We start from the raw sequence: 209,603 nt of genomic DNA, 5'->3' as shown, positions 1-209,603 counted from the left end.
CCGGCTCCCGCCTCGCCGCCCACGGCCAGCAGTTCGCGACGAGCGGCGCCAGCGCCATCGCCTACGCCGCCACCCGCAGCCTCGCCACCGGCACCAGCTTCGGCGACAACATCATCGCCTCGCTCCCGTCCGTCATCGGCCAAACCATCGGCGCAGGCCTCATCGACCTGGTGACCGGCGGCTTCGCCGGCACGAGCAGGACCGGCAAAGCAACCGACCATAAAGACAGCGCTCCGACAAATAGTAAAGCTGGCGAGTTGGTCAGCCGTGACCAACTCCTCGCCGACATCCAGGCCGACATGGCGGGCATCCCGCGCGTTCCGTATCTCGGGGCTGGCGTCAACGGTTCCAATGGGGGGGCGGCCGTCGGGGTTCCACCTTTTGTCGATATCGTGACGAGCAGCGCGACCAACGCATCCCTGGCGCAGGAAGCACGCTTCATCGGCTTCGATCCCTATGAAGGTAAGAGTCCCACAGCCACCATAAAATATAGCAACGGCGAATATGTGATAACCGGCAACCGAATGAATTTCCTGGAAAAGCTCTGGTACGACGTTACGCATCCGAAAACCCAGATACTGCAGCCGCTCGGCAGTTGGTTGAACGGGTCAGGCCAGCCTTCCCACTATGGCAGCGTCAGCGGGTGGGGCGCAGGTAGAGCCGGGGCGGAGCTGGCGAACGCCAATCTGGGCATGGAACTTCTTCATAATTACAGCGCGTGGAGCCAAACCGAAATCAGCCCGCCGGTCTGGCGGCCATACATCGCTTCGGGCGGCATTCCGATGTCCTCGATCGTTGGACATGGACAACCCGGCGCGGGCTACACCGCTCCGTACACCAAAGGCGAACTTCTGGACGCCGCACTCATGGCAACCGGAGGCGCAGCGGAAATCATAGCCGCACGGCGGGCGGGCGTGTTTACCGCAGAAGTAGCGGTTCCTACGGCGTCTCGAGAATTAGTTCCTCTTGCCACAAAATCGCTTGGAGAGTGGGGGGAAACTCGGCTAGCTAATTATTTGGGAGGCTTAGGAGTTAAGCCGGGCGGTGCCTTCAAAACTCCTCTAGGTCCTCGCTACGCCGACCGGGTTCTTGCCGGAATCTCTTATGAATCCAAGGCAGGCCTGAACGTCAAACTGACATCTGCTATCAATAGGCAAATTGCTAAAGACACTTATCTGATCAAAACAGGTCAAATTCGCGGTGCTGAGTGGCATTTCTGGCGAGGTGTACAACCTGAGGTTCTTCAAGCGCTTCAGGATGCCGGTATAAAATCCGTGGTTCATTGAAGGGAGTGAATGTGAACGGTCACTTTTCAACCGGTAATGAGATCTATCGGCTAAGCGAAGATGAAGCACAAAACGTCTTGCAGGCATTTTTGGAAATGGGGCGGAATGAATTTCCGAATATGCGCATAGACGCTGTCAATTTGAATTTCTCTCAGAAATCAGTTTCTCTCGCATTGCGTCATATAGCTCAAGCGGAGTTACAATCTGGCGATGATAAATTCTTCAACTTGTGGAGCATGAGGTTGGGCTATTATTTTGGCGAAGCCCTTTGTCGTGCTTCTAATAGACTCTCTTGGGGTATCGGCGAATTAAACTCAGCGTTTGAGAATCACCCTGTAATAAGGGGTTTTGGCAGTGGCGAAGAAGCCGCCGTAATCACCATTTGTATGAATGTGATCTTAGCGGTTGCAATCGATGGCGCTCCCGCATCACGCATCGATGAGGCGGTGGATCATTGGTTCGAGATGGCAAAAAATTAAGCCTTCCCTCCGCTTCAAATTTTGCTGTCCTACATGTCAATGTTCTGCTATTGTTCCGATTCGCCAGCGCTCCGCCGCCGGCTCGCTCTTTGACGCCGTCCGCCCCCTCGCCCTGCGCCGCAAGGCGCACGCCGCCTTCCATTAGGTCCGGCCCCGCGCGAACAATCGCCTTTGAGCCTCAAATTCCTCAAACCTCGCTTCGCGATATGCGCGAACTTCGTACACTGAACATGCTGAACTTTGCGTACCCGATATGCGCGAGCTTCGTGAAGTTTGGCCCGCCTGATCCGCGAGGAGCGGGCGTCGTTCCTCGACCATGACGGCGTCGCGGTCACGCCTGCGATCGACTACGCCTATGACGGGCTCGGCAACCTCACCCGCACCCGCCAGGCGGGCGCGGGCGACGCGGGCGGGCGCGTCACCCGCAACCTCTACGATGCGGGCGGGCGGCTCGAGAAGGCGATCGACGCCGCGGGCGGGACCTTCGACTACGCCTATGACGCCGCCGGCAACCAGCTGGCGAGGACCTGGACCCGCCTCGCCTCGGACGGGACCGCCCGCCACGAAGGCCTGCTCTCAAGCTACGACAGGCTCGGCCGCCTCACCGCCCAGGCCACCGCCGGCCGCACCACCCCGAGCGCCCAATGGGACAAGGGCGTCGTCCAGGCCACACGCTACAACGCGTACGGCGAGATCGCGGCCCAGGCCACCCACGACGCCGCCGACGCCCCCGCCTGGCAGCAGCAGCTCCACTACGATCACGCCGGCCGCCTCATCGCCACCAACGCAGGCGACGGCGTCTGGCGATACTTCCTTCACGACGCCGCCGGCCGCCAGACGCTGACCCTCACCTTCCAGGGCGTGGGCGCGTCGCCGCTGACGCTCGAGAACTATGCCGCCACCATCACCGCCGCCGGCGGCACCAGCGCCGCGGACGCGGTCACCACCGTCACGGTCCACGACAAGCGCGGCCAGGCCATCCAGACCCGCGCCCCCGACCGCGAGCTCTCGGCCACCACAAGCGCCACCCTCACCACCACCCGCCAATACAACGCCTTCGGCGAGGTGATCTGGGAACGCGACGCGCGCGCCAATGCCGACGATCCCGACGCATCGGACGCCTGGCGCCGCACCGAATACGCCTATAACGCCATGGGCCGCCTCACCAGCATCACCCGGCCCCAGGTCAAGGTCACCGCCGAAGATGGCCTCGCCAGCGATCACCGCCCCGTCGAGCAGCTGCGCTACGACGCCGCCGGACGCCTCGTCGCCACCATCGACGCAAACGGCAACACCACCACCCGCACACTCCTCGCAGGCACCGGACACAGCCCCGGATCAGAAGCGCTCGTGACAAAGGAGTTCCATGCAGACGGCGGCGTCTTCCAGACCCTCCACGACATCCACGGCGACGCCCGCATCCTCAGGAACGAGCTCCACACCGGCGCCAACGCCATCGAGAGCGACGAGCTGCGCCAATACGACGCCAATGGCCGCCTCACCCAAACCACCCGCCGCGGCGGCCTCCTCACCGAATACTACGCCTACGACATCCTCGGCCAGCGCACCCGCCACTGGAACGACTTCTACAACACCAACGTGCTCAACCCGTCGGTGCTCGACCGCACCGATTACGACCGCGAGGGCCGGATCATCTCGCAGATCACGGCGGCCGGCTCGACCGATGCGATCACCACCCTCTACAGCTATGAATGGCAAGGCGGCATCGCCACCACCGGCATGGGCAGCTTCGGCGGCTGGGTGAAGGAGACGGTCAACAGCTCGAACAAGACCGCGACCGAGACCACCGATCTGTTCGGCCACGTCACCGCCAGGACCGATTACGGCGACCACGACTATACCTACGCCTACGACGCCGGCGGCCGGATGATCGCGCAGGAGACGAGCGCCGGCGCCGACGTCGCCTATGGCTGGTACAATAGCGGCCAGCTCGCCCAGGTCGTCACCGGCACCGACAACGGCTATTCAGGCTCCACCGCCACCGCATCCTACGAATATGACGAGGGCGGCAACCGCACCCGCGAAAAGCACGCGGTGACGGGACATTACTACGATTATTACAACGGCACCGCCACCAGCTACACCATCTCGCACCAGGACGCCGAGGCGGAATGGGACGCGCTCGGGCGGATGACGTCCTATGCCGACACCGGAGTCAGCGGCTCCGCGCCGGTCACCGTCGCCTATGAATATGATCTCGTCGGCAATATCCGGCATGTCCTCGCCGATTATCGCAAGATCGATTATCAGGGCAACGTCACCTCCACGGTCGAGACGCAGGACTATTGGTATCGCTACGACGCGATGAACCGCGTGGTGACCAATATGGGCGAGCTGTCCGGCGCTCGCGGCGCGACGGGCACGGTCATCCAGCGCGGCGACAAGGGCGAGGAGATCACCTACGACGCCGCCGGCCGGCGCAAGACCGTCAACAAGATGACCAACTCGCTGCTCTGGCAGGGGTGGATGGGTACGCCCGTATATCCCAATCAAGGCCCAATGGTTTACAGCGATACGCCCTACGTCTATTCAGGATACCATTGGTCACAAGTCGAGAGATATTATTATGGTGAAAAAACCGATACCTACAATTACACAATAGATGGCCATATATCCGGAACAACGACGATTTCTCAAAGTGCAATCGTCAATCCTTATATGATTTACGCGGGTCCGATGGGATCGTCATGGGTAAGTTATTCCTATTCTCGAGATGAACTGGGCCGCGTCCTGAGTTATGTGGAATACAAGCCAGAGGGTGGAGTCGCGTATGGGACATCCTCGACGTACAATAAGCGCGACGAGTTGGCGACCCAGACAGTCTCGATAATCGGTGAATGGTCATCCCAAACCTCGACCACCACCTACGACTACCGCGCCGAGACCAGCTCGGGCGTGTACACCGGCGTCTATATGGGCGGGGTGGTGACGCACAGCCGGACGACCAACAGCGTCAACGGCAATGCGCAGCCGACCAGCGACACCGAGAATGTCTATCAGTGGTGGGACGGCGCGCGGCTCCAGCAGGTGGTCTACGATCCCAACATCGCGCAATCGGGCGCGAACAACACGTCGAGCTATTATTACGACGACGCCGGGCATCTCGCCTCGGTGTATATCCAGGACGGTCAGCCGCGCACGGTGAGCTTCGTCACCAATGCCGAAGGGCTGGTGCTCCGCCGGCAGGAGCGCGGCCAGTATAGCACCCCGGTCGACCTGCATTACTACTTCGATGGCGTGCGCATCGGCGATGTCGGCAACGACTGGGGCATTCGCGCCGACTTCGACCAGAATGCGGACGATCCCGGCGGGCGCGAGCATGACGCAGCGCCCGGACGCTACACCGTCCAGGCGGGCGATACGCTGGCGAGCGTCGCGGCGAGCCTGTGGGGCGACGCCAACCTCTGGTGGCGGCTCGCCGAGGCGAATGGCCTGTCGGGGGCCGAGACGCTCGCGCCGGGGCAGAGCCTCACCGTCCCGCAAGGGGTGACGCGCACCGGCAACCACGCCTCCACCTTCCGCCCCTATGATCCCGGTAAGGCCCAGGGCGACCTCGCCCCGATCAAGGCCAAGCCGCAGGCCGCCGCCGGCAAGGACGACGGCTGCGGCGGCATCGGCGCGATCCTGCTGATCGCGGTTGCCGTGGCGGTAACCGTCTGGATAGCGCCGCAGATCACGCCGGTGCTGACAAAGGCGCTGGGCTCGGCGACGGCCGGCGCGATCGCCGGCGGCGCGGCCGCGGGTGCGGCGGGCTCGATCGCCAGTCAGGGGCTCGGCCTCGCCACCGGGCTGCAACAAGGCGGGTTCAACTGGAAGGGCGTCGCGCTCGCCGCGATCGGCGGCGCGGTCGGCGGCGGGCTTCAAGGTGTCGACGCGTTCGGAACCGCAAGCGGGCTGGCCAAGTTCGGCAGCGATGTCGTCCGCGGCGCGCTCGGCAACGCGGTCAGCCAGGGGATCGCTGTCGCGACCAGGCTGCAATCGAAATTCGACTTCGCCGCCGTCGCCGCCGCCGGCATCGGCGCAGGGGTCGGCGGTGGGGTCGCGCGCGGGCTGGGCAGCGAGAAAGGCCTGCTCGGGATCAAAGCAAGCGCGGGCAAGTTCGGCAACAACGCCGCCTCGACCATGGCCGACGCCATCACCAACGCCGCCACCCGCAGTCTGGTGGAAGGCACCAGCTTCGGCGACAATGTGCTCGCCGCCCTCCCCTCCGCCATCGGCAACACCCTCGGGCGGACACTGGGGAACGCCATCAGCGACGCCTTCGCCGGCAACAGCAGGACGGGCAAGGCGGCAGGTGCCAACGGTGAATCCGGCTTCGTAAATTCGCGGGCGATAGACGCGGCTGCAGGCCGGGCGTTCTCGCAGTTCGATCGCGGTCTTTACGGCGATGACCTGTCGTTGAACCTTCTCGGGCTCGATCCCTACGCACTTCAGGCGATCGACAACGCGCGCATCAACTATTTCCTCGAGGCGGCGGGTGGCAACGTCTGGGAGGCGCGCAACGCGATCATGGGGTCCTACGGCCCCAGCTATGAGGATGTGACCACCAGCGGCGCATCTCCTGCCACAGGGACGATGACTGGCACGGTAGAGAACGGGGAGTGGGTCGGACGAACCGAAAGGTTCAGCGTCAGCGATGGCAGCCGACACTGGAACGAGGGAATGACGAGCTTCGGCCGGTTTGAGAAGACGGGCGAGGGTCAGGTGCGCTGGATCGAAGATGTCGACACGATGGCGCGGGTCAATGCTGACCTCACAAAGGTCGACATGTTCTTCGGCGGCATCATGGCCGTGGGCGCCGCTCCGTTTACGGCGCCCCTGCTCGCAGAAGGCGGCATTGCGGCGGCATTGGGTGGACTCGCGCTTGCGGCGCATGGCAACCACATTCTGGGCGCGAGCGCGCCGTTCACGGGCGCGACGAAGCTGCCGCTGGATTATCTCGCTGGCGACGGCGCGAGTGCTGTGCTCGACATCGCCGCATTGGGCGGCAATCTGGCGCATGGCAGCATCCGGGGAATTCAGAGCTGGCGCGCGGCACGCGCCTCAAAAGCATCTGGTCTTGGCGACCTAACTGTAGCTGAAGTAGCAATTATTCAAGATGTAGTGAATCAGGCAGGCAGACCGTTAGAAATTGTTGGCTCGGCCGCCCGAGGTTCTAGAATGATTGGAAGCGATATTGATTACGTTGTCCCGCCAGGAAGCCTTAAATATTATGAGGGTCTGGAGAATCGGCTACCTGGACTCGATCTGAATCACGGCATTATCCCAGGGCATGGCAATCCAAATCTTGGACCAGTTATACGCTTTGAGCCGAAAGGAAAATTATGACCGCTTTACGCACTTTTTGGATAGATTTTGAAAAGCTTGATAAGCCGACTCCACTAAATCTTGGTTGTGGTGTATCGGCATTCAGTCGAGAAGAGGCGATTGGCTTGATACAGAGATACATTTTTGGGAATAGAACAATGCCTGTTATTTTGAATATTATTGACGATGTTAAGTTAAGTGATTTAGATAAGAAACATGTTGCTCCCAATATCGGCTCCACCAGCGTACGAGGAATATGGTTTCCACAGGGCTATACAGATGATATTGATTGAATTTAGATAATAATCCGGGAACGAAACTCAAGGTAATTCCGGGGATACAACACCTAATTGCTCCGCTTCGCGTCGAAGCCCGGTGTGCCGCCTCGTCGCCTGCGCCCGCGTCAGAGACTGAACACACTGAACTTCGCGTAACAATCTAGCAACTTTGCGTAACGGAACTGCGCAACACCCGCGACTTATGCGACGCACGCCCACCGGCACCCTCGCCGCGCCGCCGCTACGCCGCCACCCGCAGTCTGGTGGAAGGCACCAGCTTCGGCGACAATGTGCTCGCCGCCCTCCCCTCCGCCATCGGCAACACCCTCGGGCGGACACTGGGGAACGCCATCAGCGACGCCTTCGCCGGCAATAGCAGGACGGGGAAGGTGGGCGGGATCAATCTCGATCCGGGCGGACCGCTGGTCTCGGGCGACGTCACGCCAAGCGCTGCCGAACTGCTCGGCGCGCTCCCGCCGCTGCCCTATCTCGGCGAGGAGGCATTGCCGGGCGACATCATCGTCACCGCCAGCCGCCGGAACATCCCGAGCGACGCCGAATATGCCGCCCGCCAAGCGGAGCAGGATGCGCTCTATATGGGGCCCGAACGCCCGCATGAGGTTCGCGAATATTACTCGATGAACGAACTGGACGCCGACTATGCCGCGTTCAAGGGCCAGCAGCAAAGCTGGGGCGCGATGGCGCGCGACGAGATGATCGAGGCGGGCTTCGCCGCCAAGCGCAGCGAGCTTCTCGGCAAACAATTGATGGCCGACGCGGCTGAACTCGAACTGGTGCCGCAGGTCAATCCGCTGCTCGACACCGGCCTCTCCACGCTTGCCGTCATCCGCGGCGACGCCACCACCGGCGACTATATCAATGTCGGCGCGAGCCTCGTTCCCGGGGTCGCGAAACTCGTCACCAAAGCCGCCGAAGCCGCGCCTGTCGTCACGCGAGTTGCGGAGAGCCGCTTCGCCAGCCTTACTCCTGCCGAGCGCAGAGTCATTCTTGAGGGCAAGCTTGAAGCCAATGCCATGCGACGGCTGGAGGAAATGCAGCAAGCTACGTCGGGAGCGCACTTCGTCGAGCGTCACGGCTCACAGCTTAGCTTGGCATCGCAATATGATCGAGCGGCACTTGGCATTAACCCAACAACAGGGGCCGTCGAAAGAATTCCTAGCGCGGCTACACGATTCTTCAGCGCGCGGGATCAGCTAAACACCATCACTCGCGCGGAGCAGATTTTTGCTAACACCGGATCGACAAGGCTCGCTCAGCGCCCCTATGAGTTCGGGCGAGTGATCGGTGAGGGATATAATCGGTCGCTTACCTATGGGACGCAAATGTCAGCACAAGCTTATTTGAATGCCCAGGGCCGAGCGATCACCGCCTTCCCAAGATATGGATATTAATCATGAGCTTCCAACCACGAGACATGATCGTCTGGCTTAGCCTGATCGATGTGAACGGTCTTAGCGCAAGTGATGCCAATCGCTTGGCGGCGTTCGATATTGAGAATGACGGCGACCTTAGGAGCATGATTGATAACTGGCTGAAGCCCCAATACGATCAGCGCGACTCTCAAAATCGCGCGGAGATGCGTGAAATATTGGAACAGTCCAAGCAGTGGACAGAAAAGCAGCTTCGTCCTGTATTTTCTGAAATTGGTCTCCCATCCGGGCAGGAGATTAAGGACATAGATCTATTCCTCGACACCCTGAGGCAACGTATTTTAATATAATTTGTTGCCGCAGAAAGCGCTGCTCCTCGGATCATCGAAAGAGTCGATAGGTGCTGCGGTTGGCAGCGATGGCGCACGACCGCCGCAGCTAGCTGCAATTTTTCTGCTGTCCTACATGTCAATGTTCTGCTATTGTTCCGACTCGCCCGCGCTCGCCGCCGGCCCGCTCTTTGACGTCGTCCGCCCTCGCCTTGCGCCGTAAGGCGCACGCCGCCTTCCATCCGGTCCGGCCCCGCGCGCGAAAATCGCCTTTGAGCCTCAAATTCCTCAAACCTCACTCCGCGATATGCGCGAACTTCGTACACTGAACATGCTGAACTTCCGTTTCCGATATGCGCGAGCTTCGTGAAGTTTGGCCCACCTCGTCCGCGAGGAGCGGGCGTCGTTCCTCGGCCATGACGGCGTCGCGGTCACGCCTGCGATCGACTACGCCTATGACGGGCTCGGCAACCTCACCCGCACCCGCCAGGCGGGCGCGGGCGACGCGGGCGAGCGCGTCACCCGCAACCTCTACGATGCGGGCGGGCGGCTCGAGAAGACGATCGACGCCGCGGGCGGGACCTTCGACTACGCCTATGACGCCGCCGGCAACCAGCTGGCGAGGACCTGGACCCGCCTCGCCTCGGACGGGACCGCCCGCCACGAAGGCCTGCTCTCAAGCTACGACAGGCTCGGCCGCCTCACCGCCCAGGCCACCGCCGGCCGCGCCACCCCGAGCGCCCAATGGGACAAGGGCGTCGTCCAGGCCACACGCTACAACGCGTATGGCGAGATCGCGGCCCAGGCCACCCACGACGCCGCCGACGCCCCCGCCTGGCAGCAGCAGCTCCACTACGATCACGCCGGCCGCCTCATCGCCACCAACGCAGGCGACGGCGTCTGGCGATACTTCCTTCACGACGCCGCTGAGAAACGGCACCGAAAGCGCGGGAATCGTCGGGGTAGCCGCGCTCTCTCGTGAAGGGAATGGCTCGAGGAGCCATACTGTCGGGCCAAAGCCTCAGGATTTATCCTGCAATATCAATATAGCGTCTGCACTGGCGGAGACGGAGGGATTCGAACTCAGGCGACAAGCCTTTGCAATTTCATCGCTGATTTCGCCAGTCCTTCCGAAGTGCCACGCTAGGTACCACGCGCGAAATTGGGGCGCTTTTCCCTTTGAACCAACTGCCTATGCGGCCAGATCGCCGGTTTGCAAATGCTAGCAGGAATGGGCTCCACGATCAACGGGACCTGTGTAGGCGTGGGCCGAAGGCGCCTAGACTTTTCGGCGCTTCCCTTCGAAGCCATCCTTCACTTCTGCGATCCATGCAACGATCTCGATCTCGCTCCAGCGGGAGGCGAACGGCGAAATCTTGTACGGTCGCGGAAACCGGCCCTCTTTGATCATCTCGTAGATCATGGACTTACCCAGTCCGACGCGCCGGCAGACCTCATCCAGTTTGATAAGGCGTTCCGGTCGCTCCGAGGACTCAGCCATCGTTCTTTCCGGTTTTGGTCAGCGAGTCCCGAGCCTTGGCAAAACCGCGATCGCTGGCGAGGAAAGACGCCAGCATATGCGGTATGAGCTCGGCAACCGGCTCTGACTGACCATAGGCGTCGTTATAGATGGCGGCGTAATCGGTCAGCGCGCGATGCAGGTCCGGCGGCACGGTGATTGCCAGTTTGACTGGTGTCCGATCGGGCAGCTTTGGGAGTTTCAAGTCCACCACGTTTACCTCCCCGCGGCCTGCCACGGACGCAACAGGATGTCCTTGTGCACCACGATCCGAAGCGGCCAGCCCGGGCGGACCCGTATGGTCGGTTGAATGTTGAGGTTGCGCGCAACAAGCTGGTCGCCCGCCCGAGATCCACTTTGCTGCGCGGATTCTCGGATCGCGCGAACAAGGTCGCTCTCGCTACTGCCAAGGCTCAGCTCGGTACCGACGCCGAGAAGCGTCGACAGCGCCACGCCCTTCAACAGCTGCCAGGTGTGGACATCGACCTTGTCAGCCAGTCCGGCGTAACCGGCTGTGTCGGTCCCAGGCAGGTTGTCGATCCGCACAGAAGAGCCATCGGGCAACAGGATCCGCTGCCAGACCACCAACGCGCGCTTCTGTCCGAACGCTACCACGCTGTCGTAGCTGCCGATCAGCCGCGCCCCCTGCGGGATCAGCAGTGTCCGGCCTGTGACGCTATCGTAGGCGTTCTCGGTCACTTGGGCTGTCACAAGCCCGGGCAGATCGGAGTTGAGGCCAGTGATCAGGCTGGCGGCAATCACGCTGCCCGCGCTGAGCGTCCAGGGCGAGGCCGCCGGCGCGAGCGCGTGGGGATTGATGTCACCAGCGCCCTCCCTGCCGGCCAAGAAGTCGGCCTTGCGCTGTTGCCTGTTCGGATCGCGCTCGGGGTCGAGCGCCAGGCGAGGCGACGCAGCCGCGTCCGTGGCCGATGATGGTGAAGCGGGCGAAGTCTCTGCTGACGAAGAAGCGGAAGGCCGGTTCGCGCCCGACACTTGCATCATCACGCTGGATTCCCGAGCGGCCTTCCGCTCGGCGGCGATGCGCTGGCGCTCGGCTTCGGCAGCCTGCGTGGCTTGATCCACGCTGACGGGCGGAGCGGCGATACCCAACGAGCGCTGGTGCTCGAGGATCGGTCGTCCAAGATCACCGGGTAATGGCGCGCCGAGCTGGGGCACCTCACCATAGCTTTTCGGTGCATTGGCAAGCGCGTCGGCTGGCGCCTTTGCGCTGCCGTCACCGCGATCATCGCTTCCGGCGACTACCCGGAACGTCGCTGGCTTGAGCGCGACCCAGGCTCCGCCAACTATTGCCGTCGAGCTGAGCGCCGCTATGGCAATGACCGCACCGCGGCGGAACCGCACGACCCGCCCAGGCGTGCCGCGGAGTACCAGCGTTTCAGGATCGGCCTTGGCCGTTGCTGGCATTGCGGAAGTCTCTTCGGTCACGACGCCCTCCGTCCATGCTTGCGGCGATCGTTGCCGCCGCGGCTGATCCTGACGATGGCCTGTTTCTTCGCGCCGAGCCGCAACTCGGCGGCGTCGAACAGCCGGTCGACCACGTAGAAGCGGCCCGACACCCGATAATTGACGAGCTGCGCTTCGCCGTCGGCGCCCAGCACGAACAGCGGCGGTGCCTCGCCGACCGCGATGCTCGCCGGAAACTCGATAAAGGTCTGCCGGCCATCATCGAACGCACGCAGCGGTCGCCACGATGGATTGTCGCCGCTGATCCCATAGCCGAAATTTAGCTGCTCGATCGCCAGGCCGGTCGCAATCGGCAACGCGGCCCGCTCCTGCTCGGCGGTACGACGGATCGCGATCAGCTCATCCTGCGGATAGGTCCAGGACAGCGCCGCCATCGCCGTCGCCGACGTGCTCTCGAGCTGCACATGGTAGGCGCGGCGATTGGTAGTGATGATGAGGTTCGTGCTCAGCCCTGCCGCGAACGGCTTGACGAGAATATGGACTCGCTTCGCGTCACCCGAACCACTCGTGGTATCGCCGACGGTCCAGCGCACGGTGTCACCGGCCGCAACGGATACGACGGCCTCACCGGCCTGTAAGGCGATATCGGTTACCCGTTCGGGCGCGGCATAGAGTCGGTAGAGCACGCCGTCGCTGAACGGATAGATCTGGACGGCATTCACGAACCCCCGGGCCTGAGGCTCTTGGGTGGCATCGCGGTTCGCCGTGCGCACACGCGCCACTGCCGGCGATGGCGCCTTGGGCCGGCGGTGCACGTGCCTGTGAACCGGAGTCAGGACCGCGGCCGCCACAGGTGCCGAAGTCGGCGTAGCGGACGGCGCCGGTGTGGCTGCAACCGGCAGTGGCATCGGGGTTGCCTTCACCGACGTGCCGGTTTGGGCAAAGGAGGGCGTGGCGGCGACCAATATGGTCGCTGCAAGCAGGGCAGCTTTCATAGACGGTTCTCCAGTGGCGGCTGCGCGGGCGCAGCGAGATTGGTATCGAGCGGGGAGCCGAGCGGAATATTCGAAGGTGGCGGTGCGGCAAGCGTCGGTCGTGCCTGCGGCGCCGGGGTGGTCGCGGGCGTGTCCAGCTCGCGGCTCCAGTCGATCGCATCGACATAGAGGCCGAGGGGGTTCTTCCTCAGCGTATCTGCACTCTTCGGCGGCTTGACCGATACCGTCAGGATCGCGGTCCAGCGCGAGGTACCAGCCATGCTGCCTCGCTCGAAAGCGTTCTCGAGCCACTTGACCTGAAAGCTGGTATCCGACGCGCGAACGACGCTGGTGACCTGCACCGAGACGGTCTTGTCCCCGACGTCCGCGAACGGGTTGGCCGAACGCGCATATTCACCGAGGAAGATGGCGGCGCGCGGGGACGCGAAGTCGTATGCCGACAGCCAGTTCTCGCGCATCAGCACCGGGTCGAGCGACTTCGAGCGGATGTTGGTGATGAACCGGCCAAGATGCCACGCGACCTGGGGGTCAGTCGGCCGATAGTCGGTGGCGGCCGGCGTCACCGCGCGGGCTTCGCCAAGGCTATCCACTTCGACCACGTAGGGAATGACCCGGCTCTGCATCGATTGCCAGATAAGCCCGCCTGAGAGGCCGGTGGCCAGGAACAGTCCGCCAAACGCCATCAGCCGCCAGTTGCGGGCCTGGATCCGGGCGGAGCCAATCCGCTCGTCCCAGAGTTGGCCGGCACGCTGGTATGGCGTCTCGGGTTCGGGGGTTCGTCCATAGCGCTGGACGGCACGTTTGAATCGCATGAGAGGCTACTCCTTTTCCTTGATGTCGGGGGTTGCGGAAGCGCCGCCTCGGTCGCCCTGCTGGAGCGTGTGCACCGCGATTTGACGATGGTGGCGGGCGGTCTGCTGGGCGCGCATTGCCCGCGCCCAGCCGGGCGTGCCGTCGCCGGTGCCATCGCTACCGCCACCGCCACCGCCACCGCCGGATGACGATCCGGAAGAGCGATTGAGCGCGGACCAGGCTGCATTGCGGCCGCGTTCGGCGGCGGCGCCCAGGCCGAGCGTGCTTTCCATCTTCTGCGCAGCGGCGCCCTTGGCGGCGGATGCCATGCCGCCCATTGCGGAGCCGCCAGTTTCGCGGCCGAGTTGCGCGGCCGTCGAGGCAGCCGAACCCATCGATGTGCCGGCGCGGATCGCGCCGAGCGCGCCTCCGCCGATCGCGCCTGCCGCGCCCGCGGCCGCACCTCCGGCGAGCATGGTAACGCCGGCTGCGCCAACTGCCGTGCCGAGCGCGGCACCCGCGCCGAGCTGGGGTGCGCCGGCAACCAGGCCCGAGGCGATGCCGGGGCCGAAGATGCCGAGGCCGAACAGCGAAAGCGCACCGAGCGCCAGGCTCATCGCCGCGCCGAGATCGGGCTCCTGGCCCTGCATCGACGACACGAACTCGGAGAAGAAATTCGACCCGATCCCGACGACGACGGCCAGCACCATCACCTTGATGCCCGAGCTGACCACGTTGCCGAGCACGCGTTCGGCGAGGAAGCTGGTGCGGTTCCAGAGCGCGAACGGCACGAGGATGAAACCGGCCAGCGAGGTCAGCTTGAACTCGATGATCGTCACGAACATCTGCACGGCGAGAATGAAGAAGGCGAGGATGACGATCGCCCAGGAGAACAGCAGCACCATGATGGTGATGAAGTTCTCGAAGAAACTGATGAACCCCATCATGCTCGACGCCTGATCGAGCAGCGGCCATGCGGCGGAGAAGCCGGTCGATGCCACCCGTCCGGGGCGGAGCAGGTCGTCGGCGCTGAGCGTCCCGCCGCCCGCGGTGAGCCCGGCCTGCGCGAACGACTTGAAGATGATGTCGGCGAGCGTCGAGAAGCTGTTCAGGATGAAAGCGAACACGCCGACATAGAGGATTTTCTTGATCAGGCGGCCGAGGACATTGTCCTCGCCACCCATCGCCCAGAACAGGCCGGCCAGCGTGACGTCGATCCCGATCAACGTCGTGGTGAGGAAACCGACATCGCCGCCGAGCAGGCCGAAGCCGCTGTCGATGTAGCGGATGAACGCCTGCATGAAGCGATCGATGACACCCAGGTCCTGCACAGCTCAGCTACTTTCGTCTTGAGGAAGGTGTCGCGGGGTCCGGCGGCCATGAGGGGGAAAGCCCTTCGGACCCCGCGACGAGACGGCGCGTTCGGGGAGCTGGGAGCGCGCCGCCTCAGCTCGTCGATGCGCCTATTGGCGGGTGTATGCCTGACCCGTGCCGAGGAACTTCTTGGTCCTCGCCCGCCCTTCGGCCTCGGCCTGCGCACGGCGCGCCGCCTCGGTCGCCTCGGCACGGTATTGCGCCGCCATCAGGTTCTGGATCTGGAACTGCTGCTTGGCGGTCAGTGCGAGCAGCTGGTTGGTCGCTTGGCCGACCTGCAGGCTGCCCTCGGCGCCCTGACTGCGCGCAACGATGTCACGCAGCACGCCGGCATCGCTCTGGACATTGGTGACAATCTGCGACTGCACGCCCATCGCCTGCCGGAACCCGGACATCGCCGCGTCCAACCGCGCCTTGGCGGCGACCACCTGGCTATTGCCGGTCAGCGCATTGCTGAAGTCCTTGGGAAACAGTTGGGCGAACTGCTGGTCCAGCCCGTCGATCCGAAAATCGATCCCCTGCGCCTGACCCATCAGCCGGTCGATCGCTTGCAGGTTTTGGTTGAGCTGCTGAAGCTGCGGGAAGTCGATTCGGCTGAGATTCTTCGCCTGGTTGATCAGCATCGCCGCTTCGTTCTGGAGCGACTGGATCTGGTTGTTGATCTGGGTGAGCGTCCGCGCCGCGGTCAGCAAATTCTGGCTGTAGTTGGTCGGGTCGAACACGCTGATCTGCGCGTGCGCCGGGGCGCTCGCGGTGATCAACCCGCACGTCAGCGAACCGGCGGTGCCGATGCCGAGCGCGGTCGCGATCAGGAATTTGCGGTTGAGAATACGCATTACACTTCTCCTTCTTGGGGGGCTGGGGAATTCGGGAAATCGGCGAGCAGGCCGGCGGCCCAGTCGAGGCCGGCGTCGCTCAGGAAGCGGCGGGCGAAATCGCCCTGCCCGTGCTCGGCGAGGAGCGCGTCGATGCGCGTCTGGGTGGCGGGATCGGAGGCGCCGCACAGCGCCAGCGCGACCGGACCAAGCCCCAGCTCGAACAGGCGGTTTCCGCGGGCGGACTGGAGATAATATTGCCGCTTGGGCGTGGCGCGGCTGACCAGCTCGATCTGGCGGTCGTTGAGGCCGAACCGCTCATAGGCGGCGCGGGACTGGGGCTCGATCGCGCGATCGTTGGGCAGCAGGATGCGCTGCGGGCAGCTCTCGATGATCGCGGGTGCGATCGAGCTGCCGGCGATATCGGCGAGGCTCTGGGTCGCGAAGACGACCGCGACGTTCTTCTTGCGGAGCGTCTTCAGCCATTCGCGGATGCGCGCGGCGAACAGCGGATGGTCGAGGAAGATCCAGGCTTCGTCGAGCACCAGCAGCGTCGGACGACCGTCGAACCGCTCCTCGAGCCGGTGGAACAGATAGGTGAGCACCGGCGCGACCACGCCGGCCTGACCCATCAGCGCCTCGGTCTCGAAGCACTGCACGTCGGCGATGGCGAGGTCATCTTCGGCGGCATCGAGCAGCCGGCCGAACGGGCCTTCCAAGGTGTAAGGCGCCAGCGCCGAGCGCAGCGCGGTCGATTGCAGCAGCAGCGCCAAGCCGGTCAGCGTCCGCTCCTCGACCGGCGCGGTGGCGAGGCTGTTCAGCGCCGACCAGAGCGCTTCCTTGATCTCGGGGGTGACCGCGACATGCTCATGCGCCAGCAGCGCCGCGATCCACTCGGCCGCCCAAGCGCGCTCATCGCCGCGGTCGATATGGCGCAGCGGCTGGAACGCGATTGGCCGGGCTTCGCCCTCATGCTCGCCGCCGAGCCCAAGCGCATGGTGCGCGCCGCCCATCGCCAGCACCGCGGCACGCGCGGAGAAGCCCTTGTCGAAGACATAGACCTGCGCACTAGGGTAGCGGCGGAACTGGAGCGCCAGCAGCGCGAGCAGCACCGATTTGCCCGCGCCGGTCGGGCCGACGATCAGCATATGACCGACATCGCCGATATGGGTGCTGAGCCGGAACGGCGTCGAGCCGCTCGTCTCCGCGTAGAGCAAAGGCGGTCCGTCGAGATGCGCGTTGCGGACCGGTCCCGCCCAGACCGACGACAGCGGCATCAGATGCGCAAGGTTCAGCGTGTGGACGATCGGCTGGCGGACGTTGGCGTAAACATGACCGGGCAGCGAGCCGAGCCAGGCTTCGACCGCATTGATGCTCTCGAGGATCGTGGTGAAGCCGAGGCCGTTGACGATGCGCTCGACCGCACGAACCTTCTCATCGGCGCGGGCGCGATCGGCATCCGCGATCGTGATCATGGTGGTCAGATAGCCGAAAGCGACATGGTCGCCACCGAGCGCTTGGAGCGCAAGATCGGCATCGACCATCTTGTTGTCGGCGTCGCTGTCGAGCAGCTGGACCGGCTGGTTATAGATGACCTCGCGCAGCATCGCGGTGACCGACTTGCGCTTGTTGAACCATTGCCGGCGAAGCTTGGTCAGCGCCTTGGTCGCATCGGTCTTGTCGAGCGCGATGAAGCGCGTGACCCAGCGATAGCCGAAGTCCTGGTGGTTGAGCGCGTCGAGGATCCCGGGCCGGCTGAGGTTGGGGAACCCCAGGATCGTCAGCGTGCGCAGATGCTGGTCGCCGAGCCTCGGCTCGAGCCCGCCGGTCAGCGGCGTATCGGCCAGCACCGCATCGAGATACATCGGCGTCTCGAGCACGGCGACGGCGTGCCGCGCGGTCGAGATCGTGCCGTGCAGGAAGGTCAGCGTCTCGGCATCGTCGAGCGCCCGCACGTCCGGCATGAACCCGGAGAAGAGATCGAGCGCGCGGTCGGTTTCCGCAACGAAGGCTTCGAGCGCCTGCCTCCAGTCGCGGCCCTGCCTGTCGTCGCTGCGCTCGACCAGCGCCCGCCCGGCGGTATCGGCCTGATCGGCCGGCGGCATGAAGGTGAGCGTGAGATGATAACGGCTCTCGAAATGCGCACCCGCCCCTTCGAACCCGGCACGGCGCTCCTCATCGACCAGCCAAGAGGCCGGGTCGGGAAAGCCGCTCGCCGGATAGCCGAGCGCCTCACGGCGTTCCGCTTCGAAGTGGAGCGCCCAGCCGGTGCCGAAGCGCTTCAACACATTATTGGCGCGCGCACAGGCCGAGATCAGCTCGGCTTCGGTGGCGGATTCGAGATCGGGACCTCGGAACCGCGCAGTGCGCTGGAAGCTCCCGTCCTTGTTGAGCACGACGCCCGGTGCGACCAGCGCCGCCCAGGGCAGGTGATCCGCCAAGCGGTCGGCACGGTTGCGGTATTCGCGCAGGCTCAGCATGCAAGATGTCCCTTCTGACGGAGGTGCCGGGCCAGGACGGACGCGAAGTCCGGATCGCGCTTGGCGGCGAACACCGCGAGCGTGTGTCCGAGCGCCCAGACCACCAGCCCCGCGATCCATTGCTGGAGGCCAAGCCCGAGCGCGGCGGCGACCGTGCCGTTGACGATCGCGATTGTCCTTGGGGCGCCGCCGAGCAGGATCGGCTCGGCGAGCGAACGGTGCAGCGGGGCTTCGAACCCCTCGATATGTTGACCCCCGCCGATCACGCGATCAGCGCCCCGCCGCCGAACGAGAAGAACGACAGGAAGAAGCTCGACGCGGCGAACGCGATCGAAAGCCCGAAGATGATCTGAATGAGCTTGCGGAATCCGCCGGCGGTTTCGCCGAACGCCAGGGTCAGGCCGGTGACGATGATGATGATCACCGCAACGATCTTGGCAACGGGTCCCTGGACCGATTCCAGCATCTTCTGGAGCGGCTCCTCCCAGGGCATGCCCGAGCCAGCGGCATGGGCGCTGCTCGCGACCGCAAGCGCGAGGCCGAGCGCGGCTCCGACCAGAAGCGCGGAATGGTGGTGGGACAGACGGGCAAGACGCATGGTCATTCTCCTTGGGGTTGGCTGGAAGGATCGGGGGTGAGGTCGAGGACCGCGTAGTTGCCGTCGGGATCGAAGCCGGCGACGCGCGCGATCGTCTCCACGCGGCGAGCAACGCCTCGGCCGGAGATGAAGACGATCATGTCGATAGCCTCAGCAATCAGGCGCTGCGGCACGGTGACGACCGTCTCCTGCACAAGCTGCTCGAGCCGGTAGAGCGCCGACACGGCGCTGTTCGCGTGGACCGTGGCGATGCCGCCGGGATGGCCGGTGTTCCACGCCTTGAGCATGTCCAGCGCTTCGGCGCCGCGGACCTCGCCGACGATGATCCGGTCGGGGCGCAGGCGCAGTGTCGATCGGACCAAATCGGCCATGCCGACAATGCCGGGCCGGGTGCGCAGCGCCACCACATCGGACGCGGCACATTGCAGCTCGCGTGTATCCTCGATGATGAGGACGCGTTCGTCGAGGTGCGCCATTTCGGCGAGCAGCGCGTTGGCGAGCGTGGTCTTGCCGGACGAGGTGCCACCGGCGACGAGGATATTCTTGCGATCAACGACCGCCAGGCTGAGTAGCCGCGCGGTTTCGGCCGGCATCAGGCCGTCGCTCACATAGTCGAGCAACGTGTAGATCTTCGCCGCGGGCTTGCGGATCGAGAAGCACGGGGCGAGCGATACAGGCGGCAGGATACCTTCGAACCGCTCGCCGGCACCCTCGCCATGCGGAGGCAGCTCGGCCGACACGATCGGCGAGGCGGCATGGACTTCGGTTCGCGCATGGCTGGCGACCAGCCGGATGATCCGCTCGACCTGCGCGGGATCGTAGCGCGTTCCGGTATCGGTGCGGCCTTCGCCGAGCCGGTCGAGCCGCAGCGCGCCGTCGGGATTGACCATGATCTCGATGACCGCCGGATCGGACAGTGCGGCGGCAATAGTCGGTCCCATCGCGGTGCGCAGCATCGCGCGGCGGCGATCGGCTGAGAGCGTCTCGCTCATTGCAGCGCCTCCCCCTCTTCGAGTTCACCGATGGAGCGTTTGCCCGAGCCGATCTGGCGGCCGACCTGGGTTACGAACGCCTCGAACCGTTCGCGCCCTACCGCGCGCGCGGCGCTATCTGCTTCCGGCAGTGGCGCGGTGACCATCAACTGGTAGCGGACAAACAGCGACAGGCTTTCGAGCAGCACTTCTATGTCGCGCCGGGCATGGCCGATCTCGCGCGAGATGCGGTCGAGCCGGCCTTTCAGAAGATCGTCGATCTCCTTGGTGCCGCGCCGCGCGAGGTAAGCGGCCAGCGCATCGCTGACGATCTGTGACTTGTTCGCGCCCGGCTTCCTGGCCAGGTCGTCGAGGGCATCGCTGAGCGCGCGATCGATATAGAGGTTCTGCCGGAACTTCATGGGATCACAGACCCGGCAGCAGGTCGCGCCCGCTGCCCTCGTTGAGGCCGTAGCCGCGCGCGACCGCGCTTAAACCGCGGGCGCGATCCATAGTCTTCAGATCGGTGGCGGGATCGCTTTCTTCCTGTTCGGCGGCGAGCAGGTCGAGCTGCTTGGGCTCTTCGCGCTTCGGTGTGGCCTCTTCGCTGAGGCCCGGATGGCGCTGCTGCTGGAGGCCGCCGTCCTCGGCCTCGACCTCGGCCGCATCTTCGGCGCGCGAGAGACGCGCATCCGGTCTGCGGGCGAAGCTGCCCCAATCGTTCGAACGCGCCTTCGGCCGGTCTGCATAAATGCCGTCGACCAGCGCCGGTGGCGGCGCGATGCGAGCGGTGAAGTTGCGGTCCTCATAGTAGCGCAGCTTCTGCGCGCGGATCGGCGCCAGCCCTGAGACTAGCACCAGCTCATCAGCCGGCGGCAGCTGCATCACCTCGCCCGGCGTCAGCAGGGGCCGAGCGGTCTCCTGCCGGCTGACCATGACGTGAGCGAGCCACGGCGCGAGACGGTGGCCGGCATAGTTACGCATCGAGCGCTGTTCAGTGGCTGTGCCGAGCGCATCGGAGATGCGGCGTGCCGTGCGTTCGTCGTTCGTGGCGAATGCGACGCGGACGTGGCAATTATCGAGGATCGAATTGTGCTCGCCATACGCCTTCTCGATCTGGTTGAGCGATTGGGCGATCAGGAATGCGCGCACGCCGTAGCCGGCCATGAATGCGAGGCTGGTCTCGAAGAAATCCAGGCGGCCAAGCGCCGGAAACTCGTCGAGCATCATCAGCAGCTGGTGCTTGCGGCCCTTGCCGGGCTCACCTTCCAGCTTCTCGGTCAGCCGACGGCCGATCTGGTTGAGCACCAAACGCACGAGCGGCTTGGTGCGGCTGATGTCCGACGGCGGAATGACTAGATAGAGCGAGACCGGCTGCTGCGATTCGACGAGATCGGCGATGCGCCAGTCGCAGCGCGACGTGACCTCGGCGACGGTGGGATCGCGATAGAGGCCGAGGAACGACATTGCCGTGCTCAGCACGCCCGAGCGTTCGTTCTCCGACTTGTTGAGCACCTCGCGGGCGGCCGACGCGACGACGGGGTGAACCTGCGGCTGTTCGGGCGTTCCGAGATGATTGGTGGTCATCATCCGCTTGAGCGTCGCGACGAAGGGCCGCTGCGGGTCGGACAGGAAGGTGGCAACGCGTGCCAGCGTCTTCTCCTCCTCGGCATAGAGGATGTGGAGGATCGCACCGACCAGCAGCGAATGGCTGGTTTTCTCCCAATGGTTGCGCCGTTCAAGCGCGCCCTCGGGATCGACCAGGATATCGGCGATGTTCTGGACGTCGCGGACCTCATTCTCGCCGCGCCGCACTTCCAGCAGCGGATTGTAACGGGCCGATCGCGCGTCGGTCGGATTGAAGAGGAGCGCGTGGCTGAAGCGCGAGCGCCAGCCGGCGGTCAACTGCCAGTTCTCCCCTTTGATGTCGTGGATGACGGCCGAGCCGGTCCAGCTCAGCAGCGTCGGAACGACCAAGCCAACACCCTTGCCGCTACGGGTCGGCGCGAACGCCATGACATGCTCGGGGCCGTCATGCCGGAGATAACGGCCATGATAGCGGCCGAGGAAAGCACCGGCGTCGCCGATCAGCCCGGCGCGCTCGACCTCGCGCAGCTCCGCCCATCGTGCCGAACCATAGGTAGTGACATGGCGCTGTTGCCTCGCGCGCCACAACGAACCGAAGATCGCTGCGGCGCAGCCGACGAAGCCGCTGGCGCCGGCAAGCGTCCCCGCCTTGTCGAAGACGTGCGGCGCATAGGCGTCGTAGTGATACCACCACGAAAAGATCGCCCAGGGCCGATAGACCGGTCGATCGAACAGATTGAACCAGGGGAAGCCGAGCTGCGGCTGATATGCCAGCATCGCGGCCGCCCACTGCGTCGCTGCCCATACGCCCGCGATTACGATCGCGAAGACGATCAGAATCTGGCCGATTAGCAGCTTGGTCGGGGTCATCTGGGCGCTCCGCCCGGAGGGCGACACGCCGCTCCGGTTCTTGCCCGCAAGGATCGACAGAACCGGTTGTCGTGAAAATTACGGTCTCGACGCGGGAAGGCGCACGTCGACGCGCCTCGCTACGGCATCTCGGCGTGGGGGAAATCGGATTGACTCATTGTTCCACGTTTGTTCTCATAGCTACATGATGCGAATCGACGAAGAAGCCCTATCGCTCCATCTGGAAGTGGCGCTTGCCGGCACGGCGCCGGAACTGCTCAGCGATCTGACTGAAGCAGATTGCTGGCGCAGGAGGATTGCCGTTGCGGACGTCGCCCGACACCTTGCCGAGCGTCTGCGCTGTTTTGATATTCGGTGCGAGGAGATGGGTTCACCTCACCAAGGCCACCCGTCGCTCTTTCCTCACGATCTTGGGCCGATCGGCTGATGCGACTGGCCTGCTCGGCTCTGAACTAACCGCCGGCAAGCCCCATTTCCGAAAGAAAGCGCGACGGCGACTTAGACCAGCCACGATAGTTGGAGGCATAGGTCAGCGTAAGGCGCTCGCGAGTACGCGTAATGGCAACGAAGCAGTTGCGCCTTTCCTCTTCCATCTCGGCTGAAGCATCTCCCTGTTTGACGCTTTGCCAAGAGGGCATGACCGATTCAGCCAGCCCAACGACATAGACAGAGTCGAATTCTAAGCCCTTCGACGCATGAATCGTCATCAAGGTCACAGCCTCTGGATCGTGAGGCGGTTCCTTGGATCGAAGGGCTAGTCCTTGAATGACCTCATCCAGTTCGGGCTCGCTGCCCTTCTCTGACCGTATCTCCTTTAAGCAGACGTCCCAGGCAGCCTTGTCGTCCGCCGCGTCGCTGATAACACTCTCGTCACCGCCAGCCTTACTCACCAAAATCGGAATTGCCGCGCGGACCATGCTTCGCCACTGGCTACGCGATTGTGCGAGTTGAAGCCCGTAGCCTCCTAAGGTGGCAAGATACTCATTGCCGCTGGCAGTGGCAGTGTTGGCCCAATGCTCAAAATAGGAAGCACCTGCGGCATCGGCCTCAGCAGCCAGGATTTCGGCATCCAATTCGTCGCTGGCAACGCGGTTGGCAGCATCCACCATTAAGCGGAACACACGAACGTCATTCGGTCGGAGTGCTTGATCGAGGCAGGCCTGAAGCCAGTTGAATTCCGGGGAAATGAAGCGGTCGCGCCGTTGAGCTACGACGGCTTTGATTCCCTTCGCTTGGAGCGCCTGTTCGATGGGCAACAATATCGCGCGCGTTCGACCTAGAACCGCGGTTTGCCCCCATGAATCCCGGCCATTGCTGCCGATGCTTTCTGCAATCCATTGCTGTTCCTCGCCGTCCGTCGCGAGCACATGAACGGCGATGGCATCTTCGCTATCGGGCTTTGCCGCGACGATCGGCTGCTTTTCCGGTGTCCGGAATGTATTGTTAGCGACCAGCTTATTCGCTGCGGCCACGATCGCAGGCGGACAGCGGTGATTTTCAACGAGCTGCATCAGCTCGGGTTGAAAATCGGCACGGAATCGTTCGATCTGCCGATAGCTGGCGCCCGCCCATTGGTAGATGATCTGATCGTCATCCGCGACGGCGAAGACGTTCCGGAAAGAATCCCCCGCAGCAAGCCGGATCAGCCGGTACTGTGCTGGAGTGGTATCCTGGAACTCGTCCACGAGCCAATACGGATAAGTTTGCCGCACGCGTTCGGCGACGCCCGGAACATCGCGCAAGAGACGGCACGCCCCCAAAATGAGCCCATTGAAGTCCATGCTGTTATTTGCGCGCAGCGTGTTCTCATAAATCCGGTAGACGCGCGCGGCTGCCTCACCGGACTTCGCATCGCGAAATCGCTCGGCCGCCTTTTCGGGCACGATCAATCTAGACTTGAGCTGGTCTATCGTTTTGAGCCAGCGAACATCCTCCGCACTAACGGGCTCGCCGTTGGCCGCGGCGACGCCCAACGCATCGACAAGCAGGGCCTCGCGATCCGCGTCCTGATCGAAGATCGCGAAGTCCGGCGACATCTCCAGATGCGACCCGTGCTGCCGGAGCAATTGGGTGCAGAACGCGTGGAACGTACCGATAAGGGTTCGCTCGGTAAGTCCGGGCACCAATAGATCAACGCGCTCGCGCATCTCCATCGCTGCTTTGGTCGTGAACGTGAGTGCGAGGATGCGAAATTTCCGCTGGCGCGTCTCGTCGAGAATTCGGGCAATACGCGCAGTCAGCACGCGCGTTTTCCCCGATCCAGGTCCCGCGAGGACGAGCGCGGCTCCCTCGGTCGAGAGCACCGCCTCACGTTGGATGTCGCTCAAGCTGGCGAGAATGTTGTCCAGCTCGGTCGTCACTGCGCAGCACCCTTCAGCTCTTCGATGATCGCCACGAACTCAGCGGGCATCTGGCTTGCCAATGCTGCGTCGGTCTCCACCTGCAGTGCAAGCCGGCTGATACAGGCAACCTTGTTGTTCTTGAACTGGGCCACGAACTGATCATAGGAGCATGTCAGCGCCTGCTGCGAGGTCGCTTCGGCCAGCAGCGCGCGGAGTCGATGCTCATGCCCTTTCGCGAGCAGGCAGTCTTCCAAGTCGCTTGGCGACGGTAATGTTAAGAACCGTCCTTCGAGATCCTGATCCGTGAAGCCACGCTTAAGGAGCTGTCCGCGGAACTTGGTGGATTCAGGATCGCCATCCGTGATCATCAGCCAGGGAATACCGAACGACGTCGCGAGCGCCGGGTATATGTCCGCATCACCATTATTCTGGAAGTCGATCACGGCAACGCCGTGACGGTCGAGCGGGTAGCCGAGCGCCTTTCCGATCGCATGGAGGAGGACATACTCCGACTGCCCCTCGACGAGCAGCCAACGGCGGGCAAAGAATATTTCGCCGCGTATCCGGCGGCCAAGAAACGATAGCTCATGCTCCTCCTGGCGGGTGACGAGCCCACGCGAGCGATATCGCAAATCCCCAATAGCGGCCTCAATCGCGGCCTGGTCGGCTGCGGCCTTGTAGCAGCCCTTGAGTTTATCGCCGAGTTCCATGTCGAACCAGCTGGTAGCCGACACGCAGTTGGATGTCGGATCGCAGACGAGCATTTTGCCCTGATGCTCCGCCAGCGCGGCGACGCCTGCGTTCCAGACGAGCGTCGAGGGGACCGAGCGAGGCATATGGGAAACCTCGGTTTGGCCATTGCGCAGACGCACCAAGCGTAGATTGTGCAGCGGCACGTTCTGAACAAAATAGGGTGAGTGGGTCGTGACGAGTTTTTGCCCCGGTAGCTCGGTGACCCGCTCCCAGAGTGTCCGTGCCGCCTGAGGATGCAGATGCGCCTCCGGCTCCTCAAGGATGAAGATTGGCTCGGTCCCGGGCAACTCCTCCTCGGCGAGTTGCTGGAACACAGCCGCTTGGAATAGAAATATTACGGAGAGGCTCTGAAGTCCTTGCCCGTGATGATCGAGCGGCAACCAGGGACGGGCATCTTCATTCTTGAGCACGATGCCCGCGCGGGAAATCAGATCCCAAATATTCATCGGCAACATGCGAAGCCGCGCGTCTCCAACGCCTTCCCCGATCGCTATCTTCGTCGCCTGACCGATTGTCGCTGCGATCTCTGCGAGTTTAGGGTCCGCGCCCAGCAACTGGCTGTCGAGTTCATCGAGCGTGGCCGTGACGGCGCCTTCGATTTCGCTCGGAATGCGAATGGACTTGAGCAGCTTCGCCCACATTGACGAACGCGAGCCAAATTCATCCGCCGCATCGCGTAGCGCAGCCAAATAGAATAGCGGTGCGTAGGCAAAGAAATTGGAAAGGTTGGTCGCACGCTGGGATTTTTGCGTGAGCGCCTGGCCAGCAGCGTCGAGAAATTGCCAGGAGGGCTCGAACGCGTCGGTCTCGGCGTTCCATTCGCATGTGACACGCAGGCAAATGAGATTTCGGCCCTGCGGCGTTATCACCGTGAGATCATCAAGGTCCGCGACCATGTCCGGATCCCACGGCGCGTCCGCATGATCTTCGAGCCGCAGTAGTACGCGGACAGGATCGGCGGCCTTGGGATCATGGCTCTGGCCCGGACAGTGGACATCGAATTCAGTGAAACCCGTCCCCCTCCTTCCCCACCGTCGTGAAAGAGCGATGCGAACAGCCTCCATGATCGCGGTTTTCCCGCTATTATTTGCACCGATAAAGACAGTAGTTCGCTCAAGATCTAGGTTCAGCTCGCGAATGCAGCGGAAGTTCTCGATCTTCACCTGATTTATCAGCACACCTTTGCCCCTGCGGTATCGGCTTCCCCGGCGAAGACGATAGCCGAACGGCCGCGACTTGACGAACCGGTTTCGAAACCAATCCCAAGGGGTTCGCAGGCAGGCGGCGACTAGGAAATCGAAGGTCCCGCGCGCCCGCGACCGAAGCTCCAACTGACCCCGTCGCCGCGCATGATGCCGGACACGCTTTTCCCAACATGCCGATCAAGGATCGGCCGCCAAGGAACCAGCGTGAATTCTCGCGACTTTTCGACCAGCGCCAACCGCCCGCTAATAGTATCGACCGGCCCGCGATAGATGCCGGTGACGTTCGCGCCGGGCTCGGTCTCGGCAAACGGCATCCCCATTTCGCCCGACAATTGGACACCGATACGCAACAGCTCGCGACGCTGAAGCGCTGCGATCATGCCTACCTGATATGTCGTGATGCCATTGGCCTCTTCCGCCAACCCTTGCGCCACCAACCATTGGCGCCGGCGCGTCTGGGCCTCGCGTGCATCATGCCCGAACCCGGCATCGCGCAGCGCCGCCGGACCGTCCGCGACCAACTCGCGGTCGAGCCATGTCGCGCCCTCGACGCCGATCAGCCTTTCCAGCGGCTGCGAAGAAAGCGTCTCAACCGCTACTGGTCGGTCCTTCGCCCGCGCCGCTTCATAGGCCGCGGCCCGATCGAGATGATCCGGCGCAATGATCCATGTGCCGTCCGCCTCGCGCGTCGCACCGCGCGTCAGTCGCCGCATTGCCTCCAGGCGGCGAGCATGGGTTTCGGCGAATGCTTCGGTCGCGGATGGGTCATGGCGAAGATGCGCATCGATCGTGTAGCGCCCGCCATTGGCAGCAGCGACGCCGGCAACCGTGCGATCGGCCTCGCGCACGGCGGTTGCCACAGGCTCGATCCGGACGATCGCGCCGGTGGCATGCGGCTCGACATTCTCGCCCTTGCCGATGTCGACATAATGAGTGCGGCCATCGGTCGCCTCGACCAACAGATAGTGGCGGTCACTGGCCTCATCCGAAAGGCCGCGTTCGAGCACGCGACCGACCAGCGGCCGGGCATCGGGCGCGGCCGGTTCATAAATCGCTTGGTCGGCAAGCGCCGGCGTCGTCCCGCGCGCCGCAAATGCGCGCTGCATGGTGCGGATGACGTCGCCGCGCTCGCCCATGCGCTTCAGGGTGTCGGCGAGATCGGCGGGCAGTCGCCAGGTCGATGCGCCCATCTGTTCGGCGAGCCCCAGCCGTTCCAGCTTGCGCAGTCGTCCCATTCGGATGGTCTGCTCGAACGCGCTGCCGGCCGCCGAGCTGACGAGCTCGCCGGCATCGGCGTCGCGCAGCATCGCACGATCGATGCTGGTCAACCGCTCGTGCTCGACCTCACCGTAAAGCCGGGCTTGAATGGCGTCGTTGGTGCGCGGCCCGAGATCGAGATCGACCAGCTCGGCGGCACGCTCGCGCATCCCGTGCGTGATGTACTCATGGGCGACGATCAGATCCTTGCCGCGGTCGTCCTTGCCGCGGACGATGATGTGGGTATGCGGATGGCCGGTATTGAAGTGATCGACCGCCACCCAGTCGAGCTTCGTCCCGAGATCCTCTTCCATGCGCGTCATCAGCCGCCGGGTCAGGCCTTTGAGGTCATCATATTCGGCGCCGTCCTCGGGCGAGACGATGAAGCGAAACTGGTGGCGGTCGCCTTCGGCCTTTTCCAGGAACGCCTTGCCGTCGACTCTGTCCGCCTCGGCGCCGTAGAGCTGGCCGCGCGCGCCGTCGCGGGTCGTGCCGTCGCGCTCGACATAGCGGATATGCGCGCGCGCCGCGCCGAACCCCTTTCCTACGAGCTTGATCGTGCTCGCCTTGATGATGACGCGGCGCGCCCGGAATGCGGCATAACGGTTGCGGCTGCCGAGCACCCGGCCCACACCCGAACCGCGCCCAATCCGGCTGCCGTCGAAACGGCTGCGCCGACCCGCCACGCCCGCACCGCCGTGCGCGAGATTGGCTGCGGCTAAAACGCGGGATAGATACTTCCGCGCCTTCTTGTTGCCTTTGGCGCGCATGCGCCCCAGACGGGGCTCGAAATCGTCGTCGCTGCTCATGCTGGACCTGCGGAAATTGCGCGTTGAGCGGGCAGCATGACTCCGCCGAATGGCCATGAAAACCGGTGCCAAAAAAGGCGAGGACTTCCGCCGCTTTGACCGGCCTTGGCACCACGCTCAGCCGCTTGGTGCCAAAAATTCGGGAGCCCCTCAGAAAAAACGATGTGCAGACAATAGCTTATGGTGATGGACCGCAAGGCCAGCACCATTGCTTAATCTTGCCTTACCCCGAATCCCCCTGAAAACCGCCAATTCCTACCCATTTCCGCGACCAACCTATGCGAGCCGAGGCAAAAGAAGAGCGACGCTCTCCGCGAGCGCCGCTCCTCCGAACTGTACGATCATCACGCCTGCGCGAATGCCGTGCGTGCCTCCTGCTGGCGCCTGAATATGCGCTTCTCCATCATGCCATGCGCATTGCCATCGCCATCGACGATCATCACCGCTACGAACCATTTGCCGTCCAGCCGCCCGAAAATCTTCACGCGATCCAGCTCAAAATCCTCGTCATCCGCGCTCTCATACGTCCCGATCCAACACTCCTGAACGCGCGCATCCCAGTGAAATTCCACTTCCTCCGCTTCGAGAAACCGATGCGCCAAAGCCTCCCCGGCACCGCGTCCAAACTCGATTTCGAGACCCGAAATCAGCGCCGCCATCACCCGATCCGACGCCACGCCGATGCTCTGCATCATGCTCATAAGAACCTCCTCCACTCACGTCCTCATCATCAAGGACAGCCGTCCGACGACGGCCGGCGGAGCGGCTGTCAGGGCTGCGGAGGCGAAGCCGGAGCACCGCGAAGCGGCGGCGGAGGAACCGATTTTGTTGCGCTGAAAACGAACAAACACGCGCGCGAAGTGCGCTCACTATCGCGGCAAAATTGGAGGGGCCGCCGGCCTTGCACAGGCGTTCCGGCGGCCGTCATGCTGAGACTTGCCGAGACGAGCCCTCCACCCCCGCGATGGTAGCCAGACGCCTATTCCGGTAGGTGGTCACTTCTCAAGGTCACGAAAACATCCGGTGCCTTGGGACCGGCAGCCGGCGCTGTGGGTGTGGTGCGCAGGGCGAAAAAGAGCGCGTTGTACGGCGGCGCAATCGCGACGGCACGGCTTCCCGCTAGACCGCCGCCTACCGTGACAAGATAGGATCGCGTCTCGCCGGGCAGTCGTCTGCCGGTCGCGAGATGGTTGGCGTAGCGCGCGGGTCCGGCATTATAGGCGGCGAACATGCCCGAATAGCCGAACCGTTCGTACATCAGCCGCAGATAATAGGTGCCCGCCAGAATATTGTCGCGCGGGTCATGCGGATCGGCGCCAAGGCGAAGCACCGCGCGCATCTCCGCCCAGGTTCCGGGCATGAGCTGCATCAGCCCCATTGCGCCTGCGTGACTGGTGATCGGGCGCCCGTTCAGCCTCGTCTGCCCGCCGCTCTCGGCACGCATGACGCGCTCGATCCACGCCGCCGGGACTCCGAACCGCGCGGATGCCTCCTCGATATATGTGCGCCAGCGCCCGACCTGATCGGCGTGCGCCGGGGTCGCCGCCAGCAGCGCCAGCGCGACGGCGAGCGATCTCAACGTGCCCATAGCAAGGTCGCCTTCCCGATGATGTCACGGTACTCTGTCGGCCCGAAATAGCGCCCGTCGAACGATGCCGGACTGTCGGTCATCAGCAGGAACAGAGCGCCCTCGCGTAGCGTGACGCAGCCGCTCCATCCCGGCATGGGGCGACCGACCCCGTCGGCAGCAAGGCGCTTGGCGACCCGGCGACCATTGACGAATATCCGAGTCCCAAGCGCGCAGATAGTGTCGCCGGATTGGGCCGCGACGCGCTTCACCAGCGGGACGTTGGCGGGCAGATAATGGCGCCGGGCCGCGAGTTGGCGCGATGGCTCCGGCAGGCGGGCGATGACCATATCGCCGGTCGCCAGCGCGTCGGCAGAGCGCACGGCATAGAGTCCGATCGGGGCGCTGGCGCTGGCGTTCCATACCAGCAGTGGCCGAGGGGGAACCGCGATCGTCGCGGCGAGCGCGACGGCCAGCGCGCCGAGCGCGGCGGCATTCCGGCGCAGGCGGTGATGTTCACTCATGGCCGCCGGCCTCGCCGACATCCTGCGACCAACCGTCGAGATCGTCGATATGATAACGGATGTGGCGGCAATGGCGGCGAAAGCGCGGGCCGGTGCCGGCGCTGCGATGCTCCTGCAGCGTACGGGTGGACAACCCGAGATAATGCGCCGCCTGTTCCGGACTGAGGAACGGCGAGCCCTGCGCCGCGCGCGCCGCGCGTGCATTCTCGTTGTCATCTGCTGTGTTCATCGAACCCTCGCCGCTGCTGGGCGCGGCCTGGCGCCGCGCCTCGCGGCGAGACATGGCGTGGTGCGGATGCTGCGCAGAGGCACGAAAACGGGACGTCCCGAAATCGTGCCTGCCGAGGGGCGGCCCCGCGCCGTGGCGCGGGGCCGGGACCGGTCAGCGCGACCAGATCAGCTTGTGCTCGCCATTGTCGCCCTGCACGAGCGTCGCGTAGATCGGCGCCGGGAAGGACGGATCGTCGAGCTTCATCGACATATATTCGGCGCCGGTTTCGCGCGCGGCCTTGAGCCAGCCAGCGCCGAACTCGACCGCGCCCGCCTGCACCCGATAGTCGGGCGCCTTGCCATTGTCCTTGGGCGAGGGCCGCAGCGTCGCCTTGACGTTGAGCGTGAGGGTCCGGATGGTCCCAGTGTAAATCCCGCTTTCGCCGTCGCGGGTGAACGAACCGATCTGTGCCATGAAGCCAACTCCTGATTGCTCGAAGCCGCCCGATGCGGCCTCGATGGCGGTCGATCAGGCGGCGGGAACGCCGGACTGCACCTGTGGCCGAAGCGAAGCGGCGGACGGCGAAGCCGGGCTTTCTTGCCTCGCGAGGAAGGCGCGAAGCGCCGGGGAAGAAAGTTTGGCGCAGCCGTTGCAGGGCCGGCGGGACTGCCGTCAGACCCGCCAAATCGAAGGAGGCCGTGGCGCGGCTGATGAACGGTCGTAGGAGAAAAGAGTGCAGGATCGGGGGCGATTCCGCGCGAGGGAATCGGGACTACCGGGGCGGAATCCGCCGCTTCAAGCGTCCTGCCTTGCAGCGGATGCAGGGCCAGGTCAGCGACAAGGAGACAGATTCGGGATGGCGGACAAGATCAAGGGGTTGATCACGGTAATCGCGCCCGAACCGATCTGCGACGCGTGCATCGTCGAGCGGCTCGGCCTTTCGGCGCTGCACCAGGCCAGTCACCGCACGCGCGAACTGGCGAGATCGCGCGGCTTTGAACGCTGTCAGGATGCCTGCGGGACGTGCGGCAAGAGCGGCTCCGCGATCCGGCACAGGCTGGCGTGAGCGCAGCCCACCGCCTTCGAGCAGCTAGGCGGCGGTGACGCCGAATCCCCCAAAAATCTAGTCCGCCCATCGCCGCGCCGGAGCGGATTTCCTTGCCTCGCCCGTCTAAGAAAAGGGGGCTCCGGGGAGGGCCGCCTCGAAACGGGGGGCAAGGATGGGCGCGGGCGACGACGCCGAACAGGAAGATCGTCGCGGGCACCTTGCTGCGTGCGACCTGATGCGCGCTAAACAGGTTTCCACCGAGCTTCACCGCCTTGAGGAAGGTCGCTTCCTGCAACGCCGGCGACAGCTTCGCGTCGCTGTCGACGATCCCCTTGAGCTCCCTGCGCTGGCTTTCCGAGAATTCCGCATCCCATGCCGCGAACATGCGCTTCATCTTATGCGCCTCCGGGAGCAGGGCAGCGAGGGTGTCTTGCGCGTTGTCGCGGTGCGCGCGGAAATGCGCCTCCAGCTCGGGCGTCAGGGCTGCGTTGACGACGGTTTCGCAATAGGGCGCAAAGTCGCGGGTCTGCTTCCGGTCGATGAGACGCAGGAGGAGGCCGCGCGGCTGGCCGCTCATGTGGAGCAGATCGCGCGTATCCTTGAGGACGACGATCTGATCGGGATAGGCGCAGGCGATCTGCTGGACGCGCCTAGTGGTGTCAGGGCTCCTGGCCTTGAACCATTCCTCGAAGACCGTGCCGGGGAGCGCGGCAAGGTTGGAGCGCGAAGCGGCGAGATAATCGCGCATCCCGTCCCGGTCGGCGAAGTTGTTGTCGATCAGCACCAGCATGAAGCCGCTTTGCGGTGCAGTCCGTGGCGGCGTCAATCGTAAGCCAGAAACACAAAAAACCCGCGCCGCGAGGCAGCTTGCTGCCGAGCGGCGCGGCCGGATTTCGAGGGTCCAAAAGGAACGGGCGGGGTTTCCCCCGCCCGTGAGGCAATCACGCGGCCAGCTTCTCCGCCTCCTCGGGGAGCAATGCCGAGGCCGGAGCGGTCGGGTCCGGCTCGGTGGCGCGCGCCGCCGCGACCAAGGCGGCAGCCTTGACCGTGCCGACGCCGCCGCGTGCCGTATAGCCGGCAGGCGGGAACGCCATCCACTTGGGCACCCAATTCTCGACCTTGGCGCGGCCATTCGCACCCGCCAGATGGTCGGCCACGATCTCCTTCAAGGTCTTGGACTTCTCGCCCGCATTGGCGCTGGCGACGGCTTCGCCCGCGACCTCGGCGACGATCCGGCCAAGGACTTCCTTGTCGCGGATCAGCTCGAAGAACGCCGCGTCGGCTTGCCACCACTGCGCCATGTCGACGCCGATATGGCTCCCCACCGCCTCGACGGCGGCGCCGCCAGCGGCCAGCGCCTCGCCGATGACGATGGCGATCACGTCCATCACCGCGCGGTCGGGCAAGTCGAGCAGGCGCAGGAACACACCCGCCAGCCTGTAACCGTCGCAATTGCCGCCGGTCACGGTCGCCTCTTCCGCCGAGAAACCGAGAAGGCCAAGCACCGCGCGGCGTCTCTCGTCGAACTCGGCTTCGCCACGACAGGTTTCGACTGACTCGCGGACCCCATCGTTGCGGGTGGACTGCGGCTCGGGAGTAACCCGGAACAGATGCGAACCGACGATGGCGTGGGCGACCAGCAAGCGCAGCGCGACCTTGGGATGGCCGGTGAGCGCGGCGCGGACGGCGGCGTGCCGGTGCAGGTCGATATAGGTCTGCATCGTGGCCGTAACCTCGGGCCGCGCGGGTTTCTGCCCGGTATCCGGGGCCTCGCCCTTCTCGATACGGCGCGCTTCCTTGCGGGTCACATAGCCCTCGTGGATCGTCACCTCTCCGAACACCTCCTTGACGTTGTACTTGCCATAGGGCTGCGCGACTTGATTGCCGGCGAGCCAGCCGCCGCTGGTAGAGATCGAATCGGCGACGGCGCTCGCGCTGATCTCGCGCCAGTCGAAACCAGCCGCGAGTTGGACGTCCCCGGCCCAGGTCGCGAAGGGCGACCCGCGCACTGCGAGTTCTGCGGCCGATTGCTCGGTCTTGCGGTGCGTAAAGGGTTCGCCAAAGATGTAGTCGAGCGCGGCTTGCGAAGCTGACCCCTCGCCGAAGATGTTGAGCGGCACGCAACCGTTGGCCGGGTTAGTAAGTGTCGAGCGGCAAGCGATCTGTCCGTTGGCCGGATTGACGACCGCGTCGGCAGCGAGACGCGCATTGGCGACATTGACCATCTGCGTGGTGTTCTGGTCGATGAGCGCGCGGCCCCAATCGAAATAGCCCGAAAGCACCCAATCGCCCCCGAGCTTGGCGTCGAACCCGGCCGCGCCGCGATAATAGTCCTGGGTGGTGTGCCCGACACTCTGTCCCCAATCGAGCCCAACGCGGCCGACGCTGATCGTAGCAAGGCCCAGCGTGGCCATCTGACCTCGGACACTGTTCGGCAGGAAGGCGTTGTCAGCACGAATGGCAAAGGCGCTGCCGCCGGAGAATTGCGGGTAGATGAAGGGCAGATCGGATTCGTTACGCGTATAGGTTCCTTCGACGAACAAGCGAATATTGTCGGTAACGTCATAGTCGATATGGCCAAAGCCGGAGATCGTCTTGAGCGGCGCGACGACATTGCCGCGCGGCAGCCACTCGCCATCGCCTCCGACCATGGTCGAGGCGGTGCGAAGAGTGCCATATCGATAGGGCGCGGTCGCGCCCCCGGGGAGGAACTGAGTTCCTTGAAGCGGGCCTGAGGTGATGACGCCGCCACGCGCGAAGTCGGTGCCGGTCACGCCGCAGCGAAAGAGGAAGTTAGGGCCGCCCGCCGAATTCGTGGCGCTGTAGGTCGGGTTCTGGATCGCCTGACAATGCTTCTGGAGCCATGCCCGATCGCTCGTATTGCCGACACCACTTGAGTTGAAATACTCTAGGCTACCCATAACGTGGAGTCGATCATCGAGAAACTTGCCGCCAGCGGCGAGCCCTATCTTTTGTGTGCCGTTGTCGCCACGCTGCGAGACGCCGGCATTGGCACTGGCCTTGAGACCGACAAAATCGCGATCGAGAATATAGTTGACGACGCCAGCGACCGCGTCGCTGCCATAGGCGGCCGATGCGCCGCCCGTGACGATGTCCACCCGCTTGACGAGCAGGTTGGGTAACATGTTTACGTCAACCTGCCCGCCGGCAATCGCCGGAGTGACGCGCCGGCCATCAAACAGAACCAAGGTTCGCGGCGTGCCCGGATCGCTCAAGCCGCGTAGATTGACAAAGGCGTTCACGGGGCTCTGGGGCGAAACGAAGGAGGAGGGGCGCAGCGATCCGCGGAATTGGGGCGCTTGCGAAAGCGCATCTGCGATGGTTGTCGGCGTATTGCGCAGCAATTCGTCGGTCGACAGCACCGTTACCGGATTGGCCGACTGATTGCCGTTGGTCACCACGCGCGAGCCGGTAACGATAATGTCTTCGGCCTGCGCTTGTTCGTCCTGCCCGACACTGGCGTCCTGCGGGTATTCCACGGCCGATTGCGCAGACGCGGCTGTCGCCGCGCACACCATCCCTATCGCTGTCGAAGCCCCAAGCGCGCGGCATAAGCGGTTGCCCATCATTCTCTCCCACTTTGTTATTTGACCTATCGCTATTGCAGCGCCGGACCATTGTCAACAAAGGTCCGATGTGTTTACATAATAGTACGGACTATATGAGCGGTGAACGGCTCGCATGGGAGGATTCATGAAGACACTGCCGCTTACGGGCTTGCGCATCGTTAGCTTCGAACAATTTGGGGCGGCCCCTTACGCCACCATGTTCTTGGCCGATCTCGGCGCGGAGGTGCTCAAGGTTGAGTCCGGGGAAGGAGATTTTGCGCGTCGCACGCGCCCGCTGACACTGGGCGAAGGCGACAGCCTCTATTTCCAGTGCTTCAACTTCAACAAGAAGAGCATTGTGGTCGACCTCAAGGATCCTGGGGACCGCGCCTTCTTCGAAGCCTTGGTGGTTGAAAGCCACGCCGTCGTGAACAACCTGCGCGGCAGCCTGCCGGCAAAGCTCGGCCTCGATTATGCGAGCCTCAACGCGATCAATCCGGCGATCGTGTGCGGGCATATCTCGGCCTATGGCCGGGATAATAGCCGAGCGGACTGGCCGGGCTACGATTTCCTGATGCAGGCCGAAACGGGGCTGATGGCACTGACCGGTGAGCCGGGCAATCCACCGACGCGTATCGGCGTTTCGATGATCGATTATATGAGCGGTATGATGCTGTCGGTCGGCCTCCTCGCCGCAATCCGAGCAGCTGAGCAAAGCGGGCAGGGCGCGAACGTCGATGTGTCGTTGTTCGATGCGGCGATCCACCAGCTCGCCTACCAAGGCACATGGTATTTGAACGATCGCACTGTGACGGCGCGCGCACCGCGTTCGGCCCACCCGTCGACCACGCCCGTCCAGCTCTTCAGGACCGCCGACGGATGGGTCTATGTCGCCTGCATGAACGAGAAGTTCTGGCACCTGCTGACCGATCTAATCGAACGTACGGATCTCGGTCAGGACCCCCACTTTGCGGCATTGGAAGGCCGTCTTGCGAACCGCGATGCGCTGACCGAGATGCTCGATCGAAGCTTCAGTGCGCAGACCACCGCCCATTGGATGAAGCTGCTGGCGGGCAAGCTTCCGATTGCTCCGGTCTACGACCTCGAAGAGGCACTGGAGAACCCGTTCCTTCTCGATGAATCGGGCATGGTGCGCCAGATACCGCACCCGCTGCGTCCCGACATGCGAGCCTTCGCCAACCCGATCCGGGTGAATGGCGAGCGCCTGCCGCAGCGCCCCGGCCCGGCGCTTGGCGCCGACACGGCTGCCGTCAAAGCGGCGACGAAAGCGAAAGCGGCCGACGATCCTGCGCGGGTCCGCTGCTGAGCGCGGCCCTCAGATCTCGAGGCGAAACAGCGTGTTGTATACGAAATCCTCGCTGCGGTGGGTTGTCACCGAAATCTGGAAAATTCGATCTTGCTCATCGAAGTAGCGCCGCACGATCCGGAGCGCCGGCGCCGCTTCGCGATCATGGAGCATTCCGGCCTCTTCACGGCTGAGCGTCACCGCGCTGATGTCCTGCGACACAGCGCTGGCGCGAATATTGTAGGTCTCGGCCAGCCATTGATAGACCGGCCTTCCGCCAAAATCCGCCTTGTCGGGCAACGCGATGCGATGCGCGTCGACATAGACCTGGACGGCCCCAACCGGCCGATTGTCCGCAACGCCGATTCGAACACCTTTGAGGAGATACCACTGCCGCAGCTCCTCGCAGCCGAGCAATCGTGCGAGGGCGCGATCGGCCTGCGTTCGGATTGGCTTCTCGAACGCAACCGTGGTTTCGCGTACATAGTGAAGGAGATCGCTCGCCGAGCTCGTTACATGACGGTAGACCGTGACCGGCGCATGCGAGAGCACGCGCGTTCCCGCCCGCCGCTTACGTTGGATATAGCCTTGTCCTTCGAGGACGCGCAGCGCTTCGCGGATGGTGTAGCGGCTGACCTTGTAAGCGTCACAGAGATCATCCTCCGTCGGTAGCTGAGCGCCGACTTCGAACTCCCCTGCTTCGAGCCGCCCCCGCAGCTTGTCCGCTAGGATCATGTATTTGGCACCGTTTGGCGCTGGATCGGCTTCGCCCATGGCTCTCAGCAATTATCTGTTCCTTCTGCTGTCTGCCACAGAGCGCGTCCGGACGTAACCCTCAGTCGATATCGTACCTTTAGAGGAGTCCTTAGTTATAGTCCGGACTATTGACACCACGGCCGTGGTGCCTCTACTCCGTGGAGAAAGGTCCCGGCGCGGGCCGTCCGGGGCCAGTCGGAGTCCTGTCGGCATGCTCCGGGCCGCCCTCGGCCACGGGATTAGTTATGCGCGCCTTTCGCAGTCTCCTATTCGTGCCTGGCGACCGGCCCGATCGCTTCGCAAAGGCGCTTCAATCGAGCGCCGAGGTCGTGTGCGCGGACTTGGAAGATGCCGTTGCACAGAATGCCAAGGCGGAGGCGCGTCGCAGCGTCCTAGAACTGCTAGAGGAGGGCGACACGGAGCGCCTCGCGATACGCATCAACGGCGTTGTCACGCTTGCAGGACTTGCCGATATCGCGTCGCTTGCGGATGCTTCACGGCTCCCGCGGGCGATCATGTTGCCGAAAGTTGAGCACGCTCGCGACCTTGAGATAGTGGCGCAGCTGCTAGACCGGCGTGTCGACGGGCATTGCGCACCAGCACTGATAGCGCTGGTCGAAACGCCCCGCGGTATTGCCGATGCCGCAAATATTGCACGGTCGCCGCACTGTTCGGCCTTGATGTTTGGCGGGGCCGATCTTGCTGCCGCTTTGGGGGTGGAAATGCATTGGGAACCGCTATTCGCTGCGCGTTCCGCGATTACCCTTGCTGCGGCAGCGGCCGGCGTTCCGGCCATCGACGTACCGCACGTGAACTTAAACGATGCCGATGGCTTGGCCACCGAAGCCGCTCGCGCCCGTTCGCTCGGCTTCTGCGCAAAGGCTGCGATTCATCCCAGCCAGCTCGACGCCATTCACGCTGCCTTCCGCCCCAGCGAGTCATCGGTCAGCGAGGCACGCGCGGCCATCGCGGCCTTCGATGCAGCCGGCGGCAGCGCCATTCAGTTTGGCGGGCGCCTACTCGAGGCCCCCATCATAGCACGCTTCCGGCGCATGCTGGATCTCGCAGGAGCATGAAATGAAGAATGGTGTGATCGAGGTTGCCGAGGGGCGCTATCGCGAGAGTTTCGGCCGTTATTATGAGGAGTTCGCTGTCGGCGATACCTATGAGCATCGGCCAGGACGCACGATCACCGATGCCGATAACACCTGGTTCACCTTGCTCACGATGAACACGCATCCAGCCCATTTCGATGCCGAATATGCCAGAAAGACCGAGTTCGGACGTCCAATAGTGGCAAGTCCGCTGACGGTCGCGATTTTGGTGGGGATGAGCGTGAGTGACGTCAGCCAGAAAGCGGTCGCCAACCTTGGTTGGAAGGACATCACACTGCCGGCGCCGGTTTTTCCCGGTGATACCCTCTACGGCGAATCCGAGGTGACCGAGAAGCGGGAATCCAGGTCGCGACGGGAGCAGGGAATCGTCACGGTGCGGTCGGCCGCGCGCAATCAGCACGGCGTCCTCGTCTGCGAATTTCTAAGGACGATGCTGATCTGGAAGCGTGGGTTCGGACCTGCCGATGACTGATTCCCGCTCATTGGGGAAGGCATCGCGACCGGTCTTCGGTGGCTGCGCGCTCGTGCGGCGCATTACCGCCACCGCGGCGCTGATTGGCTTGTCAATCGGATCATCCGTAGCCGGGCAGCAAGCCACGCCTGCTCCGCCTCCGCCGTCGGTCGTACTAGCGCCCTTTTTCGAAGAGGTGGCACTCAGCGATCTCTTTCCCGACGGGAAGCTTTGGGCGGATGCCGAGCCAAGACGGGCGTCCGCTGAGATTCTACGCGACTATTCGGGCAATCGGCCAGCAAACGATGCTGCGCTCCGCGCCTTTGTCGCAGCCAATTTTAAGCTGGCACCGCCGGTTACGCAGCAGGCTCAGCCTACTTTTGGCTTGCCGCTTCGCGCGCACATAAGAGAGCTCTGGCCGCTGTTGACGCGGAGCACGCCCACGACACCAAGCTGGTCCTCGCTTCTGCCATTGCCCAACCCTTATGTGGTGCCGGGCGGGCGGTTCACCGAAATCTATTATTGGGACAGTTACTTCACCATGCTGGGTTTCGGGCCCGAGCAGGCGAAGCTCCAGCGCGGCATGGTCGACAACTTCGCACACCTGATCACGACCTATGGTCACGTCCCCAACGGCAACCGCAGCTATTATCTCAGTCGGTCGCAGCCGCCCTTCTTCTTCAAGATGGTCGAACTTACCAATCCAGAGCATCCCGCCAAAGCGTTCGCCGCCTACCTGCGCGCCCTCAAGGCCGAATACCGCTATTGGATGAATGGGGCGGATAGGCTCAAGCCCGGCCAAGCAGCGGCACGTGTCGTGCGCATGGCTAACGGCGCGCTGCTCAACCGCTACTGGGATGATCGCGACGCGCCGCGCGACGAGGCATACAGGGTCGATGTCACGGCCGCGACGGCCAGCGGCCGTACTGCGTCCCTCGTCTACCGCAACCTGCGCGCGGGAGCGGAGAGCGGTTGGGACTATAGCTCTCGCTGGTTCGCCGACGGTAAGAGCCTCGGCTCGGTGCGTACCAGCGATATCGTGCCACCCGATCTCAACAGCCTGATGTTCGGGCTCGAAGGCGCGATCGCCGACGGCTGCGCCGAACTTCATGACCAAGCCTGCGTCACCATCTTCCGCGGCAAGGCCAGAGCACGTGCGAGTGCGATGCGTCGCCATCTGTGGAACGGGACGACCGGTCTCTATGACGACTATCTGTGGACCGGGCAGCGGCTCCTCGGCAACGTCTCGGCCGCCAGCCTCTATCCGCTGTTCTTTCGCGTCGCGAGCCAGGCGGAAGCTGACAGCACCGCACGCGTTGTCGAGCGCGAGCTCCTCAAGCCCGGTGGGCTTGTCACCACCAACATCACCACCGGCCAGCAATGGGATGCGCCCAATGGCTGGGCACCGCTCCAGTGGATCGCGGTGGGCGGCCTGAGGAATTACGGTGAGACGCAGCTCGCCGAAACGATCGCCCGGCGCTGGCTGACCACCGTCGCCAAGGTCTATGCCGACACCGGCAAGCTTCTCGAGAAGTATGATGTGGTGACGCTGAGGCCCGGTGGCGGCGGTGAATATCCGCTCCAGGATGGCTTCGGCTGGACCAACGGCACAACCATCGGCCTCATGAAGCTGTATCCCGGTGTGCCCGGATCAATCTCAAAGCCCGCGATCACGGCGTCTGGCGACAGCGCTGCCAGGAGTACGCCATGGCCCTAATTTCCCAGCCCGGCGCGGCACCTGCCGCGGCCACAACCGGCTCGGTCGCCGACCTTCGCGGGTTCGTGTTCGCGCTGTTCTTCATCTTCGGCGGCATCACCAGCCTGAACGACGTGCTGATCCCGAAGCTCAAGCATCTCTTCGCCTTGAGCTACGCGGAGGTGATGCTGGTCCAGTCGGCGTTCTTCCTCGCCTATCTGCTGATTTCGCTGCCCGCTGCGATGCTGGTCCAGAAGCTCGGCTATATGCGCACCGCCGTCGCAGGCCTGCTCACTATGACCGCCGGCTGCCTGCTGTTCCTTCCCGCCTCCTCCTCCGGCCTGTTTGTCACCTTCCTCGCTGCGCTGTTTGTGCTCGCCTCCGGCATCACCATCGTCCAAGTCGTCGCAAACCCGCTGATCTCGATGCTCGGCGAACCCCGCACCGCGCACAGTCGCCTGACGTTCGCCCAGGCCTTCAATTCCTTGGGCACCACCATCTTCCCCTATGTCGGCGCGATTCTGATCCTCGGCAGCCTTGCCACCGTCGATGAGAACAGGCTTTCCGGCGAAGCACTCACCGCCTTCCGAGCGGCCGAGACCCGCGTCATCGACCGCACCTATCTCGGCCTCGCAGCTGCCCTCGTCTTGGTCGCTGCGATGGTCTGGCTACGCCGCGACCGGCTGCGCGAAGAGCGGCGATCGGTGACCAACCCCTTGCGCTCGCTCGACCTGCTCAAGCGCCCGCGCTTTGCGTTCGGAGCGGCTGGAATCTTCGTGTATGTCGGGGCTGAGGTCGCGATCGGCAGTCTGCTCGCCAACTATCTGATGCAGCCCGACACGCTGGCGCTTGAGCCCCAGGCCGCGGGGGAGCGCGTCGCCTTTTACTGGGGCGGCGCCATGATTGGTCGGTTTATCGGCACTTGGCTACTGCGCCGCTTCCCGCCCGCCAATGTGCTTGGAAACGTGGCCTTGGGCGCCATTGCGCTGCTCGCCCTCTCCGGTTTCACCACCGGCACGCTCTCAGGCACCACTCTTGTCCTGGTGGGACTCACCAACGCGATCATGTTCCCGACCATTTTCAGTCTCGCATCGGAGGGTCTTGGTCCCCGCGCTGCAGAGGGCTCAGGAATCATTTGCATGGCAATTGTCGGCGGAGCCATCGTGCCACCGCTCACCGGGTTTGTCGCAGATGCAACAACGCTTCGGGCAGCACTTGTCGTGCCCGCCCTCTGTTACGCGGCTATCGCCGCGTTCGCGCTATACTGCCGAATACATCCGGAACAGGATGCCGCCGCGCACCCCGTTGATGTCACGATGCCCGCCACCGCTCCCGTGAGCTAGGGCCTGTGAATGGATGCGGATGTCCACGCTTGGGAGCCAGGCAGCCGCTTTCATCTGCGATGGCAAGACGATTGGCTTCGCTGTCAGCGAGAGCACTAAGCACGAGAAGCATGTGCTGACCGAGAAGGACAGGCCGAGGAGGATGCTGACGCGGCAAGTGGGAGCGCCTGTGGAATCGGAACAGATGGACGACCTGGACTTCGACTTCTCCCGGCCGCGCTTTCCGGAATGGGATTATCCTCCCACGGGCCAGCTCTCGAGCTCGATCAGTCTTACCTCTGGGACGGTACTCCACGGCGGTCGTTCCGCGACGCCAAGATCCAGCGGCTGGAAGCCATGGCAGGCGACATCACCGTGGGCGTGGCGGTGCTCGCGGCGGTGATGAAAGAGTACCGGCTTCGCCGAGAGGAAGAAGGGCGCCGACGTGAAGAGGAGTGACACGGTACCTAATTTACGGGCGCATAGAGATCCTGCTTCAGCAAAAACGCGAAGTTGACCACGGCATCTTCCGCTGTGAGCCAGTTGGCGCCATGAGCCATCAATAGCATTGGTTCGAGCTGGGCTAGCAGGGGCGAACCGCGCAATCCCTCGCGCACCAGCTTTGGCTCAAGGCGTCCGAGTGTCGCCATGCCCCAGGCGAAGTCGGAGCCGCTTTGCTCGATCGCCTTCACCAGCACCTCAAGTACCTTTCGCCCGCCGATGACGCGCAGCGCTTCAGATGCCGCCGGTGCAAGGCTTGGCTCCCCATTTGAGAGAGCACGGACCAGCCGCTGGACGATAGGACGGGGCGTGTCGTGACCGAACGCCGCGATTGCGTGAAAAGCGACATTCTCGTCCGCGTCGTTCAGATAGGGTAGAAGGTCGTGGTACGCTTTCACGCCAGCCTTACCCAAGCCCCAGATGGCGGCTTGCCGACGTTCGTCGCCTTCGAAATCCGGATCGGCCGCAAGTTGGGCAAGTTGCTCGCGCGCGAAGTCTCCACCGATCTCGGTGAGAATGAGGATGGCTTCCATGCTCAGATCGGCAGCATCATCGCTCCACAGGAAGTCGGCAATACGGCCTTGTCCCGCAGCCAAGCCAAGTGCTGTTGCCGTGCCGGCGACCTCCAAGGCAACCCGGGCCTCGCGCTCGCTTTTCAAGGCCCTCTCCAAGAGCGGTAACGCGGCTTGCTCACGTTCCGGACGGAAGCGCACCGCCTTTGCCGCGGCATAGCGATCGACCGCCCGAGCGCTTCGCAGGCCTTTCACCGGATCGTACCGGCGCGCGAGATGCGGCGAGAGGTCGGCCATCCGGTCCGGCACCCCGGCAAGAAATGTCATGCCAGCCTCGAACCGATCACCGGCTGCGACATAGACGTTCCGACCTGCCACGTTGAACGACTGTTTACGGGCGGGCTCCTCCATCTGGACGAGCAGCTTGTCCCGCGTGACGGACAACACCGTTCCTGACCTCTTTGGTACGGTCGAGGGCCAAGTCCGATCGCGCTCGGCGCCCTCGGATGCCGATTTGGCTGGTCCTAATATAGATTTCCGGGCCGACCGCCTGAGTGAGCCGATGTCGAAATACGCCGCGTGATCGGCGGGGAATGGTCCACCCGGGCCGTTCCGGCACGCGATGAACGCGACAACGTCCTCGTCCTCGGCGCCTGCGTCCCAGACACGGTCGGGGTTGGCCGGCGCATCGCTCATCTTAATCGTCAACGCGCTCTTGGCCCTGACCTCCACCTTCAGGCCGGTCTTCACACATATCAGGTCGGGCAGCCGCAGCCGCTTGACCTTCGTCGCCCAGATCTTGTTCGACGTGCAGTAGCGCTCGAGCTCGATGGGCTCGAAACCCAGTCCCTCGAGTTCCGCAATCACCTGCCGCGTCCCACGGGCGCCCATCGTAAGATATCGCAGGAAGCTGGAATCGACCTTGAATCCCATCAGGCGCCCCCCTCATCCTCGAGAAGAACGGTGGCGGGAACACCCAACGCTTGGGCGATCTTGAAGATATTCTCGAGCGAGACGTTGCGCTCTCGGCGCTCCACTGAGCTGATGTAGGTGCGATGGAGCTGGGCACGCGACGCAAGCTCTTCCTGCGAGATGCCGCTGGCTTGTCGTAGCCGTCGGATATTCCGGGCGAGTATGGTCTTAGGGTCAGTTTGGCCCACTATCTTGCCCCGTCCGAACTTGCGGCGAAGCTAGGAACGTGTAAACGATAGGTCTACAGACTCTGAGTTTCACATCTGGAACTGCGATGCCCCTGGATATCGATGGCCTCCCCTCGACCGTGACCGCGCCACGCACCGATCCGGTCTATAATTGCCACGCCTATCTGACCAAGGTTCCGATCGCCGCAATCGTGCCGTTCATCGACACCTTCTCCAAGCCCGGTGAACTGATCGCCGACTTTTTTGCGGGCTCGGGCATGACGGGCCTTGCGGCACGCTCCCGGGGTCGTCGCGCGGCGCTCAGCGACATTTCCGTCCTCGGCCAGCATATCTGCTCGGGGTATCTGGCGGAGGTTGCGGCCGGCCAGCTCCGCATTGTCGCGGCACAGGTCGCAGCCGAAGCGCGCTTGGCCATCGGCAACCTTTATCAGACTCGGCGTGAGGCCGATGGCGCGGATATCGAAATGGTCCGCGCGGTCTGGTCGTTCACCTATTACTGCCCCGCATGCGCCGAGCAGATGGTCTATTTCGAGCATGTCTCACCGGACGGCGCTCCACCCAAACAATGCCCTTCGTGCGAAGCGCCGTTCGAGCGGCGGCGCTGGAAACGCGGCGAGGATGTGCCAGTCGAAGTCGTTGTCGATGGCGTCTCGGGCAAACAGGTCGCCCAGACCATCAGCCCTTTGGACGAAACCCGCATCGCCCTCGCGCTCGCAGACCCGCGCATGACGCTGGTGCCGTCACAGTCGATCGACTCGACCCGTGAAATGTATAGCCGATCGGGGCTTGGGAAGGCCGGCTTGACCCGCACTGCCGATTTCTTCTCAGCCCGTAACGCCATCGCCTTGCTCGAACTGTGGCGGGCCATCGAGAGGGTCAACGACGCCGATATCCAGAAGAAGTTGCGTTTCGCCTTCACCGCGATCCTGCCGAGGGCGTCGCGGCGCTATCAGTGGAGCGCCAAGCGTCCACTCAACGCCCAGAACCAGACCTACTACATTGCACCTGTCTATTATGAATGGAACATCTTCGAGCTATTCGGGCGCAAGGTTGAAGCCGCGATCCGCGCGGACCTAGAGCTGGCCAGTCAGCAAGGCGATGCCGCGCCCGAGGCGGTGACCTATGGCCTGGCGTCTGCCGATCGGCTCGCACACCTAAAGGATGCGTCGGTCGACTATGTCTTCACCGACCCGCCGTTCGGCAGCAATATCTTCTACAGCGATATGAGCCTGTTCCATGAGGCATGGCTCGGCACGACGACCGCCAATGCGTCGGAGGCGGTGGTCCACACGACGGGCACGCGCAAGGCCGGCTCGTCCGAACGCTACGAGACGTTGCTGCGCGGCGCTTTCTCGGAGGCCTTCCGCGTCCTCCGGCCCGGCCGCTTCATGTCGGTCGTGTTCGGCAACAGCAATGGCCGGATCTGGGGACTGGTGCAGCGGGCGCTGCGCGACGCCGGTTTCGTCGGCGCCCCCATCCATGTCGCGATCCTCGACAAGGGCCAGCGCTCCGTGAAAGGTCTCAGTTCAGGATCGGAGGGCGTGGTGACAGTCGATCTCATCATCACGGTGCAGAAACCTGATGCGGCGGGCGCGGAGATCATGGAGAAGCCGGAGCCAGCCGACGCAGCGGAGCTGATCAGGGAGGCAATCGCCGGGATGAGAATCGGGTCGATGCCCAGTCCCAGTCATCTCTATGCAGACATCCTGCGGCGCGCGATCGAACGCCACCTCCTTCTTGATGAGCTGCATCTGAGCGACGTTCTGATCGCGCTTCGACAGGCGGGTTATGGCGTCGATCGCAAGACGGGACTTCTTCAGGCGCAGGCAATGGATCGCGTGGCGGCCTGAAGCCGCCGCACTGTGATCGGCTCGGGAGCAATTGATTAGTCGCGCGGCCGGCTACTCGGCGGCCTCGAACATTTCCGTCTGCGGGAGATACTCTCGCAAATCCACGGTCTCACCGGCGGCCACCCGATCATGGGCGTCCCGCATCCGATCGGCGGCCGTCGTCTTGGGCAGGAAGCGGAAGACACTCGCCGCGAGATAGTCGAGCCGTTCCTCGAAGGCGAGCCAGTGACGGCCCTCGACTTCGGCGACGGCGCCGGTCGTGTTCGAACCCGCGAAGATATCCAGCACCGTATCACCGGGATCGGTGAGGAAGCGGATGAAGAATTCCGGCAGTTTGGCCGGGAAGCGTGCCGGATGACGGTCCGCACCGACCAGCTTGCATCCCGCAACATAGCCGCCATTCGACTCGGTGTTGGGGATCTGCAGCAGGTTCGACGGGATCGCGCCGCCATTGTCCTTGCCGAAGCCAGCGCCGATATCATGACCCGAAGGGCGTACCTTCGGAGTGTAGAATTTCTCCGGGTCCTCAATCAGCTTCATCATCCGATCCGAGTAAGGGACGAGCACCTTACGCACGTCGGCCTTCGGCCACTCAGTTTTCGAGAACCACCAGAGGTTGTTTACCGAATCCTTCGTGCGGATTTTGCGCTTATTGACCCACTCGATCGGGCTCGGCAGCTTCGCCGGATTGTACCAGTAGAAATCCTCGGCGAGGAAGAAGCCGACCTCGTCGCAGAAACGGAGCGGCAGCCGCAGATGATAGAGGCTGCGCGCGGGCACGCCCTTCTGGTAGGCGCCGCCGACGTCCATCACGAAGCTGCCGGTCGGCTTGAGCTTCACGTAGACCAGCGAGGCGAAGTCCATCAGCCAGTCGAGATACTCGGCCTGGTCGCGGTTGCCATAGGCTTTCTGCCTCTGGAGCGCGAACGGCGGCGAAGTCATCACCAGGTCCAGGCTCTCGTCGGGCAGGCACTTCAGCAGCTCGCGGGAGTCGCCGCAAAAGGCCGAACCGCTCTTGGTGGCGTAGGCTGGCTCCAGCCCGGATAACGCGTCAATCTTCAACGACAAACTCCCGATCACACCTATAGTGTGTAGACTCATAGTGGTCGCCGTTCAACGCTGATCTGCGTGATAAGTGACGATCCCGATAGTGCACGAGTTGTCCTCGCCCGCAACCTGCGAAAGCTGCGCGCCGAGCGATCGCTGAGCCAGGAGGCGCTGGCCGACCTGGCGGGCATGCATCGCAATTATCTCGGCGGGGTAGAGCGCTGCGAGCGTAACGTCGGAATCGACAACCTCGAGAAATTATCCAGGGCGCTTGGCGTCGGCATCGCCGAACTGGTCTCCTGATGGCGCGACACTCGGACTGGGAAAAGCTGGAGCGGCTAATGCCCGCCGTCCGAGAATTCCAGGCTCTGGCGAGCGAACACGGCATCGACGACATCTTCCAGGACAATGGCGGCAAGATTCTGCAAATGCTGCTGGCCCTCAATCTCCAGGGCATTCCTGGTCGCGAGGGGAACGACGCGGTCGATGTCGAAGGTCGCGAATATGAGCTCAAAAGCGTCAATATCTGGCTGACCGCCGGCTTCTCCACCAACCATCACATCAACGTGCCCATTATCAATAAGTACCGGCAGGTTTGCTGGGTATTCGCGATCTACGAAGGGATCGAGATGCGACGGGCCTATTTCATGCCGGCCGAGAAGCTCGAAGTATACTTTTCGGCCTGGGAGCAGAAGTGGCTGGGGAGCCAAAAGGACATCAACAATCCCAAGGTGCCGCTCCAATTCGTGATCGACAACGGCGAGCTCCTCTATGCGGACGAACGGGAACTCGATCTCGCGCGGGCTTCGGCGATTAGGGCGGCTCGCACGAAAGCATCGGCGGATCGCAAAAAAGCCAAGGCGTCGGCACAGGAGGAACTGGCGCTTGGCGCCGGCGAGGCGGCCGAGGATAATCCGGTTGCCATAGTCCGACGTAGAAGGCGACGCTCTTAAGCGCGTCCCGTCGTTTTTCGGTCCCGGAAGAAGCGGCGGGCTGTTTCCGATCGAATAGTGGCCGGTAGTGGCTAAGCAGCCTTTGATCTCTCGGGAAACCTGAAATCGGCCGGCACAGCCCGGGGCAGCCGTCGCCGGGAATGGTCGCCGATTGGCTTCGACGGCCGCTCAACAAGGACGACAGGCGCGGGTAGCCCCTTCGAAACCATGTCGGCCCAAACCTGCGCCAGTTCTCGACGCCGTGGCATGTAGGCGGCGCGATTATAGGCTCCTTCGACCTTCTCCTTGGGAACATGAGCAAGCATGAGATCAATGATCTTGCGATCATGCTCCTTGCCCTCTCGTTCAGCCCACTCGTTCATGATCGTCGAAAATGTCGCTCGAAACCCGTGCGGTACGTGATGACCATGGTAACCTGCACGATTGAGTAGATAGCCAATGGCGTTCTCGCTCATAGGCCGGTGGGCATGCCTGTTGCTCGGAAACAAGAGCTCACAACCGCCAGTCAGCGGCCACAGTGCGCGAAGCACGGTGACAGCCTGACTTGTGAGCGGGACGAGGTGATCGCCACCTAGCTCTTCTTTCCGATCGAGGTTGCCCTTCATCCGAGCGGCAGGAATGCACCAAAGAGCCCTCGGTCCATTCAGTTCTCCGAACTCGTCCCATCGGGCACCGCGCAGCTCGTTGGGGCGGACCGCGGTGAGCGCAAGAAATCGGAGCGCGAGGCGGGTGACAGGCCGAGCATAGTCCTCCTCCGCATCCTTGATCATCTGCCGGAGCCGCGCGAGATCCGTGATCGCCGGCTGCCTTCCCCGTCGAAGCGGCTTAAGCACCGCGCCCAGCTTCTCGGCCGGATCGGTCTGCGCCATACCTTGGGCGATCGCGTACACAAAGACTGCCGAAATCCGCTGGCGCACGCGCTTGGCAGTTTCGATCGACCCGCGGTCTTCGATCGCCCTGAGAACTTCGAGAATCTTCGGCGGCGTCAGCTCGGAAATGGGCAGCGCTCCGATGCCGGGAAATGCGTCACGCTCCAGACTACGCAGCACGTCGTCGGCATGTACGGCCGCCCACTGCGCCTTGTACGTCTTATGCCATTCGCGCGCGACGCGTTCGAACGTGTTGCGACCCGCCTCGATGTTGGCTTCAATCCTGAGTTTCTTAACCACCGTTGGGTCCTTGCCTTGGTCGAGCAGGGCTCGGGCTTCGTCCCGCTTGGCGCGCGCGTCGAGGAGGCTGACCATCGGATAAATGCCGAGCGCCATCGTCTTCTGCTTGCCGTCATAGGCGAAGCCCCATCGCCAGAGCTTTCCGCCGCTCGGGGAAACCAGCAGATAAAGTCGATGACTGTCTGTGAGCTTGTAGGGTTTGGCTTGCGGCTTAGCGGACCGCACTTTTGCGTCGTTCAGCAAGGTCTGTCTCCGATACCACGTTTTTCCATGCCGGTACCACGCGCCGAGACCACGCCAAGGACGGAGGCGTGCGGACGGCTGTGGTCGATCTGACCCGCTAAGCGTCAGTTTTCAGGGGAAACGTCAATCTCGGTGGACTTCTACGGACCCCTGCGGAAGGGGTCCTGGCGGAGACGGAGGGATTCGAACCCTCGATACGGTTGCCCGTATGACGCTTTAGCAAAGCGTTGGTTTCAGCCACTCACCCACGTCTCCGGATGGCCAGCAGGCCGCGGGCTATAGCGGGGGGCGGGCCGGACGGTCAACGGCCAGTTTGGCGCATTCGGCCGCGCAGCGGGACTCGCTCTGGCGCGAATCGGATTCGGCTCGTCGCGCGCCCTGCCCCCGTTCATTGCCGGTGCAGGCGCGATCTGCGTTAATCACCCCAATTGGGTCGCATCCCCGGGGGGTTATTCAGCGATGTTACGTCACCTACGCCTGTCCATCGCCGCCGCCGCGCTGCTGCTGATGGGCGCAACGCCGCTCGCCGCGCAGATCCGCGAGATCGATCCCAACGAGGCGATCGACGCCGATCTGGCGCCCGGTTACGATCCGCAGGCGGAAACGCAGAACCAGAACCCGCCCAGCTACACCTATGACGATCCCGCCGTGCCCGCCGATCCCGTGGTGCCGCAGGATCAGCAGGCGCAGCAACAGCAAGAACAGCAGCCATATGAGCAGCAGCAGGAGCAGGCGGTCACGGTGCCGCCCGCGCCCGGCAGCACGCTGCCCCAGCCGTCGATCGACGGCCAATACACCGCCACCGCCGACGCCAATACCTACAAGCGTGACGATCTGATCAACGCCGCCGAAGGCGTGTTCGGCAAGGGCGCCGAGGGGCTGGCCGGCATCATCGAGGATATCCTGAGCGATCAGGGCGAGCCCAACGCCTATATCGCCGGGCAGGAGGCGTCGGGCGCGTTCGTCGTCGGCCTGCGCTACGGCTCGGGCACGATGTTCCACAAGATCGAGGGCCAGCGCCCGGTCTATTGGACGGGACCGTCGGTCGGCTTCGACGTGGGCGGCGACGCCAACAAGACCTTCGTGCTGGTCTACAACCTCTACGACAGCCAGGAACTCTACAAGCGGTTCCCGGCGGCGGAAGGCCGCGTCTATTTCGTCGGCGGGTTCGCCGCGTCGTACATGCGCAGCGGCGACACCGTGCTGATCCCGATCCGCATGGGCGTCGGCTGGCGGCTGGGCGCCAACGTCGGCTACATGAAGTTCTCCGAAAAGCAGAAGTGGCTGCCGTTCTAGGGTCCAAACCCAATTAGGACAGGGTCGTGACGGAGCGGATTTTGGCGCACGGCTAGGAGCAAGGAGGGAGCGATGCTGAAGCATCGTGACCGACGCGCGGCCGGGCCCCCGCAAAGTAATACTTTGCGGGGAGCCCCGACGCCGCTGTGCGCCAAAAGCCGCCCGCCGCCGAGGCGGTCGCCCGGAGAGGCCCGCTGGATGTGCAGGTGGAACGATGCCCCGCATCGTTCCAGCCGTGTCCGGGGGACACGGCGGCCTGCACATCCGTCGCTTGCTTGCGCGTAGCACCAGCTACGCGTCTGCGCCGCGCTCCTTGCCAGATGGTCGGGTGAAGCTGCCCCCGGCAGCTTCAGCCATGTCCGGGGGACATGGCGGCCCGGCCATCCTCTCCGGGCGATCACGATCCCTGTCCTAATTGGGTTTGGACCCTAGGGCGCAGCGCCGCGCGGCCACGACCGCGCGATCAGCGCAAGCCCGGCCAGCGGGCAAAGCCCGTCCGCCGGCGCGAGCTTTGCTCGCGGCGGCTGCGGCCTGAGAATAGCTGAACCAGGCGCTCTCACCGGGCGCACAAAGCCCGGGGCCGGGCGAAACATTGCCCGGCCCCTCGCCTTCTAAAGCTCGATCGAGGCCGACAGCTTCACCGTCCGCGGCGCCCCCTGCAGCACGCTCGGCGAGAAGCTGTCATAAGCCGATTGCCAATAGCTTTCGTTCGTGACGTTATCGACCGTCAGCCTCAATGTCAGCGGGCGTTCCGCCACCGCGACGACATAGCGCGCGCCCAGATCGAAGCGCGTCCAGCCGGGAATCTCCAGCGTGTTCGCCGCATCCACCCACTGCGCGCCGGTGTCGACCACCCGTCCGGTCAACGTCGCGCCGGGGACGAACGGCAGGTCCCATTCGACATGGGCGTTGATCGTATAGTCGGGCACCCCGACCGCGCTGTTGCCCTCGTTCGCGGCGCCGCCGGTGTTGGTCAGCTTCGCCTCGGTGATCGACGCGCCGCCGATGAAGCGCAGCCCGCGCGCCAGCTCGCCGTCCAGCGCCAGCTCGATCCCGCGATTGCGCTGCTCGCCCTCGACCACGAAGACGCGCGGCCCGTCGGGATCGGACGCGTCGACCGGCCGGGTGAAGCTGCTCGGCTGCCTGGTCTGATAGAGCGCCAGGCTGGCGTTGAACCGCCCCAGCGCCAGCTTTCCGCCCACCTCATACTGCGCCGATACGAACGGCGCGAACACCTCGCCCGAATTGACCAGCAGCGGATCGATCGGCGCGGTCGGCCCCTGCGCCAGGCCCTCGATGCGGTTGGCGTAGAGCGACAGGCCTTCCGCCGGCTTGACCACCAGCCCAACGACGGGGCTCGCCGCATTCTCGCGATACTCGGTGTCGAGCGATCCGTCGCTGTAGAGATAGCTCTTCACATTGATCGCCTGCAGCCGCAGGCCGCCGGTCAAAAGCACATGATCGCCGAGGATGCCGATCGTGTCCGAGGCGAACGCGCTGCCTAGCCGCACGCGGCCGACCGCGAACGGATCGTCGAGATCGCCGCCGACGAAACCGGTCGGCGGCAGCGGCATCGCCGGCGTATCATATAGATTGGTCGCAAACCCGTCGAAGCCGCCGAGGAAGTCGTAGGCGTTGCGGTTGACCTGGCGGATCAGCGACCCGCCGAAATTGATCTCGTGGCTGATGCCGCCGCCCGCCAGCTTTACCCGCAAGCCTGCCTGCGCGGCCTCGTTGTTGTCGGTGCGCGGCACGAACAGCGCGCTGCCTGTCGCGGCACCCGTCGTCGCATTGACCACTTCCACGCCGCTATAGATGCCGTCCTCTGACCCGTCGCGCGCGCCGAACGCGGCATAGACCATCGCGTTGTCGGACAGGTCGTATTCGCCGCGCACCACGCCGAACAGGTCGGTCAGCTCGGTGAAGGTCCAGGGCTGGGCGTAGTTGGTGCCCGCGGGCGGGGGCGCCGGCACCTCTGTCAGCCCCGCGCCGATCGTCACCTTGGGCCGCAGCCGGTCGACCTCGACGCGCTGATAGGCGACGTCCAGCGAGAGGCGCGCGCGGCTTCCGCGCCAGTCGAGCCCCGCGCCGATCACTGCGGTGCGGCGGAATTCGTCGTCCACCGATACGTCGCCGGCGCGGTAGGCGCCGTTCACCCGGATGCCGAAAGCGCCGCCGCCGAAGCGCCGCGCGACGTCGAACGCTCCGCCGAAATGCCCGCTTTCGGTGAAGTTGGCGGTGACCCGCGTCAGCGGCCGTTCGGCGCGCTTGAGCATCAGGTTGACGTTGCCGCCGATGCCCGATCCGCCGGGGGCGGCGCCGTTCAGGAACGCGCTCGCGCCGTTCAGCACCTGCACGCTGTCGTACAGCTCGGGCGCGATCAGCTGGCGCGGGGTGATTCCGTAGAGGCCGTCGATCGCGATATCGTCGCCGAACAGCGGAAAACCGCGGATGATGAACAGCTCGGCCGCATTGCCGAAGCCGTAGCTCAGCCGCACCGAAGGGTCGTTCTCCAGCACCTGCCCCAGCGTCTGCGGCTGCTGGTTGAGGATCAGCGCCTCCGAATAGCTCTTGATCGCGAAGGGCACGTCCTCCGCCGGCTTGTCGCCCAGCACGCCGACGCTGCCGCCGCGCTCCACCTGTGTGCGGTTCTCGCGCTGCGCCGTGACGATGATGTCCTCGCCACTTTCGGCATCCTGCGCGAAGGCAGGGGCGGCGAGCGCGATGGCGGCGGCGCCGGCAAGCAGACGCGTGGCGAAGCTGGTCAAGATTTCCCCCGGAATTGTCGATGATGATAAGCCCAGCCCGCCGCGCCGACGGGCACGCCAAGCGTCAGCCAGGACAGGATGTCGCGCACTCCCTCACCGGTTAATGCGCTGACCAGTCCGATGACGCTGAGCACGGCGATCACGATCGGCATCGCGAACACCCGCCACAAGGATTGGCGGTGCTTGCGGGGCGGCATCCTGCTCATTCGGCCGGCACCAGCCCGCTGGTCTCCAGCTCTCGCACCCGCGCGTCGAGCGGCGCGCGGCGCTTGCCCAGCCACAGATAAAGGCCGGACGCGAGCACGATGATGGTGAAGATGTCGAGCAGCGCCCACAGGATCTTGAGCGGCAGTCCGCCATAATCGCCGAAGTGCAGCGGCCGGCTGAGGAACAGCGCCTGGACGTACCAGGGCATCGCGCGGATGTCGGTCAGCCGGCCGGTCGACGCATCGATCAGCGCCGGCCTGAGCAGTCCCTTGGTCAGCGGCGTGTCGCCTTGCATGAACACCGCATAATGGTGCGCGCTGCTGAACGCGCCGCCGGGAAAGGCGATGAACTGCACCCAATTGCCCGGCGCGGCGGCGCGCGCGGTGGCGAGCGCGCCGTCGATCGATGCGAGCTTCCCGGGCGCGGGCGCCGCCTGCCCGGCATAGCGCCCGGTCATCTCGGCCAGTTCGCTCGCGCGCCAGCTGCCGACGATCGGGTCCTCCAGCGCGTTGATCACGCCGGTCAGTCCGACGACGCTGGCCCAGGCCAGGGTGACGATGCCCAGCAGGTTGTGATAGTCGATCCACTTGATCCGGCGGCTGCGATTGGCGCGCACCGTGCCGAAATCCAGCCGCCGCATGAACGGCGCATAGAGCACCACGCCCGATACGATCGCGGCGAAGAACAGAGCCCCCATCGCACCCAGGAAGAACATGCCGGGCAACCCCAGGAACATGTCGGTGTGGAGTTGCAGCAGGAAGTGCATCACCCCGTCCTCGGTGATTACCCCCACCAGATCGCCGGTGCGCATGTCGTAGGAGCGTAGCGTCATCTGGGCGCCCGGCGCGTCGGGCGCGGGCCCCGTTGTGATGTTCACCACCGGCCGGTCCTCGTCGAAGCTCATGAACAGCCCGACATGCCCTGGCCGGTCGGCCAGCGCGCCGGCGAGGATGGCGTCGAGCGACGGCGCGACATTGCCATCGGCCACCGGCGGCAGGCCGTCGCTCGTCTCGGTCAGCGCATCGATCTCGTCATGGAAGATCAGCGGCAGCCCGGTGACGCACAGCATCAGCAGGAATGCCGTGCACACCAGGCTGGTCCATTTATGGACCAGATACCAGCGCCGCGTCACCACCCGGGTCATACGCGCAACAAGGCATTATTGCTAATCACTCGCAATTGCCGTAGCGACCGACGCCGCGCGGGGCAAGTGTCGTCGCGCGAAATATGATGATGGGTTGCATCCTCTCGCTCGATCGTGCGTCACACGATCATGGCCGCCGACGATCATCCTCAAGCACATCCATCGTCACCGTTCGCCTTCGCCATCTTCCGCGACGTCTGGCTCGCCAACCTCGCCTCGCGCTTCGGCGGGCTGATCCAGTCGGTCGGGGCGTCGTGGCTGATGATCTCGCTTGCCGCCTCGCCCGTCCTCGTCAGCCTGGTCCAGACCGCGACGACGCTGCCGATCATGCTGCTCGCGCTGGTCGCGGGGGCGCTCGCGGACACGTTCGACCGGCGCAGATTGATGATCGTCGCGCAGGTCTTCATGCTCGCCGTTTCGATCGTCCTCGCCGCCTGCGCCTATGCCGGGGTGATGACGCCCTGGCTGCTGCTCGCGCTGACCTTCCTGATCGGCTGCGGCGCCGCGCTCAACGGTCCGGCGTGGCAGGCGTCGGTGGGGGAGATGGTGCCCCGCCCCGTCCTGCCCGCCGCGGTCGCGCTCAACTCGATGGGCTTCAACGTCGCGCGCAGCACCGGTCCGGCGGTGGGGGGCGTCATCGTCGCGACCGCCGGCGCGGCCGCGGCGTTCGCGGTCAACGCGTTGAGCTATCTCGGCCTGATCTTCGTGCTGGCGCGCTGGCGACCGGCCGTCGCCCGCCCCTCCCTGCCGCGCGAACCGCTCGGCGCCGCGATGATGGCCGGCCTGCGCTATGTCGCGATGTCGCCGAACATCCTGTCGGTGATGATCCGCGCCGCGGTATTCGGCGTCGGCGCCGGCGCGGTGCCCGCGCTGATGCCGTTGATGGCGCGCGATCTCGTCGCCGGGGGCGCGCTCACCTACGGGTTGCTGCTGGGCGCATTCGGCGTCGGCGCGGTCGGCGGCGCATTCTTCGCGACGCCGCTCCGCCGGCGCATGTCGAGCGAGGCGATCGTTCGCGCGGCGCTGATCGCGTTCGCCGTGGCGAGCGTGATCGCCGCGGAAAGCCGCTGGCTGCCGCTGACCATGCTCGCGCTGCTGATAGGCGGCGGCGGTTGGGTGATGGCGCTCTCCACCTTCAACGTCACCGTCCAGCTTTCCGCCCCGCGCTGGGTCGTCGCCCGCGCGCTGGCGCTCTACCAGATGGCGGCGTTCGGCGGCATGGCGGTCGGCAGTTGGTTCTGGGGCATGGTTACGGAAAGATGGGGCGTGCCGACGGCGTTGCTGCTGTCGGCCGGCGTGCTGGCGCTGTGCGCGGCGATCGGCCTGCGCCATGCGCTTCCCAAGGCCGAGGCGCTCAACCTCGATCCGCTGGACCGCTGGCGGGAACCCAGGCTGCCGGTAGCGCTCGAACCGCGCAGCGGCCCGATCGTGGTCACCGTCGCCTTTCGTATCGACGAGGCCGACATACCGGCCTTCCAGGCCGCGATGGTCGAGCGCCGCCGCATCCGGCTGCGCGACGGCGCGCGGGGTTGGACCTTGCTGCGCGATCTGGAGGATAGATCGATCTGGATCGAGCGCTATCACAGCCCGACCTGGACCGAATATGTCCGCCATAACCAGCGCCGCACCCACACCGACGCCGACATCGGCGCCACGCTGCGCGCGCTCCACCGCGGCGAAGGCCCACCCGTCGTCCACCGCATGATCGAGCGCGAGCCGGGCCATGTCGCCCATGACGACATGATCATGGCGGAGCCGCTGACCGATCCGGCGCGGCAATCCTAGAACGGGCTACGCGGCCATCCGCCACCTCAGCGTCTCGCCGGCGTGAAACGGCACGATCGCCGTCCCCGCCGCCGGGATCGCCTCCGGCACCTTCGTGTCGCCGCGTTCCAGCGTGATCGTGCCTTCGTTGAGCGGCAGGCCGTAGAAACGCGGGCCGTTCTCGCTGGCGAACGCCTCGAACTTGTCGAGCGCGCCTTCCTCCTCGAACACGGAAACATAGCTCTCCAGCGCGAAGGCGGCGTTGTAGATGCCGGCGCAGCCGCAGGCGGTCTCCTTGCGCTCGACGGCGTGGGGGGCGCTGTCGGTGCCGAGGAAGAATTTGGCCGAGCCCGAGGTCGCCGCCTTGCGCACCGCCAGCCGGTGCGCCTCGCGCTTGGCGACCGGCAGGCAATAAGCGTGCGGGCGGATGCCGCCTTCGAACAGCGCGTTCCTGTTGATGATCATGTGCTGCGGCGTCACCGTCGCGCCGACCAGCGGGCCCGACCCCTCGACGAACGCCGTCGCCTCCGCGGTGGTGATGTGCTCGAACACGATCTTCAGCGCGGGAAAGTCGCGCGTCAGCCCCATCAGCACGCGGTCGATGAACACCGCTTCGCGGTCGAAGATGTCGATGTCTGGATCGGTCACCTCACCATGGACGAGCAGCGGCATACCGATCCGCTGCATCGCTTCCAGCGCCGGATGGAGCGTGCGGATGTCGGTCACGCCATGCGCCGAATTGGTCGTCGCATTCGCCGGATAGAGCTTGCACGCCGCCCACACGCCCTCGGCAAAGCCGCGCGCGATCTCCGCCGCGTCGGCGTTATCGGTCAGGTAGCAGGTCATCAGGGGGGTGAAGTCGGCGCCTTCGGGCAGGGCCGCCATGATCCTCCCGCGATAGGCCTCCGCTGCTTCAACGCTCACCACCGGCGGCGCGAGATTGGGCATCACGATCGCACGGGCGAACTGGCGCGCGGTCGCCGGCGCCACCGCGCGCAGCATCTCGCCGTCGCGCAGATGGACATGCCAGTCGTCGGGGCGGCGGATGGTCAGGCGGTCGGTCATGCCCGCGTTCCTAAGCTTCCCGGTATCGGTTGCAAGGGGCGGGGGAGTCCCTAACTGGGGATCATGGCCACCACCCTCACCGACCGCGCTCTCGTCCGGATCTTCGGCGAGGACGTGCGTGGTTTCCTCCAGGGGCTGGTCACGCAGGACCTCACCTCCGTTACGGAAGGCCAGCCGCAATGGTCCGCGCTGCTCAGTCCACAGGGCAAGGCGCTGTTCGATTTCATCCTCTGGACAGATGGCGACGACATCCTGATCGATTGCGAGGCGGATCGCGCCGAGGCGCTTGCCCGCCGTCTCGCCCTTTATCGTTTGCGCCGCGCCATCACCATCGCGCCGGACGAAACGCTCGCCGTCCACTGGTCGCGCGAAGCCGCCGATCGCCCGCGCGACCCGCGCCTCCCGGCGCTCGGCGCGCGCTGGCTCGCTCCGCCGACAGAGCCGGCCACCGGCTGGCACGCGCACCGTCTCTCGCTCGGCGTCACCGAAGGCGTGGCCGAGCTCGGCGACGGCGAGACGCTCTGGCTCGAATGCAACGCGCGCGAGCTGAACGGCGTCAGCTTCGCGAAGGGCTGCTTCATCGGCCAGGAAAACACGGCGCGGATGCACCACCGGTCGAAGGTCAACCGCCGCCTGGTCGTCGCCCCGCTCGCCGAGCCAGGCGACCGCACCCGCGCGACCTATCCCGATCTCGGCCTGATGATCGAGCACCGCCGCGTCGAGGCGCTCGGGGACGCGCTGACACCGGCATGGCTGAAGGCGGCGATCGCCACCTGACCAAGCCTCAGCGCCGCACCCGCCAGTAGACCGGCAGGCCGAGCGCCATCAGCCCCAGGCCCCACAAATCCGCTTTCAGCCCCAGCCCCCACACCATCCACAGCACGAACCCCGCCGACACCGCCGCGGCGATGACCAGCGGCACGTCCTTCGGCAAAAGCCGGATCGCGGCGAGCGCGCTCGCCAGATAGGCGACCATCCCCGCGGCAAGGCTGATCGTCGCGATGTCCTGGAACAGCTGGCCGGTCTTGCCGGTATAGTTGAGCAGCATCACCCCCGTGACCAGTAGGCCGGAGACGATGTGCGCCCGCGCCGGAGTGCCGCGCGGGCTTTCCTTGCCGAACCACGCCGGGAACACCCCGCCTTGGGCCATCGCGCGCGGGACCTCGCCCTGCAGCAGCGTGAAGCCGTTCAAGGCCCCGAGCGCGCTGATCGCGGCGAACAGCGCGACCACCGCCGCCATTCCGGTGCCGAGGGTGCGGCCGAGGAACTCGGCGATCGGCGCGGGCGAATTGGCGGTGATCTCCACGGGCATCAGCAGCGCGACCGAAGCCGCAACCGCGACATAGACGAGGCCGGTCAAGGCGGTGCCGATCAGCGTGACGCGCGGGACGGTGCGTGCGGCGTTCTCCACCTTGTCCGCCGGCACGGTCGCCGATTCGACGCCGAGAAAGCCCCAGAAGGTCAGCGCCGCCGCGCCGGCGATCGCCCCTGCGCCGATCGGCACCGCAGTTGCGGGCGCCACCGCCCCCGCGCCGTTCCTCAGCAGCAGCCACCCGGCGAGCAAGATCACCCCGGCGAGCGGCACGAGCTTGAGCACCAGCGTCACCAGCTGCACCCGCCCGGCGAGCGCAACGCCGCGGATGTTGACCGCGACCAGCCCCCACACCAGCACCAGCGCCGCGACGCCAGAGAGGTACGGCGTGGCCGTGAGCACCGGAAAGACCAGGCTCAGCGCGCTCACCACCGCGATCGCCAGCGCGCCGTTGCCCGCCCAGATCAGCACCCAATAGCTCCACGCGACGAAGAAGCCGACCGTGGGCCCGAACGCGGCATCGGCGAAGGCGTAGGGCCCGCCGGCGCATGGGATCACCGCCGCCAGCCGCGCGAAGACGAAGGCCAGGCACATCGCGCCGGCGATCGTCACGCCCCAGCCGATCAGCGCGTTCGCCCCCAACGGAGCGAGGTTCGCCGGCAGCAGGTAGATGCCCGATCCGATCATGTTGCCGACGACCAGCGCCAGCGCCGTCCAGAACCCCAATGCCCGCCGCGATGCCGCCGTTGCCATGCGTCGTCCCCTCGCCCGTCAGTTAGACATGATCGAGCGGCGAACGCCAGCCGTCAGGCGCGCCGGTTCAGTCGTCGATGTTGCGGCGGAAGGTCTCGGGCAGGAAGAGGAGGCCGATCACCACCGTCAGCGCGGCGATCAGCACCGGATACCACAGGCCGTAATAGATATCGCCCGTCGCCGCGACCATCGCGAAGGCGAGCGTCGGCAGGAATCCGCCGAACCAGCCATTGCCGATATGATAGGGAAGCGACATCGAGGTGTAGCGGATGCGGCTGGGGAACAGCTCGACCAGCATCGCCGCGATCGGGCCATAGACCATCGTCACCAGCATCGCGAGCGCCCACAGGATGGCGACGACCGCGACCTTGTTCATCGCGTCCGGATCGGCCTTGTCCGGATAGCCCGCAGCGGCGAGCGCCGTCTTGAGCTCGCCCTGGAATGCCGTGACCGCGGCCTTGCGCTGCTCGGCGGTCATGCCCGCGGGGTCGGGCGCGGTGAACGCCGCCTCGCCGATCCGCACCACGGTGGGCGCGTCCGTCGCAACGTCGCGATTGTCATAGTTGATTCCCGCCTTCGCCAAATATGTCTTGGCGATGTCGCAGCTGGTCGAATCGAAGCTGTTGCCGCCGATCGGATCGAACTGGAACGAGCATTCGTCCTGATGCGCCTGGATGGTGACGGGCGCGCGCGCCTGCGCAGCCGCCAGCGCCGGATTCGCCGCCCCGGTCAGCGCGCCGAACAGCGGGAAATAGACAAGCGCGGCGAGCGCGCAGCCGCCCAGGATGATCGGCTTGCGCCCGATCCGGTCGCTGAGCCAGCCGAAGAAGATGAAGAAGGGCGTCGCCAGCGCGAGCGCGATGGCGATCAGGATGTTGGCGGTCGCGCCGTCCACCTTCAGCGTCTTTTCGAGGAAGAACAGCGCGTAGAACTGGCCGGCATACCAGACCACCGCCTGCCCTGCGACCGCGCCGAACAGCGCGATCAGCACCCATTTGAGGTTGCCCCAGCGCGCGAATGCCTCGGTCAGCGGCGCCTTGGAGGTGGTGCCCTCCTCCTTCATCTTCTGGAAGACGGGGCTCTCGGCGAGCTGAAGCCGTATCCACAGCGATACGGCGAGCAGCAGGATCGAGATCAGGAAGGGCACGCGCCAGCCCCAGGCGGCGAAGGCCGGCTCGCCCATCATCGTCCTGAGGCCGATGACGACGAGCAGCGCCGCGAACAGCCCCATCGTCGCGGTGGTCTGAATCCAGCTGGTGTAGAGCCCGCGCCGCCCCTCGGGCGCATGCTCGGCGACATAGGTCGCCGCCCCGCCATATTCGCCGCCCAGCGCCAGGCCCTGGAGCAGGCGGAGCGCGACGAGGATGAACGGGGCGGCGACGCCGATCGAGGCGTAGCTCGGCAGCAGGCCGACCGCAAAGGTCGAAAGCCCCATGATGCCCATGGTGACGAGGAAGGTGTTCTTGCGCCCGACCAGATCGCCGATCCGCCCGAACACCAGCGCGCCGAACGGCCTGACCGCGAATCCCGCGGCAAAGGCGGCGAGCGCGAGGATGAAGCCCGTCGTCTCGTTCACGCCGGAGAAGAACTGCGCGGAGATATAGAAGGCGAGCAGGCCGTAGAGATAGAAGTCGTACCACTCGAACACGGTGCCGAGCGACGAGGCGGCGATCACCAGCTTCTCGTTCTGCGTCGCCTTGTGGTGTTTCGGCAGGCCATCCTCGGTGGTTGTCGCCATCACGCAATCTCCCCTCATTTTGGCGGAGGGAATAATGCGACCGGTAACAAAGACCAGCCCTTAGTTGTCCGATAATTTCTCGGCGACGAGCGGCGCGAGCCGATTTGCGATCGCATCGACGCCCTCGGCGCTGGGATGAAGCCCGTCGGGCAGCATCATCCCATCGACGCCGATCACGCCGTCGAGGATGAACGGATCGAGCGTTGCGCCATATTCCGCCGCCAGCTCCGGATAGATCGCGTTGAAGTCGCGCGCATAGTCCGGCCCCAGATTGGGCGCGGCGACCATGCCGGTCAGGATCACCGGGATCCCGCGGCGCTTCAGTTCATCGAGCATCGCGGTCATGTTCGCGCGCGTCTCGGCCGGCGGCAGCTGGCGCAGCATGTCGTTGCCGCCCAGGCCGAGCAGAACGAGATCGGGCTTCGCCTCGAGGCTGTCGAGCGTGAAGGCCAGCCGCTGCCGCCCCGCCGCGCTGGTGTCGCCCGAAACCCCGGCCTTGACCACCCGCGCGTTGATCCCGCCTGCGCGCAGCTGCGACTGCAGTTCGTCGGCCAGCCCCTCGCCGCGGTTGAGCCCGTATCCGGCGTAGAGGCTGTCGCCGAACGCGACCACGACGCGCTCCGGCCCCGCGACCGCGGTCTCGGCCGGCGCTTGCGTGTCGGCCTTGGACTGGGCCGGTTGCGGAGAATCGCACGCGGCCAGTTGGAGAATTGCGAGCGCCGCCACATATGGGGCCAACATCCTCAGCGCGGTCACACTCATCTCCATGCCTGATCTGGTTCACGACGATATGGTCATCGCCGCGCGCGATGTCACGCTGACGCTCGGCGACGCCGCCGCGCCCACCCACATTCTGAAGGGCGTCGACTTCGCCGTCCGGCGCGGCGAGAGCGTCGCGCTGCTCGGTCCTTCAGGTTCGGGCAAATCGTCGCTGATGGCGATCCTCTCGGGCCTCGAGCGCGCGACGGGCGGGGAAGTGCGCGTCGCCGGGCTCGATTTCGCCGCGCTCGACGAAGACGAGCTGGCCAAGGCGCGGCGCGGCCGCATTGGCATCGTCCTCCAGGCGTTCCACCTGCTCCCCACCATGACCGCGCGGGAGAATGTCGCGGTGCCGATGGAGCTCGCCGGATCGGACGACGCTTTCGCCCGCGCCGATGCGGAGCTCGCCGCGGTCGGCCTCGGCCACCGGCTCGATCACTATCCCGCACAGCTTTCGGGCGGCGAGCAGCAGCGCGTCGCCATCGCCCGTGCCCTCGGACCGCGCCCCACCCTGGTCTTCGCCGACGAGCCCACCGGCAATCTCGATGCGGCGACCGGCGCGCAGGTGATGGACCTGCTGTTCGATCGCCAGCGCGCGACCGGCGCGACCTTGCTGGTCATCACCCATGATCCCGCGCTTGCCGAACGCTGCGACCGTATCGTCACGCTGGGCGACGGGCGGATCGTTTCCGACAGCGGCCGATGACCGGCTGGCGGTTGGCCTGGCGCATCGCGCGGCGGGAATTGCACGCGCGGTTCCGCGGCCTCAGGCTGCTGCTGGTCTGTCTGTTCCTCGGCGTCGGCGCGCTCGCCGCGATCGGCAGCCTGACCCAGGCGATCAGCGGCGAACTGGCCGCGCGCGGGCGAGTCATCCTGGGCGGCGATGTCGAGTTCGCCGTATCGCAGCGCGGACCGACGGCCGAGGAGCGCGCGGCGATATCCGAACTGGGCTCGCTCTCCGAAACCATCCGCCTGCAATCGATGGCGATCCGCGACACGCCAGCCGGGCCGCGCACCGTGCCGGTCGAGCTCAAGGCCGTCGACGCCGCCTATCCGCTCTACGGCGCGCTGACGCTCACGGACGGCCGCGCGGTGCGCGCGCCGGCGGCCACCCAGGTCTATATCGCCCCCGCGCTGGTCGATCGGCTAGGCGTGCGCGCCGGCGAAACGCTCCGCTTCGGCAACGCCCGCTTCACCGTCGGCGGGATCATCGCCACCGAGCCGGACCGGCTGGGCGAGGGCTTCACCCTCGGCCCCGTCGCGATCCTTTCCAACGACGGCATGGCGCGCACCGGGCTGATCCAGCCGGGCAGTCTCTACGAAACCAAGATCCGCGTGCGGATGACGGGCGGCGATCCGGCGGACGCCGCCGACGCGATCAAGGCCGAATTCCCGCTCGGCGGCTGGGAGACGCGAACGCGCGACCGCGCCGCGCCGGGCGCCTCGCGCTTCATCGGCCGGATGGGGCAGTTCCTCACGCTGGTCGGGCTCGCCGCGCTGATCATCGCGGGCATCGGCGTCGGCAACGGTGTCGCCGCCTATCTCGCCGCCCGACGCGGCGGCATCGCGACGCTGAAGGTGCTGGGCGCGACCTCGGGCCTGATCGCGCGCGTCTATCTGCTGCAGATCGTCGCCGTCGCGAGCATCGGCATCGCCGCCGGCCTCGCGGTCGGCGTCGGAGCGGTTCCAGCGATCGTCTGGCTGGCGGGCGACGTGCTGCCGGTCGCGCCCCAATTCGCGGTCCATCCGCTGCCGCTCGCGCTCGCCGCCGCTTACGGCCTGCTCATCGCGCTCGCCTTCGCCGCGCCGCCGCTCGTCGCGGCGAGCGAGGTGCCCGCGGCGGGATTGCTGCGCGGGCTGTTCGACCAGCGCCGCCCTGCACTCCGCAAGGTGGTGCCGTGGATGGCCGCGGCGGGGGCCGCGCTGGTCGCGCTCGCGGTCGCGACCAGCCGCGATCCGCTGTTCAGCGCGGGCTTCCTCGCCGCCGCCGCCGGCGTCCTGCTGCTGCTCGCCGGCTTCGGCTGGCTGGTGCGCCGTACCGCCGCCCGCGCGCCGCGTCCGCGCCGTCCGCTGTTCCGCCTCGCGATCGCCGGGCTTCACCGCCCCGGCGCGCGGACGACGACCCTGGTGGTGGCGCTGGGCTTGGGTCTCACCCTGTTCGTGCTGCTCGCCGCGATCCGCACCAGCCTCGACGCCAACATCCAGCGCAGCGTGCCCGAGCGTGCGCCGTCGCTGTTCGCGCTCGACGTGCCGCGCGACCGCGAGGCGGAGTTTCGCGCGACCATCGCCGCGGTGGAGCCGCGCGCCACCGTGCGCACCGTGCCCGCGCTGCGCGGCACCATCACCGGCTATGGCGATACCCGCGTCGCCGACCTGGAGGAGCTGCCCGAGGGCGCTTGGGCGCTGCGCGGCGAGCGCGGCCTCACCTATGCCGCGACGCCGCCGCCGGGAAGCTCGGTGGTCGAAGGGCGATGGTGGCCCGCCGATTATGCCGGCCCGCCTTTGGTCTCGATCGATGCCGAGCTCGCCCGCATCCTCGACCTGAAGATCGGCGATCCGCTGACCTACACCGTTCTGGGCGTCGAGCGGCGCGCCACCGTCGCGTCCTTCCGGCGGATCGATTGGGACACGATGGGTTTCAACTTCGTCATGGTGTTCAGCCCCACCGCGCTCTCGAACGTGCCCCACAACCTGGCGGCCACCGTCGACCTGCCCGACGGCGGTGAGCCGGCGGTGATGCAGGCGCTGCTGCCGCGCTTCCCCTCGGTCTCGCTGATCGAGGTCGGCGGCGTCATTGCCCAGGTGCGCGACATCGTGTCGCAGATGGCGACCGCCATCGCCGCCGCCGCCTCGATTGCCATCCTCGCCGGCATCGCCGTGCTGATCGGCGCGATCACCGCCGCGCGCGAGACGCGGACCTATGACAGCGTGATTTTGAAGACCCTGGGCGCGACTCGCGCGCAAATATTAGGCGCGCAGGCGATCGAGTACGCCCTGCTCAGCGCCGCGCTCGCCGCCGTCGCGCTGGCGCTGGGCATGGCCGGCGCCTGGTATGTGATGACGCAGATCTTCGAATTCGACTGGCTGCCCGACTATCCGACCGTGCTGGCGACGCTCGCCGCGGGCGCCGGCCTCACCATGACGATCGGCCTGCTCGGCGCGCTGCCCATCCTCGCCGCCCGTCCGGCGCGGGCGCTGCGCGAGCTTTAGTCCTCCGCCGCGATCTCGACGCGCAGGCCGTCGAGCGCGTCGCCGAACGGGATTTGGCACGACAGCCGCGACCGCTCGTCCCGGTCGGAGGTGCTGTCGAGCAGGTCGTCCTCGTCCAGGCTCATCTTGGGCATCAGGTGCGCGAAGTCGGGATCGACATGGACATGGCACGTCGCGCAGGAGCAACTGCCGCCGCACAGCGCCAGCAGCTCGTCGAAGCCGGCGTCCTTGATCACGTCCTTGACCGACAGCCCCGCCTCGCCCTCGACGACATGCTCATTTCCATCCCGCGTGACCACGATCAGCTTCGGCAACGTCATTCCCCTTGCTCGCATTCCGGTTCGCCGCCGCCTATGTCTGGCGCGGACGGCTATATCAAGGGATCACCATGGGGCTGAGCAGCGATCAGATCAGGATGGCGATGGACGAACTGGCGAAGCGCGAGCCCGCCTTCGCCGCGGCGCTGGGCCGAATAGGCTATCCAGAGCCGCGCATCCGCGCGCGCGGCTACGATACGCTGCTGCGCACCATCGTCGGGCAGCAGGTGAGCGTGCATGCGGCGAACGCGGTATGGAACCGCCTGGAGGCGGCGCTTGGCCCCGATTGTCCACCGGACAAGCTGCTCGCCGCCGATTTCGACGCGCTTCGCGCCTGCGGCCTTTCGCGCCAGAAGCAGGGCTATGCCCGCAGCCTGGCCGAGCTGGTCGTCTCCGGCGCGCTCGATCTCGACAATCTGCCCGAGGATGACGAGGCGGCGATCGCCGAGCTCGTCAAGATCAAGGGCATCGGCCGGTGGTCGGCGGAAATCTATCTGCTGTTCGCCGAGGGACGCGCCGATATCTGGCCGGCGGGCGATCTCGCCATCCAGATCGAGGTCGGCCGCATCTTCGGCCATGCCGAACGGCCGAGCGAGAAGCAGATCCGCGAGCTTGCCGAGGCGTGGCGGCCGCATCGCGGCGCCGCGGCGATCTTCGCCTGGCACCATTATAAATCGGATATGCCGCTGTAACTTTTTGCCGAAATTGCCGAATTCGTCCAATACAGCGCGCAGGGCGGCGGTCTATGCGCGCGCCGTCGATTGTGGGGATCGACAGGGGGTGACGACCAGACCGGCCTAGGTTCCGGGGGGCATCAACCGGTGACGCCGATCCGTGCTACAGCAGCACGTCGATCGCATGGATCGTCACCCCCACCAGCCCGCCGACCAGCGTGCCGTTGACGCGGATATATTGCAGGTCGCGTCCCACCGCATTCTCCAGCCGCCCGGTAATGGTATGCGCGTCCCAGCCGCGCACGGTGTCCGACACCAGCCGGACGATGCCGTCGCCGTAGCTTGCGGTCGCGCCCACCGCCGCGCGGCGGGCGAAGCGGTTGATCGTCATGCGCAGTCGCGGCTCGGTCAGCAGCGAATGGCCGACCTGCTTCCAGAAATCGCCGAAGCGCCCGGCCATTGCCTCATCGGGGTTGCGGGCGAGGCGCAGCAGCCCACGCCGGGCCTGCTCCCAGAGCCCCTCGATCCAGCGCGCCATCGCGGGATTATCGAGGATTTCCGCCTTGATCCGCGCGACGCGGGCCTGCATCTCCGCATCGGCCTGCAGGTCCCGCGCCAGCGTCTCCAGCCCCTCCTCGGCCTTCATCCGCAGCGGATGCTCCGGATCGGCGGCCATCTGGTCGAGCATCTTCAAGAGACCGTCGATGATCGCGTTGGCCAGCTTCTCGTCCAGGCCGGTCCAGCGCATGATCGATCCGGCGCGCTCGTGCACCATGTCGCGGATCAATTGCTCGTTCGCCTCCAGCGTCTTCGCCGCCCAGCGCACGATGCCGTCGATCAGCGGCACGTGGCGTCCGTCGGCGATCGCCGCGGTCAGCGCCTGGCCGAGCAGCGGTGCGACGTCGAGATCGCGCAGCCGCTGCCCTACCGCCTGCTTGACCATGCCGCCCAGCCGCTCCTGATCCAAGCTTTCGAGCATGTTGGCGACCAGCCGCGCGACGCCCTCGCGCAGCCGGCTGTTGAGCCCGGTCGGCTCCGACATGAAGCGGCCCATCGCGCCCGCGACGTCGACCCGCTTCATCCGCCGCGCCACGACCTTGGGGATCAGGAAATTGTCGCGCAGGAAGGTGGCGAGCGTGTCGCCGATGCGATCCTTGTTGCGCGGGATGATCGCGGTGTGCGGGATCGGCAGCCCAAGCGGGTGACGGAACAGCGCGGTTACCGCGAACCAGTCCGCCAGCCCGCCAACCATCGCCGCCTCGGCGAATGCGCGGACGAAGCCCCAGGCGGGGTGCAGATGCTGCAGCGAGCGGGCGATCGCATAAGTGATCGCCATCACCACCAGCATGCCGGTGGCGACGACGCGCATCCCCGTCACGCCGCCCTGCGCTGGGTTGAACCTGGCGAAGGGGCGGCGTGCAAGCGGCGTCATGCCATGGAGAATAGCCGAACCCGGCGAAAGTTCACTCCGCCGGTTGCGGCTCCGGGCGCTCGCCATGCTGGGCGGGATCGTAGGTCAGCAGACGGCGGCGCAGGAACGGGCCGATTCGCTTTTCCAGGCCGTCCGCCAGGCTGAACGCCGCGGGCACGATCAACAGCGTCAGCAGCGTCGACAGGATCAGCCCGCCGATCACCACCGTGCCCATCGGCGCGCGCCACGCGCCGTCGCCCGACAGCGAGAGCGCGGTCGGCACCATGCCCGCGACCATCGCCACGGTCGTCATCACGATCGGCTGCGCGCGCTTGTGCCCGGCCTCCTCGATCGCCTCGAACTTGGGCGTGCCGCGATCCATCTCCTCGATGGCGAAATCGATCAGCAGGATCGAGTTCTTGGCGACGATGCCGAACAGCATGAGGATGCCGATGAACACCGGCAGCGACAGCGGCTGACCTAGGATCATCAGCGCGATCAGGCCGCCCAGCGGCGCGAGCAGCAGCGAGCCCATGTTGACCAGCGGCGACATGAAGCGCTTGTAGAGCAGGACCAGCACCGCGAAGACGAGCAGGACGCCGGAGAACAGCGCGATGCCGAAGCTCTTGGCCATCTCGGCCTGCCACTCATCCTCGCCGACGGGCGCGTTGGACACGCCGACCGGCAGGTTGGTCATCACCTGGGTCTTCATGATCTTTTCCATCGCCGTGCCCTTGACCGCGCCGGGAGCGAGGTCGGCGCCGACGAAGACGCGCCGCTGCTGGTTGTAGCGCTGGATCGTCACCGGGCCCGAACCGAAGCCGATCTCCGCGACGCGGCTGAGCGGCACCGATCCGCCGGATGCGGTCTGCACCGGCAGGTTCTGGATGGTTGACAGGTCGCGGCGGGAGTTTTCCGGCAGCATGACCCGAATGGGGACCTGTCGGTCGGAGAGCGAGAACTTGGCGCTGTTCTGATCGATGTCGCCCAGCGTCGCGATGCGGATCGCCTGGCTGAGCGCGGCGGTCGTCACGCCGAGCTGCGCGGCGAGATCGAGCCGCGGCGTGATGATCAGCTCCGGCCGGCGCATGTCCGCGTTGACGCGCGGCGCGCGCACCTCCGGAATGCCTTTCATCTGCTCGACCAGGCGCGCGGCGGTACGGTCGAGCAGCGCGGGATCGGAGCCCGAGAGCATGATCGAGATCGCGCGGCCGGTGCCGCCGCCGCCGCCGAACGACTGGAAATAGACCCGCGCGTCGGGGATCGCCGCCAGCCGCGGCGCCAGCTGCCGCTCATATTCCATGCTGGTGCGCGCACGGTCCTCGGTCAGGTTGATGAACAGGTTGGCGTTGCCCTCGCGGATCGCCTCCATCACCAGCTTGGTCTCGGGCTGTTCGGCGATGATGCGGGTGACCTGATCGGCGACCGCCTCGGTCTGCTTGATGGTCGTGCCGGGCACCATCTCGATGCGCACCTGGCTGCTGTCGCTGTTGACCTGCGGGAAGAACTGCTTGGGCAGCATCACGAACAGGCCGAGCATGACGACGAACGACACCAGGCCGATGCCCATCACCCACACGCGGTGGTCGCGCCAGTGCGAGATCAGGTGCCGGAAGCGGCCGTGCGCCGGATCGCGATCGACCTTGCTGTCGTCGAGCGACCAGCGCAGCACGCGCATGTAGCGGTCCATCATCCAGCCGCCGCCATGCTCGGCATGGCCGAACGCCTTGAGGAAATAGGCCGCGATCATCGGCGTGATCATGCGCGCGACGGCGAGCGAGATGAGCACCGAGGCGACCACGGTCAGGCCGAAATTCTTGAAGAACTGGCCGGACACGCCCGGCATCAGGCCAACGGGCAGGAACACCGCGACGATCGAGAAGGTCGTCGCGACCACCGCCAGGCCGATCTCGTCGGCGGCGTCGATCGCCGCCTGATAGGCCGATTTGCCCATGCGCATATGGCGCACGATATTCTCGATCTCGACGATCGCGTCATCGACCAGCACGCCCGCGACCAGGCCGAGCGCGAGCAGCGACAGCGAATTGAGCGTGAAGCCCATCAGGTCCATGATCCAGAAGGTCGGGATCGCGGACAGCGGAATGGCCAGCGCCGAGATGACCGTCGCGCGCCAATCGCGCAGGAACAGGAACACGACGATCACGGCGAGCACCGCGCCCTCGACCATCGCCGCCATCGAGCTGTGATACTGGTCCTCGGTATATTGGACGTTGTTGAACATCGTGATGATGTCGACGCCCGGATTTTCCTTCTCGATCTGGGCGATCACCTCCTCGGCCGCGTCGAACACGGTCAGGTCGGACGCGCCCTTGGCGCGCGCGATCGAGAAGCTCACCACCTGCTTGCCGTCGATCTTGCCGATGCGCGACTGCTCGCTGAAACCGTCACTCACATCGGCGACGTCGGCCAGCTTGACGGTGCGCCCGCCCCCCAGCGAGATCTGCGTCTGCGACAGTTCGTAGGCGTCCTCGGCGTTGCCGAGCACGCGGACCGACTGGCGCGATCCGGCGATCTCCGCCTTGCCGCCCGCCGCGTTGACGTTCACCTGGCGGAGCACATTGTTGATCTGCGCCGCGGTGACGCCCTGCGCCTGCATCCGCGCAGGATCGAGGATCACCCGGATTTCGCGGTCGACGCCGCCCGAGCGATCGACCTCGCCCATCCCCTGGATCGCCATGAGCCGCTTGGAGATGGTGTCGTCGACGAACCAGCTGAGCTGCTCCATCGTCATGTCGGACGCCTTGACGGCGTAATAGGCGAGCGGGTTGCCCGTCGTCGTCTCCTTGAAGACGTAGGGCTCCATGATCCCGTCGGGCAGCTCGCCGCGGACCTGGTCGATCGCGTTCTTGACCTCGTTCACCGCCTGGTTGACGTCGACGCCGATCTGGAACTCGGCGACGGTGGTCGAGGACCCTTCATTGGCGGTCGAGCTGATGTTGCGCACGCCATCGATCCCGCGCACCGCCGATTCGACGCGCTGGGTGATCTGCGTCTCGATCTCGGTCGGCGCCGCGCCCGGCTGCGAGATGGTGGCGATGACGACCGGGAACTCGATGTCCGGATCGTTCTGCACCTCCATCGTCATGAAGCTGATCAGCCCGGCGATGGTCAGGCCGATGAACAGCACGATTGGGACCACCGGATTGCGGATCGACCAGGCGGAGATGTTCCTGAAATTCATCGCGTCTTATCCATCTCGCCGCCGCCGGGCGAAAAACCCGACGGCGGACATCCCTATCAGCCGTTCCCGCCGGCGCGCTTGGGCTTCACCGTTTCGCCGGGGTTGAGGAACCCGCCCGCGCGCAGCACCACCTGCTCGTTGCCGCTCAGTCCGTCGGTGATGGCGATGCCCTGGCTGGTCACGGTGCCCGTCGTGATCGGCCGGCGCGCGACCTTGTTGTCGCGTCCGACGATATAGACGTAGCTGCCGCGCTCGTCGCTCAGGATCGCCGATTCGGGCAGCACCGGCGCGACGCGGGCGCCCGCCACGATGTCCGCAGAGGCGAAGCCGCCCGGCCGCAGCTCGGGATCGTAGGAGAGCGCGATCCGCGCGACGCCCTGGCGCGTTTCCGGATTGATCACCGGCGACACCTGCCACACCTCGCCCTTGAAGGATTGCCCGCTGCCGACCGGGGTGACCGTCGCCTGCGCGCCCACCGGCATCGCCGCGAGATCGCTTTCGGAGAGGCGCGCGAGCAGCTCCATCTGGCCGCCCATGGCGACGCGGAACAGCACGCCCGATCCGGCGCTGACGATCTGGCCCGGCTCGACGTCGCGCGTCAGGACGAGGCCCGCCGCCGGGCTGCGGATATCGAGCCGGCTGTTGCGCGCGCGTGTCTCGGCCAGCTGCGCCTCGGCCACGCGGACACGGGCCAGCGCGGCGTCGCGCGTCGCCGTCTTGCGGTCGATATCGGCCTGCGAGATGAAGCCGCGCTCGACCAGCGTCTGCGCGCGGTCGAGCTCGGACTGGGCGAGCTTGGCGTCGGCGCGCGCGACGTTGATGCTGGCGGCGAGCTGCGCCGCCGTCTGCGCCTGCACCGAACGATCGACGGTGGCGAGCACCTGCCCGGCGCTGATCCAGCTGCCCGGCTCGACCAGCACGCGCGTGACGAGCCCGCCTTCGCCCGCGACGCCCACCGGCATCTCGCGCCGCGCGGCGATCGTGCCGGTGGCGGAAACGGTGCGCTGCACGGTCTGGCGGCCCGGCACCGAGACGGTGACGGTCGGCGCGTCGCTGTTGGCGTTCGCCGCGCCCGCGGCGGGCGCGTCGGCGCCGCGCCCGAACGCGAACCACAGGCCCGCCAGGACGACGGCCAGCGCCACGGCGGCGATGATGATCCACTTGCGGCGGCTCGGCCTGCCTTCGACAAACACCGTGTCGCGATCCGCGGAAAAGTTCGATTCGTAGTTCATCTGGTCCAACGCCCTGTCGCCGCCCGAACCCCCTCCGGCCGGTCGCGGTAGAACTGTATTATCCGAATAAGTCACCGATCTCAAGCGCCGATCGCACACGATCGGACGCGCCGCGCGCCTTTGCGCCAGAATCGTCTCAAACGCAAGCAATTCCGGGCGTCGTTGCGGTACCCAACCCTGCCCTTGTCGCTTGTTCTCCGCAACGATATTCATCGGGCGCGCAACAAAAGGGAGGGCGGCATGGCCGATCTGGGTTTCTGGGGCTGGATTCTGATCGGGGCGGTCGCCGGCGTCATCGGCAAGCTGATCATGCCGGGCAAGGACCCGGGCGGCTGCATCGTCACCATCCTGCTGGGAATCGCGGGCGCGCTGCTCGCCGGGTTCGTCGCCCAGGCGCTCGGGCTGGCGGTGCGCGGCTGGTTCGCGACCTATCTGGCGGCGATCGCCGGCGCCGTCGTCATCCTGGTCATCTACCGGCTGATCATCCGCAACCGGCGGGTCTGAAGCCGCCGTCCAAGGAATCGCCGTTAAGCCTCCGTTTTGTCGGCAATGTCCAAAAGCGGCCCAACGACAGGAGGTTTGACATGAAATTCCGTTCGAAGCTGATCATCGCCGCGATGCTGGCGACGGCGAGCGCGCCGCTCGCCGCGCAGGCGGTCGCGCCCATGCCGGTGGCGGTGATCGAAGGCACCCGGCTGGACGTCGCCGCGCGCGGCGAGGTGCGGCGCGTGCCCGATCTCGCGACGATCAGCGCCGGCGTGGTGACGCAGGCCCCCACCGCGGCGCAGGCGCTGGCCGATAACGCCAAGGCGATGGACCGCGTGCTCGCCGCGCTGAAGGCGGCTGGCGTCGCCGAGCGTGACGTCCAGACCGCCAACATCGGGCTCGATCCGCAATATCGCTATGGCGAGAACGTGCCGCCGGTGATCACCGGCTATCAGGCGCGCAACACGGTGTCGGTGCGCTTCCGCGACATTTCCAAGGCGGGCGCGATCCTGGACGCGCTGGTCAAGCAGGGGGCCAACCAGATCAACGGCCCGACGCTGAGCCTGGCCAATCCCGACGAGGCGCTGGACGAGGCGCGCGTCGACGCCATCGCCAAGGCCAGGGCGCGCGCCGAAATCTATGCGAAGACGCTGGGCATGCGCGTGGTGCGCATCGTCGCGGTGAGCGAGGCGAGCGACATGCCCGGCCCGCCGGTGCCGGTGATGTACGCCCGCGCGCAGGCGATGGACGCCGCCGAATCGAAGATCGTCCCCGGCGAGCAGGAAATCGGCGTCTCGCTGAACGTGGTGTTCGAACTGCGCTGAAACAGGCGTGAAAAAGGGGCCGTCCGATTGCGCGGACGGCCCCCTTTTTGCGATTTCGAAAGCTTAGCGGACCCTGCCGCGGCGAACGAGGTTGACGATCGCCAGCAGCACCACCGCGCCCAGAAGCGAGATCAGGAACGAATAAACTGTAACGCCGTCATTGATCGATCCACCGCTGAAGATCAGCCCGGCGATGAACGCGCCGACGATGCCGACGACGATGTTGAGCAGGATGCCCTGCTGCGCATCGGTACGCATGATCAGGCTGGCGAGCCAACCCACGACGCCGCCGACGACCAACCAAATGATAATACCAATCATCGAACGTCCCTCCTGTTGGCCCGGAACAGCCGGGCAATACTGAGGGGTTCAATCGCGCGATGGCGTGCTTTGTTCCGTTAGCGTTTCGAGGATGCGGCGAGCGGAGCCCGCGTCAGTATTTCTGCTGGCGCTCGTAGAGCGACTTATAGTGCTGAATCCGCGTCACGCGCAGGCCCGGCATGCCCGAACGATCGATCGCGCGCTGCCAGCCGGCGAATTCCTCGACGGTCAGGTTGTAGCGCGAGCAGACCTCGTCGACGTTCAACAGTCCGCCATTGACCGCGGCCACGACCTCGGCCTTGCGGCGAACCACCCAGCGGGTGGTTTCCGGCGGCGGCAACGTATCCAGCGTCAGCGGCTCGCCGAGCGGGCCGATGACCTTGGCGGGACGGATTTTCTGGTTCTCGATCATTCATCACCTTCGACGCGCGGCCCCGTCTGGCCGCCTCAACATTCCGCCTCTTACGGGCGGGGCATTGAAAAAGCGCTAAAGCGCCAAGGTAAACATTCCGGTCATTCGGGTTTACGCGTGACCAGCAGATCGGAAACCTCGCTGTGGAAGCTCGCGGCAAGCGCCGGAATGCTGACGCCGAGATGCTGCTGCGCCCGCGCCGTGGGGCTCGCCGCCTGGCGCGCGGACACGCCCGCCAGCATCATCGCGAGATCGGGCGAAGCGGCGACGCGCCGCCGTTCGCGGCCCAGGGGCGTGAAGCTCAGATCCAAGACTGTGAACCCCCATGAAGGACACGGCGACGCCCGAGTCCCGCTTCGATCTAGCCGATCATGTTGAATCGTCGGTAAATCCTCCCGCGCTTTTGCAACCGCGCGCCCATGCGCCTATCTGCGCCACCGTGACCGAAGGTGATTTCCAGCTTCCCGCGCCGCTTGCCGGCCGTCGCATCGTCGTCGCCATGTCGGGCGGGGTCGATTCGTCGGTGGTCGCAGCGCTTGCCCATGCGAGCGGCGCGGAGACGATCGGCGTGACGCTCCAGCTCTACGATCACGGCGCGGCGGTCGGCCGCACGGGCAGCTGCTGCGCCGGCCGCGACATCCGCGACGCGCGCGCGGTGTGCGACCGGCTGGGCATCGCCCATTACGTGTTCGATCACGAAAGCCGCTTCCGCGACAGCGTGATCGATGATTTCGCCGACGAATATCTCGCCGGGCGCACGCCGATTCCCTGCGTCAAGTGCAACATGGGGGTGAAGTTCACCGACCTGTTCCGCCTCGCGCGCGAGCTGGGGGCGGACGCGCTCGCCACCGGCCATTATGTCCGCCGCGTCATCGGGCGCGAAGGCGCGGAGCTGCACCGCGCCGCCGATCCCGCGCGCGACCAGAGCTATTTCCTGTTCGCGACGACGCAGGACCAGCTCGATTTCCTGCGCTTTCCGCTGGGCGGCCTGCCCAAGCCGCGCGTGCGCGCGCTCGCCGCCGAGCTCGGCCTCGCGGTGGCGGGGAAGCCCGACAGCCAGGACATCTGCTTCGTCCCCGACGGCGATTATGCCGGGCTGGTGAAGAAGCTGCGGCCCGAGGCGGACACGTCGGGCGAGATCGTCGACCTCGACGGCCGCGTGCTCGGCCGGCATCGCGGCATCATCCATTTCACCGTCGGCCAGCGCCGCGGCATCGATATCGGCGGTCAGGCGGAGCCGCTCTATGTCGTCCGCCTGGATGCGCCGCGCCGGCGCGTCGTGGTCGGGCCGAAGCGCGCGCTCGCGGTGGCCGCCGCGCGCCTCACCGACATTAACAGGCTCGGCGGCGGTCACACCGGACCTCTCACCGCAAAGGTGCGTTCGCTCGCTAGGCCGGTGCCGGCGCGCATCGAGGGCGATCGGGTGGTGTTCGACGCGCCCGAATATGGCGTCGCGCCCGGCCAGGCGGCGGTGCTCTACGACGGCGACCGCGTGCTCGGCGGCGGCTGGATCGCCGAGACCGAGGCGGCGCTCGCACAGGCTGCCTGACGAAAAAAATGTCGCTTTCGCTCTGTCCTACATCGTTCGAATCGTGCGACAATGCGATCGATGCTGGCAGCTTTCTCCTCCCGCGACCTCGGTAAAGCCATTGCGCATCGCCGGGGGGCCCCGGACGTTTTCATGCGTTGGGCGTCAAATTTCTCAAATCCGTCGACTTGGCGCCGCGTGACATGTGCGTTGAGCCGCATTTTCCTCAAAACTGTCAACTTACCGGCCACGGCGATCGGGGCGTCGCCGCGCCGATGACCGAACCCAGCTTCCTCGTGCGCCAGGGCCGCGCGCGAATCGCCTATCGCCGGATGGCGGGCCGCGGGCCGACGATCGTCTTCCTGCCCGGCTACCGGTCGGACATGCAGGGCGGCAAGGCGGTCGCGCTCGAGGCGTGGGCGCGGGCGCGCGGCCAGGCGATGATCCGCTTCGACTATGCCGGCTGCGGCGAGAGCAGCGGCGACTTCGCCGAGCAGACGCTGACCGGCTGGCGCGACGATGCGCTGGCGGTGATCGACTCGCTGACCGAAGGGCCGCTGGTGCTGGTCGGATCGTCGATGGGGGGCTGGCTGATGCTGCTCGTCGCGCGTGACCGCGCCGATCGGATCGCCGGGCTGGTGGGCATCGCCGCCGCGCCAGATTTCACCGATTGGGGCTTCACCCAGGAAGAGAAGATGACGATCCTCTCGGCGGGCAAGCTCGAACGGCCGTCGGATTACGCGCCGGAGCCCGAGTTGACGACGCGGGCGTTCTGGAGCTCGGGCGAGGCGAACCGCCTGCTTCATGCGCAGATCGCGATCGACGCGCCGGTGCGGCTGATCCACGGCATGGCCGATGCAGACGTGCCGTGGAAATACGCAGCTCACATCGCCCAGAACCTGCGTTCAGCCGATGTGCAGGTGACGCTGGTCAAGGACGGCGGGCACCGCCTGTCGCGCGAAAGCGATATCGCGCTGATCACCGCGGCGGTGGCGGAGCTTTCGGAAACCTCATGATCCTGGCCCCCCTGATCTTCGGCACCCTACTGCAAAGCGTCGCGGGTCCGCCGGCGGCCGCCGCCGAGCCCGGCATCACCCAGCAGCGCTACGAGAATTGCGTTGCGCTGGCGACCGAGAGCCCGGTGCTGGGCGCCAACGAAGCGGGCGCGTGGCGCGTGGCCGGCGGCGGCTATCTGGCGCGCCAGTGCCTCGGCATCGCCTATGCCAACCAACAGCGCTGGCTGCCCGCCGCGACCGCCTTCGAACAGGCCGCGCGCGAGGCGGAGATCGCCAGGGACGGCCGCGCCGCGAGCTTCTGGGCGCAGGCCGGCAACGCGCTGCTCGCCGCGGGCGAGGGCGAGAAGGCGCGCGCGGCGCTGGATGCGGCGCTGGCGCTGGGCGTGCTCAAGGGCCTGGCGCTGGGCGAGGCGCATCTCGATCGCGCCCGCGCGCTGGTCGAGGCGGGCGACATGGCCGGTGCGCGCGCCGATCTCGACCGCGCCACCGAATTCGCCGCCGCCGATCCGCTCGCCTGGCTGCTGTCCGCCACGCACGCCCGCCGCATGGGCGATCTGCCGCGTGCGGAGAAGGACATAGCCAAGGCGCTCGAACTGTCGTCGGATGATGCGCAGGTGCGGCTGGAGGCCGGCAATATCGCCGCCAGCAAGGGCGACGAAGCGGGCGCGCGCACCCAATGGACCGCGGCCATTGTCAACGCGCCGGACAGCCCGGCGGCGAAATCGGCGCGCGCGGCGCTGGCGCAATTCTCCTCGCCGGATGCGCGCTGACGGGTGGCGAGCGCGGCCTTCGCTTCCTATCTTCCGGCCGAACCTTCCCGGAGCGATCGATGAAATATCTGCACACCATGCTGCGCGTCGCCGACCCGCAGGCGACCGTCCGATTCTTCGAGCTGATCGGCCTCAAGGAGACCCGCCGCTTCGACAATGAGAAAGGCCGCTACACGCTGATCTTCATGGCCGCGCCCGGCGACGAGAAGGCCGAGATCGAGCTGACCCACAATTGGGACCCTGAGGACTATGGCGGCGGGCGCAATTTCGGCCACCTCGCCTACCGCGTCGACAATATCTACGACACCTGCCAGCGGCTGATGGACGCCGGCGTGACGATCAACCGCCCGCCGCGCGACGGCCATATGGCGTTCGTCCGCTCGCCCGACGGCATCTCGGTCGAGCTGCTCCAGGAGGGCCATCTCAAGCCGGCCGAGCCCTGGGCGTCGATGCCCAACACCGGCAGCTGGTGACCGGCGGGTGGCCGGCTGGCCCGATCGCCGGTTGCTCGACCTGACCGGCGCGCGCCATCCGATCATCCAGGCGCCCATGGCGGGCGCTTCGGACGCGGCGCTTGCAGTAGCGGTGATCCGCGCCGGCGGCATCGGATCGCTGCCCTGCGCGATGCTCTCGCCCGAAGAGATCGTTCGGCAGGTGGCGGCGGTCCGCGCGGCGGCGGGCGGGCCGATCAACCTCAACTTCTTCTGTCACCGCATGTCCAGCGAGGCCGACGATGCCGCGTGGCGGGAGGTGCTGCAGCCCTATTACGCCGAGTTCGGCATCGTCGCGCCGGACGATCCGCCGCCATTGCGCAAGCCCTTCGACGCGACGACGGCCGAGGTGGTGGAGCATGTCCGGCCGGACATCGTCAGCTTCCATTTCGGCTTGCCCGATCCAGCGCTGCTCGACCGCGTCAAGGCGTCCGGAGCGGTGATCCTCGGCAATGCGACCAGCGTCGATGAGGGACGGGCCTGCGCAGCGGCGGGATGCGAGGCGGTGATCGCGCAAGGGTGGGAAGCCGGCGGACATGCCGGCGTTCACGACGCATCGAATGACGGAGCGGCGCAGCTCGGCCTTTTCGCGCTCGTGCCGCAGATCGCCGACGCGACGGGACTTCCCGTCATCGCGGCGGGCGGCATCGCCGATGCGCGCGGCATCGCCGCCGCGCTGATGCTGGGGGCAAGCGGCGTGCAGATCGGCACGGCCTATCTGAAATCGCCGGAGGCTCGGATCAGCCCGATGCACCGCGCGCTGCTCGATTCGCCGGAGGCGGAGGCGACCCGCTTCACCACCGCCTTCAGCGGCGGCCGCGCGCGCGGCCTTGCCAACCGCCTGATGCGCGAACTGGGCGCAACACCGCCAGGCGCGCCGCCCTTCCCTTACGCCTCGCAGGCGCTGGCGCCCTTGCGCAAAGCGGCGGAATCGCGCGGAGATGCGGGATTCTCGCCATTATGGGCGGGCCAGGCCGCGCGGCTCGGTCGCGGTGGCCCCGCCGGCGCATTGACCGAACGCCTCGCGCGCGAGACCTTGGCGCTGCTCAACCGCTGACCGGACAGGAGAATCGCAATGGCCGCACTCGAAATCGTCCGCATTCCGGCGCTCAGCGACAATTATATCTGGCTGGTGCACGCGCCCGAGAGCGGCGAGACGATGGTCGTCGATCCCGCCGAGGCCGATCCGGTGCTGGCGGCGGCGGCCGGGCGCGGCTGGTCGATCTCGCAGATCTGGAACACCCATTGGCATCCCGATCACACCGGCGGCAACGCCGCGATCAAGGCGGCGACGGGATGCGCGATCACCGGCCCGGCGGCGGAAGCCGCCAGGATACCGACGCTCGACCGTCAGGTGCGTGAGGGCGATGTGGTTCGCTTGGGCGAACACGAGGCAAGGGTGATGGAGGTGCCGGCGCACACCGCAGGGCACATCGCCTATCACTTCATGCAAGATGCGGTGATCTTCGTCGGCGACACCCTGTTCGCGATGGGATGCGGCCGGCTGTTTGAAGGCACCGCCGCGCAGATGTTCGCCAACATGCAGCGATTGAAGGCGCTGCCCGGCGAGACGGCGGTCTATTGCGCGCATGAATACACCGAATCGAACGGCCGCTACGCGCGGGCCGCAGAGCCGGACAATGCCGAGATCGCCGCGCGCATGGAGGCGGTGCTCGCGGCCCGCGCCGCCGGTGAGGCGACCATTCCCACCACCATCGCCCTCGAACGCGCGACCAACCCTTTCATGCGCGCCCGGGATGCCGCCGAACTCGCCGATCGGCGTGGAGCAAAAGATGCATTCAGAGGTTGACTCCGTTATACCGTGCACAGGGGGCGACGAATGATGGAGACGGCGATGATACGCGCCCTGTTGCTGCTTGCCCCGATCGCTCTCGCCGGTTGCGCGTCCGACCGCTATGCCGAGCGCCAGCGCGCGCACGACGAGACCAAGCTCGCCCGCCTGCTGGGCGACCGCGTGCCGGGCGAACCGCAGAGCTGCCTCGATTCGCGAATGACGAACGGCTCCGAGCCGGTCGGCAGCCAGACGATCCTCTATTTCCAGGGATCGACGGTCTACCGCAACGATCTGATCGGCCAGTGCAGCGGCCTGAGATCGGACGACATTCCGGTGATCACCTCGCACAGCGGACGGCTGTGCCGCGGCGACATGATCCGGACCGTCTCGCGCGGCGCGCCGAACGTGACCACGGGCGGATGCGCGCTTGGCGACTTCGTGCCTTATCGGGAGCGCTGAACCATGCGCCTGCTACTCACCCTCGCCCTCCTGCCCCTCGCCGGCTGCGTCACCGACAGGATGACGCCGGAAGAGGAGCTCGCCGACGTCATCGGCGATCGCGTCGCCCAGGCGCCGGTCGACTGCGTCTCGACCGCGGTCCTCGATCAGCCGCGGATCATCGACAACCGGACGATCGTCTATCGCCGCACCGGCACGATCTACGTCAATCGCCTGCGGTCCGAATGTCCGGGGCTCGATCCCTACACCACGCTGATCACCGAAGTCCGCGGCGGCCAGCTCTGCCGGCACGACCTGGTCAGCACGCTCGATCCGGGCGGCACGATCCCCGGCCCCAAATGCCAGCTGGGCGAGTTCGTGCCGTACGAGCTGCCCGAATAGCTCAGGGCCCGGGATAGCGGTCGAACGTCGGCAGCTGGTGCGCGTTCGCCATCCAGCCGATGCGATCGGCCACCTGGATCTGCACCTGCGCCGGAATCGTGTCGGGATCGTCGAGCGTCGCGGTCTGGATATCGACCATGCCGGGGAGCATCTTCTCGTTCAGGTAGAACAGCCCGGTGCCGCATTCGCCGCAGAACTGCCGACGCCCGTCGAGCGAGGAGCGGTAAACCTTGGGACTGCCCCTGGTCACCTTGAGCTGATCCGCCAGCACCATCGCCCAACCGACCATCGGCGCGCCTGCGTGCCGCCGGCAATCGGTGCAATGACACAGTGCGTGGTGCAGCACCTCGGCCGGCATCTCGTACCGGATCGCGCCGCAATGACAGCCGCCTTCAGGCATCGCTTCCTCCTCTTCGTTCCCACCCAACGATAGCATGCCCCAGGCGCGGTTCCATTACCCGGAAGGTAAGCGGCCGCCTACAGCACGTATTTGGACAGATCGGTGTTGCGCGCGATGCTGGCGAGCTGCGCCTCGACATAGGCGGCGTCGATGACGAGCGTGGCGCCGGCGCGATCCTCGGCATTGAAGCTGACGTCCTCGACCAGCTTTTCCATCACCGTCTGGAGCCGGCGGGCGCCGATATTCTCGACCTGACCGTTCACCTCGGCGGCGATGCGGGCGATGGCGCGGATGCCGTCGGGCGTGAAGTCGATCGTCACGTTCTCGGTGCCGATCAGCGCCTTGTACTGCTCGGTCAGCGAGGCCTTGGTGTCCGAGAGGATCGCGACGAAATCCTCCTCGGTCAGCGCCTTCAGCTCGACGCGGATCGGGAGGCGGCCCTGCAGCTCGGGCAGCAGGTCGCTGGGCTTCGCCACATGGAAGGCGCCGCTGGCGATGAAGAGGACATGATCGGTCTTCATCGGGCCGTATTTGGTGGCGACGGTGGTGCCCTCGATCAGCGGCAGCAGGTCGCGCTGGACACCTTCGCGGCTGACCGATCCGCCGCCGCGCTGTTCGGACATGGCGATCTTGTCGATCTCGTCGAGGAAGACGATGCCGTTGGCCTCGGCATTGGCGAGCGCGGTGCGGCCGACCTCATCCTGGTCGAGCCGCTTGTCGGCTTCCTCCTCGACCAGCTTCTCCCAGGCAGAGCGGACGTTGATCTTGCGGCGCTTCATCGGCGCGCCGCCGAACGCCTTGCCCATCATCTCGCCAAGGTTGATCATGCCGACCTGGCCGCCGCCGGGCATCTCGAAGGGCATTTGCGGGGCCTGCTCCAGCTCCAGCTCGATCTCCTTGTCGTCGAGCGCGCCTTCGTGGAAGCGCTGCTTGAACGCCTCGCGCGTCGCCTCGCTCGCGCCCTTCCCCGTCAGCGCATCGAGCAGGCGGGCCATCGCGGCTTCCTCCGCCTTGTCCTTTACAGCAGCCCGGCGACGGTCCTTTTCGAGCCGGATCGAATCCTCGACCAGATCGCGGGCGATCTGCTCGACGTCGCGGCCGACATAGCCGACCTCGGTGAACTTGGTCGCCTCCACCTTGACGAAGGGCGCGTCGGCGAGCTTCGCGAGGCGCCGGCTGATCTCGGTCTTGCCGCAGCCGGTGGGGCCGATCATCAGGATGTTCTTCGGACTGACCTCGTCGCGCAGATCGGCGTCGAGCTGCTGCCTGCGCCAGCGATTGCGCAGGGCGACCGCCACCGCGCGCTTGGCGTCGGCCTGGCCGATGATGTGATTGTCGAGGGCCGCGACGATGGTCTTCGGCGTAAGCGCGTCTTTCATTCAGTCTCTCTGCGGGGGAACATGGATGACGGCGATATCGGCAGCATCCCGCCCCAGTTCAACAGCGGAAGCCCCCGAACAGCCGCTGGTGCGATGCGATGATGCGGGCGATGTCCTCTGCCTGCGGGGTCGCGTCGGCGACATGGCGTTCATAGGTGCCGCCGAGGAGGATGCCGTCGGGGCGGGGAAACATGTAGCCGTCGCTGCCATTATAGGCGTAGTTGATCTCCGGCTGTGGGATCAGGATCGCGAGCTGGCCGCGGATCGGATAGAGCGACGTGTCGCCGAACAGCTCGCCCGCGCCGAGGCCGGTGCAGTTGAAGACCAGCCTCTCCGGCAGCGTCATCACCTCGGCGGGACTGGCGAAGCGGCGGACGGCGATGCGGCCGCCGGCGATCCGGATATCCTCCGCCAGCTCGCGCAGGAAGCGGCCGGTTTCGACATACATGGTGGTGTAGCGGGCGAGCCGGTCGACCGGAAAGGGATGCTCGCCGGGGCCGAGCGCGCGGTTGTCCGGCCGGTAGGGATCGGGCCGCGCGTCCCCTTCGACATAGGTCGGCACCCAGTGGACGCCGGTATCGTCGCCGACCATGATCTGGAAGCGGCGGAAGCTGTATTCGAGCGCGGCGGCGTTCTGCGCGCGCCAGGCGGGCGTGACCGCCTCCCTATCGTAATGCGCATAGGCCTGCCACTGGCCGCCGGCGATGTTCGAGGTCGTCTGGGGCGGCAGCGCGGCGGCGTAGATGGTGACCGGATAGCCCGCCTCCTGCACCAGCCGCGCAGTCGTCAGCCCCACGATGCCCGCGCCGATCACCGCGACCGGCCCCTGATGGCCGGGCAGGCCGAGATCGACGGCGAGCCGCGACGTGCCCCAGCTCAGCGTGATGCCCGCGCCGCCATGGCCGTAGTTGTGGACCAGCGCCTTGTCGCCGAGCGCCTCGCGTTCGACGCGGAAGCCGCCGGGGCGATAGGGGCGGAGCCCCGCGACGGTGCGGATGACGCGGTTGGCGGCGACGTTGACGCGGGGAAGGCAGGGTCGCGCGGTGGCGGTGCGGGCGGCGGTGGTGGCGCAGCCCGGAAGCGCGAGGCCTGCTGCGCCGATCAGTCCCGTGCCGAGTATCGCACGCCTGTTATGCACTTCGCCTCCCTTTCGATACGTCGCCCCGGGGCCTGTTCCGGGGTCCATGTTTCCTCAAGAGCCCCGGCGGTTGAACCTGCGGCACGATGGACCCCGGAACAAGTCCGGGGTGACGGAGGAGGTGGAATAACGAGTCAGCCCGCGGCGTCCATCGCCTCCAGGGTGACCTGGTCGTTGGTGTAGACGCAGACGTCGGCGGCGATCTTCATCGCCTTTCTCGCGATCGTCTCGGCGTCTCCTTCATAATCCGCCAGCGCCTTGGCGGCGGCGAGCGCGTAGTTGCCGCCGGAGCCGATCGCGGCGATGCCCTCGACCGGTTCGAGCACGTCGCCGTTGCCGGTGAGGATCAGCGTCACCTCCTTGTCGGCGACGATCATCATCGCCTCCAGGTTGCGCAGATACTTGTCGGTGCGCCAGTCCTTGGCGAGCTCGACCGCGGCGCGGAGCAGCTGGCCGTGATGCTGTTCGAGCTTGCGCTCGAGCCGTTCGAACAGGGTGAAGGCGTCGGCGGTCGCGCCGGCGAAGCCGCCGATCACCGATCCGTCTCCGAGGCGGCGGACCTTCTTCGCATTGGGCTTCATGATCGTCTGGCCGGCCGAGACCTGGCCGTCGCCCGCGACGACGACCTTTCCGTTCTTGCGGATCGAGACGATGGTGGTGCCGTGCCAGGCCTGCGCTGTGTTGGAGGTCATGGGCGGCGATATGGGGGAACAGATCCTCCCCGGCAACGGGGAGGGGGACCAGCCGCAGGCTGGTGGAGGGGGAGCGCCACGGGCGCTGCGCCAGCGGAGAGCCCCCTCCACCACCGCTCTTCGAGCGGCGGTCCCCCTCCCCGTTGCCGGGGAGGATCGAATTACTTCTCCACCCCCTTCGCCTTGCCCCATGCCCGTGCGGCGGTGTAGCCGAGATAGCCGGTGCCGAAGAGCGCCCACATCGGTTCGGGGATGCCGGCGAGATAGGCGTTCATGCCCCTGGCGATGCCTTCGGCCATTTGCGGCTGGACCGCGGCGATCAGGCCCATCGGGATCGACCAGAGCAGAAGCGCGTACATGACGTAGAGGAAGCTGGGACGCGCGCGGCTGGTCCAGGGATCGGCGGAGGCGGCTTCGGCGAGGATCGCCGACATCTGCGCCCTGACCGATTCCATTTCCTGGCTGCCCTCCAGCTTCAGCAGTTCCAGCTTGGCGCGGTCGCGCGCCTCGGGATCGGGGATGATCTTGTCGATCAGCTTGGCCACCGGGCCGATGATTCCTTCGATGATGCTCATGATATCTGTCCTTTCAGGATCGGAAGGTGAGGAAAGTCAGACTAGGTGTCGGGTCATTCTATCCTATCCGGTTCGCCAGCCAGCCGTAGAGAAAGGCCTCGTTGGCGGGCCGGTGCTCGGCCAGGCGGAGGTAGCGCTCGCCCTGCAGCGCCTCGACCGCCTTCACCAGGACCGCCTCGCCCGGCGGCCCGCGGCGATCGAGAAAGGCGCCAAGCGCGGCGAGCGTCCGCGGGCCGATCGCCGAATCGAGCGCGAGATCGGGATAGTCCGACGCACCCCGGTTGAGCGCGTTCAGCGCGCGCTGGAGGAAGCCGGCCGCCACCGCCGGCCCCATGTTGACGCCGGTATCGAACAGCTCCGCCGCCAGTTTCGGGGCGCGCAGCGCAACGGCGGCGAAGCCCGGCCGGTCCCAATAGACGCGGCGGTAGATCGCCGCCGCCCGTTCGCGCGGGAATTCGCGCATGTCGCCGGCATAGCCGTCCGCCCGCGCCACCACCTCGGTCACGCCCCAGCGCGTCGCGCCGCCGCGATCGGCCGGGTGGTTCGAATAGCCCCCTTCGCGCGCGATCACTTCATCGATCAGTTCGTCCACATCCATCGTCGGTCTCCTGCGTCCGACTCGGATGATAACCCATCTGGTTACATGTAGGACAGCACTTTATTCGATGCGGCGCGTTTCTTCGATGACCAGCCGCGGCAGCCGACGCCCGAGAAAGTCGAGCACGGTGCGGATGCGGGGAATATGGCGCAGCCGTTCGTGGGTGAGCAGCCAGATGCCGCGCGTCTCCCCAGCGGCGGGCGGCAGACAGAGCACGAGATCGGGATCATTGTCGGCGACGATGCACGGCAGCACCGCCAGCCCCATCCCCGCGCGCACCGCGGCGAGGAGGCCGAGCGCCGAGTTGTGGTGGATGGCGACCGCGCTTTCGAGGTCATTCTCGCGCAGCCAATGCTGGTAGATCTGCCAGACGCCGTCGCCGCCGCCGCCGACGAAGGGATGGCCGCGCAGTTCGGCGCGGCGGCGCGGGCGGCCATGCTCGGCGGCATAAGCGCGGCTGCAATAGATCGCCCATTGATCGTCGATCAGACGCCGCGCGACCAGCCCGCCGCCCGCCGGCCGATCGGTGGTGCGCAGCGCGACATCGGCGCCGCCGGCGGCGAGATCGCGCTTCTCGTCGGTGGTCTCCAGATCGATGTGGATGTCGGGATGCGCGTCGTGCAGATCGCGCAGCAGCGGCGGCAGGATGGTGGTCGCGTAGATATGGCTGACCGTCAGCCGGACGACGCCGCCCGTCTCGCGCTTCTGCGCGGCCGCCGCGTCGTCGAGCCCCCGCGCCGCCGCCTCCACCGCGCGGGCATGGCCGAGCAGCCGCTCCCCCGCCGGGGTCAGCGCGTAGCCCGCCTGCCGGCGTTCGAACAGGACGAGGCCGAACGCCGCCTCGATCGCGGCGACGCGCCGCGCGACCGTCGTCTGGCTGACGCGCAGCGCCCGGCCGGCGGCGAGCGTGCTGCCCGTCTCCGCGACCGCGAGGAAGTGGCGGATGTCGTTCCAGTCGAACATGGCCCATTCTGCACTTTTGCAGAACGGTCGCGCAACATCGTTGTTCGGCGAATCCGGCGCGAGCGGCTAGACAGGTCCCGCACCGGTGCAGGACGAACTTCCTTCCCCAGGAGACCTGACATGAAGACCCTCATCACGCTGGCGGCGCTTGCCGCCGGGGCGATCGCCGCGCCTGGCTTTGCGCAGGTCGCCCAGACCGAAACGCTTTCCCGCGCGGTGCGCGTGGCCGATCTGAACCTCAGCGATCCGGCGCATGTCGCCAAGCTCGACCGCCGCATCGGCAAGGCCGCGCGGGCGATGTGCCGGACCAGCACGACCTATGACCTCGCCGCCAAGCTGCGCGTGCGCGACTGCATCGCCAAGGCGACCGCGGACGCCGCCCGGCAGCGCGACATGGCGGTCGCCGCGGCGCGCGGACCGGCCGAGACGCGGACCGCCAGCCGCTGAACCCGACGCGCGGGGCTGGCGCCCCGCACGCCAGGAGCCTTCCGGCTCCCTCAGAAACTGGGCCCTTCGGAGCTGATGCTTCGGAGGGTCCTTTTTGGTGTTGGGTAAGGTGGCGGGCATGGGCGAAGCCCATGCCGTCGGCCGCGGCTTTTGGCCGCGCCGGCCGTTCGCGCCGCTGAAGAGCGACGCAGCTTTGCTGCGTCGGCCGCGGCGCGAAGCGAAATGGTCGGGGCGACAGGATTCGAACCTGCGACCCCCACACCCCCAGTGTGATGCGCTACCAGGCTGCGCTACGCCCCGACCGATCGGATCCGGCGCCGCCCAAGGGGCCGGCCGGTTCTCGAAGGTGCGCGCCTTACGCGGATCGTCCGGGCGATGCAAGCGCGCCCCGGCGCTCTCCCGCCCCGGCTGATCTGTTGCGTGCGCCCCCGCTTGATGGTAGCGCGCCCCACCATATTTACCGGTCCGCGCACCCGCGCCGTCCAACCCACAATATTAGGCCGATCCGACCTATGTTCTCCTCCCCCGCCTATGCGCAGGCCGCCGGTTCCGCGAGCAGTGGCGGCGGCACCGCCGCCTTCATGGTGCAGATCGCGCCGCTGATCCTGATCTTCATCGTCTTCTGGTTCCTGCTGATCCGTCCGCAGCAGAAGCGGATGAAGGAGCAGCAGGCGGCGATCGCCGCGGTCAAGAAGGGCGACAGCGTGACGACCGCGGGCGGCATCGTCGGCAAGGTGACGCGGGTCGAGGACGATCATGTCGAGGTCGAGATCGCGCCGGGCACCAAGGTCCGCGTGGTCAAGATGACGCTGTCGGCGGTGCACCCGCTGGGCGGCGCCAAGCCAGCGAACGACTGACGGGCCGCGCGCGATGCTCGATTTCCCGCGCTGGAAGGTCTGGACGGTCATCCTGACGATCGTCTTCTGCTTCGTCTTCGCCGTCCCCAGCTTCTTCCCGCAGAAAACCACCGACGCCTGGCCCGCCTGGGCGCCCAGCGCGCGGATCAACCTGGGGCTCGATCTCGCCGGCGGCAGCTCGATCCTGCTCGAGGCCGACACCGCCGACATCGCCCGCCAGCGCATCGGCCAGATGGAGCAGCAGGTCGAGGCCGAGATGCGCCGCCGCGACGCGCCGCGCATCGCCATCGGCGACATCTCGACGGCGGGCGGGCGCCTCAGCTTCATGGTCCGCGATTCGGCGCAGGTCGACGCGGCGCGCGAGCGGATCAACCAGCTGACCACCGGCGCCGGGATGACCGGCCAGCGCGACTGGGACATCCAGGTCGTCGACACCAGCCGCTTCATCCTGACGCCGACCAGCGCGGGGCTCGCCACCGCGACCGACCAGGCGATGGAGGTCGCGACCGAGGTGGTCCGCCGCCGCGTCGACGAGTTCGGCACGCGCGAGCCGACGATCGTGCGCCAGGGCGACAACCGCATCCTGGTCGAGGTGCCGGGGCTGGACGACCCGCAGGCGCTGAAGGACCTGCTGGGCAAGACCGCGCGCCTGGAATTCCGCATGGTCGCGGGGAATGGCGAGATCACCACGCCGGTGCCGCCGGCAGGCGTGCAGTATCTGCCCTATCAGGAAGGCGGCGGGCAGATCGCCGTCCAGCGCCGCGTCGCGATCTCGGGCGACGAGCTGACCGACGCGCAGCAGGGGTTCGATTCGCAGGACAACCGCCCGGTCGTCAACATCCGCTTCGACAGCCAGGGCGGACGCAAGTTCGCCAACCTCTCCACCCAGTTCACCGGGCAGCGCTTCGCCATCATCGTCGACAATGTCGTGATCTCCGCGCCGAGCTTCAACGAGCCGATCCCCGGCGGATCGGCGACGATCAGCGGCAGCTTCACGGTGGAAAGCGCGAACCAGCTCGCCATTTCGCTGCGCTCGGGCAGGCTGCCGGTCGAGCTGACGGTGGTCGAGGAGCGGACGGTCTCCTCCGAGCTCGGCACCGATTCGATCGAGAAGGGCGTGCTCGCGGGCGTCGTCGGCAGCGTCGCCCTGATGCTGTTCATGATCATCACCTATGTGCGCTTCGGCGTGTATACGACCTTCGCGCTGCTGGTGAACGCGGTGATGATCCTGGGCATCATGGCGCTGTTCAACGCGACGCTGACGCTGCCCGGCATTGCCGGCTTCGTGCTGACCGTGGGCGCGGCGGTCGACGCCAACGTGCTGATCAACGAACGCATCCGCGAGGAGCAGCGACGAGGGCGGCAGACCATCCAGGCGGTCGAGTTCGGCTACAAGGAAGCCAGCCGCGCGATTTTCGACGCGAACATCACCAACGTCATCTCCGCGGCGATCATGTTCGTGTTCGGCTCCGGCCCGATCCGCGGCTTCGCCGTGGTGCTCGCCATCGGCATCGCCACATCGGTGTTCACCGGCGTGACCTTCACCCGTCTGCTCGTCGCGGACTGGCTGAAGCGCAACCGCCCCAAGCACATCAATATCTGAGGCCGCCATGCGCCCGCTGAAACTCGTCCCCGACGATACCAACATCCCCTTCCTCAAATATCGCTTTCTGGCGATGGGGCTGTCGCTCGCGCTGATCGCCGCCGCGATCGCGCTGTGCTTCATCAAGGGGTTCAACCTGGGCATCGATTTCATCGGCGGGCAGATGGTTCGGGTGACCTTCGAACAGCCCGTCCAGATCGAGGACCTGAGGGCGCGGGTCGAGACGCTGGGCATCGGCGAGGCGACGATCCAGCAATTCGGTTCCCCGCGCGAGGTATCGATCCGCACGCCGCTGCCGGACGGCGGCGCGGGCGCGGCGGAGAATGCCGCGAGCCGCCTGCGCACGGCCATCGAGCAGAACTTCCCCGGCGCCGAGGTGGGCGCGGTGGAGAGCGTTTCGGGCAAGGTCTCGGACGAGCTGTTCAGCAAGGGCGCCTGGGCGCTGGGCCTCGCGATGATCGGCATCTCGATCTATATCTGGATCCGCTTCGAATGGCAGTTCGGCGTGGGCGCGCTGTTCGCGCTGTTCCACGACGTGGCGCTGACATTGGGCTTCTTCGCGCTGACCCAGCTCGAATTCGACCTGAACATCGTCGCCGCGATCCTGACGATCATCGGCTATTCGTTGAACGACACCATCGTCGTCTATGACCGAATACGCGAGAATATGCGCAAATACCGCAAGATGGACATCGTCGCGCTGCTCGACCTGTCGATCAACGAGACCCTGTCGAGGACCGTCGTCACCAGCCTTTCGATCGGCATCACGCTCGCCATCCTGCTGCTCCTGGGCCCCGACGTGATCTTCGGCTTCACCGCGGCGATGTTGCTCGGCATCGTCATCGGCACCTTCTCCTCGGTCTATGTCTCGGCGGCGATCCTGCTCTGGCTCAAGCTCGGGCCCGACAGCTTCCTGCCGAAGGGCGAGGATGCGGAGCGCGTGACGGTGAAGGAGCTCCCGTGAAGATGGACCCGGACCAGCGCCCGCAGGGCCCGCTGATCCGGGGGTTCGCGAGCGGCGGCTTCCGCGTCGACGACACCTTGTGCTCGGGCGCGCTGGCGATCACGCCGCTCTGGGCGCGCGAATGGGCGGCGCCGGCGATCGACGCGCTGACCGCCAGCGACGTCGCCGATCTGATCGGCATCGATCCGCCGCCCGAATTCCTCCTGCTCGGCACCGGCGCGACGCTCAAGCGCCCGTCCCCCGCCTTCACCGCCGCGCTGGAGGCGCGGGGCATCGGCGTCGAGCCGATGGACAGCCGCGCCGCCGCCCGCGCCTGGGGCATGGTGCGCGGCGAAGGCCGCTGGATCGCCGGCGCGCTCTATCCGCTCGACGCCTAGATCAGAGCCCCGCCGCCTTGCGTAGCGCGGCGTTCATTCGCGATTGCCAGCCGGGGCCGCCTTCGCGGAACGTCGCTACGACATCCTGATCGAGCCGCAATGTCACCTGCTGTTTGGCCTGCTGGCGTTCGGGCGGACGGCCGGGGCGAACACCGTCGCGCGCGAGATATCCCTTGGCTTCCCGCACCACCTTGCCGCCGACACGCAACTCCGCCGCCGACGCCATCTCCGCCGTGAACTCCGGCGCGTCGTCAGGATCAATCCAATCCGACATGTTCAATCTCCCAGCGATGCATATGACGCATCGAAATCACCCGGCATCCGCCCTCCCGCTCGGTCCAGACCATCGCAACGGCGCGGTCGTCCAACCAACCAAAGGTCAGCATTCGCCGCTCGCCATAATCGAAACGACCATCCTCGATCGTAAGGCTCCGGCCCTCGAACAATCTGGCCGCATCAGCGAAATCAAGACCGCGTTCGCTGCGTCCGATCGCGCTTGGCCGGGTCGAAGCTGATCTCCACCCGCATATTATGTAGTTACATATTTATTCGGGTCAAGCTCACCAGATGCTCCGCCAAGGCCGCCGTATTGGCTTCCCAGGTGAAGCGCTCCGCCGCCGCGCGTGTCGCTTGCGGGTCGGGCGGGTCGGCGAGGAGATCGGCGATGGCGGCGGCGATCGCGGCCGGATCGCGTGCGACGATGCGGCCGGCGGCGGGGCGGTCGATGCACTCGCGCGCGCCGCCGACATCGCTGGTGACGACGGGCGTGCCGCTCGCCAGCGCCTCGACCCACGCATTGGCGAGGCCTTCGGAGGTCGAGGGCAGCGCCAGCACGTCGGCGGCGGCGAGCAGCGGCGGCAGATCGGCGTGCGGCGCCGATCCGAGCAGGGCCACCCGGTCGGCGACGCCGAGTTCGCGGGCCAGCGCCTCCAGCCGGCCGCGCTCCGGCCCCTCGCCGGCGATGCGCAGACAAGCGTCCGGCAACGAGGCGACGGCGCGGATGGTGAGGTCATGCCCCTTGCGCGGGATCAGCGCGCCGACCGAGACGACCAGCGGGCCGGCGACGCCCAGCGCCGCCTTGGCCGCCGCGCGATCGGCAGCGGGGCGGAAGGCGGTCAGATCGACGCCGGTATGATGCACGCGGATGCGATCGGCGGGCATGCCGAGCGCGGCCATGTCCGCCTTGAGCGCGCCCGCGACCGCCAGCAGCCCGCCGGCCTCGCGTCCCGCCGCCAGCACCTGCGCGGCGGTCGCCGGGGCGCGGCCCCAATGGTGGATATCCGCGCCCCGCGCCTTGATCGAGACCGGCACGCCGTAGCGCCGGCCAAGCGCAACCGCGGCCGGGCCATCGGGAAAGAAGAACTCGGCATCGATGACGTCGAAGGCGAAGTCCCGGCGAATGGCGTCGAGCACTGGAATCAACGCGCGGGCGAGCGCGCGGGCATGGAAGCGCCCCTGCGTCATCGGCGGCGCAAGGAAGCGCGGGCGATGGACGTCGAGACCGTTCCAATCCTCGCGCAGCGGCCGGCCGCGCAGCCCGGCATAGTGCGGATGGCGATCGAGCGGGAACGGCGGCAGCCCGCGCGGCGCGACGACCTTGACCTCAACGTCCGGATGCGCGGCGAGGCCTAATGTCTGGCGTTCGACGAACAGGCCGAAATTGGGACGCGCGGCGTCTGGGAACAGGGTGGAGAGGGTCAGCACGCGCAGCATGGCGGGGGGATAGCTGAATGGCATTAAGAAGCCCTCTCCCCTTCAGGGGAGAGGGTTGGGAGAGGGGAAGGACGATAGCGCCGAGAGCCGGCTAGGATACTGGCCACACTGCCCCTCTCCCCGGCCCTCTCCCCTGAAGGGGAGAGGGGGTTAGATCCGCTTGTCGCCCGGATAGGCGAACAGCATCTCCGCGCCCTCGTCGGGCGCGAGCAGCGCCTGTTCGGTGAGGGTGAGGCATTCGCCCGCCCGCCAATCGACGCCGTCGAGCGAGCCCGTGCCCTTCAGCGGCACGAACCAGCCCGTCATGCCCTCGGGCAGATCGACCCGCCGCGAACGGTCGGTCCAGCGTTCCAGCACGAATTTGGGCCCTTCGAACAGGATGGTGCGCCCGTCCTCCACCTCGACGCTGCGATCCTCCACCGCGAAGGGCTCGGGATCGGAGACCGCGATGCCATCGTCCAGGTGCAGCTCGCGCGGACGGCCGTAGTCGTAGAGACGGTAGGTCAGGTCGACATTCTGCTGGACCTCGACCAGCGTCAGCCCGGCGCCGATCGCATGGACCGTGCCGGCGGGCGAATAGACCGAATCGCCCGCATCGAAATGTTTCCAGTCCATCAGCTGCTCGATCGATCCGTCGAGCGCCGCGGCGCGCAGCTCCTCGCGACTCGCCTCCCGCACCGTACCGAGCGCGATGGTCGATTCGGGCTCTGCGTCGAGGATCACCCAGGCTTCGTCCTTGCCGCGCGCATGGCCGCGCGCGCGCGCCTCCTCGTCATCCGGGTGGACCTGGATCGAGAGGCGTTCGGAGGTGAAGAGATATTTGACGAGCAGTTCCGGCTGCTCGTCGCCCGGCGTCTGGAACCATATCTCCCCCACCGGCTCGCCGCCGGGCGCCGGGTCGTCGAAGCCCGGCCAGAGCTTCGTTCGGCCCCATGGCTTTTCGACGCGGTGGGTGGTGAGGCGGGTGACTGGCATTGCGGGCTCCGGGAGATTTCGCGCTCCTACAAAGAGAAACGCATGCCCGCGTCAAGCCGATCCCTCTGGCGCTTCCGGACGCGCGCGAAAGGGATTGTTCGCGCGAGCCTGTGTGGAGTAAGGGTCTCGGCTATGCGTATCCTCCAGTCATTCGCCCGTCCCGCCGCCGTCATGCTGGCGTCGGTCGCGATCCTCGGCCTTGGCGCCTGCGCCGGCCGCAACGCCGGCACGCGCGCCGACACCAGCTATGTCGCGCGCGACGTGGGCACGCTCTACACCGCGGCGAAGCGCGAGATCGACCGGGGCAACTACAAACGCTCGGCGGTGATCTTCGACGAGGTCGAGCGCCAGCACCCCTATTCGGTATGGGCGCGGCGCGCGCAGCTGATGAGCGCGTTCAGCTATTACATGGCGCAGGATTACACCAAGGCGATCGAATCGGCGCGCCGCTTCCTGTCGGTCCATCCCGGCAACAAGGACGCGCCCTACGCCTATTATCTGATCGCGATGAGCTATTACGAGCAGATCGAGGACATCACCCGCGACCAGAAGATCACCCAGCAGGCGCTCGACGCGCTGGGCGAGCTTTCGCGGCGCTATCCCAACACCAACTATGCCGCCGACGCGCGGGTGAAGATGGACCTCGTCACCGATCACCTGGCGGGCAAGGACATGGAGATCGGCCGCTTCTACCAGGTGCGCGGCCAGTGGCTGGCGGCGACGATCCGCTTCCGCAACGTCGTCGAGAACTATCAGACCACCAGCCATGTGCCCGAGGCGCTGATGCGGCTGACCGAAAGCTATCTGGCGCTCGGCCTGCGCGACGAGGCGCAGAAATCGGCGGCGGTGCTGGGGGCCAACTATCCCGGCACCGAATGGTATCAGCGCTCCTATGAGCTGATGCAGAAATATCCCGCGCCGATGGCGACCGCCGCCGCCCCTGCCACGGGCGGGTGATCCGCCAGCGCGCATTCCCGTGCTGACCGCGCTGTCCATCAGAGATGTCGTGCTGATCGAGGCGCTCGACCTCGATTTTTCGGACGGGCTGGGCGTGCTGACCGGCGAGACGGGGGCGGGCAAATCGATATTGCTCGACGCGCTGGGGCTGGTGCTGGGCGCGCGCGGCGACAGCGCCCTGGTGCGCGGCGGCGCCGGGCGCGCGGGCGTGACCGCGACCTTCGAGATCGCGAGCGCACCGCTGGAGGCGCTGCTGGCGGACAACGATATCGAGCATGAGGCGGGCGAGCCGCTGATTCTGAGGCGCACGCTCAGGGCCGATGGCGGCAGCCGCGCCTTCGTCAACGATCAGCCGGTCTCCGCCGGGCTGCTGCGCGAGATCGCGCCGCTGCTGGTCGAGATCCATGGCCAGCATGACGATCGCGGGCTGCTCAACCCGCGCGGGCATCGCGCGCTGCTCGACGCGTTCGGGCGGATCGACACGGGTGCGGTCGCCGCGGCCCATCGCGCGTGGCGCGAAGCGACGGCGGCGCTGGAGGCCGCGCGGGCGGAGCTCGAAGCGGCCGCGCGCGACCGGGAGTGGCTGGAGCATGCGGTCAACGAGCTGACCGCGCTCGCCCCCGAACCGGGGGAGGAGGAGGCGCTCGCCGATCGCCGCCGGACGATGCAGCGCGCCGAGAAGATCGCCGACGACCTGAACGCGATCGAGGGCTGGATCGAGGGTTCGGAGGGCGGACTCGCCCAGCTGCGCCAGGCGGCGCGCGTGCTGGAGCGGATCGCCGGCGACCATGCCGCGCTGGCCGAGGCGCTGGCGGCGATCGATCGTGCGATCATCGAGGGCTCAACCGCCGAGGACCGGCTGCGCGAGGCGCGCGCCGCGCTCGCCTTCGACCCGCGTTCGCTGGAGGAGGACGAGGCGCGGCTGTTCGACCTGCGCGGAATGGCGCGCAAGCACCGCGTGCAGCCCGACGATCTCGCCGCGCTCGCCGCCGAGCTGGCGGGCAAGCTGGAGCGGATCGAGGCCGGCGAAGGCGGGATCGCGGCGCTGGAGCAACGGCTGGAGGAGGCGCGCGCTGCCTATGCCGACACCGCAGCGGCGTTGAGTGCCGCGCGCAAGGAGGCGGCGGCGCGGCTGGATGCGGCGGTGGCCGGCGAGCTCGCGCCGCTCAAGCTGGATGCGGCTCGGTTCCGGACCGTCGTCGCCGAACTGGACGAAGGCCAATGGGGTGCCGCGGGACGCGACCGGGTCGAGTTCGAGGTCTCGACCAATCCCGGCGCGCCGTTCGGGGCGCTGACCCGCATCGCCTCGGGCGGCGAGCTGTCGCGCTTCATCCTTGCGCTGAAGGTCGCGCTAGCCGAGCAGGGCGCCGCCGCGACGATGATCTTCGACGAGATCGACCGCGGCGTCGGCGGCGCGGTGGCGAGCGCCATAGGAGAACGCCTGGCGCGGCTGGCCGAGCGCACGCAGCTGCTCGTCGTCACCCACAGCCCCCAGGTGGCTGCGCGCGGGCGCCGGCACCTGCTGATCGCCAAGAGCCATGACGGCACCGTCACCCGCACCGGCGTCGCCGCGCTCGACGAGGCCCAGCGCCGCGAGGAGATCGCCCGCATGCTCTCCGGCGCGGAGATCACGCCAGAGGCGCGCGCGCAGGCGGAACGGCTGCTGGAGGCGGCCTAGAAGTCGATCGTCATACGCACCATCGCGCGATTGGATTGGCCGCCGCCGCCCGGTTGCTCGACCGTCTCGCCATAGACATTGGCGCGCGCGTTCTCGGACAGCCGCATCCCGATGCCGGGGCCGGCGACGCGCTTCTCGTTCGGCAGCGGCGGCAATGGCTTCAGCCGATAAGGCGAGTCGCCGACGCGGCCGCAGACGACGATTTCGTCCACCTCGCTCTTCGGGCATTCGGGCGGCACCAGCTTGGTCAGGTCGATCCGCTCGACTGCCGTCGGCAGCTGCAGGAGAAGGGCCAGGACCAAGGGCATCGGAGGCGAACATGGCATAGCGCGGCGTGCCGTGGAAGCCGACAAACGCCTTGACGAAAGACCTGATGGGCGTACCATATTCAGGTCATGAACGCGCCTTTCAAGCCCGACACCGTGCTGCCGATCCTTGCCGACATGTGCGTCGGGATCAGCGAGCTGAAGAAGAACCCAGCCGCGGTGGTCGCCGCCGCGCGCGAGCAGCAGGTCGCGATCCTCAATCGCAACCGGCCGGTGGCCTATGTGATATCGCCCGAGGTGTGGGAATATCTCAATGATGTGCTGGACGACATCGATCTGGCGGAACAGGCGCGCGAAGCGCTTGAGAGTGGCGAGGAAGGCATCCCGGTTTCGCTTGACGATCTGCTCGACTGAGCATGTATCAACTTGTGTTCCTGCCCCGCGCGCTGAAGGCGTGGAAAAAGCTGACGCCTGCGCTCAGGAGGCAATTCGGCAAGAAGCTCGATGAACGCTTGGCTGATCCACGCATCGCTTTGGCAAAATTGCGCGAGATGCCCGATTGCTACAAGATCAAGCTACATGGTTCGGGGTATCGGCTGGTTTACAAGGTAGTCGATTCCAGGATCGAGGTGCTTGTATTGGCGATAGGCAAGCGGGAGGGCGAACAAGCTTATGGCCTCGCGGAACGCGAACTCGCCAAGCTCGATGACTGACCCCGCCGCCCGCCTCGCCTTTCTCGCCGCGGAGATCGCGCGGCACAACCGGCTGTATCATGACCGGGACGCGCCCGAGATCAGCGACGCCGAGTATGACGCGCTGGTGCGCGAGAACGCCGCGCTGGAGGCGGCGCATCCCGAGCTGGTGCGCGCCGATTCCCCTTCCGCGCAGGTCGGCGCGGCCTCCTCCTCGCCGCTCGCCAAGGTGGCACATGCGCGGGCGATGCTGAGCCTGGAGAACGCGTTCGACGATGCCGAGGTGATCGAGTTCGTGCTGCGCGTGCGGCGGTTCCTGAACCTGGGCGCGGACGACCGGGTGGCGCTGACGGCCGAGCCCAAGATCGACGGCCTGTCCTGCTCGCTGCGCTACGAGAAGGGCCGGCTGGTGCTGGCGGCGACGCGCGGCGACGGGCAGGTGGGCGAGGACGTGACCGCCAATGTCGCGCATATCGGGGACATCCCGCAGGTGCTGAAGGGCGACGCGCCCGACGTGTTCGAGGTGCGCGGCGAGGTCTATATGTCCAAGGCCGACTTCGCCGCGTTGAACGCGCGGCAGGCCGAGAGCGGGAGCAAGATCTTCGCCAATCCGCGCAATGCCGCCGCCGGATCGCTGAGGCAGAAGGATGCGCGCATCACCGCCGCGCGCCCCTTGCGCTTCCTCGCGCATGGCTGGGGCGAAGCGTCTTCGCTGCCGGGCGAGACGCAATATGACGTGATGCGGGCGATCGCGGGCTTCGGCCTGCCGGTCACCGACCTGCTGATCCGTTGCGCGCAGATCGAGCCCGCGCTCGCGCAGTACCGCAAGATCGAGCGGGCGCGCGCCGACCTGCCCTTCGATATCGACGGCGTGGTCTACAAGGTCGACCGGCTCGACTGGCAGGCGCGCCTGGGCTTCGTGGCGCGCGCGCCGCGCTGGGGGCTGGCGCACAAATTCCCCGCCGAGCAGGCGCAGACGACCCTGCTCGCGATCGACATCCAGGTCGGCCGCACGGGCAAGCTGACGCCGGTGGCGCGGCTGGAGCCGGTCGGCGTCGGCGGGGTCATCGTCAGCAACGCGACGCTGCACAATGCCGACGAGATCGAGCGGCTGGGCGCGCGCCCCGGCGACCGGGTGCGCATCCAGCGCGCCGGCGACGTGATTCCCCAGGTGGTCGAGAACCTGACCCGCGAGGAGCCGCGCGAGGCCTGGGCCTTCCCGACCGAATGCCCCGCCTGCGGATCGGCCGCGACGCGCGAGGAGGGCGAGGTCGATTATCGCTGCACCGGCGGTCTCATCTGCCCGGCGCAGCGCGTGGAGCGGCTGCGCCACTTCGCCAGCCGCCACGCGCTCGACATCGAGGGGCTGGGCGCGGTGCATATCGAGGCGTTCGTCGCCGACGGGCTGATCGCCAACCCCGCCGACATCTTCCGCCTGACCAGGGACGACCTGCTGAAGCGCGAGCGCTGGGCCGAGGTCTCCGCCGACAATCTGATCGCGGCGATCGCGGCGAAGCGCGCCGCCCCGCTCGACCGCTTCCTGTTCGCGCTCGGCATCCGCCACGTCGGCGAGGTGACCGCGCGCGATCTCGCGCGGCGCTACCGATCGTGGGACGGCCTGATCGCGACGCTCGACCACGCGCGCGAGGTCCGCCGCGAGACGCAGCCCGCCCCGGCCGAGCCCGAGCGCAAGTTCGTCCTCCGCCGCGACAAGGCGGTGGTAGCGGCGATCGAGACGCCCGGCATCGGCCCCGAGGTGGCGAACGCGCTGCTCGACTTCTTCGACGAGCCGCACAACCAGGAGGCGCTCGCCGATCTGTTCGATGCCGGCATGACCCCCGCCGAGGTGGTGCACGAGACCCGCGAATCGGAGGTGTCGGGAAAGACGCTGGTGTTCACCGGCAGCCTCGAGACCCTGTCGCGCGACGAGGCCAAGGCGCAGGCCGAGGCGCTGGGGGCGAAGGTCGCCGGATCGGTATCGGCCAAGACCGATCTCGTCATCGCCGGACCCGGCGCCGGATCGAAGCTCAAGAAGGCGGCGGATCTGGGTATCCGCGTGATCGACGAAGCGGCCTGGGCGGGGATCGTCGCCGCCGCGAAGTAGCGTGATGTGATGCTTTTTTGCAACGCACCATGACTCTTCTCCGCCCGTCTCGACTCCGGGGCGGCTTGTCACATATGCGACATAGTTAGCGAGCAACGGGCGGGGCAGACGGTGCTCAGGGCACCGCGTGTCGGCTTTGGCCACCAGAGGGAAACAACATGCGAAATTATCTGTTTGCAGGCGCGGCTGCGGCCGCGCTCATGGTTCCGGCGAGCGCGTATGCGCAGCAGATCACATCGGGCATTCAGGGCACGGTCGTCGATGGCGCGGGCCAGCCGCTGGCGGGCGTCGAGGTGACCGTCACCGATACCCGCACCGGAACCTCGCGCACGTTGGTGACGGGCGCGGACGGTTCCTTCTCCACTTCCGGCCTGGTGGTCGGCGGCCCCTACACCGTATCGGCGTCGAGCGCCGGATTCGGCACACAGACGATCGAGAACATCACCACCACGCTGCAGGGCAACAGCCGCGTCGACCTGCAGCTTGCCTCGGGCGGCGAGGACATCGTCGTCACCGCGTCGCGCGGGAATGTCAGCCAGCTGGCCACCGGCCCCGGCCAGTCGTTCAGTGCCGAGGTGATCAACGCGCTGCCCAGCTTCGATCGCGACATTCGCGACATCCTGCGCGTGGATCCGCGCGTCAGCCTTGAGCGCAACCTGGAATCGGACCGCGTTTCGTGCCTGGGCGGCAACGACCGGTCGAACGCCTTCACCGTCGACGGCATTTCGCAGGGCGACAATTATGGCCTGACCGATACGCCCTTTTCTTCTCGTTCGGGCGCGCCGATCCCATTTGGCGCGATCAGCGAAACAAGCGTCCAGTTCGCCCCGTTCGACGTCGAATACGGCTCCTTCACCGGTTGCGCGATCAACGTCGTCACCAAATCGGGCAGCAATGCCTTCCACGGTGACGCCTTCTTCCAATATGGCGATACCAGCCTGGCCGGCGACAATGTCGCGGGTCGCCCGGCGAAGGCGGCGGCGGACGACATCCGCTATGGCGGTTCGCTGGGCGGTCCGATCATCCCCGATCGGCTGTTCTTCTTCGGCGCCTATGAGCATAGCGAGGTGACGCTGGCGCAGGACGATGGCCCTTCGGGCGGCGGCTTCCCCAACGAGCGCGCGTTCATCACGGTTGAGCAATTCAACGAGATCTCCGAGGTGCTGTCGTCGGTCTACGGCCGCGACACGCTGGGCATCGTGCGTGACCGCCCGACGGTGACCGATCGCTATTTCGGCCGCCTCGACTGGTACATCACCGACGACCACCGCCTTGAGGCGACTTATCAGCGAACCGAAGAGAACAGCGTCCGCGCCGACGATTTCTCGAGCACCAACTTCACCGGACTCGACAATTTCCAGAATTCCGGCTCGACCGCGGACTATGGCTCGGTCCGCCTCTACTCGCGCTGGAGCGACGTGTTCTCGACCGAGTTGCGCTATTCGCGGTCCGAGATCACCGATATCCAGGGACCGGTTGGCGGCGGCGAAGCGCAGGATGAAAATCCGCTGACCCGCATCGTCGTCGGTGTGCGCAATGACGACGACCGCGGCCTGTTCATCTCCGGTCCCGGTTTCTCGCGCACGGCGAACGACCTGTACACCACGATCGATCAGTACAAGGCCAAGGGCCTGATCGATGCCGGCGCGCATCAGATCACGATCGGCGCAGAGTTGAACACGGTCAATTTCGACAATCTGTTCGTCCAGAACGCCACCGGCACGCTGTACTTCGCCGACGTCGATGCGCTGCGCGAAGGCCTTCTGAATGCAGGCACCAGCACGTCGGTGACGACCGCGTCGGCGGTCGGCGACGGCACCACGATCGGCGCCGAGGGCGCTTTCTCGCGTGACGGCAACGTCAATACCGCCCGCGCCAAGTTCAGCCGCTCGATCTATTCGGCCTATGCACAGGACGTGTGGCAGGCGAGCGACGCGCTGGAGCTGACCGCCGGCGTTCGCGTCGAGTGGTATGACGGCGATCACCCCGATCAGAACGACAATTTCGTCGCGCGCTACGGCTTCAGCAACAACACGGGTTTCAGCAATCTCGAGCCGGTGCTGCTGCCGCGCCTGGCGTTCAACTATGACCTTGGCGATTTCGGTTTTCTGGGCCGGGCGCAGGTCAAGGGCGGCGTCGGCATCTTTTCGGGCGGCGATCCGGGGGTCTGGTTCGGCAACGCTTTCCAGAACAACGGCTTCGGCTTCGCCAGTGGCAACACCAACGACGCGCCCTGCCCCGGCGGCCAGATCGACGTCGTCGAGAACGGTCAGTTCACCGGCGCGCCCACCTGCTTCCGCGACGCGGCGATCACTCGCGCCGCGGCTGGCCTCGGCGATACCCAGTCGATCGATCCGGACATCGAAATTCCGACCGTGGTCCGCGCCAATCTGGGCTTCGAAGCGCAGCTGGGCTCCGGCGACGGCTTCTTCAGCGGCTGGAACCTCAACCTCGATTATATCTACAGCCACTATCGCAAGGCGCTGACGGTGGTCGATCTTTCGCAGACGATCGACATCCGCCGCGGCGTCGACGGCTTCACCGTGGACGGCCAGCCGATCTTCGGCGCGATCGATCCGACGGCCGCCGGCTGCGACGCGGTGCTTGCCGAGGATGGAGTCGATATCCGCTGGGAAGGCGTCACCGCCGCCTGCTTCAGCACCAGTCGCGACGACGAAATCCAGCTGACCAACGGCCGTTCCTACAACTCGCACATCGGCTCGCTGCTGCTGTCGAAGAATTTCGATCGCGGCGTGTTCACCGAGGGCGGCAACGTGTTCGTCAACTTCGGCTACGCCTACACCGATTCGAACGATCGCCGGAACATGTTCAATTCCACGGCGACGTCGAACTACGATCTGACCGCCGCGACGAACCTGCAGGATCCGCCGGAAGCGCGGGGCTTCTACGAAACACGCCACAGCATCACCTTCGCGGCGAATTTCAGCGAACAGTTCTTCGGTGACGATCTGGACACCAGCCTGGGCTTCACCTTCGTCGCCCACTCGGGCCGGCCATACAGCCTGACCTTCGGTGGTTCGGGCGGGTTCTTCGACTCGGCTTCGGGCTTCGACAATCGGCTGCTGTACATCCCGACGGGGGTCGACGATCCCAACCTGTCGGATTCGTCCAATGACGATGCGGTCGCCGACTTCGTGAGCTATGTCGATGGCCTGGAATGCGCCCGCGAGGCGAAGGGCCGGATTATCGAGCGCAATACCTGCACCAACGACTGGTATTACGATCTCGACCTCAACTTCTCGCAGGAACTGCCCGGACCGCTGCCCGGCGACAGCATCAAGCTGACCGTGCTGTTCGACAATTTCCTGAACTTCCTGAACAGTGACTGGAATGTTCGCCGGACGCGCAATTTCGCCGGATTGGTGAACGTGGTCAGCCCGCCGAGCGGCAGCCCGGTGGATTCGGAGGGCAAGTACATCATCAACAGCTTCCAGCCCGATGATGCGAACGACATCACCTCCAGCGCGTCGCTGTGGCGCCTGAAGTTCGGCGTCAGCTATCAGTTCTGATCTGCGCCGACCTGCATTGAAGACCGCCGCCCCAGCGATGGGGCGGCGGCTTTTTCTATGGGCGGAGACGGGCGAGGGTTGCTTCGCCCAACATCGCGGCGAGCATCGTCAGGCCGGTCAGCGGGAAGATGACGCCCACGGCGAGCATGATCGTCGCCACCGCCTTCGCGTCGCGGCCGTTGCCGCGCGGCGCCGGGGACGGGCGGCGCTTCCACCACAGCACCGGTGCGGTCACGCAGAGCAGCAGCAGGCCGATCGCGCCGGCGAGCATGACGAGGCGGTTCGCCTCGCCATATTCGCGGCCCTCATGCACCGCGATGCCCCATTCGACCGCCTTCGCGCCCGCGCCGAAGGCGGCGTAGCGCGCATCCTGCAGCACGCGGCCGTCGGCGCCGTCGATGTAGATGACGTGCGCGTCGGCGGCGCGCGTCGCCATCCTGGCGACGAGCCACGGCGCGCCATGGCTGCGGGGGACGGTGATCGTCCATGGCGCGGCCAGTCCGCGCGCCTCGGCGATCGCCGCGACACGGTCGGGCCCGATCGCTGCGCCGCCGCCGTGCGGCGCCGCCATCGCCTGGCGCGACCAGGGCAGGGTCTCCGCCCCGTGGCCGCCATGTGCCTCCCATGGGTTCGGTCCGGGCGACTTGGGCCGGCCGGCCTCGGCCGCGGCGATCAGCGTCTGCAGGCCCTTTCCCCACACGCCGGTCCACGTCATGCCGGTAAGCGCGAGGAACAGGATCACCACGCCCACCGCCGCCCCGATCGAGGAATGGAGATCGCGCCAGAAGCGCCGATCCCCAGGCGGCCCGCGCACGCTCAGGCTGCACCTCGGCCACCACATCCACAAGCCGGTGAGGACGAGTATGATCGCCCAGCCCGCGACGATCTCGGTCACCGCATTGGCGATGGGGCCGGCGATGACGAGGCTGTGCAGCTCGCGCAGCACGGCCATCGCCCCGCCCTTGGCGGTCATGCCCAGCACCCGGCCATCGCCGGGGTCGACGAAGGCGGTGCGATCGCCCTCGGGCGTGGCGACCGTCAGCCGCCACGCCTCCGGCCTCCCAGGCCTGGCGAACTGGGTGACATGCCCGCCGGTCTCCGCCTCCACCCGCGCCTGGATGGCGGCGAGGGACAAGGGCGCGCCCGCCTCCACCGTCAGCCAGTCGGCATAGAGCCGGCGCTCGATCTCCGGCTTGTAGAGGTACAGGGCGCCCGTCACCGCCATCCAGGCGAGCACGGGCAGCACGATCAGCCCGGCGAACATGTGCCAGCGCCACACCGCGCGTCGCAGGCTGCCGCTCATGGCAGCCGCAGCCGCACGCCGCCGAACACCGCGCGCCGCTCCACCGGGGTGAAGACCGCGCTTGCCGGATCGAACGCCGTGACCGCCGAGATATCGCCGATCGCCCTGCGATCGCCCAGGTTGCGCGCGTCGAGGAAGACCTCCAGCCCCCCCGACACCGCCGCCGATGCGGTCAGCCCGGCAAGGACGTAGCCGCCCGCGCGGAAGCTGTTGGCGTAATCGGCCCAGCCGCCCTGCGGCGCCCATTCGAGATTGGGCGCGACATGGAAAGCGTCGGTGCCAAGCCGCAGCTCCGCGCGGTAGAGATGGCGGGGGATCACCGGCAGGCGGTTGTCGCCATATTGCGCGTCGCCGCGGAAGGCGAAGTCGTTCAGCTGATACGCCTGCCGCAGCCGCGCCCAGCTGGTCAGATCGATATCCAGCCCCGCTTCGATCCCCTGATGCCGCGTGCGGCCGGCGTTGAAGGTGGCGGCGGGGATGGTCGGCGGCGCAACCGAGAATTGCAGCAGCTCGCCCTGCAGATCGGCGCGGTAGAGGCCGATGTCGAACCGCGCCGGGCCCAGCGCGCCGCGCGCGCCGATCTCCGCCGTCCAGCCGCGCTGGGACGCGAGATCGACGAAGGTCGCGATCTGCGCGAGCTCGATATAGCCGGGCAATTCGTGGCTGCGGCTGTAGTTGGCGTAGAATTGCACCTTCGCGACGGGTTCGAACAGCAGCCCGAACTTGGGCGACACCTCGTCATAATGCGCGCGCCCGCTGGCGCTGGCGGGCAGCACCGCATCCTGCCTGCGCAGGCCCGAGGTGTAGACCGCGCCCGCGATCAGCGTCAGCGGTTCGGCCGGGCGGTAGCGCCCCTCGGCGTAGAGGTCGATCGTCCGCGCCCTTTGGTCCGCGAGGAAGGTCCTCGCGCCGCGATCCCCGTTCACATTGCGGTAGCGCTGCGACCGCACCGAACCCGAGCGCGCGGTCGCCCCCGCCGACAAGGCGAACGGACCGCGTTCGACATCGAAACGCGTATAGGCGCCCCAATCGGTCGAGACCTGATCGACCACCTCGAAGATCGGGTGGAACAGCTCCTTGGCGCTCAGGAACACGCCGATATCGAGCGTTCCCCCGCCAAGATCGAACCGCGTCCGATTCTGCACGCGAATCGAATCGATGTCGCGTTCCTGGTCGCCCGTGACATTGCCTTTCTCCGGATTGGCGAAGATGTCCGCGCGGGTCAGCCCACCGGGCAGATCCTGCCGGATCGTCTGCGCGCTGGCGTAGAAGCGCGTCTCGATGCGGTCGGTCAGGCGAATGCCGAGATTGCCGTGGAGGCGCAGCGAGGCGCGGCCGGCATGGTCGCGGTCGCCGTCGGAGCGGTCGCCGGTCAGCGCGACGAAGGCGTCGCCGCGCGCATCGGCCATGCCGTAGCCGGCCAGCGCGCGGGCGGTGGCGAAGCTGCCGCCGTCCAACCGGAAGGTCAGGCCCGATGCGCTCCGCCCCGTCGGCGTCACGCCGTTGATCGCACCGCCCAGCGTGCTCGCCCCGAAGCGCAGCGCATTGGCGCCGCGGAACACCTCCAGATGCTGCAGCACCAGCGGGTCGAGCTCCTGGAAGTCGCCATTGTCGTCGGCCAGGTTGATGGGCACGCCGTCCTGCAGCAGCGTCAGCCCGCGCATGTGAAAGCCGCGGCTGATGCCCGATCCGCGGATCGACAGCCGCACCTCCTGTCCGAAGCGCGGCTGGGCGTAGACGCCGGGGCTAAAGGCCAGCGCGTCACGCAGCGAGACGGCGACCTTATCCTCATAATCGGTCGCGGCGACGACATCGGCGCCGCCGGGCGTCTCCTCCACCTGCTGGATGGCGAGCTCCACCGCGCGCTCGGCGGTGATGACGATATCGTCGGGGGGCGCGCTGTCCTGCGCGCAGAGGGGGGCCGCGAGGGCGGCCAGCGATACGCCCGAAAGCGCACGCAATAGCATGTTCATGCGGAAGTCCTTCAGAAGCTGATGCGGTACGCACCCCGCCGCGGCCGGGCGCTAACGTGGATCAGGCGAAGGCGGGCGGTCCGGTGGCGGGCGGCGGCGGGGCGGCAAGGCCCTGGCCGATCGCCGTGCTGGAGCGCGTTGCGAGCGGGGTCGCGATCGGCAGCGCCGCGGCTTCCAGCAGGGCGGCGACGTCCGGCAGGTCACCCGCCATCGCCAGGCCGGCAAAGGCGCAGGGCTGATCGGCGGCCGACTTCTCGCGCGGCTGCTTGTCATGGATCGTGCCGTCGGCGTCGACCCACGCCTGCACCAGGCCCATGCCGGTGCACAGCGTGATGCGGGTTGCGCCGTCGGCCCCGTGCGCGGGCATCCAGCCGGTCGGGATCAGCACGCGCAGCAGCAAGGCTGCGCCGAGGATCGCCAATGCGATCGGGCGCGGCATCAGACTGCCGTCGCGTATCCCTGCGAACATGCCGCGCGCCTAGACCGGGCGCACCGCGGACACAAGCGTCAGGCGGCCTCAGCCGCCGCCTGCGCGGCCCTGGCGTAGATCGAATTGATCGGCCGCGCCATCACCCGCTCGACCATCGGCACGAAGAAATCGAGCGGCGCGCTCTCGTAACCGGGATCGAACGCCGATTGATCGTACTTCTCGCAGAACTCCGCGCACGCCTCGAAATGCGGATGGCCGCGATAGGCCTCGCGCATGTCCCGGTCGCCGCCGATATAGTGGAAGTAATAATAGCCCTGGAACACGCCGTGGGTATTGGCGATCCAGTGCAGTTCCTCGCTGACGAAGGGGCGCAGCATCGCCGCGGCGATCTCGGGGTGGTTGAAGCTGCCCAGCGTGTCGCCGATGTCGTGCAGCAGCGCCATCACGACATAGGGTTCGTCGCGTCCGTCCCGATGCGCGCGCGTCGCGGTCTGCAGCGAATGCTCCAGCCTGTCGACGGGGAAGCCCCCATAATCGCCTTCGAGCAGCTTCAGATGCGTGATCACGCGCGCCGGCAGATGGCTGGAAAACTCCCGGAAATGCCCGGCGATGATGCCCCAGTCCTCGGCGGTGCCCTCGGTCATCGCGGTGAATCCTGCGCGGTCGTGGTGCGCGTCCATGCCTCTCTCCATCCGACTTCGACGCCACCATACCCGAAGTTCGATTGGATGTCGAAGGCGCAGGCTTTGCTTGGCGCGCGCTTGTCTCTAGATCGGTCGGCGATGGCGTCCTTCGGCCTTTCCAACCAGCCCTTCTTCGCGGACAAGAATCGCGCCTTCTGGCGGCTGCAGGCGGTCGGCTGGGGCGGCTATCTGCTGCTGCGCACGGTCTCCACCTTCGCCAACGAGCGGCCCTGGTCCTACGCCGTGCAATTCACCATCTCGACGATCACCGGCCTGTCGCTGACGCTGTTGATGGCGGTGATCTATCGCAGCGTGTTCCACCGCAAGACCGTTGTGATGTGGAGCGCCGCGGTGGCGACGGTGGCGATCGCCAGCCTGCTCTATGCGACGATCGACGCGTGGGTGTTCAGCATCATCCAGCGCCCCGGCGAGCCGTTCGACTTCACCATCCTGCTCGGCACGCTGCTGATGGCGTCGGTGCTGCTCGCCGCGTGGACGGCGATGTATTTCGGCATCAACTATTATCTGATCGTCGAGGAGCAGATCGATCGGCTGGCGGCGGTCGAGAGCCAGGCGACGTCGGCGCATCTCGCCATGCTGCGCTATCAGCTCAACCCGCACTTCCTGTTCAACACGCTCAATTCGATCTCGACGCTGGTGCTCCTGAAACAGACCGAGCGCGCCAATGCGATGCTGTCGCGCCTGTCCTCGTTCCTGCGCTATACCCTGGTCAACGAGCCCACCGCGAACGTGACGATCGCGCAGGAGGTGGAGACGCTGAAGCTGTATCTCGAGATCGAGAAGATGCGGTTCGACGCGCGGCTGCAGCCCGAATTCTACATCGATCCGGCGACGATGCAGGCACAGCTGCCCTCATTGCTGCTCCAGCCGCTGGTCGAAAACGCGATCAAATACGCCGTCACCCCCCAGGAAGAGGGGGCGACGATCACCATCGCCACGCGACTGGCCGGAGATCGGGTGCATATCACCGTGTCCGACACCGGCCCCGGCTTGCAGGAAAAGACGATCCGGCCCACCCTTTCCACCGGCGTAGGCCATGCCAATATCCGCGAAAGACTGGCGCAGGCGTTCGGCCCAGACCATCGTTTCGAGACCCGATCGAACCCGGGAGGGGGGTTCGGCGTTGAGATCGAGATCCCCCTTCAACTGGACGGCCCGAGGCCGAGAGAGACCGCATGACGATACGCACAATCCTGGTCGACGACGAAGCGCTCGCGATCCAGGGGCTCCAGCTCCGGCTGGAAGCGCATGAGGATATCGAGATCATCGATACCTGCACCAACGGCCGCGAGGCGATCCGTTCGATCAAGACGCACAAGCCCGATCTGGTCTTCCTCGACATCCAGATGCCGGGCTTCGACGGCTTTTCCGTCGTCCAGGGGCTGATGGAGGTCGAACCGCCGCTGTTCGTCTTCGTCACCGCCTATTCGGATCACGCGATCCGCGCGTTCGAGGCGCAGGCGGTCGATTATCTGATGAAGCCGGTCGAGGAGGCGCGGCTGGCCGACACGCTCGACCGCGTCCGCCAGCGCCTGGCCGAAAAGCGCGGGATCGAGGAGATCGACCGCTTGAAGACCGTGCTCGCCGAGGTCGCGCCCGACGCGGTCGAGGAGATCTCCGACGGCAGCGCCGAACATGCCGCCAGCCGCTATGAAAAGCTGATCAACATCAAGGATCGCGGCCAGATCTTCCGCGTCGACGTCGATTCGATCGAGCGGATCGACGCCGCGGGCGACTATATGTGCATCTATACCGGCGACAACACGCTGATCCTGCGCGAGACGATGAAGGACCTGGAAAAGCGGCTCGATCCGCGGCGCTTCCAGCGCGTCCACCGCTCGACCATCGTCAACCTCGACCTGGTCAAGCAGGTCAAGCCGCACACCAACGGCGAATGCTTCCTCGTGCTCGATTCGGGGGCGCAGGTGAAGGTGTCGCGCTCGTACCGCGATGTGGTGGCGCGCTTCGTGCATTAGACCAAATTGTAATCGCGACGATTCCTCCTTCACTCGTCACCCCGGACCCTGTCGAAGGGGCCGGGGTGACGGAGGAGGTAAGTGGCGAGCTGGAAAGATTCGCCGCTTCCGATTGCTGCTTCGCGGGTGTTGAGCGCAATTACCGGGAGGGAATTGCGCCCACGCCCGCGCTACCCCACCTCCCTGTCGCATCCAGGGAGGACCGCATGACCAAATTCGCCGATTTCGCCGCGCTGCACGTGGCCGGAGACCCGTTGATCCTGTTCAACGCCTGGGACGCGGGCAGCGCCAAGGTGGTGGCGGAAGCAGGCGCCAAGGCGATCGCGACGGGCAGCGCCTCGGTCGCCGGGGCCAATGGCTATGCCGATGGCGAGGGGCTGCCGCTCGATTTCGTCATCGCCAACCTGGAACGGATCGTCGGCGCGGTCGATCTGCCGGTGACGCTCGATTTCGAGGGCGGCTATGCGACCGATGCCGACGAGGTCGCCGCCAATGTGCGCCGCGTGCGGAACGCGGGGGCGGTGGGGATCAACTTCGAGGACCAGGTGGTCGACGGCGAGGGGCTGCACGCCATCGCCGACCAGGCGGCGCGCATCGCCGCGATCCGCGCCGCCACCGGCCCCGATTTCTTCATCAACGCGCGCACCGACCTGTTCCTCAAAAAATGGGGCGGCCCGCACGACCAGGCGATGATCGACGAGGCGGTGGCGCGCGGCGTCGCCTATGCCGAAGCGGGCGCGAGCGGCTATTTCGTTCCCGGCATGGTCGATATCGCCCAGGTCGCCGAGGTCTGTCGCCGGGTTGCGCTGCCCATCAACTTCATGGCCTATCCCGGTGCGCCCGACGCAAAGGCGCTGGCCGAAGCGGGCATCGCGCGGATCAGCCACGGGCCGTTTCCGTGGAAGGCCGCGATGGCGGCGCTGAAGGAGGCGGCGGAGGGGGCCTACAGCTGAGCCCCCGTCGCCCCTGCGGAGGCAGGGGCCTCCGGGTTTGTGCACATCAGGCGCGCCGCGCTTGCCGACTGGGGCCCCTGCCTCCGCAGGGGCGACGGTCAGGTGAGCGCCTTCTTCGCCAGCTTCAGATCCTCGACGAACCGCGCGCGTTCCTCCTCCGCGCGGTCGCGGTCGGGCATCCGCAGCAGATAGCTCGGATGCACCGTGATGAACGCCGCGCCGCCGCCGGGCAGTTCGAGCACCCGCCCGCGCTCGCGGCTGATCGTCATCACCTTGCCGAACAGCGACCGCGCGGCGGTGGCGCCCAGCGCCACGGTCACGTCGGGCTTCAGCAGCGCGCGTTCCTGGTCCCACCACCAGCGGCACGCCTCGATCTCGCCCGCGTCGGGCTTGGAGTGGATGCGGCGCTTGCCGCGCTGCTCGAACTTGAAATGCTTGACCGCGTTGGTGACGTAGGTCCTGACGCGGTCGATCCCGGCGGCGGCGAGCGCATCGTCGAGCACCTTGCCCGCCGGACCGACGAAGGGCCGCCCGGCCAGATCCTCCTGGTCGCCGGGCTGCTCGCCGACCAGCACCATCGGCGCATCGACCCGGCCCTCGCCGAACACCGTCTGCGTCGCATGCTTGTAGAGGTGGCAGCGCGTGCAGCCCATCGCCTCCTCGCGCAGCGCCTCCCACGCTTGTTTGCTGTTGCCGCCCATCCTCACCCTCGCCTTCTCGATCATTCCGGCCTCGCGCGCCTGCGCTCCGGCTATCAGCCCCGGCACCAGCGCGGTTTCGGGCATGTTCTTCCAGTATCTGCGCGGCATCTCCTTCAGCATCGCACCGGTCTTCAAACGCGCGGGATTGAAGATCGAGGCATAATAGGTCTTCCACACCGCTTCGACCGGATCGCCCTCCGGCGCATCGGCCTTGGCGGCGGGCGGGCCTTCGGCGAGCGTCTCGCCGTCCCAATGGAGCGACAGCTCGGGCGTCAGGATCGACCAGCGCATGTTGGCGAAGCGTTCGACGAAGAAGCCGGCATTGGCGCGGACGATGTGATGCGCAGGCTCGAACCAGGCGACATAGCGCTCGCCCTCCGCATCCTCGACCGCGCGGAAGCGGACGAAGGCGCGCATCTTGTGGATGTCGCGGCGGACCTCGCCCGCCATCGCCTCCAGCCGGCGCAGATCGGGATCGGCGCGGTCCTCCATCGCGCCCGGCTGCGCGCGAACGCGCAGCAGCAGCGCGTAGAGGCGGGCGAAACGCTCGGCGTCGGCGTGGAGGATCGCCGATTGGGCGAGCGCGATGAACGGACGCGGCACGTTGAACGCGGCGCCCGGCGGCGCGGATGGTGGAGGCTCGCCGCCGAACAGATCGCCGGCCTCTCCTGCGACCTGCCATACGACCTGATCGGGCGGTACATCGGCCAGCGCCAATGCCCGAGCGGCGGCACGCCAGCCATCGAAGTCATCGGGCGCGGCGAGGGTTATGAGGTGCATTCAGGCCTCAACTTTGGCCCCCTTATTCCGTCGCCCCTGCGAAGGCAGGGGCCGCTGGGTTTGTGGCACATCCGGCCTCGCATATGCCGCCTGCGGCCCCTGCCTTCGCAGGGGCGACGATGACTCTACCCTCTCTCGAAGGTTCACTCCCGCTTTTCGCCTTCGGGCGGCTCCTCCCTCGCCCGTTGCTTCTCTTGGGGCTTGCGCGCCTCGAACACGGCCGCCAGCCGCTTGACCTCCGCCTCGTCCAGCCCCTCGGCCGCGGCGGGGAACATCTCTTCCTCCTCCTCGTCGATATGATGCTCGTAGCGGTGGCGCATCGCCGCGAACTTCTCGGTCCAGGCGGACGACGCCATGTCCATCTCGTAGAGCTCGCCCAGGAAATCCTCGATCTCCTTGTGCTCGCTCACCGAATGCTGGGCATCGTCGCGCAGGTCGGGCTTGGCGAGCATGGTGGCGTAGAGCGACATCTCCTCGGCGGCCGCGTGCGCGGTCACCTCGACGCGGAACGCCTCGAACAGGCGGCGGCGGTTCGGGCTGCCCTCCGACGTCCCGGCAAGCTCCGCGAGCAGCTTGCGGTGGCGGTCGTGATCCGCCTTCAGGTCTTCGAAAATGCGCGCATCGGCCATTTGAGGGTCCTCCGGGTGGTTCGCCTGTCCAACCCCGGCCCTCCACGCTGGTTTCAGTTGCGAGCCGTTTTCATCCCCGCGATCCATTCGCTGAGCATGGCGATACCTTCGTCATGCGCGGTCGCGCGGCCCAGCTCGGGCATGGCGACGCCCGGCTCGGTCGACTTCATCCGGTGGATCAGGATCGACCGTTCGGGATGGCCGGGATCGATGCTGAAATCGAGCCCGCCAGAGCCGCGCCCTGCCGCCACCGGCCGCTTGCCGATGCCGCGCGCGACGGGATCGGTCTGCTTCCAATCAAAGAACAGGCCCGAATTGGACGCGGGGCCACGCGCATTGTGGCAGTGCGCGCAATTGACCTCCAGATAGGCGGTGGCGCGCGCCTCGATCGGCGCAGCGGGATCGTCCCAGCGCGCCAGGCGCGGCGCATCGGCGGGCGCGCGGTCGAGGATGCCGGCGCGCTGCCATTGTCCAAGCTGCGCGCCGTCGTTGAGGTTGCGCGCCTTGGGGCCGATCGGCATGATCGCGCCATCCAGCGCATGGCAGCCCTTGCACTGGTTCTGGTTGGGCACCGCATAGCTGATCCGCCGCTCGCGCCCATTGGGATCGGTGAAGCTCACCGGCACGCGCGTGCCCGCGCGCTTGAGCGTCGCGTCCCTGCCGTCCGCGTCCCAGACATAGGGCAAGGCCACCCAGCCCGATGCGCGGTGTAGCAGCAGCCGCGTCTCGATCGGCTTGAACGCCGCGCCCCGGCCATAGCCGAAGCTCTTGATCAGCGCCGTGCCGACGGGAAATTCAAACAGCCCCTCGGCGTCATATTTCGCCGTCGCGCCGGCGGGGACGTACACCAGCCGTTCCTTCTCGGTGTAATCGGAGAAAAGCGGCGTGTTGAGATGATAGGGCGTCACTCGCGCCGCGGGTGTCCGCTCGGCGAGATCGATGAAGAAGCCGTATTCGGAGAGCTTCGCCGGATAGCCTTCCGCCGTCACCGCCGCGTCGGCCACCCCCGCCTGCCGCGCCGCGCCCGCCACCGCCGCTGAGGCGGCGAGCAGGCCGATGACGAGGAAAAGGCGACCCGACCAGCTCACCTGGCGCGCGCCTCCATCTCGGCCGGCAGAACCACCGCGAGCGGCGGCGCGTAGGTCTCGCCCTTGCTGAGATCGGCGGGCGCGGGCTTGGCCGTCTCCATCTCCGCTCCCTGCGCAATGTTCATGTTGAGCACCGGCGCGCTTGCGACGGTCATGCTGCCGGTGCCGTCCCACAGCACCGGCGGGATCGATCCGCCGAACGCCGCGGCCAGCTGCTCGCCGCCCGGCAGCTGCGGCGCGAAGCCCGCGCGGCCGTGGCGGTTGCCGCTGACCATGATCCGGCGCGGCAGCGGGTTGTAGCGCGCGTCGTCATATTTGAGGCGATAGGCGATCACCATCACGTTGCTGGTCGCGTTGCCCGACAGGTCATTGTCGAAGACGTGGACGTTGTCGTTGGCCATCACCAGCACGCCCGTGCCCATCCGCACCGATGCGACGATGTTGCCCGGCGGCGCGAAATTGGGCGTGTCGTTGTCGACCACCTTGTTCTTGAACACCCGCACGTCGCCGCCGTTCATCACCGGCAGGTTGGGCAGGTCGAACACCAGGATGCCGCCGGTATTGTGGCTGGCGGTGTTGCCGAACACGTCGGCGCGGCGGCTGTTCTCGATCTCGATCCCCGCGACGTTCCGCTCGGCGGTCGAATTGCGCACGATGATCTCGCTCGACTGGCCGACATAGATGCCCGCGTCGGACGCGCCGCGCACCACCGCGCCGTCGACCAGCACCTGCCTGCTTTCGACCGGATAGACGCCGTACGCGCCGTTGGTCGCCTTCGGCCCGCCGGTCCATTCGACGCGGACATTCTTGTAGACGATGCGGTCGGCGCCCTTGGACTTGATGCCTTCGCCCTTGGTGTCCTCCACCGCGAAATCGCGCAGCGTGACGCCGTCGGACGTCACCAGCAGCCCTTCGCCGGAGCCGAGCTGCCCCTTGAAGCTCAGCACCGTCTCGCCCGGCCCAGCCCCGCGCACCGTGACGTTGTCGACGTCGAGCGATAGCCCGTCGGTCAGCTCGAACCGCCCGGCGCCGATCGCGACGACATCTCCCGGCTCCGCCTCGATCAGCGCGCCCTGCAGCCGCTCCTGCGCATTCGCGCCGGCCTCGACCTTGATCTCCTTGGCGGCGAGCGGGCCCGCGAGGGCGATCAGGCAAAGCGGGGTCAGCCAGCGCATGGTCATGTCTTCACTCCTTGGTGGCGACCGCGCCGGTCGCGATGATGGACAGGATGTTCTCGACGATCTCGGCGACGGGAATGGTGAACACGCCGCCCTCGGCCTCGCGCCATGCGGCGATGCCGCTGGCCGGATCGGGAAACTCGGCCTTGCTGTCGGACAGGCGGGTGACGCTGGCGTCGAGCGTCTCGCGCGAGACGGGCATATGGCCCAGCTCGCCGCCATGCGGCATGCCGCGCCCGAACGACAGGCCGATCAGGCTGATGTGATAGACCGTGCCCCGCGGCGCCTGCTCGACCTGCTGGATCTTGAGCAGCGAACCTTCCTCGCCGGCGCGCGTGCGATATTCCCACACCTGCCCGGCGGCGTAGCGCGACACATCGTCCTCGGCCGCGACGGGCGCGGCGATGATCAGCCAGACGGCAAGCGGCAGCCAGCGCATCCTCTCTCCTCGACGGAGATGATGCAGCGGCAAGTTGCAGGCTGCAACCCTTTCAGGCGAACAGTTCGAGCTGCTCGCGGCGCGGCGCCGCCGGCGGCTTGAGCTCGGCCTTGTCGGCCAGCGCCACCGGGCGCCAATCGGCCGCGACGATGAACGGCCGCAGCTTGGCGACCGAAACGGTCAGGCGCGCCACATCCGCCAGCCGCAGCTTCCGCCAGCGGCGCGAGGCGATGATGCCGTCCACCGCCTTCACTCCCAGCCCGGGCACGCGCAGCAGCATCTCGCGCGGGGCGCGATTGACGTCGATCGGGAAACGCTCGCGGAACTTCAATGCCCAGGCGAGCTTGGGATCGATGTCGAGCGGCAGCATGCCCGTGTCCGCATCGGCGGCGGCGACCACCTCCTTGGGCTGAAAACCGTAGAAGCGCATCAGCCAATCGGACTGGTAGAGCCGGTGCTCGCGCATCAGCGGCGGGCGCTTGAGTGGCAGCACGGCGCTCGCATCGGGTATCGGCGAGAAAGCCGAATAATAGACGCGCCTGAGGCCGAAACGGTCGTAGAGGCTCGACGCCTTCAGGACGATGTCGCCGTCGGTCGCCGCATCCGCCCCGACGATCATCTGGGTCGACTGGCCGGCGGGGGCGAAACGCGGCGCGGACGGGTATTTGCCCCGCGCCTCGCCGGCGTCGGCGATCGCTGCATCCATGTCGCGCATCGCACCTTCGATCCGCTCCGCCGATTTCTCGGGCGCCAGCCGCCGCAGCCCCGGCGCGGTGGGCAGCTCGACGTTGATCGACACGCGGTCGGCGTGGAGCCCGGCCTGATGGATCAGCGCGGGATCGGCGTCGGGAATCGTCTTGAGGTGGATATAGCCGCGAAAATCATGGTCCTCGCGCAGGCTCCGCGCGACCTCGACGATCTGCTCCATCGTATAGTCGGACGAACGGATGATCCCCGAAGAGAGGAACAGGCCCTCGATATAGTTGCGCCTGTAGAAGGCGAGCGTGAGATCGACGACCTCCTTGGCGGTGAAGCGCGCGCGGCGGACATTCGAGCTCTTGCGGTTGATGCAGTAATGGCAATCGAAGATGCAGCTGTTGGTAAGCAGTATCTTGAGCAGACTGATGCAGCGTCCGTCGGGCGCATAGGCATGGCAGATGCCCATCCCGCCATCGGTCGAACCGACGCCCTTGCCGCCCACCGAGCTGCGCTTGACCGTGCCCGAGGAGGCGCACGACGCGTCATATTTCGCAGCATCGGCAAGGATTTCGAGCTTTTCGCGAACGTCTAGCTGCGCCATATGTTCGCTATATGTTCGTAGCAGATCGATGTCCAGCAGGGGCGGCCCCGCGAAACGCTCAGGCTGGCGCGATCGGCAGCAACCGCCCCCGCAACATCAGCTTCAGGACCAGGAAAACCGCCCCGGCCATCGCACCGAAGCCCGCATGGATCAGCCAGAATTGCGGAACGGGCATGGCGGTCAGCCAGCCGCCAACCCATCCGACCAGCGAATTGGCGGCGAAGAAGGCGAGATAATAGATACCTATCACCGTCGCGTTGATCGACTGCGGCGCCAGCCGGGCGAACAGCGCCAGGCTGACCGGCAGCAGATGCGCGAAGCCGATCGAGTTGATCACGTGGAAGGCGACCGGCCAGAACAGGCCGATCTTCTCGCCCGGACCTTGCGTTGCCGCGGCGATGAACAGGCAGGCCATGCCGCCCACCGAAAAGGCCGATCCGATGATCATCTTGCCCAGTTCATCCGGCTCGCGATGGCGTTTGCCCCACCAGCGCCAGAACAGCGCGACGATCGCCAGGAAGGAGATGCTGACGATCGCATCGAGGGTCACCAGCCAGGTCGTCGGCAGGACGGTTCCGGCGAAACGCAGATCGAAATTCGCGTCGCCCCAGACCAGATAGGCGTTGAAGATCTGGTTGTTCGGCACCAGCGCGATCGCCATCACCGGGATCAGCAGCAGCAGCGTGACGAGCGCGCCCCAGTCGCCGCGCGTCAATGCGGCCCCGGCCGGCGCCTCGCGACCGCGCGGCGGTTCGTTCGGCAGATATTTTTGACCGGCGAGATAGATGAGCAGACCGATCAGCATGCCCACGCCCGCTGCGCCGAAGCCCCAGTGCCAGCCGATTTTTTCTCCCATCGTTCCGACAATCAGCGGCGCAGCGATCACGCCGGCGTTGATGCCGAGATAGAAGATCTGGAAGGCGTCCGCCCGGCGCAGATCCGTCGGCTTGTAAAGCGCGCCGACCTGGCTCGCGATATTGCCCTTGAACAGCCCGACGCCGATGATGAGCGCCAGCAGCGCGAACAGGAACAGCGCTTCGCTCGCCATCATGAAATGGCCGAGCGCCATGGTCAGCGCGCCGAGCAACACCGTCAGACGCTTGCCCAACCAGCGGTCGGCGATCAGTCCGCCGGCGATCGGCGTCAGATAGACGAGCGCGAAATATCCGCCGGTGATCGCCGAGGCGAGCGGCTGTCCGTCAATCCCGCCGAAGAAGGCGCGAACGAATTCGAAGCCGATGACGCCCGCGATCCGATCGGGCTCGAGCAAATATTTGACCAGATACAGCGCGAGCAGCGCCTGCATGCCGTAGTAGCTGAACCGCTCCCACGCCTCGGTGAAGGCGAGATACCACAGCCCGGGCGGATGGCCGAAAAAGTCGCGAGTCTCGATCGGGTTGTCGATCGCGGGCGCGGACATGTCGGCGACGGTCATCGCGCCCGTGTCGCCAAATTCAAATGAACCGCCAATGACCCGACGTCGGCGAGATCAGAAGTCGATCACCGGCTCCTCGCCCTCGGCCTGGCGCGCCTCGCGGTTGCGGCGGGCGTTCTCGAGGAAGCATCCCGAGGCGCCGCCCGGCCCGACGGTCGAGCAGCTGCCGATGCCGGCATCCGCCACGTCCTGGTCGACGATGCGCTTGTTGCGCACCGCCTGCGCCGTGCTGTCGGGCGTCAGCGTGCCTTCGCGCAGGTCCATCGGGATACGGAAGCGCTCGGTTTCGGGAAGCCGTTTGCAGACAACGATTTCTTCGTTGTTGCTGGTCGGGCAAGGATCGTCGCCAAACACCGTGATGGTGCGCGTGTTCGCCTGCGCCAGGGCCGGGCTGGCGAAGGCCAGCGAGGCGGGGACAGCGGCGGCGGCAAGCGCCAGGGTCAACATACGCATCGGTCCAACTCCTTATCCCCACAACGCACGAGCGCGTGATTGGTCTCTCAAATTCGTTTCGACAACGCAATCGCCGCGCGGCAGCCCAGGCGGATCGCGCCGGCGAGCAGCGGATAGGCGGGCGCATTCTCCGCCCCCGCCGCCAGCGCGGCCTCGCGATGCTCGATCTCCTCGGCCTGGAATTCGGCGATCATCCCCGACAGTTCGGGATCGTCGCCGCCCAGCTCGGCCAGCTGGTCGGCATAATGCTTGTCGATCTCGGTCTCGACCGCCGCGGTGCAGGCCATCGCCGCCTCGGGCCCGATCAGCGCCGTCGCCGCGCCAAGCGCGAAGCCGGCGACATTCCAAACGGGCTGGAGCAATGTCGGCCGCACCCCGCGCTCGGCGATCAGCGCGTCGAACGCCCTGCGGTGGCGATCCTCCTGATCGGCCATGCCGGCGATCGCGCGCGCCGCAGGCGCACGATCGCCCATCACCGCCAGCTGCCCGGCATAGATGCGCGTCGCGCCGTATTCGCCAGCCTGATCGACGCGAATCATGGACCGGATGCGCCGCTTGCGGTCGCCTGGCCGCCACTGTGCCGATTGGGTCATGATCCGCGCCTCGTCGCCAGCACCAGCACGGCGAGCGCCCCGCCGAGCGAGAAGATCGCGTTGAACCCGGCAAGCGAAACGCCGGCGAGCGTCCATTGTGCGACGTCGCAGCGGATCAGCGGAGTCGCCATGATCTCGGCCAGCATGTCCTCGGCATTGGTGGCGGACATCGGCGCGGCGCAGCCGGTCACCCCCTGCCACCAGCCATATTCAACGCCGGCATGGAACACCCCGATCGCACCCGACACCGCGATCGCCACCGCGGCGAGCAGGATCAGCGGCCGCGACAGGGCGGATTGCCTGAGCGCCAGCGCCGCGACCGCCAGCACGATCGCGGCCATGTGCGGCCAGCGCTGCCAGTGGCACATCTCGCACGGATAGAGCCCGCCGACATATTGCGAGGCATAGGCCCCGCCCAGCAGCGCGGCCGGAATCGCCAGCGCCAGCCAACGCGCGCGGTCGAGCGAGGTCATGCGCCCTGCCGCGCCGGCCGGATCAGCGCTTGGCCGCGCGCGGCGCGACCGCGGCGGTGCGAGTCGTCGCCGGGCCGAGGCGGCCGATCGTCTGCAGCGCGTAATGCAGCTGGAAGTCCTCGATACCCTTCTTCTCCAGCTCCTCGGGCGTGGCGGTGAAGCGGGGATCGTCCTTGACGTCGTCCTCCAGCACCGAATTGTCGACCTTCGCCTCGTTGATCAGGTGGCGGCGCAGATCGGCCTCGCGGAAGCGCGGCCGCGTCTTGTAATCGGGATCGGAAAGCTGCGGCACCGGCAGATCGGGCTCGATCCCGCCTTCCTGCACCGACCGGCCCGACGGCGTGTAGTAGCGCGCCGTCGTCAGCCGGAGCGCGCTGTTGGCGGAGAGCGGCAGCAACGTCTGCACCGATCCCTTGCCGAAGCTGGTCTCGCCCATCACGATCGCGCGGTGGTGGTCCTGCAGCGCGCCGGCGACGATCTCCGAGGCCGAGGCGGTGCCCGCGTCGATCAGCACGATCACCGGCAGGCCGTGCGCGAGGTCGCCCGGCCGCGCGTAGAAGCGCTCGATCTCGCTCTTCTCGCGCCCGCGCTGCGACACGATCTCGCCGCGCTCGAGGAACACGTCGGTCACCTCGATCGCCTGGTCGAGCAGCCCGCCGCCGTTCGAGCGCAGATCGACGATATAGCCGAGCGGCTTCTTCCCCAGCGATTTCTCGACCGCCAGCATCGCCGCGCGCGTGTCCGCACCGACATTCTTGGAGAAGGTGTTGATGTTGATGACGCCGACGCCGTCCTTCACCTCCCACTTGACCGGCTTCAATACGATGATCTCGCGCGTGATGGTGACGTCGAACGGCTTGTCGCGGCCGGGGCGGACGATCGTCAGCCGCACCTGCGTGCCGGGGCGGCCGCGCATCTGGTCGACGGCCTCGTCCAGCGTCCCGCCGAACACCAGCTTGCCGTCGAGATGGGTGATGTAGTCGCCCGCCTTGATCCCGGCGCGCCACGCGGGCGTGTCCTCGGTCGGCGCGATCACCTTCACCGCGCCGTCCTCCTGGCCGACGGTGAGGCCGAGGCCGCCGTAATTGCCGTCGGTCTGGGTGCGCAGATTCTCGAAGTCGCGATCGGTGAGAAACGAGCTGTGCGGATCGAGGCTGGAGAGCATCCCCTGGATCGCGCCCTTCATCAGCGTCGCGTCATCGACCTTGTCGACATAATCGGCCTTCACGCGGTTGAACACGTCCATGAAGGTGTCGAGTTCGCGATAGGTCTCGGTATCGACCTGCGCCATCGCGCCGGTCGCGACGGGGACCAGCGCCAGGGCGCCGACCAGCGCGGTGGCCTGAAGAAGGGCGGAGGGGATGCGCAAGATGGGGCACTCCTGAGTGGCGTTTCGGGTGATGATACCGGATTCGCGCGGGCGATCAAAGCAAAGCCATGCTTAACCGCGCCTGTCGCGTCAGCCGATCAGCGGGGTGATGTCCACCGGACGACCGCGCCGGCGCAGCTCGACGGTGACGCGCGGGCGCTCGCCGCCCGCGCGGCCCAAGGGCGCGCCCTGCGCCACCTCGTCTCCCACCTTGACGCTGAGCGGTCCCAGCCCGGTGACGAGGCTGGTCCAGCCCTCGCCATGGTCGATCACCACGATCGAACCATATCTGAGGAACGGCCCGGCGAAGGCGACCTTGCCGCCGGCCGGCGCGACCGCCAGCGCCTGCGGGCGCGGGGTGAGCGTCAGCCCGCGCGAGCGCGCGCCGCTCGGCGCTACCTCGCCCAGCCCCGCCACCACTGGTCCGGCGAGCGGCAGGCGGTAGACCGGCGGGGTTTCGGCAGCGGGCTCCTCGTCGGGTGTGGAGGCGGCCGATTCGGGATCCGCCGGGCGCGGCGCCGGCCCGGACAAGGCGGCAAGGCGCGCCCGGATATCCGCCTGCCGATCGAGCGTGTCCATCAGATCGACCAGATCGCGCGCCTCCTCGCCGAGCGCGATGGCGCGGTCCTGCTCGAACATCGCGCCGCGGTTGAGATCGCGCGCGCGGAGGCGATGCTGCGCCTCCAGGCCGGCGAGCGCGGCGCGTTCGCGCGCCAGGGCCGCCCGGCTGCGCTGCAACGCGCCTGCGGCGAGGCTCGCGCCCTCCCGCAGCTTGCGCGACCGTTCGAGCTCGCCGCGCACCTCCTCGGTCCGCGTCTTCACCACCGGCAGCACCGTCGCCAGCGTGGCGCGGACATGGACCAGGTCGGAGATCGATCCCGGCTGCACCAATGCGGTAGCGGCGGGACGGCGGGCGAGCGATTGCAGCGCCGCCATCAGCCGCACGATCGGGCCCTGCTGCTCGGCCAGCCGCCGCGCCTGGCGGCGCTGCAGCGTCGAGAGGATGGCGACGCGCGCCTCGGCCGCGCTGATCTCGGCCTCGAAACCCTGGATGCGCGCGGCGACGGCGGCCTCCTTCGCCTGCGCCTCGGCCGCGGCGTCGCTGGCGCGGATCGCCTCGCGTTCCAGCCGGGCGGCGCGCGCGCGCGCCTGCTCGGCGGCGGTCCGCGCGAGCACGAGCCGCGCGCGCTCGCTTTCCACGCTGCGATCCTGCGCGACGGCGACCCCGGCAAGCACGACGGCGGAAAGGGCGAACAGGATGCGCACGCCCTATCCTTCGCGGTGATAGGGGTGGTTGGCAAGGATGCTGGTCGCGCGCCACAATTGCTCGGCGAGCATCGCGCGCGCCAGCAGATGCGGCCAGGTCGCGCGCCCGAAGGCGATCAGCAGGTCCGCGCCCGCGCGCTCCTCGTCGCCGAAGCCGTCGGCCGCGCCGATCAGGAAGCGGACCTCGCGCACGCCGTCGTCGCGCCATCGGCCCAGCCGCTCGGCGAAGGCAATCGATCCGATCTGCTCGCCCTTTTCGTCGAGCATCACCGTCCGCACCTGCCCCTCCGCCGGCGGCACGCGCCCGCCGGCATCGGGCAGCTCGGTGATCCTGGTCGGCCAGGCCACGCGCTTGAGGTAGCGATCGACCAGTTCGGCCTCGGCCGACCGTCCGATCTTCCCGCGCGCCATGATGTGGAGGAGCATGCCGCATGCCCTACACCAGGCCGGGCGGCGGGCTCCACCCCGGCGTTCACACTGATCGACGTTGTTCCATTGTCATTAACGTAGGGGCGCTTATCTTGGGGCGGTTAGCAGAGGTGCGCATCACGCGATGAACGACAACGACAAGCAACAGCAGCCGGACGGCCCCAACCCCTGGATGAAGAGCCTGATGGTGTGGGTGGGCATCCTCGCCGCGCTCGCGCTGTTCGTCACCATGTTCGATACCCGGTCGAGCGCGCAGGCGGGCGACCAGATCGGCTATTCGGACTTCCTCAACAAGGTCGAGGAGGGATCGGTCGCGCGGGTCGACATCGCCGGCGATACGATCACCGGCACGCTGACCAACGATCAGCGCTTCCGCACCTATGCCGCGAACGATCCGCAGCTGATCAGCCGCCTCCAGGAAAAGGGCGTGCGTTTCGCCGCCAAGCCGGAGGAAGGCCCGTCGATCTGGATGGTGCTGCTCTATCAGTCGCTGCCCTTCCTGCTGTTCCTGGGCATCGCCTTCTTCGTGCTTCGCCAGATGCAGAAATCCTCCGGCGCCGGCGGCGCGATGGGCTTCGGCAAGAGCCGCGCCAAGCTGCTGACGCAGAAGGAAGGCAAGGTCACCTTCGACGACGTCGCCGGCATCGATGAAGCGCGCGAGGAGCTGCAGGAGATCGTCGAGTTCCTGAAGGACCCGTCAAAATTCGCCCGGCTGGGCGGCAAGATCCCGAAGGGCGCGCTCTTGGTCGGCTCGCCCGGCACCGGCAAGACGCTGCTCGCCCGCGCGATCGCGGGCGAGGCGGGCGTGCCGTTCTTCACCATCTCGGGCTCCGACTTCGTCGAGATGTTCGTCGGCGTCGGCGCGAGCCGCGTGCGCGACATGTTCGAGCAGGCCAAGAAGTCCGCGCCCTGCATCGTCTTCATCGACGAGATCGATGCGGTCGGTCGCCACAGGGGCGCGGGCCTCGGCAACGGCAATGACGAGCGCGAGCAGACGCTCAACCAGCTGCTGGTCGAGATGGACGGCTTCGACACCAACGAAGGCATCATCATCATCGCCGCCACCAACCGCCCCGACGTGCTCGACCCCGCGCTGCTGCGCCCCGGCCGCTTCGACCGGCAGGTGGTGGTGCCGCGCCCGGACATCGAGGGCCGCGTCAAGATCATCCAGGTCCATATGAAGAAGGTGCCGCTGGCGCTCGACGTCGACGCGCGCACCATCGCGCGGGGCACGCCGGGCTTCTCCGGCGCCGACCTCGCCAACCTGGTCAACGAGGCGGCGCTGCTCGCGGCGCGCAAGGGCAAGCGGCTCGTCGCCATGTCCGAGTTCGAGGAGGCCAAGGACAAGGTCATGATGGGCTCCGAGCGCAAGTCCATGGTGATGACCGACGACGAGAAGCGGATGACCGCCTATCACGAGGCCGGCCACGCCATCGTCGCGCTGCACGAGCCCGCGTCGGACCCGATCCACAAGGCGACGATCATCCCGCGCGGCCGCGCGCTGGGCCTCGTCATGCGCCTGCCCGAGCGGGACAATTACAGCTATCACCGCGACAAGATGTACGCGAACCTCTCGGTCTCGATGGGCGGCCGCGTCGCAGAGGAGATCATCTTCGGCTACGACAAGGTATCGTCGGGCGCATCGAGCGACATCGAATACGCCACCGGCCTCGCTCGCGACATGGTGACGCGCTGGGGCCTGTCGGACGAGCTGGGGCCGCTGCAATATGCCGAGGCCGAAAGCGAGACCTTCCTGGGCTATTCGGCCAACCGGCCGATGCGCGTCTCCGCCGATACGGCGAAGCTGATCGACGCGGAGATCAAGAAGATCGTCGTCGGCTCCTATGATCGGGCCAAGCAGCTGCTGACCGACCATGTCGACCAGCTGCACAGCCTGGCTGCGGCGCTGCTCGAATATGAGACGCTGTCGGGCGACGAGATCAAGAAGCTGATCGCGGGCGAAGGCATCGACCGCACCAGCGGCGACGCGGCGGCTCCAGTGCCCGCCGCCGGCAGCTCGATCCCCAAGACCAAGCGGCCCAAGGGCCCGTTCGGCAATCCGGCGCCCCAGGGCGCCTGACGCGAGGTTCGGCATGAACCGGCCCCTGCCGATCGCTCCGCCGCGGCGCAGGATCGGCGGGGGCCTTTTCGTTGGCCTCGCGGCGCTTCTCGCCTCGGCGGCGCACGCGCAGGAGGCGCAGGCGGAGATGACCGTGGCCGAGTTCCTCGCCAAGGCGCAGGTCGTGCGCGCCAAAGGGGCTCAGGCTGCCGAATCGCCCGAATATAAGGAACTGCAGCGCTACGTCGCGGGCGTGACCGCCGCCTACCGCGCCGATCTCGCCCGCCAGCAGGCGGCCGGCGCGCCGCCGCACAGCTGCCCGCCCCCGCGCGGCCGGGCCGGGCTCACCTCCACCGACCTCCTCCGCACGATGCGCGCCCTCCCCCCGCACGAGCGCGGGATCAGCGTCAGGCAAGCATTCGACGCGATGATGCTGGAACGCTATCCGTGCGGGGAAGCAGCGCCCTAGGGCTGCTGCGCGTGCATCGCGCGGACGGTGGCGGCGATATTCTCGCTCGGCTGCTCCAGCACGACCTGCAGCATCTCAATCCGCGCAACGCACTGATCATGCACCGGTGCGTCGCTACGCAGGTAGCTGGATAGCTTGGCCGGTGTGACGCCGAGCCGGTTCGCTGTGGTCGAGAATACGAGATCGTCAGCCACAGGCCTGCCGGTGGAGCCGCCCATAGCAGCCTGTGCGGGCGCGGAAACGATGCTAAATATGTGGGCGAGCTCTTCCTGTCGCAGGTTGGCGGGAAGATCGTCGCCATCGATTTCGCCTGAACCGGCGCAGGCCGCAGGATTGCTCATCAGCAGCGCCTTGCGCCTTTGCAGCTCCAGCCTGAGGCCATCGATGAGCAGGACATCGGGCGCAGACGGCAGCATGCGCCTATAGGCTGCGTTCAGCTTCTCGTCGAAGCGGCGCGAGGCCTGATCGCCGTCGATACGCCCTGACACTCGCGCGTCCACGACGGCGCGGAGCTCAGCATAGAGTTCAGGATTGTTGGTGCGCAGCAGCACCAAACCGGGTTGGTCATCTTCCAGGCGCTTCATTGCGATCTCGGTCGATCGACCGCTGATCGTCGTGGCGGACGGCGAATAGGTCGTCCCCCCTGCAATGCCGGTCGCCTTCGGTTCGTCCGGCATCGACACCGCCGAGGCACCAAGAAAGGCGATCGCGATCGCGACGCGGATGACGTAGCGCAGCCAGCCGATCTGACCGTGGAACATCGCGTTGACGAGGAGCGCGGTCACGGCGAAGGCCGCGCCGGCGATGAAGGGCGGAAGAAGCGGCGAGTTCAGCGCGGCGGAACCCAGAACCACGATCGCGACGAGACCCGGCACCTTGAACCGCTGGGTCAGCGGCTCGCCGATCGCCATCAGCCGGTCGATCGCGGCGACGCGCGCATGGATCACCAGCGCGGCGGCGGCTGAGAGCGCCAGCATCGCGTGCGGCGGCAGCGCCAGGAACGGGACGAAGCCGAAAAAGCCGTAGACGCCGATCGTCAGGATCCAGGCGAACGCATTCTCGCCGGTCTCGCGCCATCGCCTTCCGCCGGCGGTGAGCTGGGTCCACTGCATCCCGCAGGCCGCGACCAGCAGCGCGACGACCGCCCAGCCCGGCGATGGCGGCACGAACATCGCCGCGATGGGAAGCGCGAAGATCGGCGCGATCCATCCCGTTTCCGCCCAGCGCGGCAGCCCCGGGCCAACGCCCGTGTCGCGCGCATGGGTCAGGCGGCCGATCGTGGCGAGGTGCGCCCAGGGAAGCGCGAGCGAGGCGACCGCGCCCACGATCAGCAGGACCATGTCCCACGGCGTGGGCGGCTTGAAGATCGCGCCGAGCGCCAGGAGCACGGTGAACAGCGCGGGCGCGAGCAGCAGCCGGCCGAGCGTCATCCGCGGGCGGGAGAGATGCTCGCGCCACCAGGCGACGGTGTCGGCGTTGAACGAGTGGCGCAGCCCCGGCATCTGCCATTCGCTGTAGTCGATCAGCGTCCGTATCCGCGGCGCCACGCCTGGATTGATAGCGGTCAGCCGCATGCCCCATTCGCCGCGCGGCGGCTTGGTGAGCTCGGTGAAGGCGAAATGATATTGGTCGCCGTGGCTGGTGAGCGCTTCGATCGTGCGCCACTCGTCGATGCGGTGGAGTATAGCGGCGACGGCGGGGGACTGGCCGCGCTGCCAGCCCGCGCCGTCCCAGCCGAACGCCTCGATCGCCTGCAGCAGCAGCGCGTCGCTCTTCGGGATGTTGCTCGCGAGCAGCCCGGCGATCCATTCCTCGGCATGGGCGCGGATGGCGATCTCGGCCATTGCCGGGCTGGCGAGCACGTGACGGAACGCCGCCTCCAGCACCGCGTCGTCCTGCGCCCAGGGGCTGGTCAAGTGCCCCGCAAGCGCGTTCATCCGCGCCTCGAAATCGGCGAGGTCGCGCTCGCGTCCGTCGAGCAGGTGCGCGTCGGGTGATGCGGGCAGCGGCGCGGGCTCGGTCGGCGCCGCATTCAGCTCGTCGGGCGTCGGTGTCGCGGTGAACACCGCCTCGCGCGCGCTGTCGTCGTAATCCTCATCGGCCCAGCCATCGGCGTCGCCGCCATGCTCGGCCTGCCAGGCGCGCGCATCGGCCATCGCCAGCGCCTGGTCATAGGCGGCGCGCAGCGTCTTGAAACCCTCGGGGTCGTCTTCCGGATTGGTCTGGCGAAGCTTTGCCGCATAGCCGCGCCGGATCGCCACGCGGTCGCTGCCCGCCGGGACGCCCAGCGTCCTCCAGACCGACCGGCTCACAGGTAGCTCTCGCCCTCGATCCGGTCCAGCGCGGCGTGGAACTGATCGCGCGCGGCGGCGATGGCGCGCGGGTCCTGCGCGTCAATGATGCCCTGGAACTGGGTGATGATCATGCCGATCGCCTCGCGGTCGTGCCCCAGCGCATTCTCATAGGCGCGTTCGGCGCGCGCCATGGCGGCGCGGTTGGCCTCGTCGTCGCGTGGGTGTGTCTTCAATGCGGCGAGCGCCTTGCGGCGCTCCTCCAGCGTCGACGGATCGCCCGCCAGCCCGTCGTTGATGACGAGGCTGTGGCGCGCGCCGGTCTTGGCGACGAGGATGTCGACCTCGAGCAGCCCGGACACGTCGTAGGAGAAGCGCACGTCGAGCCGCTGGCCGGCGGGCGCGCGCGGCACCGGCACCTCGATCTTGCCGATCTCGACATTGTCGCGCACCAGCCGCGATTCGCCCTGATAGACGCCGAACAGCACCGACTTCTGGTTGTCCTGCAGCGTGGAGAAGCTGTGCTCGCGGCTCGCGGGGATCACCGTGTTGCGCTCGATGATCGGGCTGAACAGACCGGTCTCGAACTGTCCGTTGGGCAATTGCCGCGCGGTGTCGACGCCCAGCGAATAGGGGCAGACATCGGTGACGACCACTTCGGACAGCGCCGCGTCGCGCGCCTTCAGGCCCGCCTGCACCGCCGCGCCCAGCGCCACCGCCTCGTCCGGATTGACCGTCGTGTTGGGAAACCGGCCGAACATCCGCGCGACGGTGCGGCGCACGGCGGGCATCCGCGTCGCGCCGCCGATCAGGATGATGTCGGACAATGTGTCGGGCCGGATATCGCTGTCGCGCAGCGATCTGAGCACCGGCTCGCGCAGGCGTTCGAGCAGCGGCGCGGCGCGCGCCTCGAAATCGGCGGTCGATACCTCCGCCTCATAGGTCTCGCCGAGCCAGGTCACGCGCACCGGCGCGCTGGAATCGCTGCTCATGGCGCGCCGCCCGCGCTCGGCCGCCTCGCGCAGCTTCTGGTAGAGCGCGTCGTCGCCGCGCCCGGCGGTGCCCCAGGCGTCGCCGAAGCGCTCGCGCATCAGCTGGACCAGCAGCTCGTTGAAATCCTCGCCGCCCAGATGATTGTCGCCGGTCGACGCGCGGACCTCGATGATCCCTTCGAATATCTCGATGATCGAGACGTCGAAGGTGCCGCCGCCCAGGTCGAACACCAGGAAGCGTGCTTCGCTGCCCAGATTGTGGATGCCGTAGGCGAGTGCCGCGGCGGTCGGCTCGTTGACCAGCCGCTCGACCTTCAGTCCCGCGAGCTCGCCCGCGCGGTGCGTCGCCTTCCTCTGCTTGTCGTTGAAATAGGCGGGAACGGTGATCACCGCCTCGGTCACCGCTTCGCCCAGGAACGCCTCGGCGTCCTCCTTCAGGCTGCGCAGGACGAGCGCGGACAGCTCCTCCGGCGTGAACTCGCGGCCGGACAGGTTGGCGGTCCGCTGCGTGCCCATATAGCGCTTGAACGCGGTGACGGTGGCGCTCGGATGGCTCGCCTGGCGCTCGCGCGCGGCGAGACCGACCAGCAGCGCGCCGCCTTCGTCGATGCTGACCGCGGAGGGCGTCAGCACATGGCCCAGCCGGTTGGTGATCAGCTGCGCCTGCCCGTCGCGCCAGACCGCGCACGCGCTGTTGGTGGTGCCGAGATCGATGCCGATGATCATGCGGTGATGTGTCCGGAGTTGAGAGAAATCAGCCCATCAGCCCCATGCCGAGCAGCATGAAGAGGAAGAAGAGCAGCGCGACGAAGGCGAAGCTGATGAGGAATATCGTGCGCCACAGCGCGGAGAAGCGGCGCAGGCGGTATGCGCCGCGCAGCTGCTTGTACATGTGCAGCGGCGGGGCGAACGTCGCCACCGTGGCGATGACGACGCCGCCCAGCCCCGCCGCGCCCGCGATGCTGAGCGCGATCACCAGCAGCGTCATGAACGACAGCGAATAGGTGACGAACACCGCATGGTCGTACATGCGATGGCCGCGCCGCCACAGGAACAGGAGCGCCACGAACGGCACCGATATGGGGATCAGCGCCCAGCTGAACTTATAGGCGGAGGATTGCAGCTTGTAGACCAAGAGTCCCGGATTGGCGTTGGCCTTGGCGATCCCCTTGTCGAGCCGTGGGATGCCGGTCCTGAGATCGGTGAAGCCTGGGTTTTCTCCGTTTTTGACCTCCGCGCTGGCGACATCCAGGCCCTGCTTGGTCGCTTCGACCACCGAACGCTGCTCATCCAGCTCGGCGGTACTCCGGCCGGCCTTCAGCGCGGCGGCACGTTCGCGATCGATCCGCGCCAGCTCGCCATCGGCCTTTTGCAGCTGAAGGTTCATCGTCTCCAGCGTCGTGGCGCGCTGTTGCGGATTCATGTCCGGCGGGACGATGTCGCCCCCCAGCGCGCTGATCGTCGCGAACATCAGGAACACCGAGAAGAGGAACAGCGCGAGCGGGGAGAGGAAGCGCACGCGCTCGCCCGTGACATAGCGGCGGGTGAGCTCGCCCGGGCGGACGATCAGCAGCGGCAGCGTGCGCCAGATCTTGCCTTCGACATGGAGCACCCCGTGCGCCAGATCGTGCCAGATCGCGCCCAGCGAACGGTGGATGTGCCCGCTCTGGCCGCAGCGGTGGCAGTGGCTGCCGATCAGCGCGGTGCCGCAGTTGAGGCACTGGCCGCCATGCCGCCCATGCGAATCGGCCGCTCCGTCCACCGCGCGCGCCAGCAGCGCGCCGGTCGCGATTTCCCCCGCGGCCTCGACTTCCCCCGTCATTCCTGCGGGATACAGCCATGGGTGGGCGGCGTCGAGCGACTATGTTAGCGGGACCTACCATGACCGAAGCGACCGCCCTGATCCACGATATGGCGACGCGCGCCCGCGCCGCCGCCCGCCTGCTCGCCCGCGCCGACACCGCGACCAAGGCGCAGGCGCTGACGGCCGCCGCCGCGGCGATCCGCGCGGACACCGATCTGATCTGCGCCGCCAATGCGCGCGACATGGCGCTGGCCGAGGCCGGCGGGCTTTCGCCGGCGATGCTCGATCGGCTGAAGCTGACGCCCGAGCGGGTGGCGGCGACGGCGGACGGCGTCGCGGCGGTCGCGGCGCTGGCCGATCCCGTCGGCGGGGTGATCGACCAGGCGGTGCGGCCCAACGGGCTGGTGCTGAGCCGCGTCCGCGTGCCGCTGGGGGTGGTCGGCATCATCTATGAAAGCCGCCCCAACGTCACCGCCGACGCCGCCGCGCTGTCGGTGATGGCCGGCAACGCCGCGATCCTGCGCGGCGGCAGCGAGGCGACGGGCAGCAACCGCGCGATCCACGCCGCTTTCATCCGCGGCCTCGCCGAAGCCGGCCTGCCCGAAGACGCCGCGCAGCTGGTGCCGACCACCGATCGCGCCGCCGTCGGCGCGATGCTCTCCGCGCATGGGCTGATCGACATCATCGTGCCGCGCGGCGGCAAGGGGCTGGTCGCGCGCGTCCAGGCGGAGGCGCGCGTGCCCGTGCTCGCGCATCTCGACGGGATCAACCACACCTATATCGACGGCGCGGCGAACCGGGAGATGGCGGAGGCGATCGCGGTTAACGCCAAGATGCGCCGCACCGGCATCTGCGGCGCGACCGAGACGCTGCTGATCGACCGCGCCTATCCCGCCGCCGCGGCGCTGGTGGCGGCGCTCGCCGATACCGGCTGCGAGCTGCGCGGCGATGCCGAGGTGCAGGCGCTGGCGGACGTCCGCGCCGCCGTCGAGGAGGATTGGGACACCGAATATCTCGACGCGGTGCTGTCGATCGCGATGGTCGACGGGGTCGACGGCGCGCTCGCCCATATCGCCCGCCACGCCTCGCACCACACCGATGCGATAATCACCGGCGACGCCGCCACCGCCGAGCGTTTCCTCGCCGAGGTCGATTCGGCGATCGTCATGTGGAACGCCTCCACCCAGTTCGCCGATGGCGGCGAGTTCGGCCTGGGCGCGGAGATCGGCATCTCGACCGGCCGCCTCCATGCGCGCGGGCCGGTCGCGCTGGAGGGGCTCACCACCTATAAATGGCTGGTGCGCGGAACTGGCCAGACGCGTCCTTGAATTGAATGTATACAAATGATACAAGCGCGGGATGAGTCAAACGACTGTCATCACCGCACGTATCTCGAACGAGGCGAGCGCGCAGCTTGATCGGCTGGCGGCCGAACTCGACAGATCGCGCGCCTGGGTCATCGCGACCGCGGTCGAACGCTATGTGCGCGAAGAGCTCGAGTTCATCGATTTCATCAAGGAGGGCGAGGAAGACATCGCCGCCGGTCGCTATATAACGCATGACGAACTGCTGGCCGAGATCGCTGCTCGCCGGACCCGTTCCAAGCGCGCTGCTTGATGCGGTTGATATGGTCGCTGCTGGCGCGCGGCGATCTGTTCGGAATCGCCGATTACTACAATGGAATCAGCGAGGGGCTGGGTGACGACCTTCTCGGCCGCATCGAAGATGCCACCCGGCTGATCCCAACCTTCCCGCGAATGGGGTCGCCCACCGGAGTGCCGGGCGTGCGCAAGCTTCTCGTGCCGAGAACGCCCTTCCTGCTGATCTACGCGGTGAACACGGCGACCGTCGAGGTGCGCCGTGTCCTGCACGCCAGAAGCGATTGGCGAGAGAAGCCGTGACCCGCACCGGCCTGCTCGGCGGCTCCTTCAATCCGGCGCATCGCGGGCATCGGGGGATCACGCTCGCCGCGATCCGCGCGCTGGGGCTGGACGAGGCATGGTGGCTGGTCTCGCCGGGCAATCCGCTGAAGGCAGGGCGCGGCGACATGGCGCCCCTCACCGCGCGGCTCGCCTCCGCGCGCCGGATGGCGCGGCGCGCGCCGATCCGCGCCACCGCCGTCGAGCAGCGGCTGGGCACACGCTACACCATCGACACCATCCGGGCATTGAAGCGCCGCTATCCGAAGCGGCGCTTCATCTGGCTGATGGGTGCGGACAATCTCGCCGAGTTCCACCGCTGGCGCGACTGGCGGAGCATCGCGCGCGAAGTCCCCATTGCGGTGGTCGCGCGGCCCGGATATGATGACGACGCCCTCGCGGGTGTCGCGATGGGTTGGCTGCGGCGCTCCGTCCGGCCCGCAAGCCAGGCCAGGTTCTGGACGCGGTGGAGTTTACCGGCGCTCGTGCTGTTGCGCTTTCGCCCCGATCCGACCTCCGCGACGCTGCTCAGGCAGTCCAATCCGAATTGGGCCGAACATCCATGGCATCGCAGCGATGCCGCGCCGGACGAACCCCGTCCTCCTTCATAAGGAACGCCCTTGCCACATTCCGCTTCCGTGCCCCGCGCGTCTGCCCCCGATGAGGTGGAGGCGCTGCATGCGCTCGTGCTCGGCTCGCTCGACGACGATCAGGCGGTCGACACCGTGTCGATCCCGCTCGCCGGCAAGAGCGCGATCGCCGATCACATGGTGATCGCCAGCGGCCGTTCGACCCGCCAGGTCGCGTCGATGGCGCAGAAGCTCGCCGAGCGGATCAAGGCGGAGACCGGCCGCCCGGCGCGGATCGAAGGCCTGCCCAATGCGGATTGGGTGCTGATCGACGCGGGCGACGTGATCGTCCATCTGTTCCGCCCAGAGGTGCGCAGCTTCTACAATCTGGAGCGGATGTGGGCCTTTGGCGAGGCGCCGGCCGCGGGGAACGCCTGACGCTTGGCGTAGCGCCGGTCAGTGAGGATGCCGGCGCGGCGGCGCGGCGGCGACGCGCCATCCCGCCCGCGCGCGCTCGGCCTTGACGCCGCCCAACGTCCCGCTCCCGCCGGCTTCCAGCGCCGCGATCAGGCGGTCGAGCGCGGGGCCGCGCGGCGCTTCCTCGCCAAGCTCGGCCAGCGCGCGGACGAGCAGCCGCCTCAGATATTCGCGCGGCAGACCGGCCGGGTCGATCGTCCGCGCGTTCCCATCGACGGTGATGCGCTCGGCGGCCAGCCGATCGAGGCTCCAGCGCAGCGCTTCGGACGCGTCGGCGAGCGCGCCGGCCGACCGCGCGAGCCCGGCGGGGTCGAGATCGCCGGATGCGGCGATCAGCGCGCGAAACCGGCTGCGGTCATGCGCCGGATCGCGATTGGCGGGATCGTCCGCCGGATCGAGGCCGGCCGCCTCGACGATCGCGGCCAGCTCGGCGCGCCGCCAGCCGAGCAGTGGGCGCAGCAGCGGCATGCCCGCCCAGTCGCCCGCCGCGCGCACCCCCGCCAGTCCGTCGACCCCGCTCCCCCGGCTCGCGCGCATCAGCAGCGTCTCGGCCTGATCGTCGGCGTGATGCCCGGTGAGGATCGCCGCGCAGCCGGTCCCCCGCGCGTGATCGGCGAGCAGATCGTACCGCGCCGCCCGCGCGCGCGCCTGGACGTTAGCTCCGCGCGCAAGGGGCGGTTCGGGCCGCAGCGTCGCATGGGGCAGGCCGAGCCCGGCGCACAGCCGCGCGACCATCGCCGCCTCGTCGGCAGCCTCCGCGCGCAAGCCGTGATCGACCGTCGCGCAGGCGATCCGCTCGGGCATCGCGCCGTGTGCGAGCGCCAGCATCGCCAGGCTGTCCGGCCCGCCCGAGACGGCGAGCAGCAACCGTCCGTCCGCGCCCGGCAGCGCCGCAAGATCGGCGGCGAAGCGTTCGATCAGCGCGCGCTGCGGCGCCACCTCACTTGCACTTGGCGTCGGCCCGGCCCCGCGTCACTTGCGCCTGCAGGCTGGCCGAAATCTTGCCGGCATAGACGTCGGCCAGCTCGTCATAGACCTTGCACGCGTCCGCCGGCTTCTTGAGCCGGGTCAGCGCCTGGCCGAGATAGACCAGGCTGTCCGGCGCGCGCTCGCCATCGGGCCATTTCTTGTAGCTGTCGTAAAGGGCGACGCTCGCCAGCGCCGGCTTGCCCTCGTCCAGATAAGCGCGGCCGAGCAGGTTCTGCGCGAAGCTCGCGCGGCGATGCTTGGGATATTTGTCGGCGACCGCCTTCAGCGCGGCCTGCGCCTCGGGATAGAATTCGGCGTCCCACAGGCGGAAGCCGTAGACATAGCCGTCCTCGGCCGGATCGCCGGTGGAAGGCTTCTCGATCGCCGCCACCGCCTCGACCCGCGCGGAATCGGCGCGGCTGGTCGATGCGGTCGGGCGCACCGCGGGCGGGCGCGTGCCCGACGCGGCGCGGTCGACCGAAGTCTCCGGCCCGCCCAGGGCGGCCGCGGGCGCCGCGCCGCTCTCCAGCGCGCGCAGCTTGGCGTCGGTCGCGGCCTTGTAGGCGGCGAACGCCTCCTCCAGCTGGCGGATCTGGTAGCCGTTCTGCTCGGTCTGGCCGGTCAGCGTCGCCATCTGCGATTCGAGCGCGTTGACCCGCGCGGTCAGGTCGCTCAGCACGCTCGACGCCGGGCTCCCCGGCGCCGCGACCGGTCCCTGCGCCGGGCCGGTGATCTGCGGCTCGACCGTCAGGCCGGCGCCGCCGGGAAACACCTTGCGCTGCACCGCGCGCATCTCGCGCTCGAGCCTGTCGACGCGCCCCTCGACCGACTGTGCGGAGGCGATGCCCGCCCATCCGCTCGTCGCCAGCACGGCAGCGATCACCAAAATGCGCATTGTCTTCCCCACGCTTCCTCGACCCGAAGGCTCTCGGGATTCTCACATATCGACCTTGTTGCCAAGGCGAAGCTGTCGCCAGCCTTAAGGGGCGGGCGACGCGGCGGCGGGGGCGGCGGCGGGGGCGGCGGGCGGGGCCGATCGCGCGGCGAGCGCCTGGGCGGTCAGCTCGACGCCGCTGATCGTGCGCGTCCCGTCGCCCAGCGGCGGCACCGGCCGGCCGCCGACCGTGACCTGCAGCGCGTCGGGCCGCCCGGTCAGGATCATCGGCCGGTTGGCGTCCGCCGGCACCTCATAGCGTTCGCCTCGCGCCATCTCCTTTTCCATCAGGCGCGTGTCGGTGGCGTCGTAGATGCGCAGCCACACCGGCTGGGTGGCGGTCAGCACGACCGGTCCGGTGGCGGGCGCGGACGCGGCGGGCTGCGCTGCATTGCTTCCGGTCGCGGACCCTGGGGCCGCGGCGGCGGGCGGCTCGACCGCGGCGACCTCGGGCGCATCGACCGGAGAGGACAGCCGGCTCGAATACCACCAGCCGAACAGCGCGAGCACGACGAACGCGGCGGCGACGCCGCCCCAGGCCAGCCATCTGGGGGGCACGCGCGCCGGATCGGCGGCCTCATAGGGCTGATATTCGGGCGACTCGCCGATGTGCTGCAGCTCCTCGCGCAGATCGCGGACGATCTCCACCTCGTCTAGGTCGAGCGCGCGGGCATAGGCGCGGGAAAAGCCGGTGGCGTAGGTCGTCGCGGGAAGCGCGCCGTATTCGCCGCGCTCGATCGCTTCCAGATGCCTCAGCGGCACGCGCGTCCGCGCCGCGATATCGGACAGCTCGAGTCCCTGCGCCAGCCGCGCCGCCTGCAGGCGCTCGCCGACCGTCGCGGGTGTGCCCGGCGCCATCGCTTCGGGGTCCATATCGGCCATCAGGCTCCTTTTCGCGGGCGGGGTGCGACCCAATCCTGTTGAATTCCGTCCGCGCACCCGTGTCCGCCAACGGCCCCGTCCATGTCAACCGCCGATAATCTAGATCAACCGTTCCTCAGGCGAGTTCGACGCCATTTTCGGCCGCCCATGCGCCGAGCGTCCCGCGCATGTCGCGCGGCGGCTGCGCGAGCAGATCGGCCATCACGGTCCGCAGCCCGCCGACATCGAGCGAGCGGACCATCGCCTTGATCGGCCCCACCGCCGCCGGGGTGATCGACAGGCGGTCGATGCCGATACCGATCAGCGCCATGGCTTCGAGCGGTCTCCCGCCCATCTCGCCGCACACGCAGAGATCGACGCCGGCAGCGTCCACCGGGCCGATCACCCGTCTGAGGAAGCGCAGGATCGACGGGCTGAGCCAGTCATAGCGCTCGGCGAGCTTGGGATGCGCGCGGTCGGCGGCGAACAGGAACTGGGTCAGGTCGTTGGTGCCGATCGACAGGAAATCCAGCTTGGGCAGCAGGATATCCAGGCTCTCGGCCAGCGCCGGCACCTCCAGCATCGCGCCGTAGCGGATCTCGCCCGGCAGCCGCCGCCCGCGCCCGGCGAGCCAGGCGCGCTGCGCCTCGAACAGCGCCTGCGCCTCGTCGAACTCCCATGGCTCGCTGACCATCGGGAACATCACGTTGAGCGTGCGGCCCGCCGCCGCCTCCAGCAGCGCGCGCGCCTGCGCCTTCATCAGGCCGTTGCGCTCCAGCGCGACGCGCAGCGCGCGCCAGCCCATCGCCGGATTCTCCTCGGCCTCGTCGTCGGCGCGCATATAAGGGAGCGCCTTGTCGCCGCCGATATCGACCGTACGGAAGATCACCGGCTTCTCGCCCGCCTGCTCCAGCACGTCGCGGTACAGCCGCTGCTGGCGCTCGCGCTGCGGCAGCGTCGCCGAGACGAGGAACTGGAACTCGGTGCGGAACAGCCCAATGCCGTCCGCGCCGGTCAGCTCGATCGCGGCGACATCGTCCCGCAAGCCCGCATTGACCATCACCGTCACGCGGTGATCGTCCCTTGAAAGCGGCGGCACCGTCTTCAGCGCGGCGAACACCGCGCGGCGCTTCTGGCTCAGCACCAGCTTCGCCTCGAACGCCTCGTCCATCGCCGCCGAAGGCCGGACGAACGCCGCCGATTCGCCCGCGTCGAGCAGCAGCGGATCGCCCTCGGCGACCAGCTGGCGGACGTCGCGCACGCGGCCCAGCACCGGCACCCCCATCGCCCGCGCGACGATGGTGACGTGCGCGGTCAGCGATCCTTCCTCCAGGACGACGCCCTTCAGCCGCCTGCGGTCATATTCCAGCAGCTCGGCCGGGCCCAGGTTGCGCGCGATCAGGATCGTGTCCTGCCGCAGCCCCTGCTGCGCGGCGGTGCCCATCTGGCCCGAGACGATCCGGAGGAGCCGGTTGGACAGGTCCTCCAGGTCATGCATCCGGTCGGCCAGCAGCGGGTCGGAGATCTGCCGCATGCGGCTGCGCGTGCGCTGCTGGACGCGCTCGATCGCGGCCTCCGCGGTCAGGCCGCTGTCGATCGCCTCGTTGATCCGCCGGCTCCAGCCTTCGTCATAGGCGAACATCTTGTAGGTCTCGAGCACCTCGTCATGCTCGCCGCCCACGCCGAACTCGGCCTGGTTGGCCATCCGGTCGATCTGTTCGCGCATCTTGGCGAAAGCGGCATAGACGCGCGCGCGCTCCGCCTCGATGTCCTCCGCGACGGTATGCTCGATGGTGATGCGCGGCTGGTGATAGACCGCGTTGCCCCGCGCCATGCCGTCGACCAGCTTGAGGCCGGCCAGGCGCACCGGCGCGGTCGATTGCACCCGGTCGGTCTCGCCGCCGCGCCCGTCGACCAGCTCGGCGTTGGCGATCAGTTCGGAGAGCACCATCGCCACGGTCTGCAGCGCCTCGATCTCGACCTCCTCGTAGCGGCGCGGATCGGCATGCTGGACGCTCAGCACCCCCACCGCGCGCTCGCGCCGGACGATCGGCACGCCCGCGAAGCTGTGGAACAGCTCCTCGCCCGTCTCGGGCTTGTAGGCGAAATCGGGGTGGCTCGCCGCCTCGTCGAGGTTGAGCGTCTCGACATTGGCGGCGATCGTGCCGACCAGCCCCTCGCCCAGGGCGAGCCGCGTGACGTGCACCGCCTCCTGCTTCAGCCCTTCGGTGGCGAACAGCTCGAGCACGCCCTCGCGCAGCAGGTAGATCGAGCAGACCTCGCTATCCAGCGCGTCGGCGATGATCCTGACGACCTGGTTGAGCTTGGCCTGCGCCGGCCGCCGCGCCGCCATCACATCGTGCAGGCGGACCAGGATTTCGCGGGCGGAGGCGGCGGCCGAAACGGGCATAAGAGAGCGGTATCAGACGCCACGCGAGAGGCCAACGCGTTATCGGAGCGGGCGCTCAGTCGAATTCATCGAGCAACTTGATTTCCGGATGAACCGGCAGCGCCTTGTCACGGAAGCGGGCGTCGCAGGTGGCGAGCGGACAGCGCAGTTCCATCGCCAGCGAGAGATAGATGCAATCGGCGAGAGGATGGCCAATGCGCATCGCCAGCCGGGTGGCTCTGCCGAGTTGGCCAGCGTCAAGGCGATGCAGTTGGATCAAACCGTCACGCCAGGCCGCCAACCAGTTGGCGAGCATGTCCCGGCCTTCGCTCTCCGATCCCTCGCGCTGGTTTACCCGCCGGACGATAGCGCCCGCCACTTCGGTCAACAGCAAATCGGGCGCCACCATCTTACCGCGATGACTGTCCAGGAACGTGACGGCTGCTTCCCAATCGACTTCGCCGAAGAGCGACTTCACCATCAGACTTGCATCGACGACGATCATTCTTCGTCGCGCATCTTCCGAATGAGATCCAGACTATCGGGCGCATAGCCGCGCTCGGCGACGTAACGCGTGTTGGATTCCCGCAGACGCGCGATGATGTCGCCCTTGTCCGGTGCGATCTGCTCCAGCAGCATCCGCGCTTCAGCTTCTAGCGATCGATGGTTGGCGGCAGCCTGCGCCTTCAGCCGTTCGTACACGGCATCGTCGAGCTTACGGATGGTCAGCGTCGCCATGATGGCGATATATCATTTTGCTAGCAAAATGCAAGCAATCAGCTTGCGCGCGCCTCCAGCGCATGCGCCGCCTCGGCCATCAGCGCGGCGAGGATGTCGGCCAGCGGCTCCTCCTTCGTCACCATCCCAACCGACTGCCCCGCCATCAGCGAGCCGTTGTCGACATCGCCGTCGATCACCGCCCGCCTGAGCGCGCCCGCCCAGTAATGCTCGATCTGCAGCTGCGCCTCGGCCATCGCCACCCTGCCCTCGTCCAGCGCCTGGGCGACCTCGCGCTGCTTGGCGGTGAACAGCTCGGTGGAGGCGTTCTTCAGCGCGCGCACCGGGATCACCGGCAGGCGCGGGTCGATCTGGACGCTCGCCACCGCGTCGCGCGCGCTGGCGCGGATGAACGCCTTCTTGAAATTGGCATGCGCGATGCTCTCGCTCGCGCAGACGAAGCGGGTGCCGAGCTGGACGCCGGCCGCGCCCATGTCGAGATAGCCGGCGATCGCCTCGCCACGGCCGATCCCGCCGGCGACGAACACCGGAACCTGCTCAGCCACCTCGGGCAATATCTCCTGCGCCAGCACGCTGGTCGAAACCGGGCCGATATGGCCGCCCGCCTCCATCCCCTCGACCACCAGCGCATCGACGCCCGATCGGATCAGCTTCTTGGCCAGGCTCAAGGCAGGCGCGAAGCACACGACCTTGGCGCCGGTCTCCTTGATCGCCTCCAGGCTGCCCTTGGGCGGCAACCCGCCCGCCAGCACGACATGCGTCACCTGGTGCCTGGCGCATACCGCGATCAGATCGAACAGCTGCGGGTGCATGGTGATCAGGTTCACGCCGAACGGCCTGTCGGTCAGCGCCCTGGTCCCGGCGATCTCGGCGTCGAGCAGCTCGGGCGTCATCGCCCCGCAGGCGATCAGCCCGAACCCGCCCGCGTTGGACATCGCCGCGACCAGATTGCGCTCGCTGACCCACGACATCGCGCCGCACATCACCGCGACCTCGCTGCCCAGGAATTCGCAGCCGCGCGCCATGCGCCGGGAAAGGCGCTGGGCGCCGACAGATGCTGTATCGCTCATGCCGCTCCGCCTAGAATGAGTATTCGATACCGGCAATGGCCTGGTTCGACGGGCGGCTCCTCACAAAAGTCTGGCAATGTAGGATTTCGCCTGCTCTACCCTGGCGGATGACGCGTCACGTCACCCTCTCCCTTTCGATCGGCAACGCCGTTTCGAAATTGCGGGGAGGGGAAGACAGGGCACGCCTATCCTCACCTTCCTCACCTTTGGAAGATCGGGTACGCCCGCCTCCGCCCGAATCAGGCGGCCGCGTCCTCCGCGTCCAGCCCATAGGCGGTGTGCAGCACGCGCACCGCGAGCTCGGTATAATCCTCCTCGATCAGCACGCTCACCTTGATCTCGCTGGTGGTGATGGCGAGGATGTTGATCTTCCGCTCGGCGAGCGCGTCGAACATCGCCGCCGCCACGCCCGCATGGCTGCGCATTCCGACGCCGACCACCGATACCTTGCAGATGTCGGTCTTGGTCAGGAGGCGATGGTAGCCGATCGCCTCGCGCGCCTGCTCCAGCGCGTCCTGCGCACGGGCCAGTTCGGCCTTGGGCACGGTAAAGGTGACGTCGGTCTCGCCCTTGTCCTTGGCGACGTTCTGCACGATCATGTCGACGTTGATCGACGCCTCGGCGAGCGGGCGGAAGATGCCCGCCACGGTGCCGGGCTTGTCGGGCACGCGGGTCAGGGTGATCTGCGCCTCGTTCTTGTCATAGGCGATGCCGGTGATCAGCTGGCGTTCCATTGCGCTTTCCTCGATTTCCTCGTCGCCGACGATCAGCGTGCCCCTGTGGCCGCTTTCATCGCGCATATCCGTGTCGAAGGACGAGAGCACGCGCACGCGCACCTTCTCCTTCATCGCCAGCCCGACCGACCGCGTCTGCAGCACCTTGGCGCCGACGCTGGCCAGCTCGAGCATCTCCTCGTACGTCACCTTGCTCAGCTTGCGCGCGCGCGGGACGATGCGCGGATCGGTGGTGTAGACGCCGTCGACATCGGTGTAGATGTCGCAGCGGTCGGCCTTCATCGCCGCCGCCATCGCCACGGCGCTCGTGTCCGATCCGCCGCGCCCCAGCGTCGAGACTCGCTCGCCGGTGCCGACGCCCTGGAAGCCGGGGATCACCGCGACCTCGCCGTCCGCCAGCGCCGCATTGAGCGCGGTGGTGTCGATATCCTCGATCCGGGCGGAGGCGTGCGCGTCGCTGGTCTTGATCGGCAGCTGCCAGCCGAGCCAGCTCCGCGCCGGCACGCCCATCGATTGCAGCGTGATCGCCAGCAACCCGCTGGTGATCTGCTCGCCCGAGGACACCACCACGTCATATTCGCGCGGATCGTAGAGCGCGGAGGCCTCGCGGCAGAAATTGACCAGCCGGTCGGTCTCGCCGGCCATCGCCGAGACGACGACGGCGACCTCGTTCCCGGCCTCCACCTCGCTCTTGACGAGCCCCGCCACGGTGCGGATGCGCTCGATCCCGGCCATCGACGTGCCGCCGAACTTCATCACGATCCGGGCCATGTGCGTCCTGATTTCCCTTGGGTCGAAAGGCCGCCCCCGATAGGTTGCGCGCATGACGAGCGCAACCGTATCAGCAGAAACCACCGTGCGCGCGGAAGAAGCCGCCCATTTCGGCGCGCTGGCGAAGGACTGGTGGGACCCGAAGGGCTCGTCGGCGATGCTCCACCGGCTGAACCCGGTGCGCCTCGCCTATCTGCGCGAGGAGGCCGATCGCCACTGGAGCCTGGACGAGACCGGCTTCCGCCCGCTCGAAGGCAGGCGCGCGCTCGACATGGGCTGCGGCGCTGGCCTCCTGTGCGAGCCGCTCGCCCGGCTGGGCGCGGCGGTGACCGGCGTGGACGCGGCGCCCGAGAATATCGACGTGGCGAGCGCCCATGCCGCGCGCGGCGGTCTGCCGATCGACTACCGCGTCGGCGATGTCGCGGCGGTGAATGGCGAGCGGTTCGACCTCGTCACCTCGATGGAGGTGATCGAGCATGTGTCCGACCCCGCCGCCTTCGTCTTGGGCCTGGCGTCGGCATTGGCGCCCGGCGGGCTGATGATCCTCTCCACCCCAAACCGCACCGCGCTGTCACGCCTGGCGATGATCACCATCGGCGAGGGGACCGGGCAAATCCCCAGGGGCACCCACGACTGGAACAGCTTCCTCCGCCCGGCGGAGCTGACCAGGCTGATGGAGGACGCGGGCCTCAGCGTGCTGGACGTGCGCGGGCTGAACTTCACGCCGCTCAGAGGCTTCCACCTCTCGGACAATCTCGCGCTGGATTACTTCGTCTCGGCAACGCGCCCCTAAATACCTCTCCGGAACGGGGAGGGGGACCGCCGCTCGAAAAGCGGTGGTGGAGGGGGCTCTCCACAGGCGCCGCGCTCGCGGCGCTCCCCCTCCACCAGCCTGCGGCTGGTCCCCCTCCCCGTTCCGGGGAGGTATCAGGTCACCCCATAATACCGCGCGCGAAACCCTTCCGCGAACGCCCCCAGCCGCCCTTCGCCGATCGCCGCGCGCAGGTCCGCCATCAGCGCCTGGTAGAACCACAGATTATGCTCGGTCATCAGCATCGCACCGAGGATCTCCCCGGCCTTGTTGAGATGATGCAGATACGCCCGGCTCCACGTCCCGCACACCGGGCAGGCGCAATCGGGATCGATCGGCCCCTGGTCCTCGGCGAACTTCGCATTGCGGATGTTGATCGGTCCGCCGCGCGTGAACCCCTGGCCGTTGCGCCCGCTCCGCGTCGGCAGCACGCAATCGAACATGTCGATCCCGCGCTCGACCGCGCCGACGATGTCGTCGGGCTTGCCGACCCCCATCAGATAGCGCGGCTTGTCGGCGGGCAGCTGCCCCGGCGCGAAGTCGAGGCAGGCGAACATCGCCTCCTGCCCCTCGCCCACCGCGAGGCCCCCGACCGCATAGCCGTCGAATCCGATATCGATCAGCGCATCGGCCGATTCCCGGCGCAATCCCTCGTCCAGCGCGCCCTGCTGGATGCCGAACAGCGCCGCCCCTTGCGCATGCGCCCCGCCCGCATCGAACGCGTCGCGGCTGCGCCTCGCCCATCGCATCGACCGCGCCATCGCCGCCTGCTGGGCCTCGCGCGTCTCGGTGGTGGATACCAGCTCGTCGAAGCACATGACGATGTCCGACCCCAGCAGCCGCTGGATCTCCATCGACCGCTCGGGGCTGAGCGTGTGCCGCGACCCGTCGAGGTGCGACTTGAACGTCACCCCCTCCTCGTTGCGCGTGGTCAGGTCGGCCAGGCTCATCACCTGATAGCCGCCCGAATCGGTCAGGATCGGCCGCTCCCAGCCCATGAACCCATGCAGACCGCCCAGCCGGTGCACCCGCTCGGCGGTCGGGCGCAGCATCAGGTGATAGGTGTTGCCCAGGATGATGTCCGCGCCCGCCGCGCGCACGTCGGCCGGCTTCATCGCCTTGACGGTGGCGGCGGTGCCGACCGGCATGAACGCCGGCGTGCGGATCGTGCCCCGCCGCATCGCGATCTCGCCGGCGCGCGCGCGGCCGTCGGTGGCGGAGATGGTGAATTGGAAGCGGGGAGGGAGGGGCATCCGCGCGCCCTACCCCCGCATCCCGACCCACGCCAGCCACAACCACCCGCCGATCATCAACGCGCCGCCAACCGGCGTCACCGCGCCCAGCCAGCGCGGCGCGCCCAGCGCCATCGCGTAGAGCGAGCAGGCGAAGATCGCGCTCCCCGCCACGAACAGCCAGCCCGGCCCCTTCGCCTCCAGCCGGAGCGCGGCCAGCGCCGCGACCGCGTGGATCAGCTGATACAGCCCGCCGGTGCGCAGCCATTCGGCCGCCTTGCCCTCCGCCCCGTGCGCGCCGAACGCCCCCGCCGCGACGGCGAGCGCGCCCGACAGGGCGGCGGCGATCAGCAGCGCGTTCATCCGCAATCCGTGTCGGTTGCCGGAGCGGCCGCCGCGCCGGGGCGCGCCTCGCGCTCGGGCCGGATGATGATGATGTCGCGCGCCGCGCGCACATCCCCCGCCTCATGCTGGGCGACGAGGCGCTTCTTGTCGTTGGCGCGGTACAGGTCCTCGGTGCGGGCGATCTCCTCCTCGTCCACGCCGATCTCCGCCAGCGCCTGCCGCGCCATCGCCACCGCCGATTCCATCACCTCCCGCACCACGCCCGCGACCGGCGATTTCTTGAGCTTCAGCAGCGAACGGCGGTCGAAGGCGCGCACGAAGATCGCGGCGTCGGGAAAAGCCGCATGAACGCCCTCGATCAGCTCTGGCTCGATCTGGTCGCCGTCGATGCAGAACAGGATCAGCTCCGCATCCGCCGCGCCAGCCTGGCGCAGCATGTCCAGCCGCGTGCCGTCGCCATAATAGACCTTGGCGCCGAACTCGCCCGCCACGTCGATCATCTCGATATCGGTGTCGATCAGCGTCACCTCGACGCCTTGCGCCAGCAGCATCTGGCCGACCGTCTGGCCGAAGCGGCCATAGCCGACGATCAGCGCGTTGGAGCCGTCGGCGACCGGCCCTTCGCGCTCGCCCGCGATCACCGGCTCGGCGCGGATGCGCGCGGTCGCCATCATCAGGAACGGCGTCGTCGCCATGGAGAGGGTGACGATCGCGCCGAACAGGCTCGCCGCCTCCGGGTCGATCAGCAGCGCGCCTTGCGCCGCGGCGAACAGCACGAAGCCGAATTCGCCGCCCTGGCTCAGCAGCAGGCCGAGCGCGAGCGCCTGCCGCCACTTCATCCTGAAGGCGAGCGCGAGGCCGCCGATCACCACCGCCTTGGTCACGATCAGCGCCGCCGCCATCGCCGCGACGAACAGCGGCCGCTCGGCGATCGCGTGGAGGTTGAGCATCATGCCGACGGCCAGGAAGAACAGGCCGAGCAGGATCGACCGGAACGGCTCGACATCGGCCTCCAGCTCGTGCCGGTACGGGCTGTCGGCGAGCATCACGCCCGCGATGAACGCGCCGAGTGCGGTCGAAAGGCCCAGCAGCTCCATCACCGCCGCGCTGGCGAGCACGGTGAACAAAGCGGCGAAGACGAACATCTCGCGCTCGCCGAGATTGCCGATCAGGCGGAGGAAGGGCCGCAGCACGAAGCGCCCCGCAAGCACCAGCCCCGCCACCGCGGCGACGGTGTAGAGGAACAGCAGCCAGCCCGGCGGTCCCGCCGCATCGGCCGGATTGCGCGACATGGCGGCGACGATGGTGATCAGCGGGACGATCGACAGGTCCTGGAACAGCAATGTCGAAAAGGCGCGCTCGCCCAGCGGTGTGCGCATCCGCCCCGCCGATTGCAGCATCGGCAGCACCTGCGCGGTCGACGACAGGCCGAGCGGCAGGCCCAGGGCGAGCGACGCGGCGGCGGAGAAATCGGTGAAGGCGTAGATCACCGCCGATACCGCCAGCCCGCACAGCATCACCTGCAGCAGCCCGAAGCCGAAAATGTCGTGCCGCATCCGCCACAGCCGCGCCGGGCTCAGCTCCAGGCCGACCAGGAACAGCAGCAGGGTGATGCCGAACTCGGCGATCCCCATCGTCCGCTCGGCCTCGCCGACCAGCCCCAGCGCCTGCGGCCCGACCAGCGCGCCGGCGACGAGAAAGCCCAGCGTCGCGCCCAGCCCGAGCTTCCTGAAGATCAGGACGAAGGCCAACGCGAAGCCGAACAGGATCACCCCGTCGTGCAGCAGCGACGCCGTCCCCCCTTCGCCGTGCATCAGCCCCTCGCCTTTTCCGCGGCCTCGGCCACCGCCTCGAACGCCAGCCGGATCGAAGCATGGCGCGCGGGATAATCGCGCGCCGGCGCGAGCACGTCGAGCCCCGGCCAGTCGCCCGGATCGCCGCGCGCGCCTGCGAGCCACCCGGCCAGCGCGTCGCGCGCGGCGGCGAGTTCGCCGGCGTCGCGCCCGATCGCCGATGCGCCCATCAGCGAGGCGGAGGCCTGGCCCAGCGCGCAGGCGCGGACCAGCTGGCCGAGCTCCGCCACCCGGCCCGCATCGTCCAGCTTCACATCCACCGTCACCCGGCTGCCGCATACCGGCGATCGCTTCTCGACGCTCGCATGCGGATCGGCCAGCCGGGCGGCATGCGGGATCGTCGCGGCGAGCCTCAGCAACGCGCTGTTGTAGAGCGGCGCGCTCATTTCGCGTCGCTCGCATTGGCAGCCGAATCGTCGGCGAAGATCGATTCGCCCTTCCTGCGCCGCTCGACGAAATCGGCGATCGATCCGCTGGTGGCGTTGAGCAGCGGATATGTCCGTGCGGTCGTCACCCATTCGGGCCGTTCGCGCGGGCCGCCGCCGAAGGTGTCGGTGACGAGCACCAGCAGCAGGAACAAGAGGCTGGCGAAGATCAGCCCCTTCAATGCGCCGAAGCCCAGCCCCAGCGCGCGATCGACCGGGCCGACCATCGACGTCCTGACGCCCTTGCCGACCCGCCGGGCGATCAGCTTGCCGCCGAAATAGAGCAGCCCGAAGATCAGCGCGAAGGCCAGCACCGCAGCGCCTCCGGTCGATCCCACCGCATCGGCGAGGCTGGCGGTCAGCGGCGTGTGCGCCGCCTTCAGCCCGATCACGACCAGCACCCACACGCCGAGCGACAGCACCTCATGCACGAACCCGCGCATCACGCCGAGCACGGCGGCGCCGCCGACCAGCAGCAATACGACGATGTCCAGTGAGGTCAGGCCCATCAGGCGGACGTAGGTGGCGAGGCTGTACTGGTCAACGCGGCATGGCGACGGTTATGGCGATGGCCGGCATTCCATCAGTTGCGCCAGGCCCCATGCGGTTTCGCGCGGATCGCCGGCGCGCACGAAACCCGCTTTCTGATAGGCGCGGATCGCGCGCGCATTGTCCGGATGCGGATCGGTTCCCACCACCGGCGCGCCGCCCGCGAACAGCCGCTCGACCTGCGCCCGCACGAACGCGGAGCCATGGCCTTGCTCCAGCAAGTCGGCCTCGGCGATGAACTGGTCGATCCCCCGCGCGCCGAGCGCGAGATAGTCGAAATGATGCGGACCGAAGCCATGCACGGCATAGTCTTGCGCAAAGGCGAACGGCCGCCCCTCAAGGCTTACTATCCAGAGGTCGGACTGCGCGTCCGCAAGATACGCCTCGTCGAACATCTCCTCACCCCACCAGCGCGCGACATGTGGGCGCGCGATCCAGTCGTTGAGCAACGACAGGTCGGCGATGGTGACGGGCCTGAAGTCATACATGGTCAGCGTCCGAGCAGATGATCGACAAAGGCGCCGAGCGTGCGGAAGGATTGCACCGATATGCCGTTCCCCTCGCCAACGCCGTTGGCCGGCGTCAGCGCGCGGGCGAAGCCGAGCTTGGCGGCTTCCTTCATGCGCAGCGCGGCGTGCGCCACGGGCCGTATCTCCCCCGAAAGCGCGATCTCGCCGAACGCCACGGTGTCAGCGGCCACCGGCCGCTCCGACAGCGCGGAAACCAGCGCCGCAGCCACCGCCAGATCGGCCGCCGGGTCCTGCACGCGGTAGCCGCCCGCCATCGCCAGATAGACCTCGGCGGAGGAGAAGGTCAGCCCGCACCGCGCCTCGAGCACCGCCAGGATCATCGCCAGCCGCCCCGAATCCCAGCCGACCACCGCGCGCCTGGGCGTCGCGCCCGACGCCAGCCGCACGGTCAGCGCCTGCACCTCGACCAGCACCGGTCGCGTGCCTTCGAGCGCGGGGAACACCGTCGCGCCCGACACGCCCTCCTCGCGGCTGGTCAGGAACAGCGCGGACGGGTTGGCGATCTCGCTCAGCCCGGAATCGTCCATCGCGAACACGCCGATCTCGTCGGTGCCGCCGAAGCGGTTCTTGATCGCGCGGAGGATGCGGTACTGGTGGCTGCGCTCGCCCTCGAAGGCGAGCACGGTGTCGACCATATGCTCCAGCACGCGCGGGCCGGCGAGGCTGCCGTCCTTGGTGACATGGCCGACCAGCACCACCGCGGTGCCGCGCTCCTTGGCGAAGCGGATCAGCTCGCCGGCCGAGGCGCGCACCTGGCTGACCGTCCCCGGCGCGCCCTCTATCAAATCCGAATGCATCGTCTGGATCGAATCGATCACCACCATCGCGGGCGGCTGACCGTCTCCCAGGGTGGTCAGGATGTCGCGCACCGAGGTCGCCGCCGCCAATCGCACGGGCGATGCGCCCAGCCCCAGCCGCCGCGCGCGCAACCGCACCTGATCGGCCGCCTCCTCGCCCGAGACATAGGCTACCGGCCGCCCCGCGCTCGCCAGCCGAGCCGCCGCCTGCAACAGCAGCGTGGACTTGCCGATCCCCGGATCGCCGCCGATCAGCGTCGCCGATCCGACGACGAAGCCGCCGCCCAGCGCGCGGTCGAGCTCGGCGATGCCGGTCGCCATTCGATCGGGCAGCGACAATTCCGCGTCCAGCCCGACCAATGCCACCGCCCGCCCGCCCGATTGCAGGTTGTGCTTGGCCTGGAAGGGCGTGACCACGCCGCCGGCCTCCTCGACCAGCGTGTTCCACTCGCCGCAATCGCCGCATTGCCCCTGCCAGCGGTGCGACACCGATCCGCAGGACTGGCAGACGTAACGCTTCTGGGGTTTGGCCATGCGCGGAACGTAGAGGGAACGTAGATCGCTGGCAAGGCGCTCCAACGATCAGCCCTTGCCGATCGCCGCCGCGACCACCTCAGGCCGCGCTTCCTCCTCCAGCTGGTCGAAGCGGCATTGACGCGGAGCCTTGTCGGGACGCCAGCGCAGGAACGCGGTGCCGTGGCGGAAGCGCCGCCCGGTCACCTGGTCATAGCGGACCTCGGCGACGAGCGCGGGCCTGAGCGGCCGCCATTCGGCCGACCTTTCGGTCGCCCAGCGGCTCGGCCCGCCCGGCGCGTCGCCGGTGAAACCCGGCGGCTCGACCAGCGCCTCCAGCCGCCTGGTCAGCGCCGCGCGCTCGTCGCGGGCGATCGCCGAGGTGAAGCCGACATGATGCAGCAGCCCCTCTTCGTCGTGGAGGCCGAGCAGCAGCGATCCGACCTCCTTCGCGCCGCTCGCATAGCGGAAGCCGCCGACCACGCAGTCGGCGGTGCGCAGCCGCTTGACCTTGAGTATCGCGCGCTCACCTGGGCGATAAGGCTCATCGCGCCGCTTGGCGATCACGCCGTCGAGCGCCCGGCCGCTCGCCTCCAGCCAATGTCCGGCGACCGCCGGATCGAGCGTGCAGGGCGACAGGCGCAGATCCTTCGAACGGTGGCGCGCATGGAACGCCTCCAGCGCTTCGCGGCGTTCGGCGAGCGGGCGGTCCGCCAGGGCGCGCCTGTCCGCCCATAGCAGGTCGAACAGCATCAGCCGCGCGGGCGTCTCCTCGGCGAGGCGACGGATGCGGCTCTCGGCCGGATGCAGCCGCATCTGCAGCGCGGCGAAGGACAGCTGCGCGCCGACCGGGATCAGCAGCTCGCCGTCGAGCACCGCATCGGGGAGGCCCGCAAGCGCGCGCACGACCTCCGGGAAGTAGCGCTCGAGCGGCTTGCCCGACTTGGACTGCAGCGACACCGCCCCGCCGCGGACGAACCCCAGGCAGCGGAAGCCGTCCCATTTGGGCTCGAACTGCCAATCGCCCTCGCCAGGCAGGGCGGCGACGAGCTTCGCCTCCATCGGCTCGATCGGCGGCGTGGGGAACGGCATGGCCCGACAACGCGCGAACCGCCAAGCGGGGCCCGGCTCAGCTCTCGGCGTCGCCCTCGCTCTCGCCGCCCGACTGATACCAGGCCTCGACCGGGCCGGAGAGCTTGATCGTCAGCGGCCGACCGTGACGATCGACCTTCTTGCCCAGCGCGACGCGGATCCAGCCTTCGGAGATCGAATATTCCTCGACGTCCTTGCGCTCGTTGCCCTTGAAGCGGACGCCGACGCCGCGCTCCATCGCGGCTTCGTCGAAATGGGGGCTGTCGGGATAGATCGACAGGCGGTCGGGGGGTGTATCGCTCATCCGCGGCCCCTTGGCGCAAAACGCCGGCCGGCGCCAGCCCTATCAGGCCGGGTCGCCGGCGTCCGCGCGCTCGTCCTCGGGCGTCTCCGCCGTGCCCGATCGGGTGGCGACATCGCCGCCCAGCGCGCTCGGCTGCTCGCGGTCGCGCATGTCGCTCACCTCGCCGCCCTCGGCCGCGACACCGCGTTCGCGCCCCGCGAGGCCGTCGACCGGCTCCTCGTGCCGTTCATGCTCGCGCTCCTCGTCCAGTCCGGGCTTGCGCCCCTCGTGCATCCGCCGGTCGCCGTTATCCGTCATGACGGGTCTCCTGCGCGCCCTGATGGTCGCTCCGCGTCGGCGCCGGGCGCTGCTCCTTGTCGGCCTTCTCGACGCGGGTCAGCCCCGCATCGGGATCGACGGCGCGCGCCGCCTCGTCCTGCGTTCCCACGTCGCGCTGCAGCCGCCCGCCTGCGCTCCCCTGCGCGGAAGGGCCGCGCTCGGCTTCGTCGATGATCGCACTGTCGTCATTGTCGCGCGCGTCGCGCGCCCGGGCGTTGTCCATGACACTCTCCTTCGAGCGTCATCAACGAATGACCGCCCCGGTCGGTTCAGCCGTCGCTGGCGCGCTCGATATCGGCGCCGACCGCGGATAGCTTCTCCTCCAGCCGCTCATAGCCGCGATCGAGGTGATAGACGCGCTGCACCACCGTCTCACCCTCGGCGGCGAGGCCCGCCAGCACCAGGCTCATCGACGCGCGCAGGTCGGTCGCCATCACCGGCGCGCCGATCAGCCGGTCGACGCCGCGCACCACCGCGGACCTTCCGCGCACCTGGATGTCCGCGCCCATCCGCGCCAGCTCGGGCACGTGCATATAGCGGTTCTCGAAGATCGTCTCGGTCAGCACGCTGGCGCCGTCGGCCTTGGTCAGCATCGCCATGAACTGCGCCTGCATGTCGGTGGCGAAACCAGGATAGGGGGCGGTGCTGAGCGTCAGCGGCCCCAGCCGGTCGCCCGCCTCCACCAGCACGCCGTCCTTGCGCTCCTCGATCCGCACCCCGGCCTCCCTGAGCGCGGCGAGCGTCGCGCGCATCTCGTCGGCGCGCGCGCCCGCCAGCTCCAGCGACCCGCCGGTGATCGCCGCGGCGCAGGCGTAGCTCCCCGCCTCGATCCGGTCGGGCATCACCCGGTAGGTCGCGCCGTGCAGCCGCTCGCGCCCCTCGATCGTCAGCGTCTCGGTGCCGATCCCGTCGATCACCGCGCCCATCGCCACCAGGCAGTGGCACAGATCGACGATCTCGGGCTCGCGCGCGGCATTCTCCAGCACCGTCGTGCCGCGCGCGAGCGCCGCCGCCATCAGCGCATTCTCGGTCGCGCCGACCGAGACGACGGGAAACACGAAGCGCCCGCCCGGCAGCCGCCCGCCCGGCGCGGTCGCCTTGACATAGCCCGCGGTCAGCTCGATCTCCGCGCCCATCGCCTCCAGCGCCTTCAGATGCAGGTCGATCGGCCGGTTGCCGATCGCGCAGCCGCCCGGGAGCGAGACCGTGGCCTCGCCGGCGCGCGCGACCAGCGGCCCCAGCACCAGGATCGACGCGCGCATCTTGCGGACGATGTCATAGGGCGCGACCGTCGAGGTCAGCGAGCCGGCGCGCAACTGCATCACCCGCCCGAAATCCTCCGGCCGCGACCCTTCGACCATCGTCGAGACGCCCAGCTGGTTGAGCAGATGGCCGAAGCTGTCGACATCGGCCAGCCGCGGCAGGTTGGCGAGGGTCAGCGCGTCCTCGGTCAGGAGCGCGCAGGGCAGCAGCGTCAGCGCGGCGTTCTTCGCCCCCGATATCGGCAGGCGGCCCTCCAGGCGTTTGCCGCCGCGAATGAGAATACGATCCATGGCCGCGCTTCTATCGTGTCGCCGGGACCACGCAAGCGATCCCCGTCGGCGCGGTTGATCGATGTTAATGCGCCGCGCAACGATCATGCGCACCCATGTGCCCGCGTATCGGGGGGGTTCATGTCCGGCAGTTGTTTCGCGGAGCGTATTGGTGACCATCTCGATCTGACCGAGGTCGAACAGAAAGCGTTGCACCGGCTCGAGGAACGCGAGCGCGCGGTGAAGCGCGGCGGCGTGCTGGTGCGGGAGAACGATCCCGCGAGCGAGATCTTCATCCTGCGCAAGGGCCTGATGATGAGCTATGTGCTGCTCGACGACGGCAGCCGGCAGATCCTGCGCTTCCTGTTTCCCGGCGACATGGTCGGCGCGGGCGGGCTGGTTTACCATGAAGGCCCGGAGACCATCGTCGCGCTGGCCGATTCGGTCGTCTGCCCGTTCGATAAGGCGGCGCTATCGACCCTCATGGAAACCCATCCGCGGCTGGGCGCGATGATCCTGGTCTATGCCCAGATCGAACGCGTCGCGCTGACAGATCGGCTGGCCGCCCTGGGCCGGACCAGCGCCAAGGCGCGCGTCGCCGCGCTGCTGCTTGAGATGCGCAATCGCTTCCGCGTGATGGACAAGACGATTCGGGGCGAGTTCGTGCTGGGCCTGACCCAGGAGGAGATCGGCGACGCGACCGGCCTGACCGCGGTCCACGTCAACCGCATGCTGCGCCAGCTGGAGGACGACAAGCTGATCTCACGCGAAGGCGGCAAGGTCCGCATCGCCGACGAAAAGGCGCTGACCCGCGCGGCGAACTATGTCGACCGCTACGAGAATCTCGACCTGAGCTGGCTGCCCGGGGCGAGATAAATCCTCCCCGGCACGGGGAGGGGGACCGCGACGCGCAGCGGCGTGGTGGAGGGGGCTCACCGCGAGTGTGGTGCTGGTGGAGGGCCCCCTCCACCATGCTCCGCATGGTCCCCCTCCCCGCGAGCGAGGAGGATCAGGCCGCCTACGCCTTCTCCAGCGTGCATTGCAGCGGGTGCTGGTTCGCCCGCGCGTAATCCATCACCTGGGTGACCTTGGTCTCCGCCACCTCATAGCTGAACACGCCGCATACCCCCACGCCGCGCTGGTGAACATGGAGCATCACCCGTGTCGCATCCTCGATCGACATGCGGAAAAACTGCTGCAGCACCGCGACGACGAACTCCATCGGCGTATAATCGTCGTTGAGCATCAGCACCTTGTAGGGCGTCGGCTGCTTGGTCCGGGTGCGCGTGCGCGTGGCGACGCCCAGGCCGGTGCCGGCATCGCCTTCATCCTTCTGGGCCATCGCATGGATCGGGAAAGTCTCGGACATCACGCACGCAAAATAAGGCATGGCAGGCGCTGAGGGCAAGGCTGGCCTCGCGCAAAAAAGAAAGCGGGCGGCCGTCCCGCACCGGGAAGGCCGCCCGCCCTTACGCTTACGCTACACCTGCGATCAGGCGGCGATCTTCGCCTTCTCGACCGCAACCGCGACGCGGTTGGAGATCGGCTGGGCGACCTCGCCCATCAGCTTCAGATAGTTCTCGGTGAACTTCGAGCTCTCGGTCACCAGCGAATCGATCGACGCCTTCACCAGCTCGCTCTGCAGCTGGAAGAATTCGGTCGGCGACTTGACGGCGGCGAACTTCTTCGCGTTCTCGGTCGTCTCGGCGATCGCCTTGCGGCCATATTCGGCCGAATATTTGGCGATGTCCTCGGCGCCCTTGGCGGCGATCTTCGAGGATTCGACGAACGCCTCGAGATTGCCCTTGACGAACGCGTTCAGCTCGTCGAACGCCTTGGCGCCCTTGGCGACCGCGTCCTGGGTGCGCGCGTTGAAATCGCCGAACATCGCCTTGGCGCGCTCGGTGGTCTCGGCGGTGGTCTTCTTGATCGTGTCCTGCATCACTTTGGCTTCCTTCTTGGCCGGCGCGGCGGGCGCGCTGGCGATTTTGGTGGCGAGCGCCGGCGCCTTGGCGACGGGCTTGGCTTTGTTGACGACGGTCTTCTTCACGTTGATTTTGTTCACTGGGGCCTTGGGCGCGCGCTTCGCCTTGGCAGGCTTGAGGGCGGGCTTGGCCTCGGCTTTGGCCGCGACCGCGGGTGCCTTTGCAGGCGTCGCGGGCTTGGGGGCGGGAGCCGGCGTCGCGGGCTTCGCAGCTTCGGCCTTCACCGGCGCGGCGGCGGGTGCGGCCGAGGCCACTTCCGTCGTCTTCGCGAGTTCGACCGCGGGCTTGGTCGCCATGTGAAACGTCTCCCAATTCTCTGTTGCACTGCAACATAGAGGAGACGCGATGCGACTTCAAGTAAAATTTGTGCGCCGCAACAAAAATGTCCCGGGAAGGTCGGCGTCCCAAGACTCCCCTCCCTTGCAAGGGAGGGGCTGGGGGTGGGTGCGCGCGTCCGCGCGCCCAAAAGACTCTTTGCCCCGCAAAGCAGCGCTGATCCCCTCCCTTGAAGGGAGGGGAATATCATTCACCGCTGGCGAACGTACCGCCCCGGGGCGTCCTCTATCGCCTTCAGCTTGCCCTTGCCCGGCACGCGCGCGCCTTTGGCCTTGACCTTTCTGCCGTCCAGCTTTTCGAGCCAGGCCAGCCAGTCGGGCCACCAGCTGCCCTTGGTCTCGGTCGCGCCGGCGATGAACTCGGCCAGGCTGCCCGTCTTCCTGTCGTTGGTCCAATATTGGTATTTCATCGCCGATGGCGGATTGACCACGCCGGCGATGTGCCCCGATCCCGCCAGGACGAACTTCAGCGGCCCGGTGAAATGGTCGGTGATCTTCCACACGCTCTCGGCCGGCGCGATATGGTCCTCGCGCCCCGCCTGGACATAGGTCGGCGTCTTGACCACGGAGAGGTCGATCGGCGTCCCCCCGATCGCCATCGCCCCCGGCGTAACCAGCATGTTGTCGCGGTAGAGGTCGGTCAGATAGCCCTTGTGCCACTTGGCCGGCAGGTTGGTGGTGTCGCCATTCCAGTGAAGCAGGTCGAAGGGCGGGTAATCCTCGCCCATCAGATAATTCTGCGCGACATAGTTCCAGATCAGGTCGCGGCCCCTGAGCAGGTTGAAGGTCGCGGCCATGTAGCGCCCGTCGAGGAAGCCCTCGCCCGACATCGCCTCGATCAGCTGCATCTGGTTGTCGTCGACGAAGACCTTGAGATCGCCCGCCTGGCTGAAATCGACCTGCGCGGTGAAGAAGGTCGCGCTCCGGACCTTCTCCGCCTGCTTGCGCGCGGCGAGCACCGCCAGCGTCGCGGCGAGCGTCGTGCCCGCCACGCAATAGCCGATCGCGTGCACGCCATCGACGCCCAGCGCGTCGCGCACGGTATCGATCGCGTCGACCTGGGCGCCGACATAATCGTCCCACACCACGTCCTTCATCGTGGCGTCGGCCGATTTCCACGAGACGACAAAGACGGTCAGCCCCTGCTCGACCGCCCAGCGGATGAAGCTCTTCTCGGGGTTGAGATCGAGGATGTAGAAGCGGTTGATCCACGGCGGGAAGATGACGAGCGGCGTCTCCAGCACCTCCTCGGTCGTCGGGTCATACTGGATCAGCTGATAGAGCGGCGTCTCATGCACCACCTTGCCCGGCGTGACCGCGATGTTGCGCCCCACCTCGAAGGCATGGGGGTCGGTATGCGTCAGCTGCCCCTTGCCCAGATCATTGAGCATGTTCTGCAGGCCCTTGAGCAGGCTCTCGCCGCGTGTCTCGATCATCTTCTCCATCACCTGCGGGTTGGTGAGGGGGAAGTTGGACGGGCTCATCGCGTCGACGAAGCCGCGCGTGGCGAATTTGAGCTGCTCCTTCTGCCGGGGATCGAGCCCCTCGATCTGGTCGACGCCCTTCAGCAGATGGTCGGAGATCAGGAGATAGGTGCGGCGGATCAGGTCATAGGCGGGGTTGTCGCGCCATTGCGGCGCCTTGAAGCGCTTGTCGCGCGCATGTTCGGGCGATTCCTCCGGCGGCGCGGCGGCGGGATCGAGAAAACCCTGCCACAGCTTCATCCCGTCGGTCCAGAAATCGGCCTGCGCCCTGATCATCGCCTGCGGATCGAAGCCGGGAAAGGCCGGCGCGCCGCCGGCGGGCGCCTTCTTCATCGCCTCCAGCCCGAATTCCATCATCATCTGCTGCGCCCGGCCGACCACCCAGGTCCAGTGCTGCAGATCCTCGAGGCTCGGCATCGGCGGCAGCGTCGTGGTGTCGGCGGAATCGGGCATGACAATCCTCTCGCTGTTCGCCCGCGACATTAGCCGGTTGCGCTGCAGACGCGAAGGGCGGATTAGGAACGCGCAGCTATCAGCAAGGATGGTCCCGTGTCCGAGGAATTCTACCGCATCAAGCGCCTGCCCCCCTATGTCATCGCCGAGGTGAACGCGATGCGGGCGGCGGCGCGCGCGGGCGGGGAGGACATCATCGATCTCGGCATGGGCAATCCCGATCTGCCGCCGCCCGATCACGTCATCGACAAGCTGTGCGAGGTCGCGCGCAAGCCGGACGCGCACGGCTATTCGCAGTCCAAGGGCATTCCCGGCCTCAGGCGCGCCCAGGCCAATTATTACGGCCGCCGCTTCAACGTGGATGTTGATCCCGAGACCGAAGTGGTGGTGACGATGGGGTCGAAGGAGGGCCTCGCCAGCCTCGCCACCGCGATCACCGCGCCGGGCGACGTCGTGCTCGCGCCCAACCCCAGCTATCCGATCCACACCTTCGGCTTCATCATCGCGGGAGCGACGATCCGCAGCGTGCCGACCACGCCCGACGAGCATTATTTCCGCTCATTGGACCGCGCGATGGCCTTCACCGTCCCGCGCCCCAGCGTGCTGGTGGTCAATTATCCGTCGAACCCCACCGCCGAGACCGTCGATCTCGCCTTCTACGAACGGCTCGTCGCCTGGGCGAAGGAGAACCAGGTCTGGATCCTCTCCGACCTCGCCTATTCGGAACTCTATTATGACGGCAATCCGACGCGTTCGATCCTGGAGGTGAAGGGCGCCAAGGACGTCGCGGTCGAATTCACCTCGCTGTCGAAGACCTATTCGATGGCCGGCTGGCGGATGGGCTTCGCGGTCGGCAACCGCAAGCTGATCGCGGCGATGACGCGGGTGAAGTCCTATCTCGATTACGGCGCCTTCACGCCCATCCAGGCGGCCGCATGCGCGGCGCTCAACGGCCCGCAGGACATCGTCGAGAAGAACCGCCTGCTCTACCACAAGCGCCGCGACGTGATGGTCGAGGCGTTCGGCCGCGCCGGCTGGGACATCCCCCCGCCCAAGGCGTCGATGTTCGCCTGGGCCCCGCTGCCCCCCGCGCTGAAGGACATGGGCAGCCTCGAATTCTCGAAACAGCTCCTCACCGAAGCCAAGGTCGCTGTCGCCCCCGGCGTCGGCTACGGCGAGGACGGCGAAGGCTATGTCCGCATCGCCATGGTCGAGAACGAGCAGCGCCTGCGCCAGGCGGCGCGCAACATCCGTAAATATCTCCAGTCGAAGGGCGTCAACACCCCGGCCCAGGCGGCGTGATGAGATTGCAATTTCGGGCTGACTGAGCTATATAATCAGCTCTGCGAAAGGCATTCGCCTTTTTTCGATGAGCCTCCGTCGTGCCAGCGACGGGGGCTCAAATCGTTTGGAGGCCGGGTGCCAGCCCGGCCTCCGCCCGGTTACGCTACTTGTCGCGCCTTGCCTCAATCACCCCCACGATGAGGGTGCCGAAGGCGATCAGCACGAGCAAGAAGGCGCAAACATCTGCAAAAGACATGTCCTTTCCTTCTTTCGACGATGGCGGGATTGCCATCGTGACAATTGGTTAGCGGGAAATTTGAGGGAGCGTTACCGCCGTCAGGTACAATATCCTGGGCTTGCCAGATAACCTGCGTTTCGCCATCCGCTCCGCCATGACCCGCCCCGGCTTCGCTTTCTCCACCCGCTTCCGCGTGCGTTATGCCGAGATCGACGGGCAGAAGGTCGTGTTCAACTCGCGCTATCTCGAATATGCCGATGTCGCGATCACCGAATATTGGCGCGCGGCGGAGATGGCCGCGCTCGACGACTGGCGCGACGCCGAATTCCACGTCGTCCACGCCGACGTCACCTACCGGAAGCCCTTCCGCTACGACGACATGATCGAGGCCTTCGTCCGCACCGACCGGATCGGCACCACCAGCCTCGTCACGCTGATCGAGCTGGCGCACGCCGAAACCGGCGATCTGCACACCAGCATCCGCATCACCAGCGTCAACGTCCATCTCGATTCGGGAAGGCCGCTGCCGATCCCGGAGAGCGTCAGGGCGCGCATCACGGCCTTCGACGGCGTCTAATGTCGTCGCCCCTGCGAAGGCAGGGGCCTCAGTCGGCAAGCGCCAAGTTCGGATGTGCCACAAACTCGGAGGCCCCTGCCGTCGCAGGGGCGACGCGTTGTTACTCCGCCGCCTCGGCGTCGCGTGCGACATCCTCCGGCAGCACCCACATCAGGTCGTTCTTGGTCAGCACCCGGCCGTCATGCGCCAGCACTTCGATCGGGCGGATCGGCTTGCGGTCGCGGTCGTCGACCAGCACGGGGGAGGACGGGATCCCCGTCTCCCACCGCTCGCCCCATTGCCGGAGCGCGAGCATCGCGGGGAGCAGCGCGAAGCCCTTGTCGGTCAGGCGATACTCCACCTTGCGCCGGTCCTCGGGCATCGGATGGCGGCCGAGGATGCCGTGCTCGACCAGCTTGGCCAGCCGGCTCGCCAGGATGTTGCGCGCGATGCCCAGCTCGGACTGGAATTCCTCGAAATGATGCAGGCCGTTGAACGATGCGCGCAGGATCAGGAAAGACCAGCGCTCGCCCATCGCCTCCAGCGCCGCCGGAAGGCCGCATTCGGCAAGTTCGCGTAAGGGTTCGCGGAGTTTTCCCATCGTGATCCTCGAGCCTAATCCAAATCCTGCGTCATGGGAATGAAATATGAGTTTCTAGTTGCAACCTGAAACCTATCCTGATAGGTATCGATTCGCAACCTAGTCCCCAGGGAGGCCATCATGGTCCGCATTCTTTCAGCCTCGTTCGCCGTCACCTGCTCGCTGCTGCTGCTCGCCAGCGCGTCCACCGCCAGCGCCGCGCAGGGCGGCTATGTCGCGACGCCCGCCAAGGCGCCGGCGAAGTCCAGCTTCATCGTCCGCGATCGCCTGTGGAAGTGCGACGACGCCGGCGCCTGCGCCGGGCCGAAGTCCACCGGCAACCAGAACACCGCCTGCGCGCTCGCCGCCCAGCGGCTCGGCACGCTCACCGCCTTCCATGTCGAAGGCCGGCCGTTCGACGAGGCCGCGCTCGCCCGCTGCAACGAACGCGCGAGCTGAAATCCAGGCCAATATGGTCCACGCGGAGGCGCGGAGACCGCGAAAGGTCGTCAGTCCCCATCGCACCGTCTCGCGCAAGCGAGACCCTTAGATGCAGCTTATCAAGGCCCTTGGGGCAGTGAACGATGCCAGTCGCGACACTCTCCGCGCGCTCCGCACCTCTGTGTGGACCAATCCTTCTTCTTCTACCAGTTTTGCGTTGCAATATATCGGCGCCCGCCCCCATCTTGGGCGGGTGCTGAGACAATATGAGCTGATCGATCGGGTCCTCGACTACGATCCCCAGGCCGACGAGGCCCTGCTCAACCGCGCCTATGTGTTCTCGATGAAGGCGCATGGCAGCCAGCTCCGCGCCTCGGGCGATCCTTATTTCAGCCATCCGATCGAGGTGGCCGGCATCCTCACCGACCTGCACCTCGATGCGGAGACGATCGCGACGGCGATCCTTCACGACACGATCGAGGACACCGTCGCCACGCCCGACGAGATCCAGCGCATGTTCGGCGACAATGTCGCGCGCATGGTCGACGGCGTCACCAAGCTCTCCAAGATCGAGGCGCAGTCCGAAAGCGAGCGCGCCGCGGAGAACCTGCGCAAGTTCCTGCTCGCCATGTCGGACGATATCCGCGTCCTCCTGGTCAAGCTCGCCGACCGGCTGCACAACATGCGCACGCTCCACCATATCGGATCGGAGGAGAAGCGCCGCCGCATCGCCCGCGAGACGATGGACATCTACGCCCCGCTCGCCGAGCGGATCGGCATGTACGAGTTCATGAAGGAGATGCAGACGCTCGCCTTCCGCGAGCTCGAACCCGCCGCCTACGATTCGATCACCCGCCGGCTCGATGCATTGAAGACCGAGGGCGGCGGCGATCGCATCGCCAGGATCGGTTCGGGCATCCGCCTGCTCCTGTCGCGCAACGGCATAGAGGCGGAGGTGTCGGGCCGCGAGAAGCACCCCTATTCGATCTGGAAGAAGATGGCCGAACGGCACATCAGCTTCGAACAGCTGTCGGACATCATGGCCTTCCGCGTCATCGTCCGCTCGACCGAGGACTGCTACAAGGCGCTGGGCACGATCCATCAGCGCTGGCCGATGGTCCCCGGCCGGTTCAAGGATTACATCTCCACCCCCAAGCGCAACGGCTACCGCTCGCTCCACACCGCGGTGATCCAGGCCGAGAATATGCGCGTCGAGATCCAGATCCGTTCGGAGGACATGCACGCCCAGGCCGAATACGGCCTCGCCGCGCACTGGGCGTACAAGCAGGCGGGCAAGGCGGCCGATCCGCATGTCGGCTGGATCCGCGATCTGGTCGAGATCCTCGAGACCGCCGACAGCCCCGAAGAGCTGCTCGAGCACACCCGCATGGCGATGTACCAGGATCGGATCTTCGCCTTCACGCCCAAGGGCGAGCTGATCCAGCTGCCCAAGGGCGCGACCCCGGTCGATTTCGCCTATGACGTCCACACCGATCTCGGCGACCAGGCGGTCGGCGCCAAGATCAACGGCCGCGTCGTGCCGCTGCGCACCGTCATCGAGAATGGCGATCAGGTGCAGATATTGCGCTCAAAGGCGCAGACCCCGCAGCCCGCCTGGCTCAACTTCGCCATCACGGGGAAGGCGCGCGCGGCGATCCGCCGCTACGTCCGCCACAAGGAACGCGACGAGCGCCAGGCGCTGGGCCGCAAGCTCTACGACGAGATCGTCTCGCGCCTGCCCGCGCAGCTCGGCGCCCGGGCGCTCGATCAGGCGCTCAAGCGATTGAAGATCACCGACGAGGCCGCGCTGATGGAGGCGATCGCGCAGCAGACCGTCACCGACGCGCAGGTGATGGAGGCGCTGATGCCCGGCTCGACCGGCGGCGACGTCGGCGGCGATGTCGCGCCCCAGCAGAAGTCGGCGATATCGATCAAGGGGCTGACGCCGGGCGTCGCCTTCGCGCTGGCCAGCTGCTGCCATCCGGTGCCGGGCGATCGCATCGTCGGCGTGCGCCGCCCCGGCCACGATATCCAGGTCCATGCGATCGATTGCTCCGCGCTGGTCGACGGCAGCGATGCCGATTGGGTCGATCTCGGTTGGGGCGACAAGGCCGATGGCGGCGTCGCCCGCCTCTCGATCGTCGTGCGCAACGAACCCGGCGTGCTCGGCGTCGTCGCGGGGATCATCGGCGCGCACAAGGCCAACATCGTCAACCTCCGCCTCGACAACCGCGATACCGGCTTTCACACCAACATCGTCGATCTCGAAGTCCACGACGCCGCCCACCTGATGCGCATCCTCGCCGCGCTAAGGGCGGCCGAAGTCGTCAGCTCGGCCGAACGGGTCTAACGTCCGGCTGAGGCTACCAAAGACGTTGAACGCCGAACTGGTCGAAAATCGCTTCGTTCGACACCAGTGTCGCGTCTTCGCTTTGCGCCTGCGCGATCAGGATTCGATCAAAGGGGTCTCGATGCGGAATGGCCGGGGCTCCGCCGCGCCTGGCGTGGCTCGAAACCACGGGCAGCTGCTCGAACCCAGCCGCCTCGACCTCGTCCTCGAAGTTGAGCGCAAGATATTGCGCTTCGGGAATCTTCCCAAGCCGGTTCTTGATGGCGAGCTCCAGCGCGGAGATCGCGCTGACCAGCACGATATTGTCGGGATCGGCTATCGCGGCGAAGGCGGGACGGGATAGTTGGCGATCGTCGTTCATCCACCAGATCAACGCGTGGGTGTCGAGCAGCAGCCTCATTCACCTTCCCACGCGCGCAACTCGTCCTCGGGCAGGGGCTCGAAGAAGCGCTGATCGATCGCGATCTTTCCCTTCAGCCGGCCGGGCACGCGGCGCGGCTTGGTCTTCTCCTCAAGCGGCACCAGCTTGACCTTGGGCTCGCTTCCTCGGGCGATCACGATGCTCTCTCCCGCCAATGCTCGAACGATCAGCTTGGAAGGATGCGTCTTGGCTTCATGCACCCTCACGGTCGCCATACCGGCCTCCTTAGCTAAGCAACTTAGCTAATATAGCCATCCATAGCAACAACCCCGATGACGGCGCTCCCCGGCCGCGCTAAAGCCGCAGCCCATGAAGCGCCCCGCCCTGTCGATCGTCGTGCCCTGCTATAATGAAGAGGCGTGCCTCGATCAGCTGCACGCGCGCGTGTCCGCCGCGGCGCGGGCGGCGGTGGGTGAGGATCACGAGATCGTCCTCGTCAATGACGGGTCGAAGGACGCGAGCTGGGCGGCGATGCAGCGGCTCGCGGCGGCCGATCCGCACCTCGTCGCGATCAACCTGTCGCGCAACCACGGGCATCAGCTCGCGCTCACCGCCGGGCTCGATCTCTGCGCGGGCGATCAGATCCTGATCATCGACGCCGATCTGCAGGACCCGCCCGAGCTGCTCGCGGAGATGCGCGCAACCATGGCCGCCGAGGACGCCGACGTGGTCTATGCCGTCCGCCGCAAGCGCGATGGCGAGACCTTGTTCAAGAAGGCGACCGCCGCGGTCTTCTACCGCATGCTCAGCCGGGTGACCGACACGCCGATCCCGCTCGACGCGGGCGATTTCCGGCTGATGAGCCGGCGCGCGCTCGATGCGCTTCTCTCGCTACCCGAACAGGCGCGCTTCATCCGCGGCATGGTCGCCTGGATCGGCTTCCGCCAGGTGCCCTTCGTCTATGACCGGGCGGAGCGGCATGCGGGCGAGACCAAATATCCGCTCGCCAAGATGATCCGCTTCGCGCTCGATGCTGTGACCAGCTTCTCGACCAAGCCGCTGACCTTCGCCAGCCATGTCGGCATGTGGCTGTCGGTCGCCTCGCTCTTGCTCCTCCTCTATATCGGCTTCGGCTTCGTCACCGGCCGCGCGGTCGCGGGCTGGACCTCGACCATGCTCGCCGTCGTCCTCATCGGCGCGGTGCAGATGTTCGTGCTGGGCTTGATCGGCGAATATCTCGGCCGCCTGTTCGTCGAGGCCAAGCGCCGCCCGCTCTACCTCGTCGCCGATGTCGCCGGCCCGGTCCAGGGCCGCGCCACGCTCGGCTACCGCGCCGGGCCGGCGGGCGAAGCGAGCGCGATCAGCGACACCCCCGGCGGCATCGGCACCCTCCCGACCAGGTGACGCTCCAGCGCGAAGACGCGCTCGAACAGCCAGTTGACCGGCCCCGGCGGCGGCGAATCGTCGCTGTCGTCCTTGCCGGTCATGTTGCCCACCCACCGCGCCGCCGCGGCGAGCGGGAACAGCAGCGAGTTGAAATAGCCCAGCTTCGCCGGCTTGAGCCCGGCATCGCGGATAGCCTTCTCCAGCGTCGCCTTGGTGTAGCGGCGGTGGTGATGGTTGACCACGTCGTGCGCCGACCACATCCAGGGATGCGCCGGCACGGTGATCAGGATCTTGCCGCCCGGCGCCAGGCAATCGGCCATCGCCTTCAGCGAGGTGACGTCGTCCAGCACATGCTCGACCACGTCGAGCACCGCGATCAGGTCGTAGCGCCCGCGCTCCACGCCTTCGAGCATGGGGAGCGGCGCGGCGGAGAGCGGCTTGCCCAGCCGCCCGCTCGCGATCTCGCGCGCCGCCGCATCGATCTCGACCGCGTCGACCTCGCCGAAGCGCGCCAGCATCGGCAGGTTGTGCCCTGTCCCGCAGCCGATCTCGAGGATGCGCGCGCCCTCGGGCAACGCCGCATAGCGGCGGATATAGTCGGCCAGGATGTCGCGCCGCGCGCGATACCACCAGTGCGTCGAATCATGCTCGGCCATGCGATCGTAGACGACGCGGTCCATCAGGCCCGGCCCCTTCCTTCGTCACCCCGAAAAGAGACGCCGTTCCGTGCCCCACCTCTTCCTTCTTCGTCACCCCCCCGGACTTGTTCCGGGGTCCATGTCTCCGCAAGCGCCGCAAATGTTGCTCTCGCGGCACGATGGACCCCGGAACAAGTCCGGGGTGACGATGAGGCCGACGTGTCGAGAAGGAGCGGCCCCATCACCGGAACACCCAGTGCCGGTTGAGCGCGAAGGTCGCGAGCGGCGTGACGAACAGGATCGGCAGCACCGGAGACCAGCGCGGCAGGTCCATCCCGCGCACCATCGCCCAGGTGAAGAAGGCGTTGAGGCCATAGCTCACCAGGCTCACCACCACGAAGCGCGATGTCGTCGCCGCCGCATTGCCGCGGGCGCCATGCCCCCTGAAGCTCCACCGGCTGTGCAGCACATAGCCGATGGCGACGCACAGCACATAGGCGGCGAACACCGCGATCTGCTCGTGCATCGGCGTGGTCTCGACCAGCACGGCGTAGAGCCCGGCGCCCAGCACCGTGACGAACCCGCCGGTGATCGCATAGCGCACCAGCTGCCCCAGCATCGTGTTCGCGCGCAGGCCTTGCCAGGCCCTGGTCAATTCGCTCAATCGCTTGTCCTTTGCCGCCGGTCCTCTAAACGCCGCCGAAATCCAAGGGAAGCGAATTGACCGCCACCGATCGTCTCATCGCCAGCCTCGACCGCCGCTGGCTCGCCTGGGCGCTGCTCGCCTGGCTCGCCACCGCGATATGGTTCCTGTTCGATCGCTGGAACGCGATCTATTGGTTCGCCTTGAGCGACACAGACGACAACATGCGGATGATGCAGGTGCGCGCGCTGCTCGACGGGCAGGGCTGGTACGATCTGCGCAACTACCGGCTCAACCCGCCGGGGGGCTTCGACATCCACTGGAGCCGCATCGTCGATCTGCCGATCGCCGGGCTGATCCTCCTCTTCGAACCGTTCATGAGCACCCCCTGGGCGGAACGCTGGGCGGCGGCGATCGCGCCGCTGCTGCCGCTTGGCGTCACCATGGCGGCGCTCGCGGCGAGCGTCCGCCGCCTCGTCGCGCCGCACGCCTGGACGCTCGCGCTGGTGTTCCTCTTGGGCGCGGGCGCCGCGATGGTGATGTTCCGCCCGTTGCGGATCGATCATCATGGCTGGCAGCTCGCGGCCCTCGCCGTCACCGTCGCCGGCCTCGCCAATCCGCGGCGGGTGCGCGGCGGGCTGATGGTCGGCGGGGCGAGCGCGTTCAGCCTCGCGATCGGGCTGGAACTGCTGCCCTATGCCGCGATGGCGGGCGCGATCGTCGCGCTGCGCTGGGTGTGGGACCGGGGCGACGCGCGCCGGCTCGCCGCCTATGCGCTGTCGCTGGGCGGCGGCACCGCGATCGGCTATGTCGTGTTCGCCTCCGAAGCCAACCGCGTCGCGCGCTGCGATGCGCTGACGCCGGTGTGGCTCTCGGTGATGGTCCTCGCCGGCGCGCTCGCCTTCGTCATTTCGCAGGTCCGCGCGGAAAACCGCCTCGTCCGCCTCGGCCTCGCCGGCGCGGTGGGTGCTGTGGTGGTGCTGTTCTTCGTCATCGCATGGCCGCAATGCCTCGGCCGTCCCGAACAGGTCTCGCCCGAACTCGCGCGGATGTGGCTCAATAACGTGCGCGAGGCGAAGCCGATCTTCGAGCACCCCTTCCGCATGGCCTTCCCCATCGCGGTGCTGCCGCTGATCGGGCTCATCGGCGCGTTCGTCGCGACGTGGCGCGCGCGCGGCACGCCGCTGTTCGCCGCCTGGGCGCCGGTCGCGCTGTTCGGCCTGTTCGCCTGCCTGATGATGCTGTGGCAGGTCCGCGCCGGCGGCGCGGCGCAGCTGCTCGGTGTGCCCGGCGCGGTGGCGATCGCCTGGCTGCTGCTTCGCTGGTGCCTCGCGCGGGGCAATTTCGTGCTGCTCGCAGCGGGCGCGATCGTCGCCTTTCTCGGCATCTCGGGCGTGTTCGCCGGCCTCGCCATCCAATATCTGCCGATCGACCGGCCCACGCCCTATCAGCAGACGGTCAACCGCGCGGGCAATCGCTGCCCGTTCCTCCCCAACCTCCAGGCCTTGAACCGCTTCCCCGCGCAAACCGTGTTCACCCATTCGGACCTCGGCCCGCGGCTGATCGTGACAACCCACCACAAGGCGATCTCCGGCCCCTATCACCGGAACGGCGGGGCGATCCTCGACGTCCACCACGCCTTCGACGGCAGCGCGGAACAGTTCCACGCCATCGCCAGGAGGCATGGCGCGACCCTGCTCGTCATCTGCCCCAACATGGCCGAGACCACCGTCTACCGCGCCCGCGCGCCCGACGGCTTCTACGCCCAGCTCGAACGCGGCCAGGCGCCCGATTGGCTGGAGCCGGTCGAGCTGCCCAAAAAATCCCCGCTCAAGGCCTGGCGGATACGGTAGGGAAGGTCACCTTAGACCAACCTCCTACCGTCCCCGGACTTGTTCCGGGGTCCATCGAGCGGCAGGGGCGGAGCTAGAGGCAAGAGCGCTGCGAGTGCGGCACCATGGACCCCGGAACAAGTCCGGGGTGACGACCCTATGCGAAGCGCACCACCTGCTACCCCGCAAAGCTCGCGCGCAGCCCGTCGATGACGAACTGCGCGGCGAGCGCCGCCAGCAGCACGCCCAACAGCCGCGTGATCACCGCCTCGATCCGCGCGCCCAACAGTCGCATCAGCGGCGCCGCGGCGAGCAGCGCGACCAGGGTCAGCACCAGCACCAGCGCCATCGCGCCCATCACCACCAGCGATGCGGTCAGCCCCTCGGTGCGCGACATCAAGAGCATCAGCGCGGAGATCGATCCCGGCCCCGCGATCATCGGCATCGCCATCGGGAAGATGGAGACATCCTCGATCTCGGGCGTCTCGGCGATCTTCGCCGCGCGGTCCTCGCGCCGCTGGGTGCGCTTCTCGAACACCATCTCCAGCGCGATCAGGAACAGCATGATCCCGCCGGCGATGCGGAAGCTGTCCAGGCTGATCCCCAGGAAGCGCAGCAGATCCTCGCCGACCAGCGCGAAGACGAACAATATGATCGTCGCGACCAGCACCGCGCGCACCGCCATCGCCCGCCGCTGCGCCGGCCCCGCGCCCTGGGTCAGCCCGGCATAGATCGGCGCGCAGCCCGGCGGATCGATCACCACCAGAAAGGTGATGAAGGCGGAGATGAACAGTTCGATCATGGCTTGGGCGCGGCCACCTGATCGTGGACCACCTGCTCATATCGCTCGCCGTTCCACAGCATCGCATCGAAATCGCGCGATCCGTCGGCCCGCACCGACCAGCCCCAGCTGAGCGTATCGTCGGACGATTGGCCGTGGCCGCAGCGCCATTCCCGCGGGCAGGGCGCTCGTCCAAGCCCGGGGGCGGGGGTGGCGCAATCGGCCCTTCGTTCGCGCACGCCCCCGTCATCCGCGCGCGGCGTCTTCAGCCCGTCGCCATGGTCGACCACCCATTTCCAGCCGCCATCCGCCTGCTTCTTCCACACTGTGGTGAAATAGCCCTGCGATCCGTCCGGCCGCCGCCACGGCCCGGTATTGACCGCGACCGTGCCGTCGCACGAAACGAAGCTCCTGGCCGGCTGCCACGCCACCGCGCGCGGCGGGTCGGGCGCGTCGCGCAGCCGCTCCTGCACCTTGTCGGGCTCGGGGAAGAACATGATCGCGTCGTCGGTCGCCCAGCGGCGGAAGGCGGTCCATTGCCCGTCGTCCCGCGCATCGGCGGCGAAGGCGCGCTCGGCATCCACGGCGCTCTGCGGCGCGGCTTGCGCCAGCAGCAGCGCCGCCAGGATCACGCGATCCCCTCACGCCGCTTAGCCGCAGTCAGCGTGTTGGCGAGCAGGCAGGCGATGGTCATCGGCCCGACCCCGCCCGGCACCGGCGTGATCGCCGCGACATGCGAGGCGGCCGCGGCGAAGTCGACATCGCCGACCAGCCCGTCGGCGGTGCGGTTGATGCCGACGTCGATCACGGTCGCGCCGGGCTTGATCCAGTCGCCCTTCACCATGTGCGGGATGCCGATCGCCGCCACCACGATATCGGCGCGGCGCACCACGTCGGCGAGGCCGCGCGTCTTCGAATGGGCGATGGTGACGGTGCAGTTCTCGGCGAGCAGCAGCTGCGCCATCGGCTTGCCGACCAGGATCGACCGGCCGATCACCACCGCCTCCAGCCCCTTCAGCTCGCCCAGCTGGTCCTTCAGGAGCATGATGCAGCCGAGCGGCGTGCAGGGCGCCAGCCCGTCCATATTGTTCGCCAGCCGCCCGGCATTGGTCGTGGTCAGCCCGTCGACATCCTTGTCGGGGTCGATCGCCGCGACCACCGCGCGCTCGTCGATCTGCCCCGGCAGCGGCAGCTGGACCAGGATGCCGTCGACCGTCGGATCGGCGTTCAGCTGCTCGACCAGCGCGATCAGCTCGTCCTGGCCGGCGCTTCCCGGCAGCCGGTGCTCGAGGCTCTCCATCCCCGCCTCGCGGGTCGCCCTGCCCTTGTTGCGGACATAGACCGCGGACGCCGGATCGTCGCCGACCAGCACCACCGCCAAACCGGGGGTCCGCCCCGCCGCGTCCCGGAACGCCGCAACATCCTCCGCGATGGAAGCGCGCAGATTGGCGGCGAACGCCTTGCCGTCGATGATCTCAGCCGTCATGCCGAGCGCCATAGAGCGTCAGGGGACCGCTTTCCAGCACATCCGGGCGGAGATAGTCGGAGCCCTCTACCCGTCACCCCGGACTTGTTCCGGGGTCCATCGTGCCGCGAGGATAACACGTGCGGCTCTTGCGGAAACATGGACCCCGGAACAAGTCCGGGGTGACGGGGAGTGGAGTATGTCCTGCTCCCCGCTCCGCCCCCCTCAAATCCCCCCGGTCTGGTACATCAGATACGGGATCACCGTCCCCCGCAGGAAGAACAGCACCAGCAGCACGACCATCGGCGACAGGTCGAGCGGCCCGAAATCGGGCAGGATGCGCCGGATCGGCCGGTAGATCGGATCGGTCATCCGCTCGAGCGCGGTGTAAAGCCCGCGGACGAAATCATTATGCGTGTTGATCACGTTGAACGAGATCAGCAGCGACAGGATCACCTGGATGACGATGATCCAGGTGACGATCATCAGGATGAACGCGATGAATTGCAGCAGAAGGAACATGAAGCGGCCCTATTCAGGTGTTCTATCTATATAATGCACCGGTGCGCATTATGCCAGTTCAGCCGCGCCCGACCAGCGTGCCTGCGCCCCGTCGGGTAAAGATTTCGAGCAGCATGGCATGCGGCACCCGCCCGTCGAGGATCACCGCGGCGTCGACCCCCGCCTCCACCGCGGTCACGCAGGTGTCGAGCTTCGGGATCATGCCGCCGCTGATCGTGCCGTCCTCGCGCAGCCGGCCGATATCGGCGGGGGTCAGGTCGGTCAGCAGCGCGCCGTCCTTGCCCAGCACGCCGGCGACGTCGGTCAGCAGGAACAGCCGCGATGCGCCCAGCGCCGCCGCGATCGCCCCCGCCATGGTGTCGGCGTTGATGTTGTAGGTGTGGCCGTCGACGCCCAGCCCGACCGGGGCGATCACCGGGATGATGCCGGCCGACGACAGCGTGTCGATGATCTTGCGGTCCACCCGCACCGGCTCGCCGACGAAGCCCAGGTCGACATGCCGCTCGATCCCCGAATCGGGGTTGGGCGCGCGCTTGCCGCCGATCTTCTCGGCGACGACCAGCCCGGCGTCCTTGCCGGAAATGCCCACCGCGCGGCCGCCCGCCGCGCCGATCCAGCCGACGATCTCCTTGTTGATCTTGCCTGCCAGGACCATCTCGGCAACCTCGGCGGTCTCGGCGTCGGTCACGCGCAGGCCGTCGACGAAGCGGCTTTCCACCCCCAGCCGCTTCAGCATCGATCCGATCTGCGGGCCGCCGCCATGCACCACCACCGGGTTGATGCCGACCGCCTTCAGCAGCACGACGTCCTCGGCGAAATCGCGCGCCAGCTCGGGATCGCCCATCGCGTGGCCGCCATATTTCACCACGAAGGTCGCGCCGGCATAGCGCTGCAGATAAGGCAGCGCCTCGACCAGCGTCTCCGCCTTGGCCAGCATCGCGGGGGGTGGGGCGTTGTCGGTCATGCGCGCGCTCCGTCCAGCCGCCGGCCCAATGCGACGAACAGATAGATAAGTGGCGGCACCAGGAAGGCGGAGAGCACCACCTTGGCCAGCATCTGTCCCACCAGCAGCTGGCCGATCGGGAACACGCCGTAGAAGGCGATGCCGATGAACAGCAGCGTGTCGACCACCTGGCTCAGCACGCCCGCGATCGCCGACCTGAGCCACAGCAGCCGCCCGCCCTCGCGCCGCAACGCGGAAAAGATCGTCACGTTCAGCGTCTGCGACACGCCATAGGCGATGATCCCGGCGAGCCAGATGCGCGGGGTCGCGCTCATCATCAGCTCGAACGCCGCCGCGCGCTCGGGCTCCATCGCGCCCGATGCGGGCAGCGCCAGCACCGCGAGCGACAGCAGCAGCGATGCGATCAGGGGCACGAAGCCGAACTGGACCAGCCGGTTGGCGGTATGGCGCCCGTGCAGCTCGGCGACCGCGCTCGACACGACGACCAGCAGCAGGAAGGCGAAGATCCCCGCCTCCACCGCCAGCGGCCCCAGCGCCACCTGCTTGTTGCCCAGCACGCCCGCGATGCAGACCATGCCGCCGTAGAAGATCGAAAGGACGAACAGCGACCGCGTGATCGCGGGCGGCGGGGTGGGCGTATCCATCGAGCGCGTGCTAACCGCTTTGCCGCCCACGTCAATCGGGGCTGTCCTACACGCGCAGGCCTTGCCATAGTCGCCGCGGGCCGCCCTGGCCCCGCACGGACGCGGGAAACTTCCTTTGTCTCCTGTGCGCGACGTTTGTGAAGTTTGAAAAGTTTCGGGGGACCTGCGTGAATCGAATCCTGATCGGCATCGCCGGCATCGTGCTCATCCTGCTGATCGCGCTGGCGCTGTCGAACAACCGGCGCGCGATCCGTCTGCGCGTGGTCGGTCCGGCCTTCGCGCTCCAGGCGGGCTTCGCCGCGCTGGTGCTGGCGACGCCCTGGGGCCGTTCGGTGATCGGCGCGATGTCGAACGGCGTGTCGAACCTGCTCGGCTATGCCAAGGCCGGCACCGATTTCATCTTCGGCCCGCTCGCCTCGCCGGAGATCGGCGCGAACAGCTTCGCCATCGCCGCGCTCCCCGTGATCATCTTCTTCGCCTCGCTGATATCGATCCTCTATTATCTCGGGATCATGCAGCTGATCATCAAATGGGTCGGCGGCGCGATCCAGCTGGTGACGGGCATCACCAAGGTCGAATCGCTGGGTGCTGCGGCGAACATCTTCGTCGGCCAATCGGAAAGCCCGCTGGTGATCCGCCCCTATCTCGCCGCGCTCACGCCGGCGCAGCTGTTCACCATCATGACCGTCGGCATGGCCGGGGTCGCGGGCACGATCCTGGGCGCCTATGCCAGCATGATCGGGCCGCAGCTGCTGCCCTATCTGCTTGCGGCGAGCTTCATGTCGGCGCCCGGCGGCATCCTGATGGCGAAGATCATCATGCCCGACGATCCCGCCTCCGCCGATCTGGAGCCCGTCGCCATCGCCGAGGCGAGCCATGACGAGGAGCGGCCGGCGAACATCATCATGGCCGCCGCGCAGGGCGCGCAGACCGGCGTCAAGCTCGCGGTCGCGGTCGGCGCGATGGTGCTCGCCTTCGTCGCGCTGGTGGCGCTCGCCAACGGCATATTGGGCGGGATCGGCGCATGGTTCGGCCAGCCCGATCTCAGCTTCCAGATGCTGCTCGGCTACGTTTTCCAGCCCGTCATGTTCATGCTCAACGTGCCGTGGGACGAGGCGGGGATCGCCGGCGGCCTGTTCGGCACCAAGATGGTCCTGAACGAATTCGTCGCCTTCATCGAACTCGGCCGGGTGCAGGGCACGCTCTCGCCCGGAACGGTCGCGGTCGTCACCTTCGCGCTGTGCGGCTTCGCGAATTTCTCCTCGATCGCGATCCAGATGGCGGTCAGCGGCGGCCTCGCGCCCAACCAGCGCCCGATGATCGCGCGCCTCGGCATCAAGGCGCTGATCGCCGGCAGCCTCGCCAACCTCATGTCCGCCGCGCTCGCCGGGCTGATGCTGGGCGGGTGATCGGACCGGTCATGGCTCCATTTTTCGCTGTCCTACATGTTCGCCATATGTTCTACTGGCGGAATGGCTCGCGAATCACTCCCGGACTCTCTTCCTCGGTTTTTCGCGTCCAAGGGAGGCGGTGAAAAAACGCGTTTGAGGGTCAAATTCCTCAAATATGTCAACTTGCCTCAGGCGGCGTTCTCCAGCGCCTTTTGCCGCCGGCGCTGGACCGAGCTGCCGATGCCCATCGCCTCGCGATATTTCGCCACCGTCCGCCGGGCGATGTCGAAGCCCTTGGCGTTCAAGAGCTCGACCAGCGTGTCGTCGCTCAGGATCGCCTTCGCCTCCTCGGCGGCGATCAGCGCGCGGATCGCGCTCTTGACCGCTTCGGCCGACACCGCGTCGCCGCCGTCGGCCGCCTGGATCGCCGAGGTGAAGAAATATTTGAGCTCGAACACGCCGCGCGCGCAGCTCAGATATTTGTTCGAGGTCACCCGGCTGACGGTCGATTCGTGCATCTCGATCGCCTCGGCGACCGCGCGCAGCGTCAGCGGACGGAGATGCGCGACGCCCTTCCTGAAGAACGCCTCCTGCTGCTTGACGATCTCGCTCGCCACCTTCAGGATGGTGCGCTGGCGCTGGTCGAGCGCCTTGACCAGCCAGTTGGCGCTCGCCAGCATGTCGCCCAGCCACGCCTTGGACGTCTTGTCCTGCGGCCCCGATGCGAGCTCGACATAATAGCCGCGATCGACCAGCACGCGCGGCAGCGTCGCGGCGTTGAGCTCGATCGCCCAGCCGCCGCCCTTGGGCGCGACGAACAGGTCGGGCACCACCGGCGCGGGCGGCTCGCCGCCGAAGCGGCAGCCGGGCTTGGGATCATAGTTGCGCAGCTCGCGGATCATGTCGGCCAGATCCTCGTCGTCGACCTGGCAGATGCGCTTCAGCTGCGGCAGCGCGCCGCGCGCGACCAGCTCCAGATTGTCGATCAGCCGCGCCATGCACGGATCGTAGCGATCGGCCTCTTTCGCCTGCAGCGCGATGCATTCGGCGAGGCTGCGCGCGCCGACGCCGGTGGGATCGAACCGCTGGATCGCCGCCAGCGCCTGCTCGACCTCGGCCAGCGGCACGCCGAGCCGCTGCGACACTTCGAGCAGATCGGCAGTCAGATAGCCCGCTTCGTCGATCTGGTCGATCAGGTGGGTGGCGATGAAGAGCGCGCCGCCCGCCAGCGCCAGCCCTGCCTGAGCGAGCAGATGGTCGGCCAGGCTGATGTCGGGGCTGGCGAAGCTGTCGAAATCCACGCCTTCGCCGTCCCCGCCACCGGGCGACGCTCCGGTCGCGCCGAGCCCGCCGTCCAGCCCGGCGCGGTCCGAAGGACTGTCCTGGTCGAACGGTTCGGTCGCCGGATCGATGTCGAGCGCCGCCTCGCCGCCTGGCGCATCGGCCTCGACCGGCGGCGCTTCCTCGGGCGCGGGGGGGGCGCTGCCTTCGTTACCCGCCTGGAGCAGCGGGTTCTTCTCGACCTCCTCGGCGATGAACGCCTCGATCTCCAGGTTCGACAGCGCGAGCAGCTTGATCGCCTGCTGCAGCTGCGGCGTCATCACCAGCGATTGCGATTGCCGAAGATCGAGGCGGGGACCAAGCGACATAAGGGATCAGAGCGAGAAGCTCTCCCCCAGATACAGCCGCCGGACATTCTCGTTGGCGACGAGATCGCCGGGCGAGCCCGCGAAGAGCACGCGGCCGTCATAGATGATGCAGGCGCGGTCGACGATGTCGAGCGTCTCGCGGACATTGTGATCGGTGATCAGCACGCCGATCGAGCGCTGCTTCAGCTCCTTCACCAGATCGCGGATGTCGCTGATCGACAGGGGATCGATGCCGGCGAAGGGCTCGTCGAGCAGCATGATCGACGGATCGGCGGCGAGCGCGCGGGCGATCTCCGCGCGGCGCCGCTCGCCGCCCGACAGCGCCATCGCGGAGGAGGCGCGCAGCCGGGTCAGCCCGAATTCGTCGAGCAGCTTGTCGAGCCGCGCCTCGCGGGCGTCCCTGTCGGGCTCGGCCAGCTCGAGCACCGCCATGATGTTCTGCTCGACCGTGAGGCCGCGGAAGATCGAGGTTTCCTGGGGCAGATAGCCCAGGCCCAGAATCGCGCGGCGGTACATCGGCAGCCCGGTGATGTCGTCGCCGTCGAGCATGATTCGGCCGCTGTCGGGCTTCACCAGCCCCATGATCGAATAGAAGCAGGTCGTCTTGCCCGCGCCGTTGGGGCCGAGCAGGCCGACCACCTCGCCCCGCGCGACCGACAGCGAGACATCGGCGAGCACCACGCGCTTGTCGTAGGATTTGGCGATCGAGACCACCGACAGGCCGTTGTCCACGGGCTCGACCATCGCCGGCTCGTGCAGGGTCTCGGGGTCGATCAGCACCTGGTCGTTCAACTGCGCCTCCCGCGCGCTCACTTGGCAGGATTCATGCAAGCAAATCCCGGCGGTTGGAACCCCCGCCGGGGCGCGGCGGGCAAATTTAGCGGTTCACTGATCGTTGCGCTGGGGCACGGTGAAGCGGCCGGTGACGCGGCCGCCGGTGCCGCCTTCGATTCCGCTGCCCGCGGGCGCGCTCGACCGGCCGTCGACCGTCGCGCGGCCGGTGTCGAGATCGATCACCAGCCGGCCGCCGTTGATGCGGTTGCCGCGCTGCTCCAGGCTGACGCCGCCCAGCATGGTGATCTGGCGGCTGTTGAGGTCATAGATGGCGTACTGCCCGCGCGCGGTCTCGGTGGCGCTGCGCACCACCACGCCGCCCGCCGCGTCGAGCCGCTCGATGTCGACCCCCTGGCCCGGCCCGCCCGCATAGGACACCGTCAGCCGCGCCGCGTCGAGCGCGAGGCCGGCCTGGCGGACCTTCACATTGCCCGAGAACACGGCGCGGTCCTGCCGGTCCTGCACCTCGATGCGGTCGGCCTCGACATCCACCGGCGCGTTGGCGTTGTGGTTCTCCAGCGCCTGCGCGGCGAGCGGCGCGGCGAACATCGCGATGGGCATGAACAGGATGGCGCGGCGCATCATGGCCCCTCATCTGGCTCCGTTCTGGACGATCCGCAAGCGGGCGTTGCCCTCGAGCGTGACGGTGCGCGCCTCCAGATCGGCGCGCAGCCGATCGGCGCGGAAGGTGCCGAGCGGCATCCGCCCCGTGACGTCGCCGGCCGACCACATCGTGCGCGACCGGAGATCGACCGTCGCGTCGCTGGTGTCGATCGCATAGCCGTCAGCGCTGCGGAACTGGATCGGCCCATCGACGGCGACGCGCTCGGCCTCCATGTCGTAACGCCCGCGCTCGGCGCTCAGCGTCGCCGGGCCGTCCTTCAGGCGGATCTCGGCGTCCATGTCGGTGATGCGCACCACCGGATCGGCCGAGCTGGCCTGCACGGCCGATCCCGCGCGGAGCGCGAAGGGCTGGCCCTCCGAATCGGCGCCGCGGTACAGCGCCTCGCTGATCCGCAGCCGCTCCTTCGCCACGGCGACCTTGTTCTTGTCGAGCACGAACGACACGTCGCCGCCCATCGTCAGCGGCGCCATCACCAGGAAGGCGGCGAGGATGCCGATGCCCATCGGCAGGATCACGCGCGACAGGCCGATGATGCGGTCGTGCGACGATCCTGGCGCCGCCCAGCGCTGGCGCTCGCCGCGCATCCGGACCGCGATCTCAGACATGGGCGAAGATATCCACCTCCGGCCAGCCGGCGAGATCGAGCGCGGCGCGCGCGGGCAGGAAGTCGAAACAGGCCTGGGCCAGCGCGGTGCGGCCCTCGCGCGCCAGCCGCCGGTCGAGCTCCTCGCGCAGGCGGTGGAGATAGCGCACGTCGGAGGCGGCATATTCGCGCTGCGCGTCGTTCAGCTCAGGCCCGCCCCAATCGGACGATTGCTGGACCTTGGACAGCTCGGCGCCGAGCAGCTCGCGCACCAGCTCCTTCAGGCCGTGGCGATCGGTATAGGTGCGCACCAGCCGCGACGCCGTCTTGGTGCAATAGACCGGGGCCGCCACCACGCCGAGATAATATTGGATCGCGGCGATATCGAAGCGGGCGAAATGATAGAGCTTGAGCCGGGCGGGATCGGCCAGCACCGCCTTCAGATTGGGCGCGGCATAGTCGCTGCCCGGATTGAAGCGGACGAGATGCTCGTCATCGCCGCCGTCCGAGAGCTGGACGACGCACAGCCGATCGCGCGGGGTCAGGAGCCCCATCGTCTCGGTATCGACGGCGATCGGGCCCGGGGCGAGCACGCCCGCGGGCAGGTCTTCTTCGTGGAAATATACGGCCATGCCCTGCGCCCTAACCCGCCTGCGATGAACGCTCAATGGCGCGCGGGCCTACTCGTCGGCGGTGACGCTCGCCGGAGAGATCGCCGCGCGCGCCTCCGCCTTCCGCTTCCTCGCCCGGCGCGAGAAGATATTGAGCGTCTCCACCCCGGCCGAGAAGGCCATCGCGGCATAGATATAGCCCTTGGGCACATGCACGCCGAAGCCGTCCGCGATCAGCACCGCGCCGATCATCAGGAGGAAGCCCAGCGCCAGCATCACCACGGTCGGGTTGTTGTTGATGAAGTTGGCGAGCGGATCGGCCGCCACCAGCATGACGATGACGGTGATGATCACCGCCGTCATCATGATCGGCACATGATCGGTCATGCCGACCGCGGTCAGGATCGAATCGATCGAGAAGACCATGTCGAGCGCGACGATCTGCGCGATCGCCGAGCCGAAGTTGAGGACCACCTGCCCCTTCTTGTCGAGCGTCTCGCCGGTCGGCTCGACATCCATCGTGTGATGGATCTCCTTGGTCGCCTTCCACACCAGGAACAGGCCGCCCGCGATCAGGATCAGGTCGCGCCAGGAAAAGGCGGTCTCGAAGGTCGGTTCGCCATGCGCGCCGGGGCCGCCCTGGAAGCCGAGATCGAACACTGGCGTGGTCAGCGCGACGATGAAGGCGATCATCGACAGGAGCGCGAGGCGCATCGCCAGCGCGAGGCCGATGCCGATCCGCCGCGCCTTCTGCTGCTGATGCGCGGGCAGCTTGTTCGACAGGATCGAGATGAAGATCAGATTGTCGATCCCCAGCACGACCTCGAGAATCACCAGCGTGACGAGGGCGGCCCAGGCGGCCGGGTCGGAAAGAAGCGCGATGATGCTGTCCATGAAGGGCCTTTTGGCGGGAGAGCGTTGGTCTCGCAAGACGAACCGACCGGGCGGGGGCTTCCGTGCGATGAAAATGTTCGCAGCCTGTGGAGAATTGGTCTATGGCCTTCACGGGCGCGCATATCTTTCGCGCTGTGAAGACCTGCGCGATTCGCCTGGCGATGGTCTTAACGGTCGATTTCGGGCGAGGTTGGAAGACGAACAGGGCATGGGTTTCGATAGAGGACGCCGCGGGGATCGCGGCGGGCGTGGCCGCGACAAGCGCGACAGTTTCGGCGATGAAGGCGGTTTCGGCGGCGGTGGCTTCGGCGACCGCGGCGGTTTCGGAGGCGGCGACCGCTTCGGCGGCGGCGGCGGCTTCGGCGGCGGCGATCGCTTCGGCGGTGGCGGCGACCGGTTCGGCGGCGGCGGTGGCGGCGGCTATCGCGGCGGCGGTGGTGGCGGCTTCGGCGGCGGCGGCGGCGGTGGCCGCGGCATGCCCCCGCAGGTCGTCGGCGAAGGCACCGGCGTGGTCAAATTCTTCAACGGGCAGAAGGGCTTCGGCTTCATCGTCCGCGACGATGGCGGCGAGGACGTGTTCGTCCACATCTCCGCGGTCGAGCAGGCGGGGCTCACCGGCCTCGCCGAGGGGCAGCCGCTGGGCTTCACCCTGGTCGATCGCGGCGGGCGCATCTCGGCGACCGACCTCAAGATCGAGGGCGAGCCGCTGCCGGTGCAGGAGCGTGGCCCCCGCGAACAGCGCGAGGGCGGCTTCGGCGGCGACCGCGGCGGGCCGCAGCGCCAGCTGACCGGCGAGCGGGCGAGCGGCACGGTCAAGTTCTTCAACGCGATGAAGGGCTTCGGCTTCATCCAGCGCGATGACGGACAGCCCGATGCGTTCGTCCACATCTCCGCCGTCGAGCGCGCGGGCATGCCCACGCTCAACGAGGGCGACAAGCTGGAGTTCGAGTTGGAGGTCGATCGCCGCGGCAAGCACGCCGCGGTCAACCTGCAGCCCAAATACGACTGAGCTTCCCTGAGCGGGAGGATCACAGGGCCGGACCATCGATGGATGGTTCGGCCCTTTTCGCATCTGGAGACCGGCTGCGCCGTGCATCGATCGATCCTTCTGCCCGCGCTGCTGCTGCTGGCGGCGCAATCCGCGCCGCCGGCGACCGCGCCGGAGAGCGTGCCGGTCGCCGGCGTGTCCGTCGTGGCGCGCTACCCGCACGATCCGGCCGCCTTCACCCAGGGCCTGTCGTGGTGCGACGGGGTGCTGTACGAAAGCACCGGGCATGTCGGGCGGTCCGATGTCCGTCGGGTGGACCCGGCGAGCGGCAAGATCATCGCGCGCGCGCCGATCCCGGCCGATCTTTTCGGCGAGGGCAGCGCCTGCTGGAAGGACGCGCTCTACAGCGTGACCTGGACGACGGGCGAAGCGTTCCGCTGGGATCGCGCCTCGCTGCGGCGCACCGGGCGCTTCAGCTATGTCGGAGAGGGCTGGGGGCTGACCAGCGACGGCGCCAGCCTGGTGCTGTCCGACGGCACCGACAGGCTTCGCTTCATCGACCCGGACGGCTTCACCGAACGCCGGTCGGTGGCGGTCACGCTGAACGGCCGCCCGTTGACGCAGCTGAACGAGCTGGAATTCGTCGAAGGCGAGATCCTCGCCAATGTGTGGATGACCGGCTTCATCGCGCGGATCGATCCGGCGAGCGGCAAGGTCACCGGCCTGATCGATCTGCGCCCGCTCGTCGCGGAGGTCGCGATGGCCGATCGGGACGCGGTGGCGAACGGCATCGCCTACGATCCCGCCGGCAAGCGGCTGTTCGTCACGGGCAAGACCTGGCCGACGCTGTTCGAGATCGCCGTGGGCGAGCCGATCGGACGGGCGCAATGACCCGCCGCCCTTAATGATCAAGGACGGCGAGGCGGTACGGTGCGCGCGGAAAAGGCCGACCATCACGCGATCATCCGCTTGAGCGTGTCGATGCGGTCGGCCTCGCTCGCCGGCTTGTCGCGGCGGATGCGGGCGATGCGGGGGAAGCGCATGGCGAGGCCGGATTTATGACGCTTCGATTCGTGGATCGAATCGAAGGCGACCTCCAGCACCAGCGCCTTCTCCACCTCGCGCACGGGGCCGAAGCGCTGGACGGTGCTGTTGCGCACGAAGCGGTCGAGCCATTTCAGCTCCTCGTCGGTGAAGCCCGAATAGGCCTTGCCGACGGGGAGCAGCTCGCCGTCCTCCGTCCAGCAGCCGAAGGTATAGTCCGAATAATAGCTCGACCGTTTGCCGCTGCCGCGCTGGGCGTACATCAGCACGCAATCGGCGGTGAGCGGATCGCGCTTCCATTTGTACCACAGCCCCGCGCGGCGGCCGGCGACATAGGGGCTGTCGCGCCGCTTGAGCATGACGCCTTCGATCGCGGCATCGCGCGCGCCGGCGCGGATCGCCTCCAGCGCGTCGAAGTCTGCCGCCTCGATCACCTGCGAGAGATCGAAGCGATCGGGATCGAGCCGGGGGACGAAGGCCTCCAGCCGGGCGCGGCGTTCGGTCCAGGCGGCGCCGCGCAGATCCTCCGCCCCCTCGAGCAAAATGTCGTAGAGGCGGACGAAGGCGGGATAGTCGGCGAGCATCTTCGCCGACACGGTCTTGCGCCCCAGCCGCTGCTGGAGCGCGTTGAAGCTGGCGGCCTCGCCGCGCTGCGCCTCGCCCTTCACCAGCAGCTCGCCGTCGAGCACGCCCTCCGCGTCGAAGGCGGCGGCGACATCGGGGAAGCTGCGGGTGACGTCGTCGCCGGTGCGGCTGTAGAGCCGGGTCTCGCCGCCGGTGCGGACGAGCTGGACGCGGATGCCGTCCCATTTCCATTCGGCGGCATAGTCGGCGAGGTCGACGCGCGCGTCCTCCAGCGGGTGGGCGAGCATGAAGGGGCGGAAGACGGGCGTGTTGGCGGGCGTGGGCTGCTCGCCCCGCCCCTCGGCCCAGTCGAACAGCTCGGCATAGGGCGCGCGGATGCCGTGCCACACCTCCTCCACCGCATCGACGTCGAGCGCGAAGGCCTGCGCCAGCGCGGTCTTGGCGAGCCGCGCCGAGACGCCGACGCGAAGCCCGCCGCCCGCGAGCTTCAACAGCGCGAAGCGTTCGGGCGGGGTCATCCGGTCCATGAACGCCGCGAGCGTCGCGGGCGCGTCCGCCCGGCCGAGCCGCATCAGCGCGCCCACCACCGCGCCCAGCGACAGATCGATCGCGTCGGTGGGCGCGACCGGCGGCTCGGGCCAGAGCAGCGACACGGTTTCCGCGGTGTCGCCGACATAATCGCGGCTGAGGCGGAACAGCACCGGATCGACCCGTTCCTCGACCATCGCGCGGACGATCGCGGGCTTGACCGCGGGGAGATCGAGATCGCCGGTCAGCGCCGCCATCGCCCAGCCGCGATCGGGATCGGGCGTGGCGACAAGGTAATCGGCGATCAGCTTCAGCTTCGCATTGCGCGAGCGCGTGTAGATCAGAGCATCGAGCAGCGAGGCGAAGGCGCGCATCCCGGTTCAACCGGGGGCGGAGGCGCGGGTTCCGCAGGCGGCGAGAAGGCGTCGGCCGGCGACGCGTCAGGCGACGACGCCTCGGGGAACGGCGCGTCGTCCTCTTCGTCCTCATCGGGCGCCGGAGCACCGCCGGCGAAGCCGAAATAGGCGTCGCGCAGGGCGGTTTCGACGGTCCGCCGCTCGTCCACCTCGGCCGCCTCGTCGGCGTCCACCACCGCCTGTTCGGCATTGCTCAGCTCGCGATGATAATCGTCTTCGCCATAATCGCCCCATTCGATCCCGTCATAATCGGCCGGCGGCGGAAAATCGGTGCGCCATGCACGCTCTTCATGATCGTACCAGATCTGGCGGTCGACGGCCGCTTGAGAAATTTGACCCTCAAACGCATCGTTCGCCGGCGCCGGGGGCGGCGGGGCGAGCGTGACGAGGCCGGCGGCCTCCGCCCGGCGCCACTGGTCCGCGGTCCAATGCGCGCGGTCGGCCGGATCGAGATCGGCGACATCGACCTCCGCGGCGAGGCCGGCGCCCGCGCGCAGCATGGTGTCCGCGCGGGCGAGCGCGACCAGCGGCTCGAGCGCGGGGGGCAGCTTGCCCAGCCCGTGGTTCCTGAGGAACAGGCCGACGCGCGCGGGGCTGGCGCCGGCGCGGACCAGATCGATGAAGGCGTCGAACTCGCGCGCGATGATGCGCGCGGCGGCGTCGGGCCCGTCCTCGCGCGCCTGCGCGTCGAGCCGGGCGAGCTGGCGGCTCAGAAGGCCGTTGTCGATACGGCGGCGGCTGGTGGTGACGGTGTCGGCATCCTCATCGCGCGTGCGCGTGCGGGTGACGACCTCGTCCCAGCCCTCGACCGAGCGGGTGAAGGCGAGATCGGCCAGCCGCTCACGCGCGAGGACGCGCGCCGCCTGCCAGCCGAGCGCGAAGACCTGGCCCGACGCGCGCTTGCGCAAGGCATAGGCGCTCGACGCGGTGAGCCCGCAGCACGAGGCGGCGTGCTCGACCGTCTCGCCCTCCGCCGACATGATGAGGAACAGCGCCTGGTTGAAGGGGGTCCAGCCATAGGGCTCCGCGCAATGGTGCAGATCGGCCTCGGGGCGATCGTCCTCGGCGTCGAGGACGGGTTCATGCGCCTGTGTGGCCGGCGCGTGCGCTTGGTTCGTGCTCATTTATGTATATAACCATATTGGTTATCAAAAAGCAAGCGAAAAGTTTGCGCGGGGTTCGTGGGTAGGGAGAGAAGGCTTTTCACGCGGAGACGCGGAGGTTTGGACGCCGCGAGCACCACCGCACCCTTCCCCGTCCCCCGGATTCGTTCCGTGTTCGCGAGAACAATGGCTGCGGGCGCTTGCGGAGACATGGACCCCGGAACAAGTCCGGGTGACGAAGGAAAGGTGCGGTGGAGGTGGGGCGGTTGCGGCTCAACGCCGTCGCCCCTGCGAAGGCAGGGGCCGCAGCCGGCATGGGCGGCGCCGGATGTGCCACAAACCTGGCGGCCCCTGCCTTCGCAGGGGCGACGGATTTGGCAAGCGCGCTACAGCCCCAGGCGGCGGAGGGGGTTGGCGACGAGGCCGCTGACCATGGCCGCCTGGATCTGGGGGACGGGCCAGGTGCGCGACAGGGGGCCGACCAGCCAGTCGCGCAGCCAGGGGACGAGGCGGCCGTCCGACTGGTAGACCGGCGTCAGCAGCAGCGACAGCGCCTGATAGAGCCGGACGTGGCGGCGGCGGAGCGCGACGGCGCGGTTCAGGGCGCGCGCCAGATCGGCACTCGCCCCATCGAGCGCGCGGGCGAGCGCCCAGGCGTCGAGCAGCGCCATGTTGGCGCCCTGGCCGAGCTGCGGGCTGGTCGCGTGCCAGGCGTCGCCGATATGGATCATCGCCAGCTCGCACGGGGCCGCGAGCGTGCGGTGGGCGTAGCGCGCGAAGGTGAGCTGATCGGGATCGGCGATCTGATCGATCAGCGGCGCGGTTTCGGGCCACAGCGCGAGCACCTCCGCCTTCCAGCGGGCGAGCCCGGCGGCGCGCCACGCCTCCAACCGGTCGGCGCGCAGCGACCAGAAGAAGGCGGCTTGTGGGCGCTCGAAGCCGGGCGGCGTACCGATCGGCAGCACCCCCGCCATGACGCGCGCCGCGCGGTAGCGCTGCTGCAGCGCTGCGGTGTCGAAGCCCGCATCGGGCCAGTCGAGGCTGGCCCAGAGCGCGCCATAGGCGAGCGCGCGGCCGGTTTCTCCCCGCAATCGGCTGCGCGCGCCGAGCGCGTCGACGACGAGCTGGTAGGGGCGAGTCACCGCGCGGTCGGCGAAGGTCAGCACGCGCCCGTCGCCGCGCGGCTCGCAGCCGGTGATCTCATGCCCGGTGACGAAGCGGATGCCCGCCGCGCGCGCGGCGTCGTGCATCAGCGCGAACAGCGTCGCGCGGTGGATGCCGATGCCGAAGCGCTTCCCCCGCAGGCAATCGTAGCGCACGTCGAGCACGGTGCGCTTGCCCGCCCAGCCGACCAGCCGGTCGATCCGCGCGCCGCGGGCGATCAGTTCGTCTTCCAGCCCAAGCGCGGCGAGCACCGCCTGGCCGGTCGGCTGGATCATCAGCCCCGAGCCGATCGGCTCGGGCGCCTCGAACCGGTCGTACAGCGTGACGCGGTGGCCGGCGCGGTGGAGCAGCAACGCGGCCGCCAGCCCGGCCGGTCCGCAGCCGGCGACGGCAATTTCCAGCGGCCGCATCAATCGTTTGCGGGGCGGGGCGGGCTGCGGCGGTCGCTCGCCATGCGCACGCCGTCGATGACGATCGGGCTGGCGAGGCCGGGGACGCCGCCCGCGTCGATCTTCATGCCGCGCGCGACGACCTGCGGGTCGGCGAACACCTCCGGCACGGTGTTGATCGGCCCGGCGGGGACGCCCGCCGCCTCCAGCGCGTCGGCAAGCGGTTGCTTTCGCCAGCGCGCGATCGCCTCCGACAGGAGCGGCAGCATGGCGTCGCGGTTGACCACGCGCGCGGGATTGGTCGCGAAGCGCGGGTCCGTCGCCATCGCCTCCAGCCCAAGAATGCCGCACAGCCTGGCGAACTGGCCGTCATTGCCGACCGCGACGATCAGCGCGCCGTCCGCCGCGTCGAACGCCTGATAGGGGGCGAGATTGGCGTGGCCGTTGCCCCAGCGGCGCGGGGTCGCGCCGCTCGCCATCCAGCCGAGCGCCTGGTTGGCGAGCACGCCGACCTGGGTGTCGAGCAGCGCCATGTCGATATGCGTGCCCTTGCCGGTCGCGTCGCGCCGGCGCAGCGCGGCGAGGATCGCGACCGCCGAATAGACGCCGGTGAAGATGTCGGCATAGGCGACGCCGGCCTTTTGCGGAGCGCCGTCTGGCTCGCCGGTCAGCGACATCGCCCCGCCCATGCCCTGGATGATGAAGTCGTAGCCGGCGCGGTGGGCATAGGGCCCCGTCTGGCCGAAGCCCGTGATCGAGCAGGTGACGAGACGCGGATTGAGCGCCGACAGGCTGGCGTGGTCGAGCCCGTATCTGGCGAGGCCGCCGACCTTGTAATTCTCGATGACGACGTCCGCCTCCGCGACCAGCGCGCGGACCTCCGCCTGGCCCTCGGCCGTGGCGATATCGATGCCGCGCCCCTGCTTGCCGCGGTTGCAGGCGTGGAAATAGGCGGCGTCGAGGTTGCTGCCATCCGCGTCGTGGAGGAAGGGCGGGCCCCAGTGGCGCGTGTCGTCGCCCGCGCCGGGGCGCTCGACCTTGATCACCTCCGCCCCCAGATCGGCGAGCAGCTGCCCGCACCACGGCCCGGCGAGGATGCGGGCGAGCTCGATGACGCGGATGCCGGAGAGCGGTTTCATGCAAGATGCGGGGTATGCGGTGAAGGCGCGGCTGCCAATCCCCCTTGCATCGGGCCAAGCGGCAATCGCTTGCCATCGGCGCGGGCGCGCGCCACACCCCGACGTGCGCACACTTGCTCGCGCTGTCTTAGTGTAGTAACACAGTTCCCACGGCGATGCGCATGATCGATCCCTTTCCCGACGAATTGCGCCGCGCCGCGCCCGACCTGACGAGCGCGCCCGCCTATGCCGACGGGCTGCCCCCCGCCCCCCCGGCCAAACCGCGCACGTCCAAGTGGCGCTGGTTCATGCGCGGGGTGGCGGCGCTGATCGTGCTGTTCGTCCTCGCGGTCGCCTGGCTGGCGGTGACCGCGCCGCTATCGAAATCGCTCGAGCCGATCGCGCCGCCCAGCGTCACGCTGCTCGCCTCCGACGGCACGCCGATCGCGCGGCACGGCGCGATCATCGGTCCGCCGGTCGACGTCGCCAAGCTGCCCGCGCATGTGCCGGAGGCGTTCATGGCGATCGAGGACCGCCGCTTCCGCACGCATTGGGGCGTCGATCCGCGCGGCATCGTCCGCGCCGCGTGGAACAATGCGCGCGCGGGCGGCGTGGTCGAGGGCGGCAGCACGATCACCCAGCAGCTGGCGAAGCTCGCCTTCCTCTCGTCGGACCGCACCACGGGGCGCAAGGCGCGCGAGGCGCTGATCGCCTTCTGGCTGGAGGCGTGGCTGACCAAGGACGAGATCCTGTCGCGCTATCTCTCCGCCGCCTATTTCGGCGACAATGTCTACGGCCTGTCGGCGGCGGCGAAGCATTATTTCAGCAAGGCGCCCGAAGACCTGACGATCGCCCAGGCGGCGATGCTGGCGGGGCTGGTCAAGGCGCCATCGCGGCTCGCCCCGACGAGCAACCTCGAAGGCGCGCGCGAGCGGCAGGCGCTGGTGGTCGGCGCGATGGCCGACGCCGGGTTCCTGAGCGAGGCCGAGGCGGAGGCGGTGCGGCCCGCGCGGCTGAAGGTCAACCGCACCGACCAGCTGCCCACCGGCACCTATTTCGCCGACTGGGTGATGCCGATGGCGCGCGAGGCGGCGGGGCCGGCTTACGGCGACACGCGCGTCGCGACCACGCTCGACCGCGATCTGCAGCGGCTGGCGGTGCGCGTCGTCAACCGCGCGGGGCTGAACAAGGCGCAGGTGGCGCTGGTGGCGATGCGGCCCGACGGCACCGTCGTCGCAATGCTGGGCGGCAAGGACTACAAGAAATCGCCGTTCAACCGCGCGACCCAGGCCAAGCGGCAGCCGGGATCGACCTTCAAGCTGTTCGTCTATCTGGCGGCGCTGCGCGCGGGGAAGACGCCCGAGGACATGATCGCGGACGAGCCGATCACCATCGCCGACTGGTCGCCCAAGAATGACGGCGGGGTCTATCGCGGCGAGATCAGCCTGCGCCGCGCCTTTTCCGCCTCGTCCAACGTCGCCGCGGCGCAGCTGACCAACGAGGTCGGCCCCGCCGCGGTCGCCCGCGCCGCGCGCGACCTGGGGGTGACGACGCCGATCGGCAGCGACGCGACGATCGCGCTCGGCACGTCGGAGATGACGCTGATCGAGCTGACCGCCGCCTATGCCGCGGTCGCCGCCGGGCAATATCCGGTGCGCGCGCACGGCCTGCCGCCGCAGGACCGGTCGCTGTGGCAGCGGCTGCGCGACCCGGACCGATCGATGGGCGCGGAGGTGCAGGAGGACATGAAGACCTTCCTGCGCGCGGCGGTCGATCGCGGCACCGCCCATGAGGCGCGGCTGCCGGTTCCCGCCTATGGCAAGACCGGGACGACGCAGGACTATCGCGACGCGCTGTTCGTCGGCTTCGCCGGCGACCTCGTGGTCGGGGTGTGGGTCGGCAACGACGACAACAGCCCCAATCCGGGGCTCGCCGGCGGAACGGTGCCGGCGCGCATCTGGCGCGACTTCATGACCGGCGCGCTCGACCTCGCCCCCGCGCGCGCCGCGCCGCGCGAGGAGCCCGAGGTGGAGCTGGAGGACGATCCCGCCAACCTGTTCGTCATCGGCAACGACAGCATCCGCATCGAGACCGATTTGGAGGGGCTGAACCTCAATCTCGGCATCGGCCCCAACGGCTTCGATGTCCAGGCCGAGCCCGACGCGCCGCCGACCGCCCCGCCCGCTCCGCAGCCGCCGCCGGGCGGGTAGAGGTCGTTCCTCCCTCGTCGTCCCTGCGCAGGCAGGGGCCGCTGGGTTTGTGGCACATCCAACGTTGCGCTTGCCGACTGAGGCCCCTGCCTGCGCAGGGGCGACGAGTTGGGCCATTAAATTCTCAATTCGCATGGAAAGCATCGGCCCTCAACCCGGCGGATGGCCAATTTGTTAACCGCTACCATCAATAGCTGGGGCTGTGGGGACCCTCCGATCCGAAGGTCCGATTCGATGTACGATCAGTTGCGGGACGATCACCGCGAGCTCACCCGGATCGCCGGCGAGCTCCTCAAGCGCACCAGCACGCCGACGCTGACCGACCCGGGGGGGCTCGGCCGGTGCCGTTGGGGGCTGGCGCGCACGCTGACGCGCCACCTCGCGCTGGAGGACGCGCATGTCTATGCGCGGCTGGACAAGGACCCGCGCCCCGGCGTCGCCGCGGTGGCGCGGCGCTACAAGGCCGAGCTCTGCCGGCTGAGCGACCAGTTCAACGAGCATATGGCGGACTGGACCGGCGACGCGATCGCCGGCGACTGGCCCGGCTATTGCCGCGCGGTGCGCACGCTGCTGGCCGCGCTCGAAGCGCGGGTGAAATGCGAGGACGAGGAGCTCTACCCGCTGCTCGCGGAGACCCGCCGCAGCGCGGCGGCCTGAGGGCTTTACCCCATCGGCGAACCTCACGCCGGGCAGTGCGCTCCGGTGTCGATCCACGCCTTGGTCAGCGCGCCGAATTCGGCCTGGGTGCCGGGCGCGGGAGTGCGGCCTTCGCCGGGATTCCAGCCCCAGCCGACCAAGCTGTCATGCGCGTTGTGCTCGTGCAGCTCGGCGAGGGTCTTGTTGCCGTTGCGCCGCCGGTCCTTCAACTGCTCGCAGATCTGGCGGAGCGACTTGCCTTCCCACGCCATCTCGATCGGCGCGAGGTGCCACAACGGATGGCCGGGAACGCTGCCCACGCCGCTTTCGAACGCGACATTGGCGGGGCCGTGGCAGGTCGCGCATTCGAGCCCCGGCGCGCCCGTGCCCGCCGCATTGCCGCGCACCACCGCGGGCATGTGCGGCTCGCCCCTGTCGTCCTGCAGCGGCCGATCGGTGCGCGGATGGCAATTGACGCAGCGGGGGTGGGTCAGCACCTTGCCCATTTCGGTGAAGATCGCGGCCGATCGCTGGTTCCGGTCGGCGATCGAGGCGAAGTCGGCCGGATTGCGCAGGCCGTTTTCCTGCGGCGCGGCGACGAGCGCGAGCGGCAGCGCCAGCGTCGCGCCGGCGAGCGCGGACAGCCCGATGACGCGCGGGCTCATGCCACCACTCCCTTGACGAAGGGCAGCCGGTGGACCGGTTTGCCCGTCAGCGCGCGCCAGGCGTTGGCGACCGCGGGCGCGACCGGCGGCAGGCCGGGCTCGCCGATCCCGGTCGGGTTCTCGGCCGACTTGACGATCGACACCTCGACCGCCGGCATCTCGGCGATCTTGAGGCAGCGATAGCTGTCGAAATTGCCTTCGCGCACCATCCCCCCCGGTTCGATCGTCAGCTCGTTGAACAGCGCCGCCCCCAAGCCGTAGCCGAGCCCGCCCTCGACCTGCGCGGCGATGACATCGGGATTGACCGCGATGCCGCAATCGACCGCCGCCCAGACCTTGTGGACGCGGGGGATGCCCTCGTCCGAGCGCGACACCTCGGCGATCTGCGCGACATAGCTGCCGAAGCTCTTGACCAGGGCGACGCCGCGCGTGCGGCCGTCCTGCGCCTTCGGCCCCGACCAATCGGCGATCTCGGCGACGCGGCGCAGCACCCCGGCATAGCGCGGCTCCTTGTCGACCAGGATCGTCAGCCGCCCCTCGACCGCGTCCTTCCCCGCGAGCGCGAGCAGCTCGTCGACGAAGGTCTCCACCGCATAGCCGGTATGGGTATGGCCGACCGAGCGCCACCACAGGGTCGGCACGCCGTTCTCCATCATATGATAGCCGCAGCGATGGTTGGGCACGGCATAGGGCAGCTCGTGCGCGCCTTCGGTCGCGCTGCCGTCGAGGCCCTTGGCGATCTCCGGGCCGGCCATCGGGGTGCCCTTCATGAAGCTCTGCATCGCGATGACGTGATCCCAGGCGGTGATCCGCCCCTCGGCGTCGATCCCGCCGCGGATGCGGTGGATGCCGAGCGGGCGGTAGCGCCCGCCGCGCATGTCGTTCTCGCGCGTCCAGACATGCTTGTACGCGCCCGGCCCGTGCGCCTTGGCGATCGCGGCCGCCTCGACCGCAAAGCCCATGTCCGGCGTCGCGCGGCGGCCGAAGCTGCCGCCGCAGAACTGGTTGTGCAGGCTCATGCCTTCGAAGGGCACGCCAAGCGTCTTGGCGATGGCGGTGGTCTCGCCCACCTGGAACTGGCTGCCCAGCCAGACATCGGCCTTGCCCGGCCGCCATTCGATCACCGCATCCTGCGGCTCCATCGTCGCATGGGCGAGGAAGGGGAAGAAATACTCCGCCTCGATCGTCTTCGCGGCGGCGGCGAGCGCCGCGGCGGGATCGCCATGCCCGCCCGCCTGCACCCCCGGCGTGCGCGCGCGGGCGGCGTAGGCCTGCTCCATCTCCGCGCTCGACCGTGTCTCCGCCTGCTCGAAATCCCATTCGGCGGTGAGCGCCTTTCGGCCGGTGAGCGCGGCGTGCCTGTCCCTCGCATAGACCGCGACGCCCTGCGGCACGGCGCGCACCGCGATCACCCCGGGCACCGCGTGCGCCGCCGCGCCGTCGAAGCGCTCGAGCGTCGCGCCGAAGGCGGGCGGGTGGAGGATCGCGGTGTGGATCATGCCCGGCCGCGACACGTCCATGGTGAAGATCGCCGATCCGTCGGTCTTGGCCGGGGTGTCGAGCTTGGGCAGCCGCGTGCCGATCAGGGTGAAGTCCGCCGGGTCCTTGAGCGCGGGCTTTTCGGGGACGGGCATCGTCGCGGCCGATGCGGCGAGCTCGCCGAAGCTCGCGGTGCGCGCGCCGTGGCTGACCACGCCCTTCGCCACCTTCACCTGCGCCGCCGGCACGCCCCAGCGCTTCGCCGCCGCCGCGACCAGCATCGCGCGCGCGGCCGCGCCGGCGGTGCGCATCTGCATCCAGCTGTTGGAGATCGCGGTCGACCCACCCGTCCCCATCGTGCCGAAGGCGAGGTTCTTGTAGAGCGGATCGTTGGCCGGCGCCTGCTCGACGCGCATCTGGCCCCAATCGGCGTCGAGCTCCTCGGCGACGAGTGTGGCGAGGCCGGTCGAGGGGCCCTGGCCAAACTCGACATGCTTGATCATCACCGTGACCTTGCTGTCGGGCGCGATCGAGACGAAGGCGTTGGGGCGGAAGGGCCTGGCGGGCTGCGCCGCGCGGGCGCGCGCGGGCAGGCTGAAGCCCAGCACCAGGCTGCCGCTCGCCCCGGCGAGCACCGCGCGGCGGGTTGGCGTGACCGCGTTCATGCCGCCACCGCCTTCGCCGCGTCCTTGATCGCCTGGCGGATGCGGACATAGGTGGCGCAGCGGCAGATATTGCCCGCCATGGCGTGATCGATATCCTCGTCCGACGGATCGGCCTTGGCGGTGAGCAGCCCGATCGCCGACATCACCTGGCCCGACTGGCAATAGCCGCATTGCGGCACGTCGAGCGCGATCCAGGCGCGCTTGACCGCCTCGGCCTCCGCCCCGCGCACCCCCTCGATGGTGGTGACCGACTTGCCCGCGACGGTGCTGACCGGCGTGACGCACGACCGCCGGTTCCTGCCGTCGAGATGCACCGTGCACGCGCCGCACTGGGCGACGCCGCAGCCATATTTGGTGCCGGTCAGTCCTTGGGCGTCACGAATGACCCAGAGGAGAGGCGTATCGGGCGGGCCGTCGAACGACACCGCCTTGCCGTTGAGGGTGAAACCGGTCGCCATCCGCCGCGCTCCCTGTGCCGCCGTCGGCGGAGGCTAACACAGGTCGGTCGCGAATCGAGATGCTTTTATGCGGCCGCGCGGAAGGCGTCGGCGCGCGATTGCAATTGCCGGATGAAGCCCGCGACCTCATCGTCGCGCACGGGCTTGGACAAGAGATAGCCCTGGATGCTGGAGCAGCCCTGCTCGCGCAATATGTCGACCTGCTCGACCTCTTCCACCCCCTCGGCGGTGGTCTCCATCCCCAGCGCGTCGGCGAGCGCGGTGATCGAGCGGATAATCGCGGTCGATCCGTCCTCCTTCAGCAGATCGACGATGAACGAGCGGTCGATCTTGATCTTGTCGAAGGGGAAGGCGCGCAGATAGCTCAGCGACGAATAGCCCGTGCCGAAATCGTCGAGCGCGACGCGCACGCCGATCGCGCGCAGCGCGTGGAGCGAGGCGAGCGTCGCCTCGACATTCTCGATGAACAGCGATTCGGTGATCTCGAGTTCGAGCCGGTCTGGCGCCAGCCCGGCATGGGTCAGCGCCTGGAGCACGATGGCGTTGAGCCCGGTGTTGCGGAACTGGACCGGCGAGACGTTGACCGCGACGCGGATGTCCTCGGGCCAGGTGATCGCCTGGCGGCACGCCTCGCGCAGCACCCATTCGCCGATCGGGATGATGAGGCCGGTCTCCTCGGCGAGCGGGATGAACTCGATCGGCGGGATCAGCCCGCGCACCGGATGCTGCCAGCGCACCAGCGCCTCGAAGGCGGAAATCTCCTTGCGCGCGAGGTTGAACAGCGGCTGGAAATGCACCTCGAACTGCTGCTCGGCGATGGCGGTGCGCAGATCCGCCTCCATGTCGCGCCGCGCGCGCGCCTGCGCGTCCATCAGCGGCTCGAAGAAGCGATAGGTGCCGCGCCCCTGCTGCTTGGCGCGATAGAGCGCGAGATCGGCGTTCTTGATCAGCTGATCGACGTCCATGCCGTCGGCCGGCGCGACCGCGATGCCGATGCTGGTCGCGGTGCGCAGCTTGTGCCCCTCGATATCGAACACCTCGTCGAAGATGCCGGTGATGCGCCGCGCGAGTATGTTGAAATCGGCGTCGCCGCGCACATCCTCGACCATCACGGCGAACTCGTCGCCGCCGAGCCGCGCGATGATCGCGCGGTCGAGGTCCTCCGCCAGCCGCTTGGCGACGGCGCGCAGCAGCGCGTCGCCGGTGGGATGGCCCAGCGTGTCGTTGATCGACTTGAACTGGTCGAGATCGAGATAGACGACGGCGAGCTTGCCCCGGCCGCCGATGCGGCGGAGCGCCTGATCGAGCTGTTCGCGGAACAGCTTGCGGTTGGGGAGGTTGGTCAGCGTGTCGTGCAGCGCGATATGGGTGATCCGCGTCTCGCGCTCGACGATCGCTTCGACCATAAAGTTGAAGGTGCTGGCCAGCCGCCCCAGCTCGTCCTCCGATCCGACCGCGACGCTGGCGTTGTCGCCCAGGCTGACGCGCCGGGCCGCCGCCTCCAGCGCGCGCACCGGGCGGACGACGCCGCGCGCGACCAGCCAGCTGCCGATCAGCGTCAAGAGCAGCCCGGCGATCGCGGTGCCGGCGAGGATCCACAGCATCGGCCGGTATTCGGCGAGCGCGTCGGTCAGCGAATAGCGCAGCAGCAGGTGCGGCTCGCCCTTCCCGCCGAAGCTGGCGAGCGGGGTCGCGCGGTAGAGCGCGGTCTCGCCGCCCTCCCTGGCCTTGACCTCGTTGTCGGCGACGCCCGTGCCCTCGCGCAGCATCGCCGGCAGCGCGTCCGCGCGGACCACGCTGGCGGCGACGGGGATCGGCGAGAGCTTCGCGAAATCGGCCATGTCGGCGGTGTTGAGCGGCTGCGCGAAGACCAGCCAGCCGATTCGATCGGGCGCCTCGATCGGCGCGGCGACGGCGCCGAACATCGCGCCGCCCAGCGCCATGATGCCGCTCTCCGCGCCGCCGTCCAGGTCGTTCCATATCGTGTCGGCGCGCGCCTGGATCGCCGCATCGTCCACGCCGATCACGCGCCCGTCGGTGGTGACGACGAACGCCACCGGTATGTCGAGCCGGGTCTTGAGGCTGTCGAGCGCCGATTCGATCGTCGCCGCGTCGTCCACCGCGACCGCCGAGCGGAAGCCGAAATCGGCGGCGAGCACGCGCCCGGCCGACGCCATCTGATCGTAGCGCTCGCGCCAGATGCGGTCGAACACCGATGCGCTCGCGCCCATTTCCTTGACCAGCTGCCGCTGGACATAGGTGTCGATGCCGATCGAGGCGATGCCGATCACCGCAGCGAAGGCGATGACGAACAGCGTCGCATAGATCGCCGTGATCCGGCTGGTGAGCGAATGACGCGGCAGCCAGGCGCGGATCATCGCGGCCTCATCGCCAGCGACAGATCCTTGTTGGCGACGCCGCCCGCGGGAATATCGATCTGGTAGCTGCTCTCGCCGTCCTTGGCGCGCTGCAGCGGGTGCCATACCTTGACCGTCGCGCGGCCGCCGGGAAGGCCGGCGATGCGCAGCTGGCCATATTCGTCGGTCCTCGCCGCGAACGGCGTGTCGACCACCTTGATATAGCCCTTCATCCGATCATGGATGTTGCAGCCCAAGGCGACGTTGCCCGCGACGCTGAAGCGGTGGCTGCGCGTCTCGTCGCGGCCGAACAGCTTCAGATTGAACTTCGCCGCCTTGGAAAAGCTGTAGACGTGATGGCGCACCTTGTCCGCATTGGGAAAGCCGACCTCCGCCCCGACGGGCACGATCAGCGTGCCGGGGTTGAAGGCGATATCCTTCTGCACCATCCGGTTGGCCCAGGCGAAGCGCACCGGCCGGTCGCCGACGCCGCCCGCGGGCACGATCGTCACCACCGCGTCGTGCACGGGGACGCCGTTGGCGTCGCGGATGGTGATCGCGAAGGTCGCATCGGCGGCCGCCCAGGACGCGCAGCCGAAACCGGCCGCGACGAGCAGCAAAGCGGCGATCATGCCCTGTTTCGAACCCCACATCATCCATCCGCGCTAGCGCCAATGATTTAACGCAGATTGAAGATTTGGGGCGCGAACCCCTCGTTAACCATCTTGCGTTAAGGCGCCTGCGTAAGGGGGACGAGCATGTATTTTGCGAAGATCATGGCCTGCGCCGCGGCGGTGCTGATCGCCGTTCCCGCCGCGGCGGAGGAGCTTCGCCAGGGCGGCAAGCTGCTGCTGACCAACGGCGTCACGACCATCGAGGGCGCATCGGGCGGGGGCATCTCCACCTGGGCGCTGATCGCCGGCAACGAGACGACCGACGGCATCGGCGGATCGGCGCACGTCTCGATCGTCGTGCTGCCCGATTACGACTGGCAGAGCCACGGCGCGGCGATCGGCCTGTTCGACCGCGTCGAGCTCTCCTACGCCCGGCAGAACTTCAACACCCGCGATATCGGCGCGGCGCTGGGCATCGGCCAGGACTATGTGCTGCGCCAGGACGTGTTCGGCGCCAAGGTCCGCCTGTTCGGCGATGCGGTCTACGGCTCGCCCTGGGCGCCGCAGGTCGCGGTCGGCGTGCAGCACAAGCGCAACCTGGACGGCTGGGTCGCCCGCGCGGTGGGCGCGAAGGAGACCGAGGGCACCGATTTCTACGTCGCCGCGACCAAGCTGTCGCTTTCGACCAGCATCCTCGTCGGCGCGACCGCGCGGCTGACCAAGGCCAACCAGAACGGGCTGCTCGGCTTCGGCGGCGACAAGGGCGAAGATTATTCGGTCCAGTTCGAGGGCACCCTCGGCTATCAGCTGTCGCGCCGCTTCGTCATCGGCGGCGAGTACCGCACCAAGCCCGACAATCTGGGCGTCGCGCGCGAGGACGACTGGTTCGACCTCTACGCCGCCTATGCGATCACCAGGAACCTGACCGCGACCGCGGCCTATGCCGATCTCGGCTCGATCGCCACCGTGCCCAAGCAGCGCGGCGCGTTCCTCTCCCTCCAAGCATCCTTCTGATCCGGAGCCTCCCATGCTGCTGACCGCGCTCGCGCTCTTCCTCCAGACCGCGCCATCCCCCGGCGAGGAGCCGGTCGATCCCTATGAGATCAAGGATTCGAACGCCGGCGCGACGCCCTTTTCCGGCACCGGCATGCTCGAGGCGTTCGGCGGCAAGGAGGGCATCCGCCGCATCGTCGATCGCTTCGTCGACGCCAATCTCGCCGACGAGGAGATCGGCGAGATCTTCGCCGGTCACGACCAGGTCCGCCTGCGCCGCACGCTGTTCGAGCAGTTCTGCTACATATTGAACGGCGGCTGCCGCTACACCGGGCGCGACATGAAGTCCTCGCACAAGGACCTGGGCACGCAGCATGCCGACATGAACCGGCTGGTCGAGAATTTGCAGGCCGCGATGGCGACGGAAGGCGTGCCCTTCGCCGCGCAGAACCGCTTCCTCGCCAAGCTCGCCCCGATGAAGCGCGACGTGGTGGAGCGGTAGTTATTCCGTCGCCCCTGCGAAGGCAGGGGCCGCTGGGTTTGTGGCACATCCAGCGCTGGATGTGCCGACTGCGGCCCCTGCCTTCGCAGGGGCGACGGCTAGGCCTCTAAGCGCTCACCCGCACCGGCTCCAGCCGCGGCGAGAGCAGGTGCACCGCCAGCAGCGCGAGGAAATAAGCGCTGCCCGCGACCGCGAACAGCGGCACATAGCTGCCGATCCGATCGAGCACCGCGCCCGCATAGAGCGCCATCAGCATGCCGCCGATCGCGCCGACGGTGCCGCCGATGCCGACCACCGATCCCACCGCCGCGCGCGGGAAGATGTCGCCGGGCAGCGCGTAGAGATTGGCGGAGAAGGCCTGGTGCGCCGCGGTCGCGATGCCGATCACCAGCACCGCCAGCCACATATTGTCGATCGATTGGGCGAAGAAGATCGGCACCACCGCGCAGGCGCAGATGAACATGGTCAGCTTGCGCGCGAAATTGGCCGATTTGCCCGCACGCATCAGCCGCGACGACAGCCAGCCGCCGGCGACGCTGCCGACGTCGGAGATCAGATAGACCGCGGCGAGCGGCAGGCCGAAGGTCAACAGGTTGAGGTCGTAGCGGTCGAACAGATAGCCCGGCAGCCAGAACAGGAAGAACCACCAGATCGGATCGATGAAGAACTTGCCCAGCGCATAGGCCCAGGTCTCCCGCATGCGGGCAAGCCTGGTCCAGCCGATCGGCTCGACCGGATCGGCGGGGTCCTGCTCGATCCAGGCGAGCTCGGCCTGGCTGACGCGGGCATGCTCGCGCGGGCGGCGGTAGAGCGCCCACCAGGCGACCAGCCAGACGAAGGCGACCACGCCGGTGATGACGAACGCCATCCGCCAGCCATAGGCGACCACCAGCAGCGGAACGACCAGCGGGGTGATGATCGCGCCGATATTGGCGCCGGCGTTGAAGATGCCGATGGCGAAGGCGCGCTCCTTCGCCGGGAACCATTCGGTTACCGCCTTGATGCCCGCGGGGAAGTTCCCCGATTCGCCGATGCCGAGGCCGAAGCGCGCCATGGCGAACTGCACGGTCGAATAGGCGCCGCCATGCGCGATATGGGCGATCTGCCAGATGATGAAGGCGGCGGCGTAGCCGACACGCGCGCCGATCACGTCGACGATCTTGCCGAAGCCGATATAGCCGATCGCATAGGCGACCTGGAACCAGAAGATCACCCAGGCGAAATCGGTTTCCGACCAGGCGAGATCGCGCATCAGCTCGGGCTTGAGCACGCCGATCATCTGCCGGTCGACGTAGTTGATCACGGTCGCGGCGAACAGCAGCCCGACGATCACCCAGCGATAATGCCCCGCCTTGGCGGCGGCGCGGCCGATCGTCGCCTCCGCGCTTGGCGTTGCGGCCGCGTCAGCCTGACTTGCGCTCATCATTCACCTCCGAAACATCCTCCTCAGGGGTGGCCGCATCGATCGTGCAGCTCACCGTCATCCCGTCGTCGAACAGCGCCGTCACCGCCTGGCCGACGCGGACCGGGTGGACCCCGGTCACCGCGCCCGACGAGATCCACTGGCCGGGCCGAAGCGCGATGCCGCGCGCGGCGAGGCAGCCGAACAGGAAGGCGGCGGCGCCGACCGGCCCGTCGAGCATGGTCGCGGCGTTGGCCGCGCCCGCCTCCTCGCCGTCGATCAGCAGCCGCACCGGCCAGTCGACGAAGCCGAGATCGCGCCAGCCGGGCACTTCGGCGCCGACCACCAGCCCATGGTTGTTGCCGAAATCGGAGATGGTGACGAGCGGGCCGAGATCGTTGATCCCGGGAAAGGGCGAGCTGGCGATCTCCAGCCCGACATGCACCGCATCGATCAGCGCCAACGCCTCGTCATGCGAATAGCTCAGCTTGGCGGGGTCGGGCGCGGCGCCGATGCGCAGCAGGAACTCGGCCTCGGCCGCGGCGAAACCCTCGGCGAAGACGGGCATCGGCCCGCCATCGGCGGCGGTCACCTGATCGGCGAAGATCGGCCCGGCGAGGCGGTTGCTGCCCAACTCGGCGTCGAGCGGCGGATTGATCCGCCCGACCTTCCAGCCCGCCACCGCATCGCCCGCGAGCGCGATCGCGCGGTCCTGGATGGCATAGGCCTGATCGAGCGTCGCGGGGATCGGGCCGGGATATTCGGACAACCCGCGCGCCGCGCGCCGCGCCGCCACGAACGCCTGCGCAATCGCCTGCCCCTGATCCATCAACGCCCCTCTCATCCACGCCTACTGTTTCCCGGCTTGGTATGGGAAACCGGTGTCAATGACAAGGGGGCTTTGTTCGGGCGGCGACGATTGGGTGCAGGTCGATCCCGATTGCCGTCGCGCCCGCGGCAATTTCCCGTTTTCCCCTCATGCCTCTTCCGCGATCGACCGGGCGGGACCATCGTCCGCTCGGTCAAACGCTGGACTCGGCCTGCCTCAGCGGCTGACGCGCCGGCCGTGCAGTTCCCGCGCGCCGCGGTAGATCGTCAGGCGGTTCACCTCGTCATTCTCCCTGTGGAAGACGACGCGCATCATGCCGCCTTCGATCCGGAACTCGGTCTCCGACACCGCACGCATGGCCAGCGGGTTCTGGCCTGCGGGCGCGATGGTAAGCCCGCCGTCGGCATTCAGCGCCACGGTCACCACTGGTCCTTCGGTGGCATAGCTGCCGACATAGTCCTGCAGCACTTCCGGGGAGACGGCCAGGGCGGCGGGGGCCGGCCCCGTGCGGACGGCGCGGTCGGCCGCGGCCGCATCGGGCCGGTGTATCTCCATCACATGCGCCCCGTCGGCCCGGCGCGCGATCTTGAGCCAGGTGAGCCCGCCGGGATCGAAGAAGCGGTCGTCGCCGGCGGCGAAGAGCTCCACCTCTTCAACGCCGCGGCCGATATAGATCTTGCCGTCGCGCGCAAGGAAGCGGCGTGGCGGTCCATCCTTCGCCTCATATGCGCCGAACAGCGGCTCGATCGAGCGCAGGTCGATATCGGCGCGGGTGAAGGTCGGTATCGGCTCGCCCAGCGCGAGCGCGGCCAGGCGGCGGACCAGCATGGCGGGATCGGTCGCCGCGTCGTCGCTGTTCGAAAACACGGCGACGAACAGATCCTCGGACGGGATATAGGCGCTGTCGGTGTCCAGGCCGCGCCCCGCGCCGCCATGGACCAGCACCGGGCGCCCACGGATTTGGCGAAGGCGCAAGCCGAAGCCATAGGGCTCGGTCGATCCGTTCGCCAGGCGCGCCGGCCGGATCATCTCCCGATACAGTTCGGGGCTGACGACGCGGCCATGGTGGAGCGCCTGCGCCCAGCGGGCCATATCGCTGACGCTGCCGACCAGGCCGCCCGCCGCGTGCGCCACGCTGATATGAACGCCCCGCGCCGGACGCTGCCGTCCGCCTTCCTCGCCATAGCCCCGCGCCGTCGCCGGATCGCCTTCGACTTTTCCGGCGTAGGCGATCGTCGCGAGGCCGAGCGGCTGCGCGATCCGTTCGGTGACCGCCTGGTGCCACGGCTTGCCGCTCACCTGTTCGATGATCGCGCCGAGCATGGTGTAGCCGCCATTGTTGTATTCCCAGCGCTGGCCCGGCGCCGACGGCGAGGGGCGGCTGCGGATCACGGCGACGAGATCGGCCGTGGTGTTGGGCCGGAGCGACTGTTCCCCGCCCATCCAGCCGGGGATCTTGGAATAGTCCTGAATGCCCGACACGTGATTGAGAAGCTGGCGGACGGTCGCGCGTGCGCCCGGCTGCGGGTAATCGGGAAAGAAGCGGGAGATCGGATCGTCGAGCGAGATGCGCCGCTCGGCGACCAGCTGAAGGATCACCGCCGCGGTGAACTGCTTGGTGATCGATCCCAGCCTGAACGCCGTGTCAGGCGTGATCGGCCGCCGCGCCTCCAGATCGGCGAGGCCGCGTCCGCCGGAGAAGATGACCCGGCCGCCGAGCATGACGACTACCGCCGCGCCCGGGCCATCCGCCGGATAGGCGGCATCGAGAAGAGCCGCGGCCTGGGCGCTGAAGTCGGCCGGCTGGGCGATCGACGCCGCCAGCGCCGTCGTCGGCCCGGTCATGGTCGCGGTCACGAGGGCGACGTTGCAGAGAAGTTTGAGAATCGTCATCATTGAACCTCCATCCACTCACGCGATCGCTGCGCCGGGCGCTTGACCGAGTGAGGTTCCGGCTGGTTCAGGCGACGATGATCGTCATGAGCGAATTATGAGATTCCGCTGAATTACGTGCCGCATCCGGTGCTCTAGAGCGTCACCCCGCGCTTCCAGATGGCGATTTCGCGTTCGTCGTTGCGTTCGGCGGCGGTCTGTTCGCCCGAGGCGATCGCGGCGATGCGGGCGAGGAGCGCGCCGGCGGCCTGATCCTGACCGCTTTCGAGCACCATGCCGGCATTGAAATCGATCCAGCCGGGCTTTCGTGCGGCGAGCGCCGCGTTGGACGCGATCTTGACCGTCGGCACGGGGAAGCCGAGCGGCGTGCCGCGGCCGGTGGTGAAGAGGATCAGCGTCGCCCCCGCCGCCGCCAGCGCGGTCGAGGACACCGCATCGTTGCCCGGCGCCTCCAGCAGCGTCAGCCCGGGACGGGTGGCGCGGCCGCCATAGCCGATCACGTCAGTCAGCGCCGCGCGGCCCGCCTTCTGCACCGCGCCCAGGCTCTTTTCCTCGAGCGTAGTGATCCCGCCGGCGATGTTGCCGGGCGAGGGATTCTCCGAAACCGGCTCGCCATGATCGAGGAAATAGCGCTTGAAGCCGTTGACCAGCGCGGCGGCGCGATCGAACACGGCCCGATCGGCCGCGCGCGCCATCAGGACATGCTCGGCGCCGAAGATCTCGGGGATCTCGGTGAGGATCGCGGCGCCGCCCGCCGCGGTCACACGGTCGCTCATCCGCCCGACCAGCGGGTTGGCGGTGAGGCCGCTCAGCCCGTCCGACCCGCCGCATTTGACCCCGAGCACCAGCCGGCCGAGCCCCACCGTCTCGCGCCGCGCGGCCGCCGCCTGCTCCACCAGCTGGTCGATCAACGCGGCGCCCTCGGCGAGCTCGTCGCCCGAATCCTGCGCGCGGAGCACGCGGATGCGCGGGCGCCGGGCGGGATCGACCTCGGCGATCAGCGCATCGAGCTGGTTGGATTCGCAGCCGAGCCCGACCAGCAGCACGCCCGCGGCGTTGGGATGGCCGGCGAGCGCCGCCAGTATCGCGCGCGTGCCCGCCAGATCGTCGCCCAGCTGCGAGCAGCCGAAGGGGTGCGCGAAGGCGTGGACGCCGTCGATCCGCCCGGCATGGCGCGACCAGCCGTCGGCGGCGATCTTCTGCGCGGTGCGCGCGACGCAGCCGACGGTGGGGATCACCCAGACCTCGTTGCGCGTGGCGACGCGGCCGTCGGCGCGGACATAACCCTCAAAGGTCGTCGGCTCGGCGGCGGCGGCGGCGGGGCGCGCCGTCGGTTCGAACCGATAGGCCGCCTCGCCGCCGAGCGCGGTCGCGAGATTGTGGCTGTGGACGTGTGCGCCCGCCGCGATCGCGCGTGTCGCGCGGCCGATGGGGAAGCCGAGCTTGATCACCGCCTCGCCCGCGGCGATCGGCCGCACCGCCAGCTTGTGGCCGCGCGCGACGCCTTCGCCGAGCACCACGCCGCACGCCCGCTCGCCCGGCGCGAGATCGCCGAGCGCGGTAGCGACATTATCGGCTGGATCGACGAGCAGGGCGGCGGGAACGGACATGGATACCGGTGTCAGATTTCTCGCTAGTACTAACCGGCCCGACACCGATTGGCTAGACGCGCTTGTCCCGCTATGGCCATCCTCGTGAAGAAATCGACGCAGCCCACGATCAACGATGTCGCGCGCCTTGCCGGCGTATCGAAGAAGACGGTCAGCCGCGTGATCAACCAGTCGCCGCTCTTGAACGGCGACACGCGCAAGCGCGTCGAGGCGGTGATCGCCGAGATCGGCTATGTCCCCAATCCGCAGGCGCGCGCGCTGGCGCTGAGGCGCAACTTCCTGATCGGGCTGATCCACGACAATCCCAATGCGCAGATGGTGCTGAACGTCCAGCAGGGCCTGCTCGAGGTGCTGCGCGACACCGAGTTCGAGCTGATCGTCCATCCGGTCGATCGCGGATCGGGCTCGATGCTCGACGATGTCCGCCAGTTCCTCGAGCGCCAGCGGCCTTACGGCGTGATGCTGCTGCCGCCGATCTCCGAGAACGACACGCTGGCCGAGTTGTGCGCCGAGATCGGCTGCCGGTTCGTGCGGATGGGATCGGCGCAGTTCGGCCCGGCGGCGAACATGGTCGCCTCCAACGATCGCGAGGCGGTGCGCGGCGCGGTCGAGCATCTCGCCGCCGCGGGGCACAGGCGGATCGGTATGATCGCGGGGCCGCACGGCTTCCGCTCCGCCTTCGAACGGCAGCAGGGCTACGAACAGGCGCTGGAGGATGCCGGGCTGCCGGTGCAGCGCACGCTGGTCGCGCAGGGCGACTACACCTTCGAATCGGGCATGCGCGCGGCCGAGCGGCTGCTCGATCTCGCGCCGCGCCCGACCGCGGTCTTCTGCTCGAACGACGAAATGGCCGCGGGCGCGCTCCATGTCGCCCGCCAGCGCGGGCTCGATATTCCGGCGGACCTTTCGATCGTCGGCTTCGACGACACCTCGATCGCCTCGCATCTCTGGCCGCCGCTCACCACGGTGCGCTGGCCGATCGCGACGATGGCGCGCGCCGCGGCGCTGAAGCTGATCGGCGACAATGACGAGATCGCCGACGAGCCCCAGGACGCGCTGTTCGTCTCCACCCTGATCCGTCGCGCATCGGTGGCGCCGCCATCGGCCTGACGGGTTGAACTGCAATCTGACACCGGTTACCACATTCTCTCGCGGTCGGCCGGCAAGAAGGAGAGAGGAGCAGATATGGCACGCCCCCTGACGCTCGATCCCGACCGGCTGTTCCCGGCCGATCCCGCCACGCGGGGGCTTGCGCGCGATCTCTATGCCGGCGTGGCGGAGCTGCCGATCGTCAGCCCGCACGGCCATACCGATCCCGCCTGGTTCGCGACCGATGCGCCTTGGGCCAACGCGACCGAGCTGCTGCTCGCCCCCGACCATTATCTGTTCCGCATGCTCCATTCGCAGGGCATCGCCCTTGCTGCGCTGGGCGTGCCCGACCGCAACGGGCCGCCCGCCACCGATCCGCGCGAGGCGTGGCGCCTGTTCGCCGAGCATTACCACCTGTTCCGCGGCACGCCTTCGCGCATGTGGTGCGACCATGTCTTCGCCGAGGTGTTCGGCATCGAGGTCGCGCTGGAGGCGGCGACGGCGGACCATTATTTCGATGCGATCGGCGCGGCGCTGGCGACCCCCGCCTTCCGCCCGCGCGCGCTGTTCGAACGCTTCGGCATCGAGCTGCTGGCGACGACCGAGGGCGCCGACGACGATCTCGCCCACCACGCCGCGATCCGCCGCTCGGGCTGGGGCGGCCGCGTCGTCACCACCTATCGGCCCGACGCGGTGATCGATGTCGAGCATGAGGCGTTCGGCCCCGCGCTCGCCCGCTTCGCCGAGCTGACCGGCGAGGACGTGCATAGCTGGTCCGGCTATCTCGCCGCGCACCGGAAACGCCGTGCGGACTTCCGTGCGGCGGGCGCGACCGCGACCGATCACGGCTTCGCCACCGCGCGCACCGCCAATCTCTCGGCGGCCGAAAGCGAAGCGCTGTTCGGCCGCATCACCGGCGGCGCCTGGGACGCCGCCGATGCCGAGCTGTTCCGCGCGCAGATGCTGACCGAGATGGCGAAGATGTCGGTCGAGGACGGCATGGTGATGCAGATCCACCCCGGATCGTGCCGCAACCACAATGCCGCGCTGTTCGCCAGCCACGGCCGCGACAAGGGCGCCGACATGCCCGTTCGGACCGATTATGTCGGCGCGCTGGAGCCGATGCTCGACGTGGTCGGCGGCGAGCGCGACCTGACCATCATCCTCTTCACCCTGGACGAATCGACCTATGCGCGCGAGCTGGCGCCGCTCGCGGGCCATTATCCCTGCCTCAGGCTGGGTCCCGCCTGGTGGTTCCACGACAGCCCCGAGGGGATGCGCCGCTTCCGCGAGATGACCACCGAGACCGCGGGCTTCTACAACACCGTCGGCTTCAACGACGACACCCGCGCCTTCCTCTCGATCCCCGCGCGCCACGATGTCGCGCGCCGCGTCGACTGCGCCTTCCTTGCCCGCCTGGTCGCCGAGCACCGGCTGGCCGACTGGGAGGCCGCCGAACTGGCGCGGGAGCTGACCGTCGGCCTCGTCCGCCGCGCCTACAAGCTCGGCGATCCCGCCCCTTCCCCGGTCGCCGCCGCGGCCTGATCCACCCCACGGAGTTTCCCGATGTTCGACCGCACCTATTACGCCACCCACCCCGACATGATGGAATGCGTCTCCAACGATGAGCTGCGCGACCGCTACCTGATTCCGGGCCTGTTCCGCGAGGGCGAGTGCGTGCTCAACTACACCCATGCCGACCGCTTCGTGATCGGCGGGGTCGCGGTGGGCGGCGCGGCCGTGAAGCTGCCCGCGCAGACCGAGCCGCCCTCTGCCGCCGGCCACCCCTTCCTCGAACGGCGCGAGATGGCGGTGGTCAATGTCGGCAAGACCGAAGGCACCGTCACGGTCGACGGCGAGGCGTTCACGCTCGGCAACAAGGACTGCCTCTACGTCACCATGGGCGCGAAGGACGTCGAGTTCTCGGGCGCGGGCGCGCGCTTCTACATCGCGTCCTGCCCGGCGCATAAGGCGTTCGCCACGCGCAAGCTGTCGATCGCCGACGCCAATGCGCTCGACCGCGGCAGCCTGGAGGAATCGAACGAGCGGACGATCTATCAGCTCGTCATCCCCGGCGTGTGCGATTCGGCGCAGCTCGTCATGGGCCTGACCGTGCTCAAGCCCGGCAGCGTGTGGAACACCATGCCGCCGCACATCCATGAGCGGCGCAGCGAGATCTATTTCTATTTCGAGCTCGACAATCTCGACACCGACCGGGTGATGCACTTCATGGGCGAGGGCGAGGCGACGCGCCACATCGTCATGCAGAACGAGGAGGCGGTGATCAGCCCCCCCTGGTCGATCCATATGGGGGCGGGCACCAAGGCCTATGCCTTCATCTGGGCGATGGCGGGCGAGAACCAGGATTATACCGACATGAACGTGCTGGATATCTGCCAGCTGGCTTAGCCCTCCTCCCCTCCCTTGCAGGGAGGGGCAGGCCGCCAGCGTCGAAGCGCGACGCGTTGCGCCGCGCACCCACCCCCGGCCCCTCCCTGCAAGGGAGGGGAGGAGTCCAGAATGACCAATCCCTTCGACCTCACCGGCCGCGTCGCGGCGATCACCGGCGCCAATACCGGCATCGGCCAGGGCATCGCGCTGGCGCTCGCCGCGGCCGGCGCGGATGTCGCGCTGATCGGCCGCACCCCGGCCGAGGAGACCGCCGACAAGGCCCGCGCGCTGGGCCGCCGGGCGGAGATCGTCTCCGCCGATCTCTCCTCGATCGAGCCTGTGGGCAGGGTTGTGGACGAAGTGGTGGACAAGCTCGGGGGTATCCACATCCTGGTCAACAATGCCGGGATCATCCGCCGCGCCGACGCGCTCGATTTCAGCGAGGCGGACTGGGACGCGGTGATCGACACCAATCTCAAATCGGTGTTCTTCCTGTGCCAGGCGGCGGCGCGGGTGATGGTCGGAAACGGCGGCGGCAAGATCATCAACATCGCATCGATGCTGACCTTCCAGGGCGGCATCCGCGTGCCGAGCTACACCGCGTCGAAGAGCGGAATCGGCGGCCTGACCAAGCTGCTCGCCAATGAATGGGCGGCCAGGGGCATCAACGTCAACGCCATCGCGCCGGGCTATATCGCGACCAACAACACCGCCGCGCTGCAGGCGGACGAGACGCGCAACCGCCAGATCATGGAGCGCATCCCCGCCGCGCGCTGGGGCGATCCCGCCGATCTGGGCGGCGCGGCGGTGTTCCTCGCATCTTCGGCGGCGGACTATGTGCAGGGGCATATCCTGGCGGTAGACGGCGGCTGGCTGGCTCGCTGAACGAGGGGGATGGGAATGACCGCGCGGATCGCCTGTTTCGGGGAATTGCTGCTGCGGCTGACCGCGCCGGGGCGCGAGCTGCTGATGCAGTCGGGCCGGCTCGACGTGCATGTCGGCGGGGCGGAGGCCAATGTCGCCATCGGGCTTTCGTGCCTGGGCCATGCCGCGAAGATGGTGAGCGCGGCGCCCGACAATCCGCTCGGCCGCGGCGCGATCGCCGCGCTTCGCGCACAGGGCGTCGATTGTTCGGGCGTCGCGCTGCGCGAGGGGCGGATGGGGCTTTATTTCCTCAGCCCCGGCGCGGGGCTGCGCGCGTCCGACATCGTCTATGACCGCGCCGCGTCCGCCTTCGCCGAGGCGCCCGCCGACGCGTTCGACTGGCGTGCGCTGCTCGCGGGCGTCGAGCGGCTGCACCTGTCGGGGATCACCCCCGCGCTGGGCCAGGCGACCGCCGAAGCCGCGATCCGCGCCGCCGAGACCGCGCGAGAGATGGGCGTCGCGGTCTCGTTCGACGGCAATTACCGCGCGCGGCTGTGGGAGGCGTGGGACAGCGATCCCAGGGCGGTGCTGACGCGGCTGGTTGGGCTGGCGGACATATTGTTCGGCAATCACAAGGACATCTCGCTGCTGCTCGGCCGCGAATTTTCGGGCGACGGGCCCGACCGGCGGCGCGAGGCGGCGGAGGCGGCGTTCGCCGCCTTCCCCGATCTCAGGCTGATCGCCTCGACCGCGCGGCACGTCGACGACGCCGACCGCCACCGCATCGCCGCGCGGGTCGACACGCCCGAGCGCGGCTTCCAGACCGAGGAGGTGGTCGTCGCCGGCATCATCGACCGGATCGGCGGGGGCGACGCCTTCGCCGCGGGCATCCTCCACGGCGTGCTGACCGGCCAGGCGCTGGAGGAGACGGTGCGATCGGGGCTGGCGCTGACCTGCCTCAAACATTCGCTGCCCGGCGACGCCAGCCTGTTCCGCCAGGCGGACATCGACGCGTTCCTCGAAGGCGGGCTGGACGTGCGGCGGTGATCGGCCGGCGCGCCGTGCTGGCGGGAACGGCGGCGCTGGCCGCCGCGCCGCTGATGGCGCGCGATCCGGTGGTGACGGCCAAGGCCGGCCGCTGGCGCGGGACCAGCGAGGGCGGCGTGCAGCTGTTCCGCGGCATCCGCTATGGCGAGGACACCAGCCGCGCGCGCTTCCAGGCGCCGCGCGCGCCGGCGCCCGGCCGCGACACGCTGCCCGCGCTCGCGTTCGGCCCGTCCTGCCCCCAGCGCGGGGGAAGCGACCTCGCCCAGGCGGAGGACTGCCTGTTCCTCAACGTCTGGACGCCGGGCGCGGACCCGCGCGCGAAGCGGCCGGTGATGGTCTATTTCCATGGCGGCGCCTATTCGAGCGGGACGGTGATCGAGCCGCGCGTGTTCGGCTGCCGGCTGGCGGCGGACGGCGATGTCGTGGTGGTGACGGTCAACCAGCGGCTGAACGCGCTGGGCCATCTCTATCTCGCCCGGCTCTCGCCCGCCTTCGCCGACAGCGGCAATGCCGGGCAGCTCGACCTGATCCTCGCGCTCGGATGGGTGCGCGACAATATCGCCGCGTTCGGCGGCGATCCGGCGCGGGTGATGGTGTTCGGCCAGTCGGGCGGCGGCGCCAAGATCGCGACGCTGATGGCGATGCCCGCCGCGCGCGGGCTGTTCCACGCCGCCGCGACGATGAGCGGGCAGCAGGTCACCGCCTCGGGCCCGCTCAACGCCACGCGGCGGACCGGAGCCTATCTGGCGAAGCTGGGCGTGGCCGATCCGGCCGCGCTGCTGACGATGCCGGTCGAGCGGCTGGTCGAGGGGCTCGACGCCGAGGACCCGATCCTGGGCGGCGGGGTCTATTTCGGGCCGGTGCTCGACATGAAATGGCTGACGCGCCATCCCTTCTGGCCCGACGCGCATCCCCAGGGCAACGCGATCCCGCTGATCCTGGGCAACACGCACGACGAAACCCGCGCCTTCATCGACCCCAACGGGCCCAAGCTGGCGGGGCTCGGCTGGGACAATATCGCCGCGCGGATCGCGCCCGAGCTGCGCATCGACGTGCTGCCCGAATGGGTCGTCGCCCAGTATCGCGCGCGTTTCCCCGCGATGTCGCCGACCGACCTGTTCTATGCCGCGACGACGGCGGGGCGCAGCTGGCGCGGGCAGGTGATCGAGGCCGAGGAGCGCGCGAAGGCGAGCGCGCCCGCCTGGGTCTATCAGCTCGATTTCCAGTCGCCCATCGAGCCGATCCGCGGCGCGCCGCACGGGCACGACATCCCGCTGGTGTTCGGCACGCTGGACGCGGAAGGGTCGATCACCGGCACGGGGGCCGCCGCGCGCGCGCTGTCGCGGCGGATGATGGCGGCGTTCGTGTCGCTGGCGCGCGAGGGCGATCCCGGCCAGGGCTGGCCGCGCTACACGCTGCCCGAACGGCGGACGATGATCTTCGACGTGGAGAGCCGCATCGAGAGCGATCCCCGCCGCTGGCAGCGCGAGCTGTTCGCGCGCATCCCCTACATCCAGCCGGGCACCTGATTCGGCCGCCCGACGGGCATACCCGACCTTCCAAAGGTGAGGAAAGTGAGGATAGGCGCCCCCTGACTTCCCCTCCCCCGCGATGCCGAAACGGCGACGCGGGGAGGAGGGAGGCAGGACCGGCATCGACCAGCGTAAAGCAGGCGAAATCCTACATTTCCAGCTTTTATTTTGGGGGTGCGCAGATCGGCTGGCCGTGACCGTGACAACGGCTGTCTATCGGCAGCGGCTTCCAGATGGCTGGAGTCGAAACCAGGCAGCGCCTATCGATCCGGACGGCCGATCGAACCGAAGAAGAGATGCCTGCGATGCTGACGAACCTTCTCGCTCCGACCTATGTCCAGATGCTGGCGGCGCTGTCGGCCTGGCTGGACAAGGCGCGGACGCAAATGCCGGTCGATCGGGCGGACGCGCTGCTTTCCGCGCAACTCGCGCCGGACATGTTTCCGCTTTCGACTCAAATCCGCTTCGCCTGCGTACAGGCGCAGGAAGGGATGTATCGGCTGCGGGGCGAACCGTTCCCGCCTTCGGTGGAAACCCTGCTCAATGAAGGCCGGAATGCTTCGACGCATCCCGGGTCGCTCGCCGACGCGAAAGCCAGAATCGACGAAACCCGCGCGCTGGTGGAATCGCTTGTTGCGGATGCAGGCGATGTCGATCCGGCGACGCCGATCATGCACACCCTTCCGGCGGGCATGATCTTCGATCTCTCGGCGGAGCAATATGCCCGGGACTGGGCGCTGGCCCAGTTCTATTTCCATGTGATGATCGCCTACGCCATTTTGCGGAAGGAGGGGGTCGAGCTCGGCAAGGCCGATTACGTCGCCCATATGTTTGCCTACCTGCGACCCGGTACGATGCCTTCGTGATGGAGCGGCCGGTAGATTGCGGCAGCGCCCGGCCTGTGTTGAATAACGCCATCGGCGCCACGACATCGCGGCGCCCGAGACGGCAACGACGAGCAGCGAACCGATGACGACCACCGACGGCACGGCCACGCGGCAATTCTATCACGGCACCCGCGCCGAACTGAAGCCGGGGGACCTGATCGGGGCGGGCTACAGCTCCAACTACGGCGCGCGGAAGGAAGCGTCGTGGGTCTATCTGACCGCCACGCTGGACGCGGCGATCTGGGGCGCCGAGCTGGCCGCCGGCGAGGGGCGGGAGCGGATCTACATCGTCGAGCCGACCGGCGAGATCGTCGACGATCCCAACCTGACCGACAAGAGATTCCCGGGCAATCCGACGCAATCCTATCGCTCGCGCGATCCGCTGCGCGTCACGGGCGAGGTGGCCGAGTGGCAGGGCCATTCGCCCGAGCGGCTGAAGGAGATGAAGGACCATCTCGAACGGCTGAAGGCGCAGGGCGTCGAGGCGATCGACTGATCACCTGGGAGCGGATCGGCATCCAGCGCTGCTACATCACGCAAATTCCCGTCACCCCGGACTTGTTCCGGGTGTGGATTCACATTTGAAGTGCAACGGTTGGAGGAAGGCTTCGGCTGGGGTTTGGAAGCCGAGGCATTTGCGGGGTGTATTGTTGTAGCGGCGGACGAGCTTG

205 protein-coding genes, 2 tRNA genes and 1 pseudogene are annotated in these 209,603 nt (G+C 67.5%); 77 read left to right on the top strand and 131 right to left on the bottom strand.

Translation table 11 applies throughout. From position 1 onward, the window contains the following. The 7 genes from D1610_RS17170 to D1610_RS14275 all read left to right on the top strand — a co-directional run. Positions 1-1,286 (top strand): hypothetical protein (locus D1610_RS17170; protein WP_182466847.1); only part of this gene is annotated, 1,286 nt, incomplete at its 5' end. 11 nt (positions 1,287-1,297) lie between these two features. Then, a complete protein-coding gene (locus D1610_RS16895) occupies positions 1,298-1,765 on the top strand; it encodes a hypothetical protein (RefSeq protein WP_147414347.1) in 468 nt (155 codons plus the stop codon). A 273-nt stretch (positions 1,766-2,038) separates the two neighbouring features. Continuing rightward, entirely contained in the window at positions 2,039-7,114 is a 5,076-nt protein-coding gene (locus D1610_RS14290) for a LysM peptidoglycan-binding domain-containing protein (protein WP_118864849.1), read from the top strand. Continuing rightward, the gene (locus D1610_RS16890; protein ID WP_147414346.1) at positions 7,111-7,386 is read left to right on the top strand and encodes a hypothetical protein; all 276 of its coding nucleotides are present in this window, start codon (positions 7,111-7,113) and stop codon (positions 7,384-7,386) included. The genes D1610_RS14290 and D1610_RS16890 overlap by 4 nt, the downstream gene beginning before the upstream one ends. 248 nt (positions 7,387-7,634) lie before the next feature. Then, positions 7,635-8,783, top strand: a complete 1,149-nt coding sequence (locus tag D1610_RS14285; protein WP_118864848.1) for a hypothetical protein — start codon at positions 7,635-7,637, stop codon at positions 8,781-8,783. Positions 8,784-8,785: 2 nt separating this feature from the next. Further along, complete coding sequence (locus tag D1610_RS14280; RefSeq protein WP_118864847.1) at positions 8,786-9,112, top strand: hypothetical protein; 327 nt, start codon at positions 8,786-8,788, stop codon at positions 9,110-9,112. 352 nt (positions 9,113-9,464) lie between these two features. Continuing rightward, positions 9,465-10,073: an RHS repeat protein gene (locus D1610_RS14275; RefSeq protein ID WP_118864846.1), complete on the top strand. Its 609-nt coding sequence runs from the start codon at positions 9,465-9,467 to the stop codon at positions 10,071-10,073. A gap of 297 nt (positions 10,074-10,370) precedes the next feature. Here the strand turns inward: D1610_RS14275 and D1610_RS14270 are convergent, their stop codons facing one another. The 13 genes from D1610_RS14270 to D1610_RS14210 all read right to left on the bottom strand — a co-directional run bounded on the left by D1610_RS14270 (position 10,371) and on the right by D1610_RS14210 (position 22,517). Next, entirely contained in the window at positions 10,371-10,592 is a 222-nt protein-coding gene (locus tag D1610_RS14270; protein WP_118864845.1) for a helix-turn-helix transcriptional regulator, read from the bottom strand. Continuing rightward, positions 10,585-10,821, bottom strand: a complete 237-nt coding sequence (locus D1610_RS14265) for a DUF2274 domain-containing protein (RefSeq protein WP_425453237.1) — start codon at positions 10,819-10,821, stop codon at positions 10,585-10,587. Before D1610_RS14265 ends, D1610_RS14270 begins: the two co-directional genes overlap by 8 nt. A 5-nt stretch (positions 10,822-10,826) precedes the next feature. After that, a complete protein-coding gene (locus tag D1610_RS14260; protein WP_245942264.1) occupies positions 10,827-12,056 on the bottom strand; it encodes a TraB/TrbI/VirB10 family type IV secretion system protein in 1,230 nt (409 codons plus the stop codon). Then, a complete protein-coding gene (gene trbG, locus D1610_RS14255; RefSeq protein ID WP_118864843.1) occupies positions 12,053-13,030 on the bottom strand; it encodes a P-type conjugative transfer protein TrbG in 978 nt (325 codons plus the stop codon). The genes D1610_RS14260 and trbG overlap by 4 nt, the downstream gene beginning before the upstream one ends. Further along, entirely contained in the window at positions 13,027-13,842 is an 816-nt protein-coding gene (gene trbF / locus D1610_RS14250) for a conjugal transfer protein TrbF (protein ID WP_118864842.1), read from the bottom strand. The genes trbG and trbF overlap by 4 nt, the downstream gene beginning before the upstream one ends. 6 nt (positions 13,843-13,848) lie before the next feature. Then, positions 13,849-15,153, bottom strand: coding sequence for a P-type conjugative transfer protein TrbL (gene trbL, locus D1610_RS14245; RefSeq protein WP_118864841.1), 1,305 nt, complete (start codon positions 15,151-15,153; stop codon positions 13,849-13,851). Positions 15,154-15,285: 132 nt separating this feature from the next. After that, positions 15,286-16,032, bottom strand: a complete 747-nt coding sequence (gene trbJ / locus D1610_RS14240; protein ID WP_118864840.1) for a P-type conjugative transfer protein TrbJ — start codon at positions 16,030-16,032, stop codon at positions 15,286-15,288. Continuing rightward, positions 16,032-18,491, bottom strand: coding sequence for a conjugal transfer protein TrbE (trbE, locus tag D1610_RS14235; protein WP_118864839.1), 2,460 nt, complete (start codon positions 18,489-18,491; stop codon positions 16,032-16,034). Before trbE ends, trbJ begins: the two co-directional genes overlap by 1 nt. Next, positions 18,485-18,757, bottom strand: a complete 273-nt coding sequence (locus D1610_RS14230; RefSeq protein WP_118864838.1) for a VirB3 family type IV secretion system protein — start codon at positions 18,755-18,757, stop codon at positions 18,485-18,487. Before D1610_RS14230 ends, trbE begins: the two co-directional genes overlap by 7 nt. Continuing rightward, positions 18,754-19,095, bottom strand: a complete 342-nt coding sequence (locus D1610_RS14225) for a TrbC/VirB2 family type IV secretion system protein (protein WP_182466846.1) — start codon at positions 19,093-19,095, stop codon at positions 18,754-18,756. The genes D1610_RS14230 and D1610_RS14225 overlap by 4 nt, the downstream gene beginning before the upstream one ends. After that, positions 19,092-20,081 carry a P-type conjugative transfer ATPase TrbB gene (trbB, locus tag D1610_RS14220; protein ID WP_182466845.1) on the bottom strand — a complete coding sequence of 330 codons (990 nt, stop codon included), beginning with the start codon at positions 20,079-20,081 and terminating at the stop codon, positions 19,092-19,094. Before trbB ends, D1610_RS14225 begins: the two co-directional genes overlap by 4 nt. Then, positions 20,078-20,482, bottom strand: a complete 405-nt coding sequence (locus D1610_RS14215) for a ribbon-helix-helix domain-containing protein (RefSeq protein WP_118864836.1) — start codon at positions 20,480-20,482, stop codon at positions 20,078-20,080. Before D1610_RS14215 ends, trbB begins: the two co-directional genes overlap by 4 nt. 4 nt (positions 20,483-20,486) lie before the next feature. Next, complete coding sequence (locus D1610_RS14210) at positions 20,487-22,517, bottom strand: conjugal transfer protein TraG (RefSeq protein WP_118864835.1); 2,031 nt, start codon at positions 22,515-22,517, stop codon at positions 20,487-20,489. 184 nt (positions 22,518-22,701) lie between these two features. Here D1610_RS14210 and D1610_RS16885 point away from each other — a divergent pair, with 184 nt between their 5' ends. Next, on the top strand, positions 22,702-22,944 hold the full coding sequence (locus D1610_RS16885) for a hypothetical protein (RefSeq protein ID WP_147414345.1): 243 nt from the start codon (positions 22,702-22,704) through the stop codon (positions 22,942-22,944). A 25-nt stretch (positions 22,945-22,969) separates the two neighbouring features. Here D1610_RS16885 and D1610_RS14205 read toward each other — a convergent pair whose 3' ends face one another. The 10 genes from D1610_RS14205 to D1610_RS14155 all read right to left on the bottom strand — a co-directional run bounded on the left by D1610_RS14205 (position 22,970) and on the right by D1610_RS14155 (position 35,823). Then, the gene (locus D1610_RS14205; protein ID WP_118864834.1) at positions 22,970-24,877 is read right to left on the bottom strand and encodes an ATP-dependent helicase; all 1,908 of its coding nucleotides are present in this window, start codon (positions 24,875-24,877) and stop codon (positions 22,970-22,972) included. Beyond that, positions 24,874-26,775, bottom strand: a complete 1,902-nt coding sequence (locus D1610_RS14200; protein ID WP_182466843.1) for an ATP-dependent nuclease — start codon at positions 26,773-26,775, stop codon at positions 24,874-24,876. The genes D1610_RS14205 and D1610_RS14200 overlap by 4 nt, the downstream gene beginning before the upstream one ends. 125 nt (positions 26,776-26,900) lie before the next feature. Next, positions 26,901-28,883 (bottom strand): relaxase/mobilization nuclease RlxS, encoded by a 1,983-nt coding sequence (gene rlxS, locus D1610_RS14195; protein WP_118864832.1) that lies wholly within the window; start codon positions 28,881-28,883, stop codon positions 26,901-26,903. Positions 28,884-29,227: 344 nt separating this feature from the next. Next, positions 29,228-29,584 (bottom strand): hypothetical protein, encoded by a 357-nt coding sequence (locus D1610_RS14190; RefSeq protein ID WP_245942262.1) that lies wholly within the window; start codon positions 29,582-29,584, stop codon positions 29,228-29,230. A gap of 278 nt (positions 29,585-29,862) precedes the next feature. Next, positions 29,863-30,471, bottom strand: coding sequence for a lytic transglycosylase domain-containing protein (locus tag D1610_RS14185; RefSeq protein WP_118864830.1), 609 nt, complete (start codon positions 30,469-30,471; stop codon positions 29,863-29,865). Beyond that, the gene (locus D1610_RS14180) at positions 30,459-30,974 is read right to left on the bottom strand and encodes a S26 family signal peptidase (RefSeq protein WP_245942260.1); all 516 of its coding nucleotides are present in this window, start codon (positions 30,972-30,974) and stop codon (positions 30,459-30,461) included. Before D1610_RS14180 ends, D1610_RS14185 begins: the two co-directional genes overlap by 13 nt. Then, a complete protein-coding gene (locus D1610_RS14175; RefSeq protein ID WP_118864882.1) occupies positions 30,967-31,203 on the bottom strand; it encodes a helix-turn-helix domain-containing protein in 237 nt (78 codons plus the stop codon). Before D1610_RS14175 ends, D1610_RS14180 begins: the two co-directional genes overlap by 8 nt. 153 nt (positions 31,204-31,356) lie before the next feature. Then, on the bottom strand, positions 31,357-31,659 hold the full coding sequence (locus D1610_RS14170) for a DUF736 domain-containing protein (protein ID WP_118864828.1): 303 nt from the start codon (positions 31,657-31,659) through the stop codon (positions 31,357-31,359). A 407-nt stretch (positions 31,660-32,066) separates the two neighbouring features. Then, complete coding sequence (locus D1610_RS17165) at positions 32,067-33,023, bottom strand: hypothetical protein (protein WP_182466842.1); 957 nt, start codon at positions 33,021-33,023, stop codon at positions 32,067-32,069. A gap of 151 nt (positions 33,024-33,174) precedes the next feature. Beyond that, a complete protein-coding gene (locus D1610_RS14155; protein ID WP_118864825.1) occupies positions 33,175-35,823 on the bottom strand; it encodes a TonB-dependent receptor plug domain-containing protein in 2,649 nt (882 codons plus the stop codon). 124 nt (positions 35,824-35,947) lie between these two features. Between D1610_RS14155 and D1610_RS14150 the strand changes: the two genes are divergently transcribed. Further along, positions 35,948-37,129, top strand: a complete 1,182-nt coding sequence (locus D1610_RS14150; RefSeq protein ID WP_118864824.1) for a CaiB/BaiF CoA transferase family protein — start codon at positions 35,948-35,950, stop codon at positions 37,127-37,129. Positions 37,130-37,138: 9 nt separating this feature from the next. Here the strand turns inward: D1610_RS14150 and D1610_RS14145 are convergent, their stop codons facing one another. Continuing rightward, positions 37,139-37,882 (bottom strand): GntR family transcriptional regulator, encoded by a 744-nt coding sequence (locus D1610_RS14145; RefSeq protein WP_118864823.1) that lies wholly within the window; start codon positions 37,880-37,882, stop codon positions 37,139-37,141. Between the two features lie 227 nt (positions 37,883-38,109). Between D1610_RS14145 and D1610_RS14140 the strand changes: the two genes are divergently transcribed. From D1610_RS14140 to D1610_RS17275, 5 genes are all read left to right on the top strand, one after another. Then, a complete protein-coding gene (locus D1610_RS14140; RefSeq protein WP_118864822.1) occupies positions 38,110-38,940 on the top strand; it encodes an HpcH/HpaI aldolase/citrate lyase family protein in 831 nt (276 codons plus the stop codon). Between the two features lies 1 nt (position 38,941). Beyond that, positions 38,942-39,451, top strand: coding sequence for a MaoC family dehydratase (locus D1610_RS14135; protein WP_118864821.1), 510 nt, complete (start codon positions 38,942-38,944; stop codon positions 39,449-39,451). Beyond that, the gene (gene treA, locus D1610_RS14130) at positions 39,444-41,147 is read left to right on the top strand and encodes an alpha,alpha-trehalase TreA (protein ID WP_118864881.1); all 1,704 of its coding nucleotides are present in this window, start codon (positions 39,444-39,446) and stop codon (positions 41,145-41,147) included. Before D1610_RS14135 ends, treA begins: the two co-directional genes overlap by 8 nt. Next, positions 41,138-42,469: a sugar MFS transporter gene (locus D1610_RS14125; protein ID WP_118864820.1), complete on the top strand. Its 1,332-nt coding sequence runs from the start codon at positions 41,138-41,140 to the stop codon at positions 42,467-42,469. Before treA ends, D1610_RS14125 begins: the two co-directional genes overlap by 10 nt. A gap of 228 nt (positions 42,470-42,697) precedes the next feature. Next, positions 42,698-42,907, top strand: coding sequence for a hypothetical protein (locus D1610_RS17275; protein WP_118864819.1), 210 nt, complete (start codon positions 42,698-42,700; stop codon positions 42,905-42,907). 8 nt (positions 42,908-42,915) lie between these two features. On the opposite strand, the gene D1610_RS14115 is transcribed toward D1610_RS17275, so the two are convergent. Continuing rightward, positions 42,916-44,394, bottom strand: coding sequence for a HEAT repeat domain-containing protein (locus D1610_RS14115; protein ID WP_118864818.1), 1,479 nt, complete (start codon positions 44,392-44,394; stop codon positions 42,916-42,918). Further along, positions 44,394-44,621: a helix-turn-helix domain-containing protein gene (locus tag D1610_RS14110; RefSeq protein ID WP_182466841.1), complete on the bottom strand. Its 228-nt coding sequence runs from the start codon at positions 44,619-44,621 to the stop codon at positions 44,394-44,396. Before D1610_RS14110 ends, D1610_RS14115 begins: the two co-directional genes overlap by 1 nt. An 86-nt stretch (positions 44,622-44,707) precedes the next feature. Here D1610_RS14110 and D1610_RS14105 point away from each other — a divergent pair, with 86 nt between their 5' ends. Beyond that, a complete protein-coding gene (locus tag D1610_RS14105; RefSeq protein WP_118864817.1) occupies positions 44,708-46,471 on the top strand; it encodes a DNA methyltransferase in 1,764 nt (587 codons plus the stop codon). Positions 46,472-46,522: 51 nt separating this feature from the next. On the opposite strand, the gene D1610_RS14100 is transcribed toward D1610_RS14105, so the two are convergent. Beyond that, a complete protein-coding gene (locus tag D1610_RS14100; protein WP_245942259.1) occupies positions 46,523-47,533 on the bottom strand; it encodes a DNA-methyltransferase in 1,011 nt (336 codons plus the stop codon). Between the two features lie 66 nt (positions 47,534-47,599). Here D1610_RS14100 and D1610_RS17160 point away from each other — a divergent pair, with 66 nt between their 5' ends. Both D1610_RS17160 and D1610_RS14095 read left to right on the top strand, forming a co-directional pair. After that, positions 47,600-47,821 carry a helix-turn-helix domain-containing protein gene (locus D1610_RS17160; RefSeq protein WP_182466840.1) on the top strand — a complete coding sequence of 74 codons (222 nt, stop codon included), beginning with the start codon at positions 47,600-47,602 and terminating at the stop codon, positions 47,819-47,821. Next, entirely contained in the window at positions 47,821-48,471 is a 651-nt protein-coding gene (locus D1610_RS14095; protein ID WP_182466839.1) for a PDDEXK family nuclease, read from the top strand. Before D1610_RS17160 ends, D1610_RS14095 begins: the two co-directional genes overlap by 1 nt. Positions 48,472-48,542: 71 nt before the next feature. Here the strand turns inward: D1610_RS14095 and D1610_RS14090 are convergent, their stop codons facing one another. Next, on the bottom strand, positions 48,543-49,883 hold the full coding sequence (locus D1610_RS14090) for a tyrosine-type recombinase/integrase (protein WP_118864815.1): 1,341 nt from the start codon (positions 49,881-49,883) through the stop codon (positions 48,543-48,545). Positions 49,884-50,048: 165 nt separating this feature from the next. Then, positions 50,049-50,138, bottom strand: a tRNA-Ser gene (locus D1610_RS14085). Positions 50,139-50,342: 204 nt separating this feature from the next. Here D1610_RS14085 and D1610_RS14080 point away from each other — a divergent pair. Beyond that, the gene (locus D1610_RS14080) at positions 50,343-51,179 is read left to right on the top strand and encodes a DUF1134 domain-containing protein (RefSeq protein ID WP_118864814.1); all 837 of its coding nucleotides are present in this window, start codon (positions 50,343-50,345) and stop codon (positions 51,177-51,179) included. Between the two features lie 611 nt (positions 51,180-51,790). On the opposite strand, the gene D1610_RS14075 is transcribed toward D1610_RS14080, so the two are convergent. The 3 genes from D1610_RS14075 to D1610_RS14065 are packed head-to-tail and all read right to left on the bottom strand — an operon-like array spanning position 51,791 to position 55,298. Beyond that, complete coding sequence (locus tag D1610_RS14075; protein WP_118864813.1) at positions 51,791-53,947, bottom strand: TonB-dependent receptor; 2,157 nt, start codon at positions 53,945-53,947, stop codon at positions 51,791-51,793. Further along, on the bottom strand, positions 53,944-54,099 hold the full coding sequence (locus D1610_RS14070; RefSeq protein ID WP_245942257.1) for a hypothetical protein: 156 nt from the start codon (positions 54,097-54,099) through the stop codon (positions 53,944-53,946). Before D1610_RS14070 ends, D1610_RS14075 begins: the two co-directional genes overlap by 4 nt. A gap of 50 nt (positions 54,100-54,149) precedes the next feature. Further along, a complete protein-coding gene (locus D1610_RS14065) occupies positions 54,150-55,298 on the bottom strand; it encodes a PepSY-associated TM helix domain-containing protein (RefSeq protein ID WP_118864812.1) in 1,149 nt (382 codons plus the stop codon). Between the two features lie 129 nt (positions 55,299-55,427). On the opposite strand from D1610_RS14065, the gene D1610_RS14060 reads away from it, so the two are divergent. Further along, the gene (locus D1610_RS14060) at positions 55,428-57,083 is read left to right on the top strand and encodes an MFS transporter (protein ID WP_118864811.1); all 1,656 of its coding nucleotides are present in this window, start codon (positions 55,428-55,430) and stop codon (positions 57,081-57,083) included. 6 nt (positions 57,084-57,089) lie between these two features. Here the strand turns inward: D1610_RS14060 and pyrC are convergent, their stop codons facing one another. After that, the gene (pyrC, locus tag D1610_RS14055; RefSeq protein ID WP_118864810.1) at positions 57,090-58,127 is read right to left on the bottom strand and encodes a dihydroorotase; all 1,038 of its coding nucleotides are present in this window, start codon (positions 58,125-58,127) and stop codon (positions 57,090-57,092) included. A 63-nt stretch (positions 58,128-58,190) separates the two neighbouring features. Here pyrC and ygfZ point away from each other — a divergent pair, with 63 nt between their 5' ends. Then, positions 58,191-58,904, top strand: a complete 714-nt coding sequence (gene ygfZ, locus D1610_RS14050) for a CAF17-like 4Fe-4S cluster assembly/insertion protein YgfZ (protein WP_182466838.1) — start codon at positions 58,191-58,193, stop codon at positions 58,902-58,904. 7 nt (positions 58,905-58,911) lie between these two features. Here ygfZ and D1610_RS14045 read toward each other — a convergent pair whose 3' ends face one another. The 3 genes from D1610_RS14045 to D1610_RS14035 all read right to left on the bottom strand — a co-directional run bounded on the left by D1610_RS14045 (position 58,912) and on the right by D1610_RS14035 (position 62,692). Beyond that, entirely contained in the window at positions 58,912-60,192 is a 1,281-nt protein-coding gene (locus tag D1610_RS14045; protein WP_118864808.1) for an amino acid permease, read from the bottom strand. Between the two features lie 67 nt (positions 60,193-60,259). Then, on the bottom strand, positions 60,260-61,930 hold the full coding sequence (locus tag D1610_RS14040; protein WP_118864807.1) for an MFS transporter: 1,671 nt from the start codon (positions 61,928-61,930) through the stop codon (positions 60,260-60,262). A 60-nt stretch (positions 61,931-61,990) separates the two neighbouring features. Next, entirely contained in the window at positions 61,991-62,692 is a 702-nt protein-coding gene (locus D1610_RS14035) for an arylesterase (RefSeq protein ID WP_425453239.1), read from the bottom strand. A gap of 4 nt (positions 62,693-62,696) precedes the next feature. Here D1610_RS14035 and D1610_RS14030 point away from each other — a divergent pair, with 4 nt between their 5' ends. Next, complete coding sequence (locus D1610_RS14030; protein ID WP_245942254.1) at positions 62,697-63,395, top strand: ABC transporter ATP-binding protein; 699 nt, start codon at positions 62,697-62,699, stop codon at positions 63,393-63,395. Further along, the gene (locus tag D1610_RS14025; RefSeq protein WP_118864806.1) at positions 63,392-65,899 is read left to right on the top strand and encodes an ABC transporter permease; all 2,508 of its coding nucleotides are present in this window, start codon (positions 63,392-63,394) and stop codon (positions 65,897-65,899) included. Before D1610_RS14030 ends, D1610_RS14025 begins: the two co-directional genes overlap by 4 nt. Here the strand turns inward: D1610_RS14025 and D1610_RS14020 are convergent. Further along, positions 65,896-66,213 (bottom strand): 2Fe-2S iron-sulfur cluster-binding protein, encoded by a 318-nt coding sequence (locus tag D1610_RS14020; RefSeq protein WP_118864876.1) that lies wholly within the window; start codon positions 66,211-66,213, stop codon positions 65,896-65,898. The genes D1610_RS14025 and D1610_RS14020 overlap by 4 nt on opposite strands. Before the next feature lie 74 nt (positions 66,214-66,287). On the opposite strand from D1610_RS14020, the gene D1610_RS14015 reads away from it, so the two are divergent. Then, on the top strand, positions 66,288-66,908 hold the full coding sequence (locus D1610_RS14015; protein WP_118864875.1) for a DNA-3-methyladenine glycosylase family protein: 621 nt from the start codon (positions 66,288-66,290) through the stop codon (positions 66,906-66,908). Positions 66,909-67,053: 145 nt separating this feature from the next. Here the strand turns inward: D1610_RS14015 and D1610_RS14010 are convergent, their stop codons facing one another. The 3 genes from D1610_RS14010 to D1610_RS14000 form a co-directional block, all read right to left on the bottom strand. After that, the gene (locus D1610_RS14010) at positions 67,054-68,259 is read right to left on the bottom strand and encodes a DUF445 domain-containing protein (protein WP_118864874.1); all 1,206 of its coding nucleotides are present in this window, start codon (positions 68,257-68,259) and stop codon (positions 67,054-67,056) included. A 94-nt stretch (positions 68,260-68,353) separates the two neighbouring features. Then, complete coding sequence (locus D1610_RS14005) at positions 68,354-71,503, bottom strand: efflux RND transporter permease subunit (protein WP_118864805.1); 3,150 nt, start codon at positions 71,501-71,503, stop codon at positions 68,354-68,356. A 56-nt stretch (positions 71,504-71,559) separates the two neighbouring features. After that, positions 71,560-72,735, bottom strand: a complete 1,176-nt coding sequence (locus D1610_RS14000; RefSeq protein WP_118864804.1) for an efflux RND transporter periplasmic adaptor subunit — start codon at positions 72,733-72,735, stop codon at positions 71,560-71,562. Between the two features lie 240 nt (positions 72,736-72,975). Here D1610_RS14000 and D1610_RS13995 point away from each other — a divergent pair, with 240 nt between their 5' ends. Next, positions 72,976-73,239: a GlsB/YeaQ/YmgE family stress response membrane protein gene (locus D1610_RS13995; RefSeq protein ID WP_118864873.1), complete on the top strand. Its 264-nt coding sequence runs from the start codon at positions 72,976-72,978 to the stop codon at positions 73,237-73,239. Positions 73,240-73,319: 80 nt separating this feature from the next. Further along, on the top strand, positions 73,320-74,045 hold the full coding sequence (locus D1610_RS13990; protein WP_118864803.1) for an SIMPL domain-containing protein: 726 nt from the start codon (positions 73,320-73,322) through the stop codon (positions 74,043-74,045). Between the two features lie 63 nt (positions 74,046-74,108). Here D1610_RS13990 and D1610_RS13985 read toward each other — a convergent pair whose 3' ends face one another. From D1610_RS13985 to D1610_RS13975, 3 genes are all read right to left on the bottom strand, one after another. Beyond that, positions 74,109-74,363 (bottom strand): GlsB/YeaQ/YmgE family stress response membrane protein, encoded by a 255-nt coding sequence (locus D1610_RS13985; protein WP_118864872.1) that lies wholly within the window; start codon positions 74,361-74,363, stop codon positions 74,109-74,111. Positions 74,364-74,478: 115 nt separating this feature from the next. After that, a complete protein-coding gene (gene sciP, locus D1610_RS13980) occupies positions 74,479-74,778 on the bottom strand; it encodes a CtrA inhibitor SciP (RefSeq protein ID WP_118864802.1) in 300 nt (99 codons plus the stop codon). A gap of 101 nt (positions 74,779-74,879) precedes the next feature. Beyond that, positions 74,880-75,089 (bottom strand): hypothetical protein, encoded by a 210-nt coding sequence (locus D1610_RS13975; protein WP_118864801.1) that lies wholly within the window; start codon positions 75,087-75,089, stop codon positions 74,880-74,882. A gap of 128 nt (positions 75,090-75,217) precedes the next feature. Here D1610_RS13975 and mnmA point away from each other — a divergent pair, with 128 nt between their 5' ends. The 8 genes from mnmA (at position 75,218) to D1610_RS13935 (ending at position 81,218) form a co-directional block, all read left to right on the top strand. Continuing rightward, positions 75,218-76,327 (top strand): tRNA 2-thiouridine(34) synthase MnmA, encoded by a 1,110-nt coding sequence (gene mnmA, locus D1610_RS13970; protein ID WP_281268983.1) that lies wholly within the window; start codon positions 75,218-75,220, stop codon positions 76,325-76,327. A gap of 254 nt (positions 76,328-76,581) precedes the next feature. Beyond that, entirely contained in the window at positions 76,582-77,322 is a 741-nt protein-coding gene (locus D1610_RS13965; protein ID WP_118864800.1) for an alpha/beta fold hydrolase, read from the top strand. Further along, positions 77,319-78,092 carry a tetratricopeptide repeat protein gene (locus D1610_RS13960; protein WP_118864799.1) on the top strand — a complete coding sequence of 258 codons (774 nt, stop codon included), beginning with the start codon at positions 77,319-77,321 and terminating at the stop codon, positions 78,090-78,092. The genes D1610_RS13965 and D1610_RS13960 overlap by 4 nt, the downstream gene beginning before the upstream one ends. 59 nt (positions 78,093-78,151) lie before the next feature. Then, the gene (locus D1610_RS13955) at positions 78,152-78,565 is read left to right on the top strand and encodes a VOC family protein (RefSeq protein ID WP_118864798.1); all 414 of its coding nucleotides are present in this window, start codon (positions 78,152-78,154) and stop codon (positions 78,563-78,565) included. A gap of 7 nt (positions 78,566-78,572) precedes the next feature. Continuing rightward, positions 78,573-79,640, top strand: a complete 1,068-nt coding sequence (locus tag D1610_RS13950; RefSeq protein WP_118864797.1) for an NAD(P)H-dependent flavin oxidoreductase — start codon at positions 78,573-78,575, stop codon at positions 79,638-79,640. An 18-nt stretch (positions 79,641-79,658) separates the two neighbouring features. Further along, a complete protein-coding gene (gene gloB / locus D1610_RS13945; RefSeq protein WP_118864796.1) occupies positions 79,659-80,393 on the top strand; it encodes a hydroxyacylglutathione hydrolase in 735 nt (244 codons plus the stop codon). Between the two features lie 45 nt (positions 80,394-80,438). Beyond that, on the top strand, positions 80,439-80,837 hold the full coding sequence (locus D1610_RS13940; protein ID WP_147414344.1) for a DUF6491 family protein: 399 nt from the start codon (positions 80,439-80,441) through the stop codon (positions 80,835-80,837). 3 nt (positions 80,838-80,840) lie between these two features. Continuing rightward, positions 80,841-81,218, top strand: a complete 378-nt coding sequence (locus D1610_RS13935; protein WP_118864794.1) for a hypothetical protein — start codon at positions 80,841-80,843, stop codon at positions 81,216-81,218. Position 81,219: 1 nt separating this feature from the next. Here the strand turns inward: D1610_RS13935 and D1610_RS13930 are convergent, their stop codons facing one another. From D1610_RS13930 to D1610_RS13900, 7 genes are all read right to left on the bottom strand, one after another. Further along, complete coding sequence (locus D1610_RS13930; RefSeq protein ID WP_118864793.1) at positions 81,220-81,618, bottom strand: GFA family protein; 399 nt, start codon at positions 81,616-81,618, stop codon at positions 81,220-81,222. Between the two features lie 77 nt (positions 81,619-81,695). Next, positions 81,696-82,997: an ATP-dependent protease ATPase subunit HslU gene (hslU, locus tag D1610_RS13925; protein WP_118864792.1), complete on the bottom strand. Its 1,302-nt coding sequence runs from the start codon at positions 82,995-82,997 to the stop codon at positions 81,696-81,698. 58 nt (positions 82,998-83,055) lie between these two features. After that, entirely contained in the window at positions 83,056-84,135 is a 1,080-nt protein-coding gene (locus D1610_RS13920; RefSeq protein ID WP_245942253.1) for an FAD-dependent oxidoreductase, read from the bottom strand. Between the two features lie 134 nt (positions 84,136-84,269). After that, positions 84,270-84,827: an ATP-dependent protease subunit HslV gene (gene hslV, locus D1610_RS13915; protein ID WP_118864790.1), complete on the bottom strand. Its 558-nt coding sequence runs from the start codon at positions 84,825-84,827 to the stop codon at positions 84,270-84,272. A gap of 161 nt (positions 84,828-84,988) precedes the next feature. Then, entirely contained in the window at positions 84,989-85,402 is a 414-nt protein-coding gene (locus D1610_RS13910) for a holin family protein (RefSeq protein ID WP_118864789.1), read from the bottom strand. Between the two features lie 58 nt (positions 85,403-85,460). After that, positions 85,461-86,000: a glycoside hydrolase family 108 protein gene (locus tag D1610_RS13905; RefSeq protein ID WP_118864788.1), complete on the bottom strand. Its 540-nt coding sequence runs from the start codon at positions 85,998-86,000 to the stop codon at positions 85,461-85,463. 60 nt (positions 86,001-86,060) lie between these two features. Further along, positions 86,061-86,963: a LysR family transcriptional regulator gene (locus tag D1610_RS13900; protein WP_118864787.1), complete on the bottom strand. Its 903-nt coding sequence runs from the start codon at positions 86,961-86,963 to the stop codon at positions 86,061-86,063. 120 nt (positions 86,964-87,083) lie between these two features. Here D1610_RS13900 and D1610_RS13895 point away from each other — a divergent pair, with 120 nt between their 5' ends. Continuing rightward, entirely contained in the window at positions 87,084-87,410 is a 327-nt protein-coding gene (locus D1610_RS13895) for a UrcA family protein (RefSeq protein ID WP_118864786.1), read from the top strand. Positions 87,411-87,633: 223 nt separating this feature from the next. On the opposite strand, the gene D1610_RS13890 is transcribed toward D1610_RS13895, so the two are convergent. Further along, positions 87,634-87,710 (bottom strand) — tRNA-Pro (locus tag D1610_RS13890). A gap of 212 nt (positions 87,711-87,922) precedes the next feature. On the opposite strand from D1610_RS13890, the gene yajC reads away from it, so the two are divergent. The 4 genes from yajC to D1610_RS13870 are packed head-to-tail and all read left to right on the top strand — an operon-like array spanning position 87,923 to position 91,211. Further along, complete coding sequence (yajC, locus tag D1610_RS17155) at positions 87,923-88,267, top strand: preprotein translocase subunit YajC (protein ID WP_182466836.1); 345 nt, start codon at positions 87,923-87,925, stop codon at positions 88,265-88,267. Between the two features lie 13 nt (positions 88,268-88,280). Next, entirely contained in the window at positions 88,281-89,870 is a 1,590-nt protein-coding gene (gene secD / locus D1610_RS13880) for a protein translocase subunit SecD (protein WP_118864784.1), read from the top strand. 7 nt (positions 89,871-89,877) lie between these two features. Further along, on the top strand, positions 89,878-90,834 hold the full coding sequence (gene secF / locus D1610_RS13875) for a protein translocase subunit SecF (RefSeq protein WP_118864783.1): 957 nt from the start codon (positions 89,878-89,880) through the stop codon (positions 90,832-90,834). A 2-nt stretch (positions 90,835-90,836) separates the two neighbouring features. Then, entirely contained in the window at positions 90,837-91,211 is a 375-nt protein-coding gene (locus D1610_RS13870) for an Mth938-like domain-containing protein (protein WP_118864782.1), read from the top strand. Between the two features lies 1 nt (position 91,212). On the opposite strand, the gene D1610_RS13865 is transcribed toward D1610_RS13870, so the two are convergent. The 4 genes from D1610_RS13865 to D1610_RS13850 form a co-directional block, all read right to left on the bottom strand. Then, positions 91,213-91,485 carry a BrnA antitoxin family protein gene (locus tag D1610_RS13865; protein WP_118864781.1) on the bottom strand — a complete coding sequence of 91 codons (273 nt, stop codon included), beginning with the start codon at positions 91,483-91,485 and terminating at the stop codon, positions 91,213-91,215. Continuing rightward, on the bottom strand, positions 91,469-91,657 hold the full coding sequence (locus D1610_RS13860; protein WP_118864780.1) for a BrnT family toxin: 189 nt from the start codon (positions 91,655-91,657) through the stop codon (positions 91,469-91,471). The genes D1610_RS13865 and D1610_RS13860 overlap by 17 nt, the downstream gene beginning before the upstream one ends. Positions 91,658-91,748: 91 nt before the next feature. Next, positions 91,749-92,924, bottom strand: a complete 1,176-nt coding sequence (locus D1610_RS13855; protein ID WP_118864779.1) for a glycosyltransferase — start codon at positions 92,922-92,924, stop codon at positions 91,749-91,751. Between the two features lie 150 nt (positions 92,925-93,074). Further along, positions 93,075-93,899, bottom strand: a complete 825-nt coding sequence (locus D1610_RS13850) for a class I mannose-6-phosphate isomerase (protein WP_118864778.1) — start codon at positions 93,897-93,899, stop codon at positions 93,075-93,077. Between the two features lie 132 nt (positions 93,900-94,031). Between D1610_RS13850 and D1610_RS13845 the strand changes: the two genes are divergently transcribed. Together D1610_RS13845 and recN are read left to right on the top strand one after the other, a co-directional pair. Then, complete coding sequence (locus tag D1610_RS13845) at positions 94,032-94,856, top strand: outer membrane protein assembly factor BamD (RefSeq protein WP_118864777.1); 825 nt, start codon at positions 94,032-94,034, stop codon at positions 94,854-94,856. A gap of 19 nt (positions 94,857-94,875) precedes the next feature. Then, positions 94,876-96,534 (top strand): DNA repair protein RecN, encoded by a 1,659-nt coding sequence (gene recN / locus D1610_RS13840; RefSeq protein ID WP_118864776.1) that lies wholly within the window; start codon positions 94,876-94,878, stop codon positions 96,532-96,534. Here the strand turns inward: recN and D1610_RS13835 are convergent. Next, the gene (locus D1610_RS13835; protein WP_118864775.1) at positions 96,531-96,842 is read right to left on the bottom strand and encodes a hypothetical protein; all 312 of its coding nucleotides are present in this window, start codon (positions 96,840-96,842) and stop codon (positions 96,531-96,533) included. The genes recN and D1610_RS13835 overlap by 4 nt on opposite strands. A gap of 87 nt (positions 96,843-96,929) precedes the next feature. On the opposite strand from D1610_RS13835, the gene D1610_RS13830 reads away from it, so the two are divergent. The 4 genes from D1610_RS13830 (at position 96,930) to D1610_RS13815 (ending at position 103,126) form a co-directional block, all read left to right on the top strand. Continuing rightward, positions 96,930-97,214: a type II toxin-antitoxin system Phd/YefM family antitoxin gene (locus D1610_RS13830; RefSeq protein ID WP_118864774.1), complete on the top strand. Its 285-nt coding sequence runs from the start codon at positions 96,930-96,932 to the stop codon at positions 97,212-97,214. 2 nt (positions 97,215-97,216) lie between these two features. Then, the gene (locus tag D1610_RS13825; protein WP_118864773.1) at positions 97,217-97,513 is read left to right on the top strand and encodes a type II toxin-antitoxin system RelE family toxin; all 297 of its coding nucleotides are present in this window, start codon (positions 97,217-97,219) and stop codon (positions 97,511-97,513) included. Then, positions 97,506-99,596, top strand: a complete 2,091-nt coding sequence (ligA, locus tag D1610_RS13820; RefSeq protein WP_182466835.1) for an NAD-dependent DNA ligase LigA — start codon at positions 97,506-97,508, stop codon at positions 99,594-99,596. The genes D1610_RS13825 and ligA overlap by 8 nt, the downstream gene beginning before the upstream one ends. 158 nt (positions 99,597-99,754) lie before the next feature. Then, the gene (locus D1610_RS13815) at positions 99,755-103,126 is read left to right on the top strand and encodes a TonB-dependent receptor (protein ID WP_118864771.1); all 3,372 of its coding nucleotides are present in this window, start codon (positions 99,755-99,757) and stop codon (positions 103,124-103,126) included. 55 nt (positions 103,127-103,181) lie between these two features. Here the strand turns inward: D1610_RS13815 and D1610_RS13810 are convergent, their stop codons facing one another. From D1610_RS13810 to D1610_RS13795, 4 genes are all read right to left on the bottom strand, one after another. Beyond that, positions 103,182-104,429 carry a PepSY-associated TM helix domain-containing protein gene (locus D1610_RS13810; protein WP_118864770.1) on the bottom strand — a complete coding sequence of 416 codons (1,248 nt, stop codon included), beginning with the start codon at positions 104,427-104,429 and terminating at the stop codon, positions 103,182-103,184. Continuing rightward, positions 104,426-106,402, bottom strand: coding sequence for a TonB-dependent receptor family protein (locus D1610_RS13805; RefSeq protein ID WP_342768357.1), 1,977 nt, complete (start codon positions 106,400-106,402; stop codon positions 104,426-104,428). The genes D1610_RS13810 and D1610_RS13805 overlap by 4 nt, the downstream gene beginning before the upstream one ends. Before the next feature lie 61 nt (positions 106,403-106,463). Beyond that, a complete protein-coding gene (locus tag D1610_RS13800) occupies positions 106,464-106,871 on the bottom strand; it encodes a hypothetical protein (RefSeq protein WP_118864769.1) in 408 nt (135 codons plus the stop codon). 38 nt (positions 106,872-106,909) lie between these two features. Then, positions 106,910-107,512, bottom strand: coding sequence for an HD domain-containing protein (locus D1610_RS13795; protein WP_118864768.1), 603 nt, complete (start codon positions 107,510-107,512; stop codon positions 106,910-106,912). A 102-nt stretch (positions 107,513-107,614) separates the two neighbouring features. Between D1610_RS13795 and D1610_RS13790 the strand changes: the two genes are divergently transcribed. From D1610_RS13790 to D1610_RS13780, 3 genes are all read left to right on the top strand, one after another. Next, positions 107,615-108,715, top strand: a complete 1,101-nt coding sequence (locus D1610_RS13790) for a sensor histidine kinase (RefSeq protein WP_118864767.1) — start codon at positions 107,615-107,617, stop codon at positions 108,713-108,715. Continuing rightward, positions 108,712-109,512 (top strand): LytR/AlgR family response regulator transcription factor, encoded by an 801-nt coding sequence (locus D1610_RS13785; RefSeq protein ID WP_118864766.1) that lies wholly within the window; start codon positions 108,712-108,714, stop codon positions 109,510-109,512. The genes D1610_RS13790 and D1610_RS13785 overlap by 4 nt, the downstream gene beginning before the upstream one ends. A gap of 206 nt (positions 109,513-109,718) precedes the next feature. Continuing rightward, positions 109,719-110,465, top strand: coding sequence for an isocitrate lyase/PEP mutase family protein (locus D1610_RS13780; protein WP_118864765.1), 747 nt, complete (start codon positions 109,719-109,721; stop codon positions 110,463-110,465). Between the two features lie 98 nt (positions 110,466-110,563). Here the strand turns inward: D1610_RS13780 and D1610_RS13775 are convergent, their stop codons facing one another. From D1610_RS13775 to D1610_RS13715, 13 genes are all read right to left on the bottom strand, one after another. Beyond that, positions 110,564-111,946, bottom strand: coding sequence for a UdgX family uracil-DNA binding protein (locus tag D1610_RS13775; RefSeq protein WP_118864764.1), 1,383 nt, complete (start codon positions 111,944-111,946; stop codon positions 110,564-110,566). 143 nt (positions 111,947-112,089) lie between these two features. Continuing rightward, the gene (locus tag D1610_RS13770; protein ID WP_118864763.1) at positions 112,090-112,575 is read right to left on the bottom strand and encodes a hemerythrin domain-containing protein; all 486 of its coding nucleotides are present in this window, start codon (positions 112,573-112,575) and stop codon (positions 112,090-112,092) included. A 53-nt stretch (positions 112,576-112,628) separates the two neighbouring features. Then, the gene (locus D1610_RS13765; protein WP_245942251.1) at positions 112,629-113,663 is read right to left on the bottom strand and encodes an SO2930 family diheme c-type cytochrome; all 1,035 of its coding nucleotides are present in this window, start codon (positions 113,661-113,663) and stop codon (positions 112,629-112,631) included. Continuing rightward, positions 113,660-114,844, bottom strand: a complete 1,185-nt coding sequence (locus D1610_RS13760) for a parallel beta-helix domain-containing protein (protein ID WP_245942249.1) — start codon at positions 114,842-114,844, stop codon at positions 113,660-113,662. Before D1610_RS13760 ends, D1610_RS13765 begins: the two co-directional genes overlap by 4 nt. A 4-nt stretch (positions 114,845-114,848) precedes the next feature. Next, positions 114,849-115,280, bottom strand: coding sequence for a hypothetical protein (locus tag D1610_RS13755; protein ID WP_118864762.1), 432 nt, complete (start codon positions 115,278-115,280; stop codon positions 114,849-114,851). Positions 115,281-115,332: 52 nt separating this feature from the next. Continuing rightward, complete coding sequence (locus D1610_RS13750) at positions 115,333-116,580, bottom strand: putative DNA modification/repair radical SAM protein (RefSeq protein WP_118864761.1); 1,248 nt, start codon at positions 116,578-116,580, stop codon at positions 115,333-115,335. A gap of 58 nt (positions 116,581-116,638) precedes the next feature. Next, complete coding sequence (locus tag D1610_RS13745; RefSeq protein WP_118864760.1) at positions 116,639-118,015, bottom strand: peptide MFS transporter; 1,377 nt, start codon at positions 118,013-118,015, stop codon at positions 116,639-116,641. A gap of 54 nt (positions 118,016-118,069) precedes the next feature. Then, complete coding sequence (locus D1610_RS13740; RefSeq protein ID WP_147414343.1) at positions 118,070-118,468, bottom strand: hypothetical protein; 399 nt, start codon at positions 118,466-118,468, stop codon at positions 118,070-118,072. 47 nt (positions 118,469-118,515) lie between these two features. After that, entirely contained in the window at positions 118,516-119,061 is a 546-nt protein-coding gene (locus tag D1610_RS13735) for a demethoxyubiquinone hydroxylase family protein (RefSeq protein WP_118864758.1), read from the bottom strand. After that, a complete protein-coding gene (locus D1610_RS13730; protein ID WP_118864757.1) occupies positions 119,058-119,534 on the bottom strand; it encodes a disulfide bond formation protein B in 477 nt (158 codons plus the stop codon). The genes D1610_RS13735 and D1610_RS13730 overlap by 4 nt, the downstream gene beginning before the upstream one ends. A 22-nt stretch (positions 119,535-119,556) precedes the next feature. Beyond that, on the bottom strand, positions 119,557-120,897 hold the full coding sequence (locus D1610_RS13725) for a S41 family peptidase (protein ID WP_425453238.1): 1,341 nt from the start codon (positions 120,895-120,897) through the stop codon (positions 119,557-119,559). Between the two features lie 96 nt (positions 120,898-120,993). Next, positions 120,994-122,169 carry a murein hydrolase activator EnvC family protein gene (locus tag D1610_RS13720; protein ID WP_118864756.1) on the bottom strand — a complete coding sequence of 392 codons (1,176 nt, stop codon included), beginning with the start codon at positions 122,167-122,169 and terminating at the stop codon, positions 120,994-120,996. A gap of 3 nt (positions 122,170-122,172) precedes the next feature. Continuing rightward, complete coding sequence (locus D1610_RS13715; protein ID WP_118864755.1) at positions 122,173-122,595, bottom strand: 23S rRNA (pseudouridine(1915)-N(3))-methyltransferase RlmH; 423 nt, start codon at positions 122,593-122,595, stop codon at positions 122,173-122,175. 127 nt (positions 122,596-122,722) lie between these two features. Between D1610_RS13715 and ftsH the strand changes: the two genes are divergently transcribed. Both ftsH and D1610_RS13705 read left to right on the top strand, forming a co-directional pair. After that, positions 122,723-124,678, top strand: a complete 1,956-nt coding sequence (gene ftsH, locus D1610_RS13710) for an ATP-dependent zinc metalloprotease FtsH (protein WP_118864754.1) — start codon at positions 122,723-122,725, stop codon at positions 124,676-124,678. A 13-nt stretch (positions 124,679-124,691) separates the two neighbouring features. Beyond that, positions 124,692-125,126 (top strand): hypothetical protein, encoded by a 435-nt coding sequence (locus D1610_RS13705; RefSeq protein ID WP_245942248.1) that lies wholly within the window; start codon positions 124,692-124,694, stop codon positions 125,124-125,126. On the opposite strand, the gene D1610_RS13700 is transcribed toward D1610_RS13705, so the two are convergent. From D1610_RS13700 to D1610_RS13690, 3 genes are read right to left on the bottom strand one after another with little or no spacing between them, the layout of a single operon-like run. Continuing rightward, positions 125,123-127,438: a hypothetical protein gene (locus tag D1610_RS13700; protein WP_118864753.1), complete on the bottom strand. Its 2,316-nt coding sequence runs from the start codon at positions 127,436-127,438 to the stop codon at positions 125,123-125,125. The two genes, D1610_RS13705 and D1610_RS13700, sit on opposite strands and share 4 nt — an antisense overlap. Then, positions 127,435-129,135, bottom strand: coding sequence for an Hsp70 family protein (locus tag D1610_RS13695; RefSeq protein WP_118864752.1), 1,701 nt, complete (start codon positions 129,133-129,135; stop codon positions 127,435-127,437). Before D1610_RS13695 ends, D1610_RS13700 begins: the two co-directional genes overlap by 4 nt. A gap of 28 nt (positions 129,136-129,163) precedes the next feature. After that, on the bottom strand, positions 129,164-130,231 hold the full coding sequence (locus D1610_RS13690; protein ID WP_118864751.1) for a DUF3667 domain-containing protein: 1,068 nt from the start codon (positions 130,229-130,231) through the stop codon (positions 129,164-129,166). A 59-nt stretch (positions 130,232-130,290) separates the two neighbouring features. Between D1610_RS13690 and D1610_RS13685 the strand changes: the two genes are divergently transcribed. Genes D1610_RS13685 through rsfS form a run of 5 tightly spaced genes read left to right on the top strand, consistent with a single transcriptional unit; the run spans position 130,291 to position 133,139 of the window. Further along, positions 130,291-131,541, top strand: coding sequence for a glutamate-5-semialdehyde dehydrogenase (locus tag D1610_RS13685; RefSeq protein WP_118864750.1), 1,251 nt, complete (start codon positions 130,291-130,293; stop codon positions 131,539-131,541). A 31-nt stretch (positions 131,542-131,572) separates the two neighbouring features. Beyond that, complete coding sequence (locus tag D1610_RS13680; RefSeq protein WP_118864749.1) at positions 131,573-131,830, top strand: CopG family ribbon-helix-helix protein; 258 nt, start codon at positions 131,573-131,575, stop codon at positions 131,828-131,830. Further along, positions 131,830-132,114: a type II toxin-antitoxin system RelE/ParE family toxin gene (locus tag D1610_RS13675; protein ID WP_118864748.1), complete on the top strand. Its 285-nt coding sequence runs from the start codon at positions 131,830-131,832 to the stop codon at positions 132,112-132,114. Before D1610_RS13680 ends, D1610_RS13675 begins: the two co-directional genes overlap by 1 nt. Beyond that, entirely contained in the window at positions 132,111-132,743 is a 633-nt protein-coding gene (locus D1610_RS13670; RefSeq protein ID WP_245942247.1) for a nicotinate-nucleotide adenylyltransferase, read from the top strand. Before D1610_RS13675 ends, D1610_RS13670 begins: the two co-directional genes overlap by 4 nt. A gap of 27 nt (positions 132,744-132,770) precedes the next feature. Next, entirely contained in the window at positions 132,771-133,139 is a 369-nt protein-coding gene (rsfS, locus tag D1610_RS13665; protein ID WP_118864746.1) for a ribosome silencing factor, read from the top strand. Between the two features lie 18 nt (positions 133,140-133,157). Here the strand turns inward: rsfS and tilS are convergent, their stop codons facing one another. The 8 genes from tilS to D1610_RS13625 form a co-directional block, all read right to left on the bottom strand. Continuing rightward, on the bottom strand, positions 133,158-134,117 hold the full coding sequence (gene tilS / locus D1610_RS13660; RefSeq protein WP_245942245.1) for a tRNA lysidine(34) synthetase TilS: 960 nt from the start codon (positions 134,115-134,117) through the stop codon (positions 133,158-133,160). 1 nt (position 134,118) lies between these two features. Then, positions 134,119-135,042, bottom strand: a complete 924-nt coding sequence (locus tag D1610_RS13655; protein WP_118864745.1) for a tol-pal system YbgF family protein — start codon at positions 135,040-135,042, stop codon at positions 134,119-134,121. A gap of 84 nt (positions 135,043-135,126) precedes the next feature. Next, positions 135,127-135,963 carry a helix-turn-helix domain-containing protein gene (locus D1610_RS13650; protein ID WP_118864744.1) on the bottom strand — a complete coding sequence of 279 codons (837 nt, stop codon included), beginning with the start codon at positions 135,961-135,963 and terminating at the stop codon, positions 135,127-135,129. A 115-nt stretch (positions 135,964-136,078) separates the two neighbouring features. Beyond that, complete coding sequence (gene ptsP, locus D1610_RS13645; RefSeq protein WP_118864743.1) at positions 136,079-138,352, bottom strand: phosphoenolpyruvate--protein phosphotransferase; 2,274 nt, start codon at positions 138,350-138,352, stop codon at positions 136,079-136,081. A 55-nt stretch (positions 138,353-138,407) separates the two neighbouring features. After that, a complete protein-coding gene (locus tag D1610_RS13640) occupies positions 138,408-138,836 on the bottom strand; it encodes a type II toxin-antitoxin system VapC family toxin (protein ID WP_118864742.1) in 429 nt (142 codons plus the stop codon). Continuing rightward, entirely contained in the window at positions 138,833-139,069 is a 237-nt protein-coding gene (locus D1610_RS13635) for a FitA-like ribbon-helix-helix domain-containing protein (protein ID WP_118864741.1), read from the bottom strand. Before D1610_RS13635 ends, D1610_RS13640 begins: the two co-directional genes overlap by 4 nt. 38 nt (positions 139,070-139,107) lie before the next feature. Beyond that, complete coding sequence (locus tag D1610_RS13630) at positions 139,108-140,139, bottom strand: NAD(P)H-dependent flavin oxidoreductase (RefSeq protein WP_118864740.1); 1,032 nt, start codon at positions 140,137-140,139, stop codon at positions 139,108-139,110. A gap of 239 nt (positions 140,140-140,378) precedes the next feature. After that, positions 140,379-141,644 (bottom strand): aspartate kinase, encoded by a 1,266-nt coding sequence (locus D1610_RS13625; protein ID WP_118864739.1) that lies wholly within the window; start codon positions 141,642-141,644, stop codon positions 140,379-140,381. A gap of 52 nt (positions 141,645-141,696) precedes the next feature. Between D1610_RS13625 and ubiG the strand changes: the two genes are divergently transcribed. Then, positions 141,697-142,437 carry a bifunctional 2-polyprenyl-6-hydroxyphenol methylase/3-demethylubiquinol 3-O-methyltransferase UbiG gene (gene ubiG / locus D1610_RS13620; RefSeq protein WP_118864738.1) on the top strand — a complete coding sequence of 247 codons (741 nt, stop codon included), beginning with the start codon at positions 141,697-141,699 and terminating at the stop codon, positions 142,435-142,437. 134 nt (positions 142,438-142,571) lie between these two features. On the opposite strand, the gene tgt is transcribed toward ubiG, so the two are convergent. The 12 genes from tgt to murA are packed head-to-tail and all read right to left on the bottom strand — an operon-like array spanning position 142,572 to position 151,966. Continuing rightward, positions 142,572-143,708: a tRNA guanosine(34) transglycosylase Tgt gene (gene tgt, locus D1610_RS13615; protein ID WP_118864737.1), complete on the bottom strand. Its 1,137-nt coding sequence runs from the start codon at positions 143,706-143,708 to the stop codon at positions 142,572-142,574. 9 nt (positions 143,709-143,717) lie between these two features. Beyond that, positions 143,718-144,050: a DUF423 domain-containing protein gene (locus tag D1610_RS13610; RefSeq protein WP_118864736.1), complete on the bottom strand. Its 333-nt coding sequence runs from the start codon at positions 144,048-144,050 to the stop codon at positions 143,718-143,720. Further along, positions 144,047-145,846 carry a cation:proton antiporter domain-containing protein gene (locus tag D1610_RS13605; RefSeq protein WP_118864735.1) on the bottom strand — a complete coding sequence of 600 codons (1,800 nt, stop codon included), beginning with the start codon at positions 145,844-145,846 and terminating at the stop codon, positions 144,047-144,049. Before D1610_RS13605 ends, D1610_RS13610 begins: the two co-directional genes overlap by 4 nt. Beyond that, positions 145,846-146,271, bottom strand: coding sequence for an iron-sulfur cluster assembly scaffold protein (locus D1610_RS13600; protein WP_118864734.1), 426 nt, complete (start codon positions 146,269-146,271; stop codon positions 145,846-145,848). The genes D1610_RS13605 and D1610_RS13600 overlap by 1 nt, the downstream gene beginning before the upstream one ends. Further along, positions 146,268-146,819: a CvpA family protein gene (locus D1610_RS13595; RefSeq protein WP_118864733.1), complete on the bottom strand. Its 552-nt coding sequence runs from the start codon at positions 146,817-146,819 to the stop codon at positions 146,268-146,270. Before D1610_RS13595 ends, D1610_RS13600 begins: the two co-directional genes overlap by 4 nt. A 51-nt stretch (positions 146,820-146,870) precedes the next feature. Then, a complete protein-coding gene (locus D1610_RS13590) occupies positions 146,871-147,347 on the bottom strand; it encodes a GNAT family N-acetyltransferase (protein WP_118864732.1) in 477 nt (158 codons plus the stop codon). A gap of 2 nt (positions 147,348-147,349) precedes the next feature. After that, positions 147,350-148,720: a DNA repair protein RadA gene (radA, locus tag D1610_RS13585; RefSeq protein WP_118864731.1), complete on the bottom strand. Its 1,371-nt coding sequence runs from the start codon at positions 148,718-148,720 to the stop codon at positions 147,350-147,352. Between the two features lie 48 nt (positions 148,721-148,768). Next, the gene (locus D1610_RS13580) at positions 148,769-149,791 is read right to left on the bottom strand and encodes an ATP-dependent DNA ligase (protein ID WP_118864730.1); all 1,023 of its coding nucleotides are present in this window, start codon (positions 149,789-149,791) and stop codon (positions 148,769-148,771) included. 37 nt (positions 149,792-149,828) lie between these two features. Continuing rightward, entirely contained in the window at positions 149,829-150,095 is a 267-nt protein-coding gene (locus tag D1610_RS13575) for a DUF3297 family protein (RefSeq protein WP_118864729.1), read from the bottom strand. Positions 150,096-150,137: 42 nt separating this feature from the next. Further along, the gene (locus tag D1610_RS13570; RefSeq protein ID WP_118864728.1) at positions 150,138-150,392 is read right to left on the bottom strand and encodes a hypothetical protein; all 255 of its coding nucleotides are present in this window, start codon (positions 150,390-150,392) and stop codon (positions 150,138-150,140) included. Beyond that, a complete protein-coding gene (locus tag D1610_RS13565) occupies positions 150,382-150,636 on the bottom strand; it encodes a hypothetical protein (RefSeq protein ID WP_118864727.1) in 255 nt (84 codons plus the stop codon). The genes D1610_RS13570 and D1610_RS13565 overlap by 11 nt, the downstream gene beginning before the upstream one ends. Positions 150,637-150,682: 46 nt before the next feature. Then, positions 150,683-151,966, bottom strand: coding sequence for a UDP-N-acetylglucosamine 1-carboxyvinyltransferase (gene murA, locus D1610_RS13560; protein WP_118864726.1), 1,284 nt, complete (start codon positions 151,964-151,966; stop codon positions 150,683-150,685). Positions 151,967-152,086: 120 nt separating this feature from the next. Between murA and D1610_RS13555 the strand changes: the two genes are divergently transcribed. Beyond that, positions 152,087-152,821, top strand: a complete 735-nt coding sequence (locus tag D1610_RS13555; RefSeq protein ID WP_118864725.1) for a Crp/Fnr family transcriptional regulator — start codon at positions 152,087-152,089, stop codon at positions 152,819-152,821. Positions 152,822-152,963: 142 nt separating this feature from the next. Here D1610_RS13555 and clpS read toward each other — a convergent pair whose 3' ends face one another. From clpS to D1610_RS13535, 3 genes are all read right to left on the bottom strand, one after another. Continuing rightward, positions 152,964-153,287, bottom strand: coding sequence for an ATP-dependent Clp protease adapter ClpS (gene clpS / locus D1610_RS13550; RefSeq protein WP_245942266.1), 324 nt, complete (start codon positions 153,285-153,287; stop codon positions 152,964-152,966). A gap of 150 nt (positions 153,288-153,437) precedes the next feature. After that, the gene (locus tag D1610_RS17440; RefSeq protein WP_245942243.1) at positions 153,438-154,226 is read right to left on the bottom strand and encodes a phasin family protein; all 789 of its coding nucleotides are present in this window, start codon (positions 154,224-154,226) and stop codon (positions 153,438-153,440) included. A gap of 230 nt (positions 154,227-154,456) precedes the next feature. Then, positions 154,457-156,202, bottom strand: a complete 1,746-nt coding sequence (locus D1610_RS13535) for a PHA/PHB synthase family protein (RefSeq protein WP_118864863.1) — start codon at positions 156,200-156,202, stop codon at positions 154,457-154,459. A 96-nt stretch (positions 156,203-156,298) separates the two neighbouring features. Here D1610_RS13535 and D1610_RS13530 point away from each other — a divergent pair, with 96 nt between their 5' ends. After that, positions 156,299-157,504 (top strand): LL-diaminopimelate aminotransferase, encoded by a 1,206-nt coding sequence (locus tag D1610_RS13530; RefSeq protein ID WP_118864723.1) that lies wholly within the window; start codon positions 156,299-156,301, stop codon positions 157,502-157,504. 145 nt (positions 157,505-157,649) lie between these two features. On the opposite strand, the gene D1610_RS17545 is transcribed toward D1610_RS13530, so the two are convergent. Continuing rightward, a complete protein-coding gene (locus D1610_RS17545) occupies positions 157,650-157,778 on the bottom strand; it encodes a hypothetical protein (protein WP_281268982.1) in 129 nt (42 codons plus the stop codon). Between the two features lie 100 nt (positions 157,779-157,878). Here D1610_RS17545 and D1610_RS13525 point away from each other — a divergent pair, with 100 nt between their 5' ends. Next, positions 157,879-158,301, top strand: coding sequence for an acyl-CoA thioesterase (locus D1610_RS13525; RefSeq protein WP_118864722.1), 423 nt, complete (start codon positions 157,879-157,881; stop codon positions 158,299-158,301). Between the two features lie 100 nt (positions 158,302-158,401). On the opposite strand, the gene D1610_RS13520 is transcribed toward D1610_RS13525, so the two are convergent. Beyond that, on the bottom strand, positions 158,402-158,881 hold the full coding sequence (locus D1610_RS13520; RefSeq protein WP_118864721.1) for a winged helix-turn-helix transcriptional regulator: 480 nt from the start codon (positions 158,879-158,881) through the stop codon (positions 158,402-158,404). Positions 158,882-159,001: 120 nt separating this feature from the next. Between D1610_RS13520 and D1610_RS13515 the strand changes: the two genes are divergently transcribed. After that, positions 159,002-159,319, top strand: coding sequence for a CC_3452 family protein (locus tag D1610_RS13515; protein ID WP_118864720.1), 318 nt, complete (start codon positions 159,002-159,004; stop codon positions 159,317-159,319). Between the two features lie 235 nt (positions 159,320-159,554). Continuing rightward, positions 159,555-161,651, top strand: coding sequence for a RelA/SpoT family protein (locus tag D1610_RS13510; protein WP_118864862.1), 2,097 nt, complete (start codon positions 159,555-159,557; stop codon positions 161,649-161,651). A gap of 13 nt (positions 161,652-161,664) precedes the next feature. Here the strand turns inward: D1610_RS13510 and D1610_RS13505 are convergent, their stop codons facing one another. Together D1610_RS13505 and D1610_RS13500 are read right to left on the bottom strand one after the other, a co-directional pair. Further along, positions 161,665-162,051, bottom strand: a complete 387-nt coding sequence (locus D1610_RS13505; RefSeq protein WP_118864719.1) for a type II toxin-antitoxin system VapC family toxin — start codon at positions 162,049-162,051, stop codon at positions 161,665-161,667. Beyond that, positions 162,048-162,287: a type II toxin-antitoxin system Phd/YefM family antitoxin gene (locus tag D1610_RS13500; protein WP_118864718.1), complete on the bottom strand. Its 240-nt coding sequence runs from the start codon at positions 162,285-162,287 to the stop codon at positions 162,048-162,050. Before D1610_RS13500 ends, D1610_RS13505 begins: the two co-directional genes overlap by 4 nt. A gap of 94 nt (positions 162,288-162,381) precedes the next feature. Between D1610_RS13500 and D1610_RS13495 the strand changes: the two genes are divergently transcribed. Continuing rightward, the gene (locus D1610_RS13495; protein WP_118864717.1) at positions 162,382-163,416 is read left to right on the top strand and encodes a glycosyltransferase family 2 protein; all 1,035 of its coding nucleotides are present in this window, start codon (positions 162,382-162,384) and stop codon (positions 163,414-163,416) included. Here D1610_RS13495 and D1610_RS13490 read toward each other — a convergent pair. Next, the gene (locus tag D1610_RS13490) at positions 163,338-164,078 is read right to left on the bottom strand and encodes a class I SAM-dependent methyltransferase (RefSeq protein WP_118864716.1); all 741 of its coding nucleotides are present in this window, start codon (positions 164,076-164,078) and stop codon (positions 163,338-163,340) included. The genes D1610_RS13495 and D1610_RS13490 overlap by 79 nt on opposite strands. A gap of 199 nt (positions 164,079-164,277) precedes the next feature. Then, entirely contained in the window at positions 164,278-164,700 is a 423-nt protein-coding gene (locus tag D1610_RS13485; RefSeq protein WP_245942241.1) for a GtrA family protein, read from the bottom strand. 56 nt (positions 164,701-164,756) lie between these two features. Here D1610_RS13485 and D1610_RS13480 point away from each other — a divergent pair, with 56 nt between their 5' ends. Continuing rightward, entirely contained in the window at positions 164,757-166,532 is a 1,776-nt protein-coding gene (locus D1610_RS13480; protein ID WP_118864715.1) for an AcrB/AcrD/AcrF family protein, read from the top strand. Between the two features lie 157 nt (positions 166,533-166,689). Here the strand turns inward: D1610_RS13480 and D1610_RS13475 are convergent, their stop codons facing one another. The 6 genes from D1610_RS13475 to D1610_RS13450 form a co-directional block, all read right to left on the bottom strand. Beyond that, a complete protein-coding gene (locus tag D1610_RS13475; protein WP_118864714.1) occupies positions 166,690-167,313 on the bottom strand; it encodes a MarC family protein in 624 nt (207 codons plus the stop codon). Next, the gene (locus D1610_RS13470) at positions 167,310-167,924 is read right to left on the bottom strand and encodes a YybH family protein (protein WP_245942239.1); all 615 of its coding nucleotides are present in this window, start codon (positions 167,922-167,924) and stop codon (positions 167,310-167,312) included. The genes D1610_RS13475 and D1610_RS13470 overlap by 4 nt, the downstream gene beginning before the upstream one ends. Continuing rightward, a complete protein-coding gene (folD, locus tag D1610_RS13465) occupies positions 167,921-168,778 on the bottom strand; it encodes a bifunctional methylenetetrahydrofolate dehydrogenase/methenyltetrahydrofolate cyclohydrolase FolD (RefSeq protein ID WP_118864859.1) in 858 nt (285 codons plus the stop codon). The genes D1610_RS13470 and folD overlap by 4 nt, the downstream gene beginning before the upstream one ends. Positions 168,779-168,982: 204 nt before the next feature. After that, the gene (locus D1610_RS13460) at positions 168,983-169,279 is read right to left on the bottom strand and encodes a YggT family protein (protein WP_118864713.1); all 297 of its coding nucleotides are present in this window, start codon (positions 169,277-169,279) and stop codon (positions 168,983-168,985) included. Positions 169,280-169,337: 58 nt separating this feature from the next. Continuing rightward, positions 169,338-170,243 (bottom strand): acetylglutamate kinase, encoded by a 906-nt coding sequence (gene argB, locus D1610_RS13455; RefSeq protein ID WP_118864712.1) that lies wholly within the window; start codon positions 170,241-170,243, stop codon positions 169,338-169,340. Next, a complete protein-coding gene (locus tag D1610_RS13450; RefSeq protein ID WP_118864711.1) occupies positions 170,240-170,887 on the bottom strand; it encodes a queuosine precursor transporter in 648 nt (215 codons plus the stop codon). The genes argB and D1610_RS13450 overlap by 4 nt, the downstream gene beginning before the upstream one ends. 167 nt (positions 170,888-171,054) lie before the next feature. On the opposite strand from D1610_RS13450, the gene D1610_RS13445 reads away from it, so the two are divergent. Next, positions 171,055-172,296, top strand: coding sequence for a NupC/NupG family nucleoside CNT transporter (locus tag D1610_RS13445; RefSeq protein ID WP_118864710.1), 1,242 nt, complete (start codon positions 171,055-171,057; stop codon positions 172,294-172,296). A gap of 170 nt (positions 172,297-172,466) precedes the next feature. Here the strand turns inward: D1610_RS13445 and rpoN are convergent, their stop codons facing one another. The 6 genes from rpoN to D1610_RS13415 all read right to left on the bottom strand — a co-directional run bounded on the left by rpoN (position 172,467) and on the right by D1610_RS13415 (position 177,474). Beyond that, positions 172,467-173,927 (bottom strand): RNA polymerase factor sigma-54, encoded by a 1,461-nt coding sequence (rpoN, locus tag D1610_RS13440; RefSeq protein WP_118864709.1) that lies wholly within the window; start codon positions 173,925-173,927, stop codon positions 172,467-172,469. Between the two features lie 6 nt (positions 173,928-173,933). Then, the gene (lptB, locus tag D1610_RS13435; RefSeq protein WP_118864858.1) at positions 173,934-174,671 is read right to left on the bottom strand and encodes an LPS export ABC transporter ATP-binding protein; all 738 of its coding nucleotides are present in this window, start codon (positions 174,669-174,671) and stop codon (positions 173,934-173,936) included. A 141-nt stretch (positions 174,672-174,812) separates the two neighbouring features. Further along, positions 174,813-175,343 carry an LptA/OstA family protein gene (locus tag D1610_RS13430; RefSeq protein WP_118864857.1) on the bottom strand — a complete coding sequence of 177 codons (531 nt, stop codon included), beginning with the start codon at positions 175,341-175,343 and terminating at the stop codon, positions 174,813-174,815. A gap of 9 nt (positions 175,344-175,352) precedes the next feature. Continuing rightward, on the bottom strand, positions 175,353-175,991 hold the full coding sequence (gene lptC, locus D1610_RS13425; RefSeq protein WP_118864708.1) for an LPS export ABC transporter periplasmic protein LptC: 639 nt from the start codon (positions 175,989-175,991) through the stop codon (positions 175,353-175,355). Beyond that, positions 175,984-176,601 (bottom strand): ribonuclease D, encoded by a 618-nt coding sequence (locus D1610_RS13420; protein WP_118864707.1) that lies wholly within the window; start codon positions 176,599-176,601, stop codon positions 175,984-175,986. Before D1610_RS13420 ends, lptC begins: the two co-directional genes overlap by 8 nt. 48 nt (positions 176,602-176,649) lie before the next feature. Beyond that, positions 176,650-177,474, bottom strand: a complete 825-nt coding sequence (locus D1610_RS13415) for a TerC family protein (protein ID WP_118864706.1) — start codon at positions 177,472-177,474, stop codon at positions 176,650-176,652. A 208-nt stretch (positions 177,475-177,682) separates the two neighbouring features. Between D1610_RS13415 and D1610_RS17540 the strand changes: the two genes are divergently transcribed. Continuing rightward, positions 177,683-178,483: a cold-shock protein gene (locus D1610_RS17540; RefSeq protein WP_118864705.1), complete on the top strand. Its 801-nt coding sequence runs from the start codon at positions 177,683-177,685 to the stop codon at positions 178,481-178,483. A gap of 42 nt (positions 178,484-178,525) precedes the next feature. Beyond that, the gene (locus tag D1610_RS13405) at positions 178,526-179,353 is read left to right on the top strand and encodes a glutaminyl-peptide cyclotransferase (RefSeq protein WP_245942237.1); all 828 of its coding nucleotides are present in this window, start codon (positions 178,526-178,528) and stop codon (positions 179,351-179,353) included. Positions 179,354-179,415: 62 nt separating this feature from the next. On the opposite strand, the gene D1610_RS13400 is transcribed toward D1610_RS13405, so the two are convergent. The 4 genes from D1610_RS13400 to D1610_RS13385 form a co-directional block, all read right to left on the bottom strand. Beyond that, positions 179,416-180,993, bottom strand: coding sequence for a cisplatin damage response ATP-dependent DNA ligase (locus tag D1610_RS13400; RefSeq protein WP_118864704.1), 1,578 nt, complete (start codon positions 180,991-180,993; stop codon positions 179,416-179,418). Next, complete coding sequence (locus D1610_RS13395; protein ID WP_118864703.1) at positions 180,960-182,159, bottom strand: hypothetical protein; 1,200 nt, start codon at positions 182,157-182,159, stop codon at positions 180,960-180,962. The genes D1610_RS13400 and D1610_RS13395 overlap by 34 nt, the downstream gene beginning before the upstream one ends. 365 nt (positions 182,160-182,524) lie before the next feature. Further along, positions 182,525-183,712 (bottom strand): FAD-dependent oxidoreductase, encoded by a 1,188-nt coding sequence (locus D1610_RS13390; RefSeq protein WP_118864702.1) that lies wholly within the window; start codon positions 183,710-183,712, stop codon positions 182,525-182,527. Further along, positions 183,712-184,830 carry a CaiB/BaiF CoA transferase family protein gene (locus tag D1610_RS13385; RefSeq protein ID WP_118864701.1) on the bottom strand — a complete coding sequence of 373 codons (1,119 nt, stop codon included), beginning with the start codon at positions 184,828-184,830 and terminating at the stop codon, positions 183,712-183,714. The genes D1610_RS13390 and D1610_RS13385 overlap by 1 nt, the downstream gene beginning before the upstream one ends. Before the next feature lie 161 nt (positions 184,831-184,991). On the opposite strand from D1610_RS13385, the gene D1610_RS13380 reads away from it, so the two are divergent. Together D1610_RS13380 and D1610_RS13375 are read left to right on the top strand one after the other, a co-directional pair. Then, the gene (locus D1610_RS13380) at positions 184,992-187,019 is read left to right on the top strand and encodes a transglycosylase domain-containing protein (RefSeq protein ID WP_245942235.1); all 2,028 of its coding nucleotides are present in this window, start codon (positions 184,992-184,994) and stop codon (positions 187,017-187,019) included. A gap of 234 nt (positions 187,020-187,253) precedes the next feature. Further along, positions 187,254-187,676, top strand: coding sequence for a hemerythrin domain-containing protein (locus tag D1610_RS13375; RefSeq protein ID WP_182466833.1), 423 nt, complete (start codon positions 187,254-187,256; stop codon positions 187,674-187,676). 23 nt (positions 187,677-187,699) lie between these two features. Here D1610_RS13375 and D1610_RS13370 read toward each other — a convergent pair whose 3' ends face one another. The 5 genes from D1610_RS13370 to D1610_RS13350 form a co-directional block, all read right to left on the bottom strand. After that, positions 187,700-188,320 (bottom strand): Isoquinoline 1-oxidoreductase subunit, encoded by a 621-nt coding sequence (locus tag D1610_RS13370; protein ID WP_222927017.1) that lies wholly within the window; start codon positions 188,318-188,320, stop codon positions 187,700-187,702. Continuing rightward, positions 188,317-190,464 carry a xanthine dehydrogenase family protein molybdopterin-binding subunit gene (locus D1610_RS13365; protein WP_118864698.1) on the bottom strand — a complete coding sequence of 716 codons (2,148 nt, stop codon included), beginning with the start codon at positions 190,462-190,464 and terminating at the stop codon, positions 188,317-188,319. The genes D1610_RS13370 and D1610_RS13365 overlap by 4 nt, the downstream gene beginning before the upstream one ends. After that, positions 190,461-190,922, bottom strand: coding sequence for a (2Fe-2S)-binding protein (locus D1610_RS13360; protein ID WP_118864697.1), 462 nt, complete (start codon positions 190,920-190,922; stop codon positions 190,461-190,463). Before D1610_RS13360 ends, D1610_RS13365 begins: the two co-directional genes overlap by 4 nt. Positions 190,923-190,987: 65 nt before the next feature. Beyond that, a complete protein-coding gene (locus D1610_RS13355) occupies positions 190,988-193,300 on the bottom strand; it encodes a putative bifunctional diguanylate cyclase/phosphodiesterase (protein WP_118864696.1) in 2,313 nt (770 codons plus the stop codon). Then, a complete protein-coding gene (locus D1610_RS13350) occupies positions 193,297-193,911 on the bottom strand; it encodes a cupredoxin domain-containing protein (protein ID WP_118864854.1) in 615 nt (204 codons plus the stop codon). Before D1610_RS13350 ends, D1610_RS13355 begins: the two co-directional genes overlap by 4 nt. A gap of 126 nt (positions 193,912-194,037) precedes the next feature. Between D1610_RS13350 and D1610_RS13345 the strand changes: the two genes are divergently transcribed. Next, positions 194,038-194,907, top strand: a complete 870-nt coding sequence (locus D1610_RS13345) for a DUF3034 family protein (protein ID WP_118864695.1) — start codon at positions 194,038-194,040, stop codon at positions 194,905-194,907. A 13-nt stretch (positions 194,908-194,920) separates the two neighbouring features. After that, positions 194,921-195,388 (top strand): group I truncated hemoglobin, encoded by a 468-nt coding sequence (locus tag D1610_RS13340; protein ID WP_118864694.1) that lies wholly within the window; start codon positions 194,921-194,923, stop codon positions 195,386-195,388. A 106-nt stretch (positions 195,389-195,494) separates the two neighbouring features. Here D1610_RS13340 and D1610_RS13335 read toward each other — a convergent pair whose 3' ends face one another. The 4 genes from D1610_RS13335 to D1610_RS13320 form a co-directional block, all read right to left on the bottom strand. Further along, positions 195,495-196,811 carry an MFS transporter gene (locus tag D1610_RS13335; protein ID WP_222927018.1) on the bottom strand — a complete coding sequence of 439 codons (1,317 nt, stop codon included), beginning with the start codon at positions 196,809-196,811 and terminating at the stop codon, positions 195,495-195,497. After that, positions 196,792-197,619, bottom strand: a complete 828-nt coding sequence (locus tag D1610_RS13330) for a 2-keto-4-pentenoate hydratase (RefSeq protein WP_118864853.1) — start codon at positions 197,617-197,619, stop codon at positions 196,792-196,794. The genes D1610_RS13335 and D1610_RS13330 overlap by 20 nt, the downstream gene beginning before the upstream one ends. 216 nt (positions 197,620-197,835) lie before the next feature. Further along, positions 197,836-199,512, bottom strand: a complete 1,677-nt coding sequence (locus D1610_RS13325) for a serine hydrolase domain-containing protein (RefSeq protein ID WP_182466831.1) — start codon at positions 199,510-199,512, stop codon at positions 197,836-197,838. A 134-nt stretch (positions 199,513-199,646) separates the two neighbouring features. Beyond that, a complete protein-coding gene (locus D1610_RS13320; protein ID WP_118864691.1) occupies positions 199,647-201,122 on the bottom strand; it encodes a UxaA family hydrolase in 1,476 nt (491 codons plus the stop codon). An 84-nt stretch (positions 201,123-201,206) separates the two neighbouring features. Here D1610_RS13320 and D1610_RS13315 point away from each other — a divergent pair, with 84 nt between their 5' ends. The 8 genes from D1610_RS13315 (at position 201,207) to arr (ending at position 209,428) form a co-directional block, all read left to right on the top strand. Beyond that, entirely contained in the window at positions 201,207-202,232 is a 1,026-nt protein-coding gene (locus tag D1610_RS13315) for a LacI family DNA-binding transcriptional regulator (RefSeq protein WP_118864852.1), read from the top strand. Between the two features lie 75 nt (positions 202,233-202,307). After that, positions 202,308-203,756: a glucuronate isomerase gene (gene uxaC / locus D1610_RS13310; protein ID WP_118864690.1), complete on the top strand. Its 1,449-nt coding sequence runs from the start codon at positions 202,308-202,310 to the stop codon at positions 203,754-203,756. A gap of 21 nt (positions 203,757-203,777) precedes the next feature. Next, complete coding sequence (kduI, locus tag D1610_RS13305; RefSeq protein ID WP_118864689.1) at positions 203,778-204,620, top strand: 5-dehydro-4-deoxy-D-glucuronate isomerase; 843 nt, start codon at positions 203,778-203,780, stop codon at positions 204,618-204,620. Positions 204,621-204,731: 111 nt separating this feature from the next. Further along, positions 204,732-205,487, top strand: a complete 756-nt coding sequence (kduD, locus tag D1610_RS13300; protein ID WP_118864688.1) for a 2-dehydro-3-deoxy-D-gluconate 5-dehydrogenase KduD — start codon at positions 204,732-204,734, stop codon at positions 205,485-205,487. Positions 205,488-205,502: 15 nt separating this feature from the next. Next, positions 205,503-206,513 carry a sugar kinase gene (locus tag D1610_RS13295; protein ID WP_118864687.1) on the top strand — a complete coding sequence of 337 codons (1,011 nt, stop codon included), beginning with the start codon at positions 205,503-205,505 and terminating at the stop codon, positions 206,511-206,513. A 53-nt stretch (positions 206,514-206,566) separates the two neighbouring features. Beyond that, positions 206,567-208,042, top strand: coding sequence for a carboxylesterase/lipase family protein (locus D1610_RS13290; RefSeq protein ID WP_118864851.1), 1,476 nt, complete (start codon positions 206,567-206,569; stop codon positions 208,040-208,042). A gap of 308 nt (positions 208,043-208,350) precedes the next feature. Further along, entirely contained in the window at positions 208,351-208,911 is a 561-nt protein-coding gene (locus D1610_RS13285) for a DUF1993 domain-containing protein (protein ID WP_118864850.1), read from the top strand. Positions 208,912-209,014: 103 nt separating this feature from the next. After that, on the top strand, positions 209,015-209,428 hold the full coding sequence (gene arr / locus D1610_RS13280; protein ID WP_118864686.1) for an NAD(+)--rifampin ADP-ribosyltransferase: 414 nt from the start codon (positions 209,015-209,017) through the stop codon (positions 209,426-209,428). 51 nt (positions 209,429-209,479) lie between these two features. On the opposite strand, the pseudogene D1610_RS17620 reads toward arr, so the two are convergent. Next, a pseudogene (locus D1610_RS17620) lies at positions 209,480-209,603 on the bottom strand (IS30 family transposase); the annotation flags it as partial.

This window comes from Sphingomonas gilva (assembly GCF_003515075.1).
GTDB lineage: Bacteria > Pseudomonadota > Alphaproteobacteria > Sphingomonadales > Sphingomonadaceae > Sphingomonas > Sphingomonas gilva.
This window is presented reverse-complemented; position numbering and strand designations above follow the sequence as displayed.

Coding starts and splice junctions, on each gene's coding strand:
- D1610_RS13865 (WP_118864781.1), bottom strand. CDS start 91,485: ATGTCGGATTGGATTGATCCTGACGACGCGCCGGAGTTCACGGCGGAG.
- D1610_RS14270 (WP_118864845.1), bottom strand. CDS start 10,592: ATGGCTGAGTCCTCGGAGCGACCGGAACGCCTTATCAAACTGGATGAG.
- rlxS (WP_118864832.1), bottom strand. CDS start 28,883: ATGAGCAGCGACGACGATTTCGAGCCCCGTCTGGGGCGCATGCGCGCC.
- D1610_RS13405 (WP_245942237.1), top strand. CDS start 178,526: ATGGTTCGGCCCTTTTCGCATCTGGAGACCGGCTGCGCCGTGCATCGA.
- D1610_RS14035 (WP_425453239.1), bottom strand. CDS start 62,692: ATGAGTGTGACCGCGCTGAGGATGTTGGCCCCATATGTGGCGGCGCTC.
- D1610_RS13475 (WP_118864714.1), bottom strand. CDS start 167,313: ATGATCGAACTGTTCATCTCCGCCTTCATCACCTTTCTGGTGGTGATC.
- D1610_RS13390 (WP_118864702.1), bottom strand. CDS start 183,712: ATGCGGCCGCTGGAAATTGCCGTCGCCGGCTGCGGACCGGCCGGGCTG.
- D1610_RS13505 (WP_118864719.1), bottom strand. CDS start 162,051: ATGAGGCTGCTGCTCGACACCCACGCGTTGATCTGGTGGATGAACGAC.
- D1610_RS13715 (WP_118864755.1), bottom strand. CDS start 122,595: ATGCTCCTCCACATCATGGCGCGCGGGAAGATCGGACGGTCGGCCGAG.
- D1610_RS14080 (WP_118864814.1), top strand. CDS start 50,343: ATGTTACGTCACCTACGCCTGTCCATCGCCGCCGCCGCGCTGCTGCTG.
- D1610_RS13685 (WP_118864750.1), top strand. CDS start 130,291: ATGACCGAAGCGACCGCCCTGATCCACGATATGGCGACGCGCGCCCGC.
- D1610_RS14140 (WP_118864822.1), top strand. CDS start 38,110: ATGCGCGCCTTTCGCAGTCTCCTATTCGTGCCTGGCGACCGGCCCGAT.
- D1610_RS17440 (WP_245942243.1), bottom strand. CDS start 154,226: ATGGCGACCAAGCCCGCGGTCGAACTCGCGAAGACGACGGAAGTGGCC.
- D1610_RS13810 (WP_118864770.1), bottom strand. CDS start 104,429: ATGAGCGGCAGCCTGCGACGCGCGGTGTGGCGCTGGCACATGTTCGCC.
- D1610_RS13590 (WP_118864732.1), bottom strand. CDS start 147,347: ATGTATGACTTCAGGCCCGTCACCATCGCCGACCTGTCGTTGCTCAAC.
- D1610_RS14045 (WP_118864808.1), bottom strand. CDS start 60,192: ATGGCAACGGCGGCATCGCGGCGGGCATTGGGGTTCTGGACGGCGCTG.
- ligA (WP_182466835.1), top strand. CDS start 97,506: ATGACTGACCCCGCCGCCCGCCTCGCCTTTCTCGCCGCGGAGATCGCG.
- lptB (WP_118864858.1), bottom strand. CDS start 174,671: ATGGTCGAGCCCGTGGACAACGGCCTGTCGGTGGTCTCGATCGCCAAA.
- trbE (WP_118864839.1), bottom strand. CDS start 18,491: ATGCTGAGCCTGCGCGAATACCGCAACCGTGCCGACCGCTTGGCGGAT.
- D1610_RS13935 (WP_118864794.1), top strand. CDS start 80,841: ATGCGCCTGCTACTCACCCTCGCCCTCCTGCCCCTCGCCGGCTGCGTC.
- D1610_RS13930 (WP_118864793.1), bottom strand. CDS start 81,618: ATGCCTGAAGGCGGCTGTCATTGCGGCGCGATCCGGTACGAGATGCCG.
- D1610_RS14185 (WP_118864830.1), bottom strand. CDS start 30,471: ATGGGCACGTTGAGATCGCTCGCCGTCGCGCTGGCGCTGCTGGCGGCG.
- D1610_RS14225 (WP_182466846.1), bottom strand. CDS start 19,095: ATGACCATGCGTCTTGCCCGTCTGTCCCACCACCATTCCGCGCTTCTG.
- D1610_RS13900 (WP_118864787.1), bottom strand. CDS start 86,963: ATGTTCGACTGGAACGACATCCGCCACTTCCTCGCGGTCGCGGAGACG.
- D1610_RS17545 (WP_281268982.1), bottom strand. CDS start 157,778: ATGGCAATCCCGCCATCGTCGAAAGAAGGAAAGGACATGTCTTTTGCA.
- rpoN (WP_118864709.1), bottom strand. CDS start 173,927: ATGTCGCTTGGTCCCCGCCTCGATCTTCGGCAATCGCAATCGCTGGTG.
- D1610_RS13695 (WP_118864752.1), bottom strand. CDS start 129,135: ATGATCATCGGCATCGATCTCGGCACCACCAACAGCGCGTGCGCGGTC.
- D1610_RS13625 (WP_118864739.1), bottom strand. CDS start 141,644: ATGGCCCGGATCGTGATGAAGTTCGGCGGCACGTCGATGGCCGGGATC.
- kduD (WP_118864688.1), top strand. CDS start 204,732: ATGACCAATCCCTTCGACCTCACCGGCCGCGTCGCGGCGATCACCGGC.
- D1610_RS14030 (WP_245942254.1), top strand. CDS start 62,697: ATGCCTGATCTGGTTCACGACGATATGGTCATCGCCGCGCGCGATGTC.
- D1610_RS13320 (WP_118864691.1), bottom strand. CDS start 201,122: ATGTCCGTTCCCGCCGCCCTGCTCGTCGATCCAGCCGATAATGTCGCT.
- trbG (WP_118864843.1), bottom strand. CDS start 13,030: ATGAAAGCTGCCCTGCTTGCAGCGACCATATTGGTCGCCGCCACGCCC.
- D1610_RS13395 (WP_118864703.1), bottom strand. CDS start 182,159: ATGAGCACGAACCAAGCGCACGCGCCGGCCACACAGGCGCATGAACCC.
- D1610_RS13295 (WP_118864687.1), top strand. CDS start 205,503: ATGACCGCGCGGATCGCCTGTTTCGGGGAATTGCTGCTGCGGCTGACC.
- D1610_RS13675 (WP_118864748.1), top strand. CDS start 131,830: ATGCGGTTGATATGGTCGCTGCTGGCGCGCGGCGATCTGTTCGGAATC.
- trbB (WP_182466845.1), bottom strand. CDS start 20,081: ATGAGCGAGACGCTCTCAGCCGATCGCCGCCGCGCGATGCTGCGCACC.
- D1610_RS14280 (WP_118864847.1), top strand. CDS start 8,786: ATGAGCTTCCAACCACGAGACATGATCGTCTGGCTTAGCCTGATCGAT.
- D1610_RS14025 (WP_118864806.1), top strand. CDS start 63,392: ATGACCGGCTGGCGGTTGGCCTGGCGCATCGCGCGGCGGGAATTGCAC.
- D1610_RS14210 (WP_118864835.1), bottom strand. CDS start 22,517: ATGACCCCGACCAAGCTGCTAATCGGCCAGATTCTGATCGTCTTCGCG.
- D1610_RS13705 (WP_245942248.1), top strand. CDS start 124,692: ATGAACCGGCCCCTGCCGATCGCTCCGCCGCGGCGCAGGATCGGCGGG.
- D1610_RS14070 (WP_245942257.1), bottom strand. CDS start 54,099: ATGCCGATCGTGATCGCCGTGCTCAGCGTCATCGGACTGGTCAGCGCA.
- D1610_RS14180 (WP_245942260.1), bottom strand. CDS start 30,974: ATGAGTGAACATCACCGCCTGCGCCGGAATGCCGCCGCGCTCGGCGCG.
- sciP (WP_118864802.1), bottom strand. CDS start 74,778: ATGATCGAGAACCAGAAAATCCGTCCCGCCAAGGTCATCGGCCCGCTC.
- secF (WP_118864783.1), top strand. CDS start 89,878: ATGCGCCCGCTGAAACTCGTCCCCGACGATACCAACATCCCCTTCCTC.
- D1610_RS16885 (WP_147414345.1), top strand. CDS start 22,702: ATGATGCGAATCGACGAAGAAGCCCTATCGCTCCATCTGGAAGTGGCG.
- D1610_RS13595 (WP_118864733.1), bottom strand. CDS start 146,819: ATGGGCCTGACCTCACTGGACATCGTCGTATTGCTGCTGGTCGGCGGC.
- D1610_RS14095 (WP_182466839.1), top strand. CDS start 47,821: ATGGCGCGACACTCGGACTGGGAAAAGCTGGAGCGGCTAATGCCCGCC.
- arr (WP_118864686.1), top strand. CDS start 209,015: ATGACGACCACCGACGGCACGGCCACGCGGCAATTCTATCACGGCACC.
- clpS (WP_245942266.1), bottom strand. CDS start 153,287: ATGGCCCAGAAGGATGAAGGCGATGCCGGCACCGGCCTGGGCGTCGCC.
- D1610_RS13375 (WP_182466833.1), top strand. CDS start 187,254: ATGTACGATCAGTTGCGGGACGATCACCGCGAGCTCACCCGGATCGCC.
- tgt (WP_118864737.1), bottom strand. CDS start 143,708: ATGCCCCTCCCTCCCCGCTTCCAATTCACCATCTCCGCCACCGACGGC.
- D1610_RS14015 (WP_118864875.1), top strand. CDS start 66,288: ATGGGGCTGAGCAGCGATCAGATCAGGATGGCGATGGACGAACTGGCG.
- D1610_RS13370 (WP_222927017.1), bottom strand. CDS start 188,320: ATGAGCCCGCGCGTCATCGGGCTGTCCGCGCTCGCCGGCGCGACGCTG.
- D1610_RS13460 (WP_118864713.1), bottom strand. CDS start 169,279: ATGTTCCTTCTGCTGCAATTCATCGCGTTCATCCTGATGATCGTCACC.
- D1610_RS13565 (WP_118864727.1), bottom strand. CDS start 150,636: ATGGACAACGCCCGGGCGCGCGACGCGCGCGACAATGACGACAGTGCG.
- hslU (WP_118864792.1), bottom strand. CDS start 82,997: ATGAAAGACGCGCTTACGCCGAAGACCATCGTCGCGGCCCTCGACAAT.
- ygfZ (WP_182466838.1), top strand. CDS start 58,191: ATGGCCACCACCCTCACCGACCGCGCTCTCGTCCGGATCTTCGGCGAG.
- D1610_RS13355 (WP_118864696.1), bottom strand. CDS start 193,300: ATGATCCGCGCCTGGCTGCCGCGTCATTCGCTCACCAGCCGGATCACG.
- murA (WP_118864726.1), bottom strand. CDS start 151,966: ATGGATCGTATTCTCATTCGCGGCGGCAAACGCCTGGAGGGCCGCCTG.
- D1610_RS13910 (WP_118864789.1), bottom strand. CDS start 85,402: ATGAGCATCATCGAAGGAATCATCGGCCCGGTGGCCAAGCTGATCGAC.
- D1610_RS14115 (WP_118864818.1), bottom strand. CDS start 44,394: ATGGGATTCAAGGTCGATTCCAGCTTCCTGCGATATCTTACGATGGGC.
- argB (WP_118864712.1), bottom strand. CDS start 170,243: ATGACCGACAACGCCCCACCCCCCGCGATGCTGGCCAAGGCGGAGACG.
- D1610_RS13800 (WP_118864769.1), bottom strand. CDS start 106,871: ATGTTCGCAGGGATACGCGACGGCAGTCTGATGCCGCGCCCGATCGCA.
- D1610_RS13430 (WP_118864857.1), bottom strand. CDS start 175,343: ATGCGCCGCGCCATCCTGTTCATGCCCATCGCGATGTTCGCCGCGCCG.
- ptsP (WP_118864743.1), bottom strand. CDS start 138,352: ATGCCCGTTTCGGCCGCCGCCTCCGCCCGCGAAATCCTGGTCCGCCTG.
- yajC (WP_182466836.1), top strand. CDS start 87,923: ATGTTCTCCTCCCCCGCCTATGCGCAGGCCGCCGGTTCCGCGAGCAGT.
- D1610_RS13760 (WP_245942249.1), bottom strand. CDS start 114,844: ATGACCATGCGCTGGCTGACCCCGCTTTGCCTGATCGCCCTCGCGGGC.
- gloB (WP_118864796.1), top strand. CDS start 79,659: ATGGCCGCACTCGAAATCGTCCGCATTCCGGCGCTCAGCGACAATTAT.
- D1610_RS14010 (WP_118864874.1), bottom strand. CDS start 68,259: ATGCGCGTCGTCGCCACCGGCATGCTGGTGGTGATGGCGATCACTTAT.
- D1610_RS14135 (WP_118864821.1), top strand. CDS start 38,942: ATGAAGAATGGTGTGATCGAGGTTGCCGAGGGGCGCTATCGCGAGAGT.
- D1610_RS14145 (WP_118864823.1), bottom strand. CDS start 37,882: ATGGGCGAAGCCGATCCAGCGCCAAACGGTGCCAAATACATGATCCTA.
- D1610_RS13605 (WP_118864735.1), bottom strand. CDS start 145,846: ATGCACGGCGAAGGGGGGACGGCGTCGCTGCTGCACGACGGGGTGATC.
- D1610_RS14060 (WP_118864811.1), top strand. CDS start 55,428: ATGGCCGCCGACGATCATCCTCAAGCACATCCATCGTCACCGTTCGCC.
- D1610_RS14155 (WP_118864825.1), bottom strand. CDS start 35,823: ATGATGGGCAACCGCTTATGCCGCGCGCTTGGGGCTTCGACAGCGATA.
- D1610_RS13995 (WP_118864873.1), top strand. CDS start 72,976: ATGGCCGATCTGGGTTTCTGGGGCTGGATTCTGATCGGGGCGGTCGCC.
- D1610_RS13780 (WP_118864765.1), top strand. CDS start 109,719: ATGACCAAATTCGCCGATTTCGCCGCGCTGCACGTGGCCGGAGACCCG.
- D1610_RS13290 (WP_118864851.1), top strand. CDS start 206,567: ATGGCGCGCGATCCGGTGGTGACGGCCAAGGCCGGCCGCTGGCGCGGG.
- D1610_RS13815 (WP_118864771.1), top strand. CDS start 99,755: ATGCGAAATTATCTGTTTGCAGGCGCGGCTGCGGCCGCGCTCATGGTT.
- D1610_RS14215 (WP_118864836.1), bottom strand. CDS start 20,482: ATGAAGTTCCGGCAGAACCTCTATATCGATCGCGCGCTCAGCGATGCC.
- D1610_RS13345 (WP_118864695.1), top strand. CDS start 194,038: ATGTATTTTGCGAAGATCATGGCCTGCGCCGCGGCGGTGCTGATCGCC.
- D1610_RS13730 (WP_118864757.1), bottom strand. CDS start 119,534: ATGACCTCGCTCGACCGCGCGCGTTGGCTGGCGCTGGCGATTCCGGCC.
- D1610_RS13845 (WP_118864777.1), top strand. CDS start 94,032: ATGCGTATCCTCCAGTCATTCGCCCGTCCCGCCGCCGTCATGCTGGCG.
- D1610_RS13495 (WP_118864717.1), top strand. CDS start 162,382: ATGAAGCGCCCCGCCCTGTCGATCGTCGTGCCCTGCTATAATGAAGAG.
- D1610_RS13365 (WP_118864698.1), bottom strand. CDS start 190,464: ATGAACGCGGTCACGCCAACCCGCCGCGCGGTGCTCGCCGGGGCGAGC.
- D1610_RS13340 (WP_118864694.1), top strand. CDS start 194,921: ATGCTGCTGACCGCGCTCGCGCTCTTCCTCCAGACCGCGCCATCCCCC.
- D1610_RS13635 (WP_118864741.1), bottom strand. CDS start 139,069: ATGGCGACGCTGACCATCCGTAAGCTCGACGATGCCGTGTACGAACGG.
- D1610_RS13555 (WP_118864725.1), top strand. CDS start 152,087: ATGTCCGGCAGTTGTTTCGCGGAGCGTATTGGTGACCATCTCGATCTG.
- D1610_RS13835 (WP_118864775.1), bottom strand. CDS start 96,842: ATGCCCTTGGTCCTGGCCCTTCTCCTGCAGCTGCCGACGGCAGTCGAG.
- D1610_RS14105 (WP_118864817.1), top strand. CDS start 44,708: ATGCCCCTGGATATCGATGGCCTCCCCTCGACCGTGACCGCGCCACGC.
- D1610_RS13870 (WP_118864782.1), top strand. CDS start 90,837: ATGGACCCGGACCAGCGCCCGCAGGGCCCGCTGATCCGGGGGTTCGCG.
- D1610_RS13785 (WP_118864766.1), top strand. CDS start 108,712: ATGACGATACGCACAATCCTGGTCGACGACGAAGCGCTCGCGATCCAG.
- D1610_RS13745 (WP_118864760.1), bottom strand. CDS start 118,015: ATGACCGTCGCCGACATGTCCGCGCCCGCGATCGACAACCCGATCGAG.
- ftsH (WP_118864754.1), top strand. CDS start 122,723: ATGAACGACAACGACAAGCAACAGCAGCCGGACGGCCCCAACCCCTGG.
- D1610_RS13360 (WP_118864697.1), bottom strand. CDS start 190,922: ATGGCGACCGGTTTCACCCTCAACGGCAAGGCGGTGTCGTTCGACGGC.
- D1610_RS13905 (WP_118864788.1), bottom strand. CDS start 86,000: ATGGATGTGGACGAACTGATCGATGAAGTGATCGCGCGCGAAGGGGGC.
- D1610_RS13285 (WP_118864850.1), top strand. CDS start 208,351: ATGCTGACGAACCTTCTCGCTCCGACCTATGTCCAGATGCTGGCGGCG.
- D1610_RS13955 (WP_118864798.1), top strand. CDS start 78,152: ATGAAATATCTGCACACCATGCTGCGCGTCGCCGACCCGCAGGCGACC.
- D1610_RS13570 (WP_118864728.1), bottom strand. CDS start 150,392: ATGACGGATAACGGCGACCGGCGGATGCACGAGGGGCGCAAGCCCGGA.
- ubiG (WP_118864738.1), top strand. CDS start 141,697: ATGACGAGCGCAACCGTATCAGCAGAAACCACCGTGCGCGCGGAAGAA.
- hslV (WP_118864790.1), bottom strand. CDS start 84,827: ATGACCTCCAACACAGCGCAGGCCTGGCACGGCACCACCATCGTCTCG.
- D1610_RS14175 (WP_118864882.1), bottom strand. CDS start 31,203: ATGAACACAGCAGATGACAACGAGAATGCACGCGCGGCGCGCGCGGCG.
- D1610_RS13400 (WP_118864704.1), bottom strand. CDS start 180,993: ATGCGCGCCTTCGCCTCGCTGCTCGATGCTCTGATCTACACGCGCTCG.
- D1610_RS13630 (WP_118864740.1), bottom strand. CDS start 140,139: ATGAGCGATACAGCATCTGTCGGCGCCCAGCGCCTTTCCCGGCGCATG.
- D1610_RS13650 (WP_118864744.1), bottom strand. CDS start 135,963: ATGGCCGATATGGACCCCGAAGCGATGGCGCCGGGCACACCCGCGACG.
- D1610_RS13795 (WP_118864768.1), bottom strand. CDS start 107,512: ATGGACGCGCACCACGACCGCGCAGGATTCACCGCGATGACCGAGGGC.
- D1610_RS17275 (WP_118864819.1), top strand. CDS start 42,698: ATGGGATTATCCTCCCACGGGCCAGCTCTCGAGCTCGATCAGTCTTAC.
- D1610_RS14065 (WP_118864812.1), bottom strand. CDS start 55,298: ATGACCCGGGTGGTGACGCGGCGCTGGTATCTGGTCCATAAATGGACC.
- kduI (WP_118864689.1), top strand. CDS start 203,778: ATGTTCGACCGCACCTATTACGCCACCCACCCCGACATGATGGAATGC.
- treA (WP_118864881.1), top strand. CDS start 39,444: ATGACTGATTCCCGCTCATTGGGGAAGGCATCGCGACCGGTCTTCGGT.
- D1610_RS13350 (WP_118864854.1), bottom strand. CDS start 193,911: ATGATCGCCGCTTTGCTGCTCGTCGCGGCCGGTTTCGGCTGCGCGTCC.
- D1610_RS14000 (WP_118864804.1), bottom strand. CDS start 72,735: ATGAACTACGAATCGAACTTTTCCGCGGATCGCGACACGGTGTTTGTC.
- secD (WP_118864784.1), top strand. CDS start 88,281: ATGCTCGATTTCCCGCGCTGGAAGGTCTGGACGGTCATCCTGACGATC.
- D1610_RS13755 (WP_118864762.1), bottom strand. CDS start 115,280: ATGCGCTGGCTGCCGCTTGCCGTCTGGCTGATCATCGCCGCGCCCGTC.
- D1610_RS13655 (WP_118864745.1), bottom strand. CDS start 135,042: ATGCGCATTTTGGTGATCGCTGCCGTGCTGGCGACGAGCGGATGGGCG.
- D1610_RS13740 (WP_147414343.1), bottom strand. CDS start 118,468: ATGCGTATGTTGACCCTGGCGCTTGCCGCCGCCGCTGTCCCCGCCTCG.
- D1610_RS14190 (WP_245942262.1), bottom strand. CDS start 29,584: ATGAGCATGATGCAGAGCATCGGCGTGGCGTCGGATCGGGTGATGGCG.
- pyrC (WP_118864810.1), bottom strand. CDS start 58,127: ATGACCGACCGCCTGACCATCCGCCGCCCCGACGACTGGCATGTCCAT.
- D1610_RS13640 (WP_118864742.1), bottom strand. CDS start 138,836: ATGATCGTCGTCGATGCAAGTCTGATGGTGAAGTCGCTCTTCGGCGAA.
- D1610_RS13790 (WP_118864767.1), top strand. CDS start 107,615: ATGGCGTCCTTCGGCCTTTCCAACCAGCCCTTCTTCGCGGACAAGAAT.
- D1610_RS13535 (WP_118864863.1), bottom strand. CDS start 156,202: ATGCCCGATTCCGCCGACACCACGACGCTGCCGCCGATGCCGAGCCTC.
- trbF (WP_118864842.1), bottom strand. CDS start 13,842: ATGCGATTCAAACGTGCCGTCCAGCGCTATGGACGAACCCCCGAACCC.
- D1610_RS13965 (WP_118864800.1), top strand. CDS start 76,582: ATGACCGAACCCAGCTTCCTCGTGCGCCAGGGCCGCGCGCGAATCGCC.
- D1610_RS13610 (WP_118864736.1), bottom strand. CDS start 144,050: ATGAACGCGCTGCTGATCGCCGCCGCCCTGTCGGGCGCGCTCGCCGTC.
- D1610_RS14040 (WP_118864807.1), bottom strand. CDS start 61,930: ATGGCGACAACCACCGAGGATGGCCTGCCGAAACACCACAAGGCGACG.
- D1610_RS13770 (WP_118864763.1), bottom strand. CDS start 112,575: ATGGCCGATGCGCGCATTTTCGAAGACCTGAAGGCGGATCACGACCGC.
- D1610_RS13525 (WP_118864722.1), top strand. CDS start 157,879: ATGACCCGCCCCGGCTTCGCTTTCTCCACCCGCTTCCGCGTGCGTTAT.
- D1610_RS14170 (WP_118864828.1), bottom strand. CDS start 31,659: ATGGCACAGATCGGTTCGTTCACCCGCGACGGCGAAAGCGGGATTTAC.
- D1610_RS13450 (WP_118864711.1), bottom strand. CDS start 170,887: ATGGATACGCCCACCCCGCCGCCCGCGATCACGCGGTCGCTGTTCGTC.
- D1610_RS17540 (WP_118864705.1), top strand. CDS start 177,683: ATGGGTTTCGATAGAGGACGCCGCGGGGATCGCGGCGGGCGTGGCCGC.
- D1610_RS13330 (WP_118864853.1), bottom strand. CDS start 197,619: ATGGATCAGGGGCAGGCGATTGCGCAGGCGTTCGTGGCGGCGCGGCGC.
- lptC (WP_118864708.1), bottom strand. CDS start 175,991: ATGTCTGAGATCGCGGTCCGGATGCGCGGCGAGCGCCAGCGCTGGGCG.
- D1610_RS13940 (WP_147414344.1), top strand. CDS start 80,439: ATGATACGCGCCCTGTTGCTGCTTGCCCCGATCGCTCTCGCCGGTTGC.
- D1610_RS13335 (WP_222927018.1), bottom strand. CDS start 196,811: ATGAGCGCAAGTCAGGCTGACGCGGCCGCAACGCCAAGCGCGGAGGCG.
- D1610_RS13600 (WP_118864734.1), bottom strand. CDS start 146,271: ATGAGCGCGCCGCTCTACAACAGCGCGTTGCTGAGGCTCGCCGCGACG.
- D1610_RS16890 (WP_147414346.1), top strand. CDS start 7,111: ATGACCGCTTTACGCACTTTTTGGATAGATTTTGAAAAGCTTGATAAG.
- D1610_RS13830 (WP_118864774.1), top strand. CDS start 96,930: ATGAACGCGCCTTTCAAGCCCGACACCGTGCTGCCGATCCTTGCCGAC.
- trbJ (WP_118864840.1), bottom strand. CDS start 16,032: ATGCGTATTCTCAACCGCAAATTCCTGATCGCGACCGCGCTCGGCATC.
- D1610_RS17165 (WP_182466842.1), bottom strand. CDS start 33,023: ATGCTGGTGCTGATCGACAACAACTTCGCCGACCGGGACGGGATGCGC.
- D1610_RS13825 (WP_118864773.1), top strand. CDS start 97,217: ATGTATCAACTTGTGTTCCTGCCCCGCGCGCTGAAGGCGTGGAAAAAG.
- D1610_RS13895 (WP_118864786.1), top strand. CDS start 87,084: ATGAAGACCCTCATCACGCTGGCGGCGCTTGCCGCCGGGGCGATCGCC.
- D1610_RS13380 (WP_245942235.1), top strand. CDS start 184,992: ATGATCGATCCCTTTCCCGACGAATTGCGCCGCGCCGCGCCCGACCTG.
- D1610_RS13805 (WP_342768357.1), bottom strand. CDS start 106,402: ATGAACATGCTATTGCGTGCGCTTTCGGGCGTATCGCTGGCCGCCCTC.
- D1610_RS14150 (WP_118864824.1), top strand. CDS start 35,948: ATGAAGACACTGCCGCTTACGGGCTTGCGCATCGTTAGCTTCGAACAA.
- D1610_RS13735 (WP_118864758.1), bottom strand. CDS start 119,061: ATGACCCAATCGGCACAGTGGCGGCCAGGCGACCGCAAGCGGCGCATC.
- D1610_RS13855 (WP_118864779.1), bottom strand. CDS start 92,924: ATGCTGCGCGTGCTGACCCTCTCCACCCTGTTCCCAGACGCCGCGCGT.
- D1610_RS13580 (WP_118864730.1), bottom strand. CDS start 149,791: ATGCCGTTCCCCACGCCGCCGATCGAGCCGATGGAGGCGAAGCTCGTC.
- folD (WP_118864859.1), bottom strand. CDS start 168,778: ATGACGGCTGAGATCATCGACGGCAAGGCGTTCGCCGCCAATCTGCGC.
- radA (WP_118864731.1), bottom strand. CDS start 148,720: ATGGCCAAACCCCAGAAGCGTTACGTCTGCCAGTCCTGCGGATCGGTG.
- D1610_RS13415 (WP_118864706.1), bottom strand. CDS start 177,474: ATGGACAGCATCATCGCGCTTCTTTCCGACCCGGCCGCCTGGGCCGCC.
- D1610_RS13960 (WP_118864799.1), top strand. CDS start 77,319: ATGATCCTGGCCCCCCTGATCTTCGGCACCCTACTGCAAAGCGTCGCG.
- D1610_RS13385 (WP_118864701.1), bottom strand. CDS start 184,830: ATGAAACCGCTCTCCGGCATCCGCGTCATCGAGCTCGCCCGCATCCTC.
- D1610_RS13990 (WP_118864803.1), top strand. CDS start 73,320: ATGAAATTCCGTTCGAAGCTGATCATCGCCGCGATGCTGGCGACGGCG.
- D1610_RS13500 (WP_118864718.1), bottom strand. CDS start 162,287: ATGGCGACCGTGAGGGTGCATGAAGCCAAGACGCATCCTTCCAAGCTG.
- uxaC (WP_118864690.1), top strand. CDS start 202,308: ATGGCACGCCCCCTGACGCTCGATCCCGACCGGCTGTTCCCGGCCGAT.
- D1610_RS13850 (WP_118864778.1), bottom strand. CDS start 93,899: ATGCCAGTCACCCGCCTCACCACCCACCGCGTCGAAAAGCCATGGGGC.
- D1610_RS14005 (WP_118864805.1), bottom strand. CDS start 71,503: ATGAATTTCAGGAACATCTCCGCCTGGTCGATCCGCAATCCGGTGGTC.
- D1610_RS13420 (WP_118864707.1), bottom strand. CDS start 176,601: ATGGCCGTATATTTCCACGAAGAAGACCTGCCCGCGGGCGTGCTCGCC.
- D1610_RS13680 (WP_118864749.1), top strand. CDS start 131,573: ATGAGTCAAACGACTGTCATCACCGCACGTATCTCGAACGAGGCGAGC.
- D1610_RS13520 (WP_118864721.1), bottom strand. CDS start 158,881: ATGGGAAAACTCCGCGAACCCTTACGCGAACTTGCCGAATGCGGCCTT.
- D1610_RS14125 (WP_118864820.1), top strand. CDS start 41,138: ATGGCCCTAATTTCCCAGCCCGGCGCGGCACCTGCCGCGGCCACAACC.
- D1610_RS13575 (WP_118864729.1), bottom strand. CDS start 150,095: ATGAGCGATACACCCCCCGACCGCCTGTCGATCTATCCCGACAGCCCC.
- D1610_RS13325 (WP_182466831.1), bottom strand. CDS start 199,512: ATGACGATTCTCAAACTTCTCTGCAACGTCGCCCTCGTGACCGCGACC.
- D1610_RS13515 (WP_118864720.1), top strand. CDS start 159,002: ATGGTCCGCATTCTTTCAGCCTCGTTCGCCGTCACCTGCTCGCTGCTG.
- D1610_RS13750 (WP_118864761.1), bottom strand. CDS start 116,580: ATGGCGCAGCTAGACGTTCGCGAAAAGCTCGAAATCCTTGCCGATGCT.
- D1610_RS13690 (WP_118864751.1), bottom strand. CDS start 130,231: ATGACGGGGGAAGTCGAGGCCGCGGGGGAAATCGCGACCGGCGCGCTG.
- D1610_RS13490 (WP_118864716.1), bottom strand. CDS start 164,078: ATGGACCGCGTCGTCTACGATCGCATGGCCGAGCATGATTCGACGCAC.
- D1610_RS13775 (WP_118864764.1), bottom strand. CDS start 111,946: ATGCACCTCATAACCCTCGCCGCGCCCGATGACTTCGATGGCTGGCGT.